Annotated in this window: 217 protein-coding genes, 4 tRNA genes, 1 pseudogene and 1 riboswitch (2 of these 223 cut by a window edge); of the genes and pseudogenes, 110 read left to right on the top strand and 112 right to left on the bottom strand. The window is 63.8% G+C overall.

Translation table 11 applies throughout. From position 1 onward, the window contains the following. The 6 genes and pseudogenes from L6639_RS09765 to L6639_RS09740 form a co-directional block, all read left to right on the top strand. Positions 1 to 1,875: the 3' portion of a hybrid sensor histidine kinase/response regulator gene (locus tag L6639_RS09765; protein ID WP_237861155.1), read on the top strand. Its footprint begins 279 nt before the window's first position; 1,875 of the gene's 2,154 nt are visible here — the last part of the coding sequence; its start codon lies off the left edge, out of view; the stop codon is at positions 1,873 to 1,875. Positions 1,876 to 1,929: 54 nt separating this feature from the next. Beyond that, positions 1,930 to 3,885: an ABC transporter ATP-binding protein/permease gene (locus L6639_RS09760; protein WP_237861315.1), complete on the top strand. Its 1,956-nt coding sequence runs from the start codon at positions 1,930 to 1,932 to the stop codon at positions 3,883 to 3,885. Positions 3,886 to 3,915: 30 nt separating this feature from the next. After that, entirely contained in the window at positions 3,916 to 4,773 is an 858-nt protein-coding gene (locus tag L6639_RS09755; protein ID WP_237861154.1) for an FkbM family methyltransferase, read from the top strand. Positions 4,774 to 4,788: 15 nt separating this feature from the next. Beyond that, a complete protein-coding gene (locus L6639_RS09750) occupies positions 4,789 to 5,175 on the top strand; it encodes a VOC family protein (protein WP_237861153.1) in 387 nt (128 codons plus the stop codon). 153 nt (positions 5,176 to 5,328) lie between these two features. Further along, a pseudogene (locus L6639_RS09745) lies at positions 5,329 to 5,547 on the top strand (hypothetical protein); the annotation flags it as partial. Between the two features lie 218 nt (positions 5,548 to 5,765). Beyond that, positions 5,766 to 7,886 (top strand): OmpA family protein, encoded by a 2,121-nt coding sequence (locus L6639_RS09740; protein ID WP_237861152.1) that lies wholly within the window; start codon positions 5,766 to 5,768, stop codon positions 7,884 to 7,886. A 100-nt stretch (positions 7,887 to 7,986) separates the two neighbouring features. On the opposite strand, the gene argG is transcribed toward L6639_RS09740, so the two are convergent. From argG to L6639_RS09710, 6 genes are all read right to left on the bottom strand, one after another. Next, positions 7,987 to 9,324 carry an argininosuccinate synthase gene (gene argG / locus L6639_RS09735; protein WP_237861151.1) on the bottom strand — a complete coding sequence of 446 codons (1,338 nt, stop codon included), beginning with the start codon at positions 9,322 to 9,324 and terminating at the stop codon, positions 7,987 to 7,989. 93 nt (positions 9,325 to 9,417) lie between these two features. Continuing rightward, positions 9,418 to 10,194 carry a phosphatase PAP2 family protein gene (locus L6639_RS09730; RefSeq protein WP_237861150.1) on the bottom strand — a complete coding sequence of 259 codons (777 nt, stop codon included), beginning with the start codon at positions 10,192 to 10,194 and terminating at the stop codon, positions 9,418 to 9,420. A gap of 41 nt (positions 10,195 to 10,235) precedes the next feature. Continuing rightward, positions 10,236 to 10,730, bottom strand: coding sequence for a hypothetical protein (locus tag L6639_RS09725; RefSeq protein ID WP_237861149.1), 495 nt, complete (start codon positions 10,728 to 10,730; stop codon positions 10,236 to 10,238). 127 nt (positions 10,731 to 10,857) lie between these two features. Beyond that, complete coding sequence (gene rlmN / locus L6639_RS09720; protein WP_237861148.1) at positions 10,858 to 12,060, bottom strand: dual-specificity RNA methyltransferase RlmN; 1,203 nt, start codon at positions 12,058 to 12,060, stop codon at positions 10,858 to 10,860. 169 nt (positions 12,061 to 12,229) lie between these two features. Continuing rightward, the gene (locus tag L6639_RS09715) at positions 12,230 to 12,877 is read right to left on the bottom strand and encodes an invasion associated locus B family protein (RefSeq protein WP_237861147.1); all 648 of its coding nucleotides are present in this window, start codon (positions 12,875 to 12,877) and stop codon (positions 12,230 to 12,232) included. A 114-nt stretch (positions 12,878 to 12,991) separates the two neighbouring features. Then, positions 12,992 to 13,831 carry an SDR family oxidoreductase gene (locus L6639_RS09710; protein WP_237861146.1) on the bottom strand — a complete coding sequence of 280 codons (840 nt, stop codon included), beginning with the start codon at positions 13,829 to 13,831 and terminating at the stop codon, positions 12,992 to 12,994. A 221-nt stretch (positions 13,832 to 14,052) separates the two neighbouring features. On the opposite strand from L6639_RS09710, the gene L6639_RS09705 reads away from it, so the two are divergent. Further along, the gene (locus L6639_RS09705) at positions 14,053 to 15,027 is read left to right on the top strand and encodes an NADPH:quinone oxidoreductase family protein (protein ID WP_237861145.1); all 975 of its coding nucleotides are present in this window, start codon (positions 14,053 to 14,055) and stop codon (positions 15,025 to 15,027) included. A 174-nt stretch (positions 15,028 to 15,201) separates the two neighbouring features. On the opposite strand, the gene L6639_RS09700 is transcribed toward L6639_RS09705, so the two are convergent. Then, complete coding sequence (locus tag L6639_RS09700; RefSeq protein WP_237861143.1) at positions 15,202 to 15,594, bottom strand: YkvA family protein; 393 nt, start codon at positions 15,592 to 15,594, stop codon at positions 15,202 to 15,204. An 89-nt stretch (positions 15,595 to 15,683) separates the two neighbouring features. Beyond that, entirely contained in the window at positions 15,684 to 15,986 is a 303-nt protein-coding gene (locus L6639_RS09695) for a 4a-hydroxytetrahydrobiopterin dehydratase (RefSeq protein ID WP_237861142.1), read from the bottom strand. Between the two features lie 150 nt (positions 15,987 to 16,136). Here L6639_RS09695 and L6639_RS09690 point away from each other — a divergent pair, with 150 nt between their 5' ends. Then, positions 16,137 to 17,582: a TAXI family TRAP transporter solute-binding subunit gene (locus tag L6639_RS09690; protein WP_237861141.1), complete on the top strand. Its 1,446-nt coding sequence runs from the start codon at positions 16,137 to 16,139 to the stop codon at positions 17,580 to 17,582. Positions 17,583 to 17,689: 107 nt separating this feature from the next. Next, positions 17,690 to 19,237, top strand: a complete 1,548-nt coding sequence (locus L6639_RS09685) for an alkaline phosphatase D family protein (protein WP_237861140.1) — start codon at positions 17,690 to 17,692, stop codon at positions 19,235 to 19,237. A gap of 7 nt (positions 19,238 to 19,244) precedes the next feature. Here L6639_RS09685 and L6639_RS09680 read toward each other — a convergent pair whose 3' ends face one another. Then, the gene (locus tag L6639_RS09680; RefSeq protein ID WP_237861139.1) at positions 19,245 to 19,628 is read right to left on the bottom strand and encodes a response regulator; all 384 of its coding nucleotides are present in this window, start codon (positions 19,626 to 19,628) and stop codon (positions 19,245 to 19,247) included. 187 nt (positions 19,629 to 19,815) lie between these two features. Between L6639_RS09680 and L6639_RS09675 the strand changes: the two genes are divergently transcribed. From L6639_RS09675 to L6639_RS09665, 3 genes are all read left to right on the top strand, one after another. Continuing rightward, complete coding sequence (locus L6639_RS09675; RefSeq protein WP_237861138.1) at positions 19,816 to 20,586, top strand: Crp/Fnr family transcriptional regulator; 771 nt, start codon at positions 19,816 to 19,818, stop codon at positions 20,584 to 20,586. 291 nt (positions 20,587 to 20,877) lie between these two features. After that, entirely contained in the window at positions 20,878 to 22,704 is a 1,827-nt protein-coding gene (typA, locus tag L6639_RS09670) for a translational GTPase TypA (RefSeq protein ID WP_128949018.1), read from the top strand. A gap of 99 nt (positions 22,705 to 22,803) precedes the next feature. After that, on the top strand, positions 22,804 to 24,048 hold the full coding sequence (locus L6639_RS09665; RefSeq protein ID WP_237861137.1) for a flavin monoamine oxidase family protein: 1,245 nt from the start codon (positions 22,804 to 22,806) through the stop codon (positions 24,046 to 24,048). Between the two features lie 92 nt (positions 24,049 to 24,140). Here the strand turns inward: L6639_RS09665 and L6639_RS09660 are convergent, their stop codons facing one another. From L6639_RS09660 to L6639_RS09645, 4 genes are read right to left on the bottom strand one after another with little or no spacing between them, the layout of a single operon-like run. Next, positions 24,141 to 24,548 (bottom strand): thiol-disulfide oxidoreductase DCC family protein, encoded by a 408-nt coding sequence (locus L6639_RS09660; RefSeq protein WP_237861136.1) that lies wholly within the window; start codon positions 24,546 to 24,548, stop codon positions 24,141 to 24,143. Then, positions 24,548 to 25,867, bottom strand: coding sequence for an SDR family oxidoreductase (locus tag L6639_RS09655; RefSeq protein ID WP_237861135.1), 1,320 nt, complete (start codon positions 25,865 to 25,867; stop codon positions 24,548 to 24,550). The genes L6639_RS09660 and L6639_RS09655 overlap by 1 nt, the downstream gene beginning before the upstream one ends. A gap of 8 nt (positions 25,868 to 25,875) precedes the next feature. After that, positions 25,876 to 26,343, bottom strand: a complete 468-nt coding sequence (locus L6639_RS09650; RefSeq protein WP_237861133.1) for a DUF2269 family protein — start codon at positions 26,341 to 26,343, stop codon at positions 25,876 to 25,878. Beyond that, complete coding sequence (locus L6639_RS09645) at positions 26,340 to 27,239, bottom strand: dienelactone hydrolase family protein (RefSeq protein ID WP_237861132.1); 900 nt, start codon at positions 27,237 to 27,239, stop codon at positions 26,340 to 26,342. The genes L6639_RS09650 and L6639_RS09645 overlap by 4 nt, the downstream gene beginning before the upstream one ends. A 266-nt stretch (positions 27,240 to 27,505) precedes the next feature. Here L6639_RS09645 and L6639_RS09640 point away from each other — a divergent pair, with 266 nt between their 5' ends. Both L6639_RS09640 and ppa read left to right on the top strand, forming a co-directional pair. Next, positions 27,506 to 28,015: a GNAT family N-acetyltransferase gene (locus L6639_RS09640; protein WP_128949012.1), complete on the top strand. Its 510-nt coding sequence runs from the start codon at positions 27,506 to 27,508 to the stop codon at positions 28,013 to 28,015. Between the two features lie 227 nt (positions 28,016 to 28,242). Then, on the top strand, positions 28,243 to 28,779 hold the full coding sequence (gene ppa, locus L6639_RS09635) for an inorganic diphosphatase (RefSeq protein ID WP_237861131.1): 537 nt from the start codon (positions 28,243 to 28,245) through the stop codon (positions 28,777 to 28,779). 96 nt (positions 28,780 to 28,875) lie between these two features. Here ppa and folD read toward each other — a convergent pair whose 3' ends face one another. From folD to L6639_RS09620, 3 genes are read right to left on the bottom strand one after another with little or no spacing between them, the layout of a single operon-like run. Continuing rightward, positions 28,876 to 29,760, bottom strand: coding sequence for a bifunctional methylenetetrahydrofolate dehydrogenase/methenyltetrahydrofolate cyclohydrolase FolD (folD, locus tag L6639_RS09630; protein WP_237861130.1), 885 nt, complete (start codon positions 29,758 to 29,760; stop codon positions 28,876 to 28,878). 1 nt (position 29,761) lies between these two features. Then, positions 29,762 to 30,097: a DUF167 domain-containing protein gene (locus L6639_RS09625; RefSeq protein WP_237861129.1), complete on the bottom strand. Its 336-nt coding sequence runs from the start codon at positions 30,095 to 30,097 to the stop codon at positions 29,762 to 29,764. A gap of 35 nt (positions 30,098 to 30,132) precedes the next feature. Then, positions 30,133 to 30,423 (bottom strand): YggT family protein, encoded by a 291-nt coding sequence (locus tag L6639_RS09620; RefSeq protein WP_057740594.1) that lies wholly within the window; start codon positions 30,421 to 30,423, stop codon positions 30,133 to 30,135. Positions 30,424 to 30,624: 201 nt separating this feature from the next. Between L6639_RS09620 and L6639_RS09615 the strand changes: the two genes are divergently transcribed. Next, positions 30,625 to 30,700: transfer RNA gene (locus L6639_RS09615), tRNA-Ala, on the top strand. A 112-nt stretch (positions 30,701 to 30,812) separates the two neighbouring features. Here L6639_RS09615 and L6639_RS09610 read toward each other — a convergent pair. From L6639_RS09610 to L6639_RS09580, 7 genes are all read right to left on the bottom strand, one after another. Then, the gene (locus tag L6639_RS09610; RefSeq protein WP_237861128.1) at positions 30,813 to 31,625 is read right to left on the bottom strand and encodes an enoyl-CoA hydratase; all 813 of its coding nucleotides are present in this window, start codon (positions 31,623 to 31,625) and stop codon (positions 30,813 to 30,815) included. Between the two features lie 99 nt (positions 31,626 to 31,724). Next, positions 31,725 to 32,519, bottom strand: a complete 795-nt coding sequence (locus L6639_RS09605) for a glutamine amidotransferase (RefSeq protein ID WP_237861127.1) — start codon at positions 32,517 to 32,519, stop codon at positions 31,725 to 31,727. Positions 32,520 to 32,648: 129 nt separating this feature from the next. After that, positions 32,649 to 33,428 carry an SDR family NAD(P)-dependent oxidoreductase gene (locus L6639_RS09600; RefSeq protein ID WP_237861126.1) on the bottom strand — a complete coding sequence of 260 codons (780 nt, stop codon included), beginning with the start codon at positions 33,426 to 33,428 and terminating at the stop codon, positions 32,649 to 32,651. Positions 33,429 to 33,659: 231 nt separating this feature from the next. After that, the gene (locus L6639_RS09595) at positions 33,660 to 34,148 is read right to left on the bottom strand and encodes a tellurite resistance TerB family protein (RefSeq protein WP_237861125.1); all 489 of its coding nucleotides are present in this window, start codon (positions 34,146 to 34,148) and stop codon (positions 33,660 to 33,662) included. A 147-nt stretch (positions 34,149 to 34,295) separates the two neighbouring features. Next, positions 34,296 to 35,705 (bottom strand): adenylate/guanylate cyclase domain-containing protein, encoded by a 1,410-nt coding sequence (locus L6639_RS09590; protein ID WP_237861123.1) that lies wholly within the window; start codon positions 35,703 to 35,705, stop codon positions 34,296 to 34,298. A 50-nt stretch (positions 35,706 to 35,755) separates the two neighbouring features. Next, entirely contained in the window at positions 35,756 to 37,123 is a 1,368-nt protein-coding gene (locus tag L6639_RS09585) for a cytochrome P450 (RefSeq protein ID WP_237861121.1), read from the bottom strand. Positions 37,124 to 37,157: 34 nt separating this feature from the next. Further along, complete coding sequence (locus tag L6639_RS09580) at positions 37,158 to 38,528, bottom strand: hydrolase (protein WP_237861119.1); 1,371 nt, start codon at positions 38,526 to 38,528, stop codon at positions 37,158 to 37,160. Between the two features lie 137 nt (positions 38,529 to 38,665). On the opposite strand from L6639_RS09580, the gene L6639_RS09575 reads away from it, so the two are divergent. Next, positions 38,666 to 40,360 (top strand): MFS transporter, encoded by a 1,695-nt coding sequence (locus tag L6639_RS09575; protein ID WP_237861118.1) that lies wholly within the window; start codon positions 38,666 to 38,668, stop codon positions 40,358 to 40,360. Positions 40,361 to 40,380: 20 nt separating this feature from the next. Here L6639_RS09575 and L6639_RS09570 read toward each other — a convergent pair whose 3' ends face one another. Together L6639_RS09570 and L6639_RS09565 are read right to left on the bottom strand one after the other, a co-directional pair. Then, entirely contained in the window at positions 40,381 to 40,596 is a 216-nt protein-coding gene (locus tag L6639_RS09570; RefSeq protein ID WP_237861117.1) for a hypothetical protein, read from the bottom strand. Between the two features lie 180 nt (positions 40,597 to 40,776). Continuing rightward, complete coding sequence (locus L6639_RS09565; protein ID WP_237861115.1) at positions 40,777 to 41,082, bottom strand: hypothetical protein; 306 nt, start codon at positions 41,080 to 41,082, stop codon at positions 40,777 to 40,779. A gap of 252 nt (positions 41,083 to 41,334) precedes the next feature. Here L6639_RS09565 and L6639_RS09560 point away from each other — a divergent pair, with 252 nt between their 5' ends. After that, entirely contained in the window at positions 41,335 to 42,402 is a 1,068-nt protein-coding gene (locus L6639_RS09560) for a polysaccharide deacetylase family protein (protein WP_237861113.1), read from the top strand. Between the two features lie 73 nt (positions 42,403 to 42,475). Here L6639_RS09560 and L6639_RS09555 read toward each other — a convergent pair whose 3' ends face one another. Next, positions 42,476 to 42,844, bottom strand: coding sequence for a hypothetical protein (locus tag L6639_RS09555; protein WP_237861112.1), 369 nt, complete (start codon positions 42,842 to 42,844; stop codon positions 42,476 to 42,478). 409 nt (positions 42,845 to 43,253) lie between these two features. Here L6639_RS09555 and L6639_RS09550 point away from each other — a divergent pair, with 409 nt between their 5' ends. The 7 genes from L6639_RS09550 to L6639_RS09520 all read left to right on the top strand — a co-directional run bounded on the left by L6639_RS09550 (position 43,254) and on the right by L6639_RS09520 (position 49,978). Next, on the top strand, positions 43,254 to 44,525 hold the full coding sequence (locus tag L6639_RS09550) for a site-specific integrase (RefSeq protein WP_237861109.1): 1,272 nt from the start codon (positions 43,254 to 43,256) through the stop codon (positions 44,523 to 44,525). Then, positions 44,512 to 44,952 carry a hypothetical protein gene (locus L6639_RS09545; RefSeq protein WP_237861106.1) on the top strand — a complete coding sequence of 147 codons (441 nt, stop codon included), beginning with the start codon at positions 44,512 to 44,514 and terminating at the stop codon, positions 44,950 to 44,952. Before L6639_RS09550 ends, L6639_RS09545 begins: the two co-directional genes overlap by 14 nt. Before the next feature lie 76 nt (positions 44,953 to 45,028). Continuing rightward, entirely contained in the window at positions 45,029 to 45,274 is a 246-nt protein-coding gene (locus L6639_RS09540; RefSeq protein WP_237861103.1) for a helix-turn-helix transcriptional regulator, read from the top strand. Further along, positions 45,271 to 45,447, top strand: a complete 177-nt coding sequence (locus tag L6639_RS09535) for a hypothetical protein (protein WP_237861101.1) — start codon at positions 45,271 to 45,273, stop codon at positions 45,445 to 45,447. Before L6639_RS09540 ends, L6639_RS09535 begins: the two co-directional genes overlap by 4 nt. Then, the gene (locus tag L6639_RS09530) at positions 45,447 to 45,635 is read left to right on the top strand and encodes a hypothetical protein (RefSeq protein ID WP_237861099.1); all 189 of its coding nucleotides are present in this window, start codon (positions 45,447 to 45,449) and stop codon (positions 45,633 to 45,635) included. Before L6639_RS09535 ends, L6639_RS09530 begins: the two co-directional genes overlap by 1 nt. A gap of 132 nt (positions 45,636 to 45,767) precedes the next feature. Further along, entirely contained in the window at positions 45,768 to 48,746 is a 2,979-nt protein-coding gene (locus tag L6639_RS09525) for a primase-helicase family protein (protein WP_237861097.1), read from the top strand. Between the two features lie 569 nt (positions 48,747 to 49,315). Then, positions 49,316 to 49,978: a hypothetical protein gene (locus tag L6639_RS09520; RefSeq protein ID WP_237861095.1), complete on the top strand. Its 663-nt coding sequence runs from the start codon at positions 49,316 to 49,318 to the stop codon at positions 49,976 to 49,978. 60 nt (positions 49,979 to 50,038) lie between these two features. Here the strand turns inward: L6639_RS09520 and L6639_RS09515 are convergent, their stop codons facing one another. The 16 genes from L6639_RS09515 to L6639_RS09440 form a co-directional block, all read right to left on the bottom strand. Continuing rightward, positions 50,039 to 51,451, bottom strand: a complete 1,413-nt coding sequence (locus L6639_RS09515) for a hypothetical protein (protein ID WP_237861093.1) — start codon at positions 51,449 to 51,451, stop codon at positions 50,039 to 50,041. Positions 51,452 to 52,006: 555 nt separating this feature from the next. Then, the gene (locus tag L6639_RS09510) at positions 52,007 to 52,156 is read right to left on the bottom strand and encodes a hypothetical protein (RefSeq protein ID WP_237861090.1); all 150 of its coding nucleotides are present in this window, start codon (positions 52,154 to 52,156) and stop codon (positions 52,007 to 52,009) included. Between the two features lie 184 nt (positions 52,157 to 52,340). After that, on the bottom strand, positions 52,341 to 53,255 hold the full coding sequence (locus L6639_RS09505) for a DUF4238 domain-containing protein (RefSeq protein ID WP_237861087.1): 915 nt from the start codon (positions 53,253 to 53,255) through the stop codon (positions 52,341 to 52,343). A gap of 128 nt (positions 53,256 to 53,383) precedes the next feature. Beyond that, complete coding sequence (locus L6639_RS09500) at positions 53,384 to 54,187, bottom strand: hypothetical protein (RefSeq protein ID WP_237861085.1); 804 nt, start codon at positions 54,185 to 54,187, stop codon at positions 53,384 to 53,386. A gap of 337 nt (positions 54,188 to 54,524) precedes the next feature. Next, positions 54,525 to 57,041, bottom strand: coding sequence for an Hsp70 family protein (locus L6639_RS09495; RefSeq protein ID WP_237861083.1), 2,517 nt, complete (start codon positions 57,039 to 57,041; stop codon positions 54,525 to 54,527). Then, complete coding sequence (locus L6639_RS09490; protein WP_237861081.1) at positions 57,032 to 57,397, bottom strand: hypothetical protein; 366 nt, start codon at positions 57,395 to 57,397, stop codon at positions 57,032 to 57,034. Before L6639_RS09490 ends, L6639_RS09495 begins: the two co-directional genes overlap by 10 nt. Positions 57,398 to 57,409: 12 nt before the next feature. Further along, positions 57,410 to 60,352, bottom strand: coding sequence for a peptidoglycan-binding domain-containing protein (locus L6639_RS09485; protein ID WP_237861079.1), 2,943 nt, complete (start codon positions 60,350 to 60,352; stop codon positions 57,410 to 57,412). A 112-nt stretch (positions 60,353 to 60,464) separates the two neighbouring features. Further along, the gene (locus tag L6639_RS09480) at positions 60,465 to 61,343 is read right to left on the bottom strand and encodes a DUF4238 domain-containing protein (protein ID WP_237861077.1); all 879 of its coding nucleotides are present in this window, start codon (positions 61,341 to 61,343) and stop codon (positions 60,465 to 60,467) included. Beyond that, the gene (locus L6639_RS09475) at positions 61,343 to 61,816 is read right to left on the bottom strand and encodes a hypothetical protein (RefSeq protein ID WP_237861075.1); all 474 of its coding nucleotides are present in this window, start codon (positions 61,814 to 61,816) and stop codon (positions 61,343 to 61,345) included. The genes L6639_RS09480 and L6639_RS09475 overlap by 1 nt, the downstream gene beginning before the upstream one ends. 5 nt (positions 61,817 to 61,821) lie before the next feature. Beyond that, on the bottom strand, positions 61,822 to 62,670 hold the full coding sequence (locus L6639_RS09470) for a restriction endonuclease (protein WP_237861073.1): 849 nt from the start codon (positions 62,668 to 62,670) through the stop codon (positions 61,822 to 61,824). A gap of 130 nt (positions 62,671 to 62,800) precedes the next feature. After that, positions 62,801 to 63,790 (bottom strand): DUF3644 domain-containing protein, encoded by a 990-nt coding sequence (locus tag L6639_RS09465; RefSeq protein WP_237861070.1) that lies wholly within the window; start codon positions 63,788 to 63,790, stop codon positions 62,801 to 62,803. Positions 63,791 to 64,012: 222 nt separating this feature from the next. Further along, positions 64,013 to 64,633, bottom strand: a complete 621-nt coding sequence (locus L6639_RS09460) for a hypothetical protein (RefSeq protein ID WP_237861068.1) — start codon at positions 64,631 to 64,633, stop codon at positions 64,013 to 64,015. 630 nt (positions 64,634 to 65,263) lie between these two features. Next, a tRNA-Thr gene (locus tag L6639_RS09455) sits at positions 65,264 to 65,339 on the bottom strand. Between the two features lie 100 nt (positions 65,340 to 65,439). Further along, positions 65,440 to 67,185, bottom strand: a complete 1,746-nt coding sequence (locus L6639_RS09450; RefSeq protein WP_237861066.1) for a heme biosynthesis protein HemY — start codon at positions 67,183 to 67,185, stop codon at positions 65,440 to 65,442. A 35-nt stretch (positions 67,186 to 67,220) separates the two neighbouring features. After that, positions 67,221 to 68,459, bottom strand: coding sequence for a COG4223 family protein (locus L6639_RS09445; protein WP_237861064.1), 1,239 nt, complete (start codon positions 68,457 to 68,459; stop codon positions 67,221 to 67,223). 78 nt (positions 68,460 to 68,537) lie between these two features. Next, on the bottom strand, positions 68,538 to 69,284 hold the full coding sequence (locus tag L6639_RS09440) for a uroporphyrinogen-III synthase (RefSeq protein ID WP_237861062.1): 747 nt from the start codon (positions 69,282 to 69,284) through the stop codon (positions 68,538 to 68,540). 151 nt (positions 69,285 to 69,435) lie between these two features. On the opposite strand from L6639_RS09440, the gene tsaD reads away from it, so the two are divergent. Genes tsaD through L6639_RS09425 form a run of 3 tightly spaced genes read left to right on the top strand, consistent with a single transcriptional unit; the run spans position 69,436 to position 71,908 of the window. Further along, the gene (gene tsaD, locus L6639_RS09435) at positions 69,436 to 70,509 is read left to right on the top strand and encodes a tRNA (adenosine(37)-N6)-threonylcarbamoyltransferase complex transferase subunit TsaD (protein WP_237861060.1); all 1,074 of its coding nucleotides are present in this window, start codon (positions 69,436 to 69,438) and stop codon (positions 70,507 to 70,509) included. A 2-nt stretch (positions 70,510 to 70,511) separates the two neighbouring features. Continuing rightward, the gene (locus L6639_RS09430) at positions 70,512 to 71,492 is read left to right on the top strand and encodes an NAD(P)H-dependent glycerol-3-phosphate dehydrogenase (RefSeq protein WP_237861058.1); all 981 of its coding nucleotides are present in this window, start codon (positions 70,512 to 70,514) and stop codon (positions 71,490 to 71,492) included. Positions 71,493 to 71,494: 2 nt separating this feature from the next. Beyond that, a complete protein-coding gene (locus tag L6639_RS09425) occupies positions 71,495 to 71,908 on the top strand; it encodes an EVE domain-containing protein (protein ID WP_237861056.1) in 414 nt (137 codons plus the stop codon). A gap of 3 nt (positions 71,909 to 71,911) precedes the next feature. On the opposite strand, the gene L6639_RS09420 is transcribed toward L6639_RS09425, so the two are convergent. After that, positions 71,912 to 73,003 (bottom strand): adenylate/guanylate cyclase domain-containing protein, encoded by a 1,092-nt coding sequence (locus L6639_RS09420; protein WP_237861314.1) that lies wholly within the window; start codon positions 73,001 to 73,003, stop codon positions 71,912 to 71,914. 100 nt (positions 73,004 to 73,103) lie between these two features. Here L6639_RS09420 and L6639_RS09415 point away from each other — a divergent pair, with 100 nt between their 5' ends. Then, positions 73,104 to 73,559, top strand: a complete 456-nt coding sequence (locus L6639_RS09415) for an SRPBCC family protein (protein ID WP_237861054.1) — start codon at positions 73,104 to 73,106, stop codon at positions 73,557 to 73,559. Between the two features lie 12 nt (positions 73,560 to 73,571). Here L6639_RS09415 and L6639_RS09410 read toward each other — a convergent pair whose 3' ends face one another. Beyond that, entirely contained in the window at positions 73,572 to 74,741 is a 1,170-nt protein-coding gene (locus L6639_RS09410) for a DNA topoisomerase IB (RefSeq protein WP_237861052.1), read from the bottom strand. 416 nt (positions 74,742 to 75,157) lie between these two features. Here L6639_RS09410 and acs point away from each other — a divergent pair, with 416 nt between their 5' ends. Together acs and L6639_RS09400 are read left to right on the top strand one after the other, a co-directional pair. Continuing rightward, the gene (gene acs, locus L6639_RS09405; RefSeq protein ID WP_237861051.1) at positions 75,158 to 77,104 is read left to right on the top strand and encodes an acetate--CoA ligase; all 1,947 of its coding nucleotides are present in this window, start codon (positions 75,158 to 75,160) and stop codon (positions 77,102 to 77,104) included. 426 nt (positions 77,105 to 77,530) lie between these two features. After that, positions 77,531 to 78,046 carry a L,D-transpeptidase gene (locus L6639_RS09400; RefSeq protein WP_237861049.1) on the top strand — a complete coding sequence of 172 codons (516 nt, stop codon included), beginning with the start codon at positions 77,531 to 77,533 and terminating at the stop codon, positions 78,044 to 78,046. A gap of 56 nt (positions 78,047 to 78,102) precedes the next feature. Here L6639_RS09400 and L6639_RS09395 read toward each other — a convergent pair whose 3' ends face one another. Next, positions 78,103 to 78,693, bottom strand: coding sequence for a thermonuclease family protein (locus tag L6639_RS09395; RefSeq protein WP_237861047.1), 591 nt, complete (start codon positions 78,691 to 78,693; stop codon positions 78,103 to 78,105). Positions 78,694 to 78,736: 43 nt separating this feature from the next. Beyond that, a complete protein-coding gene (locus L6639_RS09390; RefSeq protein ID WP_237861046.1) occupies positions 78,737 to 78,934 on the bottom strand; it encodes a DUF1674 domain-containing protein in 198 nt (65 codons plus the stop codon). Positions 78,935 to 79,122: 188 nt separating this feature from the next. Here L6639_RS09390 and L6639_RS09385 point away from each other — a divergent pair, with 188 nt between their 5' ends. The 3 genes from L6639_RS09385 (at position 79,123) to purH (ending at position 84,103) form a co-directional block, all read left to right on the top strand. After that, on the top strand, positions 79,123 to 80,469 hold the full coding sequence (locus L6639_RS09385; protein WP_237861044.1) for an RsmB/NOP family class I SAM-dependent RNA methyltransferase: 1,347 nt from the start codon (positions 79,123 to 79,125) through the stop codon (positions 80,467 to 80,469). Positions 80,470 to 80,626: 157 nt separating this feature from the next. Further along, entirely contained in the window at positions 80,627 to 82,345 is a 1,719-nt protein-coding gene (locus L6639_RS09380) for a heparinase II/III family protein (protein ID WP_237861042.1), read from the top strand. A gap of 59 nt (positions 82,346 to 82,404) precedes the next feature. Beyond that, positions 82,405 to 82,486: riboswitch (ZMP/ZTP riboswitch) on the top strand. Between the two features lie 24 nt (positions 82,487 to 82,510). After that, positions 82,511 to 84,103, top strand: a complete 1,593-nt coding sequence (gene purH / locus L6639_RS09375) for a bifunctional phosphoribosylaminoimidazolecarboxamide formyltransferase/IMP cyclohydrolase (RefSeq protein ID WP_237861040.1) — start codon at positions 82,511 to 82,513, stop codon at positions 84,101 to 84,103. Between the two features lie 108 nt (positions 84,104 to 84,211). On the opposite strand, the gene L6639_RS09370 is transcribed toward purH, so the two are convergent. After that, on the bottom strand, positions 84,212 to 85,597 hold the full coding sequence (locus L6639_RS09370) for an MFS transporter (RefSeq protein ID WP_237861038.1): 1,386 nt from the start codon (positions 85,595 to 85,597) through the stop codon (positions 84,212 to 84,214). Positions 85,598 to 85,697: 100 nt separating this feature from the next. Between L6639_RS09370 and ggt the strand changes: the two genes are divergently transcribed. Further along, on the top strand, positions 85,698 to 87,449 hold the full coding sequence (ggt, locus tag L6639_RS09365) for a gamma-glutamyltransferase (protein ID WP_237861036.1): 1,752 nt from the start codon (positions 85,698 to 85,700) through the stop codon (positions 87,447 to 87,449). 96 nt (positions 87,450 to 87,545) lie between these two features. Continuing rightward, positions 87,546 to 88,841: an MFS transporter gene (locus L6639_RS09360; protein ID WP_237861034.1), complete on the top strand. Its 1,296-nt coding sequence runs from the start codon at positions 87,546 to 87,548 to the stop codon at positions 88,839 to 88,841. Positions 88,842 to 88,868: 27 nt separating this feature from the next. Here the strand turns inward: L6639_RS09360 and L6639_RS09355 are convergent, their stop codons facing one another. Further along, positions 88,869 to 89,534 (bottom strand): glutathione S-transferase family protein, encoded by a 666-nt coding sequence (locus L6639_RS09355; protein ID WP_237861031.1) that lies wholly within the window; start codon positions 89,532 to 89,534, stop codon positions 88,869 to 88,871. A gap of 146 nt (positions 89,535 to 89,680) precedes the next feature. On the opposite strand from L6639_RS09355, the gene L6639_RS09350 reads away from it, so the two are divergent. From L6639_RS09350 to panE, 4 genes are all read left to right on the top strand, one after another. Continuing rightward, the gene (locus tag L6639_RS09350; protein ID WP_237861030.1) at positions 89,681 to 90,277 is read left to right on the top strand and encodes a DUF2239 family protein; all 597 of its coding nucleotides are present in this window, start codon (positions 89,681 to 89,683) and stop codon (positions 90,275 to 90,277) included. A gap of 89 nt (positions 90,278 to 90,366) precedes the next feature. Continuing rightward, complete coding sequence (locus tag L6639_RS09345; protein WP_237861028.1) at positions 90,367 to 91,716, top strand: MATE family efflux transporter; 1,350 nt, start codon at positions 90,367 to 90,369, stop codon at positions 91,714 to 91,716. Between the two features lie 90 nt (positions 91,717 to 91,806). Continuing rightward, on the top strand, positions 91,807 to 92,415 hold the full coding sequence (locus L6639_RS09340; RefSeq protein WP_237861026.1) for a 2-hydroxychromene-2-carboxylate isomerase: 609 nt from the start codon (positions 91,807 to 91,809) through the stop codon (positions 92,413 to 92,415). Between the two features lie 89 nt (positions 92,416 to 92,504). Continuing rightward, the gene (gene panE / locus L6639_RS09335) at positions 92,505 to 93,428 is read left to right on the top strand and encodes a 2-dehydropantoate 2-reductase (protein WP_237861024.1); all 924 of its coding nucleotides are present in this window, start codon (positions 92,505 to 92,507) and stop codon (positions 93,426 to 93,428) included. A gap of 6 nt (positions 93,429 to 93,434) precedes the next feature. On the opposite strand, the gene L6639_RS09330 is transcribed toward panE, so the two are convergent. From L6639_RS09330 to L6639_RS09315, 4 genes are all read right to left on the bottom strand, one after another. Next, on the bottom strand, positions 93,435 to 94,028 hold the full coding sequence (locus tag L6639_RS09330; protein WP_237861023.1) for a c-type cytochrome: 594 nt from the start codon (positions 94,026 to 94,028) through the stop codon (positions 93,435 to 93,437). 215 nt (positions 94,029 to 94,243) lie between these two features. Next, positions 94,244 to 95,521, bottom strand: a complete 1,278-nt coding sequence (locus L6639_RS09325; protein WP_237861021.1) for a PQQ-dependent sugar dehydrogenase — start codon at positions 95,519 to 95,521, stop codon at positions 94,244 to 94,246. 383 nt (positions 95,522 to 95,904) lie between these two features. Continuing rightward, positions 95,905 to 96,891 carry an NAD-dependent epimerase/dehydratase family protein gene (locus L6639_RS09320; protein ID WP_237861018.1) on the bottom strand — a complete coding sequence of 329 codons (987 nt, stop codon included), beginning with the start codon at positions 96,889 to 96,891 and terminating at the stop codon, positions 95,905 to 95,907. A gap of 76 nt (positions 96,892 to 96,967) precedes the next feature. Further along, positions 96,968 to 97,042, bottom strand: a tRNA-Gly gene (locus L6639_RS09315). Positions 97,043 to 97,316: 274 nt separating this feature from the next. Here L6639_RS09315 and trxA point away from each other — a divergent pair. Together trxA and L6639_RS09305 are read left to right on the top strand one after the other, a co-directional pair. After that, positions 97,317 to 98,237 (top strand): thioredoxin, encoded by a 921-nt coding sequence (gene trxA / locus L6639_RS09310; protein WP_237861016.1) that lies wholly within the window; start codon positions 97,317 to 97,319, stop codon positions 98,235 to 98,237. Between the two features lie 31 nt (positions 98,238 to 98,268). Then, positions 98,269 to 98,946 carry an LON peptidase substrate-binding domain-containing protein gene (locus tag L6639_RS09305; protein ID WP_237861014.1) on the top strand — a complete coding sequence of 226 codons (678 nt, stop codon included), beginning with the start codon at positions 98,269 to 98,271 and terminating at the stop codon, positions 98,944 to 98,946. 20 nt (positions 98,947 to 98,966) lie between these two features. Here the strand turns inward: L6639_RS09305 and L6639_RS09300 are convergent, their stop codons facing one another. The 6 genes from L6639_RS09300 to L6639_RS09275 all read right to left on the bottom strand — a co-directional run bounded on the left by L6639_RS09300 (position 98,967) and on the right by L6639_RS09275 (position 102,633). Further along, positions 98,967 to 99,611, bottom strand: coding sequence for a cytochrome b/b6 domain-containing protein (locus L6639_RS09300; protein WP_237860996.1), 645 nt, complete (start codon positions 99,609 to 99,611; stop codon positions 98,967 to 98,969). A gap of 40 nt (positions 99,612 to 99,651) precedes the next feature. Further along, the gene (locus tag L6639_RS09295) at positions 99,652 to 99,930 is read right to left on the bottom strand and encodes a PepSY domain-containing protein (protein WP_237860992.1); all 279 of its coding nucleotides are present in this window, start codon (positions 99,928 to 99,930) and stop codon (positions 99,652 to 99,654) included. Positions 99,931 to 100,136: 206 nt separating this feature from the next. After that, positions 100,137 to 100,949 (bottom strand): SDR family oxidoreductase, encoded by an 813-nt coding sequence (locus L6639_RS09290; protein WP_237860990.1) that lies wholly within the window; start codon positions 100,947 to 100,949, stop codon positions 100,137 to 100,139. 3 nt (positions 100,950 to 100,952) lie between these two features. Next, positions 100,953 to 101,441, bottom strand: a complete 489-nt coding sequence (locus L6639_RS09285) for a PaaI family thioesterase (RefSeq protein ID WP_237860989.1) — start codon at positions 101,439 to 101,441, stop codon at positions 100,953 to 100,955. Further along, the gene (locus L6639_RS09280) at positions 101,438 to 102,241 is read right to left on the bottom strand and encodes a crotonase/enoyl-CoA hydratase family protein (RefSeq protein ID WP_237860987.1); all 804 of its coding nucleotides are present in this window, start codon (positions 102,239 to 102,241) and stop codon (positions 101,438 to 101,440) included. The genes L6639_RS09285 and L6639_RS09280 overlap by 4 nt, the downstream gene beginning before the upstream one ends. 41 nt (positions 102,242 to 102,282) lie before the next feature. Further along, entirely contained in the window at positions 102,283 to 102,633 is a 351-nt protein-coding gene (locus L6639_RS09275) for a hypothetical protein (RefSeq protein ID WP_237860985.1), read from the bottom strand. Between the two features lie 90 nt (positions 102,634 to 102,723). Here L6639_RS09275 and L6639_RS09270 point away from each other — a divergent pair, with 90 nt between their 5' ends. Further along, entirely contained in the window at positions 102,724 to 103,254 is a 531-nt protein-coding gene (locus tag L6639_RS09270; protein WP_237860983.1) for a TetR/AcrR family transcriptional regulator, read from the top strand. A gap of 57 nt (positions 103,255 to 103,311) precedes the next feature. Continuing rightward, positions 103,312 to 103,509 (top strand): Trm112 family protein, encoded by a 198-nt coding sequence (locus tag L6639_RS09265; protein ID WP_092232493.1) that lies wholly within the window; start codon positions 103,312 to 103,314, stop codon positions 103,507 to 103,509. A gap of 79 nt (positions 103,510 to 103,588) precedes the next feature. On the opposite strand, the gene L6639_RS09260 is transcribed toward L6639_RS09265, so the two are convergent. Continuing rightward, complete coding sequence (locus tag L6639_RS09260) at positions 103,589 to 104,809, bottom strand: ubiquinone biosynthesis hydroxylase (RefSeq protein ID WP_237860981.1); 1,221 nt, start codon at positions 104,807 to 104,809, stop codon at positions 103,589 to 103,591. 154 nt (positions 104,810 to 104,963) lie between these two features. Between L6639_RS09260 and tesB the strand changes: the two genes are divergently transcribed. Then, complete coding sequence (tesB, locus tag L6639_RS09255; protein WP_237860979.1) at positions 104,964 to 105,827, top strand: acyl-CoA thioesterase II; 864 nt, start codon at positions 104,964 to 104,966, stop codon at positions 105,825 to 105,827. A 45-nt stretch (positions 105,828 to 105,872) separates the two neighbouring features. On the opposite strand, the gene L6639_RS09250 is transcribed toward tesB, so the two are convergent. Next, positions 105,873 to 106,763 (bottom strand): DUF4339 domain-containing protein, encoded by an 891-nt coding sequence (locus L6639_RS09250; protein WP_237860978.1) that lies wholly within the window; start codon positions 106,761 to 106,763, stop codon positions 105,873 to 105,875. A 245-nt stretch (positions 106,764 to 107,008) separates the two neighbouring features. Between L6639_RS09250 and L6639_RS09245 the strand changes: the two genes are divergently transcribed. From L6639_RS09245 to xth, 12 genes are all read left to right on the top strand, one after another. Then, positions 107,009 to 107,347: a P-II family nitrogen regulator gene (locus tag L6639_RS09245; RefSeq protein WP_028176997.1), complete on the top strand. Its 339-nt coding sequence runs from the start codon at positions 107,009 to 107,011 to the stop codon at positions 107,345 to 107,347. Positions 107,348 to 107,421: 74 nt separating this feature from the next. Continuing rightward, positions 107,422 to 108,723 (top strand): ammonium transporter, encoded by a 1,302-nt coding sequence (locus tag L6639_RS09240; RefSeq protein WP_237860975.1) that lies wholly within the window; start codon positions 107,422 to 107,424, stop codon positions 108,721 to 108,723. 56 nt (positions 108,724 to 108,779) lie between these two features. Continuing rightward, complete coding sequence (locus tag L6639_RS09235; protein ID WP_237860973.1) at positions 108,780 to 109,091, top strand: ArsR/SmtB family transcription factor; 312 nt, start codon at positions 108,780 to 108,782, stop codon at positions 109,089 to 109,091. Further along, positions 109,091 to 109,456, top strand: a complete 366-nt coding sequence (locus L6639_RS09230; protein WP_237860971.1) for an SRPBCC family protein — start codon at positions 109,091 to 109,093, stop codon at positions 109,454 to 109,456. The genes L6639_RS09235 and L6639_RS09230 overlap by 1 nt, the downstream gene beginning before the upstream one ends. A gap of 125 nt (positions 109,457 to 109,581) precedes the next feature. Continuing rightward, positions 109,582 to 110,184 carry an ATP-dependent Clp protease proteolytic subunit gene (locus tag L6639_RS09225; protein WP_237860969.1) on the top strand — a complete coding sequence of 201 codons (603 nt, stop codon included), beginning with the start codon at positions 109,582 to 109,584 and terminating at the stop codon, positions 110,182 to 110,184. 426 nt (positions 110,185 to 110,610) lie between these two features. Next, on the top strand, positions 110,611 to 110,949 hold the full coding sequence (locus L6639_RS09220; RefSeq protein WP_027535364.1) for a P-II family nitrogen regulator: 339 nt from the start codon (positions 110,611 to 110,613) through the stop codon (positions 110,947 to 110,949). A gap of 38 nt (positions 110,950 to 110,987) precedes the next feature. After that, positions 110,988 to 112,436 (top strand): ammonium transporter, encoded by a 1,449-nt coding sequence (locus L6639_RS09215; RefSeq protein WP_237860967.1) that lies wholly within the window; start codon positions 110,988 to 110,990, stop codon positions 112,434 to 112,436. Positions 112,437 to 112,657: 221 nt separating this feature from the next. Continuing rightward, on the top strand, positions 112,658 to 113,062 hold the full coding sequence (locus tag L6639_RS09210; RefSeq protein WP_237860964.1) for a GFA family protein: 405 nt from the start codon (positions 112,658 to 112,660) through the stop codon (positions 113,060 to 113,062). A 257-nt stretch (positions 113,063 to 113,319) separates the two neighbouring features. After that, a complete protein-coding gene (locus L6639_RS09205) occupies positions 113,320 to 114,534 on the top strand; it encodes an aminotransferase class I/II-fold pyridoxal phosphate-dependent enzyme (protein ID WP_237860962.1) in 1,215 nt (404 codons plus the stop codon). 9 nt (positions 114,535 to 114,543) lie between these two features. Next, positions 114,544 to 117,021 carry a DNA translocase FtsK gene (locus L6639_RS09200; RefSeq protein ID WP_237860960.1) on the top strand — a complete coding sequence of 826 codons (2,478 nt, stop codon included), beginning with the start codon at positions 114,544 to 114,546 and terminating at the stop codon, positions 117,019 to 117,021. 164 nt (positions 117,022 to 117,185) lie between these two features. Beyond that, on the top strand, positions 117,186 to 117,944 hold the full coding sequence (locus tag L6639_RS09195; protein ID WP_237861313.1) for an outer-membrane lipoprotein carrier protein LolA: 759 nt from the start codon (positions 117,186 to 117,188) through the stop codon (positions 117,942 to 117,944). Between the two features lie 103 nt (positions 117,945 to 118,047). Continuing rightward, complete coding sequence (gene xth / locus L6639_RS09190) at positions 118,048 to 118,863, top strand: exodeoxyribonuclease III (protein ID WP_237860958.1); 816 nt, start codon at positions 118,048 to 118,050, stop codon at positions 118,861 to 118,863. A 26-nt stretch (positions 118,864 to 118,889) separates the two neighbouring features. Here xth and L6639_RS09185 read toward each other — a convergent pair whose 3' ends face one another. Continuing rightward, positions 118,890 to 119,333 carry a Crp/Fnr family transcriptional regulator gene (locus L6639_RS09185; protein ID WP_237860957.1) on the bottom strand — a complete coding sequence of 148 codons (444 nt, stop codon included), beginning with the start codon at positions 119,331 to 119,333 and terminating at the stop codon, positions 118,890 to 118,892. A gap of 60 nt (positions 119,334 to 119,393) precedes the next feature. After that, entirely contained in the window at positions 119,394 to 120,080 is a 687-nt protein-coding gene (locus L6639_RS09180; protein WP_007598630.1) for a response regulator transcription factor, read from the bottom strand. 204 nt (positions 120,081 to 120,284) lie between these two features. Between L6639_RS09180 and L6639_RS09175 the strand changes: the two genes are divergently transcribed. Together L6639_RS09175 and L6639_RS09170 are read left to right on the top strand one after the other, a co-directional pair. Continuing rightward, positions 120,285 to 120,854, top strand: coding sequence for a L,D-transpeptidase family protein (locus L6639_RS09175; protein ID WP_237860955.1), 570 nt, complete (start codon positions 120,285 to 120,287; stop codon positions 120,852 to 120,854). A gap of 6 nt (positions 120,855 to 120,860) precedes the next feature. Continuing rightward, the gene (locus L6639_RS09170) at positions 120,861 to 121,646 is read left to right on the top strand and encodes a 2-keto-4-pentenoate hydratase (RefSeq protein ID WP_237860953.1); all 786 of its coding nucleotides are present in this window, start codon (positions 120,861 to 120,863) and stop codon (positions 121,644 to 121,646) included. Positions 121,647 to 121,804: 158 nt separating this feature from the next. Here L6639_RS09170 and L6639_RS09165 read toward each other — a convergent pair whose 3' ends face one another. After that, complete coding sequence (locus L6639_RS09165) at positions 121,805 to 122,494, bottom strand: YggS family pyridoxal phosphate-dependent enzyme (protein WP_237860950.1); 690 nt, start codon at positions 122,492 to 122,494, stop codon at positions 121,805 to 121,807. Between the two features lie 108 nt (positions 122,495 to 122,602). On the opposite strand from L6639_RS09165, the gene L6639_RS09160 reads away from it, so the two are divergent. Further along, entirely contained in the window at positions 122,603 to 124,306 is a 1,704-nt protein-coding gene (locus L6639_RS09160) for a sensor domain-containing diguanylate cyclase (protein WP_237860948.1), read from the top strand. Positions 124,307 to 124,360: 54 nt separating this feature from the next. On the opposite strand, the gene L6639_RS09155 is transcribed toward L6639_RS09160, so the two are convergent. After that, the gene (locus tag L6639_RS09155) at positions 124,361 to 125,338 is read right to left on the bottom strand and encodes a GGDEF domain-containing protein (protein WP_237861312.1); all 978 of its coding nucleotides are present in this window, start codon (positions 125,336 to 125,338) and stop codon (positions 124,361 to 124,363) included. 262 nt (positions 125,339 to 125,600) lie between these two features. On the opposite strand from L6639_RS09155, the gene leuS reads away from it, so the two are divergent. Genes leuS through holA form a run of 3 tightly spaced genes read left to right on the top strand, consistent with a single transcriptional unit; the run spans position 125,601 to position 129,815 of the window. Then, positions 125,601 to 128,225: a leucine--tRNA ligase gene (leuS, locus tag L6639_RS09150; protein ID WP_237860946.1), complete on the top strand. Its 2,625-nt coding sequence runs from the start codon at positions 125,601 to 125,603 to the stop codon at positions 128,223 to 128,225. After that, positions 128,212 to 128,763: an LPS assembly lipoprotein LptE gene (locus L6639_RS09145; RefSeq protein ID WP_237860944.1), complete on the top strand. Its 552-nt coding sequence runs from the start codon at positions 128,212 to 128,214 to the stop codon at positions 128,761 to 128,763. The genes leuS and L6639_RS09145 overlap by 14 nt, the downstream gene beginning before the upstream one ends. A 23-nt stretch (positions 128,764 to 128,786) precedes the next feature. Continuing rightward, entirely contained in the window at positions 128,787 to 129,815 is a 1,029-nt protein-coding gene (gene holA, locus L6639_RS09140) for a DNA polymerase III subunit delta (RefSeq protein WP_237860942.1), read from the top strand. Between the two features lie 141 nt (positions 129,816 to 129,956). Here holA and L6639_RS09135 read toward each other — a convergent pair whose 3' ends face one another. From L6639_RS09135 to hemJ, 7 genes are all read right to left on the bottom strand, one after another. Next, complete coding sequence (locus L6639_RS09135; protein ID WP_237860940.1) at positions 129,957 to 130,844, bottom strand: ParB/RepB/Spo0J family partition protein; 888 nt, start codon at positions 130,842 to 130,844, stop codon at positions 129,957 to 129,959. 152 nt (positions 130,845 to 130,996) lie between these two features. Then, positions 130,997 to 131,809: a ParA family protein gene (locus L6639_RS09130; RefSeq protein WP_271607817.1), complete on the bottom strand. Its 813-nt coding sequence runs from the start codon at positions 131,807 to 131,809 to the stop codon at positions 130,997 to 130,999. Between the two features lie 108 nt (positions 131,810 to 131,917). Then, a complete protein-coding gene (rsmG, locus tag L6639_RS09125) occupies positions 131,918 to 132,691 on the bottom strand; it encodes a 16S rRNA (guanine(527)-N(7))-methyltransferase RsmG (RefSeq protein ID WP_377803037.1) in 774 nt (257 codons plus the stop codon). 9 nt (positions 132,692 to 132,700) lie between these two features. Beyond that, positions 132,701 to 134,581: a tRNA uridine-5-carboxymethylaminomethyl(34) synthesis enzyme MnmG gene (gene mnmG, locus L6639_RS09120; RefSeq protein WP_237860936.1), complete on the bottom strand. Its 1,881-nt coding sequence runs from the start codon at positions 134,579 to 134,581 to the stop codon at positions 132,701 to 132,703. A gap of 404 nt (positions 134,582 to 134,985) precedes the next feature. Then, positions 134,986 to 136,332, bottom strand: a complete 1,347-nt coding sequence (mnmE, locus tag L6639_RS09115) for a tRNA uridine-5-carboxymethylaminomethyl(34) synthesis GTPase MnmE (RefSeq protein WP_237860933.1) — start codon at positions 136,330 to 136,332, stop codon at positions 134,986 to 134,988. A 313-nt stretch (positions 136,333 to 136,645) separates the two neighbouring features. Beyond that, positions 136,646 to 137,911 carry a transcription termination factor Rho gene (rho, locus tag L6639_RS09110; RefSeq protein WP_008133567.1) on the bottom strand — a complete coding sequence of 422 codons (1,266 nt, stop codon included), beginning with the start codon at positions 137,909 to 137,911 and terminating at the stop codon, positions 136,646 to 136,648. A 261-nt stretch (positions 137,912 to 138,172) separates the two neighbouring features. Next, positions 138,173 to 138,607 carry a protoporphyrinogen oxidase HemJ gene (hemJ, locus tag L6639_RS09105; RefSeq protein ID WP_237860931.1) on the bottom strand — a complete coding sequence of 145 codons (435 nt, stop codon included), beginning with the start codon at positions 138,605 to 138,607 and terminating at the stop codon, positions 138,173 to 138,175. A 460-nt stretch (positions 138,608 to 139,067) separates the two neighbouring features. On the opposite strand from hemJ, the gene L6639_RS09100 reads away from it, so the two are divergent. From L6639_RS09100 to dnaQ, 4 genes are read left to right on the top strand one after another with little or no spacing between them, the layout of a single operon-like run. Beyond that, on the top strand, positions 139,068 to 139,913 hold the full coding sequence (locus L6639_RS09100) for a pyruvate, water dikinase regulatory protein (protein ID WP_237860929.1): 846 nt from the start codon (positions 139,068 to 139,070) through the stop codon (positions 139,911 to 139,913). A gap of 8 nt (positions 139,914 to 139,921) precedes the next feature. After that, positions 139,922 to 140,530 carry a Maf family nucleotide pyrophosphatase gene (locus L6639_RS09095; RefSeq protein ID WP_237860927.1) on the top strand — a complete coding sequence of 203 codons (609 nt, stop codon included), beginning with the start codon at positions 139,922 to 139,924 and terminating at the stop codon, positions 140,528 to 140,530. A 23-nt stretch (positions 140,531 to 140,553) separates the two neighbouring features. Continuing rightward, a complete protein-coding gene (gene coaE / locus L6639_RS09090; RefSeq protein WP_237860925.1) occupies positions 140,554 to 141,153 on the top strand; it encodes a dephospho-CoA kinase in 600 nt (199 codons plus the stop codon). A gap of 38 nt (positions 141,154 to 141,191) precedes the next feature. Then, positions 141,192 to 141,911, top strand: a complete 720-nt coding sequence (dnaQ, locus tag L6639_RS09085) for a DNA polymerase III subunit epsilon (RefSeq protein WP_338076531.1) — start codon at positions 141,192 to 141,194, stop codon at positions 141,909 to 141,911. Positions 141,912 to 142,016: 105 nt separating this feature from the next. Here dnaQ and secB read toward each other — a convergent pair whose 3' ends face one another. Then, complete coding sequence (secB, locus tag L6639_RS09080) at positions 142,017 to 142,502, bottom strand: protein-export chaperone SecB (protein ID WP_237860921.1); 486 nt, start codon at positions 142,500 to 142,502, stop codon at positions 142,017 to 142,019. Between the two features lie 410 nt (positions 142,503 to 142,912). On the opposite strand from secB, the gene L6639_RS09075 reads away from it, so the two are divergent. Genes L6639_RS09075 through L6639_RS09065 form a run of 3 tightly spaced genes read left to right on the top strand, consistent with a single transcriptional unit; the run spans position 142,913 to position 145,717 of the window. After that, on the top strand, positions 142,913 to 143,617 hold the full coding sequence (locus L6639_RS09075; RefSeq protein ID WP_237860920.1) for a Tim44/TimA family putative adaptor protein: 705 nt from the start codon (positions 142,913 to 142,915) through the stop codon (positions 143,615 to 143,617). After that, on the top strand, positions 143,595 to 145,130 hold the full coding sequence (gene mltA / locus L6639_RS09070; RefSeq protein WP_237860918.1) for a murein transglycosylase A: 1,536 nt from the start codon (positions 143,595 to 143,597) through the stop codon (positions 145,128 to 145,130). Before L6639_RS09075 ends, mltA begins: the two co-directional genes overlap by 23 nt. Further along, on the top strand, positions 145,127 to 145,717 hold the full coding sequence (locus tag L6639_RS09065; protein WP_237860916.1) for a Smr/MutS family protein: 591 nt from the start codon (positions 145,127 to 145,129) through the stop codon (positions 145,715 to 145,717). Before mltA ends, L6639_RS09065 begins: the two co-directional genes overlap by 4 nt. Here L6639_RS09065 and L6639_RS09060 read toward each other — a convergent pair. From L6639_RS09060 to hslV, 4 genes are all read right to left on the bottom strand, one after another. Beyond that, positions 145,714 to 146,838, bottom strand: a complete 1,125-nt coding sequence (locus L6639_RS09060; RefSeq protein WP_237860914.1) for a hypothetical protein — start codon at positions 146,836 to 146,838, stop codon at positions 145,714 to 145,716. The genes L6639_RS09065 and L6639_RS09060 overlap by 4 nt on opposite strands. Before the next feature lie 200 nt (positions 146,839 to 147,038). Then, positions 147,039 to 148,343: an ATP-dependent protease ATPase subunit HslU gene (gene hslU, locus L6639_RS09055; protein WP_237860912.1), complete on the bottom strand. Its 1,305-nt coding sequence runs from the start codon at positions 148,341 to 148,343 to the stop codon at positions 147,039 to 147,041. Between the two features lie 52 nt (positions 148,344 to 148,395). Continuing rightward, the gene (locus L6639_RS09050) at positions 148,396 to 149,016 is read right to left on the bottom strand and encodes a DUF2585 domain-containing protein (protein ID WP_237860910.1); all 621 of its coding nucleotides are present in this window, start codon (positions 149,014 to 149,016) and stop codon (positions 148,396 to 148,398) included. Between the two features lie 3 nt (positions 149,017 to 149,019). Next, positions 149,020 to 149,580 (bottom strand): ATP-dependent protease subunit HslV, encoded by a 561-nt coding sequence (hslV, locus tag L6639_RS09045; RefSeq protein WP_237860908.1) that lies wholly within the window; start codon positions 149,578 to 149,580, stop codon positions 149,020 to 149,022. A gap of 186 nt (positions 149,581 to 149,766) precedes the next feature. On the opposite strand from hslV, the gene hisB reads away from it, so the two are divergent. From hisB to coaA, 7 genes are all read left to right on the top strand, one after another. Then, on the top strand, positions 149,767 to 150,360 hold the full coding sequence (gene hisB, locus L6639_RS09040; protein ID WP_237860906.1) for an imidazoleglycerol-phosphate dehydratase HisB: 594 nt from the start codon (positions 149,767 to 149,769) through the stop codon (positions 150,358 to 150,360). A gap of 68 nt (positions 150,361 to 150,428) precedes the next feature. Continuing rightward, entirely contained in the window at positions 150,429 to 150,959 is a 531-nt protein-coding gene (locus L6639_RS09035; protein ID WP_237860904.1) for a DUF2628 domain-containing protein, read from the top strand. Beyond that, the gene (gene hisH / locus L6639_RS09030) at positions 150,956 to 151,606 is read left to right on the top strand and encodes an imidazole glycerol phosphate synthase subunit HisH (protein ID WP_237860902.1); all 651 of its coding nucleotides are present in this window, start codon (positions 150,956 to 150,958) and stop codon (positions 151,604 to 151,606) included. Before L6639_RS09035 ends, hisH begins: the two co-directional genes overlap by 4 nt. Positions 151,607 to 151,778: 172 nt before the next feature. After that, positions 151,779 to 152,516, top strand: coding sequence for a 1-(5-phosphoribosyl)-5-[(5-phosphoribosylamino)methylideneamino]imidazole-4-carboxamide isomerase (gene hisA, locus L6639_RS09025; protein ID WP_237860900.1), 738 nt, complete (start codon positions 151,779 to 151,781; stop codon positions 152,514 to 152,516). Positions 152,517 to 152,519: 3 nt separating this feature from the next. Further along, entirely contained in the window at positions 152,520 to 153,293 is a 774-nt protein-coding gene (gene hisF, locus L6639_RS09020; RefSeq protein ID WP_237860898.1) for an imidazole glycerol phosphate synthase subunit HisF, read from the top strand. Between the two features lie 78 nt (positions 153,294 to 153,371). Next, positions 153,372 to 153,692 carry a phosphoribosyl-ATP diphosphatase gene (locus L6639_RS09015; RefSeq protein ID WP_237860896.1) on the top strand — a complete coding sequence of 107 codons (321 nt, stop codon included), beginning with the start codon at positions 153,372 to 153,374 and terminating at the stop codon, positions 153,690 to 153,692. Between the two features lie 80 nt (positions 153,693 to 153,772). Next, the gene (gene coaA, locus L6639_RS09010; RefSeq protein WP_237860894.1) at positions 153,773 to 154,729 is read left to right on the top strand and encodes a type I pantothenate kinase; all 957 of its coding nucleotides are present in this window, start codon (positions 153,773 to 153,775) and stop codon (positions 154,727 to 154,729) included. Here coaA and L6639_RS09005 read toward each other — a convergent pair. From L6639_RS09005 to L6639_RS08990, 4 genes are all read right to left on the bottom strand, one after another. Continuing rightward, the gene (locus tag L6639_RS09005; RefSeq protein ID WP_237860892.1) at positions 154,716 to 155,375 is read right to left on the bottom strand and encodes a histidine phosphatase family protein; all 660 of its coding nucleotides are present in this window, start codon (positions 155,373 to 155,375) and stop codon (positions 154,716 to 154,718) included. The two genes, coaA and L6639_RS09005, sit on opposite strands and share 14 nt — an antisense overlap. A gap of 120 nt (positions 155,376 to 155,495) precedes the next feature. Beyond that, positions 155,496 to 157,721 carry an ATP-binding protein gene (locus L6639_RS09000; RefSeq protein ID WP_237860891.1) on the bottom strand — a complete coding sequence of 742 codons (2,226 nt, stop codon included), beginning with the start codon at positions 157,719 to 157,721 and terminating at the stop codon, positions 155,496 to 155,498. A gap of 124 nt (positions 157,722 to 157,845) precedes the next feature. Next, entirely contained in the window at positions 157,846 to 158,316 is a 471-nt protein-coding gene (locus L6639_RS08995) for a hypothetical protein (protein WP_237860889.1), read from the bottom strand. A gap of 96 nt (positions 158,317 to 158,412) precedes the next feature. Next, positions 158,413 to 159,951, bottom strand: a complete 1,539-nt coding sequence (locus L6639_RS08990; RefSeq protein ID WP_237860888.1) for a YifB family Mg chelatase-like AAA ATPase — start codon at positions 159,949 to 159,951, stop codon at positions 158,413 to 158,415. A 229-nt stretch (positions 159,952 to 160,180) separates the two neighbouring features. On the opposite strand from L6639_RS08990, the gene L6639_RS08985 reads away from it, so the two are divergent. Both L6639_RS08985 and L6639_RS08980 read left to right on the top strand, forming a co-directional pair. Beyond that, positions 160,181 to 160,426, top strand: a complete 246-nt coding sequence (locus L6639_RS08985; protein WP_237860885.1) for a PilZ domain-containing protein — start codon at positions 160,181 to 160,183, stop codon at positions 160,424 to 160,426. An 83-nt stretch (positions 160,427 to 160,509) separates the two neighbouring features. Then, positions 160,510 to 161,286 carry a tetratricopeptide repeat protein gene (locus tag L6639_RS08980; protein ID WP_237860883.1) on the top strand — a complete coding sequence of 259 codons (777 nt, stop codon included), beginning with the start codon at positions 160,510 to 160,512 and terminating at the stop codon, positions 161,284 to 161,286. 21 nt (positions 161,287 to 161,307) lie between these two features. Here L6639_RS08980 and L6639_RS08975 read toward each other — a convergent pair whose 3' ends face one another. The 7 genes from L6639_RS08975 to rsmI all read right to left on the bottom strand — a co-directional run bounded on the left by L6639_RS08975 (position 161,308) and on the right by rsmI (position 168,418). Next, complete coding sequence (locus tag L6639_RS08975) at positions 161,308 to 162,597, bottom strand: CpaE/TadZ family protein (RefSeq protein ID WP_237860881.1); 1,290 nt, start codon at positions 162,595 to 162,597, stop codon at positions 161,308 to 161,310. Next, on the bottom strand, positions 162,594 to 163,328 hold the full coding sequence (locus tag L6639_RS08970; protein ID WP_237860879.1) for a CpaD family pilus assembly protein: 735 nt from the start codon (positions 163,326 to 163,328) through the stop codon (positions 162,594 to 162,596). The genes L6639_RS08975 and L6639_RS08970 overlap by 4 nt, the downstream gene beginning before the upstream one ends. A gap of 52 nt (positions 163,329 to 163,380) precedes the next feature. Beyond that, complete coding sequence (locus L6639_RS08965; RefSeq protein WP_237861310.1) at positions 163,381 to 164,898, bottom strand: type II and III secretion system protein family protein; 1,518 nt, start codon at positions 164,896 to 164,898, stop codon at positions 163,381 to 163,383. Positions 164,899 to 164,908: 10 nt separating this feature from the next. After that, complete coding sequence (cpaB, locus tag L6639_RS08960; protein ID WP_237860877.1) at positions 164,909 to 165,727, bottom strand: Flp pilus assembly protein CpaB; 819 nt, start codon at positions 165,725 to 165,727, stop codon at positions 164,909 to 164,911. A 397-nt stretch (positions 165,728 to 166,124) separates the two neighbouring features. Continuing rightward, a complete protein-coding gene (gene gshB, locus L6639_RS08955; RefSeq protein ID WP_237860875.1) occupies positions 166,125 to 167,069 on the bottom strand; it encodes a glutathione synthase in 945 nt (314 codons plus the stop codon). Positions 167,070 to 167,079: 10 nt separating this feature from the next. Next, on the bottom strand, positions 167,080 to 167,481 hold the full coding sequence (locus L6639_RS08950; RefSeq protein ID WP_237860873.1) for a YraN family protein: 402 nt from the start codon (positions 167,479 to 167,481) through the stop codon (positions 167,080 to 167,082). Continuing rightward, on the bottom strand, positions 167,468 to 168,418 hold the full coding sequence (gene rsmI, locus L6639_RS08945) for a 16S rRNA (cytidine(1402)-2'-O)-methyltransferase (RefSeq protein WP_237860871.1): 951 nt from the start codon (positions 168,416 to 168,418) through the stop codon (positions 167,468 to 167,470). The genes L6639_RS08950 and rsmI overlap by 14 nt, the downstream gene beginning before the upstream one ends. A gap of 352 nt (positions 168,419 to 168,770) precedes the next feature. On the opposite strand from rsmI, the gene L6639_RS08940 reads away from it, so the two are divergent. Then, positions 168,771 to 170,006 (top strand): penicillin-binding protein activator, encoded by a 1,236-nt coding sequence (locus tag L6639_RS08940; RefSeq protein WP_237860869.1) that lies wholly within the window; start codon positions 168,771 to 168,773, stop codon positions 170,004 to 170,006. A 117-nt stretch (positions 170,007 to 170,123) separates the two neighbouring features. Here L6639_RS08940 and hemW read toward each other — a convergent pair whose 3' ends face one another. From hemW to rph, 3 genes are read right to left on the bottom strand one after another with little or no spacing between them, the layout of a single operon-like run. Then, the gene (gene hemW / locus L6639_RS08935) at positions 170,124 to 171,281 is read right to left on the bottom strand and encodes a radical SAM family heme chaperone HemW (protein WP_237860867.1); all 1,158 of its coding nucleotides are present in this window, start codon (positions 171,279 to 171,281) and stop codon (positions 170,124 to 170,126) included. Further along, positions 171,268 to 171,903, bottom strand: a complete 636-nt coding sequence (gene rdgB, locus L6639_RS08930; RefSeq protein ID WP_237860865.1) for an RdgB/HAM1 family non-canonical purine NTP pyrophosphatase — start codon at positions 171,901 to 171,903, stop codon at positions 171,268 to 171,270. Before rdgB ends, hemW begins: the two co-directional genes overlap by 14 nt. Before the next feature lie 11 nt (positions 171,904 to 171,914). After that, positions 171,915 to 172,628 (bottom strand): ribonuclease PH, encoded by a 714-nt coding sequence (gene rph, locus L6639_RS08925; RefSeq protein WP_237860863.1) that lies wholly within the window; start codon positions 172,626 to 172,628, stop codon positions 171,915 to 171,917. 168 nt (positions 172,629 to 172,796) lie between these two features. Here rph and hrcA point away from each other — a divergent pair, with 168 nt between their 5' ends. Both hrcA and grpE read left to right on the top strand, forming a co-directional pair. Then, positions 172,797 to 173,885, top strand: coding sequence for a heat-inducible transcriptional repressor HrcA (gene hrcA / locus L6639_RS08920; protein ID WP_237860861.1), 1,089 nt, complete (start codon positions 172,797 to 172,799; stop codon positions 173,883 to 173,885). A 109-nt stretch (positions 173,886 to 173,994) separates the two neighbouring features. Then, entirely contained in the window at positions 173,995 to 174,600 is a 606-nt protein-coding gene (grpE, locus tag L6639_RS08915; RefSeq protein WP_237860859.1) for a nucleotide exchange factor GrpE, read from the top strand. A gap of 54 nt (positions 174,601 to 174,654) precedes the next feature. Here grpE and pncA read toward each other — a convergent pair whose 3' ends face one another. Together pncA and L6639_RS08905 are read right to left on the bottom strand one after the other, a co-directional pair. Then, complete coding sequence (pncA, locus tag L6639_RS08910; protein WP_237860857.1) at positions 174,655 to 175,377, bottom strand: bifunctional nicotinamidase/pyrazinamidase; 723 nt, start codon at positions 175,375 to 175,377, stop codon at positions 174,655 to 174,657. 130 nt (positions 175,378 to 175,507) lie between these two features. Further along, positions 175,508 to 176,446, bottom strand: coding sequence for a hypothetical protein (locus L6639_RS08905; protein WP_237860855.1), 939 nt, complete (start codon positions 176,444 to 176,446; stop codon positions 175,508 to 175,510). Positions 176,447 to 176,843: 397 nt separating this feature from the next. Between L6639_RS08905 and dnaK the strand changes: the two genes are divergently transcribed. The 8 genes from dnaK (at position 176,844) to L6639_RS08865 (ending at position 184,164) form a co-directional block, all read left to right on the top strand. Next, positions 176,844 to 178,745, top strand: a complete 1,902-nt coding sequence (dnaK, locus tag L6639_RS08900; protein WP_237860853.1) for a molecular chaperone DnaK — start codon at positions 176,844 to 176,846, stop codon at positions 178,743 to 178,745. Positions 178,746 to 179,006: 261 nt separating this feature from the next. Continuing rightward, a complete protein-coding gene (gene dnaJ / locus L6639_RS08895; RefSeq protein WP_237860851.1) occupies positions 179,007 to 180,140 on the top strand; it encodes a molecular chaperone DnaJ in 1,134 nt (377 codons plus the stop codon). Positions 180,141 to 180,233: 93 nt separating this feature from the next. Further along, complete coding sequence (locus L6639_RS08890) at positions 180,234 to 180,833, top strand: class I SAM-dependent methyltransferase (RefSeq protein ID WP_237860849.1); 600 nt, start codon at positions 180,234 to 180,236, stop codon at positions 180,831 to 180,833. Between the two features lie 57 nt (positions 180,834 to 180,890). Next, the gene (locus L6639_RS08885) at positions 180,891 to 181,469 is read left to right on the top strand and encodes an NADPH-dependent FMN reductase (protein WP_237860847.1); all 579 of its coding nucleotides are present in this window, start codon (positions 180,891 to 180,893) and stop codon (positions 181,467 to 181,469) included. Positions 181,470 to 181,475: 6 nt separating this feature from the next. Then, the gene (gene pyrF, locus L6639_RS08880) at positions 181,476 to 182,186 is read left to right on the top strand and encodes an orotidine-5'-phosphate decarboxylase (RefSeq protein WP_237860845.1); all 711 of its coding nucleotides are present in this window, start codon (positions 181,476 to 181,478) and stop codon (positions 182,184 to 182,186) included. Positions 182,187 to 182,214: 28 nt separating this feature from the next. Then, on the top strand, positions 182,215 to 182,526 hold the full coding sequence (locus L6639_RS08875) for a DUF1330 domain-containing protein (RefSeq protein ID WP_237860843.1): 312 nt from the start codon (positions 182,215 to 182,217) through the stop codon (positions 182,524 to 182,526). Between the two features lie 175 nt (positions 182,527 to 182,701). Then, positions 182,702 to 183,517, top strand: coding sequence for a 4-hydroxy-tetrahydrodipicolinate reductase (gene dapB, locus L6639_RS08870; RefSeq protein WP_128948833.1), 816 nt, complete (start codon positions 182,702 to 182,704; stop codon positions 183,515 to 183,517). Positions 183,518 to 183,540: 23 nt separating this feature from the next. Continuing rightward, entirely contained in the window at positions 183,541 to 184,164 is a 624-nt protein-coding gene (locus L6639_RS08865; RefSeq protein ID WP_237860841.1) for a 2,3-bisphosphoglycerate-dependent phosphoglycerate mutase, read from the top strand. Positions 184,165 to 184,283: 119 nt separating this feature from the next. Here L6639_RS08865 and L6639_RS08860 read toward each other — a convergent pair whose 3' ends face one another. After that, positions 184,284 to 185,180, bottom strand: a complete 897-nt coding sequence (locus L6639_RS08860) for a methylated-DNA--[protein]-cysteine S-methyltransferase (RefSeq protein WP_237860839.1) — start codon at positions 185,178 to 185,180, stop codon at positions 184,284 to 184,286. A 55-nt stretch (positions 185,181 to 185,235) separates the two neighbouring features. After that, positions 185,236 to 185,769, bottom strand: a complete 534-nt coding sequence (locus tag L6639_RS08855; RefSeq protein WP_237860837.1) for a DUF2244 domain-containing protein — start codon at positions 185,767 to 185,769, stop codon at positions 185,236 to 185,238. A gap of 22 nt (positions 185,770 to 185,791) precedes the next feature. Between L6639_RS08855 and nth the strand changes: the two genes are divergently transcribed. From nth to L6639_RS08840, 3 genes are all read left to right on the top strand, one after another. Beyond that, on the top strand, positions 185,792 to 186,541 hold the full coding sequence (gene nth, locus L6639_RS08850) for an endonuclease III (RefSeq protein ID WP_237860835.1): 750 nt from the start codon (positions 185,792 to 185,794) through the stop codon (positions 186,539 to 186,541). Positions 186,542 to 186,665: 124 nt separating this feature from the next. Next, the gene (locus L6639_RS08845) at positions 186,666 to 187,790 is read left to right on the top strand and encodes an HlyD family secretion protein (protein WP_237860833.1); all 1,125 of its coding nucleotides are present in this window, start codon (positions 186,666 to 186,668) and stop codon (positions 187,788 to 187,790) included. Continuing rightward, positions 187,777 to 189,405: an MFS transporter gene (locus tag L6639_RS08840; RefSeq protein WP_237860831.1), complete on the top strand. Its 1,629-nt coding sequence runs from the start codon at positions 187,777 to 187,779 to the stop codon at positions 189,403 to 189,405. Before L6639_RS08845 ends, L6639_RS08840 begins: the two co-directional genes overlap by 14 nt. A 6-nt stretch (positions 189,406 to 189,411) precedes the next feature. Here L6639_RS08840 and L6639_RS08835 read toward each other — a convergent pair whose 3' ends face one another. From L6639_RS08835 to L6639_RS08820, 4 genes are all read right to left on the bottom strand, one after another. Continuing rightward, the gene (locus tag L6639_RS08835) at positions 189,412 to 190,152 is read right to left on the bottom strand and encodes a sulfate transporter family protein (RefSeq protein WP_237860827.1); all 741 of its coding nucleotides are present in this window, start codon (positions 190,150 to 190,152) and stop codon (positions 189,412 to 189,414) included. Between the two features lie 190 nt (positions 190,153 to 190,342). Next, positions 190,343 to 191,512 (bottom strand): phosphorylase family protein, encoded by a 1,170-nt coding sequence (locus L6639_RS08830; RefSeq protein WP_237860825.1) that lies wholly within the window; start codon positions 191,510 to 191,512, stop codon positions 190,343 to 190,345. 279 nt (positions 191,513 to 191,791) lie between these two features. After that, entirely contained in the window at positions 191,792 to 193,207 is a 1,416-nt protein-coding gene (locus L6639_RS08825; protein WP_237860823.1) for an MFS transporter, read from the bottom strand. Positions 193,208 to 193,389: 182 nt separating this feature from the next. Further along, positions 193,390 to 194,322 (bottom strand): LysR family transcriptional regulator, encoded by a 933-nt coding sequence (locus L6639_RS08820; protein WP_237860821.1) that lies wholly within the window; start codon positions 194,320 to 194,322, stop codon positions 193,390 to 193,392. A 104-nt stretch (positions 194,323 to 194,426) separates the two neighbouring features. On the opposite strand from L6639_RS08820, the gene L6639_RS08815 reads away from it, so the two are divergent. Both L6639_RS08815 and L6639_RS08810 read left to right on the top strand, forming a co-directional pair. Beyond that, a complete protein-coding gene (locus L6639_RS08815) occupies positions 194,427 to 195,602 on the top strand; it encodes a CoA transferase (protein ID WP_237860819.1) in 1,176 nt (391 codons plus the stop codon). After that, positions 195,599 to 196,546, top strand: a complete 948-nt coding sequence (locus L6639_RS08810) for a hydroxymethylglutaryl-CoA lyase (RefSeq protein WP_237860816.1) — start codon at positions 195,599 to 195,601, stop codon at positions 196,544 to 196,546. Before L6639_RS08815 ends, L6639_RS08810 begins: the two co-directional genes overlap by 4 nt. 40 nt (positions 196,547 to 196,586) lie before the next feature. Here the strand turns inward: L6639_RS08810 and nikR are convergent, their stop codons facing one another. Next, complete coding sequence (nikR, locus tag L6639_RS08805) at positions 196,587 to 197,030, bottom strand: nickel-responsive transcriptional regulator NikR (protein WP_237860813.1); 444 nt, start codon at positions 197,028 to 197,030, stop codon at positions 196,587 to 196,589. Positions 197,031 to 197,210: 180 nt separating this feature from the next. Beyond that, entirely contained in the window at positions 197,211 to 199,667 is a 2,457-nt protein-coding gene (locus tag L6639_RS08800) for a heavy metal translocating P-type ATPase (RefSeq protein ID WP_237860811.1), read from the bottom strand. A 50-nt stretch (positions 199,668 to 199,717) separates the two neighbouring features. On the opposite strand from L6639_RS08800, the gene L6639_RS08795 reads away from it, so the two are divergent. Beyond that, on the top strand, positions 199,718 to 199,993 hold the full coding sequence (locus L6639_RS08795; protein WP_007598521.1) for a metal-sensitive transcriptional regulator: 276 nt from the start codon (positions 199,718 to 199,720) through the stop codon (positions 199,991 to 199,993). Positions 199,994 to 200,032: 39 nt separating this feature from the next. Here L6639_RS08795 and L6639_RS08790 read toward each other — a convergent pair whose 3' ends face one another. Continuing rightward, a complete protein-coding gene (locus L6639_RS08790) occupies positions 200,033 to 200,992 on the bottom strand; it encodes a YiiX/YebB-like N1pC/P60 family cysteine hydrolase (protein ID WP_237860808.1) in 960 nt (319 codons plus the stop codon). A gap of 189 nt (positions 200,993 to 201,181) precedes the next feature. Here L6639_RS08790 and L6639_RS08785 point away from each other — a divergent pair, with 189 nt between their 5' ends. Further along, on the top strand, positions 201,182 to 202,570 hold the full coding sequence (locus tag L6639_RS08785) for a flavin monoamine oxidase family protein (RefSeq protein WP_237860805.1): 1,389 nt from the start codon (positions 201,182 to 201,184) through the stop codon (positions 202,568 to 202,570). A 4-nt stretch (positions 202,571 to 202,574) separates the two neighbouring features. Here the strand turns inward: L6639_RS08785 and L6639_RS08780 are convergent, their stop codons facing one another. The 3 genes from L6639_RS08780 to pheS are packed head-to-tail and all read right to left on the bottom strand — an operon-like array spanning position 202,575 to position 206,852. Next, positions 202,575 to 203,345: a sulfite exporter TauE/SafE family protein gene (locus L6639_RS08780; protein ID WP_237860803.1), complete on the bottom strand. Its 771-nt coding sequence runs from the start codon at positions 203,343 to 203,345 to the stop codon at positions 202,575 to 202,577. Positions 203,346 to 203,364: 19 nt separating this feature from the next. Next, on the bottom strand, positions 203,365 to 205,773 hold the full coding sequence (pheT, locus tag L6639_RS08775; RefSeq protein WP_237860801.1) for a phenylalanine--tRNA ligase subunit beta: 2,409 nt from the start codon (positions 205,771 to 205,773) through the stop codon (positions 203,365 to 203,367). Then, complete coding sequence (gene pheS / locus L6639_RS08770) at positions 205,770 to 206,852, bottom strand: phenylalanine--tRNA ligase subunit alpha (protein WP_237860799.1); 1,083 nt, start codon at positions 206,850 to 206,852, stop codon at positions 205,770 to 205,772. The genes pheT and pheS overlap by 4 nt, the downstream gene beginning before the upstream one ends. A 151-nt stretch (positions 206,853 to 207,003) precedes the next feature. Between pheS and L6639_RS08765 the strand changes: the two genes are divergently transcribed. Further along, a complete protein-coding gene (locus L6639_RS08765; RefSeq protein ID WP_237860797.1) occupies positions 207,004 to 207,417 on the top strand; it encodes a hypothetical protein in 414 nt (137 codons plus the stop codon). Between the two features lie 11 nt (positions 207,418 to 207,428). On the opposite strand, the gene rplT is transcribed toward L6639_RS08765, so the two are convergent. Together rplT and rpmI are read right to left on the bottom strand one after the other, a co-directional pair. Next, entirely contained in the window at positions 207,429 to 207,788 is a 360-nt protein-coding gene (gene rplT, locus L6639_RS08760) for a 50S ribosomal protein L20 (RefSeq protein ID WP_027561620.1), read from the bottom strand. A 90-nt stretch (positions 207,789 to 207,878) separates the two neighbouring features. Then, positions 207,879 to 208,079, bottom strand: coding sequence for a 50S ribosomal protein L35 (gene rpmI, locus L6639_RS08755; protein WP_027535561.1), 201 nt, complete (start codon positions 208,077 to 208,079; stop codon positions 207,879 to 207,881). Positions 208,080 to 208,353: 274 nt separating this feature from the next. Here rpmI and L6639_RS08750 point away from each other — a divergent pair, with 274 nt between their 5' ends. Beyond that, a complete protein-coding gene (locus L6639_RS08750) occupies positions 208,354 to 208,752 on the top strand; it encodes a hypothetical protein (RefSeq protein ID WP_237860795.1) in 399 nt (132 codons plus the stop codon). 60 nt (positions 208,753 to 208,812) lie between these two features. Here the strand turns inward: L6639_RS08750 and infC are convergent, their stop codons facing one another. Next, positions 208,813 to 209,352: a translation initiation factor IF-3 gene (gene infC, locus L6639_RS08745; protein WP_148778009.1), complete on the bottom strand. Its 540-nt coding sequence runs from the start codon at positions 209,350 to 209,352 to the stop codon at positions 208,813 to 208,815. A 251-nt stretch (positions 209,353 to 209,603) separates the two neighbouring features. On the opposite strand from infC, the gene L6639_RS08740 reads away from it, so the two are divergent. Then, positions 209,604 to 210,404: an alpha/beta hydrolase gene (locus L6639_RS08740; RefSeq protein WP_237860793.1), complete on the top strand. Its 801-nt coding sequence runs from the start codon at positions 209,604 to 209,606 to the stop codon at positions 210,402 to 210,404. Between the two features lie 73 nt (positions 210,405 to 210,477). Then, positions 210,478 to 210,945, top strand: a complete 468-nt coding sequence (locus L6639_RS08735; RefSeq protein WP_237860791.1) for a nuclear transport factor 2 family protein — start codon at positions 210,478 to 210,480, stop codon at positions 210,943 to 210,945. A gap of 3 nt (positions 210,946 to 210,948) precedes the next feature. On the opposite strand, the gene L6639_RS08730 is transcribed toward L6639_RS08735, so the two are convergent. Genes L6639_RS08730 through L6639_RS08720 form a run of 3 tightly spaced genes read right to left on the bottom strand, consistent with a single transcriptional unit; the run spans position 210,949 to position 213,604 of the window. After that, on the bottom strand, positions 210,949 to 211,737 hold the full coding sequence (locus L6639_RS08730; RefSeq protein WP_237860789.1) for an acyl-CoA thioesterase domain-containing protein: 789 nt from the start codon (positions 211,735 to 211,737) through the stop codon (positions 210,949 to 210,951). A gap of 44 nt (positions 211,738 to 211,781) precedes the next feature. Further along, on the bottom strand, positions 211,782 to 212,963 hold the full coding sequence (gene queG, locus L6639_RS08725) for a tRNA epoxyqueuosine(34) reductase QueG (protein WP_237860787.1): 1,182 nt from the start codon (positions 212,961 to 212,963) through the stop codon (positions 211,782 to 211,784). Next, complete coding sequence (locus L6639_RS08720) at positions 212,912 to 213,604, bottom strand: glutathione S-transferase family protein (protein ID WP_237860784.1); 693 nt, start codon at positions 213,602 to 213,604, stop codon at positions 212,912 to 212,914. Before L6639_RS08720 ends, queG begins: the two co-directional genes overlap by 52 nt. Before the next feature lie 169 nt (positions 213,605 to 213,773). Here L6639_RS08720 and L6639_RS08715 point away from each other — a divergent pair, with 169 nt between their 5' ends. The 3 genes from L6639_RS08715 to L6639_RS08705 all read left to right on the top strand — a co-directional run bounded on the left by L6639_RS08715 (position 213,774) and on the right by L6639_RS08705 (position 216,742). After that, positions 213,774 to 214,580 (top strand): undecaprenyl-diphosphate phosphatase, encoded by an 807-nt coding sequence (locus tag L6639_RS08715; RefSeq protein WP_237860782.1) that lies wholly within the window; start codon positions 213,774 to 213,776, stop codon positions 214,578 to 214,580. 92 nt (positions 214,581 to 214,672) lie between these two features. Next, on the top strand, positions 214,673 to 215,998 hold the full coding sequence (locus L6639_RS08710; protein ID WP_237860780.1) for an FAD-binding oxidoreductase: 1,326 nt from the start codon (positions 214,673 to 214,675) through the stop codon (positions 215,996 to 215,998). A 3-nt stretch (positions 215,999 to 216,001) separates the two neighbouring features. Beyond that, positions 216,002 to 216,742 carry an SDR family oxidoreductase gene (locus L6639_RS08705; protein ID WP_237860778.1) on the top strand — a complete coding sequence of 247 codons (741 nt, stop codon included), beginning with the start codon at positions 216,002 to 216,004 and terminating at the stop codon, positions 216,740 to 216,742. A gap of 42 nt (positions 216,743 to 216,784) precedes the next feature. Here L6639_RS08705 and L6639_RS08700 read toward each other — a convergent pair whose 3' ends face one another. Beyond that, complete coding sequence (locus tag L6639_RS08700; RefSeq protein WP_237860776.1) at positions 216,785 to 217,750, bottom strand: complex I NDUFA9 subunit family protein; 966 nt, start codon at positions 217,748 to 217,750, stop codon at positions 216,785 to 216,787. 138 nt (positions 217,751 to 217,888) lie between these two features. Between L6639_RS08700 and L6639_RS08695 the strand changes: the two genes are divergently transcribed. The 3 genes from L6639_RS08695 (at position 217,889) to L6639_RS08685 (ending at position 218,615) form a co-directional block, all read left to right on the top strand. Next, positions 217,889 to 217,975: transfer RNA gene (locus L6639_RS08695), tRNA-Leu, on the top strand. A 229-nt stretch (positions 217,976 to 218,204) separates the two neighbouring features. Further along, positions 218,205 to 218,414, top strand: a complete 210-nt coding sequence (locus L6639_RS08690) for an addiction module protein (RefSeq protein WP_237860774.1) — start codon at positions 218,205 to 218,207, stop codon at positions 218,412 to 218,414. Then, positions 218,415 to 218,615 carry a type II toxin-antitoxin system RelE/ParE family toxin gene (locus tag L6639_RS08685; protein ID WP_237860772.1) on the top strand — a complete coding sequence of 67 codons (201 nt, stop codon included), beginning with the start codon at positions 218,415 to 218,417 and terminating at the stop codon, positions 218,613 to 218,615. Between the two features lie 117 nt (positions 218,616 to 218,732). On the opposite strand, the gene L6639_RS08680 is transcribed toward L6639_RS08685, so the two are convergent. Beyond that, the gene (locus tag L6639_RS08680; protein WP_237860770.1) at positions 218,733 to 220,004 is read right to left on the bottom strand and encodes an MFS transporter; all 1,272 of its coding nucleotides are present in this window, start codon (positions 220,002 to 220,004) and stop codon (positions 218,733 to 218,735) included. 257 nt (positions 220,005 to 220,261) lie between these two features. Here L6639_RS08680 and L6639_RS08675 point away from each other — a divergent pair, with 257 nt between their 5' ends. The 4 genes from L6639_RS08675 to L6639_RS08660 all read left to right on the top strand — a co-directional run. After that, positions 220,262 to 221,587 carry a UbiA family prenyltransferase gene (locus L6639_RS08675; RefSeq protein WP_237860769.1) on the top strand — a complete coding sequence of 442 codons (1,326 nt, stop codon included), beginning with the start codon at positions 220,262 to 220,264 and terminating at the stop codon, positions 221,585 to 221,587. A gap of 100 nt (positions 221,588 to 221,687) precedes the next feature. Continuing rightward, on the top strand, positions 221,688 to 222,302 hold the full coding sequence (locus tag L6639_RS08670; RefSeq protein WP_237860766.1) for a ribonuclease D: 615 nt from the start codon (positions 221,688 to 221,690) through the stop codon (positions 222,300 to 222,302). A 153-nt stretch (positions 222,303 to 222,455) separates the two neighbouring features. Continuing rightward, positions 222,456 to 223,181, top strand: a complete 726-nt coding sequence (gene lptC, locus L6639_RS08665; RefSeq protein WP_237860765.1) for an LPS export ABC transporter periplasmic protein LptC — start codon at positions 222,456 to 222,458, stop codon at positions 223,179 to 223,181. Positions 223,182 to 223,186: 5 nt separating this feature from the next. Further along, positions 223,187 to 223,303, top strand: the 5' portion of a protein-coding gene (locus L6639_RS08660) for an LptA/OstA family protein (protein ID WP_237860763.1). 603 nt of this gene lie beyond the right edge of the window; the window shows 117 of its 720 coding nt (coding positions 1-117); it begins with the start codon at positions 223,187 to 223,189; the stop codon falls past the right edge of the window.

Here is a 223,303-nt window from a genome sequence, read left to right as displayed (position 1 = left end):
CTGAAGCAGCTCACCGACTCGCTGCCGCAGCTCAAATCAGCCTGGATCTTCGATGCCAACGGAAAGGCGCTGGTCAACAGCCTGGCCTCGCCACCACCGGATCAGAGCTTTGCCGACCGCGACTATTTCTATGCCCATGTCGACCAGAGCATCGGCACCTATATCGGCGCCACCTTGACGCCGCGCCTGCCCTACCAGGGCGCGCGCTTCTTCGGCGTCAGCCGCCGCCGCTCGTCCGACGACGGCAGCTTCGTCGGCGTGATCCAGGCATCGGTGCTGCCCGAATATTTCGAGAGCTTTTACGCCAGGATCGGCACCGATCCGGGCTCCTTCTTTGCGATGGGCCGCGCCGACGGCGTGCTGCTGGCGCACCTGCCGCGGCTCGACGGCGATTTCCGGCTCGATCCGAACGGCCCGGTCGGCCACAGCATCGCAACCCATCCCGATCATGGGCTGATGACCATCGCCTGGCCGACGGACGGAATCGAGCGCCGCATCGGCTACCGGCGGGTCGCCGAATATCCGATCTATGTCAGCGCCGGCCTCGAGACCTCGGCGATCCGCGCGCGCTGGCTCGCGACCATCAGCCAGCATCTGGTGTTCGGCGTGCCCGCCACCGCGCTGCTGTTCATCCTGCTGGCCTTCGCCTTCCGCCGCACGCAGCATCTCCAATTCGAAGCGGCCAAGCGGCACGAGGCCGAGGAGGCACTCAAGCACAGCCAGCGGCTGGAGGCGCTGGGCCAGCTCACCGGCGGCGTCGCGCATGATTTCAACAACCTGCTGACCGTGATCCGCGCCTCGGTCGATCTGTTGAACCGCCCGCAACTGAGCGAGGAACGGCGGCAGCGCTACATCACGGCGATCGGGGAGGCCGTCGCGCGCGCGGCCAAGCTGACCTCGCAATTGCTGGCCTTTGCGCGGCGCCAGACCTTGAAGCCCGAAGTGTTCGATGTCGGCGACCGGATGCGCTCGCTGCGCGACATGCTCGCCACGCTGCTTGGACCTGCGATCGAGATCGTCACGCAGCTGCCGACCGAGCCCTGCCTTGTCAGCGCCGATGCCGGCCAGTTCGAGACGGCCATCATCAACATGGCGACCAACGCGCGCGACGCCATGCAGGGCAAGGGCCGGATCGTCTTCACGGTCCACGCGGTGACATCCGTGCCTGATACGCTCGCGCATCTCTCCGGCAGCCAGACCTTGAAAAATCCCGGATTCATCTGCGTCACCGTCAGCGATAGCGGCATTGGCATCCCCGCGGCCCAATTGGGCCGCATCTTCGAGCCATTCTTCACCACCAAGCAGGTCGGCCAGGGCACGGGCCTCGGCCTGTCGCAGGTGTTCGGCTTTGCCCGGCAATCCGGCGGCGAAGTGACCGTCTTCAGCGAAGTCGGCCAGGGCAGCACCTTCTCGCTCTATCTGCCGCGCGTGCCGGCCGATCTGTTGCCCCGGAGCCAGGCGCCGACCACGGCCCCGGCCGTCGCCGGCAGCGGCATGTCGGTGCTGGTCGTCGAAGACAATATCGAACTCGGCAATTTCGCCGCCGACGGGCTGACCGAGCTCGGCTACAGCATCACGCTGGTCGACAACGCCACCGACGCGCTCACTGAACTGGTCGGCGATGCGGATCGCTTCGACGTCGTGTTCTCCGATGTCGTGATGCCGGGGATGACCGGGCTCGATCTGGCGCAGGCGATGTGCGATCGCTGCATCAGCGTCCCCATCGTGCTGACCACGGGCTATAGCCACGCTTTGTCCCAGGACGGCGTCGCCGGCTTCGAGCTGGTGCAAAAGCCCTATTCGATCGAGGAGCTGTCGCGGGTGCTGCACCGCGCGGCGCGGCTGAAACGGGTGCGCGACGGCGCCGCCGAGTAGACTGCGCCGCGGAACCCGAGGGAACCGGCTGATTTGACTCGCGTTACCCCGGCCATGGAGAAACCAGCCGGAAAGCGTGAAGGGGCCAAGAAGCCGCCCATCGTCGACATCAAGGGCGAGAACGGCGATGAGATCGCGCCGCCGCCGCCCGAAGTGCTCGAGCCCGATCCCGAACTTTCACCCGAAGAGGTCGAGCAGGCGCGCAAGGATTATCTCCTCACCCGCTTCTGGATCAGCGCGCGGGGCTTCTGGAGCCGCAAGGGCGACCGCCTCGCCTGGCCCTTTTCGATCGGCCTCGTCGTGCTGATCGTCCTGACCGTCGGCTTCCAATACGGCATCAATGTCTGGAACAGAGCGATCTTCGACGCCATCGAGAAGCGCGATGCGACCACCGTCTTCCACCTGACCGCCGTGTTCTTCCCGCTTGCCATCGGCAGCATCGTGCTCGGTGTCGTCCAGGTGTTTGCGCGGATGGGCATCCAGCGGCGCTGGCGCGCCTGGCTCACCAGCAGCGTACTGACACGCTGGCTCGCCAACGGCCGCTACTACCAGCTCAACCTCGTCGATGGCGACCACAAGAACCCTGAATACCGGATCGCGGAGGATCTGCGCATCGCGACCGACTCGCCGGTCGATTTTCTCGCCGGCGTGACCTCGGCGCTGCTGTCGGCCGCAACCTTCATCGTCGTGCTCTGGACCATCGGCGGCGCGCTCACCGTCACGCTCGGCGGCTCCACGATCACCATTCCCGGCTTCCTCGTGATCGCCGCGATGCTGTACGCGGCCATCGCCTCGGGCTCGATCCTGGTGATCGGCCGCCAATTCGTGCAGGTCTCCGAGGACAAGAACCAGGCCGAGGCGGATTTCCGCTACACGCTGACGCGCGTGCGCGAGAATGGCGAGAGCATCGCGCTGCTCGGCGGCGAGGAGGAAGAACGCGGCGGCATCGACCGCCATTTCACCAGCGTGCTCAGGCAATGGGCGCGGCTCGCAGGGCAACACATGCGGACCACGCTGGTGTCGCAGGGCTCGAGCCTCGTTGCACCTGTGGTACCGCTGTTGCTCTGCGCGCCAAAATTCCTCGACGGCAGCATGAGCCTCGGGCAGGTGATGCAGGCGGCCTCGGCCTTCACCATCGTGCAGAGCGCGTTCGGCTGGCTGGTCGACAATTATCCGCGGCTCGCCGATTGGAACGCCTGCGCGCGCCGCATCGCCTCGCTGATGATGTCGCTCGACGGCCTCGAGCGCGCCGAGCAGGGCGACGGCCTCGGCCGCATCAAGCGCGGCGAAACCAGCAACGATGCGATGCTGGAGCTGCACGACCTCTCCGTCACGCTCGACGACGGCACCGCCGTGGTCGGCGAGACCGAGGTGGTCGTCGAGCCCGGTGAGCGGCTCTTGGTCGCCGGCGAATCCGGCACCGGCAAGAGCACGCTGGTGCGTGCCATCGCAGGCCTGTGGCCATGGGGCGGCGGCAGCGTCAATTTCCATCCCGACCGGCGGCTGTTCATGCTGCCGCAGCGGCCCTATGTGCCCTCAGGCAGTCTGCGCCGCGCGGTCGCCTATCCCGGCGCCGAGGAGGACTGGACTGTCGAGGAGATCGGCGAGGCCCTGCACAAGGTCGGCCTCGACCATCTCAACGAGAAGATCGCGGAGGAAGGACCTTGGGACCAGACGCTGTCAGGCGGCGAGAAACAGCGCCTCGCCTTCGCGCGGCTCTTGCTGCACGACCCCGACATCGTCGTGCTGGATGAAGCGACCTCGGCGCTCGACGAGAAGAGCCAGGACAAGATGATGCAGATGGTCACCGACGAGCTGCCGAAGGCAACCATCGTCAGCGTCGCGCATCGTGTCGAGCTGGAGGCCTTCCACAGCCGCAAGATCGTGCTGGAGCGCCACAAGGGCGGCGCCAAGCTCGTCAGCGACATCGACCTGATCCCGCGCAAGGGCAAGCGCAAGCTGCTCGGGCGGTTCTTGCGGCAACGGAAACCGGCGAAGAAGGCGGCGTAAGCGCCGTTGGAGTCCCCGGCAAAACCGGCTATGCATGCGCCGCCTGCAACGAGGACCGCCTGCTTGACGCCCGACACCACCCTTTCGACCGCGCCATTCGGCGCGTTTGCGCCGAACGCAGCGCAGGCCGCGATCATCAGCCTCGTGCAGGGGTCAGGGCTGAAGCGCGGCGCGTTCCGGCCCTGGATGTCGCGACTGGTCAATCTGCTGCGCAGCGGACCGATCGACGTGCAATACCAGGGCGCTTCGTTCCGCCTCTACCACCAGGGCAGCGCCACCGAGCGCGGCGCGCTGTTCAACCCCGACTATAATATCGACGAGCTCGACTTCCTGCGTCGGCATACGCCTGGTGGCGGCACGTTCGTCGACGTTGGCGCCAATGTCGGCACGTTTGCTTTGGTGATGGCGCGGCAGGTCGGGCCATCAGGCAAGGTTGTCGCGATCGAGCCGCATCCCCTCACCTTCGGCCGTCTCTCGTTCAACCATGCCGCATCGAAAGCGACGCAGGTTCGCCTTGTGCAAGCCGCCGCGGGCGACGCCGACGGCGAGCTGATGATCGAGAGCGGCGGCGGCAATCTTGGCGCCACGCATGTCGCGACCGGCGCGGCGAGCACGGAAGCCATCAAGGTGCCGGCGCTGCGGCTCACGCGTATTCTGGACGAGGCCGGCGTGACCCAGGTCGATTCGCTCAAGATCGACGTCGAGGGCTTTGAGGACCGCGTGCTGATCGGCTTCTTTCGCGACGCGCCGCCAACGCTGTGGCCGCGCGCGGTCGTGATCGAGCATCTGTCACAAAACGAATGGCAGCAGGATTGTATCGCTGACATGGTCGCGCGCGGCTTTACCGTCGCGCGCAAGACGCGCAGCAATACATTCCTGTCACGCTAAACCACGGAGGATACAATGATCGATCACCTTGGCCTCTCCGTCTCCGACTATGAGGCTGCGAAAACGTTTTACAGCAAGGCGCTGGCGCCGCTCGATTACAGCCTGATCATGGAAGTGACGGAAGCGCAGACGGGTCACGCCGCGGCCGCGGGCTTTGGCGCCGGCGGCAAGCCGGATTTCTGGATCGACGGCAAAGGCGCGATGAACAAGCCGGTGCATGTCGCGATATCGGCGAAAGACCGCGCCACGGTCGACGCGTTCTACAAGGCTGCGATGGCAGCAGGCGGCCGCGACAACGGGCCGCCCGGCATCCGTCCGCATTATCACGCGAACTATTACGGCGCCTTTGTGCTGGACCTCGACGGGCACAACATCGAGGCCGTCTGCCACGCGCCGGAATAGGACGACGGTGTTATTTGAGCATGATCTCCGCGCAAACGCGTTCCGCGTTTGTTGCGAGGGGAAACCGCCAGGCACTTTTCCGGATCATGCTCCCGGAACATCGGCGCGGCATCATCGTTGTCGTTCTCCCGACAACTGATCTCGATGATGCCGATGCCGATTGAACCGCCCGAGATACCGCCATCGACACCCGGCACGCCGACCGAGCCGCCGCCCGGCATTCCGCCGGGCAATCCGCAGCCTGAAATCGCGCCGCCGGTACACGAGCCCGGCGAATCACCGCGGCCCGATGAATTGCCCGGCCGCATCCCAGAAGAGATTCCGTCGCGCGGACCGAACGGTCCGCTCGCACCGAATCCCGCGACGGATGCTAATTCGTCGCAGGCGTTACATATGACACGAGAGCAATCACATGTGAGGCGATTGCGACTCACGCCTGAATGCGTAATGAACGTTGTTCTCGTGACATGATTTGCATGCAGAAATAAATCGCGACGCAATATCTTCGCCCGCCACAATCCGGCCTAACGCGTAGCTGTTCATCACCCCACTTCACATCGTCAAAGAACCTTCCGGGGAAGTTCAACCACATGACCAACCTTCGTTTCGTGCTGCTCGCCACGACGGCCCTGACCGCGATGCAATTTGCAGGCTCCGCAGCTCATGCGCAAAGCGCGCCGCCGCTCGTAGTCGCACAGGCCCAACCGGAGACGGGCCCTGACGGAAAACCGAAGCAGCCTCCGAAGGAAGCGCCAAAGGGACCGCCGCCCGCCGCGCGCCCGGCAACGCCGCCTCCCCCACCGCCGCCTGCTGCGCCCAAGCCCCCGGCCGCACCGCCCCCGGCGGCTGCACCGCCGCATCCGCCCGCCGCGCCTCCGCCGGCTGCCGCACCCGCGCGCCCGACGCCGCCTCCTCCGCCGCCCGCGACCCATCAGGCACCGCCACCGCCCCCGCCGCCGCCTGCTGCACCCAAGCCGCCGACGCCGCCTCCGGCTGCGGCTCCGCAGCAGCATGCGCCGACACCGCCCCCGCCTCCACCGCCGCAGCAGCACGCCCCGACGCCGCCGCCGCCGCCGCCTCCGCAGCAGCACGCTCCCGTTGCACCGCTCCCGGCGCCGACCGCGACCCCGGCTCGTCCGGCCGCAACACCAACACCTCCGCCACCCCCAACCACACCGCCGTCCGCGGCCCGGCCCATGGCAACGCCTGCGCCGACGGCTACGCCTGCCCCAACGCCGACGCCCGCAACGCCCGCGGCTCGGCCGATGTCTCCGGCCCCGACAGCCACGCCTGCGCCGACGCCGACACCTGCAGTGCCGGCGGCCCGGCCGTCTCCGACCCCGACAGCCACACCCACGCCATCAGCAACGCCAGCGCCTGGCAAAACGCCGCCCGGACGTCCCGGCGCTCCGCCGGCCGCAGGAACGGCTCCAACCCCGACTCCAACAGCAACGCCGGCGCCCGGCGGCGCGACGCCGCTTCCCGGACGTCAGGGTGGAGCGCCGCCCGCAGGCGCGCCTGCTGCCGGCACAACGCCTGCATCGCCGCAGGCAGGCGTCCCGCCCCGACCACCCGCGCCACCCGCTGGCGCAGCAGCGCCGTCTGTCGTCCCTGGTTCGGCGGCCGCCACGGTCCCGCCCAACAAGGCGCAGAACGCTCCGCCGACAGTCAGTTCGGCCTTCCGCGCGGCACCGACGACCACCACGCCACTGCCGCCGCCGCCGCGTCCGCCGCAGCGTGACCTGACGCCGCTGGCCATCGGTGCGGGCGTCGTGGCCGGTGCCGTGATCGGCGCCACCATCGCCGACTACCGCAACCAGCGGCAGGAGGTCGTCGAAGGCGGCCGCACCATCTACACCGAGCCGGATCGCATCATCATCCGCGACCCGGGCGGGCAGGAATATGTCCGTGGCAACGATCTCTATCGCTTCCGCTACGGCGCCCGCGATATCCGCACCGAGACGATCGGCGGCGAAACCCGCACCGTCGTGATCCGTCCTGATGGCACCGAAATCATCACGGTGGTCGGTCCGGACGGCAGTCTGATGCGCCGTATCCGCAGGGATCAGCGCGGGCGTGAGATCGTGATCATCGACAACACCTACCGCGATCCGCGGGCGGTCGGCGGCTTCTATGTCGACGTGCCGCCGCCGGTGGTCAGCATCCCCTATGATCGCTACATCGTCGACGCCCAGGAAGCCTCGCCGGACGTGATCTACGAGACCATGCGGGCCCCGCCGGTGCAGCGGATCGATCGCCGCTACTCGCTCGACGAGATCCGCTACTCGCCGAACGTTCGCATGCAGATGCCGAGCATCGACGTCAACACGATCAACTTCGCGACGGGATCGTGGACCATTCCGCCGGACCAGGCGGCGCGGTTGCAGGTGATCGCCGACGGTATCAACCAGGCGATCCAGGCCAACCCGCAGGAGGTGTTCCTGATCGAGGGCCACACCGACGCGGTCGGCAACGACGTCGACAATCTGTCGCTGTCGGATCGCCGGGCGCAGGCGGCGGCCGAATTGCTGACGCAGCAGTTCAATGTGCCCGCGGAAAACCTGACCTCGCAGGGCTACGGCAAGCAGTACCTGAAGGAGCAGACCGACGGCCCGAGCCTGATCAACCGGCGCGTCACCGTCCGCCGCATCACGCCGCTGCTCAATGGCGGCCAGGCCAACGCAGCGCCGCCGCCTCCGCCGCGCCAATAAGAACATCGAAAAAAGAAAATGGCCGGGATCGATCCCGGCCATTTTTGTTTTGGTTGTTACCCGCGATGGCGCGACACGTCGTGCATTCGTGGCGTGGGCCTCAGCCCTTGTCGCTCTCGAGCTTGAAGATCTGCGAGCCTTCGCTGCCCGACAGCAGGCCGGTCTTCGAATAGAGGCCGAGCTTGGTGCGGGTATCCGCGATGTCGAGATTGCGCATGGTGAGCTGACCGATGCGATCGGCCGGCGTGAAGGCGGCGTCCTCGACCTTCTCCATGCTGAGCCTTTCAGGCGCATAGGTGAGGTTGGGGCTCTCGGTGTTGAGGATGGAGTAGTCGTTGCCGCGGCGCAGCTCCAGCGTGACCTCGCCGGTAACGGCGCGCGCGACCCAGCGCTGCGCGGTCTCGCGCAGCATCAAAGCCTGCGAGTCGAACCAGCGGCCCTGATAGAGCAGGCGGCCGAGGCGCATGCCGCTGATGCGATACTGCTCGATCGTGTCCTCGTTGTGGATGCCGGTGACGAGACGCTCATAGGCGATGTGCAGCAGCGCCATGCCGGGCGCCTCGTAGATGCCGCGGCTCTTGGCTTCGATGATGCGGTTCTCGATCTGGTCGCTCATGCCGAGGCCGTGGCGGCCGCCGATGGCATTGGCTTCGAGGAACAGCGCAACGGGATCGCTGAAGGTCTTGCCGTTCAGCGCGGTGGGCTGGCCTTCCTCGAAGCGCACGACGACCTTCTCGGCCTTGACGACGCAATCGTCGCGCCAGAACGGCACGCCCATGATCGGGTTGACGATCTTGATGCCGCTGTCGAGGCTTTCGAGATCCTTGGCCTCGTGCGTGGCGCCAAGCAGATTGCTGTCGGTCGAATACGCCTTCTCGGCGCTCATCTTGTAGGCGAAGCCCTGCGCGGTCATGAACGCCGACATCTCGGCGCGGCCGCCGAGCTCGTCGATGAACTGCTGGTCGAGCCAGGGCTTGTAGATGCGCAAGCTTGGATTGGTCAGCAGGCCGTAGCGATAGAAGCGCTCGATGTCGTTACCCTTGAAGGTCGAACCGTCGCCCCAGATGTTGACGCCGTCTTCCTTCATCGCCGCGACCAGCATCGTGCCGGTCACCGCGCGTCCCAGCGGCGTGGTGTTGAAATAGGTGATGCCGCCGGTCGAGATGTGGAAGGCGCCGGACTGAATCGCGGCGATGCCTTCGTGCACCAGCTGCGTGCGGCAATCGACCAGCACGGCGTTCTCGGCGCCGAACGCTTCGGCCTTGCGCGGGATCTCGTTGTAGTCGGCCTCATCGGGCTGGCCGAGATTGGCGGTATAGGCGTAGCAGCGCGCGCCCTTCTGCTTCATCCAGAGCAGCGCCGCCGACGTGTCGAGGCCGCCCGAAAAAGCGATGCCGACTTTCTCGCCCTTGGGCAGGCTTTTCAGGATCGTGGTCATGGGGCTTCCAATCGGGTCTCAGGGGGCTATTGGCTGGGGTGGCGTGACCGCGCGAATATCAAATTTCGCACGCCTCGGCACCCATTTAATGGCTCAAATCGAGGGTGCGGGACCGGTCTTGCGGCCGAACAGGCGCTTGCGGAGCCGGTAGGCGGGCATGTTCAGCCGGGTCAGGGCCGCATCGACCGCCTCGTCCGAAAACCGGGTCCGCGGCCAGCGGTAGATCAGCGCGAAACCGAACCAGATCACGACGAAGGTGACGAGGCCGGCGGTTGCGACATCGGTGAAGAAGTGGCCGCCGAAGGCCATGCGGAGCCCGCTGGTCGTGAGACCGAACACCACCGCGCCCGCATAGGCGAGCGGCCGCCACGCCGGCGGTGCCAGGGCAGCGGGCGCCAGCGTCCAGAACGCGGTCGCGCCTTCGCCGGAGAAGAACGAGCAATTGCGTTCGCAATCGCCGCGCGGATCCCACCACGCCACGAACTGCTGATCGCCGGCAAACTCGGTCACCACCACCGGCCGCGGCCGGCCCCAATAGGACTTGAAGGTGAGGTTGGTGAGAATGCCCGCCGACATGATGATCGTGACCAGCAGGAATACGATCGCGCGTCCCGACACCATCAGGGGACGGTCGGGCCTGATCATCTTGACCACCAGCGCGATCAGCGACGGCAGCACGAACGCCCAGGACACCCACATCGCCGCATCTCGCGCGATCCCGGCCCAGTCGTTCAGCTTGAGCGGAAAGGTCTTTGTCGCGGGATCGAAGAACAACGCGGCGAGCTTGAGATCGAGCTCGGGATAGAGGCCGAAGACGACGCCGATCACGAGCCACAGCGCCAGGGCGATGAAGAGTCCAGTCCGGTTCATGACGCGCGGTTTAGCGGAGTGGGGTGGGGATGGAAACCCTTTCACCGCACATCCGGCCGCGAATTCGACGGCAGCGGCGGAGGCGGCCGGAGCGGGGCCGGCGGGATGCGCCAGGCGCCGGCATTGCGGCCGGCGATCAGCCAGTAAACGACACCGGCGACGATGCCCGCGCCGGTCATGATCTCCAGATGCCGGCGCACGATGCCTTCGAACTGAAACGTATCAGGATGGAACGGGATGAGGCCGAGATAGCAGGCGAGCCCGACAAGGCCACCGCCGACCGCATAGGCAAGCGCACTGCGGATGTAGAGCGCCTCGGTGATCGCAACGATCACCGCCGCCGGCACCAGCGCGAAACCCGAGACGAAGATGAAGCCGAAGCCGAGCAGGATGTCGATCGCGCCCTGATCGACCGGACCCGCACCGAGATCGGAAAACTCCGGAAACAGCAGCGCACCGACGACGATCATGCCGCCGACGAAGCAGGCGGCGAGAAAGCCGAAGAAGATCACGATGAGGCGGCCGATCAGGGACATGCGGGGAAAGCCACCGTAGTCGTCATTGCGAGCGCAGCGAAGCAATCCAGACTGCCGCCGCGGAAAGACTCTGGATTGCTTCGCTGCGCTCGCAATGACAGGGATGCGAGAGCGCGGACGGTCATCCTCAATCCGTCATCGCCATGGCGCGTAGCGCCTGGCGCTCGCGTGCCGAGAGCTTTTCCGTCTCCGACTTGAGCTGGCCGCAGGCGGCGAGGATATCGCGGCCGCGCGGGGTGCGCACCGGCGAGGAATAGCCGGCGTTGAAGATGTATTCGGAGAATTTTTCGATCTGGTCCCAGTCCGAGCATTCATAGGCCGTGCCGGGCCAGGGATTGAACGGGATCAGATTGATCTTGGCGTGAATGCCCTTGAGCAGCTTCACCAGCAGCTTTGCATCGTCGAGCGAATCGTTGACGCCCTTGAGCATCACGTATTCGAAGGTGATGCGGCGGGCGTTCGAGGCACCGGGATAGTCGCGGCAGGCCTGCAGCAATTCCTTGATCGGATATTTGCGGTTGAGCGGCACGAGCTCGTTGCGTAGCTCGTCGCGCACCGCATGCAGCGAGATCGCGAGCATGACGCCGATCTCCTCGCCGGCACGCACGATGTTCGGGACCACGCCGGAGGTCGACAGCGTGATGCGGCGGCGGGAAATGCCGATGCCCTCGTTGTCGCCGACGATCAAAAGCGCATCGCGCACCGCGTCGAAATTGTAGAGCGGCTCGCCCATCCCCATCATCACGATGTTGGTGACGCGGCGCGTGCCGTCCTCGCGGTCAGCCCAATCGTTCAGGCGATCGCGCGCGACCATGATCTGGCCGACGATCTCGCCGGCGGTGAGGTTGCGCACCAGGCGCTGCGTGCCGGTATGGCAGAACGAGCAGTTCAGCGTGCAGCCGACCTGCGAGGAGACGCAGAGCGTGCCGCGATCGGTCTCGGGGATGTAGACGCACTCGACTTCATGCGCCTTCTCGACATTGTCGCCGCTCGGCAGCCGCAGCAGCCATTTGCGGGTGCCGTCGTTGGAGATCTGCTCGGCCACGACTTCGGGTCGATCGACGGTGAAATGCTGGGCGAGTTCGGCGCGAATGCCCTTCGAGATCGAGGTCATGTCGTCGAAGCTCTGGGCGCCGCGGAAATAGAGCCAGTGCCAGAGCTGCTGCACGCGCATCTTGCGCTGCGCCGGTGCGACGCCGATCTCGCCGAGGCGATCGGCAAGCTCGGCGCGCGACAGCCCGATCAGCGACGGCTTGGCCGGCGGCACATAGGTTTCGAGCGGAGTCTTCTCCACCAGGATTGCGTCGCGCGGCTCGGTCGTCGGTTGCATTGAATAGGCCTGATGATGTTGTCGTTCCGGGGCGGCGCGAAGCGTCGAACCCGGAACCTCGAGATTCCGAGCTCGATGCTGCGCATCGTCCCGGAATGACGAAAGAAAATCTGGAACCGGCCTTATATAGCAACCGGGTCCGCCGATTGCGACCTTCCCGCCCGCAGCCTTAATGCCGGCAATCCTGCGCAATCTTGTCCAGGGCCTGGGCGAGACCCTTCAGCGAGAACGTATCGGTCGTCTCCGTGCCCTTGGCCGAGGTGCCCTTGACCACGAGATCGGCGGATTTGCGCATGGCTTCCACCATCCGCTCCTCTTCGGCCGCATTCTTGATCCAGAGGCCGTCGCCCTGCGTGTACATCGCGAAGGAGGCGCCGCCGACCTCGACCGTCGATTCCGAGCCCGGCTTCAGCGCGTAGCCGATCATGACAGACACTTCGTTGTTCACCTTCTCGGCCGGCCGGGTCGAGACAAAGGCATAGGCGGGATCGCGCGGCCGGTTCGGCGGATTTGTCTTCGACGAGGAGGGCTTTGCCAGCGCAAAGCAGACCTTCTTGCCATTGGGTGTCGCCGCATAGGCGCCCCAGGTGCCGAACTGGCCGATCAGCGTCGGCTCCGCGCCACCCGCAACGGCCGCGGCGGGGGTCGCCGGCTTGCTCTCGGGCTTGGCTGCCGTTTTGGTTGCCGTCTTGGCGGCCGTCGCGGCCGGCTTTGCCGCCGCCTTCGGCGCCGGTTGCGTCGTCTGGGCGCGCGCGGACTCACTCAATCCCCACGCCGCCACGCCAGTCATCAAAGCCAAAAAGAGCGCCCGCCACATGCTGGAGTGGTTCCCTCAATATTGTGACTGGAAGATGGCCCGGCGGCGATTTGTCCCCGTGCAGGGATAACCGGGAAAGTCCAGTTTGGGAAGGCAGTTAGCGGGCAATCACGGTTAGCTTTTCGACCGCGCGGCGCGCTGTTCCGCCCATTGCGCATCAGTCAATCGCAACAGATCCTCGGCGCCGGAACTGCGCAAATGCGCGCCGCCGTCGATCACCACCATCTCGCCGTTGATATATCCGGCACGGTCCGAGACCAGGAAGCTGGCGAGGTCGGCAAGCTCGCTGTGCTCGCCGACGCGTCCCAACGGGTTGCGGGTGGTCCAGCCTTCGTCCCGGCCCTCGGGTCGCAGTTGCCCCGATGCGCCGGCGGTGGGGAACGGCCCCGGCGCGATCGCGACGGTGCGGATGCCCTTCGGGCCCCACTCCACCGCGAGACTCCTGGTCATCGCCAGCACCGCCGATTTCGCCATGGCCGAGGGAACCGTGAAGGCGCGGCCGGTGATGGTCGAGGTCGAGAGGATCGATAGCACGACACCCTTGTGCCTGCCCTCGATCCAGCGCTTGCCGGCAGCGAGCGTGCAGTACATCGCGCCATGCAGCGTCGGCGCCAGGATCGCATCGGCGGCGCGGAACGACAGATGCTCACTTTGCGCGATGAAGGTCGCGGCAGCGTTGTTGACGAGAATATCGAGTGGCGCTTCGCGCCAGATCGCATCCATCATCGCATCGACCGCGGCACCATCGCGAACATCGCATGCTGATGTCGTAACCTTCCCGCCAGTCTCCTTGCGCATCTCAGCTGCGGTCGTTTCGAGACGGTCGAGCTTGCGGCCGCAGATCACGAGTTCGGCGCCGAGCGCGAGGAAGCGGCGTCCCATCGCAGCGCCAAGGCCCGAGCCGCCGCCAGTGACGAGGATGCGCTTGCCCCTAAGCAGACCTGTTTCAAACATCGTTTGAATCCCTTTCTCCGCGGGTTTCGTCATTGCGAGCGCAGCGAAGCAATCAAGACTATTTCCGCGGCACGGACTCCGGATTGCTTCGCTGCGCTCGCAATGACGCGAGGATAGGACGTCGCGCCATCCGAGACAAAGAATCCGGATTGTCCGGTTGCATTAAATCCGGCAGAAACGGCCCAACATTCATTCCACCCCGAACGCCCCAAGGTGTCGCCATGAAAGCCATCCTCTGCTCGCAATATTGCCAGCCCGACGATCTCGTGCTCGCCGATGTGCCGGATCCGGTGGCTGGTCCCGGCGAAGCCGTGATCGCGATCAAGGCAGCGGCGCTTAACTTCTTCGACATCCTGATGATCCAGGGCAAGTACCAGATCAAGCCGCCGTTCCCGTTCTCGCCGGCCGCCGAAGTTGCCGGCGTGATCGAGAGCATCGGCCCCGGCGTCACCGATCTGAAGGTCGGCGATCGCGTGGTCGCCTCCTGCGGTCATAACGGCGCGCGCGAAAAGATCGCGCTGCCGGCGGCAGGGATCGTGAAGATTCCCGACAATCTCGATTACGACCGCGCGGCCGGCATCATCATCATCTACGGCACGGCGCTGCATGCGCTGGAAGACCGCGCGAGCCCGAAGCCGGGTGAGACCCTCGCAGTGTTGGGCGCGGCCGGCGGCACCGGTCTTGCCGCATGCGAGCTCGGCAAGCTGATGGGCCTGAAGGTGATCGCCTGCGCCTCGTCCGAGGAGAAGCTCGAATTCGCCAAAGCGCACGGTGCCGAGCTGACGCTGAACTACGCCAAGGAAGATCTCAAGGAAGGTTTGCGCAAGCTCACCGGCGGCAAGGGCGTCGACATCATCTTCGATCCGGTGGGCGGCGCGTATGCCGAACAGGCATTGCGCTCGATCGCCTGGGAAGGACGCTTCCTCGTCATCGGCTTTGCGGCCGGCGACATTCCGAAGATGCCGCTGAACCTCGCGCTGCTGAAGGGCTGCGATATCCGCGGCGTGTTCTGGGGCGCATGGACCCGGCAGAATCCGGAAAAGAACCGCGCCAATCTCGAGAAGCTGGTGAAGTGGACGGCGGAAGGCAAGATCTCATCGCATGTCGACCGCACCTTCCCGCTGGCCCAGACCGCCGACGCACTGAAGGTGCTGGCGGGACGGCAGGCCATGGGCAAGGTGATCCTGCATCCGTGAGGATGTGAGGCGGAGGCGCGTTTGGCGCGATGCGCGCCACACCCACAATTGTCGTCGCCCGGCTTGACCGGGCGACCCAGTACTCCGAGACGCCAGTGATTGAATCGAGAAACCGCGGCGTACTGGATTCCCCGCCTTCGCGGGGAATGACAGCGGGACAAATGGCAATAGCCGTTACGCCGCTTCCGCCTTCTCCTCCGCCTCATCCACGCCGCGCTTCAGCGCCGCACGCGCGGCTTCGCGATGCTCTGATGTGATGTGGCTGGCGACCATGCGGATGGCGGTGGCCAGAATGGCGGCGTCATCGGTGAAGCCGAGCACCGGCATCACGTCCGGAATGAAGTCGAACGGCAGGATGAAATAGGCGATCGCGCCCAGCAGCGACGCCTGGACATGGCGCGGGGTCTGGCGGTCGAACGCGCAGTAATAGGCGGCGAGCAGATCTTCCGTGAACGGCAGATGCGCAGCGACGCGCTTCAGCTTGCGCCAGAAGCGGCGGCGCACGCTTTCACGATCTTCCGCGAGCCGATCGGCCGGCTCGAAGCCGACGCTGTGTTCGGCAGCCATCTCTCAAAACTCCCGCTTAGGGCGGCGCGACCGAAGGCCGCATCCGGTGACGATCACAAGATGGGGATGCGGCCCGGACCCGCAAGACGTCAGCCCTGCGTCAGCTTGGCAATTGCGTTCATCGTGGTGGCAAGCTCGATGTCGAGCTTGGTGACACCGCCGGCATCATGGGTCGACAGCACCACCTCCACCGTCTTGTAGACATTGCGCCATTCCGGGTGGTGATCCATTTTCTCGGCGACCAGCGCCGCCCGGGTCATGAAGCCGAAGGCCTCGTTGAAATCCCTGAAGACAAAGGTCTTCCCGATCCCTTTGCCGTCCTGGACCTCGGCCCAGCCGGGGAGGGTGCCCAGCGCCTGCTTGCGTGCGTCCGCCGATAGACGTTCTGCCATGATGACCTCCATTTCAGGGGAACTTTACCCTAACACCGTGCTTACGTCGGGGTTCACCCTCGGGTTTGGCCGATCCGCTAACCATGACGGAGATGTAACCCCGGCGGACAAGAAATTTGCTACAATTGCGGGCGTAAATCGCTGGCCAAGATGAAGCTGAGCCTGAAGCGCCTGTTTGGGAGATCGATGACCGGGGATTCAAACCTGGCCGAAGCGCCCCCTCCGCCTTCGCCGCGATCCGCGGCGCGGAAGACAGCGCTCGTGTCTCTGGCGCTGGTGCTCGCCATCGTCGGTGCGCTCGCCGGCGGCTATTATTTCGCAATGCGACCGGTGACCTTGAAGATCGCGGTCGGTCCCGCCAACAGCGACGACGTCAAGGTGGTGCAGGCGCTGACGCAGGCCTTCGCGCAGAGCAAAGGTTTTGTGCGGCTGCGCCCGGTCCAGACCGACGGCGCCACCGCCAGTGCGGACCAGCTCGCCGAAAGCAAGGTCGATCTTGCCATCGTGCGCGGCGATCTCGATGTGCCCAAGAACGCGCAAGCCGTCGCAACGCTGCGCAAGAACGTCGTGGTGCTGTGGTCGGTGCCCGGCAAGGGCAAGAAGAAGGGCGCGAAGATCACCAAGATCTCGCAGCTCGCCGGTCACCGCGTCGGCGTGGTCGGCCGCACGGCGGCCAACGTCAATCTGCTCAAGGTGATCCTGCAGCAATACGGCGTCGATCCTGCCAAGGTCGAGATCGTGCAATTCCCGGCGAGCGAAGTCGCCGAGGCGATCAAGGCGCAGAAGGCGGACGTCTATCTCGCGGCCGGCCCCGTCAACAGCAAGATCACAGCGGATGCGATCGCCGCCTCCGCCAAGGACGGCGGCTCGCCGACCTTCCTCGCGATCGATTCGGCGGACGCCATCGCGCAGAACCATCCGGTCTATGAAGCCTCGGAAATTCCCGCCGGCACCTATGGCGGCTCACCCGATCGCCCCGAGGACGAGGTCAAGACCATCAGCTTCTCGCACCACGTGGTGGCGCGCAAAGGCCTGTCCGAAACCACGGTTGCGGCCTTCACCCGGCAGCTCTTCGCCGTGCGCCAGCAATTGCTGACCGACTTCCCGCAGGCCGCGAAGATCGAGACGCCCGACACCGACAAGGACGCGGTGATCCCCGTGCATCCGGGCGCCGCCGCCTTCGTCGACGGCGAGGAGAAGACCTTCCTCGACAAATACAGCGATTACATCTGGTGGAGCCTGATGGCGCTTTCGGCGACGGGCTCGCTCGGCGCCTGGTTCGCGGGCTATCTGAAGAAGGACGAGCGCGACAACAACAGTCACTTACGCGAACGTCTGCTCGACATGCTCACCGCGGCCCGCAAGAGCGAGACGATCGACGAACTTGACCAGATGCAGGCCGAGGCCGACGGGATCCTGCGCGACACCTTGCGCTGCTACGATCACGGCGCCATCGAGGAGGGCGCACTCGCCGCCTTCAATATCGCGCTCGACCAATTCCACGCCGCGGTCGCCGATCGCAAAGCCGTGTTGTCCAGCCTGCCGCAGAACCTGCAACGCGCGGGTGCGCAATTCCGGGCCGCCGGCAACGCATAAGCGGCTTGCGCGCGTAATTGTCGCGTCACATTGTCTCAATATAGCCTCTGACTTCATCCACGTGACCGCCGCCTCGGCGGGCGCCGCGCGATATCGAGAGCATCGCCATGAAGATCAAATTCTCCCGTCGCAAATTTCTCACCACCAGCGCCGGTGCGCTTGGCGCGATCGCGATGCCGCATCTGTCGCGCGCGGCCGACCGGCCCGCGGTCACCCATGGCGTGCAGTCCGGCGACGTCACCCTCGACGGCGGCGTGATCTGGGCACGGTCCGATCGGCCCTCGCAGATGCTGGTCGAGGTGGCGACGACTGATACCTTCAAGGACGCCCGCGCGCTGCCGCCGATCGCGGCGCTGCCCGAGAGCGACTTCACCGCGAAGATGCTGGTGGACAATCTACCCGGCGGACAGGACATCTTCTACCGCGTCCGTTTCCGCGACCTCTCCCACACTGCGATCGAGGGCGAGCCGGTGGTCGGCCGCTTCCGCACCGCGCCGGCCGACCGCCGCGACGTCAGCTTCGTCTGGGGTGGCGACGTTGCCGGCCAGGGCTGGGGCATCAATCCCGATGACGGCGGCATGCTCACCTTCTCGGCGATGCACAAGCACCGCCCGGACTTCTTCCTGCATTCCGGCGATACGATCTATGCCGACGGCGTGATCCCCTCCGAGGTCAAGCTTGCCGACGGCAAGACCTGGAAGAACGTCACCATCCCCGAGAAGGCCAAGGTCGCGGAGACGCTGGACGAGTTCCGTGCCGCGCACAAATACAATTTCACCGACGACAATGTCCGCGCCTTCAATGCCGCAGTCCCGATCTTCGTGCAGTGGGACGATCACGAAGTGACCAACAACTGGTCGCTGTCGAAGGACTTGCCGTCGACTTACAAGGTGCGTGACATCTCGCTGCTCGCCGCGCGCGCCGGCCGCGCCTTCCACGAAATGTATCCGATGCGCGAGAGCATCGTTGAGCCGGGCCGGGTCTATCGCAAGATCTCCTACGGTCCGCATCTCGACGTGTTCGTGCTCGACGAGCGCAGCTATCGCGGCCCGAACGGCGCCAATCTCGAGACCGAGTACGGTCCGGCCAGCTATTTCCTCGGGCCGGAGCAAATGGCTTGGCTGAAGCGCGGCCTGCTCAACTCGCGCGCGACATGGAAGGTGATCGCCTCCGACATGCCGCTCAGCATCCTCGTTTACGACGATGCGGCGAACAAGAAGGGGTCGGAAGCTTTCGCGCAGGGCGACGGCCCGGTGCGCGGGAGAGAGTTCGAGATCGCCGACATCCTGCGCTTCATCAAGATGGCGCCGATCAAAAATACGGTCTGGCTGACCGCCGACGTGCATTACGCCGCCGCGCACTATTACAATCCGGACAAGGCGCAGTTCCAGGAGTTCGAGCCGTTCTGGGAATTCGTGTCGGGTCCGCTACATGCGGGAACGTTCGGGCCTGGCGAGATGGACAACACGTTTGGACCCGAGGTGCGCTTCGTCAAGGCGCCCGGTCTCGACAGGCAGAACCTGCCGCCATCCGCCGGCATGCAGTTCTTCGGTCACGTCAAGATCGACGGCGCCTCCGGCCAGATGACAGTCACGTTGCGCGACCGCGCCGACGTCGCGCTGTGGTCGACCACGCTCGATCCGAAGCTCGCCTGAAGCTGATTTAGCTGCCGCGGGCCTGTAACGCCGCCTCCAGCGCATCGCTGGAGCACGGCTTTTGCAGTCGCGGACGCGCAGCGAACTGCGCGGGAATGCTTGTCTCGGCGCCGTAGCCGGTGACGAAGACGAATGGAATGTCCAGCGCGGCGAGCCGCTCGGCGATCGCAAAGCTCTTCTCGCGGATCAGCTCGACATCAAGCAGTGCGAAATCGGGCGCGCGCCTTGCGATTGCATCGAGCGCCTGCGCGACCGAGCCCACGGTGCGCACGCTTGTCACGCCGAATCCGAGCAGGCGATCCTCGAAATCGATCGCGATGATCGGATCGTCCTCGACGATCAGCACATCAGCGGGGGTGTCGGCCGCGCCGGCCGGGGTAACAGGTATCATGATCCTGGCTATCGAGGGCTGCATTTTTCTACCGATCTGGACAGCCTCTGGCCGACGCCTGCGCCCAGCGCATCGGAGGGTTCCCGGAACGAAACTCACCACAGAACAGTTTTGACGTCTGTCCACATGTGCACACAGGCCGTGGACGGAGATCGCTAGTGTGGAGAGGAGGACGGGGGATTTCACGATGGATGCACGCATCAGCAAGACGAGCGAGATCGACAGCCGCCCAGCCAACAATCTGCTGCGGCGCTTGAATGCGGCGGACTATGCGCTGCTCGCACCACATGTCACCGTTGACGAGGTCGGCCCGAACCATCTGCTCTACAGCCCGGGCGACGATGTCCAGGTCGTGCACTTTCCGTGCGGACCATCGCTCGCGACGTTCCTCGTTCCGAACGAGGACGGCCGCGACGTCGAGACCATTTTGGTCGGCCGCGAAGGCGCCGTCGGCGGCATCGTCAGCGAAGGATTTCTGCCGGCCTATACCCGCATCTGCGTGAAATTCGGCGGACCATTCGCACGTGTTCACGTCGGCAAGATCGAGGCGGCCAAGGCGCGCTCGCCGTCGCTGCGCAACATCTTTGCCCGCTACGCCGACTGCATGCTGGCACAGATCTTCCAGTCGACCGCCTGCAACGCGATCCACTCGATCGAGCAGCGCACGGCGAAATGGATCGTGGCGGCGATGGAGCGAACCGGCGACGAGCACAGCGTGCCGTTGACACATGAGCAGCTCGCCACATTGCTCGGCGTCGGCCGAAGCTATGCCAGCCGCGTGCTGCAATCGTTCAAGGCCGAAGGCGTGCTCGACACGCGGCGCGGCGCGATCCTGGTCCGCAATCATGATGGCCTGCGCCTGCGCGCCTGCCTCTGCAACGATGCCGTGAAGCTGCACTTCGAGGAGGTGCTGCGCGGCGTCTATCCGACCGAGGAGCCGGAGAGCCGCGCAAGCTGATCGGGACGGCCGGCTCGCGGACAAGGGCCGGTTTGGCCCGGGATACCCCTAAGCCCCGGGGATTCCCGGGCAAAATTCAATCAACCAACCCTGAAAGAACGCATTGTTTTTTGGCGTTTTTTGCCTATATTGCGGCGCAAACGCATAGGCTACCCGGTCGATATGGCCGGGTTTCCTTTTTGGGCGTAGCAGGCCCCGTTTTCCACGTTTCCAGCGTTGTCCGTGAACAGGTCCCGGCTTGACCGGCGAGATCGCGCTTAACCCATTGTCCGACCGCAAAGAAGCTCACTCATGAATCTCCGCAACGTCGCCATCATCGCCCACGTCGACCACGGCAAGACGACCCTCGTCGACAAGCTCCTCCAGCAGTCCGGCACGTTCCGCGAGAACCAGAAGGTGACGGATCGCGCCATGGACTCCAACGATCTGGAGCGCGAGCGCGGCATCACCATTCTGGCCAAGGCGGCCTCGGTGCAGTGGAAAGACACCCGCATCAACATCGTCGACACGCCAGGCCACGCCGATTTCGGCGGTGAGGTCGAGCGCATCCTGAACATGGTGGACGGCGCCCTGGTGCTGGTCGACGCCGCCGAAGGCCCGCTGCCGCAGACCAAGTTCGTGGTCTCCAAGGCGCTCAAGGTCGGCCTCAAGCCGATCGTCGTCATCAACAAGGTCGACCGTCCCGACGCACGTCCGACCGAAGTCATCAACGAGGTGTTCGACCTGTTCGCGGCGCTCGACGCCAGCGAGGAGCAGCTCGACTTCCCCATTCTTTATGGATCAGCCAAGCAGGGCTGGATGGCCGAGAGCCCCGAGGGTCCGCAGGACAAGGGCATGGAGCCGCTGTTCGACCTGGTGCTGCGCCACGTCGCGCCGCCCAAGGTCGAGGAAGGTCCGTTCCGCATGATCGGCACCATCCTCGAGGCCAACCCCTATCTCGGCCGCATCATCACCGGCCGCATCTCGTCGGGCGTGCTCAAGCCGAACCAGCAGGTGAAGGTGCTGCATGCCGACGGCAAGCTGGTCGAAACCGGGCGCATCACCAAGATCCTTGCCTTCCGCGGCCTCGAGCGCACGCCGCTCGAGGAAGCCGAAGCCGGCGACATCGTCGCGATTGCGGGCCTCACCAAGGGCACCGTCGCCGACACCTTCTGCGATCCGACCGTCGAGGTGCCGCTGCCGGCCCAGCCGATCGATCCGCCGACCGTGTCGATGTCGTTCATCGTCAACAACTCGCCACTCGCCGGCACCGAAGGCGACAAGGTGACGAGCCGCATGATCCGCGATCGTCTGCTCCGCGAAGCCGAGGGCAACGTTGCGCTGCGCGTCGTCGAGGCCGCCGACAAGGATGCGATGGAAGTCTCCGGCCGCGGCGAATTGCAGCTGGCGATCCTGATCGAGACCATGCGCCGCGAGGGTTTTGAGCTCTCGGTGTCGCGCCCGCGCGTCGTGTTCCAGAAGGACGAAGCCACCGGCGGCGCCTTGGAGCCGATCGAGGAGGTCGTGATCGACGTCGACGAGGAGCATTCCGGCGTCGTCGTGCAGAAGATGAGCGAGCGCAAGTCCGAGCTGGTCGAGATGAAGCCCTCGGGCGGCAACCGCCTGCGGCTGGTGTTCTACGCGCCGACCCGCGGCCTGATCGGCTACCAGGGCGAACTGCTCACCGACACCCGCGGCACCGCGATCATGAACCGCCTGTTCCACGGCTATGCCCCGTACAAGGGCGAGATCCAGGGCCGCCGCAACGGCGTCCTGATCTCCAACGACCAGGGCGAAGCGGTGGCCTACGCCATGTTCAAGCTGGAAGACCGCGGCCCGATGATGATCGAGCCCGGCTGGAAGGTCTACAAGGGCATGATCGTCGGCGAGCACACCCGCGACAACGATCTCGAGATCAACGTGCTCAAGGGCAAGCAGCTCACCAACATCCGCACGACCTCGAAGGACGAAGCCGTGCGCCTGACCCCGCCGATCCGTATGACTCTCGAAAAGGCGCTCGCCTATATCGAGGACGACGAGCTCGTCGAGGTCACCCCGAAGTCGATCCGCCTGCGCAAGAAGCACCTCGACCCCAACGAGCGCAAGCGCGCGGAAAAGGCCAAGGAAGCGGTGGCGTAAGCCGGCGAATAGGGAATGGCGAGTAGCGAATAGGGGCCTTTGGCCCTGACGACGGTTTACTGTACCCTACACGCCATTCGCCACTCACTATTCGCGCTCATGTCCCTCCCCTCCTCCGTCGACGTCGCGATCATCGGGGCCGGTGCCGCCGGCCTCGGCGCGGCGCATGCGCTGGGAGACTCTGGCCTCTCGGTGATCGTGCTGGAGGCGCGCAACCGGCTCGGCGGCCGCGCCTGGACGGTGCAGGCCTCACCTGAGGTGACCTTCGACGTCGGGTGCGGCTGGCTGCATTCTGCCGACAAGAATTCCTTCGTGCCGATCGCGCGGCAACTCAACTTCGAGCTCAACAAGGACCTGCCGCCCTGGCGCGAGCGCGCCTATGGCAATGCCTTTCCGCAAGCCGAGCGCGACGATTTCATGCGCGCGATGGACGCCTTCTATGACCGGCTGTGGCAGGCCGCGCAGAAGGGCAAGGACGAGCCCGCGAGCCTGAGCCTCGAGCCCGGCAATCGCTGGAACCCGATGATCGACGCGATCTCGACCTACATCAACGGCTGCGAGCTCAAGGACATGTCGACGCTCGACTGGGACGCCTATGAGGACAGCGAGCTCAACTGGCGCGTCCGCCGCGGCTATGGTGCGCTGATCGCGGCCTATGGCGCGCCCTGCCCTGTGGCGCTGAACTGCAACGTCACGCTGATCGATCATTCCGGCAAGCGTGTCCTCATCGAGACATCGCTGGGCACGCTGACCGCAGACAAGGTGATCGTCACCGTACCGACCAATCTGATCGCGGATGAGGCGATCCGCTTCTCGCCAGCGTTGCCAACCAAGGTCGATGCCGCAGCCGGCCTTCCGCTCGGCGTCGACGACAAGGTGACGCTCGCGCTCGACGGCGCCGAGGCCTTCCCTAGGGAAGGAAATCTGCGCGGCGCCACCATGCGCACCGAGATGGGCACCTATCACATCCGCCCGTTCGGCCAGCCCTGCATCGAAGGTTTTTTCGGCGGCAGCTTCGCCCGCACGCTGGAAGAGGCCGGCGAAGGCGCCATCGCCGCACACAGCATCGACGAGATATCAGGCTTCCTCGGCAACGACATCCGCCGCAAGCTGAAGCCGTTATACGAGTCGCGCTGGGGGCACGATTCGTTTGCGCGAGGCTCCTATTCGCACGCGCTGCCGGGGCATGCCGGCGATCGCGCCGTGCTGGCCGCACCGGTGGATGGGCGGCTGTTCTTCGCGGGAGAAGCGACGTCGCCGAATTTCTTCACGACGGCGCATGGGGCTCGGGATAGTGGGGAGCGGGCGGCGAAGGAAGTGCTTGCGGCAATTGGAGAGCCGTAACCGCACACTCCGTCATTGCGAGCGCAGCGAAGCAATCCAGACTGCCGCTGCAGAAAGATTCTGGATTGCTTCGCTGCGCTCGCAATGACGAGTCACTCAATCACCCGCGCCCGCAAATCGGCATCCGGCACGAAGCACGCATCGTACTTCCCAAAGATGCGATAGCGATTTTTCGCGACCAAGCTGTAAACCGGATCGCGCAGCGGCTTCGGCACGGCGAGCAGAACGCGCACCCAGCCCCAGCCGGGGAGATGCGACAACACCGTCAGTGCGGCATCTGACTTGAGAAATGCTTCGCCGCCATGGACGACGGCATTTGTATCAGGATCGTCAGGATCGATGCCGAACGTGCGCGCAAGTTTCGCGCCATAGTCCGACTGGATTGGCGTGAAGCGAAACCGCTTCGCGGTGTCGCGCTCTGCGACGAACCTCACCCAGCGCGAACAGAAGATGCAGACGCCGTCGAACAGGATCACATCATCGTCAGGCCATTTGGGCATTAGCGGTTATCCAGTATCAGAAGCGCAACCAGCATCAGCACGATCGCCGGCCCTGTCTTGACCAGCGCGCCGAGCGGCTCGATCCAGAGATCAGGCGTCAGGATCGCCGCGCCGAACATGTAGCCGAGCGAGGCGATGATGCCTGCCACCAGGCCAAACGCAGCGGTGCGGCGGAAGGCGATTAGCACACCGATGCTCATATCCATCAGGCTGGTGCCGATGGTGACCGGATCGACCAGCGCCGGCGGAAAATTGTGCGCCGTCAAAATGCCGGCGGCGGCGCGGTAGGACACGAACAAGGCGATGAAGCCGGAGACGAGCCAGAACACCACCAGGCTCGCAAAGATCAGCGCCTTGATCAGGAACAACCGCGCGAACCAGACGTCCTGGATGGTGGCGGGATGGCGCCCGATCGTATCCATTAGCGTCTTCGGCGCGATGCCGGTCGCGGCGATCCATGCGGAGGGATCACCTCGCACGCCGCGCCGAAGCTCGGCGATGGCCGTGGAGCGCATCGGCGGCATCCAGCCGAGCGTGTTGGCGAGATCGCCAAGTCTTGCGCCGAGATCGAGCATGAAGGACGGCATCGCGATACCAGGCCATCCGGCCGTGCCGAATGCGAGCCGGAACTGCTTGATGACGCCGGCCATCGTAACAGGCTCGGATTGCATGAGGTCCCAGCTCACCGCCTTCACCGAGGCATCGTCGATCTCGCGCGCCGCGAGCCAGGCGATGGTAGCGGCGATATCCTCGACCGCAACCGGCTGGAACGGCGTTGCCATCACCTTGACAGGGAGATTGATCGGGAAGGCAGCGAGCGCACGCAGCATGGCGCTGCCGCCATAGGCTGACGGCGCGACCACGAAGCCGGGCCGCAGGATGGCGTGGGGAATGCCGGAGGCTTCGATCAGCCGCTCGGCCTCGCGCTTGGTCGTGGCGAAGGCGGTGCGATCGGCTTCAGCGGTGCCGGGAATCGAGATGTGGACGAGACGGATCGCACGACCGCTATCGGCAATGGCCTGAAGCAAGCGCGCGACAAAATCGCGATGCACGGCATTGGTGTCGCTGCCCGGACCATCCTGGAGCACGCCGAGGCAGTTCACGACAACATCTACTTCGTGCTCGCTCAGCAGACGTGTCAGCGCTGCCACATCGAGCGACATGATCGGCAGCTCAAGATCGAGCGCGCTCATCGTCTGCGCCGGCGACAGGCTTCGCGCGAGACCGACCACGCGAAAGCCTCGTGTGCGCAGATCGTCTGTCACGAAGCGGCCGATCAGGCCGGAGGCGCCGAGCACCAAAATGGTTCGCTGGTTCATCGGATTCCTCAGAACGGCTTTGCGATCATGAGCCAGAGGATTGCCATCGTCGCACCGAAGCCGGGAAAGCCAAACGCGAACCAGCGGCGAAACAGAACGAAGTAACGTTCCGGGAGCGCGGCGTGCTGCTCGGCCGCCTTGCGCGCGAGATCGCGCATCTCGATCTGCATGAAGACGACAGGGACCCAGAACAGGCCTGCGATCGCATAGAGCACGAGCGAGGCGAGGATCCAGCGCTCCATGATCGACGTGGACGAGAGCATCATCAGCAGGCCGCCCGTGACCGGTTGCAGGATGACAGCCGACAGAGTGAAGATCGCATCCGCGATCACCACCACCGACGCCGTGCGCGCGATGAATTCAGCGTTGTCAGTGCGATGCGCCATCAGCATGAAGAAGGCGATGCCGGTTCCGGTGCCGAGGATAGTGATGGCGCCAAGCACGTGCAGATACTTGATCAGGAAATACAATGTCATGGCTTCTTGGTCGCCACCGGCTTTGGCAGGTTCAGCGCACGCGCGAGCTCACTGCTTGCGGCCTGGACGCCGGCCTCGGTCTCGATCATCCAGTGGCCCTCGCTGCCCACGGCGGGCAACGCGCGAAACTCGACTCTGCCGCCAGCGCCGTGAAATGCATCCGTCAACTGACGAGAGAACGTCGGGGTGAAATAACTATCGTTCGCGGCGACGATCCATGTGACCGGAACGCGCGCGGCCTTACCGAACTCAGCGGCAGCGGCGACAAGCGTGTGCGGTGCGCAGACCTTGTTCGATTCGTCATTGGCGTGACCGCCGCGCCCCGGTGCAAAAGCGACAATCGCGGCAATCGCTTTCGGATCGGCATTCGCAAGCGCCAGCGCACCCCAGCCGCCCGCGGAATGCCCGATCACGACCGCGGCATCCCTGCGAATGAAATCCTGCTTCTGCAGATAGTCCAGCGCGAGCGAAATTTCCTCTGCAGTGGCACGACCGGCGCGCGCGTAATCCGCTTCGTCGCAGCCGCCCTGGTCTTCGACATAGCGACCACCGGTCGAGCCATGGCCGAGCCGCTCCGGCACCAGCACGGCAAAGCCACGCGCGACGAGAAAGGCTGCGAGTGCGCGATATTCCGGCTGCGGCATTTGTGCGCGACGTAGCACGTTTTGCGTCGAGGCATGTGCGATCACCGCAAGCCGGAACGGACCGGCGCCCGAGGGGCGAAACAAGAGCGCGCGCGCAGCAATATCGGTATCCGGCGACGGCACGCGCCACTCTTGTCGGCGAAACGGCTCGCCTTCCGGTCCGAATGCCCCGAACGTGACCTGCGCGCACACAGGCGATGCAGTCAGCAGAACCAGCAGAGGCAAGCGTGCAAGGCGTTCGAACAGTCGCATGAGTTGCCGGGAGCGAGCTCGGACAGTGGGGGCCACACTAGTAGGAACGAATCATTCGGGGCGGACTTTCTGCGCTGCCATTCCCGTTCATTCGTTGCCGCGAAGCAGTTTTGCACCGACGCATGGCACGCCGGTGCCGTTCGAAGTGGCGTCTTGTCTTTTTTCGGCACAACATGGTTAAAATACTGATGCAGAAAGTCCACAGGTTAACTGATAATTAACGATAGGTCTTGCCGCCGACGCGGCGACTTGGTTTGATCGCGTTCATGAGCACAACCCTGATCGAGGTTCGGCCGGCCAAAGCTGCAGATGCAACTGCGGTGGCGTCCACCCATGACGAAGCCTGGCGTTCCGCCTATCAGGGCATCATCCCCGGCGCCGAGCTGGAGAAGCTGATCAATCGCCGCGGTCCGCAGTGGTGGGATAGTGCGATCCGCAAGGGCAGCCGCGTCAGCGTGCTCGTGTTCGGCGACAAGATCGCGGGTTATGCGAACTATGGCCGCAACCGCGCCCGCAGCCTGCATTTCGACGGCGAGATCTACGAGCTTTACCTGCGCCCCGAATTTCAGGGCCTCGGCTTTGGCCGCCGCCTGTTCGCCGCCGCCCGCCGCGACCTCATGCAGAGCAATTTGAAGAGCATGGTGGTGTGGGCGCTGTCGGACAACGATCCGGCGACCGAGTTCTACCGGGCCCTGGGCGGCCGCATGGTGGCGCGCTCCTCGGAGCGGTTCGGGCCCAAGGCGCTCGACAAGGTTGCCTTCGCCTGGACCAATTAAGACTTGGACCAATTAAGATTTGGACCAATCAAGGTTTGGACCAATTAAGCTGCTGAAATCTTAGCCGGCAGCCTTTCCACCCGTCGATACCGCCAGCGTTTGAGCCGGTGATCGCGGGATTCATTATTTCGCAAAAACACGATGGATCGGGGGGCCAAGCCCGCGTATGACAGCGCCAAAATCGCTGCCGGGCGCGATTTAACCTCGGCGACAACGGAGCCTGCCTAATGCGTATCGATGCTATCTCGATCGGAAAAAACGTACCCCACGACGTCAATGTCGTCATCGAAGTCCCCGTGGGCGGCGAACCGATCAAGTACGAGATGGACAAGGAAGCCGGCACGCTGGTGGTCGATCGCTTCCTGTACACGCCGATGCGTTACCCTGGTAACTACGGCTTCATCCCGCACACTTTGTCCGACGACGGCGATCCCTGTGACGTGCTGATCGTCAACACCCGCGCCATCATTCCCGGCGCCGTCATGAGCGTGCGCCCGGTCGGCGTGCTCTTCATGGAAGACGAGGCCGGCGGCGACGAGAAGATTCTGGCGGTGCCGTCGTCGAAGCTGACGCAGCGCTACGACAAGGTGAAGTCCTATGCCGACCTGCCGGACATCACGCTGCAGCAGATCCAGCACTTCTTCGAGCACTACAAGGATCTCGAGAAGGGCAAGTGGGTGAAGATCCTGCGCTGGGGCGGCCCGGAGGACGCGCAGAAGCTGATCCTCGAAGGCATCGAGCGCGAGAAGAAAAAGAAGGCGTGATCGTCATTCCGGGGCGGGCCTGGGCGCGAACCCGGAATTCGGAAGTTATGGCGCGAGATTCCGGGTTCGATGCTGCGCATCGCCCCGGAATGACAACTACACCGCCGGCTTCGGCAAACCTGCGATCGCGCAAGCCGCGCGTAGCGTATTCACCAGCAGGCAGGCGACCGTCATCTGGCCGACGCCGCCGGGCACCGGCGTGACCGCACCGGCAACACCAAGCGCTTCCTGATAGGCGACGTCCCCGACGAGACGGGTCTTGCCGTCTTCCTTCGGAATACGGTTGATGCCGATGTCGATCACGGTCGCACCCGGCTTCAGCCAATCGCCGCGCACCATCTCGGGCCTGCCGACCGCGGCATACACGAGGTCGGCCTGCTTCACGATTCCAGGCAAATCGCGCGAGCGCGAATGCGCGATCGTCACCGTCGCGTTCTCGTTCAGAAGCAACTGCACCAGCGGGCGGCCGACCAGATTGGAGCGGCCGATCACGACGGCGTTCATGCCTTCGAGGGACGGGTGCACGCTCTTGGTCAGGATGATGCAGCCGAGCGGCGTACAGGGCGACAACGCCTCGAAGCCGCCGGCGAGCCGGCCGGCATTGTTCGGATGCAGGCCGTCGACATCCTTGGCGGGATCGATCGCGTTGATCACGGCCTCGGTGTTCAGCCCCTTGGGAAGCGGCAATTGCACGAGAATGCCGTGAACGGCGGGATCGCGGTTGAGCTTGGCAACGACCGCCATCAGTTCGGCTTGCGAGACGTCCGCGGGCAGCTTGTGCTCGAACGAGGCCATGCCCGCAGCCTGGGTCTGCGTATGCTTGGAGCGGACATAGACTTCGCTGGCGGGATCGTTGCCGACCAGGACCACGGCAAGGCCAGGCACCAGATTGTGCTCGCGCTTGACGCGGGCGACCTCGTCGGCGACGCGGGCGCGAAGGTCGGCTGCGATGACTTTTCCGTCGATGATCTTGGCCGTCATGTCAGTTCCCCTCGTCTGTCGATTTGACTGGCGCGAGCTCGCGCAACGCCTGGGCAAGCCTCGCCGGATCCCCTTCGACGGCGACCTGCTTCAACCGCGACGTCGCTCCCGACAGGAGACTGACGCTGGCCTTGGGCACGCCGAGCGATTTCGCCAGCAGCGCCAGCACCGCACGATTGGCCTCGCCGCCATCGGCGACGGCCCGCACACGCACCTTCAGCACGCTGCGGCCGTCGGAAAGCTGCTCGATCCCGTCGATGCCGTCACGCCCGCCGCGCGGCGTCACCCGCAGCGCGATGCTGACCCCCGTGGTGGAGATGCGCCATGGTTCGGTCAAGGCGCCGTCAAAGCTCCATCACGGTTCCACCGACCTTAAGGTACGTTCGGGTAAACGTATTCGGCGAGATAAAGCTGGATCAACCAGAGTATGAAAAAGGCGACGATCGGGGAGATGTCGAGCCCGCCCATGCTGGGCAGCCGGCGCCTGATGGGCCCCAGGACCGGTTCGGTAATCCGATAGAGAAACTCCGCGATCGCGCCAACGAACTGGTTGCGGGTATTCACGACGTTGAACGCGATCAACCAGGACAGGATTGCCGATGCGATCAGCAGATAGATGTAGAGATTGATGATCTGGATCAGAATGAAGACTATCGGGCGCATCAGCGAAACACTCTCCGGGCCAGTGTCGTTGGGCAGTGTTTGGGGTGGTGTTGCGGTTCTCTTGGCTAGATATCGGTTCCCCCCGGCCCAAACAAGGGAAGTCGGCGCTAAAACCCCCTTACACCCGTCCTTGACTTGACCTTGGCGGGGACTTAAATGGCGCCCGGTTGTCGGCCGCGTTTGACCAGAGCGGCCAGCAAAGGGGCCATAGCTCAGCTGGGAGAGCGCGTCGTTCGCAATGACGAGGTCGGCGGTTCGATCCCGCCTGGCTCCACCAGCCTTCGCCCGCTTCGCGAGCTTCGGCTAGGCAAGCCAGCCGTGCTCTCTCGTAGCGAAGTGAGCGAAGGCTGTCCCGCCATAGCCCGAAGGGCGACGGCGGACCATTTCCCCTACTTCCCCGTAAACCTCGGCGGCCGCTTCTCCATGAAGCTCGCGACCCCCTCGCGGAAATCGCTGCCGTTGAGCGCCACCATCATCTCCCTGTTGGCCTCGATCGTCGCCTCGGCCAGCGTCTGGAACGGCACCTCGTAGAGCTGGCGCTTGATCACGGCCATCGCGCTCGGCGAGACGAAATCGGCGAGATCGCGCGCATAGGCGTAGGTTTCCTCGAGCAGCTTGTCCGGCGAGCAGAGCCGGTTGACCAGCCCGATTCGCAGCGCCTCGTCGCTTCCCACGCGCCGTGCCGAGAGCAAGAGGTCCATCGCGTTGGCGTGACCGACGATGCGCGGCAGCATCCAGCTGATGCCGTGCTCGGCAATCAGGCCGCGCCGCGCGAAGGCCGTGGTGAACACGGTGTTGTCGGCGGCAAAGCGCAGGTCGCAATAGAGCGCATGGACGAGGCCGATGCCGGCGGTGGCGCCGTTGAGCATGGCGATGACAGGCTTGCCGATCGACGGATAGAAGCCGTAGCGCGTCTGCCAGTCCGGCCGGCGGTTCATGTCGAAGGGCGGCAGATTCGAAGCGCGCCTGACATCGTTGGGATCGAGCCCTTTCAGCGCATCCATGTCGGCGCCGGCGCAGAAGGCCCGGCCTGCACCTGTCAGCACGATGACGCGGACATTGTCATCGGCGTTTGAGGTTTCCATCGCATGGCGCACGTCGCGCTCCATGACAGGCGTCCACGCATTCATGCGGTCGGGGCGATTGAGCGTGATGGTCGCGATTCTATCGCTCACCTCATAGAGAATGTGCTCATAGGCCATCGCGCTCTCCCTGTATTGGCCGGCACGCGTTGGCGCGCGCTCAACGGCAGCGAGCCTAGCATAGTCAGGGATGAGGCGAGGGCTTGCGTGGAGGCGCGATTACTCGGCGGCTTGCGCCAGAAGCGGCCGGCGCGCCAGCCAGCCGTCGACGAAATGATCGAGCCAGGCGCGTTCCGCGGCATCGTAAACGGCACGGTCCGCGAAGTGATGATGCCGCTCGCGGGCGCCCGGCGCGCTGAGACCGTCATAGCCACGCGTGGTCCAGCAATGCATCATGGCGTAGGTCACGTCAGGATGAAACTGCACGCCGAAGGCGTTGCCGGCACGGAATGCCTGGTTGGGAAAGTCATCGCCCTCGGCAAGCAGCTCGGTGCCGTCAGGCAGCTCGAAGCCTTCGCGATGCCAATGATAGACCTGCGCCGGCCAGTCAGGACAGAGCGCGCGACCTGCCGCGGTCGGGCGGATCGGGTAATAGCCGATCTGGGTCAGCGCCTGCGCATGCGGTGCGACCCGCGCGCCAAGCTGCTTCGCCAGCATCTGCGCGCCCAGGCAAATGCCGAGGAACGGCCGCTGCTCGCGAAGCGGAACTTCGATCCAGTCGATTTCGCGCCTGACGTAATCTTCCGAATCATTTGCGCTCATCGGACCGCCGAACACGACTGCACCGGCATGCTGGTCGAGTGTGTCGGGCAGGGGATCGCCGAATCGCGGACGGCGGATATCGAGGCGATGGCCGAGCGCGCGCAGCGCATTGCCGATTCGGCCGGGTGTCGAGGATTCCTGGTGCAGCACGATCAGAACCGGCCGGAGCGGCTCGGAGGCGGCCGCGCCTGGCGTCCTTCCGGGGAAGGGCACCACTTCTGCGCCACCAAACCTCTCCGTCCGAAACGACATGGCCTTTTACGAGTGCTATCGGTTCAAGCCGCCAGCATAGCTAAGCGTAGGTTAACATCGTGTGAGTTTGCGCACACACGCAGCCCTACTAAGCAAGCTCCGGGCCACCACGGGTGCTTCGGGCTTGCTTCAGTGCCGCTGCCGCTGGAACCGGCTGGTAGCGGACAGGATGAAGCCGCGCGGGAAGAAGCGTAGCGCGAACGGCACAATCTTGATGCCGAGACCCGGCAGCACTGCCCGTTTGTTCGCCATCAGCCCACGATAAGCCTGCCGCGCAACGTCGGCGGCAGGGACGTTGAGCATCGCCGTGTCGTGCCCGGAGCCGACGCCGGCGCGCCCCTGGAATTCAGTCTGCACCGGACCCGGGCACAGCACGGTCACGCGCACGCCGCGCGGCGCGAGCTCTGCCCGCAATGCCTCGGTGAGCGAAATCACATAGGCCTTCGACGCGTAATAGACGGCCATGCCGGGACCGGGCAGGAAGCCCGCGACCGAGCCGACATTGAGCAGGCCGCCCTTGTTCCTGACGAGCTGGTCGGCAAAGCGCAGCGACAGATCGGTCAGCGCGCGGACGTTAACGTCGACAATGCCGACCTGCTCGTCGCGGTCGCGTTCGATCGCATCACCGAATACACCGAAACCGGCATTGTTGACGAGGTTGTCGAGCTCGACCTCTTCCGCGGCAAGCGCGGCGGCGATCCGCTCGCCGGCATCGGCTTGCTGGAGATCGCAGGCGATCACGATCGGCTTCTTGCCGCATGTCGTAGCGAGCTCGTTCGCGAGCGCCTCGAGCCGGTCCGCGCGTCGCGCCGTCAGCGCGAGACGATGTCCGTTCGCGGCAAACACACGCGCCAGCTCGGTGCCGATGCCCGCCGACGCACCGGTGATCAACGTTACCCGCTCAGTCACGATCGCAGTCTCTTGAATTGAAGTTTTTTGGCCCCGAAACAGCGGAACTGGAGCATAGGCTACGCGCGACAAGCAAGCGGCGCTCGTAGCATGGCTGCCTGAGCAGCTAACAGGGAGGGCGAGAAAACCCCGAATTTACAGGGACATCCGGAACCGGGACGCTCCGGCGGCTACATTAAAGTTTCGTCATGTGATCGATACAACCAGCAATCACGCCGCGCCGGCGACCCCTCAGCCGCCGAGCACACCGTCCTTGACTTGACCGCCGGCACGCTCCGCGACGGCGTGCTTGAGATCGATCCGGTCGCGCTGGGATATCCCGAGCAGGTCGGAGGCGCGCCAGACGACGTTGTCCTCGAACTCGGTGACCTGGCCGTCGGCATAGACCAGCTCCCACATCATCTGGACGATGCGCCTGCGGGCGTCTTCGTTGAGCGAGCGCATGATCACGCTGGTGAAGTGGTAGAGATCGACCGCTTCGCCCTCGACCTCCGTCGCATCCGCGATCAACCGGTCAGCCGTGCCACGGTCAAGCCCGAAATGGCTTTCGATCAGGCTGTGCAGCTTGCGCTGCTCGGTCTGCGTCGGCTGGCCGTCCAGCGAAACCACGTGAACGAGCAGTGCGGTTGCCGCCAGCCGGTAATCGCTGTCGCCAAAGGCGCGATCCCCGGCATGAGGGGCAATAATGTCGGCGATGAATTGACGCAAGCCGTCGAGCATAAGGTCCTACCGAAATCGATGACGTCGCGGGGAAGCGGGGCCGCTACCAGCATTATATGAGCGGGAAACTCAACCGGCGCAACGTGCGTCAGTTCCGCGCGCTGCATTACGTTTCAGCAATGTGGGCGGCGTTAACGCGCGGTTGCCTCACGGTATCTCATACACCACCATCTTGTCGGCGATGCCGCGCAGAGCCGCCTGCTTCTGGATCGGCTTGATCTCGCGCCGCTGAAGGATCTCGGCAACCGCCGGCGCATCCAGCACCGGACCGGTGATGTGGATCTCCTGCGCGGTCGACAGGCTCTGCACGCGGGCGGCGATGTTGACGGTCTGGCCGAAATAATCCTGCCGCTCGTTGAGCATCACGGCAAGGCACGGGCCTTCATGGATGCCGATCTTGAGAATGAGATCGTTGGCGCCGCGCTGCTTGTTCAGATCATCCATGGCCGCGCGCATGCGCAGACCCGCAGCGATCGCGTGCTCGGGCCTGACGAAGGTCGCCATGACGGCATCGCCGATCGTCTTCACGACGGCGCCTTTCTCGGCGGCGATGATCTCCAGTATCGCCCGAAAGTGCGCGCGCACGAGATCAAACGCGCTGAGGTCGCCGACCCGCTCGTACAACGCCGTCGAACCCTTCAGGTCGGTGAACAGGAACGTCAGCGACGTGATCTTCAATCGTTGGTCGACATTGAGATTGTCGGCCTTGAAGACGTCGCGGAACGTCTGGTTCGACAACATTCTCTTGGCGGTCAGGATCGGCTTGCGCTTACCGATTATCTCGTGCAGCGCGTCGGCGGCAATCCAGACCGAGGGCAACACGCGATTGCTCGATTGATTTTCGAGTGTCAGTCGCAACGGCCCGGGGCGCATCACTGTGGTCCCCGTCGGCGCTTCCAGATTGTTGAACATGATCGAGAACTGCTGGCGTTCGCTGGTCGGCTCGCCCTGGACATCCAGGAAATGGGCGGAATGGGTGACCGGCTCGAAGACGATGATGAACTGGCTCGGCAGATTGAGCGAGAGGATCGCCTTTTCGCCGGCAGGCAATTCCAACGCTTCCAACGTCACTTCGTTGATCAGGCGCGAAAAAGCCTCTTCGTTGATGTCGACGCCGGAACTCCAGAACATCTGTCGCGTATATTCCCAGATCGGCAATGTGTCGGGATCGTGAGCGCCGATGCGGCGGACTTGCGGGCTGACGGTGAAAGCGACCTCGACCATCTCGTCGACCGACGCCTCGTATCCGGCCGCGCAAAGCGCACAATTGTAGTCTTCGTGCTTCAGTGATTTCAGAGTCGTGTGTGCACCCAGAACACCTCCGCAGCCCGGACACAGCACGTTCCAGCCGATGTCGAACAGGCCGAGCCGCGAGGCATGCAGGAATCCGGAAATGACCTTTTCCTGATCGAGCCCGGTACGATCGGCAAAATCCAATGCGTTGATGCGGTTGAGGTCGCGATCGGGACCACTCGCGATCAGCTGCGCGATGGCCTCGACGACGGCAGGATCTGCGGTCTGCTTCAGAACGGAAATCTGGGCCTGGATGTTGCTCATGGTGCAACTCTATGTGGGGTGGATCACGCCGGCGGCCAGACGCGGGCCTGTCACCGGCGCGTGATGCGGAACATGGGTGAGTGGTCCGGCTGGGTCGTGACGACGCCGAATGGAATGACCGGCGTTGCGTCCGCCAGCTCGATGCGGAACGCCCCGATCAACCGCGCCAGCGCCAGCACGGATTCGGCCTGCGCGAACGGCGCACCGATGCAGACGCGCGGGCCGGCACCGAATGGCAGATAGGCAAAGCGATCGGGCGGCTCTTTCGACATAAAGCGCTTCGGGATGAACGCGTTGGGCTGATCCCACAGCTTCTCGTGCCGGTGCAGCAGCCAGGGGGCGATCATGATGATGTCGCCCTTGCTGACCTCGGCCCCGGCCACGATGTCCTTGTCGCGCGCGGCGCGCGCAACGAGGAAGGCCGGCGGATAGAGCCGCATGGTCTCGTCGATCACCGCGCGGGTGAATTTCTGCCGGTCGATATCGGCCATGCTGACGAGATGCTCGCCGCGCGTCTCGGACGCGACCTCCTCCTGCGTGTCGGGGTCGAGCGCCAGCAGATAGAGCGCCCAGAACAGCGCAGTCGCGGTCGTCTCATGGCCCGCCAGGATCATGGTCGCGACCTCGTCGACCAGTTGCCCGTCGGAAAAGCCCTTGCTCGTTTCAGGATCGCGCGCCTCGTCCATGAGATCGAACAGATCGCGCGGCGGCGCGCCGTCCTTCTTGCCCACCGCACGCCGTTCGGCGATCAGCATCGCGACGAATTCGACCCAGCGCTTGCGGAAGCGGGCGCGGGCCCGATCCATCGGCGTCGGCCATGACACCGGCAGAACCATGTCGAGGAAGTGGGCCCGCCCGAGCCGCTCGCCATATTCCATGACGAAGTTGCGCAAGGTCGGACCGTGCTGGTCCATCCCGAACGAGAACATCGTGCGGCCGGCAATCTCGAGCGTCATGCGCTGCATGATTTCGCGCAGATCGACCGGCTCCCCGGTTCGGGTCTCGAGCTTCGCGATGGTCTCGTCGAGCACCGCCGTCATGTGTGGCACGAGATTGGCGGTAGCACGCGGCGTGAAGGCCGGCGACAGCGTACGCCGTTGAAATGTCCAGGCGTGGCCTTCGGCGAGCAGGAGACCCTCGCCGAGCACCGGACGCAGCATGCGGATGCCCGCCGGGGTTCGCGTGTAATTCTGGTAGTTGCTGAGCAGGACGTGCCGGATTGCGTCCGGCTGGTTCAGGATGAAACTCTTGTGCAGGAAGAAGCGGCCCTGGATGACTTCTTCCTCATAGGCACGCTGCCCCCAGGTCGCGATCATGTTCTGCTTGATCACCGCGATACGGCCGAACAACGACATGTTGTCGGGCGCGCGCGGCGGGGTCGGCGGGATGATGGGCCGGCGCACGCTGGCGATGTTCATGGCTCTCTCCCGCAGACCTGACGCAAGCAAATAGCTAGTAAGTCAGCTCGGCAACCGCAATCCTGTTCTCGGAGGCCGGCCAGGCGCGCGCCACGATTCGTTCTTCGTTGAACTGGGCCACGATGTTACGTCCAACCTCGCTGGCCGAAAGGCGCAGGGTTGCTGTCGCATCCGTGGGCACGCCCGGCGTGACATCGGCAGGCTCGCGGCCATCAAGCAGGACGGTGTCGCGCGGCAGCCCGAAATAGCCGCGCGGGCGCGACATGATCACGACCGCGCCGGCATCCTTCTCTGCCGGAAGGAAGGGCCGCGCGGCGCGCAAATGCACGACATTGGAGGAACGCGGGAAGGGCGAGCGGTAGAAGTGCGTGGTCGGGGCGTCCGGCGAGGTCAGGACGATCTCGAGCGGAGAGGCGGGATCGACCTCGGCCGGCCCCCAGCGGCCGTCGGCCGCCGTGATCAAGCGATACAACAATTCGCCTTTGCGCTCCCCGCTCTCGCGGTCGACATGGTAGATCTCGACAGTTGCGCCGGCCACCGGGCGATTGGTCGGCGCGCCATCCGCGGCGCCCGTGACCAGTCCACCGATATGGACCGTCCGCTCCGGTGTGATCGCGATGCGCGCGGGCTCGCGACCGGCGATGAATTTGTAGATCTCGCGGAACGCCCGCGGATGATACGCCGTCTCGCGATGATCGATCGTGCCGAGCACGAGATTGGTCGCGCCCTTCAGCTCCGGCCCCTCGGCGGTGACATTGGTCGGCACGCCCGGCTTGCCCATGAAGCGGCCGTCGGGCTGCGCATATTTGTCCATGCCGTCGCTGCGCAAGGTCAGGAAGGCGACACCCGGCGTCACCTCGCTCTCGCCCTCGTTCAAGCCGCGCAGGAAGGCCCCTCGTCCGTTGAACTCGCTGCCGAGCAGCGCGTCGAGCGCAAACACGCCGTGATTGGGCGTGCCGCACAGCACCGCGTGACTGACATCGCCGGCGCCGCCATTCTTGATGACGTTGCGGATCGAATTGCCGCCGCGCGAATTGCCGACCAGCGCCACGCGCGCCGCACCGGTGCGGCGTTTCAGTTCAGCGATGGCAGCGGCAAGCTCCCGGCGCTGGTCCTCGGTCGAGGACCGGTTGGCCTGCTCGACCGTGTCATCGGCACGCGCACTGGGGCTGTTGAAATTGATCGCCATCATGCGGTCGCGCGCGATGCCGTTGGATTCCATCCGCCACAACGTCGTGATCCAGAGCGCGTCGTAATCGCCATTGCCATGGACGAACAGGATCGGCGGCACTTCGGAACTGCTGGTCGTGGACGATGTTTGCGCCAGTGCCCCCATCCGCAAGCTCGCAACCGCGAAAGGCACGCTAGCCGCACCTTGCAGAATTGTCCGTCGTGACAGCCTCATCCGATCCTCCCCGATAAAACCATGTCTTTGCACTGCTTATAGCGGCCTAACCACTGGACAGCGAAGGACTTTCGCAGGCATCACTGGGCCTGCCGGAATTATTCAAGCCATTTCTGCCAGACGACTTGGAAGGGTATATGACCGAGCAGACGAACCGTCAGAGACGTTCCGCCGACGGCATCACCGCCCCCCTGCGGTACACCGTATTCCGGCGCATCTGGCTCGCCAGCCTGCTCTCCAATCTCGGCCTCCTGATCCAGGGCGTGGGCGCGGCCTGGGCGATGACGCAGATGGCGGCCTCCGCCGACAAGGTGGCATTGGTCCAGACCGCCTTGATGCTGCCGATCATGCTGATCTCGATGCCGGCCGGCGCCATCGCCGACATGTATGACCGCCGCATCGTGACGCTGGTGGCCCTCATGATCGCGCTGACGGGCGCGTCCGCCCTCACGATCCTGGCCGGGCTCAAGCTCATCGCCCCGGAATCGCTGCTCGCCTTCTGCTTCGTGGTCGGCAGCGGCAATGCGCTGTTCGGCCCGGCCTGGCAATCCTCGGTCAGCGAGCAGGTGCCGCCGGATGCATTGCCGTCGGCGGTGGCGCTGAACGGCATCAGCTACAACATCGCGCGCAGCTTCGGCCCCGCGGTCGGCGGCGTCATCGTCGCCGCAGCCGGCGCGGTCGCGGCATTCGCCTGCAACGCGATCCTCTATCTTCCGCTTCTGATCGTGCTCGTGCTCTGGCGGCGCGTGGTCGAACCGTCGCGGCTGCCGCGGGAGAAGCTCAACCGCGCGATGGTTTCGGGCTTCCGCTACATCACCAACTCGCCGCCGATCAAGATCGTGCTGTTGCGCACGCTGGTGATGGGACTGATCGGCGGCGCGATCATGGCGTTGATGCCACTGGTCGCGCGCGATCTGTTGCATGGTGGCGCGCAAACCTACGGCATCATGCTGGGCGCATTCGGCATGGGCGCGGTGGTCGGCGCGCTCAACATCCACGAGCTGCGCAAGCGCATGAGCGGCGAGGCTGCGATCCGCGCCTGCACGATCTCCATGGCCTTTGCGATGGCTGCGATTGCCTTGAGCACCGAGCCGGTGCTGACCGCGGCCGCGCTGGTGCTGGCCGGCGCGGTCTGGATGGCGGCGGTGGCGCTGTTCAACATCGGTGTGCAGCTCTCGGCGCCGCGCTGGGTCGCCGGTCGATCGCTCGCCGCGTTTCAGGCCTCGATTTCCGGTGGCATCGCGATCGGCGCCTGGGGCTGGGGCCATCTCACCGACTATGCCGGCGTCGAGGTCGCGCTGCTCACGGCCGCCAGCCTGATGCTGGTCTCGCCGCTCCTGGGGATCTGGCTTGCAATGCCGCGCGTCGGCGCCCGCAACGAGGATGCCGACGTGCTGGCCGATCCTGAAGTCAAGCTGTCGCTCACCGGGCGCAGCGGCCCGCTGGTGGTCGAGATCGAATATCGCGTCGCCCAGGAAAACGCGCGCGCCTTCCACAATGTGATGCAGGACGTGCAGCTCTCCCGGCAGCGCAACGGCGCCTATGGCTGGTCGATCGCGCGCGACATTGCCGATCCCGAATTGTGGACCGAGCGCTATCACTGCCCGACCTGGTTCGATTATCTGCGCCAGCGCAACCGCTCGACCCAGTCCGAACGCGCGCTGCATCAGCAGGCGATCGATTTCCACATCGGCTCTGATCCGGTGCGGATCCGCCGCATGCTGGAGCGGCCATTCGGCTCGGTACGCTGGAAGGAAGAGACGCCGGATCGCGCGGCAAGCGAAGTGCTGCCCGTTGTCGCGACCGCTGCGGGGAGCAGCATCAGTCGCTAGACGCTTCGTAGCCCCGATCGCTACTGACCGTGATCCGTCAGCATCTTGTCGCAGGCCTTGCTGAGGCGCGCGCGGTGCTCTTTCAGGCAGGCGAGCACGGCGCTATCGCCATTGCTCATCACGGCGCGGCAATGGCGCGTGACGTCGCGCGCGCAGGCATCGTGACCGGGCTGCTGCTGCGCCGAGGCGCCGGAAGCGCACAGGACCAAAGGAATGATGAAAAGAAATCTGGCCATCGCGGAATGCCTCATACCCTCAAGATGTGCGGGCGAAGCTAGTGCGACGATCCCAAGGCCGCAACGGATTTATTGGGAGACGGATGGCGCAGGTCGACTGGCACCACCGCGTGGCCCCGGCATGGCGCCGGGGCACATCGGCAGGGAGCTAACGACGCAAACGTCGCGATCGCTGCGCGCTTACTGACCGTCCTGAGCGTCAGCAACCTTGCGTGACGCGCCCTTGGCGAGGTCCTTGTCCATCACCGCGCGGCAGCCGGCGCTCAGGTCCGTGCGATGCTTCATCATGCACGCCGTGATCTTCGGAATGTTGGGGATCTCTGACGAGCACAGGCGGAAGGCGTCGCCGGTGCACATCTGCTGCGCCTCGGCCGAGAAGGCGAAGCTCGAGGTCGTCGAGACGATCGAGACGATGGCGGCAAAGCCCAGAGCCAGGCTGGTGTCGCGGATCTTTGCAGTGATCTTGGCAGTGAACGACTTGGTCATTTGCAGCTCCCATTGGCGCCGCCGCAGCGGGCCCGTTGTCGATGGGAACTACGATGCTCCAGCAAAACAGTTTCCACTGTGATGACGGTCACGGGCGGCCCACCCACTGTGACCTCGGTCACTTTGGCGCACCCGCCTGAAATTCCTCTGCAACCGCTGTCGTGTTGGTGTCACGTTAACTGTTCCTTCGCATTAATGGCTCGCGACGCGGGAAATTCCGCTGGTTTGGTTGCGTAATTGGAAAGAGTAGCGATGCGTAATGCGTTGGGCCTGATGCTGGCCAGTGTGGTTGCGGCGATCGTGATCGCCGGAGGTTGGTACTTTTATTCCGCGCGCGCCGACCAGGGCGCCCCCAAAACAACAGCCGCCCGTGCCGCCGATCCTCTGCCGGCGCCGGTCAAGCTTGCCGCCAAGGATGATGTCGAGACCACCGCGGCGATCGCGGGCAAGCCTGCCGTTCCTGCCGCAGCGCCTGCTCCCGCGCCGGCACCGGCGGTGGCACCAGTTCAGGACACGACTTGCACCAATCCCAATGCACTCGGCGTCTCGCGCGTGGTCGAGATCGACACCACCGGCGGCCCGGGTTTCGGCTTCGAACAGTACAAGCAGTTTGATTTCCTCGCCGACAAGGAGGTCGTGCTGACCTTCGACGACAGCCCCTGGCCGCACAACACGCCGGCGGTGCTGAAGGCTCTGGCCGATGAATGCACCAAGGGCCTGTTCTTCTCGGTCGGCAAGCACGCCAGCTGGCATCCGGAAATCCTGCGCCAGGTTCTGGCCCAGGGCCACACGGTCGGCACGCACACCTGGTCGCACGTCAATCTCGCCGGCAAGAAGATGACGGAGCAGCAGGCCAAGGATGAGATCGAGAAGGGCTTCAGCGCCGTGAAATGGGCGCTCGGCACCAATCCGTCGCCGTTCTTCCGCTTCCCGCAGCTGTCGCAAAATCCGGCGCTGGTGAGCTATCTCGGCACCCGCAATGTCGGGATCTTCTCGACCGACCTCGACTCCTTCGACTTCCGCAAGGAGAGCACGCCGGACAAGATCATCAGCAACGTGATGACCAAGCTCGACAAGCTCGGCAAGGGCATCATCCTGATGCACGATTTCCAGAAGCGCACCGGCGAAGCACTGCCGACGCTGCTCGCGCGCCTCAAGGCCGGTGGCTACAAGGTCGTGCAGATCAAGGCGAAGACGACGTTCGAATCGCTTCCTGAGTATGACGAAGCCATCCTCAAGGAGCTGAAGGTGCCGGGGTCCAGCAGTGCGACCAATGCGCGCCCGGTGTCGAGCGTGGTGCAGACCGTCTCGCAACGCTAGGCGTTTGAGGTTCGACGAGAATGCGATGGCCGGGCTCAGCCCGGCCATTTTGTTTTGGGAGGAGCGCCGTCGCTTACCAGTAGATGCCGTGGCGATGCAGTTCGCTGATGATCCGGCCTTCGGTCCAGGTCTTGTGATGCCTGGGCTTGTCCACCTTCGTCGTCTTCGGCGCAGGCTGGGCCGCAGCAGGCGATGATGTCGATGTGGTTGTGGTCGCAGCTGGCGCGGTGGTCGAAACCGCCGTCGGACGATCGACATAGGTCGGAGCCGTAGCCACCGGAGCGACTTCGCTCACCTGCGTGGTGTTGGCCGGCGGCGCGACAGTGCCTTGCGGTGCCGGGGCCTGATCGTTGGCCGAGGCCAGCGAGAGGCTGCGTGCGCCGCCCGCCTGGGCCGATGCAGAGACCAGAACCATGGCCGCAACCAGAATGATCTTGCGCATGTGAAATCTCCCCGTGTTTGCGTGAGGGGACACTAGGGGAGAGACGCGCGAGATTATGTGAGGAGAATCACGCGGAGCTTAAGCACGGCCTTGAAGCTGGCCTGTACCAATCGAGCAAAACGGGGGAGCCCGCCGTCGCCCTTCGGGCTATGGCGTGGCGGCCTTCACTACGAAGCGGCTTGCCGAGCCGAAGCAGGCGCAGCCTGCGAAGGCTGGTGCCGCAAGAGGGATTCGAACCCCCGACCCCGTCATTACGAATGTTGGGGCAGCCAACTAACTGATATTCCATCGAATTCCATTGAATTGATTTCTTCGCTTGTATCAAGCCCTTAAGCGTAGTTTGGTTTGCTGCGAATTCACTTCGAATTCTCTCACACGCTTCTCGCAGCCTTCTCGCGGACCACGCGCCATGAAATTCACCGACGCCAGCGTCGTCGCCGTGCAACCCACCGACCGCGAACAGTGGTTCAAGGATGACGCACTCCCGGGTTTGTACCTCCGGGTCCAACCCAGCGGCGCCAAGAGCTATGCCGTCAAATACAGCCGGCGGGGCAAGAGCCAGACCGTCACCATCGGCCGTGTCGAGACGTGGAACGCATCGCAGGCCCGCGCCGAGGCCAAGCAACTGCTCGCCGCCGTGAACCGGGGAATAGACCCGGCCGCCGACAGAGCCGCTAGGCGGGCTGCGCTCAGCCTGCATGACGTGACCAAGCTCTGGCTCGGCTTCGACCCCATGGACGAGAAGGCTAAGGCGAAGAAGGCCGCCAAGCGCAAGGCGAGCACGCAAGACGGCTATGCCCGCGCCCTTCGCCTGCACGTCATCCCCCGGATCGGCAGCCACGCGCTGGATGACATCAACACGGCGGCAATTGGACGCGTCGCCAAAGCCCTGCACGAGCACCCTGCCCAGCGCAACAAAACCCTTCGCGTCCTCTCCAGCCTGTTCACGTGGGCGGGAAAGAACGGTCATTGCCAGAAGAGTCACAATCCAGCTGCCGCAACCGAAGTGGAGCGTGTCGTCGAGGAAGGCAAGGAACGCTTCCTGACTTCGGAGGAGCTGACGCGTCTCGGTGAAGCCATCCGCCAAGCCGAGACTGTCGGCCTGCCGGTGCAGTCTGGCGATGACCCTAGATCGCGGAGCGTCATCATCGACCAGTTCGCGGCAGCGGCTATCCGGCTCCTGCTGCTCACCGGCTGCCGCCTGCGCGAAGTCCTCAATCTCGAATGGACGCGTGTCGATTTCGAGCGCGGTGTCATCAACCTGAGTGAGGCCAAGCGGGGTCGCCGGCCAGTCATCCTCAACGCCCCTGCGCTGCAAATTCTGAGCGAGCTGCCGCGCATCGGCCGCTTCGTCATCGCGTCGACGGTGGAGAATAAGCCCCGCGCCGACATCAAGCGAGCGTGGCAACGCGTTCGTGCCGCAGCCGGCCTGCCCGATGTCCGCGGCCACGATTTGCGCCACACAGCCGGCGCTGTATCGGCCTCGTCGGGCCTTGGCTTGCAAATCACTGGCGCCCTCCTCGGTCATAAATCGGTGCAGGCGACGCAGCGGTACGCTCACCTTGCCGATGACCCGCTACGACGCGCCGCCGAACGTGTGGGCTCTGAGATTGCGAGCCGCCTCGGTGTCGGTGGGGGCGGCGACGCCGAAATCGTGGAATTGAAGCATGTCAAACGCTAAGCAGAGGAAGCTGGCGACGAAGCCGAAGACCAAAAAGAAAAAGCCGAAGACCGAGAGATGCGGGTTGCCGAAACCGACGGAGCGACGTCGGCTGTTCATTGACCCCAGCCTCATAGACGTGAACGCGGAGCTACCCGAGTCCGTGCTCGTGCATCGCGGGACGCTCCACCTCCTGCGCACGCTGCCCGAAGTGGAAGCGGCCAAGATACTTGGTCACATCATCATGGCGGCCGCACACGATGGCAGTATTCCAGAGAGCAAGAACGAGAAGAAGGTCCGCACAGCCCACAAGCGCGTCTGCGAGGTCGAGGCCGAGGGACCACCGGATTACGATAACGAAGCAGTGTCGAGGATGTACCGGCGCGATAGGAAGACGCTCGGTCTCTCGCGCCCTGACGGAAGGCCACCAAAAACCGGACAAAAATAGCTCCAGACCCGTCCTGTTATTCGAATTCCTCATGTGAGCATTTGAGGCCCTCGAAAGTTAATCGCGAGGGTTTCACATGACTGCACTCGAAAGGCGAACGGCCGAAGCCGCTGCCCACTATCTCGACGTTTCCCCAGCAACACTGGCGAAATGGCGCATCTCCGGTGAAGGGCCAAAGTTCGCGCGCATCGGCAAGCGCGTCTGCTACTTCAAGGAAGATCTTGACGCCTGGATGCTTGATAGGCGCGTCACGAGCACTGCCGAGATGCCTTCTACGCGTCGCCCCAACGCCGGCCGCAAGAAGACCGGGGAGGCTGCATGATGCGCGACCATCTCCTCAAGCCGGCCGAGCAGGCCGAGACGGACGCCGCGCTCATCGCCTCCCTGAAGGCCGAGAACGCTGCTTTGAAGGCCCGCATACGCAATGCTACCGCCGCTCTGAAGAAGGCTCTTGGCATCACTGAGGACACTATCGGCACCGAGACGGTGCGTTGATGTCCCGCTGTCGCGTCTCCCATCGCGTCATCTTCCCCGGCCGCGGTCGCGTGGTTCGCGTCACCGAAATCAGGCGCGTGCCGCTGGCGCCGTCGACGTTCCGCTTGCCGTGGGAGGGCGAGACCGCGACCACCGTGCCCATCTGGTCGTCTGAGCATCTGGCCCTATTTGCCGCGGCCGACAACTGAGAAGGAAGAACGAGCTTGCTCGCCCTTAGCGACAAGGCCTGAGACCCACCACCCCGCTCTGTGTGCGACGCCCGGCAATCCCAAAAGAAAACCCCGACCGGCGCGAAGTCGAAACTAAAAGGTACACTACATATGCACGCGAAAACTGACGAGAACAAGACAAACCTCGCAGCTCAACTTCGCAACTCCGCGGTGACTGACGACCAGCTCCGCGCCATCACCGCTGACCCCAAGACCGGCTATTGCGGTTGCGGTCCGGCCGACACCGTAGAGGTCGCAAAGGCCGTCCTTGCCGAACGCGAAGCCGCGAAGTCGGAGCCGTTCAAGCAAGCCGCTGTGCCAGCACCGCCCGCTCCGTGGGTTACCGCGTCACAGCCCGCCGCGCCGACGCCTGTCAACCCGCTGGCTCCGGTCGCATCTCCGACCGCGGCTCAGCTGGCTGCGGGACACAAGCAAGTGGCCTTCACCTTCGCGATGGACTCCAACAAATGTGGGGCGAAGGAGTACGTAGTCAATCCGGACGGCAGCGTGGGCAAGAACGCGCACGGCACCTCCCGCGGCCAGTTGGCGATGATGATGCAACCGCTCGACTTCACCGCCTCGCTCACCAACCCGCAGAACTACGTCATGCTGGGCCTGCCGAAGGGTAAGAACGTTGGTGAGGTCGTCGAGTACGGTATCAGCGGAGACGCGTCGTTCACCCGCAGCGGCGCACACATCGAGTACCGCAAGGACGTTCCTGGCATTCTGGTTTGCGACCTCGACCCCCGCGGTTCTGAGGACTGCTTCCCGGCGCTGGAGTACAGGGGCCCCGCCGCCTACCACGCAGATCTCATCAATATCTTCCCAGCTCTGGCGAACGCTGACGCCGTTTCCCACCCCTCCGGCTCGCACGGTGACCTGACGGAAATTGCCACCGGCAAGGTCCACAAACGCTCAGAAGGGACGCACTGCCGTTTCGCCATCAAGGACATGTCAGACATGCTTCGCGCGCTGAAGGCTTTCTCCGAACGCTCCGTCTTGCTGGGCCACGGTCACGCCTTCGTCGACGCCGCCGGTACAGTCCACATCCGCTCACCCGTGGACGCCTCCCTCTCAGCCATAGCGCGCCCTGTCTTCTCGTGCCCGGCCATGACGCCTCCAGGCTATGAGCTGCGCAACCGCCCGGCGCCGCACCACGTCTACGGTGAATTCCTCGACACCAAGACCGCCATCCCCGACCTCACAACAGCGGAGCGCACCAAGCACGACACCATCGTCAAGGACCTGAAGAACCGCCCCGACGTGAAGGCGCTGAGCAAGCAGCGTGAGGCCGCGTTCCTGAAGGCCAACCCCGCGTGGGCGCGCTCCATCAACTCGGTCGGCCGCTCCAAGGAAGGGTACCCGACGTTCATGCTGAGGGGCGCGGAGATGATTGACGTTGTGGGCGTCGGTACCCTCACGGCGCGGGAGCTGGGCCGCCGCTATGACGAACTGACGGACGGGGGAAAGCGCAAGCTCTACTGCCGCGACCCGCTCGACCCCGGCTATGGTAACGACAGCATCGCCATCGTCTACAAGGACCGCATTTTCTCATGGGCGCACCACGGCCGCATCTTCCAAATGCCCGGCACCGAGCCGCCACACTCGGTTGAGGACTTCGACCCGGAGACCGACAAGCGACTGTGGGACGAACTAGATGCCATCAAGGGCACGAAGACTGACGCGGGTTTTGCCTATGCGGTCACTCGCAAAGCTTTCTCCTACCGCCACGCCGCCATTCGCGATGGGGCCAACCTGCTCCTGCTCGACCGCCGCCACCTCAGCCAAGTCGACACGTCCGTAGGCCTCCTCTCCACGACCGCGTTCTCCGCCATCTACAACACGTACAACGTCGAGCTTCCGTCCTTTGACGATGAGGGCAAGGAGGGCGAGCCGTTCACGGTAAACCTGCCTTTATGGTGGTACAAATCCGAGTACCGCCACGTCTACGACAACCTCGCGTTCGCCCCGATGGGTAAGCGTCCCGGCGGGAAGCCCGTTACGTCGAACGCATTCAACTTGTGGCGCGGGTTCTCGTGCGAGCCGTGCGAGCAGGGGAGCTGCGAGAAGTTCAAGGCCTACCTACGTGACATCATCTGCGGGGGCGACCGTCGCGGCTTCGAATGGGTGTGGCGCTGGCTGGCACACCTCGTGCAGCGCCCTTGGGAGAAGCCCGGTGTGGCCCTCGCCCTTACGGGGGAGCAGGGCGTCGGTAAGACCACGCTTGCTGAGATAGTTGGGGCACTGTTCAACCCCAAGCACTTCATCGCGGTCGACAACATGGACCGGGTGACCGGGCAGTTCACCAGCCACTTCGCCCTCGCCATTGTGGTGCTGCTCGACGAAGCGTTCTGGACCGGCGACAAAGCCCGCAACGGGCAGGTCAAGAGCAGCATCACGTCGCCTAGCGCCCACTACGAGTCCAAAGGCAAGGACGGGTTCACAATCGACAGCTACTCCCGGTACATCTACGCCAGCAACGACGAACATGTCATCAATGCGGAGCTTTCCGACCGCCGTCACACCGTCTTTGAAGTGGCCGACCATTTCGGCGGAAACCGCGAGAAGCGTGACGCCTACTTCGGTGCCCTCCGCGCCGAAATGTACGAACAGGGCGGGCTCGCCCGTCTCTTCTGGGAGCTTCGGCAGTTCGATGTCGGGGACGGTCGGTTCTTCCCCTATGAGAACGCGGCACGGGCCAAGCAACAGGCCCGGACGCTAGAACCGGTCGCTCAGTTCGTCTTCGACCACCTGACGGGCGGGACCGGGTTCTGGACCGAGGAAGGGGCGGGGATGCGCCTCCCTACGCCCGAACTCTTCGAAGCATTTGAGAAGTCCGGACGGGACGCCGCACGCCACATCGACGTCCGTTCGTTCGGCATCCGCCTCCCCAAGGTGCTTGACGTGCACAAGGTACGTTTCAAACATGGTTCGGGCGGCACCATGGTCCGCGGCTATGTCTTCCCGACGCTCATCGAAGCGCGCCAGTCGTTCGTAACCAAGACCCGCATCGCGGTGAATTGGGAGACCGGCGAAATTGTCGGCACTGTCCCGTCGTGGCTCCGCTGGTCCGCGGGTGACGCCTCGTGACCGTGCCCTTTACGCGCACACCACTGCCGATGTTCGCCGAACTGCCGATGTTCATCCAAACATCGGCAGCGGTTTCGCATCATGTTTTACGGGGTACTGCCGATGTTGCCGCTGTTTCCGGGTACTTTCTCCCCAATCGCTCGGACGCGAAAAACGCCCTCGGAGGGCGTGTAAGGATTCAGGTGCATAGACTTTCCTCCGTTTCATTCGAACTCCCAAAATATCGGCAACATCGGCAAGATCGGCAAACACCCTGTAAAACGTAGGACGAAATCACTGCCGATGTTGGTGCCGATGTTGCGCGTAAACACCCAACATCGGCAGTTGCAAGCGGAAACGAGGAGAAGGAACGACATGAGCCGAAAAATCGTCAGCGTAGGCCTGACCAGGACGTTAGCAGCGACCTACGAGGCCGCAGCGGAGCGTGAGGGCGTGCCACTATCGTGCGTCCTGCGTAGGGCACTGGAGGAGTTCGCCACGACCCTACCGCCGGCGCCCCCAGCACCCGCGACGACCTCTCATGTCACGCTCGCAACCCCAACGTCCGCGTCAACTGGAGGAGCGCTCCCATGGGCGTGAGGAGGGGCACCCCGAAGTCCGACGGCACCGAGCTCGTCGTCATCCCGTCCGGCTTCCTGACCAACGGCGCGCACTACGGACTGACAAAGGAAGCTGCGGCCGCCCTGCCGTTCCTCCCCGCGCGCGGCAACGCCGACGTTGGTCGGGACGTGGACGAGTTGGCGACCTCGCTGAGGGCCAAGGGCGTGGAGGCGACTCTCGCCAGCCATGCGGCGACGTTCGCCTGCGCGCTGAGGGCGATGGCCCACGCTCAAGACCGGGGCGATGACCCGACCTCGACCGCTGCAGTGCTCTCCACCAGGGACAGTGACCTCGACGGTGGCCCGTCTAGCGCCCCCTTACGCGCTGCCGGGTGCTTCGATGACCTCATCAACAGCATGTTCCTCATCCAGGGCTCCGAGGTGTCCACCAACCCTGCCAAGCCCTCCAAGCAGCCGCTCTCCGAGCGTATGGTTGAGTTCGAACGTCGAGCTGCCGTCGATTGCGCCCTAGCTGCCGGTTGGGCCTGCATCGCGACACTGGCGAGCACCGAACCGGCACGCTGGAGGACCACCTGCTACGCGCTGGCCGACGTGTTCGGGCTCAAGATGCGCGACCTCGACCGCATCACTCTTCAGTCCGTTCACCGAGCGCGTGGCGTCGTAGGGGCATAGGAGCCGGGAACCCGGTGTCACGCACCGTCCGGCGGGCTGAGGGCCAGCCGCGGCCATTTTTTACGGTCGAATTTCCACAATATCCGACCAAGCCGACAATGACTTGTCGAGGCCTTTGCGGACTTCCTTTGCGCGGTCCACGGCATTCGGCTCCTTGAACCGCACAATGATCTTTCCATTTCGGAAGCCAAGCTCAACCTCGATTCCTTGAATGGGTTCCCGATCAACATCGAGCCGCTTGAAAACGGAATATCGATTCCATTCCTGGATAACGTCGACAAGAATCCCGAGATAGGCGATGGGATCGTCGTCCAGCGCGAGCTTGCCGGGCCACTCGGGGTCCAATTCATTCGCGTCATCTTGCTGTTGGACGTTGTGGAGAGCAGATGCTGCCGTTCCCCATACGACACCAGTCCACCAAAAAGTCGGGCTCCATCCCCCAGCGTCGATGACTTTTTGGACGAGCGGGGTTGGAGGGTTCACTTGCAGCGCTGCGGCGCGAAGACGGTAGTAGTACGTCGACGCTAGGAGTTGAAGCAGGCCGCCACCGACGCCGTGGTCGAGAATGCGCACCTTCGGCTTTGGGAGACCGCTGTCGATCAACCCATTGAACACTTTTCGGAGAGAACGAAATCGCCGCGCCATCCCCGGGTTGCCAAATCGTTCGTAATGGTGTGCCCAGAGATCGAAGCTGTCACCGGAAAAGTCGGCCAATTCCGGGCCCGTAACGGCCGGCGGAAGGCTGCTGTTGACGGCCGAGAATAGTTCGTTCAAGCCACCCACAGTGCGAAGTCCGTCGGCGATGTCTCCCAGCGTTCCGGTCCGATCAAACTTTGGCGGAGCCAGATCGCCGCCAAGCTCGTTGAAGAGACGCTTGCGCGTGTCGACCAAGTCGATGTTATAGTCCAGCCATATGGCCCGGTTGAAGTAGTGCCGGGCAACGTGTGCGCCGAGTTCCGCTTGCTTACTAGAATCTTCGAGGGACATCCGCGCTAGGCCCCCCTCGAACATATATCCGATATCGTGCAAGAGCGAGACGTACTGCCAGACGCAGCCGAAGAAGGCTGAGCCTGTCTGGAATGGCTCAGTCGGGTGGGCAGCGTTGGGGACCCCGCGCTTTCTGAACTCGACGGCGAGAGCGTCGCGCAGCTTTCGGCTGTGCAGGAAAAAGTACCAACCGAGCAGGTAGTTGTAGAGGGTGTGCGATGAGTGATCCCGCTGTTTTTCGTATTCGATGGTGCCAGAAATCTCCCTCCGGAGCACCGCATCGCGAAATTGACCGAAATCGGCAACGCCAATGGTGGAGAGAACCTCCAACACCACACGATTTGAGGCGGTGAGCCGAACCTCGTCCATTGTGGCGGTCAGAAACCGCTCCAGGTGCTGGAAGAAGTTCGGATGACAGCCTTGATGGAAGGCGTGAAATTTGGACTGCGAGGCTAGTCCCCATAAGGCGTCGGGAATGACTTTCATGGAAATCTCGCGGGACTCTCTAGAGATCGAGGTAAACCGAGGAGGATGCGGGCCGGTGCCGCACTTACGATCAGGGGAGCGCCCGCGACACGCCATCCATGGGGGGACTTGCAGGGAAGAATCGTCGAATTAGGTCCCGCTCTTCCGCGACGTCCTAACGAGTCGATGACATGAATGCCAGCGCCATCTGCATGCACCACCAATACGCAGTGGATGCCAGCCCAATCCTTCCTCACGTGACGCATGTGAAACGTCAACAGCACAGGGCGTCCTTGCTCAGTTTCGTGGGCCAGGACTGGCGTCAGTCGTTCGACCGAAAATGTAGTGAACTTACGCCACTGGAGCGGTTTGCGCGGTAAGAAACTGGCTACGACATCCAGCAGCCTCGGATGAGTGACGTAAGGAAATTTTCTGTTCGAAGGGTTGTGAAATCGATCGATGACATGTTGGCGCTCACGCTCGACGCCGTAGAACCATAAAAGATTTCCGACTGCACAGACGGCACAGGAACTCGATCCTGTTGACTGGTAGAGCATGCCGCCCAGCAGCCCCGGATCATGACTGCGGTCGAGAAAATCCGCCGATCCCGCCCTTCGACTTCCTGACCTTTTTTGTCTTCTTTGCTGCGCTCTTCTTGGCGGCCTTCTTGGCCTTCCCTACGCGCTTTACACCCTTCCTCGCGGACTTCTTGCTCATTTTTGCCATTGTCGCTTCCCCAGTGAACAAACTAACATCGCAATAGTATTGAACCAAGAAAACAACCGCAAGGTGGGCTTTTGGGGGATAGGCTATGCAGTTGAAAGCGTGAAGGCTCACTGGCCCGGTAGCTTCCGCGGTGCATGACGATTGACGCGGTTGCGGTATCGGCGAGGCACCTCAACCTCCTTGGTCAGGTCTCCCCCCGGGCCTGTTTCTCGGCGAGTTGCTTGGTTCGGTCGGAAATCAGTTGCCGATCGGGTAGGGTGCAGATGTACTTGGTTACGAAGCTTAGGGCGCTGTCATCAACTCCCCATACGTACTGCCGGGCCTGTCGGACGGTGCGCTCGTTTATCTCCCGAACCATCGCGGTCTGCCTCGCGGGGGAAAGTCCCGCAAGCTTCAACGGTTCGTGGGTGCCCGTGAAGATCATGCGGGGTCCTATGGGCAACACGACGTAAGATTCCTTCATTCCAAGGCCATAGGGCATGTCGAGCGGCCGGTCCGAAGTCAGTAGGGTGTGCCGGGAATGAGGGAAATTCACGCGCCCCCATTTGAGGTCCATGATCCCGTTAGCGACCGGTTCGCTGTTCATCATCTGCTGCAGCAAGTTTGAAGCCGCCACCGCTGGAGCGTGGGGGTCGGTCTTGGCTAGAAACTCGTCGAAGGTTACAGGATCACCCGGCTGTCGCTGTTTGTCATAGTTTTTCCTGATGCTGTCGATACCTTCCGCCCAAAGCCGCTTCATCTCGTCCTTGACCAAAGCGACGGCCTCCGGGTTGCGGAAAATTAGGGAGAGAATGAACCGCACCCAGGCGTCGCGCTCCGCCGCGTTCCACTGCCTGCGAGAGCCCGATTCAAGCCGCCGTATGCAAGTGGCCGCTTGAGCATCGACCATCTGCATGAAGCTTCGCTCGAAGTACTGTGCGAGCTGGGCAGGGACGCCGTCGATCTTGTAGAGGTCTTTTTGATACCCAGTGCCATCAGGCGCCTTGGAATGGGCCACGACCTTGCCCCACACCTTGCGCATTTCGCATAGAAAGCCGTTTGCAGCCCACTGCTTGAGATAGAAAACCGGAATGTAGTGATGTTTGCTCGGGTCGCTCAAACCGCCTTGGGCTCCTCGCCCTTTAAGTTCTCTCGACGTGGGTATCGAACAGCTCAATCAACCCATCAATTCAGCGCGTACGAGATGAGACGGCAATAGTTCTTGATGGCCTATGAGAATCCTTCGGGCTAGTCTTTGGGCTTAAAGGACGCAATAGCTTTTCGCACTGCGTCCTCCTCCGCAAGGCGTTCCTTTTTCTGTTTATCCTCCTCGAGGATGAAGAGGGTCGATCGCTTGAGGATTGGAAAGAAGGCAAGGCAGTCGTTCTCACTAAGCTGGTGGATGCCCAAGCTGACGATGGAGTAGATCCTCCGGTTTTCGACGAGGAACGCCGGGAGGTGGGATTTGAGCATGTCGATCTTCTCGGCCATGCGGGATTCGTTGAACTTCTTCTCGTCCCAGCCCTCCGCTTCCTTGTACTCCTGAAAGCGCGAATTTATGAGCCGCTCGAATATCCTGCGCAGGTAGACGAACGCACCTATTCCGACGCCATGAGAAGCAAGGCCGAGAGCCTTATGAAATTCACCTCTGTCCTGGGCCGTCAGGAGCTTGGAAAACTGCTTGCTCTCGTCAATTGCAATATCCGCGAACGAAGGATACTGACCGATCTTCGCTAAGTCCGCTCGGCCCACATGGATATAAAACCTGAGCCGATGATGTTCATGCCGCGTGCACTTGATTACGTAGGTGACGTACGTTTCGTGCGATGTGAACTGGAACCCGTGAGGTACGGAGCCCGATTGTTTGGCAAATGTCCTCCGCTCACTACATCCGGGGCAAAATCCGTCAAGTCGCAAATCCTCCTCGTTGAAGAGAATGTCTCTCCGCCGCTCGGTGAGCTTGATGGAATTGTAAAGCGGGGTCTTGAAAAGAAAGTTCTCGGCGAAGTCCGACCCGAAATCGCCATCAAAATCATCGTCGTCTAACAGCATGATTCACGACTCTGAATAACTTGAGCATAACACCCAAAAGGTGCCGAACAGGTAAGCTTCCCAAATAAAGACACTCAGCTTCAAAAAGGCAAGAGCGGCAACGCGGCTCTCAAACGACACGGGCGATGGCGCTCACTCGCGACAACGAGCCCGCCCACCACAATGATGACGATCACGATGATCGGACCGAGCAAAATCGATGCGACGATAACAAGCGCACAGAACGACAGGCCTCCAGCCGCAATGCCAACATCCTTGAGCGCACGCCCGTCACTGACCACTTAGCTATTGTCAGACAACGTCTGAGTCGTAACATTGCGATAAATGCACGATCTAGCTAATCTCTTGTTATTCCCGAAAGGATCTCTCCTCTGCCAACTTCCGACGATTGCACCAAGTTGTCGGTTAGTCTGAAGGTGATTTCTCGCAGACTATCAGGATCGCTACTCTGAATCGCTACGGTCCCTCGCCGAACCAGGTCATCGTGAAGCTGTTTGTCTATAGCGGCCGCGCGATTCTCAGCGAGGGACTCAAACCGAGCAATCCAAAAGTCAGGCAATTTGGCGAGGGAGCTGAAGACAATACTCCGAATCTCATCGAGAGAGCGTTGAGCGTCCAGAATGGAGTGAGGTCCAGATCTATTAAGTGCCTCTCTTGCCAAAGCAGCGAGCCGCTGAACCTGTGTATTGACTCGCTCATCGAGAACCGATGCGACACTGAGTGCGAACCCCTCAACGAAGTGATCAACCTCCGCCCGCACACTGTTGCGAACAAACTCTGGTCGATTCTTAATTCTCGCCACTTCCTGTCGAATCAGCCGAGCATCTTCGGAGACTGATTTGCGAGTATCAGCGTCGGCAGCAAGCTCCAGCGTTCCTCGCAACTTCCCCATCCTTGATCGCAAACCTCCAGCAAGCTCCGAAACATCAGTCCCAAGCGCCCGCTCTAGACCTTCCACGTCATCTCGGGCCTTTGCTAGGGATTCTGTTGCCAATCGTTGCCCTTCCGAACCATCGTAACTTCGGTGTCCTTCCGCTGAGACGTACATTTTCCCAGTTTCGTACGTCTGGCTAATCTTCGGAAACTCAAGCTTGCAGTTGAATAAGCCGTTTTCGTCGATTGACCAATGAATGATTACTGGATCACCTCGTCGGACGATGTCGCCAGTGGCCAAATCAGACGCATTGATGCGGATCCCGCCCACCGCCAGATTCAAAGACGGGTCAGTCACGTCGTCAGCTTGCTCATATACTTCGAAGTCGAGATATCCGTCGCCTCCTGATCGCAGGTCTCGTGATGCTCTGAATTGCTCCGCGCCCCGCTTAGGCAGAATAGTCCCACGTTTAACGATCGTGTGAAGCGTGTTCTGTTCAGCGCTAGCCGTGCTCTCCAGGACTTTCACCGCCAGATTATGTGTCATGGGCATTCCCGCCGCACTTGCGTCGGTGCGAAAAACCAAAATGTCAGTACGCGTGCTGGCTCCACTGACATCCGTGATTTCCACGACAAAGCGGTTTTCACCGCGATGGGCTAACGGAACATCGCGAATCTCGGTTGCACTGTTCAAATCGTACTGCCCTGACACCCATCCACCGTCGCTCTTTAGCTGCAAACGTGAGCCGGAAGCCTGTCGAGGATTGTTAACGCGAACGCGAAGGCGAAAAGATGAAGATGAAACTCGTGCGGGATAGTCGAAGCGTACGTCACTCGTTTGCGAGGTAGCACGGGCCCCCTTTGCGGCAGCACCGTCACTTGTCCACTCTCGGCTCTCTGCGAAAATGGCAGCTCCGAAGGCAACCGAAGTCATAGGGTCAGTGTCAAGATCGACCCGAAGTCCGAGCTGCGCGGCGATCCTCTCGCGAACAATCGGCATGCGACTTGGGCCACCGATAAGGACAATCCGATCGATATCATGAGCGCTGTAGCCTGCATCCTTAATAAGGGATCGGCACAATTCAATTGAGCGATCAATTTCGTCGACTACAATTTCTTCAAGTTGACCCCGATCGATTTCGACGTCGAGATAGATGTCAACCCCATTACGATCCTGTGCACCGATCTGACTTTCATCAGCGAAGATTCGGTCATGCATCTGGGTTGAAAGCGCAATCTTTGACATCTCTGCCCGATAGTGTGCGACCCGGATAAGCCGCTGATATTTTTCATCGCGCTGAAAGTCGTCAGCCAAAGCGAAATTAGTAAGGAGCCAAGGCCGCACTATGGAATTTACGATAGCCCTATCGAAGTCTCGGCCGCCCAGCATGTTGATACCAGCATGCGCGATGACGGTGGCGGAGCCGGATATTGTTTGAACGATGGCAGCATCGAAGGTTCCTCCACCAAGGTCATACACGAGAAATTGCCCATTCTTGTTCGAAGAACGGGCGATTGAAGCCATAGCGGCGGCAATAGGTTCCTGTAGCAAGGCAACTTGAGTTAGGCCCGCGGCAGCGGCCGCTCTCATGGTAGCTTCTGACTGCATTTGGTTGAAGGCGGCGGGGATGGTAACAACGGCGCCTTCAATGCCGAAGTCACCAGCGTTCATCCGAGCCTGGGCCAATAGGGTTTTTATGACCTCGCAACTAGCTTCCTCGGCCGTCATCGTGGTGCCGTTTGCGAAGCGAATCGGACTCGACGTGCCCATCAAGCGCTTAAAGCCTTGCGCTACGCTCTCGGGTGAAAAGGCTGCCTGGTCATAGGCTCGTTTGCCAACCAACATTCCGCCCCGACGATCCAACATGATTGCGCTCGGAAGCACATCTGTGCCTTCAGGGGTTTTGAAATGACGAAGTTCGCCGCCACTATTTCCAACAATGGCCGAGTTCGACGTGCCTAGATCAATGCCTAAATACATTGTTGCTGATCCTTCTTCTCTACGAGAAAAACCTTACCCGTGAGCACCACTTGATCATTCAGGAGAATCGTGGGTTCAAGGGTGCGCTCTACGATGCACGTATGCTCGGAACTCACGTCCTCAGCGTTTACCGCAGTTACGGGCAGATTGATTTCAAATTCAGCGCCATCGAATGTGGTGATTTTGATCCCCGCTCGGTCGAGAATCGTGTCTAACCTTCCGTTGGAATATCGAGCTTGCGCATTGAGGCGATTGTGATGCGCGTCCGGGGTCAGCGCGATGCTTCGTTCAAAAGCCCGCGCCAACTTCCAATATTCAGACGCTAGTTCGACGAGATCATTTTCGCGGAGTGGCATAATGAGATCCTCTCAGCTGGGGCAACGCAAGTATTTGGTGGTGCCTTTAGGGCTTGACCACGTCAGGGTATCGTTCGAACGAGCGAGGCTGATGGTCGCTTTTCTGGTTTCGCCGGACACTGTGCAAACCGCGGCAACCTTCCAGGTGACGCCGGACCCCGAGAAAGATTGAAAATCGCATCGTGCACCGTCCGTTTCTGCGCCCTTCGTCGTCATTGTCATTATGAGCGCATCCGAGCCCCCAGTTGCACCCTGGCACGCCCGAAGGTCGGTTGTCCAAGCGCCCGCAACGACAGCCGAAAACGCAGCCTCTAGATCGGCAGGCGTACTAGGCGCATTGGCCGCCATGAGTCGTTGCTCGGTGTCGATATCCCATACGTCATTCGCTTCGAGACCATTCCTCATCTTGAATTCCTTTAGAGCGTCTCTCGATGCGGCACTCCAGAGGTTGTTATTGCTCGCGCGATAGTATCCCAGCTCTCGCAGTTTGTTGTGTATACGCGCGGCGTCGTTGCGGTTGAGCGGATTGACAGTCGCGCCGCCGCGCGGAGCATAATAGGAATCTTGGATTGGGTCAGCTGGTGTCGTGGGTTTGCCTCCCGGCATCGCACGGATAACGGCGGTCGAACCCAATCTTCCGGCCGTGGCACCATCGTAGATGTCGTCAGCCGGCAGACTGTTGGCCTTTTTGAAGGCTCTTAATGCACTACGCGATTGAGGTCCCCAAACTCCATTCACCGGTCCGCGAAAGAACCCTAACTCCAAAAGACGCTTCTGCACCGCGTTCGCGACGTCGAGATCGAGTAAGTTTGTTGCTGGATCGTCTAGCTGGGATGTCTCCGACCTAGAAGCGGGCACTCCAGGGAGTTCTGGCGGCAGCTGCGTTGTTGGTACGGTTGGCGTGACAGGCTTGGCATCGAACGGTGAAGAGCCCGGTCCTGGGGCACTTGAAGACGTTGGGCGCGAGCGCCAAGTGGCCGACATGCTGCGGCCCTCTTGGATTAGCGTCGCTGCCCTGCTTCTTACTTCCTCCTCGACGATGCGTAGGTCGTTTTCGTAGTATCGAAAGTTGGAGCAACGCGCGTTGTAATCATCGGCTAGCTTGTTGAATTCGTCCGTCTCAAAGGAATTGCGTAGGTCTCCTTCGATGCTCTTTAATCTAGCCTTTTGGAAGCGGCAGTATCGGATGTTCGATCTGGTGAGGAGACTGCCCGACCCAGTAGGAGGCTTCACTTCTGACAGATCAGCCTGTTCCGCAGGGGTGGGCGGAGTCCAGGTGGGGGCCGGGAAGGTATCGCTGCTGGGGCGCGGGACTTGATAGGGCGGCGAGGGCGCTTCAACTGGGCGTGTTGATGGGGCCGGGCGTTGGCTCGAGGGCCCGGAATTATTCGACAGATTCGCGCCAATAAGAGCGGCGGCTATCAAGCCGAAGAAGACCCATTTTGCAAACCGGACATTCCGTTGGCTTTGTAGCTTGCTTCGGAGCTGGCTATACAGGGCGCGATCTTCAGGCGGCAAATCGGTTTGAAGAACCTCATCTAGGCCCCGCAGCGCAGCCGAAGTATTTCCGCTTTCTACCAGCTTCAATACCCGCTTCTCGTTCGCATTCTTGGTGACGGCGCGAAGGTCGTCGCGAAGTTTCTCAATAAAATCCGCTGAGGGAGTGGTGTCGCGGGACAACCGAAGAAGCTGCTCAATGATTACCCTCGCAGCTACCGGAGAGTTTTCCTCATTGTTTAGATCGATCGCGAGGCCGCGTACCAATATCCAGGGCAGATCGGCGAGATTCGAGCCTTCTAGTTCTGCTACCGTGGCCAGAAACAGATTCCAAAGTTCGTGAGCCGCTCCTTTTGCAGAAGAGCCGAAACCGCTGTTCTCAAGGTCAGCGGCGATGGTCCACTTCGATACGCCGTCTATGAATTTCTTGAGCGGCGTAATTTTTCCCTCGGTGATTCTCTCCTTCAATAACTGAGCATCTTCAGCAAGCTGCTCGGACGCCCTGGGAAGCGATCTAAATATCTCAGAGGCCACTTCGGAGATTGAGAGCGCTGAAGCAAAATCGCCATGCTCGTTAGCGCGATCAATGCAGAGACTCCGAATCGTAAAACAAAGTTGGCGAGAACGTGTTTCATCCCGTCCCTTTTGAGCCTCTGAGTCGATCAAAGGCTGCGCCAAGTTGAGCCATCGTCGAAGATGGTCCAACAGCTCGCCAATATCCCCGGTCGTTGCTGGCCTCGTCCTTAACTGTTCAACAAGTTGGGTGATATGTTCTTCAAGCTCGCCTAGTTCCGACGAGGCAAACTGAGAGTATGCTCGCAACAGTCTGTCTAGTGCCTGCAGTCGATCTTCGTCAGGCGCGGCTAGAATTCGCCTTGTGCCCTCACGGAGCGGGGCGGCCGCGCTGTAGGCATTCTTGAGGCCGGCTAGCATGGCTTTGATGTGCTGCTCGTACAGTGTACTGAGCGCCTCCTCGACGACCTCCAGCGAGGGGCTCACCATGCCGGCTTGACGCCGCGCGGACTGGATCTTCGCTAAGAGGTCGGATGAAGAGATTTGAGCGTGTGCATCCAAGATCGAAAAAAGTACGTCACTCGATGCTGGCGAGCGGGCGGAAACATCAGCAAGAAGATTCGATCTTGAAAGCGGAGCCGTTCTTTCAGCTTCTTTCAGAATTGCTGAAGGTGTCGAGCCGTTCAGGGCTCTTACAAGACGATCGACGTGACTTGGCGGGGTATCAAACAGATACGATAGTTCCGCACCAGTCCGCTGGCGGGGATTAATGAGGGCCTCGCGAGCCGCCACAATATCGGCTTCAGGCACTTCGCCGTCGGCTAATGCGTCTTCGACCGCTTCTGAAATCCGGTCCAATGGCGTGGTCGGATCAACTCTAAGAACGAAAAACGGATTTCTAAGCAGCTGAAACGACCGTACCGCTCCTTTAGAAATGTTAGACATGCTCCAGGCCCCCAACCGTCAAGCTATGCAACCGGAAGGCGTTTTTGAAGCTAAACTTTCTGCCCAGGTTGGCCACATGGCGGTTGCGAGCGTCTCGCCACTCCAAGAGGTCTTAGGGTATAGGAGCTGACTCCATAGCAGTATGAATACGCTTTTTGATGAAGATGGTTTGAGACTCGTCCTGAGCAAATACAAATCGGCGGGCGCGCGAAACGACAAAGAGGTTGACCTCGCGGATGACCTTCTCGGACTTCTGACTGCGTACATTCATGATCGACTGAGGACTGTTTGCCGCAAGGAAAAGTTTTGTCGGACTGATAGGCAGAGCGATGAAGCCTTGGGAGTTAGCGAGATTCATATATTGAAGCGGCCGGTCTGAAGTCAGCAATCGGTGAACGCCTTTGCTCAGGTCGATGACGGACCAGTGCATGTCGTTGATATGCTTGCCGAGCTTCTCGTTGTCGAACGCTTTGATGATCGCATTGAGACTGACCTTCACAGGAATGAGCGGGTCGATGGCCGCAATGTATTCGTCGAATGTCGCAGGATAGTGCGACTCCTTCGTCTTCTCGTATTCTGCTTGCGTTGACGCCTCCGTGTCTTTCCAGCTCTTCACGGTTGCGGTTCTCAAATCCACCATCACGTCAGGATGGCGGATGATTAGGCTGATGAGGAAGCGCGACCAGCCGCTTCTCAGTTCGGCGGTCCAGATATCTTGACCCGTGAGGTGCATTTGTATTGCATTCGATGCCGTGTTGTCGGCGTACTTTAGGAACACGTCTTCGATGTGCTGCGTCATGTCGGGCGGCAGCTCGGGAAATGCATAGAGGTCGGTTTGAAAGCCCGTGCCCTTCGGCCCCACCGGCTTTGCGATGAGTTTGCCGTGCTTGATCGTATACTCGATCAGTTTCTTGTTCTGCCCGCGCCACTGCTTCAAATAGAAGACCGGAATGTAATGGTGGTCGCGCGGCTTGTTGTTCGATATCGACATTAGCCCGTCATCATGCGGCAACCGACAGCGAACGTATTTAGATCGATCTCCGCGTGGGTCCAATTCTCCCGAGATTCGTCGTGCGCTGTGGTCAGCACAACTGGTTTCTTGGGGTTGTCAAATACCCACTCGATCTTCTTAGCGTGAATGATCTTGTTCGCGACATCTCGTATCGAAAGGGGCCTAATGTTCCCACTCTTGAGGTGAAGCGTTCCGAACGGAGAGCCCAGAGACCCGTCATCGAGGTCTTCATGGTCGTCCAGTGTGCGAAAGAGCAGCACGAGCTCGATCATGGCCCGCGTGGCCACCTGCTCGGGAATCGTGAATAGGACTTCGTCGATGTGCTCCCAACTGCCAGTGAAGCTGGTCCGACGAAACTCACGAAGCGGGGGCTGTGAGTACGCGAATATCATGACCACGGACAAATTGTCGATGATGACCTTGGTGATGGGAAATGCGAGCTGGTGAGCCATAGGCTTCATTCTTTCGGTGTTGGAACAACCGAGACCACTATCGTGCCGTCGGGATTGGTGGAGGTGACGAAGTCCGCCTTGAAATTGCCGATGGAGACATTCGCGACGGCGAATTGGGTGATCTGGTCGTCCTTGTCATGGTCGCGGTAGTCGCGTAACTGGAATGGCGCCTTTGTGATCCTATTCTCGTATTCGATCGTCATGACCACACGGGTGGTGTGCTGGGTCACGCCGTCGATAACCGTGCTGAATCCGGGCACGATGTCGACATGGACTTCGTGCTTCCCAAGGTCTCTCGGCAAGTTCGACCGATTTGCGTCGATAAAGCTGCACGCTGTGGCGTTGATGGCTTCGTTGGTGAGCGGCTCCCCTTCTGAGTTGAGCAGGTCCGAAATCTGAACGTCGAGCATCGACTCAAAAGCGACAAACAACCTGGCTTGAATGAGTTCGACCGAAAAGACATTGAGATCGGTGGGCTTGAACCAGTTGAAGCCATCGACCTCGTCCAACGTCAGACAGCGAATGCCGTAATGCTGCGCCTTCGTACGCGCGGTGTTGTGGAAGCCCTTTGAGGAGACGATGACGCCGGAATTGATGCCAGTGTCGTTGCATTTAGTGTGAAACGCCTCTACCGCGTCAACTCCGACCGGCCTTGACCTGTCACGGCATTCGAGAGCGACAACGAGTTCGTGATGGTCGTGAGTTATCGTCAGCACGACATCATGCTCGCGCTGTTTTCCCGTCACCTTGTCCGCGAAGAACTTCGGCGACTCGATCTTGATGTTCGTGCCCGCCGCACGCGCTGATTCGATGATGCGAATCAGACGTTGCAGGTCCTTGCCATCGTTGGCCATACACTGTCCCTATGGAATTCGGTGGGAATATACCGCAAAGGCTCGTTCGCAGGGCTCTGACGAGGCAGAGATGCATGCTGAGGGTGGCGGGCTATCTCTCAAACGTATTGCTTGATCGCGCCGCAGCCCTTCAAACATAGTGCTTCACGATCTCGTCTAGCATGGCCGGGCTGTAAAACCGCTGCTTTGAGCTTTTCTTGTTCCGTGGATCGAGGAGACGGACGCGACAAAACCGCGGATCGTCCTCAAGGGGTCTGCGCAGCTTGTGAAATCGCTCGTTCTCTTTGAAGTTGGGTGTCTTCCGTAGCGCCTTGCAAAGCGTCCGGTAGTCCCAGGGGTAGCGCTTCAGCATATCCTCCTCGCTCAACGTCACCCGAATGGCATTAGGGTCGTTGGGCGAGACGATGACCGGTATCGCCTGCGCGTTGGCGTTCCGGACGAACTTCAGCTCGACCTCCACGCCGACGTTGAAGGGCTTGGCAGCCTCGAAAGGAAATTTCCGCTCCTGATCGGCCAACAGCTTCGCGAGCTTGCCAGCGGCGCCTTTGGTGTCATCACCGAAGACCGTCTGTATGACTCCGGCCGATGTCTCGAAGGCGACGGGCATCAGCGCGAACTGATACTGGGACAGGTCGCGATCAAACCATGTCCTTGCAGCGAAAGCGAAGTTGCGCAGCGCGGCGGCTCCGACCTGCTGCACCCTCTTATGCAGGTCTCGGCCCACATTGTGGAAATGGATCGCGTTGTCCCTGATCTCCATCAGGAGCGAGATGTTCTCGATAGCGTGGTCATCAATCGAGTCTTGCGCGTACTGCCTCACGATGTTCGCCCCGGGCAGCACGCCGATGGTCATCGTGTTGCCGGCCCGGTTCTTTTTCGGGGCGAGCCTCTTGCCCTTGCCCGTCTTCGTGACCTTGGGCTCCCATACCTCGATAGAGCGGAGCTTGCTCCGGTTAGCCTTGAGGATGCGCGCCTTGACCAGAAGTTCCCACGCATTCAGCATCAGGATCGCAAAGGTTTCCTCCCGGTATTTGAAGCCCGGTTTGTTGTAGACCTCGATTGCCGCAACGGCGGCTTGGGTCGCTTTCTCGACAAGGTATCCATAGCGAGGGCGGCGCATGGTGAAGCGAATCGGTTAGGTTGCACTGCCCGATAATATCGATTCGAACGCGCGTCGGTGACCGTGAATCTACGGTTCGCGTTCTCGGTCTAGCTGGCTAACCACACCGGCCAAGCTGCACCAGCGCACAGGCGGCCCCGTCCGCCGCCGTTGGCGAGCCACTGATTGAGCATGCGCGCAGGCGGTCGCTGCAATGACCGTGTTGGAATGCGTGCCGAAACGTCAGCGCGGGTCTTTTGCGTTTTCGCATGATGTCTGGAGGATCGTTCCGTCGGGTCTCCGTATTAAGCAGTCGCGGCCTTTCCCGCTATCGCCTACGCCAGTGAACTTTCTGGCACACTTTACAAAGTTGGCCATAACGTCGCTGTCACCCGGCGCGGGGACTGCCCACGACATTACGCTCGAACGGTAGCCGGTTGGCGCAGCGACAAACTTGACGGTGAACGTCGTGAACTCCGCGAGGTCACTGACGAAGCCGTTCGTGTATTCGGTGGCAATCGGGATTTCGAGCGCATCGAAGCGGTCGATGGTCGCATATCCGGAACGAAGTGGTTTGTCATCGAAACCGAGTTGCACCGATTGCCGGATGTTGGGGTCGCCGAAAGACCAGTCCAACTTTTGCAGTCTGACAACGATGCGGGGGGGGTATTTATACAAGTCCCCAACATTGGTCTGGCGCGCACCTTCGAAAACTATCTGGATGGTGCCTGTTGTTTCGGGAAGCCCGAGGCGCATTTCGCACGTCAGGCCGTTGTCGCGGAGCGTCCATTCGATCTGTTTAAGTTCGGTAATGTCGCCAGCCCGCGCGGTGGCCATCAGAAGCAACGGTGCTGCGGCAGTCATTATCAATCGTTTCATGACTTTCAACACTCACTAAGAGGTTTTCAGTAATTCTAGCAGCAGCGCCTCCGCGGCCCGAGCGGAGATCGAACACCCATAGCGATGCAGATCGTCGTCTTTGTCTGAATCGGCTAAATCCTGCTTCTCTTTCTCGGGATACCCGCAACCGACGACGCTGCTCTGCAGGTCGCCAAAGCGCGCATCGCCTATTCGATCGAGTTTATGAAGTACACCAAGGTGTGCAAGCTGACCCAGCCGAAGGAGCCTCTTGAGCAGTGCGCGCTCGACATGGGTGCGAAGGTCCCCCTACGCTTGTTGTCGCATTGCGAGCAGTGGCTTGTCGATCGGGACACAGCGCCGGACGAGTGCCGCCGCATTGTCTACAGGATCAAACCGGGACGCAACGTGAGAGGCGCGAAGCCTTATTGATTGGATGGAGCGAGAGCGCCCGCTCGGTCAGGCGCCAACTCTGAAGCAACTTCTCCTGCCGCGTGCGCGATTCTATTGAATCTTGGAGCACGCCCTAGGCCAGCCGGCGAAATTGGGACTTCTCGCTGCTTTCTCGTGAAGATCTCTCCCAAAGCGGGGCGAGCAAATCGCGCACGAATTTGGTCTACTTATCAATAAGATAATTGGTGCCGCAAGAGGGATTCGAACCCCCGACCCCGTCATTACGAATGACGTGCTCTACCGACTGAGCTATTGCGGCGAACCCTGCCGGAGCCAGGACAAAGCCGGCCCCGATACACGCGCTCCTGATATCGGGCATGGCCCGAATTGGCAAGGACAAGCGGCGGGCGAAATGCGGCTCAAGCCCCCCAGCGGGACCAGAATCCCCGCCAGCCGCCGGCCTGGGCCTTTGGCGTGCCGATTTGTTCCGTAAATTCATCGCTCGGACCCTCGTCATCGATGCCGGGATCATCGGGCGCACGAACGATCGGGATGACGGTCTGGATCGGCGCCTGCGCGGGCTTGCCGAGATCGGCGCGGGTGCGGAACACCGGGGTTTCCGCCACTGGCGATGATTCGGCAGCTTCCGGGGCCGGTTTGACCGGCTCCGCAGGCGCCACTGCCGGCTCTTCCTTGGCCACCGGCGGTGCGTTGTCCTGCGCGGCCGGAGCAGAGGCCGGGGTTGAGGCCGGCGCGATCACGACCGATTCCCCAGGCGCCTCATTGGCTACCGTCACCCGCTTTGGCGGCGGGGCAGCGAGCATGGCTTCCTCGAAGGCCGAGGATTCGATCGTCGTGCCCTTGTCCGAAGGCAGGCTCGCCACCGGTGTCTGCCATTGGAAAGCGTCGAGGCGGCCGGTGACCGGCGAGACCGGACGCCAGCGGTCGCTGACATAGCCATCCGCGGTCCAGACCGGATCGTGGCGGGCACGCACCGCACGCAAGGTCCAGGCGCGGGCACGGCCGCTGTCGCCGTGCTCGGCGCGCTCGAGCTCGGCCATCAGCAGCGCCACGCGTTGGGTCGGATCGTTGACGTAAGGCGACAGCACCTCGCGCGCACGGGCGAATTCGGAGGCATCGATCGCGGCGCGCGCGATCGCAAGCTGGCCCTCGACATGGCCGGCCTTGTCGGCGGGCGTCTTGGCCGCGAGCGTCTCGACCCGCTGCAGGCGCTGCCGCGCGGCATCGCCGAGCTTCACATGCGCGTAGGCATCGGCGAGATCCGGATGCGGATTGGCGAGCCAGGCGGCCTCAACCAGCTTCATGGCACGGCGCACCTGATGCGCCTCGCTCTCGAATTTCGCGGCGAGCACGGCGGCCGGCACCAGCGTCGGCGCCAGCTTGACCGCTTCCATCACGCTTTCGCGCGCGACGTCGCGGTCCATGGTCTCCAGTTCCAGCGCGCGCGCCGTGAGCAGCACGCCGCGCTGGCGGCGATAGGCCTGCTTGTCGATCAGGCCCGCCGACAGATTGGAATCGAGGATCGCGAGCGCGCCGCTCCAGTCGCCGCGCGCGCAGCGGAAGCCGAGCACCGCATGCGAGGCCCAGGTCGAGGACGGCGACAGCTTGATCGCTTCCTCCGCGATCATGACAGCACCGACCGCATCGTCGGCGCGCTGCGCCTCGATGAACAGGCCGCGTAGGCCGAGCAGCCGGGTATCCTCGCGCTCGGCCATGGCGCGGAAAGCGCGCTGCGCCTCGTCGCGATTGCCGTCGAGCTGGGCCGACTGCGCGTGCAGCAGCAGAGCGAGCGGATCATTGGGCGCATGCCGGCGCGCCGCTTCGGCATGACGGCGAGCCAGCGCAGTGTCGCCATGGCCGATCGCGAGCAGGCCATGGGTGATGGCGTGGCGCCCCCGCGCCTGACGCTTCTCATGCCTTCGGCGGCGCACCCGTCCCGGCATACGCCAGAGCATGGTCAGGATGCTCCAGAGGAACACGATCAGGACCGCGAAGATGCCGAGGCAGAGCACGAACACCGGAATGCTCGGCGAGGCTCGCCAGCTGCCCCAGGTCAGCACGACATTGCCGGGCTGATCGGCGACCCAGGCCGCGCCGGCACCTGCAAGCGCAATCAGAACGAGGAAGAGGACGATGCGAAGCATTTCTATCCCTATACGCGCGGAGTGTTGCGCGAGTCTTATTGAGCAGGCTTGGTGAGACCAGCCAGAGCGTCGTCGGCGAATTTGCGGGAGGCCGCGAGCGCGGCGTCGCGGGCGTCGGCCTTGTCGAGCCAGGCCTGCGCCGGCGCGCGATCGGCTTCGGGCAGTGCCTTCAATTCGCGGCGCGCCTCGGCGAAATCATTGCGCAGCGCGGCCGCCGTGACCCGCGCAACGACAGCGCCGCGGTCGTTGCCGACCCCGTCGGTGCGCTCGATGCGAACGAGCTTCGACGCGCCCGCCTGAAGACGCTCGACGATGCCGGCACCAGCGGCTGGCGCCTCAGGCGGCGGCGACAGCTTCGGCACGATGTTGAGGAGCTCGCGGGTCAGCGCGACCGGCGTCGGAATGCCCGACGCGGCAAAAGCATCGAGGGGCTTCAGCACGTCAGGCTTCGCCGCAAACGACCGAGCAGCCTTGAGCTGCGCCTCATAGGGATCGTTATGTCGAACGGCGACGTCGAGCAGCGTGGCGGCAACCACATGGCGCAAAGGCTGGTCGTCCATCACCTTCGCGTCGGCGATCTTTTCGCCCTGCTGCGCGAGCTCGGCGCGGGCAGTCGTGCTGGCGCGCTCGAGCTGGGAAATGCGCGCGTCGAGAGCGGCGAGGCCGGACGAAGCTGTCGTATCGCGCGGCGTGGATTTGGCATCGTTCAATGCGCTCGCGGTCTTGTCGGACTGCGCGCGCAAATTGGCGATGTCGCCGCGCAAGGTGCCGACGGATTTTTCCAGCGCATCGAGCCGCGCGACAACAGCCGGATCGGCAGCGGGCTTGCCCGCCTTGGCTTCGACCGCGGCGACACGTCCGCTCAGCGCATCGACCGTCGCACTCGTCACCTGCGGCGCGGCCGGTGGCGCCTGCACCGCGGGCCAGCCCAGCACCCAGCCGACCGCAATCACGACCGCGGCTGCAACGGCGCCGGAAAATGGCGCGATGACCCAGGGAGAAATGGCGGCCGACGCAGCCGCGGGCTGAGCCTCATCGCGCTCCGGCTCCGCCTTGGTGGTTTCGACCTTGGCGTCCTCGGCACTGGCCTGCCCGGCGTTGGTCTGCTCGACCGATGGCGCCGCCTCCGGCTCGACCGCCACATCCTGGGGCTGCGTGGAGACTTCGGTCGCCTCGAGGTCGATGGTCGGTGGGGTGCGCTTGGCACGGCCGGACTCGGGAGGCATTCCTCCGTCTTCAGGCTTGCCTGCGTCTTCAGGCTTGTCGTCGGCCATCGTGACGGTTCCTCACACTTGCATACCTTGCGCAAATCCTTGGGCCGAGCCCGATTGCGTCGGATTCGGCCCGTCCTCTTACGCCAAACGGGTCCGCAAAGCACGCTCCAAGGCGTCGAATAGGGCATTTTCGTCCGGGGTCGCGGCGACCAGGACCCGCGACGCACCGGCATCGCGCAGCACGCTTGCGACCGTCTCGGACAGGCAGCATTGCGGGACCGCCAGCGCCGAAATTTCGACACCCTCGTCCCGGGCCGCGTCCAGGAAGGCCCGTGCGCTGCGCCTGGAGTAATGCAGCACCGCCTCGATGCCATGTGCGGCGAAACCTTCGCAGACCTCGCGCGGCAGAATCTTGACCGGAGCCATGCGATAGGTCGTCAGCGTGACCACGTTAAACCCTTCTGCGCCGAGCTCGCCGCCGAGATCTCGCGACAGATCCGCTCCCGCAAGATAGAGCAGCGTGCTCTTCTTCTTCAGCACCTTGTCACGCACACCCTGCATCACCTTGTCGCGCAAGGATGCGGCATCGCCGCCGGCGACGATCACATCCGTGAAGCCGAATTCGCTCGCCACGGCAGCCGTGTGCTCGCCGACCGCGAATAGCGGCAGCTCGACGAGTCCAAGGTCGCGCAATTGCGGCGCGACGGCACGGATCGCATTGGCCGATGTGACGATGATGGCGCCGTAGCCGGCCTCGCTCTCGTCATGGAAAGCGACCGGCTCGAACTTGAGCGACGGCGCGAGCAGCACCACATGTCCCCGCGCGCGCAGATTCTCCGCCGTCGCCACATTGTCGGGATGCGGCCGTGTGACAAGAATGGACATCGCTGCTGTTCCCGAACCATTTGGCGGTGATGCATTCGCGCGGGATGGCAGCGCGTGACGATTGCATAAGCCAACCCCGGAATGCTACCGCGTTAGCAGAACTCTGCTTTGCGGATGAGCGCAAGGGCGCAAATTGGATAACAATTCGCCAATGCTGGTACTGGGTATCGAGACCACCTGCGACGAGACCGCGGCGGCCGTGATCGAGCGCGCGCCTGACGGCAGCGGCAGGATCCTGTCCAATGTCGTGCGATCGCAAGTCGAGGAACATGCCCGCTTCGGCGGCGTCGTGCCGGAGATCGCGGCGCGTGCCCATGTCGACCTGCTCGACGGCATCATCGATCGCGCCATGACCGATGCCGGCATCGGCTTCGCCCAGCTCGACGGTGTCGCGGCCGCTGCAGGGCCGGGCCTGATCGGCGGCGTCATCGTCGGGCTCACCACCGCAAAGGCGATTGCGATGGTGCACGACACGCCGCTGATCGCGGTCAATCATCTCGAGGCGCACGCGCTGACGCCGCGCCTGACCGACGGCGTCGAATTTCCTTATTGCCTGTTCCTCGCCTCCGGCGGCCACACCCAGATCGTCGCGGTCACCGGCGTCGGCCAATATGTGCGGCTCGGCACCACGGTCGACGACGCGATCGGCGAGGCCTTTGACAAGGTCGCGAAGATGCTGGGCCTGCCCTATCCCGGCGGCCCCGAGGTCGAGCGCGCCGCCGCGAATGGCGATGCCACGCGCTTCGCTTTCCCGCGACCGATGCAGAATCGTCCCGATGCCAATTTCTCGCTATCGGGATTGAAGACGGCCGTGCGCACCGAGGCGAGCCGGCTCACCGAGATCACGCCGCAGGATATCAGCGATCTCTGCGCGAGCTTTCAGGCTGCGGTGCTGGACTCGACGGCCGATCGTTTGAACGTTGGCTTGAAACTATTCCGCGAACAGTTCGGCGCGCCGCGCGCACTGGTCGCGGCCGGCGGTGTCGCCGCCAATCAGGCGATCCGCGGCGCGCTGTTTGATGTCGCGCGGCAAGCTGGAACGCGGCTGATCATGCCGCCGCCCGCGCTCTGCACCGACAATGGCGCGATGATCGCATGGGCCGGCGCCGAACGCCTCGCCCTCGGTATCACCGATACGCTGGAGGCGCAGCCGCGCGCGCGATGGCTGCTCGATGCCAACGCCACGGCGCCTGATGGCTACGGCAAGACGCGGGCGGGGTACTGACCATGACTGCGTTCCGCTCCGTCGCGGTGATCGGTGCCGGGGCCTGGGGCACGGCGCTGGCGACGGTGGCCGCGCGCGCCGGACGGAACGTGACGCTGTGGGCGCGCAACGCCGAGCACGCCGCGCGCATCCAATCGACCCGCGACAATCCGCGGCTGCCGGGCGTGCGTCTGGCATCTGACATCGTGGTGACAAGCGATCTTGCGGCGGCGTCGCGCGCGAAGATGCTGCTGATCGCGACGCCGGCGCAGCATCTGCGCGGCGTGGTCAACATGCTGGCCTCGCACCTCACGACGCCCGTGCCCATCATCGCCTGCGCCAAGGGCATCGAGCACGGCACTCACAGATTCATGACCGATGTGATCGCAGAAGCCGCGCCCCGCGCGCAGCCTGCGATCCTGTCGGGTCCGAGCTTTGCCGACGACGTCGCACGCGGATTGCCGACGGCCGTGACACTCGCGGCCAGAGATGATGCGCTCGCGAGCGGACTTGTGCAGGCGCTGGGCTCCCCGACATTCCGTCCCTATCACTCCACCGACATCCGCGGCGTCGAGATCGGCGGCGCGGCCAAGAACGTGCTGGCGATTGCGGTCGGAATTGCGGTCGGGCGGAAGCTCGGTGCTTCCGCGCAGGCTGCGCTCACCACCCGCGGCTTCGCCGAGCTGACACGCCTCGGCCGCGCGCTCGGCGCGCGCAGCGAGACGCTCACCGGCCTGTCCGGTCTCGGCGATCTGATCTTGACCTGCTCGAGCCCGCAATCGCGCAATTTCGCGCTCGGGCTCGCGCTCGGCCGTGGCGAGCAGCCACCTGCCGGCAAGCTGGCCGAGGGCGAGTTCACCGCGCCGGTGCTGATCGAACTCGCAGCCTCGCAAGGCATCGAGATGCCGGTATCAGAAGCGGTCGCTTCGATCCTGGCCGGCCGAAGCACGATCGACGCAGCGATCTCCGGGCTCTTGACCCGCCCCTTCAAGGCAGAGGAATGAACATGGCGTACTGGCTGGTGAAATCCGAACCGTCGGTGTGGTCCTGGGACCAGCAGGTCGCAAAGGGCGCCAAGGGCGAAGCCTGGACCGGCGTGCGTAACTACACCGCGCGCCAAAACCTCGTCGCCATGAAGAAGGGAGACAAGGCGTTCTTCTACCATTCCAACGAAGGCAAGGAGATCGTCGGCATCGCGGAGGTTATCAAGGAGGCCTATCCGGATCCGACCGACAAGACTGAAAAGTTCGTCTGCGTCGACATCAAGGCCGATAAGCCCTTGAAGACGCCAGTGACGATGGTGGCCATCAAGGCCGAGAAGAAGCTCGCCGACATGGCACTGGTGAAATATTCACGCCTGTCGGTTCAGCCGGTGACCGCGGAGGAGTGGAAGCTCGTCTGCAAGATGGGCGGGATCTAGGCGCTAAGACGCTGGTCCCGGCGCCTCCGGCAGCGTGAGGACCTCGCAGGGCGAGGCAATGCCGCGCAGCTTGTGCAGTCCGAGTGCGACCAGGGGCATGTCTGTCTCTGCCGCGAGCGCGCCGGACACCAGCACGGTCCTGCCGAGGGGCTTGCATAGGCCTTCGAGCCGGCTGGCGAGATTGACGGCGGGGCCGATCGCGGTGAAGTCGAGCCGATTAGCGGCGCCGATATTGCCCCAGAGCATCTCGCCGAGATGGAGCGCGGCACCGAACGCCAGCGGCGGCAATCCTTGTGCAGCGCGCTCGGCGTTTAGATACGCCATCCCGGCTTCAGCTGCGCCTGCGGCGCGGAGAGCTGCCTCGCAAGCACGACGCGGCGACCCCTCGACCACCGGAAAGATCGCCAGCACGCCGTCGCCGATGAATTTCAGCACCTCACCGCCGAAGGCATGAACAGCACCGGCGATGCGATCGAACCAGGCGTCGAGTGCTGCGATGATGTCAGCCGGCGGACTGGTTTCCGACAAGGTGGTGAAGCCGCGCAGGTCGGCATAGAGCAGCGCTGCCTGAATGGTCTCACCGAGGTCGCGCCGCAGGGGTGCCGCCAGCACTCGCTCGGCGCTGCGCTTGCCGAGATAGGCCTCCAGTGTCGCCCGCAACGTGGCGCGCGCCGCGAGCGCGGCGAGCGGTGTCGCTGCAAAGCGTGCGGCCTGGCGCAGTTGCTCGATGTCGTCTGGTGTGAACGGACGCGGCCCGATCCAGCCGAGCAGCGGCCCATCGCGCCCGACTACATCCTCGTGCACGTTGCCATCAGCGAAGCCGCGCAACCAGCGGCGACCGCTATCGTCAGGCAAATCGGGCGCCAGCCCGCCTGGCGCAAAGCCGAGCGCCTCGATCACCCGGCCATTGTCCGCACGCCACAGCCATGTCCGCTTTGCGATCAGCGGGTGGGGCACCTCCAGGGTTAGCGCGCCTGCCGCAAGCGGCACGCCATCGGCGAGCAGATGCGCACCGAGTTCCGCAAGCAGGCGATCGGCGCCGGCACTGTCTGAGGCGGCATCGACAAGCCAGGCGAGGGTCGGGGAGAGTTGCATGATCCGATGATGGCGAAGGAGAGCCGCCTTTGTCACGGGCAATCCTTGACGAGCCGCTTTGGTGCCGCCATCTGCCCATGAACCCCAGGGATGATCGCCGATGACCGAGCCATTCGTATTGCGTCGCGAGACCCAGATCGCCGCCCCGCGCGCCACCGTGTTCGCCTATTTGACCGACCCTGAGAAAATCCTGAGCTGGATGGGATCGGATGCGACCACCGAGCCGCATCCCGGCGGGCTCTATTTGCTCAAGGGTATCGGTCCACGCGGCAGTGTCGCCCGCGGCGCTTTCCGTGAGGTCGTGCCGGTGCATCGCCTGGCTTATACGTTCGGCTGGGAGGGCGGTCAGGAAGTGCCGCCCGGCTCGAGCCTGATCGAGATCGACCTGATCGAACGCGACGGAGGCACGTTGATGCGCATGACGCATAGCGGACTGCCGACGGAGGAACAGATGGCCGCGCACGCCAAAGGCTGGGCGCATTATCTGAGCCGGCTCACGAGCGCCGCCGCAGGCCGCGATCCTGGTCCGGACAGGGGTCTTTCAGACAATATGTAGCGATGCGGCGGGTTACACCGCCGCGGTCGCCACCACCTGCGCCAGCAGCTGCTCGCGCCTTGCCTGCGAGCGCTGGCCCTTCATGGTCGCCGCGAAGCGCTCCAAAATGCCGTCCTCGAACGCAGTGACGATGGTATCGTGGACGTAGCTCTTACGGCAGATCGCCGGCGTGTTGGAGAGCTTGTCGGCCGCGGCGCGGATCGCGTCCAGCACCTGCTTCTTGCGGCCGCGCTGGCTGGTCGCCGGCGTGATCCGCGACAGCGATTCCACCACGACGGCGGACGCCATCAGCGTGCGGAAATCCTTCAGCGAGATCTTGATGCCGGCAATCTCGCGGAGGAACGCGTTCACCTGGGTCGTGCTGACGGCGCGCACGATGCCGTAGGCGTCGCGATACTGGAACATGCGCTTGCCGGGAACACCCTGCAAAATGCCGATAGCGCGCACCAGCTTGGCCGCATCGCACTCCTTGCGCACGGCCTTGCCGCCCTTCGCCTTGAAGGTCAGCACGAAGCAGTCGTCTTCCAGCGTGACATTGGACTTCAGCAGCGTGGTGGCACCGCGCGTGCCGTTGAGACGTGCATAGGATTCATTGCCGGGACGGATCGCCGTGCGCGCGATCAACTCGATCACGGCCGAGAGCGCGAATTCGCGCGTCGGCTCCTCGCCCGACAGGAACGCCGAGACCTTCCGCCGGATCTTTGGCAGCGCACCGACGAGCTTTTCCAGGCGATGCGCCTTGCGGTGCTCGCGGACCTTCTCCCAATCGGCGTGATAGCGATATTGCAGCCGGCCGGCGGCATCGCGGCCCACGGCCTGGAGATGCGAGCTCGGATCGGCCGAGTAGCGCACCTCACGATAGGCGGGCGGCACCGCCATGGCGTGCAGCCGGCGGATGGTGCGGGCGTCGCGGATATGGGCGCCGTTGGGGCGGACGAATGAATAGCCCTTGCCGCGGCGGATACGGCGGATGGTCAGCTCGTTCTGATCGCCGAGCCGCAGGCCCAGCTCCTTCGCAAGGGCCTCGACCGTCGCCAGGGACGCCTGATCGAACACTTTCTTGGGGCTGGGACGGGTGGAACCTGCCGGTTTCGGCCATTGTCCGAGGGCTTTGGCCAGCGCAATGGCAGCAGGATCCGCCGCGGCAGGCCGCATCGTCCCGAGATTCTGCTGATCCATCATAGTCTTATGCCTTGGCCCTGTCTGTTACCGTTCAATGCCGCTGTTCTGATTTTTGTTCCAAGCGTCGCCTGGAGGGTCTCTTGGGACCCGGGTTAGCCACTTAGGGTGTTCCGAACAGCATTGCGAGTCCCGAATCAGTGACAAGAGGTTGCTAAATACCTCCTGCGGCGCATGGGCGCCCTGCACGAGCCTCTTCCCGGGATTTGGGTAAAGAGCCAAACACCGCTGCCCCGGCCTGTTTCAGATTTGCGACATCAGGCCTTTGCAGCTTGATCTTCCGCATGGCCGGCCGCTCACCGAAGGTCCAGCTTGTGATCCTTGTCGCGGGCGGTTAGCCCGACGCATAATCGTTCAATGATGAAGTCGGCTCGCCAGTCAGCTGTGCTCGGCTTGCCGGATGTGGAGGGAAGGGAAGCATGTCCGAGAAGATCTACGACGTCCCCGCGGAATGGGCCAAGCGCGCCTGGGTCGACCAGGCCAAGTACAAGGACATGTACGCCCGCTCGATCGCGGACCCGAACGCCTTCTGGGCCGAGCAGGCCAAGCGCATCGACTGGATGCACGCGCCGACCAAGATCGAGAACGTCTCCTTCGCGCCCGGCAATATCTCGATCAAATGGTTCGAGGATGGAATCCTCAACGTCGCCCATAACTGCATCGACCGCCATCTCGCCAAGCGCGGCAACCAGACCGCGATCATCTGGGAAGGCGACGATCCCTCGCAGTCCAAGCACATCACCTACAAGGAGTTGCACGACGAGGTCTGCCGGATGGCCAACATCCTGCGCACCCGCAACGTCAAGAAGGGCGATCGCGTCACCATCTATCTGCCGATGATTCCGGAAGCGGCCTATGCGATGCTGGCCTGCGCGCGGATCGGCGCGATCCATTCCGTGGTGTTCGCGGGCTTCTCGCCGGATTCACTTGCGCAACGTATCAACGACTGCCAGTCCAAGGTCATCATCACCGCGGATGAAGGCCTGCGCGGCGGCAAGAAGGTGCCGCTGAAGGCCAATGTCGACGCGGCCCTCGCCAAGGCCGACGGCGTCGACTGGGTCGTCGTGGTCAAGCGCACCGGCGGCAAGATCGACATGAACCCGACGCGCGACCTCTGGTACCACGAGGCCGCGGCGATGGTGACGACGGAATGCCCGGTCGAGCACATGCATGCCGAGGATCCGCTGTTCATCCTCTATACGTCGGGCTCGACCGGCCAGCCCAAGGGCGTGCTGCACACCTCGGGGGGCTATCTCGTGTTCGCGTCGATGACGCATCAACTCGTGTTCGACTATCACGACGGCGACATCTACTGGTGCACCGCCGACGTCGGCTGGGTGACCGGCCACAGCTACATTCTCTACGGACCGCTCGCCAATGGCGCGACCACGCTGATGTTCGAAGGCGTGCCGAACTACCCTGACAATTCGCGCTTCTGGAGCGTCATCGACAAGCACAAGGTCAACATCTTCTACACCGCGCCGACCGCAATCCGCGCGCTGATGCAGGGCGGCGACGAGCCGGTGAAGAAGACCTCGCGGGCCTCGCTTCGTCTGCTCGGCTCGGTCGGCGAGCCCATCAATCCGGAAGCCTGGGAATGGTATCACCGCGTCGTCGGCGACGACCGCTGCCCGATCGTCGACACCTGGTGGCAGACCGAGACCGGCGGCATTTTGATCACGCCGCTGCCGGGCGCGACCAAGCTCAAGCCGGGCTCGGCGACACAGCCGTTCTTCGGCGTGGCGCCCGAGATCGTCGATGCCGACGGCAAGGTGTTGGAGGGTGAGACATCTGGCAATCTCTGTCTGACGCGCTCCTGGCCCGGTCAGATGCGTACCGTCTATGGCGATCACGCCCGCTTCGAGCAGACCTACTTCTCGACCTACAAGGGCAAGTACTTCACCGGCGACGGCTGCCGCCGCGACGCCGACGGCTATTACTGGATCACCGGGCGCGTCGACGACGTCATCAACGTCTCCGGCCACCGCATGGGCACCGCCGAAGTCGAGAGCGCGCTGGTCGCACATGAGAAGGTGTCGGAAGCCGCCGTCGTCGGCTTCCCGCACGACATCAAGGGCCAGGGCATCTATGCCTATGTGACCCTGATGGCCGGCATCGAGCCGACCGAGGATCTGCGCAAGGAACTCGTCACCTGGGTGCGCAAGGAGATCGGACCGATCGCATCGCCCGACCAGATCCAGTTCGCACCCGGCCTGCCCAAGACCCGCTCCGGCAAGATCATGCGCCGCATCCTGCGCAAGATCGCCGAGGACGAGCCGGGTAGTCTCGGCGACACCTCGACCTTGGCCGATCCCGCCGTCGTCGACGATCTCGTCAAGAACCGGCAGAACAAGAAGTCGGCCTGAGCTCTCGTGCCCCGGACGCAGCGCAGCGCCTCTGTTGGCGGTGCGCTGCAGAGCCGGGGCCTACCCATCCGCAACGCACCCTCCGGCTTTCTGGGTCCCGGCTCTGCGCAGCAGCGTTGCACGCTGCAGCGCGTCGGGGACACAAGACCGGCTTCTGCGCCAACGTTGCCTAAAACAACCCCTGTTCACACCCTCACGCGCTTGTCAGCGGGCGAGCGGCCGTGCCCGCATCTTTCCCGCCAAGTGTTGTTTTCAGGTCATTTACTTTATTTCGAACATTTCCTTTCTTCCCCCTGCTGGCTCGCCTTTTGCGGTCGCGCGTGGAAACTGTCCGGTTAACAAGCGCGGTTAAGAATGTCTGGGCAGGCAGCGATTGCCGGTTTTGCGTGAATTTGGACGATCCGTTTTGGGCTGAGGGGAAAATCGATGTCGATGAAGATTGCACTGGCGCTGGCCGCCACCGTCGGGGCAGGGGCCCTGATGTCGACGGCGGCCGAGGCGCGGCCGGAGATGGTTGGAACGCACGTCGCCAATTATTCGCCCGGCACCATCGTGGTCAAAACCAACGAGCGTCGGCTCTATCTGATCCTCGATGACGGCCACGCCGTGCGGTACCCCGTCGGGGTCGGCAAATCAGGCAAGCAGTGGGCCGGCACCACCCGCATCGATGGCAAGTATCGCAACCCGGCCTGGTCGCCGCCCGCCGAAGTGAAGCGCGACAAGCCGCAGCTTCCCGACGTGATCCCGGGCGGCTCGCCGCGCAACCCGATGGGCGTGGCGGCGATGACGCTGGCCGGTGGCGAATATGCCATCCACGGCACCAATGTGCCGGGCTCGGTCGGCGGCTTCGTTTCCTATGGCTGCATCCGCATGCTCAACGACGACATCACCGATCTCTATAGCCGCGTCTCGGTCGGCACGACGGTGGTCGTGACGCGCTGATCGAACAGATCAAAACAGAGATTGAAAAAGCCGCGCCGTCAGACGCGGCTTTTTTGTTACCAGAAGCGCCAGCCGCGCGTGCACCAGCCATCGCGATGGCCGCCATTGTAGCTGCGCGCATAGCCACCCGCGAGCATCGCGGCTGACACATTGGCTGTGCGCCTGGTCCCGACATCGGCGAGGACGCGCCCGTATTTTTCCGAGCCGAGATTGTAGATCGTGACACCGCCCTGGCCGAGCAAGTTGCGCAGTGCATCGGTGGCCGCTTCGGCCTTGTTCAGCTCGTCCTGGCAGGATGCCTTCATCTCGGGTGCGTCGATGCCGCGCAGGCGAATCCGCGCGACGAGATCGCGTCCGTCGCGCTGACGCACACGCGCCAGGAAAGTGTCGCCATCGATGGTGCGGACGACATCGACTTGCAGGCGATCATCGGGATTGCCTGAGTGCTGCAGGATGATCTCGGCGTCCTGCGCGCGCTCATCGGCCGGATGCGGAACCGGCCAGTTCTTCCCGTGCCGGAAGGTGAGCACGACAACGACGGCGACGCCGATCACGAACATCCACGGCAAGACGCCGGCGAAGCGGCGGCCAAATGGCGAGCCACTGTAGGATGGACGATATGGATGACCGGGGTCGAAGCGCGACATCCGCGCAGGCTAGGGCTGAGTCGGCGGAGCCCGCAAGAGAGCGTCAAAAGTCCGAGGCGATACCTTTGCGCTCCCAATCACCAAAGCGCGTGGGCTCAGGTCCTTTCGGTCCCTGTAACTCCTTCGGCGCCGCTTCAGCATGCGCGGCCGCGGCCCGCCGGCGTGCCTCGGCTTCGGCCAGCGCGCGCTGGGCCGCCGGTGGCAACGGCTTGCGATCGGGGGCGGGAGGTTGGTCGTTCATCGTTCGGGGTCCTAGCGCAGGATCGTCACGCGCGCGACGTCCAATAGCGCATTGCTGAAATGGCAGCTAAGGGCTGAAATCGCCAGAGGCATTCTTACATTTGGCATATTCGCATGCCAAAGAATGTGTTCTCAAGGCATGCGCCCATAACGGCGGAACTGCCGCCTCGCTCAGAACCTTACGTCCGCATGCCATCTCAACGTTTTGCCCCTCCGTCCGAAGTGCCCGGTCTTGCGGCGCGGCGGATCGCTGCCGATATCGTCGACGGCGTCCTGCACAAGCACCGCACGCTCGATGACCAGCTCGACGGCTCTGGTGCCCATCCCGGACTGAAGACGCTCGCTGACCGCGACCGCGCACTGATGCGGCGTCTGGTCGCAACCATTTTGCGCCGTCTCGGCACGCTCGGCCACGTGCTCTCGCGCCTGCTCGACAAGGGCATTCCCTCCGACGCACCGCGCGCGCAAAGCGCTCTGCTGATTGGCGCCGCCCAGATTCTCTGGATGGACGTGCCCGATCACGCCGCGGTCGATCTCTCGGTTCGCCTGGTGCAATCCGACCGGCGCGCCGCGCGTTATGCCGGCCTCGTCAACGCGGTGCTGCGCCGCTGCGCGCGCGAGGGCCAGGCGCTGGTCGAGGAGGTCGCATCGCAATCGCTCGACCTGCCGCCCTGGTTGCTGGCGCGCTGGAGTGCACATTACGGCGAGGCGACCGCGCGGGACATGGCGCTCGCGCTCGGCCACGAACCGTCGCTCGACCTGACGGTGAAGTCCGACGCCGCGCAATGGGCGAGCCGTCTGCATGGTGAAGTGCTGCCGACCGGCTCAGTGCGCACGTTGCTGCACGGCTCGGTGACCATGCTGCCGGGTTTCGCCGAAGGACAATGGTGGGTACAGGACGCAGCCGCCGCGCTGCCGGTCCGGCTGTTCGGCGATATCAAGGGCAAATCCGTCGCCGACCTCTGTGCGGCGCCCGGCGGCAAGACCGCACAGCTGGCGCTATCGGGCGCTCGCGTCACCGCGCTCGACCGCTCGCCCGCCCGGGTGGCGCGCCTGCGCGAAAATCTGAACCGCCTGTCGCTTCAGGCCGAGACTGTCGTTGCTGACGCCGTGGAATGGACGGGGCCGGCGGACGGCTTCGACGGAATCCTGGTCGATGCGCCCTGCACCTCGACAGGGACGATCCGCCGGCATCCTGACGTCGCCTGGCTGCGGCAGGAGTCCGACGTCGCCGCGATGACCATTCTCCAGCAGCGGCTGCTGCAGAAATCCGTCTCGCTGCTCAAGCCGGGCGGAACGCTGGTCTATTGCACCTGTTCGCTGGAACCCGAAGAAGGCGAGCAAGCCGTGGCCACGTTGCTGGCCGCGGAGCCTGCATTGCGCCGTGTTCCGATCGACGCCAGCGAGGTCTCCGGGCTCAGCGAGATCATCACGGCCGACGGCGATCTCCGGACCCTGCCGAGCCACTTGCCGCATGCCGACCCGAAGCTCGGCGGGCTCGACGGATTTTTTGCGGCTCGGCTCGTTAAATCCTGATTTTGCACCGGATTTTGCTACCGCCACCCTGATTCGAGGCCTTTCAAGGTGGTGTCGGTCGTCCGATTTTGGGATTAATAAGGATTCGTCGGAATCCTCTCCCCCTTCAAGGCAAGGCGTGTCGGTCGCTCAACGCAGACGTATCTCGACGCTGGTCATGAACCGCTTCGCGCGGAACATGCTCGCGCGCGCGAGCGGCGGTTCCGTTGCGCTGTCGAGGGTCTGGCCGGGCCGGACCGATCGGTTGATCATCGCGCCGCATGATTTGCGCACCGCGGATGCGACGCGCGCCGCCGAGATCTATGCCGGCCGCTTCGTCTTCGCCGGCAAGATCGTCAACTGCCATGGCCGCTCGATCTTCGATCTCGATCCGCCGTCGGAGGATTGGGAGGTCGCGCTGCTCGGCTTCGGCTGGCTGCGGCACCTGCGCGCCGCCGACACCGCGCTGACCCGGGCGAATGCGCGCGCGCTGGTCGAGGACTGGATCAGCAACCCCGCCAACAAGCGCCGCCCCTTGGCGCGCCGCGCCGACGTGCTGGCGCGACGCGTGATCTCGCTGCTGTCGCAAGCACCGCTGGTGCTCAACGACACCGACAACAAATTCTACCGCCGTTACCTGCGCGCACTCGCGCGCGAAATCCGCTTCCTGCGCTTCACCATGGTCAACATCCCCGACGGGGTGCCGAAGCTCCAGGTGCAGATCGCGCTGTGCTACACCACGCTCTGCCTCGCCAACCAGGCGCGCCATATCCGCAGCGCCTCGAAAAAGCTCTCCGAGGAATTGCAGCGGCAGATTCTCCCCGACGGCGGCCACATCTCGCGCAATCCCGGTGCGCTGATCGAGCTCTTGATCGACCTGTTGCCGCTGCGGCAGACCTTTGCCGCGCGCAACATCGCGCCGCCGCCCGCGCTGCTCAATGCGATCGACCGCATGATGCCGATGCTGCGCTTCTTCCGCCACGGCGACGGCAATTTCGCTTTGTTCAACGGCATGAGCGCGACGTCATCGGACCTGCTCGCGACGCTGCTTGCCTATGACGATGCACATGGCGCGCCGATGGCGAACATGCCGCATACCGGCTTCCAGCGCCTCGACGCCGGGCCGACCACCGTGATCATCGACACCGGCCCGCCGCCGCCGCCCGGCGTCAGCCATGACGCGCATGCCGGCTGCCTGTCGTTCGAGCTGTCCTCCGGGATCAGCCGTATCGTCACCAATTGCGGCATGCCGACCACGGGCCGCGACAATTGGCGGCCGTTCGCGCGCAGCACCGCGGCGCATTCGACGCTGACCTATGACGACACCTCGTCCTGCCAGTTCGTCGAGATGTCGGCGATGAAGCGGCTGCTGCACGGTGCACCGATCATCAGCGGTCCTCATGAGGTCGAGAGCTATCGCGAGGTGGTCGAGGGCGGCACGCTGCTGACGACCTCACATGACGGCTATCTCGCCAAGTTCGGCGTGATCCATCGCCGCGTGCTGATGGTCGCCAATGACGGCGCACGGATCGACGGCGAGGACTCGCTGTCGCCGCCGCAAGGGGCGCGGCTCAAGGGCACCGATGCCGATTTCGCGCTGCGCTTCCATCTGCATCCGGCAGTGAAGGCGAGCCGGCTGTCGGATGCGCGCGGCGTGATGCTGGTGCTGCCGAACCGCGACGTCTGGACCTTCGAGGCCCTCGATGACAAGGTCGACCTCGAGGACAGCGTGTTCCTGGCCGGCAATGACGGCCCCCGCCGCACCGCCCAGATCGTGATCCGCCAGGATGCGCGCCAGGCACCCTCGATCCGCTGGAGCTTTGTGCGTTCCACCGCCTCGCCGGCGGTCACCAACGCCCGCCGCAATGCGCGGCGCGAGCCGGAACTTCCGCTGTAAACAGGCGTGATCCGGCCCTATCTCGTCGTTGTGAAATCGGCTGAAAGCTGCTATCGAGCGCTCGTTCGCGCGACTGGCGACCTTGGATGGAGCACCATCGGGAAGCGCGACACATATCCGCCGCGCGCCTGGGCATAGACACTCCCTGAACAGAGGATCTTGCTCATGACTGACCATCCCCGCCGCGTTACCCGCGCGCTTCTCTCCGTCTCCGACAAATCAGGCCTGATCGAGTTCGCCAAGGCGCTTGCCGCGCATGATGTCGAGCTGGTCTCCACCGGCGGCACCGCGAAGGCGATCGCCGCGGCCGGCCTCAAGGTGAAGGACGTTTCGGAGCTGACCGGCTTCCCTGAGATGATGGACGGCCGCGTCAAGACGCTGCACCCGAAGGTGCATGGCGGCCTGCTCGCGATCCGCGATAACAAGGAGCACACGGAGGCGATGAGGGCGCACGGCATCGCGCCGATCGACCTCCTCGTCGTCAATCTTTATCCGTTCGAAGCGACCGTCGACAAAGGCGCGGGCTTTGAGGACTGCATCGAGAATATCGACATCGGCGGCCCCGCGATGATCCGCGCCGCGGCGAAGAACCATGACGACGTTGCTGTCGTGGTTGAGGCCGACGACTACAAGGCCGTGCTCGACGAGCTCGCCGCCAACAACGGCGCGACCACGCTGAAGCTGCGCCGGCGGCTTGCCGCCAAGGCCTATGCACGCACCGCAGCCTATGACGCCGCGATCTCGAACTGGTTCAACCGGCAGCTCGAGATCGACGCACCCGACTTCCGCGCCTTCGGCGGCAGACTGATCCAGTCGCTGCGCTATGGCGAGAACCCGCACCAGACCGCGGCGTTCTACGCCACGCCCGACAAGCGTCCGGGCGTTTCGACCGCACGGCAGCTCCAGGGCAAGGAGCTCTCCTATAACAACATCAACGACACCGATGCGGCCTACGAATGCATCGGCGAGTTCGATGCGAGGCGCACCGCCGCCTGTGTGATCGTCAAGCACGCGAACCCTTGCGGCGTCGCCGAAGGCACGAATCTGGTCGAGGCCTATCGCAAGGCGCTGGCCTGCGATTCCACCTCCGCCTTCGGCGGTATCATCGCGATGAACCGGCCGCTCGATGCCGATACCGCACGTGAGATCACGAAGATCTTCACCGAGGTGATCATCGCACCCGACGCGAGCGAGGAAGCGATCTCCATCATCGGCGCCCGCAAGAATCTCCGCCTGCTGCTCGCCGGCAGCCTGCCCGATCCGCGTGCGCCGGGCCTGACCGCAAAGACGGTGGCGGGCGGCCTTCTGGTGCAGAGCCGCGACAATGCCGTGGTCGACGACATGACATTCAAGGTCGTCACCAAGCGCGCGCCTGATGATGCTGAAATGCGCGACCTGAAATTCGCGTTCCGCGTGGCAAAGCACGTCAAGTCCAACACCATCATCTACGCCAAGGATCTCGCCACCGTCGGCATCGGCGCGGGCCAGATGAGCCGCGTGGATTCAGCGCGGATCGCGGCGCGCAAGGCACAGGACGCGGCAAACGAGCTGAGGCTCGCGGAGCCGCTGACCAAGGGTTCTGTCGTGGCGTCGGATGCGTTCTTCCCGTTCGCGGACGGCATGCTCGCCTGCATCGAAGCCGGCGCCACCGCCGTGGTGCAGCCCGGCGGCTCGATGCGCGACGACGAGGTGATCAGGGCTGCCGACGAGCACGGCATCGCCATGGTGTTCACGGGGACAAGGCACTTCAGGCACTGAGTTTGCCGTCATTCCGGGGCGCGCACAGCGCGAACCCGGAATCTCGCTCGACAACCTCTAGATTCCGGGTTCATCGCTCCGCGATGTCCCGGAATGACGGTGGAGATGCTATTCCCGCACCCGCATCAACAGCGCAAACCCCGTCACGAAAAACACGACGAGCACGGCCATGCCGGCCTTCTGGCTCGCGGTGACCGCGGTGATCACGCCGATCAGCAGCGGGCCGATGAAGGACGTCACCTTCCCGGTCAGCGCGAACAGGCCAAAATACTGCGCGATGCAATCCTTTGGCGCGAGGCGGATGAGCAGCGTGCGTGACGCCGCCTGAAGCGGACCGCCGGCGGCGCCAATCAGGCAGCCGAGCACGATATAGGCACGCTCCGCGGCAGCGCCGAACAGTGGCCCGCCCGGCACCGGCGGCGCGACCTTGACGAACAACACGCTGTCCTTGTCGACCAGCAGGATCGCCGCCACCGATAGCAGCAGGATCAGCATGCTCCCCGCGATAACGCGCTTCGGACCGAGGTAATCATCGAGCTTGCCGCCAAGCCAGGCGCCAAAGGTGCCGGCGATGGCGAGGATGATGCCGAACGTGCCGATCTGGATTGTGTGCCAGCCGAAGGTGCCGGCCGCATAGATGCCGCCGAAGGCGAACAGCGAAACAAGCCCATCCGTGTAGATCATGTTGGCCAGCAGAAACGCGGCAAGCGATTTCTGCTGCGGCAGATCCTTCAGCGATTGCTTCAGATCAGCCAGTCCTTCGTGCAGCGCCTCGCGGACCGGACGCTTTGCCGGATAATCCGGCGTGAACAGGAACATCGGCGTCACGAAGACGATGAACCAAAGTCCGGTCAATGGTCCCGCAGCGCGATCGCCTTCGTGGGTGACGGGATCGAGCCCGAACAGCGGCGTGAAGCCAAGCAGCGTGCGACCGGTCTCGGGATTGGCGGCGAAGAAGCCGAGCACGATGATCAGGCTGACGATGCCGCCGATGTAACCCGTGGCCCAACCGGTGCCAGAGAGCCGGCCGATGCGCTCGGGCGGCACCAGCGTCGGCATCATCGCATTGTTGAAGACGGTCGCGAACTCGGCACCGACGCTGGCGAGCGCAACCGCAATCAGCAACGGCGGAATGATGGCATGATCGCCGGGCTTGCCGATCCACAGCGTACACGAAGCCACCACCAGCACTGCGCCGAACGCAGCGATCCACGGCTTGCGGCGGCCCGAAGCATCGGCGATGGCGCCAAGTACCGGGGACAACAGCGCAATCGCCATGCCAGCTGCTGCCATCGCAAACCCCCACAACGACTGCCCTGTGGCGGGATCCGGTGCGATGCTGGTGGCAAAATAGGGCGCGAACACGAAGGTCGTGATCAGCGTGAAATAGGGCTGCGCGGCCCAATCGAAGAAGATCCAGCTGATGACGGCGGCGCGCGGCGGATAAGTCCGCGGGGCGCCGGCCAAGCGCGCAGCCGGGGCGATCGTCGTCATCACGCAATCCTCATCACAAACAGTTTTGCCTGTCTTGGCGCAAACCCTATAGCATTGTTGCGACGCGTTTGAATTGGCCTGAAGGCTTGGCGGAAATTTGATGATGGCGTCATTTTCGACACGGCGTGCTTTTTTCGCACTGATCGCCACTCTGGCGTTTGGCCTCGCGTCGGCAACCGCTCAGGATGCGCGGCGGGCTTATGTGCCGCCCGCGCTCGACACCGTTCACGCCGTCCCCGCCGAGCATGGCATGGTGGTGGCGCAAGAGAAGATATCGGCGCAAGTCGGCGCCGACATCTTGCGGCGCGGCGGCAATGCCGTCGACGCAGCCGTCGCAACCGGCTTTGCGATGGCGGTAACCTATCCGCGCGCCGGCAATATCGGCGGTGGCGGCTTCATGGTGATCCATTCCGCCGAACGCAATGAGGACGTCGCAATCGACTATCGCGAGACCGCACCTGCGGCGACGACGGCGCAAGTTTTCCTCGGCCCCGACGGCAAGCCCGATGCCGCCAAGTCGCGCGATTCCGGACTCGGCACCGGCGTGCCAGGCACCGTCGCAGGCCTGGCGCTTGCACTCGAAAAATACGGCTCCGGACAATTCACGCTCGCACAATTGCTCGAACCCGCGATCGCACTCGCCCGCGATGGATTCATCGTCACCGACGACATCGCCGATACGCTGCCGGGTTGGTATCCGCGATTGGCACGCTTTCCATCTTCAGCCAGGATTTTCGCAAAGGCTGATGGCACGCCGCTTGGCGAAGGCGACAGGCTGGTGCAGCGCGACCTCGCCGACACGCTGGCGAGTGTCGCGGCGCAAGGCCCACGCGGATTCTATGAAGGCCCGGTGGCGGAGAAGATCGCCAAGGCCGTCTCCGATGCCGGCGGCATCATGACGCCGGCCGATTTGAAGGCCTATCAACCGGTGATCCGCACTCCGGTGCACGGCACTTACCGAGGCTACGACATCGTTTCGATGCCACTGCCGTCCTCCGGCGGAGTGGTACTGGTCGAGACGCTCAACATTCTCGAAGGCTTCCAGCTGGCTGATCTGAAGCAGGGTTCGCCGGCATCGCTGCATCTCCTGATCGAGGCCATGAAGCGCGCCTACGCGGACCGTGCGCGCTATCTCGGCGATCCGGCCTTTGTCAACGCACCGATCGATACGCTCATTGCGAAAGACTACGCCGCCAAGCTGCGCGCAAGCATATCCGCTGATCGCGCCACGCCGTCGAAGCAGATCGTTTCCGCTCTGCCCGCGCCGCGCGAAGGCAGCAACACCACTCACTACTCTGTCGTCGACAGCCGCGGCAACGCCGTCAGCAACACCTACACGCTGAACTTCAGCTACGGCGTCGGCCTCGTTGCCGACGGCACCGGCGTGCTGCTCAACAACGAGCTCGACGATTTCACGGCTGCCGTCGGCGCCTCCAATGCCTACGGTCTCGTCGGCTATGAGGCCAATCTACCCGGGCCCGGCAAGCGGCCGCTGTCCTCGATGTCGCCGACCATCGTCCTGAAGGACGGCAAGCCGGTGTTGGTGACGGGCTCGCCCGGCGGCAGCCGCATCATCTCGACCGTGCTCCAGGTGATCGTTGATGTGCTCGACTACAAGATGGATGTCGCGGCCGCCGTGGCTGCGCCGCGACTGCATCATCAATGGCTCCCGGATGAAGTGCGCGTCGAGCGCGGCTTTCCCGACGACGTGCTGTTCGAGCTGAAGGCAATGGACCATCTGATCGTCGAGCCGATGGGACAGACGTCGGCCAATTCGATTGCCGTGACGCCGAACGGCCCCCTCGGAGCGCCCGATCCGCGAACGCGTGGGGCGGAGGCGGCTGGACAGTAACCCTGACGCTGCAGGGCAAGAGGGCGCGCGCCGGCTTGCGCCGACCGCCGCGCGTGCTACCACCGGCGAGCCACAAGAATTTGCCGGGGAACGCACATGACGACAGCCGATCCGCTCCAGCGCATCGAACGTGCTGAGATCGAGGACACCAGCCTTCTCGCTTTCTATCGCGACATGAACGTCGCCGAGCGCCGAACCTTCTGGGCCTGCGCGGCCGGCTGGGCGCTCGACGGCATGGACTTCATGATCTACCCGCTGGTGATCGGCACGATCATCGCGCTGTGGAAGGTTGATGCAGCCTCGGCCGGTCTTGCCGGCACGGTGACGCTGCTCGCCTCCGCTATCGGCGGCTGGCTCGGCGGCTATCTCTCCGACCATATCGGCCGGGTCAAGACGCTCCAGATCACCATCATCTGGTTCTCGGTGTTCTCGCTGGTTTGCGCAGTCGTGCAGAATTTCGAGCAGCTCCTGATCGCACGCGCCGTGCTCGGCCTCGGCTTCGGCGGCGAATGGGCCGCGGGCGCCGTGCTGATGGGCGAAGCGATCCGTCCGCAATATCGCGGCCGCGCGGTCGGCTCGGTGCAATCGGGCTGGGCCGTCGGCTGGGGTCTTGCGGTGCTGTCCCAGGCGATCCTGTTTTCGTTGATGCCGGCGGAGACAGCGTGGCGCTGGATGTTCGTGATCGGCGCCTTGCCGGCTTTGCTGGTGTTCTACATCCGCCGCTCCGTTACGGAGCCGGAAATCGCGGCAGAGGCGCGTGCCAGGCACGCTGAGACGGGCAGTCATCCGAAACTCTGGGAAATCTTCACGTTCCCGATCGTCAAGACGACGGTGCTGGCATCCCTGATGGCAACAGGCTGCCAGGGCGGTTATTACGCCATCACCTTCTGGGTGCCGCAGTTCCTGACCAAGGAGCGGCATCTGTCGGTTGTCGGTTCGACCGGCTATCTCTCGACGCTGATCATTGGCTCGTTCATCGGCTATCTCACCGGAGCCTGGCTTGCCGACCGAATCGGACGGCGCAATCTGTTCCTGATCTTCTCGATCGGCGCGATGGCCGTGGTGCTGCTCTACACGCAGCTGCCGCTCACCAACGAGATCCTGTGGGTGCTCGGCTTTCCGCTCGGCTTCTTCGCCTCGGGCTATTTCTCCGGTGTCGGCGCGTTCCTGACCGAGCTTTATCCGACGCGGCTGCGCGGCTCGGGCCAGGGCTTTTGCTACAATTTCGGCCGCGGTATCGGCGCGCTGTTTCCGTTCCTCGTCGGCGCGCTGTCGGCGTCAACATCGCTGGCCAATGCGATCGCGATCTTCGCGGTGGTGGCTTACGCGCTGTTCTTCATCGCGGCGTTCGCATTGCCGGAGACACGCGGGCGCGTGCTGCACGCGAACTGACAGATCATGGCGGGGCGGTGAGGAAATTTACCGCCCCACCTGATACGGCCCGCCCTTCTCGAGGGCTCGCGCATAGGCCGGCCGCGCGTGGATGCGCTCGAGGAACGCCATCGCCTTGGGATGGCCCTGTTCGAGCCCGCCGCGCGCTTGCGCGGCTTCCAGCGGAAAGCTCATTTGAATGTCGGCGGCAGTGAATTCGTTGCCGGCGAACCATTCGCTCTTCGCAAGCTCGCCTTCCCAATAATCCATGTGCTGCTTGAGCTGCGGATTGACCAGCGCGGTCAGCGCCTGGTTCGAGACTTTGCGTACCAGCGGACGCAGCAGCGCGGGTGCGCGCTTCGGCATCAGCGTGAACAGCAGTTTGAGCAGCAGCGGCGTCATCGCAGAGCCTTCCGCGTAATGCAGCCAGTAGGTAAAGCGCAGCCGCTCCGGCGTGTTTGGCGGGGGGATCAGCCGGCCATTGCCGTAGGTCGCGACGAGATATTCGATGATCGCACCTGACTCGGCGATGGTGTTGCCGTTGTCGGTGATGACGGGCGACTTGCCGAGCGGATGGATCGCACGCAACTCCTTCGGCGCGCGCATGTCAGGCTGACGTTGATAGCGCACGATCTCGTAGGGCACGTCCAACTCTTCGAGCAGCCACAGCACCCGCTGCGAGCGCGAATTGTTGAGGTGGTGGACGGTCAGCATCGCGAAATCCTTAAGGAGCGGGTGATCGGTCGGCCGTGTACCTGCCAGCCCGGGAAGACAATGTCGAGCCGACTGGTCCGATATTTTCACCCGGGTATATTGACGACAGCTATTTACCCGGGTATTAAGGCGCCAACATGGTCAATATGGCAATGATTTCAATGCAGAAGATTTTCACCGCCTTCCAGGGGCAGCGTCGCCTGGTGTCCGGGCTGGCTGGAGAGGTCGCGCTGGTCGTCAAGCGGGTCGCGCCGCGGCCGGACGAGGCCATCATCATCTTCTCGGACGCCACGGGGCGATCGATCGACTTCGATCTGCGCGGCGGGGATCGCGAGGTGTTGGCGCGGCTGGCCAAGCAGATCCCGCCGCCGATCGAGGAAGCCTCCGCACCGGCCGAGCCGCGCGGGCGCGGCCGGCCGAAGCTCGGCGTGGTCGCGCGCGAGGTGACGCTGCTGCCGCGACATTGGGAATGGCTCAATGCACAGCCCGGCGGCGCATCGGTCGCGTTGCGAAAACTCGTCGAGGAAGCCAGGCGCGCGAGCGGCGACAAGGACCGCGAGCGGCAGGCGCGCGATGCCGCCTATCACTTCATGTCGACCATGGCCGGCAATCTCGCACAGTTCGAGGAAGCGTCGCGCGCACTGTTCGCAGATGACCGGCGGCGCTTCACCGAACTGATTGCCGACTGGCCGGCCGACATCCGCGACCACATCGTCAAGCTCGCCTACGGCGACCGCGCCTAAGCCGCGCACCGTTCTCCAACCACCCCATCAACGGCCGAGCCGCGCCATGCGCGGCAACGGCTTTGCTCGCCATGATGAAAGGCAAACTCATGTCCGTCCCAGCGCCTCTCTGGAAAAACTTCCTGCGCTTCCTCGCGCCGTTGATGCTGGGGAACGCGTTGCAATCGCTGTTCGGCACCGTCAGCAACGTCTATCTCGGCCAGATGATGGGCGTTGACGCACTCGCAGCGGTCTCGACGTTCTTTCCGGTGTTCTTCTTCCTGTTCGCCTTCGTCATGGGCCTGAGCACGGGCGCCACCGTGCTGATCGGCCAGGCCTTCGGCGCGGGCAAGCACGACAGGATCAAGATTGTCGCAGGCACGACGCTCGCGGTCGGCCTGCTGCTCTCGATTTCGGTGGCGCTGATCGGCGGCCTCTTCAGCCGGCAATTGATGCTGGCGCTCGCAACGCCTGCGGATATTCTCGCTCCTGCCAGCGCTTATGCGCGCATCATGCTGCTGACGATGCCGCTCGGCTTCACCTTCCTGCTGATGACGGCGATGATCCGCGGCGTCGGTGATGCCGTGACACCGCTGCTGGCGCTGGCGTTGTCGACCACGATCGGCTTGATCCTGACACCGATGCTGATCCACGGCGCCTTCGGCCTGCCGGCGCTCGGCATCACCAGCCCGGCCTGGGCGGGTGCGATCTGCAATGCCGTGACGCTGCTCGCGCTCGGCGCCTACCTGCTGCGGAGGAAGCACGCGCTCGCGCCTGATGCCGCACTGCTGCGCCATATCAGGCTCAACCGCGCCGTGATCGGGCAAATCCTCGGCATTGGATTGCCCAGTGCGGTCGGTATGGTCGTGATGGCGATCGCCGAGCTGGTCTTGCTCGGCCTCGTCAACAGCTTTGGATCTGATGCGACAGCTGCTTATGGTGCCGTCAATCAAGTGATGGGCTACACGCAGTTCACGGCGATGTCGATTTCGATCGCGGTCTCGATCCTCGGCGCGCAGGCCGTCGGCGGCGGCGACCGGGCGCGGCTCGACGGCATCGTCCGCACCGGTCTTGCGTTCAATCTCGTTCTGACCGGCGGGCTGGTGGCGTTGATCTATATGGTGCCGCGCGCCGTGCTCGGCATTTTCATCACCGACGGCACCGTGCTCGATTTGGCGAAGGGGCTGCTCTTCGTCGCCTTGTGGAGCTCGGTGCCGTTCGGCCTTGCGACCACGTTCTCCGGCGCGATGCGTGCTGCCGGTGTGGCGCTGACGCCGATGCTGCTGTCGATCTTTGCCATCGTCGCGATCGAGCTGCCGTCGGCGGTGATCCTCAGCCGCGCGATCGGCCTCCAAGGCGTATGGGCCGCCTATCCGATCGTGTTCTGCACCATGTTCCTCTTGCAGATGGGCTATTACATCCTGGTGTGGCGCAAGCAGGCGATCCGACGCATGGTCTGATCATCAAGATATTATGACCATCATTAAACGGTGGACCTGTGGCGCACCCTGCGCCACAATGGGCCAAAAGTGACGTCAGGGAGAACGAATTTGACCCGCACAGCTCCGCAATTCCTGTTCGATTTCGGCAGCCCGAACGCCTATCTCAGCCATCTCGCGATCCCGGCGATCGAACAGCGGATCGGCGTCAAATTCGAATATGTGCCGATCCTGCTCGGCGGCATCTTCAAGTCGACCAACAACAAGTCGCCTGCCGAGACGCTGGCCGGCATCAAGAACAAGCGCGAATTCCAGCAGGTCGAGACCGAACGCTTCCTCAAGCGCTTCAAGATTCAGCCCTATGTCTGGAATCCACACTTTCCCGTCAACACGCTGAACCTGATGCGCACTGCGATCGCGGCGCAGCTCGAGGGCGTGTTCGAAAAATATGTCGATGCCGCCTTCCACCACATGTGGCGCGAGCCGAAGAAGATGGATGACCCCGAAACCGCGGCGAAGGCGCTGGCGTCTTCAGGCCTTGATGCCCAAAAGCTGTTCGCACGCGCCCAGGAGCCCGAGGTGAAGGGCAAGCTGATCAAGAACACGGAGGAGGCGGTTGCCCGCGGCGCCTTCGGCTCGCCGACCTTTTTCGTCGGCAATGAGATGTTCTTCGGCAAGGAACAGCTGCGCGAGGTCGAGGAGATGGTGCTTGGGATGTGATCCGGCATCCTCCAGAAACCGGGTGGTCTCCTTGAGGTCGTTCTGGCATGCTCCGGGACAACGGAAGAAACAACAATAAGGACTTTCCCATGCGTATCCTCGTGGTCGGCGCCGGCGCCATCGGAGGCTATTTTGGTGGCAGGCTGTTGCAGGCCGGCCGCGACGTCACCTTCCTGGTCCGCGCCAAGCGCGCCAGCGAGCTTGCGAGCGCGGGCCTCGTCATCAGGAGTCCGAATGGCGATGTGACATTGAAGAATCCGCCGACCGTTCAGGCCGACGCCATCAGGGACAAGTTCGATGTCGTGCTGCTCAGCTGCAAGGCGTTCGATCTCGACGATGCCATCAAGTCGTTTGCACCGGCGGTCGGGCCTGACACCGCGATCATCCCGATGCTCAACGGCATGAAACATCTCGACACGCTCGATGCCGTCTTCGGCAAGGAGCGCGTGCTCGGCGGTCTCTGTGCCATCGCCGCAACCTTGAACGAGAAGCGCGAAGTGGTGCAGCTCCAGCCAATGCAGTCGATCAATTACGGTGAGCGAGACGGCACGATGTCGGATCGCGTCAAGGCGATCGACGAAGCCTTCAAGAGCGGCATCAAGGGTGCCACGGCCAGCCAGAACATCATGCAGGACATGTGGGAGAAGTGGGTGTTCCTGTCTTCGCTCGCGGCTTCCACCAGCCTGATGCGCACGTCCGTCGGCAACATTCTCGCCGCGCCCGGCGGCCGCGACTTTCTGCTCGGCATGCTCGACGAGACCAGCGCGATCGCGACTGCATCCGGCTATCCGCCGGGCGGTCCGTTCTTCGATCGCGTGAAGGGCAACCTGACCACCGAGGGCTCGCCGATGACGGCCTCGATGTTCCGCGACATCAACGCGGGTTTGCCTGTCGAAGCCGATCACGTGATCGGCGACCTCATCGCGCGCGCCGACGCGGCCAAGGTGCCGGTGCCGAAGCTGCGCATCGCGTATACGCATCTGAAGGCGTATGAGAAGCAGCGGGCGGGGTAGGTAGCGCTATTTGAAATACGCCAGATAGTGCGCCACCGCCGTGATTTCCTCATCGCTCATGTGATAGGCGACGTCAGCCATCGCGGCGACGCCGCCGCCGACGCGCTGGCCCGCTTTGTAGTCGTGCAGCGCCTTGACCAGATATTCCTCGCGCTGACCTGCGAGCCGCGCGACGGCCTTGGTGCCGGTAAAGCTATCGGTGTGACATGAGGCGCAGCGGCGGCCGACGGCAACCTGCGCGCCTTTCTTCGACAGATCCGGATCCCCGTCCTCGGCGGGCTTCGGCGGCGTCATCGCCGCGAAATAGGCGCCGAGACTGCGGACGTCCTCATTGGTGATCTCTTCGGCGATCGGCTGCATCTGCTCGTTCTTGCGCGAGCCGGCGCGGAAGAACACGAGCTGCCATTGCAGGAACTGATCGGGCTGGCCGGCCAGCGAGGGGATGTTCTCGGTCTGCGAGATGCCGTTCTCGCCGTGACAGCCGGAGCAGACGGCAGCCTTCTCCTGGACGGCGGCGTTGTCGGCGGCGCTGGCGGAGAGCGCGCCGAGCGCGAGGAGCGCAGCCGCGCTGATTGCGTGCGAGATGAACTGCCGGCGCATGGTGGGAATTCCGATCTATCGAACTCGTCATTCGGGGGCGTGCGGAGCACGAGCTATGATGCGCAATTGCGCATCTGAGAATCCATAACCACGGGTCGGGGTGATGGGTTCCGGACTTGCGCGCAAGAGGCGCACAATCCGGAACGACATTGACGCTTGCAAATGAAAGAGGCTGCGGTGCCTCTCGGCCACCGCAGCCTCCTGGTCAGATCGCGCTACTTCTTGCTGTAGCTGATGCGGTAGATCGCGCCGGCCCAGTCGTCGGCGACGAGGATCGAGCCGTCCTTGGCGAGAACGATGTCATCGGGACGGCCGAGATAGCCCTGGTCACCCTCGATCCAGCCGGAGGCGAACACCTCCTGCTTGGGGTTCTTGCCGTCGGGCCCGACGATCACGCGCATGATGCGGCCGCCCTGGTACTTGTGACGATTCCAGGAGCCGTGCTCGGCGATCAGGATGTTGTTCTTGTACTCGGCGGGGAACTGGTCGCCGGTATAGAACTTCATGCCGAGCGGAGCGACATGCGCGCCGAGGTTCAGCACGGGCGGCGTGAACTCGGAGCATTTGTGGCCCATTGCGAACTTCGGATCGGGAAGATCGCCCTGGTGGCAGTAGGGATAGCCGAAATGCTCGCCGAGCTTGCTGATCATGTTCAGCTTGTCTGAGGGCAGGTCATCGCTGACCCAATCGCGAGCGTTCTCGGTGAACCAGTACTTGCCGGTGCGCGGATCGACGTCGCCACCGACCGAGTTGCGAACGCCGAGCGCATAGACTTCGGCGTTGCCGGTCTTGGGATCGACGCGCCGGATCTGCGAAACGCTGGTCGGGGGAATGCCGACGTTGAAGGGCGGTCCGAACGGAATGTAGAACCAGCCGTCCTTGTCGGCGGCGAGATATTTCCAACCATGCGCGGCGTAGGACGGCATGTCGTCATAGACGACCTTGCCCTCACCGGGATTGTCGAGCTTGTTTTCGATGTCGTCGTAGCGGATCAGCTTGTCGACCGCGATGACGTAGAGCGCGCCATCCTTCACAGCCAGACCCGTGGGCATGTTCAGCCCCTTGAGAATGGTCTTGACCTCTTTCTTCCCGCCATTGTCCTTGATGGCATAGACGTTGCCGAGGCCGAACGAGCCGACGAACAGCGTACCCTTGTCACCCCAGGCCATCTGCCGCGCGGCCAGCACGCCTGAGGCGTAGACCTCCATCTTGAAGCCCGGCGGCAGCTTCACCTTCTTGATGATGTTGGCGAGCTCGGCATCGGAGGCGCCGGTCGGCGGACCCGAGGGCGGCGCGAGGCCCTTCTGCGCTTCGGTCTCATCGCCAAGGAACCAGTCATCCGGCGGATGTGTCCAGAATTCCTTGGTGCCGGATTCGTACTTCTTCAACGCACGGTTCTTGTCCTGCTGTTGTTGTGCACTGACAACGCTGGTCCCGGCAAGAAGGGCAACCGCTGCAAGCGCCAACACGGATCGATGGATGATCGATTTCATCGCGTCACTCCCCTAAGGCAGCCGTCGGGGCTGCACGTTCTTTGTTTTGCTGTGTGAGTAGGCGAAGTTCGAAGTCTGCCCGAGAGGCAGACGCAAAAAGGTTAGCACATCTGCGGGCGGTGAGAAGCGCGTCGCGTGCGCGGCAGTTGCGCTCAATCAAAATTGAGACGGATCATCTCACATCGTCGCAAGCGGCGACGACAACGTTCTCGCTGCAACGCGGAATCGGGATGGCGCCGCCTCATTTACGAGCAGCAGGAGGAAGCCGGCCGATACAAGAGCGTGAAAACAACCCCATGCACAGTAGAACGGCGAGGTGCGGATCGCGCGCGGCGGCACCGGCCACACGTTTGAAAGATCGTGCAATTTGACAAAAGGGGTAACTAAGGGGTGACCGGGTACGGCCCGTCGTCAAACGGTGTGTCGTGATAGCCCTTCGACCCCACCTCGCGCGCCAGGGCACTGCGGAAATCCGAGCCAGCGCCAAGGCTGCGCAGCACATGGGCGAAATCGAACTCGGGATGCCATCCGAGCTCGCGCCGTGCGCGCTCGTTGACATAGACGCGGTCGATCTCGGGGAAGAGCCGCCAACCGCGCGCGGCATAGAGGTCGGCGCATTCAGGGTAGAGCTCGCGCACGATACCGGCAGCATTGCGGGCGAGCGCGGCGAGGTGATGCTGCGCGAACGGGCTGGTCGCGGATACGATGTAACGGCCGAAGCCAATCTCGGGCGCGCGCGCGACGGCGAGCAGATGGGCGCTGACCGCGTCCGCTATATCAAGCCGTCGATGGAGCAGCTCGTTGGCTTGCGCGTTGTCCAGCGCGTAGGCCGACCGCATGGCGGGATCGTCATCATCCTCCGGAAAGAACCGCGAGGTCCGCAAGATGACGACCGGCACGCCCCGCTCGCGAAAGAACAGCTCGCACAGATTCTCCGCCATCAGCTTTGTGGTGCCGTAGATGTTCTTGGGCACCGACGCCAGCTCTTCGGTCACCCACACTGCCGCCTGTCCCGCCTCGGGCCGGAGCTGCGCGCCGAACGCGCTGGTGGTGCTGGTGAAGACAAAACTGTTCACGCCGGCAGCCAGCGCCGCCTCGAGCAGATTGAGCGTCCCGGTGACGTTGGTGTCGACAAACGCCTGCTTGCTGTGGGTCGCCACATGCGGCTTGTGCAGCGTCGCGGTGTGGATCACGGCCGTGACACCGTCCATCTGCGCCCGGACGAAGGTGGGATCAACGATCGAGCCCACGGCATCGGTGAAGGGCGACGGCTTCAGATCGAGCCCGCGCGCAGGCGACCCGCGACGCCGGAGCGTCCGGAGAATGGCTTCGCCGAGGTGGCCGGCACTGCCGCTGACAAGGATCGTCATTTGAGCCCCAAGCCAGCCGTCAGCGGTGTGGAAATCCACGGCTCGACCTGATCTGGCTGGATGCTCTGGGAAAAATTGGAGCGGGCGAAGGGGCTCGAACCCTCGACCCCGACCTTGGCAAGGTCGTGCTCTACCACTGAGCTACACCCGCATCCTGTGTCGGTCGCGTGACGCGCCGGCAACGGCTGTCGTATGCCAAAAGCGGGAGGCGAATGCAACAGCTACCGGCAGCATAGATGCGCATTCAGAGCCCCAATATGAGCCCTCAAACCGCCGAATCGACCGAAAATGGCCCGGAACTGACGAATCGGCTGCGACGGATTGAAATTCGGCCGCCCCGGCCCAATTTTAGGGCCTGAAACGAAGCACATGTGGCGGCGACGTGCTAAAGAGCCGCCATTCCAGACATCTGACGAGGGGATCCCGTGACGATCATCGACCAGGGTAACGGAGCGGGCCCGGCTGCGGCCGATCTGATCAAGGACACCACCACCCAGACCTTCGTGAAGGACGTCATCGAGGAATCGAAGCGCCAGCCGGTGCTGATCGACTTCTGGGCGGAGTGGTGCGGTCCCTGCAAGCAGCTCACCCCCGTGCTGGAAAAGGCCGTCAAGGCGGCCAAGGGCAAGGTCAAGCTGGTCAAGATGAACATCGACCAGCATCCGGCGATCCCCGGCCAGATGGGCATCCAGTCGATCCCGGCCGTGATCGCCTTCATCAACGGCCAGCCCGCCGACGGCTTCATGGGCGCGGTGCCCGAGAGCCAGGTCAACGCCTTCATCGAGAAGCTGACCAAGGGCGTGACTGCGCCGGGCGAGCCCAACATCGCCGAGATCCTGCAGGAGGCCGAGGCCGTGCTCGCCGAGGGCGACACTGCTGCGGCCGCGCAGATCTATGCCGAAGTGCTGCAGTATGATTCGACCAATATCCCCGCACTTGCCGGCCTCGCCAAGTGCTACGCCGCGTCGGGTGCGATGGAGCAGGCCAAGCAGACGCTGGCCATGGTGCCGGAGTCCAAGCGCAACGACCCGGCCGTGAAGGCGGTGCAGACCGCGATCGATCTCGCCGAGCAGGCAGAGCAGCTCGGGCCGATCGCTGAATTGGAACAGAAAGTCGCCGCAAACCCGCTCGATCATCAGGCCCGCTTCGACCTTGCCACCGCGCTGAATGCGAAGGGCGACCGGGCAGCCGCGACCGAGCAGCTGCTCGCGATCGTCAGGCGCGATCGCAAATGGAACGACGACGGCGCCCGCAAGCAGCTGGTGCAGTTCTTCGAAGCCTGGGGCGGTGCGGACGATGCAACCGTCGAGGGACGCAAGCGCTTGTCGACGATCCTGTTTTCGTAAGCGCAGGTCGCAAAATCGCCGCGGGGAGCAGATGCCGATCAACATCGAATATCGCGGCCCAGCGGACCTCCCCGAAATCATTCCGGTGTTTCCGCTGCCGGGTGCGCTGCTGCTGCCGCGCGGCCAGATGCCGCTCAACATCTTCGAGCCGCGCTATCTGGCGATGGTCGACGACAGTTTTCGCGATGGCCATCGCCTGATCGGCATGATCCAGCCTGACGTGGCGCATTCGCCGAAAAATTCCGACAAGCCGGCGCTGTTCCGTGTCGGCTGCGTCGGCCGCATCACCCAGCTCGCCGAATCCGGCGACGGCCGCTACATCCTCGAGCTGACCGGCGTTGCCCGCTTCAGGGTGCTCGAGGAGCTCGATGTGCTGACCGCCTACCGGCAGTGCAAGGTCGATTTCTTCGCCTTCGCCGACGATTTCAAGGCGCGCCTCGGGGAGGAGGCGGTCAACCGCGAGGCGCTGCTGGTGGCGCTGGCGGATTTTCTGAAGGCCAACAATCTCAAGGTCGACTGGGAAGGCGTCGAGAGCGCGCCCAACGAGGCGCTGGTCAATGCGCTGGCGATGATGTCGCCCTATGGCCCCGCCGAGAAGCAGGCGATGCTGGAAGCGCCCGACCTGAAGACCCGCGCCGAGATCCTGATCGCGGTCACCGAGATGGACCTCGCCAAGAAGCGCACCAGCGGCGATCCGCCGTTGCAGTGAGGGGGCGCGAAGCCCTCCGATCAGTCGGTCGACGTCAGGTAAAAGCCCGAGCCATCGCCGCGTTGTTCACCTCTCCCTTCGGGAGAGGTGTGAGACCGGATGCGCTTGCGGCCGGTGATCATGGCGCGGATCAGGTTCTCGCGCTGAAGCCAGCCCATTCCGATCACACCCGCGACGTGCAGCACGACCAGGATCATGACAGCGTCCGATGCGACGGCATGCGTATCCTCGATCCACCACACACCGAAGAAGGTGACGGTTACCGACAGCGCACCCGTGATCGCCGAGACGGCGAGCGACAGCAGCAGCGCCACCAGCATCAACGTGCCGGCAGGATTGAGCCCGATATAGCGGCCGGTGATGCCGCGGCGGAGATTCCAGAGGTAGGAGGGCGCCACACGCAGCCTGACGCCGATCATGCGAAAGCGCGAATAGCGGCTGCCCCGGAAGCCCCAGACCAGGCGGAAGACAAGAAGCGCGATCACCGCATAGCCGACGATGCGGTGAAGCCTGTCGTAAACGGTGGGGGTGAACCACGCGGCCAGGACGCACGCCGCGAGGACCCAGTGCCAGAGCCGCAGCGGAAGATCCCAGACCGCGACCGTCCGATCAACGGGGCGTCCGACGGATACCCCGCGCGCGTCTGATACCGCGTTGCCGCTCAAGCCGGGACCACTTTCAAGGCAAAAGCCCTACTTGGCAAATTTATTTGGCGATCGTGTGCTTCAGGCTGAGATCTTCCGGGCTGTAGAACAGCTCGTAGAGCTTGCCTTCCTTGACGCCGTAAACCTCATAGCACGAGCCTTCGATCTTGGAGCGGCGCACCTCATAGCCTGCCGCCTTGGCCTTGGCTTCGGCATCGCCCGCCGGCTTCCACGAGGCCTTGTCGAGCTTGGTGCAATCCTTGAAACCATCGGCCATTGCCGTCGACCCCATGCCGATCCCGACCGTCATTGCGATGGCAAGAACACGAATCACTCTCACTGATATCTCTCCTCTGTCGTGCGCGCGAAGCGCGGGCCGAAGGAAGCCAAGGGCGAGGTGAAGTCAATCGTGGTTCGGATCAGCGTGGCGTTAGAGATATTCTAGCCGCCGCCAAAACATCAGCGCGCTCCGTGCGCAACGCATGTTTGGCGGCGCGCTGCGGCCTTAAGCCTCACGGCCGGATTCGTCCACGAGCGTCGCGAATGCTACGCCACCTGGCGTGTGACGGAATACCGGCGTTGCAGCCAATCCGCCCAGGCTAGACGTCCACGCACGCCGCGGCTGACGACAAAGCCCATGCCGCGCGCCTTGGCCTCCGACATCGCTATCGGAAGGATCTTTCGATGCAGCCCTCGCGCATCCCGATACTGGCCGGCAAGCGCGGCAATGCTGATGTCTTGGGGACCGCCAATCTCGGCGCGCTCGCCAAAGATCCCGTCAAAGGCGCAGGCCACGATGTGATCGGCGACATCGCTGGTATCGACGGGATTGAAGGACGTCGTCGGCATCGGCCACAGCGGAAGCCAGGCCAAGCCCGCAAGGATCTTGTCGAGCAGATAATAGAACGGCATCGCGCGAACGACGGACCAGGACAGTGCGGAGGCGCGAACCAGCCTTTCCCCGGCGAGCTTGACCCGCGCATAAGGCAATGTCGCGTCATCGAGACCGACGATCGACACATGCAGAAAGTGCCGGACGGATTCCTGCTCGCAGAGCGACAGCAGACGTTCCGTTCCCTCGACGTCCACCGCCGAAGGCGACCTGAGGAAATCGACCGGCCGAACGCCGCCGCGCCGCGCGATCGGCGAATATGTCGCCGCGTTGATGACCGTGTCGACATCGTGCAAGGCCTCCTGCAAGCCGGCGCCTGTGGCGAGATCGCCGACGGCCCATTCGACATCCGCGCGCGTGCCCCGAGATCTCGCAAGCAACCGGACGTGATGGCCGTCGCCGACGAGACGATCGACGATGTCGCGGCCGAGATGGCCGGTGCCTCCGGTGACGAGCGTCAACGCCATGCTTCAGCTCCCGTCGGCCTTGCTCGATGGTCCGCCGGTAGGAACGAGCACGGTTTCTCCGGTTGCGACGAGGGACAGTTGGTCCTGCTCATCGGCGGCCAACAACTCGGCACGTGCGAACACCTGCCGGCGCCCGGCGCGCACTGTTGTCCCCTTGGCGATGAAATGACGGCCGATCGCCGGCCTGAGACAGTTCATCGCAAAATGCGATGCAGTAACCGAGCCGACCAGCGTCGCGGCGGCAAAGCCGCAGGCGGTGTCGAGAAGGGCTGCGATGATGCCGGCGTGGAGGTGTCCGGAATATTGGGCGAAATCGTCGCGCCATGTCATTCGGATCGTTACCTCGCCATGACCGGCCGCAGCGACATCAAACTCCGCCATGCGATTGAAGGCGGCAGACGAATTGACTGCCCGGAGAGCCTGGAGATCAAAGCCTTGGACGCCGAAGCCTTGGACGCTGAAGCCTTGGACGCTGTAGCTTTGGGCGCTCATGCCTGGCTCCATCGCGGTGTGCGGTTTTCGAGATTGCTGCTCACGGCCTCGATATGATTGGGGGTGCCAAGCAGTGCGGCCTGCTCGGCGGTCTCGGCGGCAAGACCCGTGGCGACGTCAGAGGTCGCGGCGAGATTGAGCAGACGCTTGCCGGCACGAACTGCATCCGGGCTGCGGGTGGCGATCTGGTGGGCGATCGATTGCGCCGCCGCCAGTGGATCGTCGGCCAATCCCGTCGCGAAGCCATAGGCCAGCGCTTCGCTGGCCGAGAACACGCGGCCGGTATAGGTCAGCTCGCGCACGACGTCCTCGCGTGCAAGATGGCGCATCAATAACGTGCCGGCCATGTCGGGCACCAAACCCCATTTGGCCTCGATGACGCCAAGCTTCGTCGCCGGCGCCAGATAGCGAAGGTCCGCGCCAAGCGCGAGCTGGAAGCCTCCACCGAAGGCGACGCCATGGACTGCGGCGATGACGGGCACCGGCAACTCGCGCCAGAGCCAGACCAGGTGCTGCGCATAGTTTGCCATGTCATGGCTTCGCTGCATGAGGTCGACCGACGGAATCAGCGATTCGCCTCGGGTCGTCGCGAGAAGGCGATCCAGATCGAGGCCGGCGCAGAACGCCCGTCCTTCGCCGGAGAGGATGACGGCGCGAACATCCCTGCGCGCACCGAGTTTTGTGCCGGCGGCGATGAGCGCCTCGAACATGGCGGGGTCGAGGGCATTCATCTTGTCGGGGCGATTGAGACGGACATGGGCTACGCCGTCTGCGATGGTCAACCGAACACGATCTTCCATCGCGTCACTCCGCTTGAATGCGTGGCCTGTCGTTTCGACGATCAGTAACCGGCCGCTGCCATGACCACGACTGCAGTGAGCGCCATCCAGCCAAAGTGGCGACCACGCGTCGCCCATGCATTGGCGCAGGCGGACAATCCGAACACGCCGATCATGGTAAGCACGATCCAGCGGCGCGCCGAGGCCGAGTCCATCCAGGGCGTTGCAACCAGCAGCACACCGCAGCCGATCCAGGCCACGGTCGAAGCCTGCCAGACCAGGCGGATCAGGGTGCGGAGCCGCGGCGGCTCGATGGTGGCGCGAGGGAAAACCTTGGTCTCGCCGAGCAGGCCGTGGATGAGCGCCACGACGATGGCGCCAACACCGGCACACTGGAGCAACAGGTCACGCATCAAGGCCTCCATACATCTGTGTATGGTGAAATAGAGGCTGGCCTGCCGGCTGTCAATACACTAGTGTATGGTCCGAGAGCGGAACCCGACATGACCGAACAGCTCACCGCCGACGACTGGATCAGCCAGGGCATCAAGGCGCTGACCAAAAGCGGCTTTACCGCCCTGAAGGCCGATCCTTTGGCAAGGGCCATGGGCGTCTCGCGCGGCAGCTTCTATTGGCATTTTGCCGATCTCGGCGCGTTCCACGCCGCCGTGCTGAGGCGCTGGCGCGAGATCGCGGCCGAGGAGATCATCGCGCGCGTCGAGGCCGACAGCGACGAGCCGGTCAGAGCGCTGCTGCGCAGGACCTTTGGCGCCCGGCTCGATCTGGAGCGCGCGGTGCGCAACTGGGCCGCATTCGATCCGGCGGCGCAGGCGGCGGTCCGCGCCATCGACCGCCGCAGGCTCGATTATATCGAGGCACTGCTGGAGAAGCGGGGGCTCGACGCCGCAACGGCACAGGCGCGCGCGCAGATCCTGTACTGGACGTTTCTCGGCTTTGCGCTATCGGCCGCACCGGTGCCGACCGCACGGCTCCAGGGCCTGCTCGACGAGATCCAGCAGATGGTCTCGGGCTAGAGTTGATGGGCGACCGCGAATTTCTATGATAGAGGCAAACGAATGCCGGAGACTCCTATGAACGCGCCCACCGAACGCCCCGAAAACAGCGTCGATCCGAAACTGCTGGAGATCCTGGTCTGCCCGCTGACCAAGGGACCGCTGGAGTTCGACTCGGCCAAGCAGGAGCTGATCTCGCGGTCTGCAAAACTCGCTTATCCGATCCGGGACGGCATTCCGATCATGCTGCCGGAAGAGGCGAGGAAGATCGATTGAGGGTGGCTGTTGTTGCGCGATGACCGTGCGACACACCCCGTGTCGTCCCGGCGAACGGAGTTTGCAGCAGCGCCTTTCCCTACAACGCCTCGCCCTTTAGCAGCCGCGGGATCTCGCCGGTGAGGCCGGCCGCCTGGCGGATGAAGAGGTTCTTCAGCGGCGGGGTGCGGTCGACGATGCCGAGGCCGATGTCGCGGACGGTGCGCAGCAGGCTCGACTGGTTCGAGAACAGGAAGTTCAGCGAATTGGTGGCAACGCCCATCGCCATGGTGTCGAAGCGGCGCCAGCGCTGGTAGCGCTCGAGCACGTCGGCGCCGCCGAGATCCATGCCGAGCCGCGCGGCATCGACCACGACCTCGGCCAAGGCGGCGACATCCTTCAGCCCCATGTTGAGGCCTTGCCCCGCGATCGGGTGAATGACGTGCGCGGAATCGCCGACCAGCGCGAGGCGCTCGGCGACGAAGGAGCGCGCCACGAAATACGACAGCGGAAACGCGCGCGGCTTGTCGAGCGCCTTGATCTCGCCGAGATGCAAACCAAAGCGCTGCTCGAGCTCGGCGTGAAAGTCCTCGTCGCTGAGCGCAATGATGCGCGCGGCTTCAGTGCGGCGCTCGGTCCACACCAGCGACGAGCGCTTTCCGGTCAGCGGCAAAATCGCGAACGGCCCCGCGGGCAAGAAGTGCTCTTCGGCGCGGCCTTCGTGATCACGCTCGTGGCCGACGGTGACGACGATGCCGGACTGATCGTATTCCCAGCCATGGGTGGCGATGCCGGCGCGCTCGCGCAACTTCGACCGCGCGCCATCGGCAGCGACCAGCAGGCTCGCCGCAATGACGCTGCCATCGCCGAGCGTCACATCGATCCCCTCGGCACGCGCGTCGTAAGACGACACGGTGGTGGCACGCAGCTCGATGCCGGCAGCCTCGGCACGGACGACCAGCGCATCGATCAGGCGGCGGTTCTCGATCATATGCGCGAAGGGCTCGCCCGGTGCGACATCGCCGGCGAAATTCAGGAACGTCGGACGCGTGGCGTCCTCGAGCTTGGAATCCGTGACGACCATGTCGAGGATCGGCTGCGCCTCGGCCCTGACATCGTCCCAGGCGCCGAGCGCCTCGAACAGGCGTCGGCAGGCGGCTACGATCGCGGTCGCACGGGGATCGCGGCTCGGCCGCGAGCTGAGCGCGGGATCGGCGACGATGACGGGAATCTCGGGGCCGAGCCCCTGGCGCAGCGCCAGCGCGAGCGCCAGGCCCGCAAACGCGCCGCCACCGATGACAATGTGACCCTGTACCGACATACCAAAATTCCCGTCTAACTCTGGGTCTTGCTAGCAGACTTGAGCTGGGCGAAACAGTGCGGTGAAACAAGGGCGGAACGGCCCGCAAAAAACTGCCTGATGTGTCATTCCGGGGCGATTGTTCGCGCCGACGTGACGGCAAGAAAGCACCACCATGTCCAAAAGCCTGATCGACCTGATTTCGATCCTCGATCTCGAGCAGCTCGAGGTGAATTTGTTCCGCGGCAACAGCCCGAAGACGAGCTGGCAACGGGTGTTCGGCGGGCAGGTGATCGGGCAAGCGATGGTCGCGGCCTGCCGCACCGTCGAGGGCCGGCTGCCGCATTCGCTGCATTGCTATTTCATCCTGCCCGGCGATCCGCAGATCCCGATCATCTACCAGGTCGAACGCTTGCGCGACGGCAAGAGCTATTCGACGCGCCGGGTCACCGCGATCCAGCATGGCAATGCAATCTTCTCGATCATGGTGTCGTTCCATGCCGAGGAAGAGAGCGCCTTCGACCACCAGGACAAGATGCCTGACGTGCCGCCGCCGGACAAGCTGACCGCGGAGGAGGTGGCGAAGCAGCCGATGTTCCGCGAGATGCCTGAGTTCATCCGCCGCTACTACGAATCCGATCGGCCGATCGAGCTGCGCCCGGTCGAGCTCGGCCGCTATTTCGGCCAGAAGATCGAGGACGGCCGCATTCACGTCTGGATCAGGACCGCGGCGAAGCTGCCCGATGATCCGGCACTGCACATGTGCGCGCTGGCCTATGCCTCGGACTTCTCGCTGCTGGATGCGATCATGGCGCGCTATGGCCGCACGCTGTTCGACAAGCGCATGATGCCGGCGAGCCTCGACCACGCAATGTGGTTTCACCGCCCGTTCCGGGCCGACGAATGGCTGCTCTATTCGCAGGATTCGCCGAGCGCGCAGGGCGGCCGCGGCCTGACCCGCGGCTCGATCTTCAAGCCGGACGGGACGCTGATCGCCTCCGTCGCACAGGAAGGCTCCGTGCGCGAGCGGAGGAGCTGATATCCCAAGCGCGAGTTCATCGCGCTTGAGATGTTCTGATCGTGCTTACATCGCGCGGCGCGGCGCGAGCTCGGTCTGCGAAGCGAACCAGTTCATGATCCAGCGATAGACCCACGGGATCGGGATCAGGAAACTGCACAGGATCGCCGCCACGATTCCGCGCCAGAGGATTCCGAGCCCGGTGCCTCTGAAGATGATCTCGCGGCGCGTGCCCTCGATGTTGCGATAGATCCAGCGCAACTGGGCGGCGGCAACCCAGGCCCATCCGATGATGGTGATCATGGAGACCGCGAACAACAGGTTCCAGCCGATATAGCCCACGATCGAGCCGTTGAAGCTGAGGCCGAGCGGCTGCCCGTTGGAGGCGAGGTTGGCAATCATCCACTTGATCAGCATCCAGTAGAGGACGATCTCGACAATGAAGAGCGCAAGGTTCAGCACCTGGACGCCGGAGTAACCGACGACGACGGCCAGAACGATGAAGCCGAAGAACCAGGGCACCATCGTCATCGCATTGCCGGTGAAGGACAGGTTCGGCCGCCCGGGGACCTTGACACAGGACACGATCCATTTCGTGTACCAGACGAACACCCACGGCACCGGGATGACGAGGACCGAGAGGATCAGCATCACCAGCGTGCGCCAGGTGAAGTCGAGAATGCCGAAATCGACCGACAGCGATCCGCCGGCCGCGCTGCCGGCGCCGGTATAGGCGCCACCGCCCATCATCGGCGGGCTCCCGGCCGGAATGATCGGCGGCGCGCCGCCGCCCGAGATCAGTCCGGGAATTTCGGCGGCCTTCTGCCAGCCGGCCATGCCCTCGGACCACACCAGCGTGTCCCCGCGCACGACACCTTGCGCGATCAGGTCGCGGAATTGCCCGTCCGGATAAGGCCCCTGCTGCTTGCCCTCGGCTGCGTAGAACCAACTCGCCATGACGCGTCCCCCAAAATACTTATGTACCGCTCGGCCGTCGCGGGTTCACCGCATCCATGCCAAAAATGCATTGTGAGGGATGAACGGATGCCCTGTACAGAGGCGGCCGTTCACATGATCGCCCTTGGCCAAACGTTTTTCCGCTTCAATGTGCAAGTTTTTTGTGCCATTTGCCCGGAAAGATGCCAGATTGACGCAGCGCCGGGGACACACGGCGGGCGCATCCCCGGGGAACAGGCCTAATCATGAAACTCGTCGTCGCCATCATCAAACCCTTCAAGCTCGATGAAGTCCGTCAGGCCCTGACGGCGATCGGTGTCCACGGCATGACCGTGACCGAGGTGAAGGGCTACGGCCGCCAGAAGGGTCACACCGAGATCTATCGCGGTGCGGAATATGTCGTGAATTTCCTGCCCAAGCTGCGGATCGAGATCGCGGTGGCCTCCGACGTCGCCGACAAGGCGGTCAGCGTGATCACCGCGACCGCCCGCACCGGCCAGATCGGCGACGGCAAGATCTTCGTCACGCCGATCGACCACGCGCTACGCATCCGCACCGGCGAAACCGACAGCGACGCTCTCTAAACTCCACTTCGTAGATCGCACCGGGCAACGACGCCATCGCGTGCGACGCCATCACTATGCCGGGGGGAAATGACATGGCGGGATTGTTGCGCCGCGTAGCCGCTATGGCTGCGCCGATTGGAGTTGCGTTGGGCGTGACTGCGCCGGCGCATGCCGCGACGAGCGAGATCAACACCGCCGATACCGCCTGGATGATCGTCGCCACCGCGCTGGTGCTGATGATGACGATCCCGGGACTGGCGCTGTTCTACTCCGGCATGGTGCGCAAGAAGAATGTGCTCGCGACCATGGCGCAGAGCCTTGCCGCGGTGACGCTGATCTCCATTCTCTGGGTCGCGTTCGGGTATTCGCTGTGTTTCGTCGGCGACGGCCCGTGGCTCGGCACGCTCGACCGCTGGTTCCTCGGCGGCATGACCATGGACAGCGTCAACCCGGCGGCGAAGACGATCCCCGAAGCGCTGTTCATGCTGTACCAGATGACGTTTGCGATCATCACGGTGGCGCTGGTCGCGGGCTCGGTCGCGGACCGAATGCGGTTCTCCGCTTATCTCCTGTTCTCCGTCGCGTGGTTCATTTTCGTCTACATTCCGCTGGCGCATTGGGTGTGGGGCGGCGGCTTCCTCAACAGCATGGGCGTGCTGGATTTCGCCGGCGGCCTCGTCGTGCACCTCTCGGCCGGCACCGGCGGCCTCGTCGCCGCAAAGGTGATGGGGCGCCGTCATGGCTACGGCACCGAAAATCTCTCGCCGTTCGATCTGTCGCTCGCGGTGATGGGCACCGGACTGTTGTGGGTCGGCTGGTTCGGCTTCAACGGTGGCTCGGCAGGCGCGGCCAATTCGCGCGCGGTGATGGCGATCATCGCAACGCATCTGGCAGCCTGCTCCGGCGCGCTGACCTGGGGCGCGATCGAATGGTATGCGCGGCGCAAGCCCTCCGTGCTCGGCATGATCTCGGGCGCAGTGGCTGGCCTTGGCACCATCACGCCGGCCTCGGGCTTCGTCGCACCGTGGCACGGCATCGTTATCGGCATCGCCGCCGGCGCAATCTGCTACTGGGCCTGCACTTGGCTGAAGCACCGCTTCAACTACGACGACTCGCTCGACGTGTTCGGCGTCCACGGCATCGGCGGACTGACCGGCACGCTGCTCGCGGGCGTGTTCGCAACCAGCGCGATCGGCGGCACTGCCGGCCTGCTCGAGGGCCATCCGCGGCAATTGCTGATCCAGCTTTACGGCGTCGCCGTCACCTTCGTCTGGTCGGCGGGGGTGAGCTTCATCCTGCTCAAGCTGGTCGGCCTGTTCGTGCCGTTGCGCGTCTCGCGGGAGCACGAGCTCGAGGGCCTCGATATCTCGCAGCATGGCGAGGCGCTTCAGTAATCGGGGCTTGTCGGAAGGGGCTTGCGCAACACATAAGTACATGCTTATGTGTTGCCATGATCGAAGCCGACATCTTCAAGGCGCTCGCCGACCCGACCCGCCGCAAGGTCTTTGAAAAGCTTGCCGGCGGCAGCCTGAATGCAAGCGCCTTGCGCGACGGATTGGAGATCAGCCAGCCGGCGATGTCGCAGCATCTGTCGGTGCTGCGCGAGGCAGGTCTCGTTCGCGAGCAGCGGCAGGGCCGCTTTGTGAATTACGAAGTCGATCCCGAAGGAATCGTTGCCATCGGGACCTGGCTTGCGCGCTACCGCGCCTATTGGCCGAAGCGCATGGACGCACTCGCCGACCTCCTGAAGGAGATGGATTAATGAACGACGCCGCGAAGCCTGATCCCTCCAATGAACCCTTAATGGTCGAAGAACCTTTGGTGCTCGAATTTGAATTCGATGCGCCGCCTGCAAAAGTCTGGCGCGCAGTGACCATTCCTGAATTGCGCGAGCGCTGGTTGCCGGATTGCGACCTGGCCGGCGCCGAGCCTGAGACATCGATCCCCGGCGAAGAGGTGCGCTACCGGATGCGCGATTCCGAACCACCTTTCCGCGAGAGCCAGGTGATCTTCAAGATCGAGCCGAACGTGTCGGGCGGCACGCGCTTTCGCATCATCCAGCAAGCCTGCGTGAAGCTGCCGCAGCCCGCCAACAGCAATTGCCGCGTGATGCGCGCGGCGGCCTAGAGCATGATCCGGAAAAGTGTGAAGCGGTATTCCCTCGCGACAAACGCGGAACGCGTTTGCGCGGAGATCATGCTCACGTAAGAGCACCCACACGACTTCATCACCTGCAGACATGGAGGTCGCCGATGCGCGACATGCTTCAGCTCGTCCCTATGGTCGTCGAACAATCCGCGCGCGGAGAGCGATCCTTCGACATCTATTCGCGCCTGCTGCGCGAGCGCATCATCTTCCTCAATGGCGAGGTCAATGATTCAATGTCGGGCCTCGTCTGCGCGCAGCTCCTGTTCCTGGAAGCAGAGAACCCCAACCGGCCGATCAATCTCTACATCAACTCCTATGGCGGCGTGGTCACCTCTGGTCTCGCGATGTACGACACCATGCAGTTCATCAAGGCGCCGGTTCATACGCTGTGCATGGGCACCGCGCGCTCGATGGGCTCGTTCCTGCTGATGGCCGGCGAGCCCGGCCACCGCGCCGCGCTGCCCAATGCGAGCCTTCACGTGCACCAGCCGCTCGGCGGCTACCAGGGCCAGGCGTCCGACGTCCTGATCCACGCCAACGAAATGCAGGAAACCAAGCGGCGCCTCATCCGCCTCTATGCGCAGCATTGCGGGCGGACTGTAGAGGAGGTCGAGCGGACACTCGACCGCGACCACTTCATGACTGCGCAGCAGGGGGTCGAATGGGGGCTGGTCGATCGGGTCTTTGCGCAGCGCGACGCGGCCTGACGGCCGCATAGCGGTCCCCAGTCGGATACCTTCGGCGAGGCCGGTCAGCGCAACCCCGGCCGCCGCCTCGCGCGCATCCCGTGAGCAGCGGGCGCGACGGCCTGACATTCTCCAAGCCAAGCCCGTATCAAAATACCTTTTGGCTGCCCGACGCGTGAGCAACATTGTGTCGGCAGCCTGTCGTGCCCTCATTTTAATCAGGCATGACCACGTATTGAGCGCGACGTAATAGCGCACTGCACCACAATACCCGTCAAACGCGAAAACACCCGTTTTCATAGTCCGTTAGGCAACCCGCCCGATCTGGCACGGCATTTGATTCTAGGGGGCGTGGCTGTGCCCGCGTAGTGAAACTTCTCCCTCGTGGCGAACCAGTCGAGAAACGCCCGGCCACGTCCGGACCGGGCCCAAGCGGGGATAGGACCCATGAAAATTGTTATGGCGATTATCAAGCCATTCAAGCTGGAAGAAGTCCGTGACGCCCTGACCGCCATTGGCGTTCACGGTCTCACGGTGACGGAAGTCAAGGGATATGGCCGTCAGAAGGGCCATACGGAAATCTATCGCGGCGCCGAATATGCCGTGAGCTTCCTGCCCAAGATCAAGATCGAAGTCGCCGTCGCCTCCGAGCAGGTCGACAAGACCATCGACGCCATCACGTCGGCTGCGAAAACCGGACAGATCGGCGACGGCAAGATCTTCGTCATCAACCTCGACCATGCGGTCCGCATCCGCACCGGCGAGGCCGACGCCGCGGCCCTTTGATTTCGCGCTCAACCAAAATTCAATCAGGAGTAAATGAAATGACGTTTAAGCGTCCCTATGGCGCGGGATTGGCGGCTCTCGCAGTCGGCCTTTTCGCTGCGACCGCAGCCTATGCCGAGCCAACGGTCAACAAGGGAGATAACGCCTGGATGCTGACATCGACAGTCCTCGTGCTGTTGATGACGATCCCGGGTCTCGCGCTGTTCTACGGCGGCCTCGTTCGTTCCAAGAACATGCTCTCGGTCCTGATGCAGGTGTTCTACACCGTCTGCGTCGTCACCGTGATCTGGGCCGTGTACGGCTACAGCCTCGCCTTCACCGGCGGTTCCGACTTCATCGGCGGCTTCTCCAAGGCCTTCATGATGGGCGTCACCACCGACTCGAAGGCCGCGACCTTCTCGGTCGACGCCAACATCTCGGAGCTCGTCTATGTGTGCTTCCAGATGACCTTCGCGGCGATCACGCCCGCCCTCATCGTCGGCGCCTTCGCCGAGCGCATGAAGTTCGCGGCCATCGCGCTCTTCATCCCGCTCTGGGTCACGCTGATCTACTTCCCGATCGCGCACATGGTTTGGTACTGGCCCGGCCCGGACGCGATCCAGGACGCTGCCAAGGCGCTTGCCGCGGCTGCTGACGGTGCTGCGAAGACCGCGGCGCAGGCCAAGCTCGACGAGATCAACGCCGACGCCGGCTGGATCTTCAAGAAGGGCGCGATCGACTTCGCTGGCGGCACGGTGGTGCACATCAATGCCGGCATCGCAGGCCTCGTCGGCGCTCTGCTGATCGGCAAGCGCGTCGGCTACGGCAAGGAGTTGATGGCTCCGCACTCGCTGACCATGTCGATGATCGGCGCCTCGCTGCTCTGGGTCGGCTGGTTCGGCTTCAACGCCGGCTCCAACCTCGAAGCCAACGGCGGCGCTGCGCTCGCCATGACCAACTCCTTCGTCGCCACCGCAGCCGCCGCGCTGTCGTGGATGTTCGCGGAGTGGATCGTGAAGGGCCATCCGTCGGTGCTCGGCGTCATCTCCGGCGCTGTCGCGGGCCTCGTGGCCGTCACGCCTGCCGCCGGCTTCTCCGGCGTGATGGGTGCGATCGTCCTCGGTCTCGTGGTCGGCGTGGTCTGCCTGTTCTTCTGCACCGTGGTGAAGAACGCGCTCGGCTACGATGACTCGCTCGACGTGTTCGGCGTGCACTGCATCGGCGGCATCGTCGGCGCCCTCGGCACCGGCATCCTGGTGAACCCGGCCCTCGGTGGCGCCGGCATCATCGACTACACCGCGATCCCGCCGAAGGTTGCCGATTACGACTTCGCCGCGCAGATGATCTCGCAGATCGAAGCCGTCTGCACCACGCTGGTGTGGTCGGGCATCGGTTCGGCGATCCTCTACAAGGTCGTCGATGTGATCGTTGGCCTCCGCGCCAATGTCGAGACCGAGCGTGAAGGCCTCGACATCACCGAGCACACCGAGCGCGCCTACAACATGTAAACCTCTCCTCCCGGCCGCGATCTTCTCCGGAGATCGCGGCCACTCCTACGGTTTGGGCACATACCCGGCAATGCCCCGACCGTTGAGGGGCTCCAGCGCAAGTTGGAGCCCCTTTCTTTTTGCAAGATTCCTTTTTGGTGTGGGACCGAAAAAAGGATTGCCATTCCTGATTGCCGGCGCAGAGATATCGACCACAACGAACAACAACAATGGAGGTCGTCATGCGTTTGGAAGGCGGATGCTATTGCGGCGAGGTGCGCTACGTGGCCGAGGGCGATCCGATGATGCAGGGCCAATGTCACTGCCGCGAGTGCCAGTACATCTCGGGCGGCGCACCCAACGCCTTCATCGCGATGCCGGCAGACGGCTTCACCTACATCATCGGCCACCCCAAGCAGTTCACCCGCAAGGATCTCGAACGCGCCGTTACCCGCGAATTCTGCGCCGAATGCGGCACCCATCTCGTCACGAAAATACCCGGCCTGCCTGCCGTCGTGGTCAAGGTCGGCACGCTGGACGAGCCCGAGCAATTCCATCCCCAGTTGGCGATCTACACTTGCGACAAGCAGGAGTTCCACACGATCCCTGCGGGCATGCCGACATTCGAGAAGCTGCCGGGACACTAAAGGATGGAACTCGGCTAGAGGTGCGTTCCCTCCTCCCTTGTGGGGGAGGGAACGGAGAGAGCGCTGCTCTCGACCGAACTCAATTTCGACTTCACCCCGCCATCCCGTTGTTATCCGGCCTCATTTTTCCGGCTCTGGACGGACCGGCCGGCCGATGGTTAATCGCGTCTTAACCTCGCCCTATCTATGGTGAACTGAACCGCTTTCCCGCCGGCGCCCGCGCGCGACCGGCCGTTCCGAGAGTACTGGCGCCCAGAATGGTCATGACCGCTTCATCCCGTGCGCCGCAGGCCAGTGGAAGCTCCGACAACCACCGCTCGCCCTTCGTCCGGCTGAACGAGCTGCTGGCGCCGCATCAGCCCGGCAAACCCTTGATTTCGCTGGCTGTCGGCGAACCGCAACATCCGGTACCTGACTTCGTCGGCCCGGTGCTGGCCAAGCACATCGCCGATTTCGGCCGTTACCCGATGAACCAGGGCACCGAGCCGTTCCGCAACGCTGCGAGCGCCTGGCTGTCGTCGCGTTTCAAGCTGCCGCGCGCGCTCGACCCCAAGAGCGAGATTCTCGTGCTCAATGGCAGCCGCGAGGGGCTGTTCCTCGCCGCGATCGCAGCGGCTCGCTATGTCGGGCCGAAGCCCGGCAAGCCCGCGATCCTGATGCCGAACCCGTTCTATCCGGTCTATGGGGCCGGCGCCGGCGCAGCGGCTTGCGAACCGGTTTATCTGCCGACCACGGTCGAAAACGGCTTCCTGCCCGATCTCGATGCCATAGACGAGGCAACGCTTGCGCGCACCGTTGCATTCTATCTGGCCTCGCCCGCCAATCCGCAGGGCTCGGTCGCCTCGCGCGCTTATTTCACCCGCCTGAAAAGCCTCGCCGATCGCCACAACTTCATGATCCTCAGCGACGAGTGCTATTCGGAGATCTACACGCGCGAAGCACCGGGCAGCGCGCTCGAATGCGCAGGGCCCGATTTCACCCGCGTGGCTGCGTTCCAGTCGTTGTCCAAGCGCTCCAACCTGCCGGGCCTGCGTGTCGGCTTCGCCGCCGGCGACAAGACGTTCATCGGCAAGTTCCTGGAGCTGCGCAACATCGCCGCACCGCAGGTGCCGGTGCCGCTCCAGCATGTCGCGACCGTTGCCTATGGCGACGAGGCGCATGTCGAGGAGAACCGCAGGCTCTACCGGATCAAGTTCGATCTCGCCGACCAGATCATCGGCAATCGTTACGGCTACCGCCGGCCCGATGCCGGCTTCTGCGTCTGGCTCAACACGTCAGAGATCGGCGACGACGTCTCGGTGACTCTGAAGCTCTTCAAGGAAGCCGGCGTACGCGTGGTGCCCGGCTCCTATCTGGCGCGGCTTCAGCCCGATGGCTTCAATCCCGGTGCCGGCTACATCCGCCTGGCGCTGGTGCAGGATAGTGAGACCACGGCGCAGGCGCTGCACCGGCTGGTTGAAACTCTGGGTTAGGCGGGGCCCATGAGCATGTCGGCAATCGAACGTGTCATTCCCCTGGTCGGCCATCTGCCGCCCTCGATCCGCGATGCGCTGAGCCGCCGCCTGCGCGAGTTGACAGGCTTTGGCCTCGTCACACTCTCGGGCGTCGCCTCCGCCGCGCTGATGACCTGGTCCGTCCAGGACCCGAGCCTCAGCCACGCGACCTCGCGGCCGATCCACAATGTCCTCGGTTATGCCGGCGCCATCGGCGCTGACCTCGCGATGCAGATCCTCGGGCTCGGCGCCATCATGCTGATCCTGACGGTTGCGGTGTGGGGCTGGCGCATGATGACCCACCGCCCGTTCGATCGCGAGGCGCTGCGGCTCGGCTCCTGGATACTCTGCACGGTCATCGCGGCTGGCTTCGTCAGTTGCTGGCCGCATGGCGGCGCCTGGCCGCTGCCGACGGGGCTCGGCGGCGTGGTTGGCGATGCGCTAGTGCGCGCGCCTGCGGTGATCTTCGGGCCGCCCGGCGCGATCTATCGCATCGTGCTCGGCGCCATCCTGTTCGTCGCGCTGGCCGCAACCTTCCTGATTGCCTGCGGCCTCGGCGCACGCGAGCATGACGATGAGCTCGCGGAAATCGAGGATGATGACAAGCCCCTCGATGACGACGAGGACAGCGATCGTGGTTCGGTGTCGCTGGGCTGGCTATTCCACGCGCTGATGAGCACCAAGGCGCGGTTGATTTGGCTGTTCGGCGCGGCCTACCGCTCGCTGGTCTCGAGCGGATCGAAGACCAAGGCAGTTTCGTTCAGCCGGCAAGAGCCCAATCTCGGCGGCCGCGCCGCCCCTTCGATCTCGCCGCAGTCCGAGGACGAGGATTACGAGGACGAGCACGAGGAAGAAGAGGAAGACGAAGAGGAGGAAGAGCAGCCGGCCGCGCGTGCTCCACGCAAGAAGGCCGCACCGAAAGCCGCTTCCAAGAAATCCTCCGACAAGTTCGAGCTTCCATCCGTGTCCGTGCTGGCTGCGCCCAAGGCCGGCGATCGCCAGCCGCTCAGCAAGGCCGAGCTGGAAGCCAATTCGCGTTCGCTCGAAGGCGTCCTCCAGGATTTCGGCGTGCGCGGCGAGATCGTGAAGGCCAATCCGGGCCCTGTCGTCACGCTGTACGAACTCGAACCAGCTCCCGGCATCAAGTCGTCGCGCGTGATCGGGCTTGCCGACGACATCGCGCGTTCGATGAGTGCGCTGTCGGCGCGCGTCGCCGTCGTTCCCGGCCGCAATGCCATCGGCATCGAGCTGCCGAACGCGCATCGTGAAAAGGTCTATCTGCGCGAGCTGCTGGTCGCCAAGGAAACCGTCGACACGGTCGCGAAACTGCCGCTCTGCCTCGGCAAGACCATCGGCGGCGATCCCGTCATCATCGATCTCGCCCGCACGCCGCACATGCTGATCGCCGGCACCACCGGCTCGGGCAAATCGGTTGCGATCAACACCATGATCCTCAGCCTGGTCTACCGGCTGCGCCCGGACCAGTGCCGGCTGATCATGGTCGATCCGAAGATGCTCGAGCTCTCCGTCTATGACGGCATTCCCCATCTGCTCACGCCTGTCGTGACCGATCCGAAGAAGGCGGTGGTCGCGCTGAAATGGGCCGTGCGCGAGATGGAAGAGCGCTACAAGAACATGGCCAAGCTCGGTGTGCGCAACATCGACGGCTACAACACGCGCCTGCTGGAGCTGAAAGCCAAGGGCGAAGAGCCCACGCGCACGGTGCACACCGGCTTCGACAAGGAAACCGGCAAGGCGATCTACGAGGAAGAGAAGCTCTCGCTCGATCCGCTGCCCTACATCGTCATCATCGTCGACGAAATGGCCGACTTGATGATGGTCGCCGGCAAGGACATCGAAGGCGCGGTGCAGCGCCTCGCGCAGATGGCGCGCGCCGCCGGTCTGCATGTGATTCTGGCGACACAGCGTCCGTCGGTGGACGTCATCACCGGTACCATCAAGGCGAACTTCCCGACCCGCATCGCCTTCCAGGTCACCTCCAAGATCGACAGCCGCACCATCCTCGGCGAGATGGGCGCCGAGCAGCTGCTCGGCCAGGGGGACATGCTCTATATGGCCGGCGGCGGCCGCATCAGCCGCGTGCACGGACCGTTTGCCTCGGATGAGGAAGTCGAGAAGGTGGTGCGCCATCTCAAGACGCAGGGCCAACCGGAATATCTGGAAGCGGTCACGGCGGAAGAGCCGACCGAGGACGAAGATGGCGGCGCCGTGTTCGACGCCAGCGGAATGGGCGCGGATGGTGGCGGCGATCTGTTCCAGCAGGCCGTTGCGATCGTCAAGCGCGACCGCAAGGCCTCGACCAGCTACATCCAGCGCCGCCTGCAAATCGGCTACAATCGTGCGGCATCCTTGATGGAGCGCATGGAACTGGAAGGCATTGTCGGACCCGCCAATCATGCCGGCAAGCGCGAGATTTTGGTCGAGGAAGAAGACAGTCATATGTGAGGCAAGGAGCTACTGACCCGCCTCGGAATGCTATTCTCACGCAAATTCGATCTCCGCTTTTGCCCGAAATCACGCTAAAACGGCGCCCAGCCACACAGGACGACGCGTTGACCAGACATCCGGACCTTGGATTCGCAGCCTCTTTCGCCGCGCGCAGCGCGCTCGTGGCAGGCGTGCTTCTCGTCACCGCCGTAACGATGACCGTAGCGTCAGTCGCGCAGACGGTCCCCGTGCCGAAGCCGGCACCGAAAGCGCGCGACGCTGCTCCGCCGTCGGGCGGACCGGCCATCACGGGGGCAACGCAAGCGCCGCCCAATCCGATCATTCCCGATCCGCGCCGTAACGTTCCGAGCAGCATCTTCCAGACCTTCGACGACAAGCAGAAGGCGCAGGCGGCCAAGGTCAGCGCCTATCTGTCGTCGCTGTCGACGCTGGTCGGAAACTTCGTCCAGGTCGGCCCCGACGGCAGCAAGACGCAAGGCGATTTCTACATCCAGAAGCCGGGCAAGATGCGCGTCGAATATGATCCGCCGAGCCCGATCGATATCGTCGCCGACGGATCCTCCGTCGTGGTGCGCGATCGCAAGCTGGCCACGCAGGACGTCTATCCGCTGTCGCAGACGCCGCTCCGCTTCCTGCTGTCCGATCGCATCGATCTGATGAAGGACACCAATGTCGTCAACGTCTCCGCCGACGACCTCTTCATCAGCGTCACCATCGAGGAGAAGCAGGCGCTGGTCGGCACCAGCCGGCTCCTGCTGATGCTCGGCGCCAAGGACGGCCAGTTGAAGCAATGGACGGTGACCGATCCGCAAGGTTACGACACCACATTCGCGGTTTATAATCTGGACACGACCAAGAAGCTCGATCCAAACATGTTCAAGATCGACTTCACCAATTACAACGTGCCATCGCCGGGCTGACGGTGCCGTAGGGTGGGTTAGCCTTCGGCTAACCCCACCCCACGGCAGCGACCCTGTGGACAGGCATTTCGCCCACGCCAATCCATGCTAAGACGCAACTCCCATGCGTCTTTCCCTGACAACCTGGAACATCAACTCGGTGCGGCTGCGCATCGACCTGGTCGCGAAATTCCTCAAGAGCGCGCGGCCGGACGTGCTGTGTCTCCAGGAGACCAAATGCATCGACGATGCCTTTCCGCTGAAGCGTTTCAAGCGGCTCGGCTATGAGCATGTCGCGTTGAACGGACAGAAGGGCTACCACGGCGTCGCCATCGTCTCGAAGATTCCGTTCGAGTCCACTGACATCCGCACCTTCTGCGACAAGGTGGATTCGCGCCATATCTCGGTGTCGTTCGGCGAGAAGGCTGCAATCGCAAAGCCGCTGGTGCTGCATAATTTCTACGTGCCCGCCGGCGGCGACATTCCCGATCCCGCGCTGAACGAAAAGTTCGACCACAAGCTGCGCTTCCTCGACGAGATGAAAGCCTGCGAGCCGCTGCACCCGCGCGGCGAAGATCGCCACATCCTGGTCGGCGACCTCAACGTCGCGCCGCACGAGAACGACGTGTGGTCGCACAAGCAGCTTCTCAAGGTCGTCTCGCACACACCTGTCGAAACCGAGAAGCTGAAGGCCGCGCTGGAAGCCGGCGAATGGGTCGACGTCGCACGCGACCGCATTCCGATGTCGGAAAAGGTCTACACCTGGTGGAGCTATCGCTCCGCCGACTGGACCGTCGGCGACCGCGGCCGGCGGCTCGACCACATCTGGGTCTCGCGCGCGCTGAAGGACGCGGTGCAGGATTTCAAGATTTTGCGCGATGCCCGCAGCTGGGAGCGGCCGTCGGACCACGTGCCCGTGACGGTGACGCTGGAGATCTGACGTCGCCCTTTCGCCAGAAAGGGGACTTAGGTGCTGAGCTTCGAACCCGCCATCAGGATATCGCTGGCGATCTGGCTGGAGCGGATGGCGAATTCGTCACGCAGGCGGACCGCGGCGGCAGGATCGCTCTCGAGCACGCGCTGAAACAGGCTGCGCGCGACACGGATGACGGAGGAATGCTCCAGCGCCACCGCGCCGGACGGCCGCTTCATCGGCACCACCAGCGCAAGCTCGCCAATCAGCGTGCCGGGACCGGCGATCATCTCGGCGCCGGCGCCGTCATCGACGCGAAAGGCGCCGCGCTGGACCACGAAGCCGGCGTCGGCGTCGTCACCGAGATTGAACAGGATGTCGCCGCGGACGAAGTCACGTTGCTCGGAGCCGATCGCCAACATGCGCAACGAGGCGTCTCCCAACAAGCGCAGTGTCGGGACACACTCAAGCAGCGCTACGTCATCGTCGATTGACATTCCGGTCCGAGGCTCGAGGAACGCGCTAATTTACGACGAATCGCGCGTTCCTGGAACGTATCACGGCACCAGCTTGTAGCCACCGGCTTCCGTCACCAGGATTTCCGGGTTGGCGGCATCCTTCTCGATCTTCTGGCGGAGGCGGTAGATGTGGGTTTCCAGCGTGTGGGTGGTGACGCCGGAATTGTAGCCCCAGACCTCCTGGAGCAGGGTCTCGCGCGACACCGGCATCTGGCCGGCCCGGTAGAGGAAGCGCAGGATGGCCGTTTCCTTCTCGGTGAGGCGGACCTTGCGGGCATTGGCCGCGGTCAGCATCTTGGAGCCGGGACGGAAGGAGTAGGGGCCGACCGAGAACACCGCGTCCTCGCTGGCCTCGTGCTGGCGCAGCTGGGCGCGGATGCGGGCGAGCAGCACGGCGAAGCGGAAGGGCTTTGCGACATAGTCGTTGGCCCCGGATTCCAGGCCCAAAATCGTGTCGGAATCGGTGTCGTGCCCCGTCAGCATGATGATCGGCGCCTTGAAGCCGCCTTTACGCAGGGAGCGGACCACTTCGCGGCCATCAGTGTCGGGGAGGCCGACATCCATCAGGACAAGATCGGGGGCATTGGCCTTTGCGGCGCTGGCGCCCTTGGCGCCGGTATCGACGGCGGAGGCTTCAAATTCTTCGTGTAGCGATAATTGCTCCACCAACGTATCGCGCAGATCGGTATCGTCATCCACGATCAGGATCTTGCGGGCATTGGCCATAGGGGATCATCCTTTTGGAGTCCGGCGAGGCGCGCATGCATGCCGCACCCAGCCGTGATGGGAAAGTTTAGGGGTCGTCATTCTTATTGTTGTTCGTGTTGAAGTAGTGGGCTGTTACCGATTCACAAGCCGGAAGCACTCTAACCTAGAATAGCAGGACGGTTTGATGAATGTCCTGTAATGAATTCGACATCGCGATTTCACATGAAAAACAAAGCCGTGTCAGTCAGTTACACCGGGAATCGAGGCAACGGACCGCTATCCGCGATCCGCGTTAAGCCTGCCGCCGGGAATCCGCGCCGGGGCTGGCTGACGGCAGGCCACCTGACCATTCCAGTGGCGCTGGGGCGCGGCGGCATTCTGGCCAACAAGCGCGAGGGCGATGGCGGCACCCCCAAGGGCAGCTTTCGGCCCCGGCAATTGTGGTGGCGGGGCGACCGGCACCGCCGCCCCAGGACGTTTCTGCCGGCGCGCATCATCACCGACACGGACGCCTGGTGCGAGGATCCCGGCGACCGCCATTACAACCAGCGGATTCGGCGCGGGCAGGGCGAGGGCGGCGACCGGCTGAAGCGCGCGGACCATCTCTATGACTTCATCATCGAGATCGATCACAACACGCGCCCGCGCATTGCCGGCCGCGGCAGTGCGGTGTTCCTGCACCTGGCGCGCGACAATTTCGGCCCGACTGCAGGCTGCGTCTCCATGACCAAGGCCGCGATGCTACAGCTGCTGCGGCGGATAGGACCAAGAACAAGAATCATCATCGGGTGAGGACGCATGCTCGACAAGGATCAGATCGTCGCGGCTTCGCGAGTTCTCGTTCAACATTGGCGCGACGGCAGCAAATTCGACGCACTTGAGGCGCAGTTACGACCGCGGAGCCGCGCTGACGGTTACGTGGTGCAGGCCGCTCTCGAAAATCAATCGCTCGGAAATTTGTTCGGCTGGAAGATCGCGGCCACGAGCGAAGCCGGGCAGAAGCACATCAATGTCTCAGGACCGCTGGCCGGTCGCATCATGAGCGACACCGTCATCGCCGACGGCGGCACCGCCTCGATGAAAGGTAACGCGATGCGCGTCGGCGAGCCGGAATTCTGCTTCCGCATGGGACGCAACCTGGCACCGCGGTCTTCGCCCTTTGGCGTCGATGAAGTCCTTGCCGCCGTCGACACCTTGCACCCCGCCATCGAGATTCCGGATTCACGCTTCACCGATTTCACCAGCGCCGGCGAAGCGCAGCTGATCGCCGACAATGCCTGCGCGCATCTGTTCGTGCTGGGGCCGGCAACGACTGCGAATTGGCGCGCGATCGATCTCATCGAGGAGCGGCCCGTGATCACGGTGCGCGGCGAGCGCTATATCGGTCACGGCAAGAATGTGCTCGGCGATCCCCTGATGGCGCTGACCTGGCTCGCGAATGAGCTGCGCGAGCTCGGCATCACCTTGCGGGCAGGGCAGGTGGTGACGACAGGCACCTGCCATCCGCCGCTGCCGATTCAGGCCGGCGATCTCTTTGCGGCGGACTTTGGTGCACTGGGGAAGGTGTCGGTGAGGTTCGTGTAATCACCGTCGTCGTGGCGAGCGAAACTCTCTCCACGCGTCATTGCGAGCGTAGCGAAGCAATCCAGAGTCTCTCCGTGGAAAGATCCTGGATTGCTTCGCTACGCTCGCAACGACGAAATCGAGAGCCTTTGCCGGGCACGGCCGTTGCAAACGGCAAATCACCGATGCCCGAAGATCGCACTCCCCACGCGCACATGCGTGGCGCCCAGCATGATGGCGGTCGCATAATCCGCGCTCATGCCCATCGACAGGTTCGTAAGTCCATTGCGCGCGGCGATCTTGGCGGTCAGCGCGAAATGCGCCGCGGGCGGCTCATCCACCGGCGGAATGCACATCAGGCCTGATATCGTCAGGCCATAGGTGTCGCGGCAGCTCTTGAGGAAGGCGTCGGCCTCGCCGGGCGCGACGCCGGCCTTCTGCGGCTCCTCGCCGACATTGATCTGGACGAAGAGTTGCGGGTGCTTGTTCTGGGATTCGATTTCTTTGGCTAACGCTTGGCAAATGCTCGGACGGTCGACCGAATGGATCGCATCGAACAGCGCGACCGCCTCTTTCGCCTTGTTGGATTGCAGCGGTCCGATGAGATGCAGCGCGATATCAGGGTAAGCAGACGTTAACGCCGGCCACTTGCCCTTGGCCTCCTGCACGCGATTCTCTCCGAACACGCGCTGTCCGGCGCCGATAACAGGCATGATCGCATCCGCCGAGAACGTCTTCGACACCGCGATCAGCGTCACGGAGGCGCGATCGCGCCGCGCATCCTTGCAGGCGCGCACAATCTCCGCCTCGACCGCGGCCAGCGCATTTGATGAATCGCCGGTTACCGGCGCGGCGTCGTTGTCTGTCATGATGTCGGTTGGGCCGTGACCTTAACGGAGGTAGTTCCAATTTTACCGAGTTCAAGCAAGGGTTTTTGAACCCTTCGCTTTACCTTGCGCGCGGGGTGGGTAACGAAGATGGCAAACGTCAGTTTCAACCGCAAGCGCGCAAAACTCAAGCAGGTCCTCGGCATCAGGGCCCGGCTTGCATTGCTCGCGGTGATTCTGGTCGCGCCCCTGATGCTCGAGCGGATCCGCTCGCTGGAAGATACCCGCACCAAGCAGATCGCCCAGGCCACCGCCGAATTCACCACCGTCGCACGGCACAGCGCCGATGCGCAGCGCGAGGTGATCTCGTCGGTCGAGACCATCCTGAAATCGGAAGCCTTCATCCGCGCCTCCGCCGGCGGCGTCAGCAAGAGTTGCGATGTGCTGCGCGCGAGCCTGCCGACGAGCCTGCCCTGGATTCGCACACTCCTGATCGCCGGCCGGGATGGCCGCATCCAGTGTGCGACCAACAACATGTATGTCGGTCTCGACCTCTCCGACCGACCTTATTTCCAGCAGGCGCAGGAGACCGGCCGGTTCGTGCTGTCCGACTTCATCCTGTCGCGTCCCGTGCAGGCACCGACCGTCATGGCGGTCTATCCGGTCTCCGCGTTCAGCGGCGTCGCCGACGCCGTCGTGCTGGCAACCGTCAATCTCGACTGGATGTCGAAGGTGATGAACAATCTTGGTGGCCGCGTCGGCATCACCGCGGTGCTGGTCGACAGCACCGGCACCGTGCTGGCCGCACCCGCCGACCAGCACAGCGTGGTCGGACGGCCCCTCGACGACATGCCGCTGATGTCGGCGATCGCCGATCTTGCCTTGCGCTCCGACCAGGACGAAGGCTCGTTGTCCTTCCTCGCTGCTGACGGCTCGCAGCGCGCGGTCAGCTTCATCCGCATCGCCGGCACCAATGCCCGCCTGATCGCCAGCATCGACGAAGACAAGGTGTCCGCCGCAGTGAGCCGCGACATCCGCACCGCCTATCTCCAGCTCGCTTTCGTCGTGGTGTTCGTGCTGCTCGGTGCGCTGATCGCCGCCGAGAAGCTCGTGATCAAGCCGATCGAAATGCTCGCCGACATGGCCAAGCGTCTCGGCGAGGGCGATCTGTCGGCCCGCGCCGCGCGCAAGAGCCTGCCCTCCGAATTCGTGCCGCTGGCGCGCGCCTTCAACGCGATGGCGGCGCAGCTCAGCCAGCGCGAACGCGAGCTGATCGCGACCAATGATCGCCTCACGGTGATGGCGTCGATCGACATGCTGTCGGGGCTCGCCAACCGCCGCGGCTTCCAGAGCCGGCTCGATTTCGAATGGATGCGCGCGCAGCAATATGGCAGCGAGCTCGCGCTGCTGATGATCGACGTCGACCATTTCAAGCTGTTCAACGACACCTACGGCCATCTCGAAGGCGATTCCTGCCTGACGCGCCTCGGCGAGTCGCTGTCCGGCATCGCGGCCGATACGATGGGCTTTGCCGCGCGCTATGGCGGCGAGGAATTCTGTCTCTTGCTGCCGAACACCGACGTGATGCGCGCCGTCGCGATCGGCGAACAGGTGCGCGCGGCCGTGCTGAAGCTTTGCCTGCCGCACATTACCTCGGCCCACATGATCGTCACCGTTTCAATCGGCGTTGCGGCGACGCGGCCGAACGAGGCCCTGCGTCCCGGCGATCTGATCGAAGCCGCTGACGCTGCGCTCTACGCCGCCAAACATCGCGGCCGCAACAATGTCGTCGAGCACGGCGTGCAGGCGATCGAGAAAGGCAAAGCGGGCATGATGATTGCGGCGAGCGCCTAGATTCTGGTTTTGACGCTTTCTTGCGCGAACCGGCGTTCGCTTCGCTCGAAAACGCTAGCCGGCAGCCTCGGCGCGATCGAGCTCGTTTTCCGTCACCACGCGATTGCGGCCGCCGCCCTTGGCGAGATAGAGCGCGCGATCGCAGCGCTCGATCAAATCCGCGGTGGGTTCGCCGGGCCGATACTGCGCAACGCCGATTGAAACCGTGATGGTCGGCAGAACCTCGCCGGTCGAACGGCGCGTGATGGTGCACTCGCCGATCGCGCGCCTGATGCGCTCGGCGATATCAGTGCACGCCGCAAGATCGGCATCCGGCAGCACTGCGATCAGCTCCTCGCCGCCGTACCGCGCCGGCAGATCCTGCGGGCGGACCTTTTCGCGCAACACCTTCGCCATCAGGCGCAGCACCTGGTCGCCGACGCCGTGACCGAAATTGTCGTTGAAGGTCTTGAAGTGGTCGATGTCGAGCAGCAGCACGCTGAGCGGCTCGCCCCAATCCGCCATTGTTTGCGCCTTGCGCAGGAATTCGTCGAGCGCCCGCCGGTTGGGCAGTCCGGTCAGCGTATCGGTCAAAGCGCGCTGTTCGGATTTGGTCAGCGAATCCCTGATAACGTCGAGCTCGCGGGTCTTTTCCTCAAAGCCGGCTTCGAGCCGCGTCGCACGGGTGGCGGCCCGCGCCAGCTCGTTCATGAGCTGGGCGACCAGCGCCTTCGGATCCACGCCGGCCTTGCCCTGGTCGGCAACCTCATTGATCGCCTGCATCTGGGAATGGTTGTCGGCGATCGCGGTCGCCAGAAATTCCTTTGCCGCACCCATCAGGGCCTGCAGCCGCTCGGACGTCTCGACCACGACGGCGCTCACCTGGGGCGCGATATAGGTCTCGAACAGGTCTTGGTTGGTCCTGCTGTCGAAGGGACGGTTGTGGTCGATCAGGAGGTCAATGGCGTTGCGCAGGTCGTTATGGCTGCCGGCGTAATACTGGAACCAGATCGCAAAATTGGTCGGTGTCGGCGGAATCCGCTGCTCTGCCATGCTCCGCACCGCCCGCCCGGCGATGGACGCGGCATAGTCGTAGTCGGGATCGTCGAAATATGAGGCCATGGCCTGACGCGGGGTGCTGTTGGCCCAACCTCGCACCCGACCCCTTAATCCGATCCCAATACCCTTGTCCGTACTTTTGCGGAGCAGCATTGCGAGGGGCCGCTCGTCACGGCAACCCATTGACCCCCCGAGGACTTCTATGGCCTAGTCCGGCCTCTTCAGGCCGCCGAAACCACGAAAACGCAACGATTCCATGACCTCCGAACGCTACAACGCCCGCGACGCCGAACCGCGCTGGCAACGCAAATGGGACGAACAGGCGATCTTCGTCTCGAAGAACGACGATTCGCGGCCGAAATATTACGTGCTGGAGATGTTCCCCTACCCCTCCGGGCGCATCCATATCGGCCATGTCCGCAACTACACGCTCGGCGATGTGCTGGCCCGCTTCATGCGCGCCAAGGGGTTCAACGTGCTGCACCCGATGGGCTGGGATGCGTTCGGCCTGCCGGCCGAGAACGCCGCCATCGAGCGCAAGGTCGCGCCCAAGGCCTGGACCTACGACAACATCGCCGCGATGAAGAAGCAGCTCCGCTCGATCGGGCTATCGCTGGACTGGAGCCGCGAATTCGCGACCTGCGACCCCAGCTACTACAAGCATCAGCAGAAGATGTTTTTGGACATGCTCGCCGCCGGCCTTGCCGAGCGCGAGAAGCGCAAGCTGAACTGGGATCCCGTCGACATGACCGTGCTCGCCAACGAGCAGGTGATCGACGGCCGTGGCTGGCGCTCGGGCGCCGTTGTTGAACAACGGGAAATGAGCCAGTGGGTCTTCAAGATCACGAAGTACTCGCAGGAATTGCTGTCGGCACTGGATGGGCTCGACCGCTGGCCCGACAAGGTCAGGCTGATGCAGCGCAACTGGATCGGCCGGTCCGAGGGCCTGTTGATCCGTTTCGCGCTTGATGCGGCGACCACGCCTGCCGGCGAAAGCGAGCTGAAGATTTTCACCACGCGCCCCGACACGCTGTTCGGCGCGAAGTTCATGGCGATCTCTGCGGATCATCCGCTGGCGCAGGCGGCCGCGGCCAAGAACCCTGCTCTTGCGGAGTTCATCTCCGACATCAAGAAGATCGGCACCGCGCAGTCGATCATCGACACCGCGGAAAAGCAGGGTTTCGACACCGGCATCCGCGCGGTGCATCCGTTCGATCCCAGCTGGAAGCTGCCGGTCTATGTCGCCAACTTCGTGCTGATGGAATACGGCACGGGCGCGATCTTCGGCTGCCCCGCGCATGACCAGCGCGACCTCGACTTCGTCAACAAATACGCGCTCGGCAATACGCCGGTCGTCTGTCCCGAGGGCCAGGATCCCAAATCCTTCGTCATCACCGACACCGCCTATGACGGTGACGGCCGCGTGATCAATTCGCGTTTCCTCGACGGCATGACCATCGAGCAAGCCAAGGAAGAGGTTGCCAAGCGGCTGGAAAACGAGCTGCGCGGTAATGCGCCTGTCGGCGAGCGTCAGGTCAATTTCCGCCTGCGCGACTGGGGCATTTCACGCCAGCGCTATTGGGGCTGCCCGATTCCGGTGATCCATTGTCCGAAGTGCGACGTGGTGCCGGTGCCGGACGACCAGTTGCCGGTGGTGCTGCCGGAGGATGTCAGCTTCGACAAGCCGGGCAACGCGCTCGACCATCATCCGACCTGGAAGCACGTCACCTGCCCCACATGCGGCGGCAAGGCGCAGCGCGAGACCGACACCATGGACACCTTCGTGGATTCGTCCTGGTATTTCGCGCGCTTCACCGATCCCTGGAACGCAAACGCACCGACGACGCCGACCGTCGCCAACCGCATGCTGCCGGTCGACCAGTATATCGGCGGCGTCGAGCACGCGATCCTGCATCTGCTCTACAGCCGCTTCTTCACCCGCGCCATGAAGGCGACCGGGCACCTCGCGCTGGATGAGCCGTTTGCCGGCATGTTCACGCAGGGCATGGTGGTGCACGAGACCTACCAGAAGGCCGACGGCAGCTGGGTGCAGCCGGCCGAGGTGAAGATCGAGGTCGGCGGCAACGGACGCCGTGCGACGCTGCTCGCGACCGGCGAAGACGTCGCGATCGGCCCGATCGAAAAGATGTCGAAGTCGAAGAAGAACACGGTCGACCCCGACGACATCATCGCGACCTATGGCGCCGACGTCGCCCGTTGGTTCATGCTGTCGGACTCCCCGCCCGACCGCGACGTGATCTGGAGCGATGAGCGCGTCCAGGGCGCTTCGCGCTTCGTGCAGCGGTTGTGGCGGCTGGTGAACGATGCCGTGGAGGCCGGCAAGGCTGCTCCGGCAACCCGCCCGGCGTCCTTCGGCGACGACGCGCTCCTGCTGCGCAAGGCCGCCCATGGCGCGCTGGACAAGGTCACATCAGGCGTCGAGCGGCTGCATTTCAACGTCTGCCTCGCCCATATCCGCGAATTCACCAATACGTTCTCGGAGGTGCTCCAGCGTCCCGGCCAGCCCGCGGCCGATTTGGCCTGGGCGATCCGGGAGGCCAGCCAGATCCTGGTCCAGCTGTTCTCTCCGATGATGCCGCATCTGGCCGAGGAGTGCTGGCAGGTTTTGGGCCAATCCGGGCTGGTTTCCGAGGCCAATTGGCCGCAAATCGAACGCGATTTGCTGGTTGAAGACAGCGTGACGCTGGTGGTCCAGGTCAACGGCAAGAAGCGGGGTGAGGTCACGGTTGCAACAGCGGCCCAGAATCCGGAAATCGAGGCTGCCGCTTTGGCGCTTGATGCTGTAAAATTGGCGCTGGACGGCAAACCCGTCCGCAAGGTGATCATCGTTCCCAAGAGGATCGTGAATGTTGTCGGCTAGGATCCGTATCGCAGCCCGCTTGCTGGCGGTTGCCACACTGGCGGGGCTGACGGCCGGCTGCTTCCAGCCGATGTATGCCGAGCATACCGACGGCACCCCCGGCTTGCGTGAGAAGCTGATGGGGGTCGATCTGCCGCCGATCTCGAAGGCGAACGCCTCGCGCGAGGCCCGCGTCGGCGTCGAGATCCGCAACGCCCTCGCCTTCAAGCTCTACGGCTCGGCGACCGGCATGCCGCCGACACACCGGCTCGATATCCGCTTCACCACCAGCAAATCGTCGCTGATCGTCTCTGCCCTGACCGGCCTGCCGACCAGTGAGAATTACGGCATCGACTGCCAGTACAATTTGATCGAGGTGGTGAGCGGCAAGTCGGTGATGACCGGCTCGACCTTCTCGCGCGTGTCCTACGACATGCCCGGCTCGTATCAGCGCTTCGCCCGCAACCGCGCGATACGCGACGCAGAGGATCGTGCTGCCAACGAGATTGCCGAGAATATCAACACGAGGCTCGCCGCGTTTTTCACCGCAGGCTCGTAGTTCGTTTCCCGCTTGAGGGCCCGATGGTCGCGTTGCGCGGAAAAGAGGTCGATGCCTTCCTCGCACGTCCAGATGCGGGTCGCCCGATCATCCTGCTTCATGGTCCCGATGCCGGCCTCGTGCGTGAGCGCGCCGACGCGCTGATTGCGTCCGCCGTCGACGATCCCAATGATCCCTTCTCGCTGGTGAAGCTCGACGGTGACGAGCTCTCCGCCGAGCCGTCGCGCCTGGTCGACGAGGCCATGACCGTGCCCTTGTTCGGGGGCCGCCGCGCCATTCGCATCCGCGCCGGCTCGCGCAGCTTTGCCGCCGGTGTCGATACCCTGGCCGAAATGTCGGTGAAAGATTGCCGCATCGTGATTGAAGCCGGCGAGCTGCGCCCGGAATCGCCGCTGCGCAAGGCCTGCGAAAAAGCCAAGACCGCCGTTGCGATCGGTTGCTATCCCGACACCGAGCGCGACCTCGCGAAATTGATGGACGACGAGCTCCGCATCGCCAACTTGCGCATCACGCAGGATGCCCGTGCCGCATTGATGTCGTTTCTCGGCGGTGACCGGCAGGCCTCACGCAACGAGCTGCGCAAGCTCACGCTCTACGCCCACGGCAAGGGCGAGATCACGCTGGACGACGTGATGTCCGTCGTCGCGGATGCGTCCGAGCTCAAGCTCGATCCGATCGTCGACGGCGCTTTTGCCGGCCGGCCCGACATCGTCGAGACCGAATTCGCAAAGGCCATGATCGCCGGCACCTATCCCGGCGTGATCCTCTCGGCCGCGCAGCGCCAGGCCGCGTGGCTGCACAAATCCGCGCTCGCCATCGCCGACGGCCAACCGGCCTCCGCGGTGCTCGACGGCGGCTTTCCGCGCCTACATTTTTCACGAAAGCCCATGGTCGAAACGGCGCTGCGCAATTTCAGCGTGGCACGGCTCGCCGCTATCATCGAACAGCTTGCAACGGCCGCGCTCGACACCCGCAAGCAATCCACGCTCGCCGCCGCGATTGCTCAGCGCACGCTAATGGCGATCGCCGTGAATGCAAGGCGGCGGGGATAGGCTTCCACTCTCACCAGGCATTGCGAGGAGCTCGCGCGACGAAGCAATCCAGAGTCTTTCCGCGGAAAGATCCTGGATTGCTTCGCTTCGCTCGCAATGACAAGCGGATAGAGCTGGCTTTCACCAGGACGACACCGACGCCTACAGCCCGCCCTTCGCGAGCCGCTTCATCACCTCGTCGAGCTGATCGAGGTTGCGGTAGTTGATCTGGACCGAGCCGCCGGGGTCGCGGTGATTGACGGTGACCTTGAGGCCGAGCGCGTCGCTGACGCGTTTTTCGAGATCGATCGTATCAGGGTCCTTTTCCTTGGCCCCGGTGACACGCGGCTTTTGCGGCTTGCGCTCCGGTACGCCCTCTTCGTGCGCGAGCGCTTCGGCCTGGCGGACGTTGAGACCTTCCGCAACGATCCGCTTGGCGGCAGCGAGCGGATCGGGCACGCCGATCAGCGCGCGGGCGTGACCGGCGGTCAGCTCACCGGTTGCGATGAAGGCTTGCACTTCGGCCGGCAGCTTGGTCAGCCGCATCATGTTGGCGACGTGGCTGCGGCTCTTGCCGACGACCTTGGCGATGTCCTCCTGGCTGCGTTTGAACTCGTTGGCGAGCGCGTGATAGCCCTGCGCCTCTTCCATCGGATTGAGGTCTTCGCGCTGTACGTTCTCGACGATCGCGAATTCCAGCGCATCGCTGTCGCTGATGTCGACCGGCACGATCGGCACTTCGTGCAGACCCGCCATCTGCGACGCGCGCCAGCGCCGCTCGCCAGCGATGATCTCGAAGCGATCCTGCGCGCCCTTGACGGGACGGACCACGATCGGCTGGATCACGCCGTGCTGCTTGATCGACTCCGAGAGCTCCTTGAGCTCGGTGTCCGAAAACGTACGGCGCGGGTTGCGCGGATTGGCCTTGATGAATTCGATCGGCACCTTGCGCTGCGCGCGCGGACGGTCGACGTGCTGGGCCTCGCCGCCGACGTCACCGATCAGACTTGCAAGACCCCGGCCCAGTCGCGAACGCGCTTCGTCAGCCATCGCCAGCTCCCTTGGATTCACGCTGCAGCACTCCAGAACTGAATTTTCGAATCGTAGGGTGGGTTAGCCGAAGGCGTAACCCACCTCTTCTGTTTTCCGCGGAGGTAGACATTGGTGGGTTACGCCTTCGGCTAACCCAAGCTACGGCACCGCTAATGCGTGACGCGCAGCTCGCGCTCGCGCTGGATCACTTCGGTGGCGAGCCGCAAGTAAGCTTCACTGCCGACGCATTTGAGATCGTAGACCAGCACCGGCTTGCCGTAGGACGGTGCTTCCGAGATGCGCACGTTACGCGGGATCATGGTCTTGTAGACCTTCTCGCCCATGAACTGGCGGACGTCGGCGACGACCTGGTTCGAGAGGTTGTTGCGCGAGTCGAACATGGTCAGCACGATGCCGTGGATCGACAGGTTCGGATTGAGCGTCGAGCGCACCTGCTCCACCGTCTGCAGCAATTGCGACAGACCTTCGAGCGCGAAGAACTCGCACTGCAGCGGCACCAGGATCGCGTCCGATGCGGCCATCGCATTCACCGTGAGCAGGTTGAGCGAAGGCGGGCAGTCAATCAGCACATAGGTGTAGTCGGCATCCGGCGAGACGTTGTTGTTGAGCGAGGCGATCGCATCGCGCAGCTTGAAGGCACGGCCGGCCGTGGTGCCAAGCTCGAGCTCGAGGCCGGAGAGATCCATGGTCGAGGGCGCGATGTGCAGCCGCGGCACCGCAGTCGAGACAACGGCCTCACGCAAAGGAGCCTCGCCGATCAGCACGTCGTAGGTCGAGCAGGAGCGGTTGCGGCGGTCGATGCCGAGCCCGGTCGAGGCGTTGCCCTGCGGATCGAGGTCGACGATCAGGACGCGCTCGCCAATCGCAGCGAGCGCGGTGCCAAGGTTGATCGCTGTGGTTGTTTTTCCCACGCCACCCTTTTGATTCGCTAGCGCCAGGATGCGCGGGTGACCATGGGGCACTTCAGCTTTTTCTCGGTCAGCTTCTTGGTCAGCTTCTTGGGCGCCCTGGTCTTGCTGCGGCTCGTCAATCACGGTCATCGAAATTCCCCAACTCAACCCCTCAGCGCCTCACCCGCGCCGTTCAACTGAAGTCAGCTCGACGATCCAACCGTTACCCGTCCGGCTTCGGTGGAGTTGCGGCTGAATATTCCAATATTTAGCGGCTTCGGTCAATTCAGCCTCTACATCTTGACCCTTGAGAAATAACGCCTTTGCGCCCTGGCGCATCAGCGGCTCCGCAAAGCCGATGAGTTGATGTAGCGGAGCCAGCGCGCGTGCGGTGACGCAATCGACGGGGCCAGTGATTCTATCCACATTATCCCCGATCTCAGCGAGATGTACGACTCCCGGAGATGTAGTGACGCGAACAGCTTCGCGCAAAAAGGCGGCCTTCTTGGCGATTCGCTCGACGAGATGGACCTTCGCGTCCGGCGTCCCGGCCATGGCGCAGGCCAGGACGACACCAGGAAATCCACCGCCGCTGCCGAGGTCGGCCCAGCGTTTTGCTGATCGCGCGAGATCGACGAGCTGAAGAGAATCGGCGATGTGCCGGGTCCAGAGATGCGGCAAGGTCGAGGGCGCGACCAGATTGGTCTTGGCCTGCCACTCCCGAAGCAGCGCGATGTAGCGGTCGAGCCGCGCTTCCGTTTCATGTGAAACGGGCGCGAGCTTCAGCGCCGCGCGCTTGTCTGCGGCGATAATGGAGTCGAGCGCCTGATCATTGGCGCTGGCCTTGTCGATCTTCGGTTTGGCTGGTGCTGGGTCGGATCGACGGGCGGTGCCCTCACCTGCTCCGGTTCGTCGCGTTAGCGGTCTGTCGCCGCCCGGTCCGCGCTGTTTCACGTGAAACGCCTATGCGATTGCCTTGGATGTCTTGCGCGCTTCGCGGCGAAGATAGGCCGCGAGGATGCCGAGTGCCGCCGGCGTCATGCCGTCGATCCGGCCGGCCTGGCCCACCGTGAACGGTCGCGCCTTCTCCAGCTTGGCGCGCACTTCATTGGAGAGACCGGGGACCTGGCTGTAGTCGACGTCCGATAGCACCATGCCCTCGTCGCGCCGGAAGGCTTCGACGTCGGCGCTTTGGCGCTCCAGATAGACATCGTACTTGGCGTCGATCTCGAGGTGGGTGGCGATAACGGGATCGATGGCGGACAGCTCCGGCCAGATCGCACGGACCTGGCTCCAGCCGATCTCGGGATAGGCCATCAGCTCAAACGCCGAGCGGCGCTGACCGTCCCGGTTGAGGGACAGCCCGTGCTTGATCGCCTCGTTCGGGGTGATGGTCAGGGACTTCGAGAGAATCTTGGCGGCGTTCAGGGCGTCCATCTTGGCCCGATGATGCCGGATCCGGGCACTGCCGACACAGCCCAGCGCGATCCCCTTCTCGGTCAGACGTTGATCGGCATTGTCGGCCCGCAAGGTCAGCCGGTACTCGGCCCGCGAGGTGAACATGCGATAGGGCTCGGTGATCCCTCGGGTAACGAGGTCGTCGATCATCACGCCGAGATAGCCGTCTGCACGGTCGAACACGGTCAGCGCGGCGCCGCTGGCGGCGAGTGCCGCATTGAGACCGGCGACGATGCCCTGGCCTGCGGCTTCCTCGTATCCCGTGGTGCCGTTGATCTGCCCGGCCAGGAACAGACCACGCAGGCGCTTGGTCTGCAGGGTCGGATCCAGCTCGCGGGGATCGATGTGATCGTATTCGATAGCGTAGCCTGGACGGACCATCTTCACCCGCTCAAGGCCGGGGATGCTTGCGAGGATCGCGAGCTGGACCTCCTCTGGCAGCGAGGTCGAGATGCCGTTGGGGTAGACCGTCGTATCGTCGAGCCCCTCCGGCTCCAGGAAGATTTGATGACCATCGCGGTCACCGAAGCGGACGATCTTGTCCTCGATCGACGGGCAATAGCGCGGACCGGAGCTTTTGATCTGGCCGGAGTACATCGGGGAGCGATGGACATTGGCTCGGATCACCTCATGGGTGGCCGAGGTCGTCCGGGTGATACCGCATTGAATCTGCGGCGTCGTGATCCGCTCGGTCATCACCGAGAACGGCTCCGGCGGTTCGTCTCCGGGCTGCATCTCGACGCCGGACCAGTCGATTGTCGAACCGTCCAGACGAGGCGGAGTCCCGGTCTTGAGACGTCCGAGAGTGAAACCGGCGCGCTCAAAGGATGTCGAAAGACCCATCGCCGGCGCCTCACCGACCCGGCCTGCCGGCCAATTCTTCTCACCGAGATGGATCAGACCGCGCAGAAAGGTGCCTGTCGTGACCACGACGGCCCCTGCCCGGAGCTCCCGGCCGTCAGCCAGACGCAGTCCCGTGACGCGGCCATCAACCACGATCAGCTCGTCGGCCTCGCCCTCGACGACGGACAGGCCTGCGGTCGCCCGGATGGCGGCCTGCATCGCTGCGGCATAGAGTTTTCGGTCGGCCTGGGCCCGTGGACCCCGGACGGCAGGACCCTTGCGGCGGTTCAGCACCCGAAACTGGATGCCACCGGCATCGCCGACCCGACCCATCAGACCATCGAGGGCATCGACTTCGCGGACCAGATGGCCCTTGCCGAGACCACCGATGGCGGGATTGCAGGACATCGCGCCGATCGTCGAGAAACGATGCGTCACCAGAGCGGTCACCGCACCGATCCGGGCAGCCGCAGCCGCGGCCTCACAGCCGGCGTGGCCGCCGCCAATGACGATGACGTCGAAACTCTCTCGCTCCTGTCGCATGGGCGGACTTCTAGCTCAGCGGGGGAAAAGCCGGAAGTGGAAACTGGGCGAGGCGGGGTGTTTCACGTGAAACAGGTGCGTCCGAAGGCCCGAGCAATTTCGCGAAAACAACCCCATGCACAGTAAGACATGCAACGTCGCAGCCGCTGTTTCACGTGAAACAAATGGGCCACCTCGTGGGGGACGGAGAAGAGTTCCAAGTGGCCGCTCTGCGCTCCGTCATTGCGAGCGAAGCGAAGCAATCCAGACTGCCCCGCGGAGAGATCCTGGATTGCTTCATCCCGAGAACTCCTCGCAATAACGGGGGACGTTTCACGTGAAACAATCCGGAACCAGCCCACTCCTCGTTTCACGTGAAACACAAGCAATGGAACAATCGCTAGTTCTACATTGAAGAACTAGCACTACTTTCCGATACAGAATTTCTGGAAGATGGCCCCGAGCACGTCCTCGACGTCCACTCGGCCGAGCAGCCGGCCCAAGGCATGGGCGGCCGCACGCAACTCTTCGGCGGCCAGCTCCTCGCCCTCTTCTACAAGCTCCAGACTCCGGCGCAAGCTGTTCAAGGCCTGGCTCAACAGATCCCGCTGGCGGGCGCGGGTCACCAACGCACCCTCGGTGGTCTCAAAGAAATCGGAGGCGAATTTAACGAGGGCATCGACCAACTCGGCAATGCCATCGCCGCGGCTTGCCGAGATTGCGAATTCGCCGCGCGGCCCGGCGGCGCCGAGATCGATCTTGTTGCGGACAATCCAGACCGGTCCTTCCGGACGATCGCCCTCTCCGGACTTCCGAAGCAACCGCACCGCGTCGGGATCGGCGGCGCGCTCTCCCTCAACCAGCCACAGCACCAGGTCAGCGTCGTCGGCCCGGGCCCGCGCGCGGCGCACGCCTTCCTGCTCGACGGGATCATCGGTCTCACGAATGCCGGCGGTGTCGATCATCGTGACGGGGTAGCCGTCGAGATCGAGCTGCACCTCGATCACGTCGCGCGTGGTGCCGGCGTGCGGCGAGACGATTGCGACCTCGCGGCGGGCGAGCTGGTTCATCAGCGTCGACTTGCCGACATTCGGCTCGCCTGCGATCGCGACCACCAGTCCGTCGCGCAGTCGTTCAGAATGTCCCTGTGCCGCGAGGACTTTTGTAATTTCGTCGTGCAGCGTTTTGATCGCGTCGACCGCCGGCGCCAGCAATTCCGCGGGCACATCGCCTTCATCGGAAAAATCGATTCCGGCCTCGATCAGTGCCGACGCTTCGATGATACGCTCGCGCCAGTCACGCGCGCGGTGACCCAGCAAGCCCTGCAACTGGCGCAGCGCCTGGCGACGCTGACGGTCGGTGTCGGCATGGATGAGATCGTCGAGGCCCTCGGCTTCGGTGAGATCCAGCTTGCCGTTCTCGAACGCGCGCCGCGTGAACTCGCCGGGCTCGGCCGCGCGTGTATTCGGAATTATCGAAATTGTATTGAAGAGCGTGGCGAGCACCGCGCGGCCGCCATGGACGTGGAATTCGGCGACGTCCTCCCCGGTGGCGCTGGCAGGGCCTGGAAACCAGAGCACGACCGCATCGTCGATCGGTTGACCCGCGGCGTCATGAAGCAGCCGGCGGCTCGCTTGCCGTGGCGCCGGCAGCTTGCCTGCAAGCGACGTCAGCACGCGCCTGGCTTGCGGGCCCGAGACGCGCACCAGAGCGATCGCGCTGGGTGGACGGCCGGACGACAGCGCGAAGATGGTCTGGTCTCTCGGGTGCATGGCCTATTTGTCCGGCTGGCGGGGAAAAGGCAAACACCTGTTTTTGGCTACATCCGACCCTGTTTTGCTGCACAAAATTCTGCAGCAATCTCGGATATTGCATCGCAATATAAACTGCTTGTTTGCTGCAAAAAAGTTCCTCGCGGCTTCAGGCCGCAAACTAAAAATCCAGTATTTTCAATAATTACCAACAGCTTATAGAATATTAGAGGGCCGACCAGAGGCCACTCCCGATGTTGCGATTTTCCTGCAGCAAAGCCGCAAAACAAAAAGGGCGCCCGAAGGCGCCCCTTGAGATCATGCTGCATTGCAATCAGGTGTTCATGGAGTCGAAGAACTCCGAATTGCTCTTGGTCGAGCGCAACTTGTCGAGCAGGAAGTCGATCGCGTCCATCGTGCCCATCGGGTTGAGGATACGGCGGAGCACGTACATCTTCTTGAGCACCTGCGGATCGGTGATGAGCTCCTCCTTGCGGGTGCCGGAGCGCGAGATGTCGATCGCCGGGAAGGTGCGCTTGTCCGAGACCTTGCGGTCCAGGATCAGTTCCGAGTTACCGGTGCCCTTGAACTCTTCGAAAATGACTTCGTCCATGCGGCTGCCGGTATCGACCAGCGCGGTCGCGATGATGGTGAGCGAGCCGCCCTCCTCGATATTGCGGGCGGCACCGAAGAAGCGCTTCGGGCGCTGCAGCGCGTTGGCGTCGACACCACCGGTCAGCACCTTGCCGGAAGACGGCACCACGGTGTTGTAGGCGCGCCCCAAGCGCGTGATCGAATCGAGCAGGATGACGACGTCGCGGCCGTGCTCGACGAGGCGCTTGGCCTTTTCGATCACCATCTCGGCGACCTGGACGTGACGCACCGCCGGCTCGTCGAAGGTCGATGACACGACCTCGCCCTTCACCGAGCGCTGCATGTCAGTGACTTCTTCCGGACGCTCATCGATCAGCAAGACGATCAGATAGCATTCGGGATGGTTGTGCGTGATCGAATGCGCGATGTTCTGCATCAGCACGGTCTTACCCGTACGCGGCGGCGCGACGATCAAAGCGCGCTGACCCTTGCCGATCGGGGCTACGATGTCGATCACGCGTGCAGACAGGTCTTTCCGCGTCGGATCGTCGATTTCCATGCGGAAACGCTGATTCGGAAACAGCGGCGTGAGGTTGTCGAAATTGACCTTGTGCTTGGCCTTTTCCGGGTCCTCGAAATTGAGCGTGTTGACCTTCAGCAGCGCGAAATAGCGCTCGCCCTCTTTCGGGCTGCGAATATGGCCTTCGATGGTGTCGCCGGTACGCAGGCCGAAACGGCGGATCTGCGAGGGCGAGACGTAGATATCATCCGGGCCCGGAAGATAATTGGCATCGGGCGAGCGGAGGAAGCCGAAGCCGTCGGAGAGCACTTCGACGACGCCCTGTCCGACAATATCGGTCTCGGCGAGCGCGAGCTGCTTGAGGATAGCGAACAACAGCTCCTGCTTGCGCATGGTGCTGGCATTCTCGACCCCATTCTCCTCCGCGAACGAGACGAGCTCGGCCGGCGTCTTGGATTTGAGGTCTTCGAGTTTGATTTCCCGCATTGGGGTGGTCCTGTGGGGTAACCTTGGGAGGGGGTGCGAGGAGGCTCTGAAATGCGGACGCGAGAAGGTAAGGTCCGCAGGTCTGGCAAGGTTAAGTGCCGGTGGGGGCTTCAAACCTGATGCGGTGTCCGGCCTTCAAAAAGCTCGGACACAACCACATCCGCCTGCGTTGGGTGGGATGTCGACAATATAGAAAATCGCTTTCCACTCCGCAAGCCGAAGCTCTGAGCGATCATTCACGTTTCCTGCCTCAAATCTTGCCTAGAACGGCTTCACGATCACCATGATGACAATGATGATCATCAGGACGGTCGGCACCTCATTGATAATCCGGAAGAATTTCTGACTGTGCGGACGCCGGTCGGCGGCGAAGTCCTTGAGCCAGCGGGAAAAAAAGCCGTGGACCGCGGACATCGCCAGCACCATAGCCAGTTTTACGTGCAGCCAGCCGAACGTGAACCAATGGCCGGCCCAGGCGAGATAAAGCCCGGCAAGCCAGGTGACGATCATGGCAGGGTTGATGATCGCCTTGAGCAGGCGGCGCTCCATCACCTTGAAGGTTTCCGACTGTTTCGAGCCGATCTCGGCCTCGCAGTGATAGACGAACAGCCTGGGCAGATAGAGCATGCCGGCCATCCAGGAGATGACCGCGATCACGTGGAGCGCTTTGATCCAGAGATAGACGTCTTCAAACATGTCAGGCGTCCAACTTTACGGCCAGCGGCTTGGCGATCTGGGGATAGTAAGAACTCGTTAAGGTCTCACCTGCACACATATCTCTCTGGAGCGCCCTTCTCCAATAAAGAATCTTAGATTCTTAAAGGTTTGAGTCTGAGTGACCGTGGATTGGACTCACACAACGCCGTCCGCGCGTTCACCTGTGCTTGTTCACATCCATCAACATGTCCGGGCCGGTTCCCGTCTGGCCGGATAAATGCTCCGAGCTCAGAGGCTTGCGCATTTTGATCCGCAACCTATCAAGGGAGTTGTCCGCGCAATCCCGCTTCCATCTCGACAGGCGGCCGGACTTGTTCTGACGGGCAGTGGTGTGAAGAAAATTGGCACTTGTCCCGCCCCTGGTGTCGCGCAACCCTTTCCGAGCGGTTAAGCTCCACAGAAATCCACAAATCACACCGCCCCCATACAAAGAGTTTTTGTGCCGACCTCGAGCAATTATTTCCATCTGCACCTCGTCTCGGACTCCACCGGTGAGACCCTGATTACGGTCGCGCGCGCCGTCGCCGCGCAGTACGCGAATGTCACGCCGGTCGAGCATGTCTACCCGCTGGTGCGCAGCCAGAAGCAGCTCGACCGCGTGCTCGACGAGATCGAGGAAGCGCCCGGAATCGTGCTGTTCACGCTGCTTGAAAAGGATCTGGTTTCGCGGCTCGAGGAAAAGTGCAAGGGAATCAATGTACCGAGCCTGTCGATCATCGGTCCGGTGATGCAGCTGTTCGAAGCCTATCTCGGGGCTGCGACCACGGGGCGCGTCGGCGCGCAGCACGTGCTCAATGCGGAATATTTCAAGCGCATCGATGCGCTGAACTACACGATGATCCATGACGACGGCCAGCACGTCGAAGGGCTCGACGATGCCGACGTCGTGCTCGTCGGCGTGTCCCGCACCTCGAAGACGCCGACCTCGATCTATCTTGCCAATCGCGGCATCCGCACCGCCAATGTGCCGCTGGTTCCGGGCATTCCCGTGCCGTCCCAGCTGGAGACATTGACAAGGCCGCTGGTGGTGAGCCTGCATGCAACGCCGGAACGCCTGATCCAAATCCGGCAGAACCGCCTGCTCTCGATGGGCGCCGAATCCGGATCCGGCAGCGACACCTATACCGACAGGCAGTCGGTCACCGAGGAGGTCGCGTTTGCGCGCAAGCTGAGCGCCAAGCATGATTGGCCGCTGCTCGACGTGACGCGGCGCTCGATCGAGGAAACCGCGGCCGCGATCATGAAGCTCTACAGCGATCGCCAGCGCAACCGGCCCTCGGAATAACTTTCGACATGGGTCTTTGGCGCGGCAAAACTCCGTTGATCCTGGCGTCTCAAAGCAGCGCGCGTAAAATGTTGCTCGCGAACGCCGGGCTCGACTTCGAAGCTGTCACCGCCGATATCGACGAACGCAGCATTCAGGCGGCGTCAAAGCTTTCGAACCCGCGCGAGATCGGTCTGCTGCTGGCACGCGAGAAGGCGAAAGCAGTCTCAGTCAATCGTCCCGGAAGCTACGTGATTGGTGCCGACCAGACGCTGGCGCTCGGCCATCGTCTCTTCAACAAGCCCGCAGGCCGTGCCCAGGCTTTGGCACAATTGCAAGATCTTGCGGGCAGCACGCACGAGCTGAATTCGGCCGTGGCTGTGGCCCATGATGGCAAGATTGTCTTCGAGGATGTCTCGGTTGCCCGCATGACCATGCGGCCGATGACCGAGGCCGAGCTGTTGGCCTATCTCGACGCGGCCGGCGATGCGGTAACAACCAGCGTCGGCGCCTATCAGCTCGAAGGGCTCGGCATCCACCTGTTCGAGCGTATCGAGGGCGACCATTTCACCATTCTCGGCCTGCCGCTGTTGCCGCTGTTTGCGTTCCTGCGGCGCGAGCGGCTAGTTGCGATGTGACGGGCAAGGATGACTGCGCGCTGATGCGAATCCTCGGATTGACCGGCTCGATCGGGATGGGCAAATCCACCACTGCGAAATTGTTCGCAGAGGCGGGTGTGCCCGTCTACGACGCCGATGCGGCCGTCCATCAGCTCTACGAAGGCGAGGCAGCGCCGGCGATCGAGGCCGCCTTCCCCGGCACCACCGCCAATGGCAAGGTCGACCGGCCCAAACTGTCGGCCCGTGTGGTGCATGATCCCGCCGCGATCAATCAGCTCGAGCAGATCGTCCATCCGATGCTCGGTGCTTCCAGGCAAAAGTTCTTTGCGGACGCGGAAGCCGCCAAGGCGCCGGTCGTGGTTCTCGATATCCCGCTGCTGTTCGAAACTGGTGGCGAGAAGCGGGTCGACGCCGTCGTCGTGGTCTCGACCTCGCCCGAGATACAGCGCGAGCGCGTGCTGGCGCGGGGAACCATGGACGAGGCCAAGTTAGAGGCCATCATTGCCAAGCAGATGCCCGATGCCGAAAAGCGCAAGCGGGCGGATTTCGTCGTGGATACCTCGCACGGACTCGAGCCTGTGCGCGCGCAAATCACCCACATCCTGGCCGAGGTCGTTAAGATGCCGCAGCGGCGGGCCTGATTCGCCGACTTCCACGGCTTCCTGCACGGCACCTCGAAATCATGCGCGAAATCGTTCTCGATACCGAAACCACTGGCCTCGATCCCCTGCGGGGCGATCGTCTGGTCGAAATCGGCTGCGTCGAGATCTTCAATCGCATGCCGACGGGTCAGACCTATCACGTCTATATCAACCCCGAGCGGGACATGCCGGCGGAAGCCTTCGCTGTGCACGGGCTGTCGGCCGAGTTTCTCTCGACCAAGCCGTTGTTCCACGAGGTGGCGGAGGAGTTTCTGGAATTCATCGGCGATGCACCGCTGGTGATCCACAACGCCTCGTTCGACATCAGCTTTATCAATGCCGAGCTTGATCGGATTAAGCGCGAGCCGATTCCGCGTGAGCGGCTGGTCGATACGCTGCTGCTGGCGCGGCGCAAACATCCTGGCGTGTCGAACCGGCTCGACGATCTCTGCTCGCGCTATTCGATCGACAATTCACACCGCACCAAGCACGGCGCGTTGCTCGACTCCGAACTTCTGGCTGAGGTTTATGTCGATCTGGTCGGGGCGCGGCAGTCGCAGCTGCTTCTCGCGTCGGAGACCCAGGAAATTCGCGTCAATTCCGCCGGCGATGCGCCGCGGCGGCAGCGGCAGGTAGCCCTTGCTCCGCGGCTGTCGGATGCCGAACGGGAGGCCCATCGGGCCTTCATCGCAACGATGGGCGAAAAGGCGATCTGGAACGAATATCTCGCCGCTCCAGTCGCCTCTCCGGCTGGCTAAAGCGCGACGAGATTTGGTTGAATCGTCATCGCGCTTAAGCTCTACGTTTGAGCATGGTCTTTTCGGAAAACCGCTTCACACTTTTCCGGATCATGCTCTAGCAGATCAGGCCTGACCGGCCTGGCCCTGGGCGGCCATCTGCCGCTCCATGTTCTGGCGATAGAGACCGACGAAGTCGACCGGGTCCAGCATCAGCGGCGGGAACCCGCCGTCGCGCACGGCGGTTGCGATGATCTCGCGGGCGAACGGGAACAGCAGCCGCGGGCATTCGATCATGACCAGCGGGTGCAAATTCTCCTTCGGCACATTGGCGATGCGGAACACGCCGGCATAGGCCAGCTCGAACGAGAACATCACCTTGCCGGAGGTCTCGGCCTTGCCTTCGACCGACAGCGTCACCTCGAACTCGGTCTCGCTGAGGTTGTTGGCGCTGACATTGATCTGGATGTTGATCTGGGGCGGCTGGCTCTGCTGCTGGAGCGAGCTCGGCGCGTTCGGATTTTCGAACGACAGGTCCTTGGTATATTGCGCCAGCACATTGAGCTGGGGAGCCTGGGCCGCCTCGGGAGGGGTGCCGTTACCGTTGGTCATCAAAGTCTCTCCTTACCCGATTGGGGCTGAATTTCGCGGCGGTTGGCTAACATAGGGCCGCCTCATTCCACAAGGACGAACGGCCCCGGAGCGCCGATCATGGCTCCGCTCACAACTGTGACGTTTGACCCGGTCCGGACACCAAATCGCACGTTAAACGCTTGAAGATGCGCGATTTCCGCCCACGATCGGGTTTCCCCTTAAGCATAAAACGCGCTACACTTGCCACTGTGCCAAAAGGCGCCATTGGCCGGGCCAGATTTCGTGCCTACATCCCGCGGACGAGACGCGCGGGCCAAAAATGGTGATGTCATCTTGCCGTTCCGGTATGGAACGGTCTACTGGCCGGATTGATTTTCCCGGCAGCGATCCCAAAGAAGAGCCGGGTAAAGACCAGAAAGCGATACGACGTGGACATCTACACCATCATCTTCCTTGCGCTGGCGGTCTTTATTTTCCTGCGGCTGCGTAGCGTGCTGGGGCAGCGGACGGGCAACGAGCGCCCGCCGTTCGATCGCACCGCCCGCAATGCGCTGGGTGGTGCCCCGGACAAGAACGTCGTGACCATGCCGGGCAAGGTGATCGATCAAGCTCCGCTGGCGCCGACCGCCGAGCCGACTCCGCCGTCTGACCGCTGGAAGGGTCTGACCGAGCCGGGCACCGCACTGGCCCAGGGTCTCGACGCCATCGTCGAGCGGGATTCCACCTTCGACCCGCGCCATTTCCTCTCCGGCGCACGCGGCGCTTATGAGATGATCGTGCTCGCCTTTGCCAACGGCGATCGCCGCTCGCTGCGCGACCTTCTCTCGTCGGAGGTCTATGAAAGCTTCGACACCGCGATCAAGGACCGCGAGAAGAACGATCAGAAGACCGAGACGCGCTTCGTCTCGATCGACAAGGCCGAACTCGTCGGCGCCGAATTGCGCGACCGTACGGCGCAGCTCACCGTGCGTTTCGTCTCGCAAATGATCTCGGTCACCCGCGACAAGGCCGGCAATATCGTCGACGGCAACGCTGACAAGGTCGCCGACATCACTGACATCTGGACTTTCGCCCGCGACACCACCTCTCGCGATCCGAACTGGAAGTTGGTTGGCACCGGAAGCGCGAATTAAGATCTTTCTGAAGAACAGCGCGACGGCGATTTGCGCAGGTCTCGTCGTGCTGGCTTCGTTTTCGCTTGGCGCCGAGGCTGCCCGGCGTCACTACCGCAGCCATCATCATCACGCCCCCGAAGTCGCCGCGGTCCCGCCGCGTGCGCTGCCCTATCCCCAGCTCCCGCTTCCGTTCGAAATTCCAGGCGCGCAATATCTGCCGCTGGCGTGGGTCGACGTGAAGGGCTGGAGCGACGACGATCATCTTGCCGCCTACAAGACGTTTCGTGCCAGCTGCCGCTCGATCAATGCGCAGACCGGCGCTTCTGAACCCAAGGCTCTTGAACAAAAGGCCTTGGGCAGCTCGCTGAGCGAACCTTGCCGCGCCGCCAAGTCGCGCGAGCCGACCGACGATGCCAGTGCAAAGACTTTCTTCGAAGAAAACTTTTCGCCGCTGCGCATCTCACGCCTCGGCGAGCCCGATGGCTTCGTCACCGGCTATTACGAGCCGGTGTTGGACGGATCGCGCACGCAGACCGAAATCTACAACGTGCCGGTCTATCGCCGCCCCTCGAACCTGTTCGTGCGCGGCTTCAATCAGGCCTCCGTCAGCCTGCCCAACAAGGGGCCGGTTTACCGCAAGATCGGCCGCCGCAAGCTCGTGCCCTACTATGATCGCGGCGAGATCGAGGACGGCAAGATCGCCGGCCGCGGGCTGGAGATCGCCTGGCTGAAGGATCCGACGGATCTCTTGTTCGCCCAGATCCAGGGTTCGGCGCGGATCAAGTTCGACGACGGCGCGACCATCAGGCTCAATTACGATTCCTATAACGGCTATCCCTACACGGCGGTCGGGCGCATCCTGATCGAGCGCGGCATCATTCCAAAGGAGGAGATGTCGATGCAGAAGATCAGGGAGTGGATGGCGCAAAACCCTGACGGCGCCAAGGAACTGCGGCGGCAGAACCGCTCCTACATCTTCTTCCACGAGGTCAATCTGTCCGACAAGGACGAGGCTGTCGGTGCGCAAGGCATCCCGCTGACCGCCGGCCGCTCGATCGCGGTCGACAAATCGCTGCATGTCTACGGCACGCCGTTCTTCATCGAAGGCGAGCTGCCGATCGAGTCCGATCGCGCCAAGACGCCGTTCCATCGTTTGATGATTGCGCAGGATACCGGCTCCGCCATCATCGGGCCGGCCCGCGCGGATCTTTATTTTGGTGCGGGGGCTGATGCCGGCCGTGTCTCGGGCCGGCTGCGCCACCCCATGCATTTCGTGATGCTGGTGCCGAAGAGCCTCGATCCCGCCATGCGCGCGGCCAGGCTGCCGGTGCCGGATCCGCGGCCGTCGGAGAAGATCGCAAGGCTGTTTCCGCAGCCGCCGGCAGCGAAGCCGGTCGCATCAGCCGCAACGTCAGGCAAGGACGAGACTGTTGCCGTTGCGAACCCGGTGCCGCTTCCGGCGCCGCGTCCTGTGATAGAACCGGTCCGCGAACCGCGCAGGCACATGAAAAACCGTTCCCACCAGCAATGAAGCGATCGTCCCGTCCGCCCGTGCTGGATCCGCGTCCTTCGCCGCGCCGTCGTGGCTTAAGCGAAGAAGATCGCGAGCTGTGGGATCTCGTTGCAAAGCAGGTCAAGCCGCTGCGGAAGCACCGTGCGACCAAGCCGCACGCCGCGCCGCGTGCCGAGCTCTCGCCGGCAGCGCCCGTCGCCAGGCAAGCGTCGTCGCCGCGACCCCTGGCTGCGGCCCCGGCCCCGCGGCCGCCGAAACCATCGATGCCGCCGCTCGCCCCGCTCGGCAAGCGCGAACGCACAAAACTGTCGCGCGGTCGCAGCGAGATCGAGGCGCGGCTTGATCTGCATGGCATGACCCAGATGCGCGCCCACCGCGCGCTGAGCGGCTTCCTGCATCGCGCCCATCACGATGGCCTGACTTTCGTGCTCGTCATCACCGGCAAGGGCCGCAGCGGCGGCGAGAGCGGCGTGCTTCGCCGCCAGGTGCCGGAATGGCTGAGCCTGCCGGAATTCCGCGCCTTTGTGGTCGGATTTGAGGAAGCCGGCATCGGCCATGGCGGCGAGGGCGCGCTGTATGTGCGGATCAGGCGGGCGAGATATTAGAAGGGCCGGACGATCCCGACGCGCGGGATCAGCGTGATGATCAGGCCGAAGATGTTTGTCTTCTTGTCCTCCGCCGGAATCAGCGGCGTCTCGTGCTTCGCCGGCAGCATCTTCACGGCGTGCAGGATCAGGAACATGCAGACCGCCCAGCTCGACATCCAGCGCGAATAGTCGAACACCATCGCGAACATCACGAGATAGGCGAGGCTGACGCCGATCAGGGCCGCGATCACGAGCTGGCGGTGGAGGTCGCTCGCGAGTGCGCGGATCAGGTCGGCGAAATAGCGCCACACCGGCGTGTGCAGCCAGAGCAGCAGTGCGAACACGGGAAGGCCGAGGCTGTTGTGCGGCAGCCAGGCCCAGGTGTCGGAGATTTCCTTCGAGAGCGGCTGATACCAGATGTAGGCGAATTGTAGCAGGTCCTCGCGTGACGGATCGGCCATCCGGGTTTTGAGATAGGCGAAGAAATCAGCCTGCGGGATCGGCATGGTCCCGAGGAATTGCGCGGCGAAGAACAGCGCGCTGACGCAGAGCAATGCCACGAGGCCAAAGGCGACATTGGTTCTGGTGATGCCGTGCGTCAGATAATGCCTGATGACGACGATGGTGATGATCGTCGGCACATACATCAAGAGATGAATGTGGTGGATCAGCACGAGAAGGATCGAGAACAGCGCGGCCGTCGCCACGAACAGCAATGAGCCCGCCGGCATCAGCAGCAGGATCAGCGCGAAGAGGCAGCCATAGATGTCGAAATGGCCGAGCGTGTGCATGAAATTCTTCAGGAAATACGGCGAGCCCGCGATGAAGACGAACAGCGGCAGCGTCTTCGCGCTGAAGCCGAAGGTTTTCTGAAACAGCCGCACGAACAGTGCCAGCGTCACCAGCCACGCCGTTCCTGATATCGCGAACACCAGCCACACCGGCACCTTGTCGGTGAACAGCGCAACGATCGCCCCGATCAGGGCGCGCTTGATGAAGCCGAAATGGTAGTCGACGAGGAGGTGGATGTAGGGGACGTAAGGCGGCAGCTTCACCTTGTGAATGAAGACGCCGACGATGACAGCCGCGTTGATCGCGAGCAGGATGCGCCAGGGGTTTTTCTTGATGTCAGCGAGCATGTGGCACTCGATGCGCACAAAGCTCCGCCGTCGTCCCGGCGAAGGCCGGGACCCATAACCACGAAAGGTCGTGTTGAGCCAACGCTAGGGCCGCTATCATTTCCAACAAGGACTGCCGGTGAGTATGGGTCCCGGCCCCCGTGCGCAATTGCGCACCAGGCCGGGACAACGCCGGAATGAATAGCGCGGGCTTGCCGGAATTACAAAATGAACCGGCTCAGATCGGCGTTCTTGGCGAGGTCGCCGACGTGTTTCTGCACGAAATCGGCATCGACCCGGACGGTCTCGCCGTTGCGGTCGGGGGCGGTGAAGGAGATCTCGTCCAGCACCCGCTCCATGACGGTCTGGAGCCTGCGCGCGCCGATATTCTCGACCGTCGAGTTGACGGCGACCGCGACGTCGGCAAGCGCGTCGATGGCGCTGTCGGTGATGTCGAGGGTCACGCCCTCGGTCTGCATCAAGGCGACATATTGCTTGATCAGCGAGGCCTCGGGTTCGGTCAGGATGCGGCGCATGTCGTCGCGGGTCAGCGCCTGCAATTCGACGCGGATTGGCAGGCGGCCCTGCAATTCCGGCAGCAGGTCGGACGGCTTTGCGACATGGAAGGCGCCCGAGGCTATGAACAGGATGTGGTCGGTCTTGACCGCGCCATGCTTGGTCGAGACCGTAGTGCCCTCGATCAGCGGCAACAGGTCGCGCTGCACGCCCTCGCGCGAGACGTCGCCGGCGGCGCGGCCTTCGCGGGCGCAGATCTTGTCGATCTCGTCGAGGAAGACGATGCCATTGTTCTCGACCGCGCTGATCGCCTCCAACGTCAGCTGATCGGTGTCCAGCAGCTTGTCCGATTCCTCGTTGACGAGGATCTCGTGCGAGCCCTCGACAGTCAGCCGCCGCGTCTTGCTGCGGCCGCCCAGCTTGCCGAAGATGTCGCCGATCGAGATGGCGCCCATCTGTGCGCCCGGCATGCCCGGAATCTCGAACATCGGCATGCCGGAGCCTGAGGACTGGGTCTCGATCTCGATTTCCTTGTCGTTCAGTTCGCCGGCGCGCAGCTTCTTGCGGAAGGATTCGCGCGTTGCCGAGCTCGCATTGGCGCCGACCAGCGCATCGAGCACGCGCTCCTCGGCAGCGAGTTGGGCCCGCGCCTGCACGTCCTTGCGCTTGCGTTCGCGCACCTGGGCGATCGCGACCTCGACGAGGTCGCGCACGATCTGCTCGACGTCGCGGCCGACATAGCCGACCTCGGTGAATTTCGTGGCTTCCACCTTCAGGAACGGCGCGTTGGCTAGTTTTGCCAATCGCCGCGCGATTTCCGTTTTGCCGACGCCGGTGGGTCCGATCATCAGGATGTTCTTGGGCAGCACCTCTTCGCGCAGCGAGCCCGTGAGCTGCTGCCGGCGCCAGCGGTTGCGCAGCGCGATCGAGACGGCGCGCTTGGCGTCACCCTGGCCGACGATGAAACGGTCGAGTTCGGATACGATTTCGCGGGGAGAGAAGTCTGTCATGGCACCTTAGCTAGGATTGGAAACCGGCGGGGACAAGCCGCTTTTTAGGTCATCAGATGATCGGCGGACCGGATTGCCACTGCTTCACGGCCTCGATCGGATGGATCAGCATCAGGATATTCAGCGTCAGATTGTCGCGAATGTGCAGCGCCAGCATGATCTCGAAGGCGAGACCGAGCGCGACGGTTGCGCTTACAGGCAGCACGCGCGCGGTGAGGAACCCCAGCACCATGAACAGCGTGTCCGAGACCGAATTGACGATGCTGTCGCCGTAATAATCCAGCGAGATCGTGCCGGCGCGGTAGCGCTCGATGATGAAAGGCGAGTTCTCGACGATCTCCCAGGCGCCCTCGATCAGCATCGCGATGATCAGCCGTGCCGGCCAGGAGAGAGACAGGAACGGCAGGCGCGCGAACAACAGCCACGTCAATCCGTAGAACAGGAAGCCGTGCAGCACGTGCGAGAAACTGTACCAGTCGGCGATGTGCTGGGAGTTCTCCGAGCTGTTCACCACGCCGTGCCACAGCTTGACGTAGCCGCAGGTGCAGATCGGCACCCGCCCCATCGCGAACAGGATCGAGGCCTGCAACGCCAGCAGCAGCAGCGCGATGCCGAGGAAGGCGAGCGGTGGTATTGCGGTTCGGGGCGGGCTGGCGCTGTGAGCCGAACTCATCCCTTAGCCGGCCGTCAGCGCTTCAATGGTGATGTTGCGGTTGGTGTAGACGCAGATGTCGGCGGCGATGTCGAGGGAGCGGCGGACGATGGTCTCGGCGTCCTTGTCGGTGTCAACAAGGGCGCGGGCCGCGGCCAGCGCGTAATTGCCGCCGGAGCCGATCGCCATCACGCCCGACTCGGGCTCGAGCACGTCGCCGGTGCCTGTCAGGACCAGGGAGACGTCCTTGTCGGCCACGATCATCATGGCCTCCAGCCGGCGGAGGTAACGGTCGGTGCGCCAGTCCTTGGCAAGCTCCACCGCGGCCCGGGTCAATTGCCCCGGATATTGCTCGAGCTTGCTCTCCAGCCGCTCAAACAGGGTAAAAGCATCCGCAGTGGCACCGGCAAAGCCACCAATCACGTCGCCCTTGCCGAGTTTCCGGACCTTTTTGGCATTGGACTTGATCACGGTCTGGCCGATCGAGACCTGGCCGTCACCGCCGATCACCACCTTGCCGCCCTTGCGGACCGTCAAAATCGTGGTGCCGTGCCAGACCGGCGAGCTGTTCTGGGAATCCTGCATCGTAACCCTCATTGTCCCGCCTGATTTAGGCGGTCGGAGCTAACGGCACAACGGGCCGTTCCGGGCCGAATTTCGCTCACCATAGGCAGAAGTAGAGGCCCGGCCAGCCGTTCCCGCAGTAGCGAAGGCGTCATTTGGCTGTTAAGAGACAGGCGTTTTCGGACCGAACCATAGCGAAAGCTCTCAATGCGCACCGCGACGATCAAGCGCAAGACCAAGGAAACCGACATCGAGGTCTCCGTGAACCTCGATGGCACCGGCGTGGCCAATATCGCGACCGGCATCGGCTTTTTCGACCATATGCTCGATCTCCTCGCCCGCCATTCCCGCATCGACCTCACGGTCAAGGCGGTGGGTGACCTGCACATTGATTATCACCATACCACCGAAGACACCGGCATCGCGCTTGGCCAGGCGGTCAAGCAGGCGCTCGGCAACATGGCGGGCATCACCCGCTATGCCGGCGTGCACATGCCCATGGACGAGACGCTGACGCGCGTGGTCATCGACATCTCGGGCCGCCCGTTCCTGGTGTTCAAGGCCGAATTTCCCCGCCACAAGATCGGTGAGTTTGACACCGAGCTGGTGCGCGAGTGGTTCCAGGCCTTCGCCATCAACGCCGGCGTGACTCTCCACGTCGAGACCCTATATGGCGATAACAGCCACCATATCGCCGAGTCCTGCTTCAAGGGCCTGGCGCGGGCGCTGCGCACCGCGGTTGCGATCGATCCCAAGGCGGCGGGCGAAATCCCCTCCACCAAGGGCTCGCTTGGCGGCTGACCTCTCCGTCTCGGTGGCCAAGCGCCGCCGGCGGCATCGACTTCATTCTCGAGAGCGGGGCATCGAAAATGCCTGTCTACACAGTTCATGCTCCCTTCCCCGGCGGCGCCGATCTGCGCGCGACCGACAAGTTCGTGTTCGTGCGCGACGGCTTCCATTTCTGGGCGATGATCCTTGGTCCGTTCTGGCTGGCCTGGAACAGGCTGTGGCTGGCGCTGATCGGCTGGATCGTCTTCCTCGCCGCGTTCGATGGGGGGCTGCACAGCCTCGGTGTCGGTCGCCGCTCGATCTTCCTCGCCAACTGCATCGTCGCGCTGCTGATGGGCATTGAGGCCTCCAGCCTGCGTCGCTGGACGCTGTCGCGCGGCAAGTGGCGGCAGCTCGACGTCGTCGTCGCCGATGACGAGGACACCGCGGAGCGCCGCTTCTTCGAGCGCTGGAGCAAGTCACAGCGCGGCATCGTCAACGATCAATGGGCCGTCGATCGCGGCGGCCCGCCGCCGACCCGCAACGTGCCGGGTCAGCCATTTTCGAACCCGCCGCCGATTCCGGCCGGCGGCATCATTGGATTGTTTCCAGAACCGGGAGGGTCAAGATGAGCGTCGCCATCATCGATTACGGTTCCGGGAATCTGCATTCCGCCGCCAAGGCCTTTGAGCGCGCCGCGCGCAGCCTGGAGAACGGTCAGAAGGTCTTCGTCACCAGCGATCCCGATCAGGCCTATGAAGCCGATCGCCTGGTGCTGCCGGGTGTCGGCGCCTTCGCCGATTGCCGGCGCGGGCTCGATGCGGTCAACGGCATGGTCGAGGCGATCACGGAAGCGGTGCGCGTCAAGGCGCGGCCGTTCTTCGGCATCTGCGTCGGCATGCAGCTGATGGCGAGCCGCGGCAAGGAGCATGTCATCACCGAGGGCCTGAACTGGATCGGCGGCGACGTCGAGAAGATCAAGCCGCGTGACGAGAGCCTGAAGATCCCCCACATGGGCTGGAATACGCTCGAGCTGCTGCAGGAGCACCCGGTGCTGAACAAGCTGCCGCTCGGCCCCAAGGGCGAGCACGCTTATTTCGTGCACTCCTACCACCTCAACGCGGCCAATGAAGCTGATGTCCTCGCGCGCGCCGATTACGGCGGGCCCGTCACCGCAATCGTCGGCAGGGACACCGCCATCGGCACGCAGTTTCACCCCGAGAAGAGCCAGCGTTTTGGGCTGGCCCTGATCTCGAACTTTTTGCGATGGAAACCGTGATGGGCGCTTCGCTCTCTCTTTTTACCTCCCCCCTTGTGGGGGAGGTCGAACGCGCAGCGTTCGGGAGGGGGGTAGCCCCAACGGCGGTGCCCGTGGCTTACCCCTCTCCCCAACCCTCCCCCACAAGGGGGGAGGGAGCGCACCGCGTGCGTGGAAAAATCCTGGCTCAATCATGATCCTCTTTCCTGCCATCGACCTCAAGAACGGCCAGTGCGTGCGCCTCGAGCAAGGCGACATGGCGCGCGCCACTGTCTTCAATCTCGATCCCGCCGCCCAGGCGCAGAGCTTCGTTGCGCAGGGTTTTGAATATCTCCACGTCGTCGATCTCGACGGCGCCTTTGCCGGCAAGCCTGTCAATGCGCAGGCCGTCGAAGCGATGCTGAAGACGATCAAGATCCCGGTGCAGCTCGGCGGCGGCATTCGTGATCTCAAAACCGTCGAAGCCTGGCTGGAAAAAGGCATTACCCGCGTCATCATCGGCACCGCTGCGGTGCGCGATCCGGAGCTGGTGAAGGCGGCCGCGAAGAAATTCCCCGGCCGCGTCGCCGTTGGGCTCGACGCCCGCGACGGCAAGGTCGCGGTCGAAGGCTGGGCCGAGACTTCGCAGGTGACGGTGCTGGAAATCGCGCAGCGGTTCGAGGATGCCGGCGTCGCCGCCATCATCTTCACCGACATCGCGCGCGACGGCCTGCTCAAAGGCCTGAACCTGGACGCGACCATCGCGTTGGCGGATGCGATCTCGATTCCCGTGATCGCCTCGGGCGGTCTCGCCTCGATCGAGGACGTCAAGGCGATGCTGACGCCGCGTGCGAAAAAGCTCGCCGGCGCGATCGCCGGCCGCGCGCTCTATGACGGCCGGCTCGATCCCGCCGCCGCCCTCGCCTTGATCCGCAACGCGCCCAGGAGCTGACACATGTTCAAGGTGCGCGTGATTCCCTGTCTCGACGTCAAGGACGGCCGCGTCGTCAAGGGCGTCAATTTCGTCGATCTGCGCGATGCCGGCGATCCCGTCGAGGCCGCGATTGCCTACGACGCCGCCGGCGCCGACGAGCTGACCTTCCTCGACATCACCGCGACCCATGAGAATCGCGGCATCATGCTGGATGTCGTCCGGCGCACGGCGGAAGCCTGCTTCATGCCTGTCACCGTCGGCGGCGGTGTGCGTGAGGTCAACGACATCAAGACGCTGCTGCGCGCCGGCGCGGACAAGGTCTCGATCAACAGTGCCGCGGTGTCGCGGCGCGAGTTCGTCAAGGAAGCCGCCGAAAAATTCGGCGAGCAGTGCGTTGTGGTCGCGATCGACGCCAAGCGGGTCAAGCGCCCGGGCGGCGACCGCTGGGAGATCTTTACCCATGGCGGCCGCAACTCGACCGGCATCGACGCCGTCGAATACGCCCAGGAAGTGGTTTCGCTCGGCGCTGGTGAGATCCTGCTCACCTCGATGGATCGCGACGGCACCAGGCAGGGTTTTGACATCCCGCTGACCCGGGCGATTGCCGACAGCGTTCCCGTTCCCGTGATCGCCTCGGGCGGCGTCGGCAATCTCGATCACCTCGTCGAGGGTATTCGCGACGGGCACGCCACGGCCGTGCTGGCCGCCTCCATCTTCCATTTCGGGGAATTCACCATCCGTGAAGCCAAGGAGCACATGACGCGGCGGGGCTTGCCCATGCGCATGGATGCCTGACGACTCCCGTTCGTAAAAATGCTACACAGGCCGGTGGGAAAAGGCCTGTCTGGCCGGATATGTTTCTGAGTAATTCCGATGCCGCGTTTCACGATCCATGACCTCGCCGAGACCATCGACGCCCGCGCGGCCTCCGGTGGAGAGGCCTCCTATACCCGCAAGCTTCTCGACAAGGGTGCCGAACATTGCGCCAAGAAGTTCGGTGAGGAAGCAGTCGAAACCGTAATCGCAGCAGTCGAAAACGATCGCGCGCATCTGATCGCCGAGAGTGCCGACCTGCTCTATCACTTCCTTGTGCTGCTCAAGGCGCGCGGCGTAAAGTTGGAAGAGGTGGAAGCCGCCCTCGACAAGCGTACGAACATGTCTGGGTTGGAAGAGAAAGCGTCGCGTAAGGGTTAGGAGCATGATCCGGAAAAGTGTGAAGCGGTTTTCCGAAAAGATCATGCTCAACTAAAGAGTCCCAACGGAAAGGTCGCGTCATGGATATCCGCGCACCCGAGCAGCTATATAATCCGTACCGCGTCTATACGCGCGAAGAATGGGCGCGGTTGCGCGACGATACGCCGATGACGCTGGAGCCGGGCGAGTTCGACCGGCTGCGTTCGCTGCACGACCGTCTCGATCTCAAGGAAGTCGAGGACATCTATCTGCCGCTGTCGCGCCTGCTCTCGATCTATGTCGATGCGATGCAGCGCCTGTATTACGCCGAGCGGCAGTTCCTCAATATCCGCGACCGCAAGGTGCCCTACATCATCGGCGTTGCCGGTTCCGTCGCGGTCGGGAAGTCGACCACAGCCCGCGTGCTGCAGGCGCTGCTGGCGCGCTGGTCGCCGCGTCCGAAAGTCGATCTGATCACCACCGACGGATTCCTCTACCCGAAGGCGCTGCTCGAGCAGCAAGGCATTTTGCAGAAGAAGGGTTTTCCGGAGAGCTACGACCTGCAGCTGCTGCTCAACTTTCTGTCCGACATCAAGTCGGGCCGCCGGCACGTGCGCTCGCCGGTTTATTCGCATCTGACCTACGATATCGTGCCGAATGAATGGGCCGAGATCGACCAGCCCGACATTTTGATCGTCGAGGGCGTCAATGTCTTGCAGACCGGCAAGCTGCCGCGTGACGGCAAGGCGGTGCCCGTCGTCTCCGACTTCTTCGACTTCTCGGTCTATATCGACGCCGACGAAGAGGCGCTGCGGCACTGGTACATCAAGCGCTTCCTGGCACTGCGCGACACCGCGTTCACCAATCCAAAGTCCTACTTCAACCGCTATGCGCTGTTGTCGGACGAGGAGGCGATCGCCACCGCCACCGCGATCTGGGAGCGGACCAACCTCGCCAATCTCGAGGACAACATCTTGCCGACGCGCCCGCGGGCGACGCTGATCCTGAAGAAGGCCGCGGATCACGCGGTGGAGAGCGTGGCGCTCAGAAGGCTGTAGCTTCGCCGCCCATCATTGGCCGGCCTTCGCCGTCCAATCCGCGGCTTTGATGCGGGCCACGAAAGTCGCGGGGCCGGAGCCGCTGGCCTTGTAGACAAAGGCTTCGCCTTCCTGAACGTCTCCGGCGTCCTTGCCGAAGGCATCGGCAAGGTTCGTCTTGTGCGTGACGAGGACGGTGTTCGTGCCTGGTGCCGGCGATTGATCGACGAGCTGGCGCACGGCCGCTCCAGCCTTTGTGTTCGCGGCACTGGGGGTTTGCCATTCCCGATGCGCTGGCGTTGCTGCTGTCCGTCAATGCGTCGACTGCCTGGCCTTCCTTGCCGGTGATCAGCTTGCCGGCTTCGATCGCGCGGTTCAGGCGGCTTGTGTAGACATTCCCGATCGGAATCGCGCGTTCCCGGATTGCCACCCCGATCTGACGCGCCATATCCCTGCCCTTTTCACTCAGCTGGCGCTGGGCACTCATGTCGTCGAACTTGAAGGGATAGACGTCCTTCTGGCTGTCGTCGGTCGCGGTGTGCCGAAACACCAGAACGTAGCCGCCCTGCTTTAGCGAGGCGATGAGCTCCGTCGTATCCGCTGCGACGGCAGCCTGGGCGCTAGCGGCGAGAAGGACAATGACGAAGAGGCGGCAAAGCACATTCATGCGCGATATCCTCTACGGAAACCGAGCCCCCGCAGGATGATGACGCACAGCAGGTTCGATTTCAATTGCAGATTGTCGGCCGGGCAAGGCGCGCCCGTCACCACGGGGAGAGAGCGCGGGCTACACCGCCAGCTGCCGTGCCGCCGGCAAGCCCGCGAGCGCCTCGTCCAGCTTCTCGCGATCGAGCGGCTTGATCAGAAATCCGTTCATGCCTGCCTCGAAGCAGGCGTAGCGATCTTCCACCAGCGTGTTCGCGGTGAGAGCGAGGATCGGCGTGTGATGGCCGCCGCTCACGGCCTCATGGGCACGGATGCGTTTGGTTGCCTCGATGCCGTCGAGCTGCGGCATCTGGATGTCCATCAACACCAGGTCATAAGGCGTGCCGGCAGAGCTGGCCGCAAGCCAGGATTCCAAGGCCGCTTCGCCATGAACCGCGATGACGACACGGTGGCCGAGCTTGGTCAGCAGCGACCGCATCAGCAGCGCGTTGATCTCATTGTCCTCGGCGACAAGGATCGAGAGGCCGTGCGTGGGCGCTCTGACTGCCGTCGTCTCGACAGGCTCCGGCGCGAGATCGGGTGATGCGACCTCCGGCGTCAGCGCGAGGCGCGCGGCGAGCGAGGCTGCGCGCAATGGCTTGACCAGGAAGCCGGTGAAAGCAGGCGAGAGTCCTTCGTGACGCGAGCTCGGTGTCAGCAGCACGAGGCGCTGCGTCGCATGGGCGCGGGCGGCTTCGCCCACGCGATCGGCAATGGTCGCGCCGAGCGCATGGTCGACCAGCACCGCATGCCAGGAGCGCTCAGGCAGCAGCGCTTCGGCCACCGCTGCGTCGGCGACCAGGCAGGTCTGGCCGCCCCAGCGCTCCAGCCGCCGCGCGATCAGGGACGCTTCGATGCCGTCGGCGACCAGCAGGATGGATTTGCCTGATAGATCAGGGCTCGGGAATGCCGTTTGTCCGGCCTCACCTTGCGAGGGCGCGAGCGGAATGGCGACCTCGAAGGTCGAGCCCTTGCCGGGCGCGCTCTCCAGCGTGATACGGCCGCCCATGCGCTTGACGATGCGCTCGCTGATGGCAAGGCCAAGCCCGGTGCCGCCGTAGGTGCGGGCAACGCGGTCGTCGGCCTGCTCGAATTCGCGGAAGATGCGCGATTGCGCCTCGGGCGCAATGCCGATGCCGGTGTCGCGGACCAGGAAGCTGATCTCGTTCGGCCAGATGCCGGGCTCGACGATCAGCGCTACGCCGCCTGATACGGTGAACTTGATGGCATTGCCGGCAAGATTAAGCAGCACCTGGCGCAGCCGTGCGGCATCGCCGCTGACTTCAAGCGGCAGCCGCTCGTCAACATAAGCCGCGATCTCGAGTTTCTTGGCCTGCGCGCGCGGCGCCAGCAGTTCGGTAACTTCCTCGATCAGGGTCGAGAGTGCAAAGGGACGCTGCTCGAGATCGAGCTTGCCGGCCTCGATCTTGGAATAGTCGAGCAGCTCTTCGATCAGCGCCATCAGCGCTTCGCCCGATGTTTTCACCGCCCTGGCGTAGGTCGTCTGCTCCGGCGTCAAATTGGTGTCGAGCAGGAGTCCGCCCATGCCGATGATGCCGTTGAGCGGTGTGCGGATCTCGTGCGAGGCCATCGCGAGGAAGCGCGACTTGGCGCGATTGGCGGCATCGGCGTGGTCGCGCGCATCCGACAGCGCACGCTCGGTCTCGGTGCGGTCGGTGACGTCGCGTCCGACGCTTTGCAGCTCGGCGGGCCGGCCGGCATCGTGCCGGACAAGGCCCTCGCGCCAGGCGATCCAGCGCGCGCCGAGCGGAGTTGATATCTTCTGGTCATGGATGCGCGTGCCGCTCGCTTCGCGCGCGCTGTCGCCCTGCTCCAGCACGTCGAAATCGAACCGCGTGCCGACCAGTGCGCTGCGCGCCTGCCCGGCCAGCGCGCAATAGGCGTCGTTGGCGAAGGTGATACGGCCCTGATGATCGCGCAGCACGATGAGGTCGCCCTGCGATTCGAACAGGCTGCGGGCGCGCTCTTCGGCTTCCTTCAGCTCCCAATTGCGGTCGATCAGCGCCTCGTTGTGAGCGGCGAGCTTGCGCATCCGCCTGGCAACGAAACGCAGCCGCATGCTCAGCGTGGCAAGCCCAAGGCAAGCCAGCGCGAAGAGGAAGCTCGCACCGATCGCAAACGCGTTGGGATCGTAGCCGGAATTCGGCGCGCGGCTGCCGGTGACGAAGCCATAGGCGCCGCCGAACGTGGCCGAGAAGATCATGAAGGAGCGGATGGCAAAGGCGACCTTCGGGTGGCGGCGCCTGAAGCGGCGCATGCGCACCTTGATCCGGAACGTCCGATCCATCGCCACCGACCCCGACTCTCACCCGAAACCTGCCACCGCCGTGCGCGACGATGTCCTGCCGACCTTGCGAACAGCTTGAGGCTTCGAGGTGGCCTCGAAACAGGGTTGACGAGGTATTAATGCGTCAGAGCGAGGCGGCCTGGAGGGGCCGCTTGTGGTCGCCATGAGCACCGACGATCAGGGCTGCGGCCTCGCGCGGCGAGAACGTCTTCGAGCGGACAAAGATGCGGTAATCGGCCGGGCCGTCAGTGGAAAGATAGATCACCGGGCCACCATCGACAGGTTGCGCTGCGATGGTGATGAGGCGGTTCGCTGGATTGGCCTGGCAGGAATCGGGCTCAGAACCGAGACCATCGTCCACGACCGCGAAGTCCGCAGTATCTGGGTCATCGGTGATCTGAACCCGGACCGTGGCGCGCGACAGATCGTCGGTGAAGGCGACATGGACGCCGGCGGTCCAGAACAGGGAGGTCAGCTCGACCGAGGTGTCGCCGAGGGCGATGCAGGGTTGCGAGACCGATCCGATCTCGCTGCGGGCGAACACCGCAGCCGCCAACAGGGGAACCACTGAGGCCAGGATCTTGAAACGCAACATGACACGCTACTCGCCAGGCCCTGATGGAACTGATGGGCCTTATGGTTTGCAGAGCGTAAAGGAAACTCGTTACCACCGGGTTGATGCGCGGGATGATCAGGCGAGCTGGCGCACATCCTCCGCGAGTGCGCGGTACGACAGCGCTTCGGCGAGATGCAGCCGGCCGATCCTGTCCGCGCCATCGAGGTCGGCGAGCGTGCGTGCCACCCGCAGCACCCGGTGATAGCCGCGCGCCGACAGCCGCATGGTCTCGGCAGCATCGCGCAGCAGTTTCTGCCCCTGCGCGTCGGGCTTGGCGATGTCCTCAAGTACCGCGGCCGGCGCTTCGGCATTGGTGCGGACCTGCGGCAGGCCCGCCTCCGCGTAACGCGCGAGCTGGATATCGCGCGCCGCCGCCACGCGCGCGGCGACCTCAGCGGAGCCTTCGGTCGCTGGCGGCAGGATCAGATCGGCTGCGGTGACAGCAGGGACTTCGATGCGCAGGTCGATGCGATCCATCAGCGGGCCGGAAATGCGCGCCTGATAATCGCCGGTGCAGCGGTCGATGCGGCCGCGCTTGCAGGCATAGCCGGGCTCGAACGCATTGCCGCAGCGGCAGGGATTCATCGCGGCGACCAGCATGAAGCGGGCAGGGTAGGTGACGCGGTGATTGGCGCGCGACACCGACACCTCGCCATTCTCCAAGGGCTGGCGCAGCGAATCCAGCACGCGCGGATCGAACTCGGGCAGCTCGTCGAGGAACAGCACGCCCTGATGCGCCAGCGAGATCTCGCCGGGCTTTGCGCGCGCGCCGCCGCCGGTGAGTGCGGCCATGCTGGCGGAATGATGCGGCGAGCGGAACGGCCGCCGCGATGTCAGCGCGCCGCCCTCGATCTCGCCGGCGACGGAGGCGATCATCGAGACCTCGAGCAGTTCGCCGGGCGACAGCGGCGGCAGGATCGAGGGCAGGCGCGCGGCCAGCATTGATTTGCCGGCACCGGGCGCGCCGATCATCAAGAGGTGATGTCCGCCCGCGGCTGCGATCTCCAGCGCGCGCTTGGCGCTTTCCTGGCCCTTGATGTCGCGCAAATCGAGCAGCGAGCTTGCGGCTTCATGCACTTTCGGCACGGGCCGCGACAGCACCTGCGTGCCCTTGAAATGGTTGGCGATCTGAATCAGCGAGTGCGCGGCGACGATCTCGATGTCGGGGCTCGCCCAAGCTGCCTCAGAGCCGCAGGCGGCGGGGCAGATCAAGCCTTCCTCGCGCGTGTTGGCGCCGATCGCGGCGGGCAATACGCCGGCGACTGGTGCGATCGAGCCGTCGAGGCCGAGCTCACCGAGCACGGTAAAGCCGGTCAGCGCATCCGGCGGAATCGCACCGATCGCCGCCATCAGTCCGAGCGCGATCGGCAGGTCGTAATGGCTGCCTTCCTTCGGGACGTCGGCGGGTGCGAGATTGACGGTGATCCGACGCGCCGGCAGCGCCAGCCCCGAAGCGATCAGCGCCGATCGGACGCGCTCGCGCGCCTCCGACACCGCCTTGTCCGGCAGGCCGACGATGGCAAAGGCCGGCAGACCCGGCGCGACCTGCACCTGCACATCGACCGCGCGGGCCTCGATTCCCTCAAAGGCGACTGTCGAAACCCGCTGGACCATGCTGCCCCCCTTGCACAATTAGGGGTAGCAGAGCGGGACTGACTTGACAAGAACAATACGGGAACATGAATGAGGGCCCCGGCGGTTCCTAACATCAGGTAAACGGGACCAGGACACTAAGCTTCGACTACGCCTCGAATGCGAACGGCTCTCCTCAGCACATCCCAACGAATGTCCGCTACTCCTAGAGGTGCGGGATGGGCCGTGATCTAACGGGTGAACAATTCAAATGCTTGCAAATCGCCGCAGAAGCGAACGACGGGTGTGCAGCCGGCTGGCCAAGATTCATCTTGGCGCGGGCTCGCTGCCGCGGGACTGCACGATCACCGATATCTCGGACGGGGGCGTGAAAGTGGTGGCGGAATTCCTGGAAGTGCCGCCGCAGTTCACCATCATCTTCGCGCCGGATTACTCCCGCCAATGCCGCCTGCGCTGGCGCATCGGCTGCGAATTCGGTGCGGAATTCACCGACTAGGTCACATAAGGACGCGTCCTTAACCGGACTTTAGCGTTAATCGGCAAAGCATCTCTGATCAGTCCGCCGGCGGTGATCAGAGTATGTCCAAGCGTTCGTCCCTTGCCTCGTCCCCGGCGAGATTCCTGCTTCCCGCACTCGCGGTGCTTGCCCTCGGCGGCTGCCAGACCACGAGCCTGGACGACGTGACCGGTGCGCTCGGCGGCCGGTCCGAGCCTGTCGCCGCGGCCGATGGCAAGCCGGATATGGGCGCCTTGCGCGAGCGCTATCGTGCCAAGCCGAACGATCCCAATATCGTCCTCGAATATGGCAAGGCGCTGCGTGACGGCGGCCAGCACGCCCAGGCGGTCGCCGTGTTCGAGCAGGCCGTGCTCGCCCATCCCAGCAACAAGGCGCTGCTCGCCGGTTACGGCCGTGCGCTCGCCGACAATGGAAATTTCCAGCAGGCTTTTGACGTGCTGGGCCGCGCGCATACGCCCGAGGATCCCGATTGGCGCATCCTGTCGGCGCAGGGCGCGGCGCTCGACCAGCTCGGCCGCAACGAGGAAGCGCAGCAATATTACGCCACGGCGCTGAAGATCGTGCCCGAGGAGCCGACGGTGCTGTCCAATCTCGGCCTGTCATACATGCTGCAGAACAACCTGCCGAAGGCCGAACAGGTGCTCGGCCGCGCCTATCAACGCAATCAGAGCAATGCGCGGATCCGTGCCAATCTCGCGCTGGTGTTGGGATTGCAGGGCCGCGAGACCGAGGCTGAAATCCTCGTGAAGGCAGATTTGCCTCCCGACCAGGCCGCGGCCAAGATCACGGCGCTGCGGCAGCTGCTGGCGAAGAAGCAGCAGCAGCGGGCGGAGAAATAATCCACCGCCGTTGCCGGCTGTTTACGACGCCTTGCGATGCGGCGCGGATCCGCGCCCCGTCTTGCCCTTCAGCCGCTTCAGCAGCGGTCCGAGCAGCGAGCGCTTCGGTTTTTTCACCTCGCCGCGCCCGGCGAGCCGGTTGGCCATGTTCTGGAACAGCTCGGTGGTGCGGTGGCTCTTGGAGACCTCCGCGATCATCTGGCCGTTGTTGGCCGCGGTCGAGAACAGTTTCGAGTCGAACGGAATCACCGCGAGCGGCTGGCTTTCCATGGTCTTGGCGAACGCCTTGACCTCGATCTCGGCCCGCTTGTGCATGCCGACCTGGTTGATGCAATAGAGCGGCGGCCGGTCGTTCGGCCGCGCCGTTTTCAGCACCGTCAGCATGTTCTTGGTGTTGCGCAGATTGGCGAGATCAGGCTCGGCCACGATGACGATGTCGTCGGCGTTGACCAGCGCGCGCTTGGTCCAGGCCGACCATTGATGCGGCACGTCGAGCACGATGCAGGGCGTGGTCATGCGCAGCGTGTCGAAGATCGCATCGAACGCTTCCGCGCCGAAATCATAGACGCGATCCAGCGTCGCGGGCGCTGCAAGCAGGCTGAGGTGCTCGGTGCATTTGGCGAGCAGGCGCTCCATCAGCGCCGTGTCCGGCCGGTCCTGCGACAGCACCGCATTGGCGATGCCCTGCGCCGGATCCTGGTTGTAGTCGAGGCCGGCGGTGCCGAAGGCGAGGTCGAGATCGATCACGACGGAATCGAGCGCGAGGTCGCGCGCGATGGTCCAGGCCACGTTGTGCGCGACGGTGGACGCGCCGACGCCGCCCTTGGCGCCGACCACCGCGATGATGCGGCCGGTGATGATGGCTTCCGAGGCCGAGAACAGGCTGCAGATCGAGCGCACCACGTCGATGGTCTCGACCGGGCCGACCACGTAGTCGTTGACGCCGCGCCGCACCAGCTCACGATAGGGCGCGGTATCGCCGGGATTGCCGATCACGACCACGCGCGTGCCGGGATCGCAGACGCCGGCGAGGTCGTCGAGACCTTCGAGGATATCGCGCGTGCCGTCGGATTCGAGCACGATGACGTTCGGCGTCGGCATCGTGTCATAGACTTCGATGGCCGCGGCAAGTCCGCCGCTCTTGGCGGTGAGATGCGCCTTGGCGAGACGGCGATCCTGGCCGGCCGCGGTCACCGCGGCGAGCGTCCTCTCGGTCTCGCAAAAGGCCTGCACCGAGATGCGGGGAACCGGCGCAATGTGTTCGTCGGGGTGCTGCGGATCACCCGCTTCTTCGTCGTCGATGCCCGTCATTTGCCTATTTCGCTGAGTTTGGCCTTGTCAGCCTCGGGATAGGTGGTCGCGGTTGGATTGCCCTTGCGGTAGCGGTCGAAAGCGATGTCGCGCCGTGCCGTATAGACCGGCGTCTCCGCGCGCGGCTGCTCGAGATCGGCGGGGTTGTCGATCATGGCCGCGAGGTTGCGCTGGCTGGCACAGCCGAGATTGAAGTAGGGCCGGTTCTCGTTGTAGCCGGGATCGAGGATCGACGGCCCCACATCTTCGGGCCACAGCCCGCAGGGGCCGGCGACCGCAGTGATCTTGGAATAGCTCAGGCGGATGGTCGGCAGCAGGCCGGGATCCTCGGGGCGATAGGGATGCTGCACGATGGCGCGCGACGGCACGCCGCCGCTGCCCAGAACGCCGCGGATCTCGTGATAGGTCGCAGCGGCCGCGCGCGAATTTGCAGTGTCGATCGGCACGTCGACGACGACCGAGCCGGTACCTTCGCGGACCCAGTCCTGGGCAATCCCCATCACGTCGGCGTGCTGCGCGGCCGACAGACCACCGCGCGACTTGCCGACGAAGATCACGATCGAGCGCTTGCCTTCCTGCACCGCGATCGGATGACGCATGCGGTAGTCGGTCGGCACCGTCTGGGTGGTGACGACGTCGCCTGTGGTGTTGCAGGCCCCGAGCATGACGGAGAGCCCCGTCAGCGCGAGCGCGATGCGCAAATTGCGACGTCGATCTGCTGTCCTCGTCATCGCCTGGTCCCCTCTTGCCCGTTTCTCGCCCCGGTCCCCAAAACCGTTGGTGTCAGTCGATGATGAAGCCGAAATCGCCCCTGTCGCCGTCGATCGGATCGACGCGGCGCGCGATGCCGTAGAGCCGGTTCATGCGCCCGAGCAGCGCCGATTGCGCATCCGAGGAGGGCGCAAAACCGTCGTCGGGCCGCGACAATTCCTTCTGGGCGACCGCGCGCACCACATAGGGCGTCACGATGACCATCAGCTCGGTCTCGTTGTTGACGAAGTCCTGGCTGCGGAACAGCGCGCCGAGGATCGGCACCTGGTCGAGGCCGGGCAGGCCGTTGATCGCCTGCTTTGTCTGCTGCTGGATCAGGCCGGCCATCGCCATCGAGCCGCCCGACGGGATTTCCAGCGTGGTCTCGGCGCGGCGGGTTTGGAGCGAGGGGATGGTGATCGAGTTGTTGGAGGTCGCGGACACCGCCTGGGTCAATGTGATCGAGTTCGTATTCGACAGCTCCGAGACCTCGGTCATCACGCGCAGGCTGATGCGTCCTTCGCTCAGCACGACCGGGGTGAAGTTCAGGGAGATGCCGAACTTCTTGTAGGTGACCTGGGTGGTACAGACATGGGTGACCGGATCGCAGGCATAGCCCCCGGGGATCGGGAATTCGCCGCCGGCGACGAAGGTCGCGGATTCACCCGAGATGGCGGTCAGGCTCGGCTCGGCCAGCGTGCGCATCACACCCGCGGTTTCCATCGCGCGCATGGTGGCGTTGACGGTGGCAACGCCCTTGGCGAGGCCGGTGACGCCGAGCCCGTTGCTGCTGACCAGCGGGCCGCCGGAGACCGAGAACGGGTTCGAATTGTTGAAGTTCACGACCGCGGTGCCGGCATTGAGGCTGGCGCTGAGGTCGACGCCCAATTGCTTGACGATGTCGCGGCGAACTTCGCCGACCACGACTTTCAGCATCACCTGGTCACGGCCGCGCACGATGATGTTGTTGACCACCTTGTCGGGGCCTCCGACGAGCTTGGCGGCGACGTCGCCGGCCTGCTGGGCCTCGACCGGGCTCGACACCGAGCCGGTCAGCATCACGCTGTCGCCGATGCCTTCGATCTGCACGCCGGGCAGGGACTGGCGCAGCGCCGTGCGCATGCCGTTGAGATCGCGCTTCACCGCGATGTCGTAGGAGGCGACCTGCTGGCCGTCGGCGGTGAAGAACACCACGTTGGTCTGGCCGACCTGGGCGCCGATGATATAGGCGCGCTGCGACGAGCGGATCACCGCATTGGCGATCTTGGGATCGGCCACCAGCACGTCCTTCACCTCGCGCGGCAGGTCGATCACGACCGACTTGCCGACGCCAAGCGACAGCGAGCGCATCCTGGCCGGCGCAATGGTTGCAACAGGCGCCACGCCGAGGTCCGGCGCCTGCATCGGCGCCTGGTCTCCGACCGGTGCATCCGCAGCGCGGACGAGATCGGGAGCTGCGACCAGCCCCAGCAGCAACATGGCCCCTGCCCAGAACGAGCTTGCGCGCTTCCCCCGAATGCGCACGCCCGTCCGATCATCCCCGTAGTTCATCATGTCCCCATCACTTCTGTGACGTCAGCTGTCGCGCCTGTACGCCGTAGCGAATCACGTTCACGCCGGTCTGGCGCTGCTTGAGTGCCTGCTCTTCCGGTCCACCGTCGGAGGCGCTGGCATCGGCAATGCTGCGCAGTGCGAGTGTCAGCGTGCCACCCTGGCGCGAGGCCGAGAGCGTCGCGACCTGGTCGGGCCGGAGCTCGAGCGTGACGGTCTTGCCGAGCACGGCGTTCTGGCCGTCCTTTTCCTTCGGCGCCTGATCAATCGCGAGCACGCGGATGTTGGTCAGGACGACTTCCGACAGGATCAGGTCATTGCCGCCGGTCTGGCCGTTGGGGCCATCGGGATTCTTCAGGCGACGCGTCAGGACGATGTCGACGCGGTCGTTCGGCAGGATGAAGCCGCCGGCGCCGGTCTCGGCCGAGATTTCGGTGGAAACGGCCCGCATGCCGGACGGCAGGATCGCGGCCATGAAGCCGGAGCCGTCGGCCTTGACGAGCTTCTGCTCGCGGATCGGCTCGCCCTGCATCAACGGCACGCGCGCGATCGAGCCGGCGATCTGGGTCTGTGCGTCGGGCCGGCTGTCGCGGCGAATGAAGGCGCTGCTGGCGGTCGCTTGCGGCCAGGTCTGCCATAGCAGATCCTCGGCCTTCACGGCCTGGCCGAGCTGGATGTCGGATTTGGCGACGAGCACCTCGACCGTCGGCAGCTTCTCGACCACCTGGGCGACGGGTGCGGGCTTGTTGTCGTAACCGCTGGCGAGATACGCAGCGACGCCGCCGGCGCCGAGCGCAATGACGAGAACGACAATGCGTGCGGTGTTCATACGCTTCTACTCTTACGCGGGGCACTCGAACCGCACGTGGCGGGTTCCCCCGCATCGATGAGTAGGGAGTAAAAGTATAAGGGGTGTTGCGAGGCCGAGTGTGATGGGCAGTGACGAAGCGAGTTTTGGGCAGATGGTGAATGCCGCGTTAGTCGCTCGGCCGTTGGCCCCGTAGAAACACGCGGGTGCGCTCCCGCGTCCGGATGATAACGCGGGGCGTCATGGTGAACGGGTGGTTAGTGGAGGGGTGGCCGGGAGGCGCCTGATCTTGGTAGTGAGATAAGACGCAGCGCACCACATCATCAGTGTCGTCCCGGCCTAGCGCGCAATTGCGCGCGGTGCGCCGGGACACTGGGAGAGATCGCGCGCTCTCTTGGGAGAGCGCGTGACGCAACCCCTACTTCGCCCGCTTCCGCTCGATCACGTCCCAGATCTTGGCCGCGACGTCAGGCCCGCCAAGTCGTGCAATGGCGCGGATGCCGGTGGGCGAGGTGACGTTGATCTCGGTGAGGTTGCCGTTGATGACGTCGATCCCAACGAAGAGCAGGCCGCGTTCGCGCAGCGCAGGTCCAACGGTGGCGCAAATCTCGCGCTCGCGCGGCGTCAGCTCGGTCTCCTTGGCCGCGCCGCCGCGCACCATGTTGGAGCGGAGGTCGTCGGCCGCAGGCACGCGGTTCACGGCGCCGGCGAACTCGCCATCGACCAGGATGATGCGCTTGTCGCCGTGCTTCACCTCGGGGATGAACTGCTGGATCACCCAGGCCTCTTTAAACGTCACCGAGAACATGTCGTAGAGCGAGCCGAAATTCATGTCCTGCGGCATCACGCGGAATACCGCGGCGCCGCCATGGCCGTGCAGCGGCTTCATCACCACGGCCCCATGCTTGTCGCGGAACGCGTTGATCTCGTCGAGATCGCGCGAGATCAGGGTCGGCGGCATCAGCTGCGGAAAGTTCATCACGAACAGTTTTTCCGGCGCGTTGCGCACCGAGGCGGGATCGTTGACGACCAGCGTCTTCGGATGGATGCGTTCGAGCAGATGCGTCGAGGTGATGTAGGCGAGATCGAACGGCGGGTCCTGGCGCAGCAGCACCACGTCAAAGCCGTTCAGTGCCTCGCGCCTTGGCTCGCCGAGGGTGAAGTGATCACCGGGCTCGTCGCGCACCGTCAGCAGCTGGACCGGCGCCACGATCTCCTCGCCGACCATCGAGAGCTTGTCGGGGGTGTAATAGGACAGGCCGTGGCCGCGCTTCTGCGCCTCCAGAAGCAGCGCAAAGGTGGAGTCGCCCTTGATGTTGATGCGGGCGATGGGGTCCATCTGGACGGCGATGTTCAGTTTCATGGTCTGCCTTTCAGGTCGAGGCGTCGAATGCCGCCAACACATGGCGTGGAAGTGAGCGCGGCGCAATCAGCATGGCGTCGAATCGCAATTCGAATTCCGCATGCTCGGGATGCGCTATCAGCCAGCCCTGCGCGGCATCGATGATGCGTTGCTGCTGGCGCGGCGTCACCGCATAGGCGGCCTCGTCGAGGCTGGCGCGCGCCTTGACCTCGACGAAGGCGATCAGGTTGCGGCGGCGCGCAACGAGGTCGATCTCGCCATGCGCCGTGCGGTAGCGTTTGGCGAGGATGCGGTAGCCTTTCGCCATCAGATAGGCAGCGGCGCGGCTCTCGGCGGAGATGCCGGTGCGAAACGCGGCGACGCGCTCGGGCGAGGCGATCTTCGGTTCGGCCGGCGCCTTAGTCTTCGCCATCGCCGCCCCGCAAATCTTTGGCGAGTTCGAGTGCGCGGGCATAGACCTCGCGGCGCGGCCGGCCCGAGAGTGCGACGGCATGCGCGACCGCGTCCTTGACGCTGTTCGTGGAAAGCTGCGTGCGCAGGAGATCGTCCAGCGCATCCGCTGTCAGCACATCGGCATCGGCGGCGGGCGGAGCGATCACCAGCACGAATTCGCCGCGCGTCTCCAGCGTGTCCGCCTCGCGCGCGAGCTCGCTCAGCGTCGCGCGTGAAATCTCCTCGTGCAGTTTGGTCAGCTCGCGGCAGATCGCGGCCTCGCGCGTGCCCATGATCTCGGCGAGCTCGGCGAGCGTATCCTGCACACGATTGCCGGATTCGAACATCACCAGCGTCGCATCGATGCGGGCGAGCTCGGCCAGGCGCGATTTTCGCGCGGCGGACTTGGACGGCAGAAAACCTTCGAAGAAGAAGCGATCGGTCGGCAGCGCGGCGACGGACAGCGCCGCCAGCACCGAGGACGGGCCGGGCAGGGCATAGACCGCATGGCCCGCGGCGCAGACCTCGCGCACCAGCTTGTAGCCAGGATCGGAAATCAGCGGCGTGCCGGCGTCCGACACCAGCGCGACCGAGCCGCCGGCCGCGAGCGCCTCCAGGATTTTGGGCCGCGCGGCCTCCGCATTGTGCTCGTGATACGGCTTGAGCTGCGCCGCGATGTCGTAGCGCTCGGTCAGGCGCCGCGTGATCCTTGTGTCCTCGCAGGCGATGATTTCGACGGCGGCCAGCGTCTGCAGGGCGCGCAGCGTGATGTCACCGAGATTGCCGATGGGGGTCGCGACCAGATAGAGGCCGGCCGCGAGTTTCGGCGCCACGAGCCGGTGGGCATCGATGGAGAACCCGCGCGAGGCGGCGTCCGTGGCTTCAGTCGTATTTATCGGGGCCGGCTTTGCGCGCATAATGAGATGAACTTAGGCATGATGTCAGGGGCTGGGAACCGGCCCCTCGAAAAAGATCATGCCTGGCCAGGATATTGAAGCGGGGCGAGGAAGGACTGGAATGTGATCCATCCGGCATCACATTCCAGAGGGAGTGGAGCGTCAGCGCCATATTCACGGCGGAAACGGCGCCTTGATGCTTTCGTGACGGACGGCGGACAGCAAGCCAGGACAGGACGACGGTCGCGTTAAGCGGTCATTATCCTTTTGTTTTGGTTAACTATTTGCCGACAATATGCCTGAATCCGCGGCTTGTGTCGCGGAAAGAATGTTGTGACTGGCGCAGATGCGGCCGGTCAGAAGAGAAGCTGAGATGGTGGGCCCGCGTGATCTGAAGTCTCCCGTCAAGGGGCGCCTGATGTCAGGGGCGACCCGGCGGAGTGCGCTTGGCCTGCTGCTCGGCACGCCCCTGCTGTCCGCCTGCGCCGGTGTGCAGCAGAGCCTCAGCCAGTTCTCCAATCCCTTCTCCAGCTCCTCGCCGCCGCCCGCCCAGCCGGCTGGTCCGCCGCAGCAGGCGACCACCGCCGGCACCGGCGGCGTGAAGGTTGCCGTGATTCTGCCGCTCTCGGCCGCCGGCAATGCCGGGCTTGCCGCGCAATCCATGCGCAATGCCGCCGAGATGGCGCTGGCCGAGTTCCAGAACCCGAACATCCAGCTGCTGATCAAGGACGACAATGGCAGCCCGCAGGGCGCGCAAGCCGGCGCGCAGCAGGCGGTGGATGAAGGCGCCGAGATCATTCTGGGGCCGCTGTTCGCGCAGTCGGTGCCGGCGGTGGCGCAGGTCGCGCGCACGCGCGGCATTTCGGTGATCGCGTTCTCGACCGATTCGAGCATTGCCGGCCGCGGCGTCTATCTGCTGAGCTTCCTGCCGGAGTCCGACGTCAATCGCATCATCGAATACTCAGCCAGCATCGGGAAACGCTCCGTCGCCGTGCTGGTGCCTGATAATGCCTATGGCAATGTCGTCGAAGCCGCGGTGAAGGCAGCCGTGCCGCGGCGTGGCGGCCGCGTCGTCGCGTTCGAGAAATACGGCGCCGATCGTGCGACGCCGGCGCGATCGGTGGCGCAGCAGCTCGGCAGTGCGGATGCGCTGTTCATTGCCGATGACGGCGATTCCGTCGTTGCGGTCGCCGATGCGATGACCGCGGCCGGCGCCAATTTGCGCAACATCCAGCTGCTCGGCACCGGCCTGTGGGACAGTCCGCGTGTCTATGCCAGCCCAAACTTGCAAGGCGGCCTCTACGCCGCGCCCGATCCGGCGGGTTTTCGCGCGTTCTCCGGCCGCTATCGCACCAAATACGGCGCCGATCCGATCCGCACCGCGACGCTCGCTTATGACGCGGTCGCGCTCGTTGCTGCGCTCGCGCGCACGCAAGGCACCACGCGCTTCTCGTCCGATGTGCTCACCAACCCCTCAGGCTTTGCCGGCATCGACGGCCTGTTCCGCTTCCGCGCCGACGGCACCAATGAGCGCGGACTTGCGGTGATGAAGGTGACGACAGGTGGCGGTGTCGCGGTCGCGGGCTCGCCGAAGAGTTTTGGGGCGTAGCTCAGGACGACGGTGCCGTGGGGCGGGCAAAGCGTAGCGTGCCCACGCAGTTTCCGTGATCGAGAGAGATCGTGGGCACGGCGCAAGTGCGCCTTTGCCCCACCCTACGAGATCTCGCTACGCCGCGAGATCGGCGACCACCGCATCGAGCACCGGGAATCCGCTGCTGGTCACGCGCAGGCGGCCCGTCGCATCGACCGTGATCGCTCCCTCCTCACGCAGCAGCGCGATACGTTTGGGGTCGAGCGGGCGGCCGGAGAGCGCCTTGTAGCGCTCGGGATCGATACCCTCGGCCAAGCGCAATCCCATCAGCAGGAATTCGTCGGCGCGCTCTTCGCTGTTGAGGAGATCGTCGGTGACGATTCCGTCGCCATTGGTCTCGACCCGCATCAGCCAGGCTTCCGGGCGCTTCTCGGTGGCGGTGGCATGGCGCACGCCCTCGATGTCGAGACGGCCGTGGGCGCCGGGGCCGATGCCGGCATATTCCTCGCCGCGCCAGTAGACCAGATTGTGCCGGCACTCGGCGCCGCGCCGTGCGTGGTTGGAAATCTCGTAGGCGGGCAGCCCGAGCGTGTCGCAGGTTTCCTGCGTGACGTCGTAGAGAGCGCGCGCCACGGCTTCATTCGGCGTCTTCAATTTGCCGGCCTGGTGCAGGCCGAAGAACGGCGTGCCTTCCTCGATCGTCAATTGGTAGAGCGACAAATGTTCGGCCGCCTCATCGATCGCGAGGCGCAGTTCGTCCGCCCACATCGCCGGTGTCTGGTCGGGACGGGCATAGATCAAATCGAACGAGTAACGGTCGAACGAGCGGCGCGCGATCGCGACGGCATCGAGCGCCTCTCGCGCGCTGTGCATGCGGCCCAGCGCTTTCAGCGAGGCATCGTCGAGCGCCTGCACGCCGAGCGAGACGCGGTTGACGCCGGCGGCGCGATAGCCGGCAAAGCGCGTAGCTTCGACACTGGTCGGATTGGCCTCCAGCGTGACTTCGACATCGCTTGCCACCGTCCAGTGCTTGCCGATCGCGTCGAGCACGGCGCCGACGGTTGAAGGCTGCATCAGTGACGGCGTGCCGCCGCCGAGGAAGATCGAGGTTACCTCGCGTCCGGGTGCGCGCGCGGCGGTCGTCGCGATCTCGCGGGCGAAGGCCGAAGCAAAGCGTGCCTCGTCGATCGCGGCGTGGCGGACATGGCTGTTGAAGTCGCAATAGGGGCACTTCGACAGGCAGAACGGCCAGTGCACGTAGACGCCGAACGCATCCTTGTTAGCGCGGCTCAAGGCAGATCTCCGCCAGTTTCACGAAGGCACGGGCGCGGTGCGACAGGCCGAGGCCGAGCGGTGGCAGGCCGTGCTTCTCGATGCTTTCCATCTCGCCGAAGGTTCTGATGTGACCGTCGGGCAGGAACATCGGATCGTAACCGAAGCCGGCAGTGCCGCGCGGCGGCCACACCAGCGTGCCGTCGACGCGCGCCTCGACCTCTTCGAGATGATTGTCCGGCCAGGCGACGCAGAGTGCGGAGACGAAATGGGCTTTGCGCTTGTCCGGCTTGATGGCACCGCGCTCCTGCAACAGACGCTCGATCTGCGCCATCGCGGCGGCGAAGTCTTTGTTTGGACCGGCCCAGCGCGCGCTGTAGATGCCAGGCGCGCCGTCGAGCGCGTCGACCACGATGCCGGAATCGTCGGCGAAGGACGGCAGCCCGGTCGCCTGCGCCGCCGCGATCGCCTTGATCGCGGCATTGCTGCGGAAATCGTTGCCGGTCTCGTCGGGCTCGCCCAATCCGAGTTCACCGGCCGACACCACCTCGATGCCGTGAGGCGCGAGCAGCTCCTTCATCTCGGCGAGCTTGCCGGGATTGTGGGTCGCGATGACGAGCTTTCCGGTGATTCGGCGGTGCATGGGTCTATTGACTACGCGACAGCCAGTTTCTGCAAGTCCACCAGACGCGCGATGCCCTTCTGCGCCAGCGCGATCAGCTTCAGGAACTCGTCCTGCGTGAACGGCTCGCGTTCTGCGGTGCCCTGCACCTCGACGATGCGGCCATCGCCGGTCATGACGAAATTGGCGTCGGTCTCGGCTTCCGAATCCTCGGCGTAGTCGAGATCGAGCACCGGCGTGCCGTTGTAGATGCCGCAGGAGATCGCGGCGACGTTGTCGCGCATCACGTTGGCCTTGACCATGTTGCGCGCCTTCATCCAAGCGATGCAGTCGGCCAGCGCGACCCAGGCGCCGGTGATCGACGCCGTGCGGGTGCCGCCGTCGGCCTGGAGCACGTCGCAATCGACCGTGATCTGGCGTTCGCCGAGCGCTTCGAGGTCGACGATGGTGCGCAACGAGCGGCCGATCAGGCGCTGGATCTCGACGGTGCGGCCGCTCTGCTTGCCGGCGGCGGCTTCGCGGCGGGTGCGTTCGGAGGTCGCGCGCGGCAGCATGCCATACTCGGCGGTGACCCAGCCGCGGCCCTGGCCCTTCAGCCATGGCGGCAGGCGATCTTCCAGCGTGGCGGTGACCAGCACATGGGTGTCGCCGAATTTCACGAGGCAGGAGCCTTCCGCATATTTGACCACGCCGCGCTCCAGCGTCACGGGGCGCAATTCGTCGGGCGCACGGCGGCTTGGCCGCATGGGAAATCCTCCAGAACTCATGGGGTAGGGCTGTTCGCGGTGCTTGTAGGTGGGGTCAGGGTGGGCAGCAAGGCTTTTTCACCCCCTGATATCGACCCCGCAAACGCCGCGCTTGTCAGAACCGTCCTGGATGGCCAAATTACAAGCATCTGAGAGGAGTTGCCGTCTGTGGCCCATCACGATCCGATCCATCTGATCGCGCCGCGCGCAGGCCTCGCCCAGCTCAACGAGCGTTCCCGCGACATCTTTCGACAAATTGTCGAAAGCTATCTCGCGACCGGTGAGCCGGTCGGCTCGCGCAACATCTCGCGCCTGATCGCGATGCCGCTGTCGCCGGCCTCGGTCCGCAATGTCATGGCCGATCTGGAACAGCTCGGCCTGATCTATGCGCCGCACACCTCGGCCGGAAGGTTGCCGACGGAACTCGGCCTGCGCTTCTTCGTCGACGCCCTGATGCAGGTCGGCGACCTCAACGAGGCCGAGCGGCAGTCGATCCAGAGCCAGCTCGCGACCGTCGGCCACGCCCAATCCGTCGAGGCGGCGCTGTCGGAAGCGCTGACGCGGCTGTCCGGTCTCACGCGCGCCGCCGCCGTCGTCCTGACGCCAAAATCAAATGCGCGGCTGAAACACATCGAATTCGTTAGGCTGGAACCCGAAAAGGCGTTGGTGATCCTGGTCGGCGAGGACGGTCAGGTCGAAAACCGCGTGTTGACCCTGCCGCCCGGAGTTCCATCCTCTGCGCTCACGGAGGCCGGCAATTTCCTCAACGCCCGGATCCGCGGCCGGACGCTGGCAGAGGCGCGGCTGGAGCTCGAAACCGCGCTTGGCGAGGCCCGCGCCGAGCTCGATCAGCTGACGCAAAAGGTCATTTCGGCCGGCATCGCGAGCTGGTCGGGCGGCGAGAATGAGGACCGCCAGCTCATCGTCCGCGGCCACGCCAATCTGCTGGAAGATCTGCATGCGCTGGAGGATCTCGAGCGTGTCAGGCTGCTGTTCGACGATCTCGAGACCAAGCGTGGCGTGATCGACCTGCTCGGGCGCGCCGAAACCGCTGAAGGTGTCAGGATCTTCATCGGCAGCGAGAACAAGCTGTTTTCGCTATCGGGCTCCTCCACCATCATCTCGCCCTATCGGGATGCCGCCGGCCGCATCGTCGGCGTTTTGGGCGTGATCGGGCCGACGCGGCTGAATTATGCCCGCGTGATCCCGACTGTGGACTACGCCGCCCGCATCGTCAGTCGCCTGCTGGGAGGCTAGTAGGGGGCTGACCGGCATTTGAGCCGATCACGGGCGCTTGATTTTCGGCGCCCGAAGCACGATATCCGGGCCAGAAAACCTCCCCCTGAGCGAGTTCGAGAAGCAGCCGATGACCGATCCAACCCGGCAACCCGAAGACACGGCCGCGCCGACCGGCGAGCCCGTGGTGTCGAAGCCCTACATCATGCCCGACGATCCCGAGCCGGGTTCGGTCGAGCTGTTGCAGAAGGAAGCCGCCGAGGCGCGCGACCGCATGCTGCGGACGCTCGCCGAGATGGAGAATTTGCGCAAGCGTACCGCCAAGGAAGTCGCCGATTCCAAGCTCTACGGTGTCACCGGCTTTGCCCGCGACGTGCTCGACATCGCCGACAACCTCCAGCGCGCGCTCGACGCCGTTCCGGCTGAAGCGCGTGCCACCGCCGATCCCGGCCTGACCGCGCTGATCGAAGGCGTCGAACTCACCGAGCGATCGCTGCTCAGTGCGCTGGAAAAGCACGGCGTGAAGAAGTTCGATCCCTTGGGCCAGAAGTTCGATCCGAACTTCCAGCAGGCGATGTACGAAGTGCCCGACGCATCGGTGCCCGCGGGCACCGTCGTGCAGGTCATGCAGGCCGGCTACACCATCGGCGAGCGCGTGCTGCGCCCGGCGCTGGTCGGCGTCGCCAAGGGCGGCGCGAAGGCTGCGCCTGCGGCGAACAGCAACGAATCGAACTGAGCGATTTTGAGGAGCGCGCTTGCGCGCGTCTCCTCAAGGTCCGGCGTGTGCGCCTTACGCGCTGACCGCGATATCCGCAGACTGAATCCGCTTCACGCCGGCCTTGGCCATGTCGGCCCAGGCCTTTGCCAGCGAGCCCTGCGTATCGATGCCGCGGCAGGCGTCTTCCACGACATAGACTTCAAAGCCTGCCTTGCGCGCATCGAGCGCGGTCCAGGCGACACAGAAATCCGTCGCGAGACCCGCAACGAAGACGCGCTTGATCTTGCGCGACTTCAGATAGGCGGCAAGGCCAGTCGTCGTCTTGCCGTCGGCTTCGAGGAAGGCCGAATAGCTGTCGACGTCCTTGTGAAAACCCTTGCGGATGATGAGCTCGGCCTGCGGGATCGAGAGATCCTTCGACAGCGAGGCGCCGTCGGTGCCCTGCACGCAATGGTCGGGCCACAGCACCTGCTTGCCATAGGGCAGGTCGATGGTCTCGAACGGCTTCTTGCCCGAATGCACTGATGCGAACGAGACGTGGCCGGGCGTGTGCCAGTCCTGCGTCATCACCACGTTCGAGAACGCTTTCGCCATCTTGTTGATGACGGGCACGACCTGCTCGCCTTCCTTCACCGCGAGGCTGCCGCCGGGCAGGAAGCAATTCTGCACGTCGATCACGAGCAGCGCGGAGCTGTCGTCCGGCTTGATCGCAGCTGCTGCGAACAGTGCCGATGGAGCGAGGCTCGCAAGCGCCGTCGTTCCCATCGCGGCCAAGATCTGTCGTCGATTAAGCATCGTCCGCCTCCCCTCCAGGATGATCTCAAGCTGATCCAATGGAGGGAAGCCTAGTTCCGTTCGTGTACGAACGAAAGCCCGAAAATGCAGCCGGCTCTGGTGAACGCTTGGGCTGCCAGCCCCAGGGCCTCTAACCCTTCGGCTGGATGCCGTCGCGCACGGCGCGGAAACGGGTGAAGGCATCGGACCACTGGTCGCGCGGGGCGCTGGCGATGATGCGCAGCGAGGTGCCGCCGCCGAAGCGGATCCACTGCACCACCGTGACCGGGGTCTTGTCCTTGCCGCTGACGCCGTCGATCCGGGTCTCGAAGCCGGGCTGGCTGTTGATGCGGATCGGCTCCGACATGGTGATTTTGGTTTCGCGCAAACCCGGAATCTGAAGGGCCGCCTCCTGGGCGAAGCGGGCGCGGTCGTCGGCGGCTTGCGGGGTGGCGCCGATCAGGCCGAGGATGATGAATGGCTTGGATTCATAGCCCGAGCTCTCGCTGCCGTCGGCCAGGATGATGCTCGAGCCCGGCACCAGCGTACGGACGTCCTTGAAGCCGGCGAGATCGGTGATCTTGAACGGCAGCAGCCCGATCTGCTCGTCGACCGACACCTCCTTGCGGATAGTGGCGGTCGCAAACATCTGCCGCACCGCTTCGTCTGTGTAGATCTTCGCAGCGTTCTCGGGAATTTGCACCGCGACATAGCCGGAGAAGCCGGTGCCCGGCACGATCATCGAATAGCGCTTCACCAGCGTGTCGCCAACCTTGGCGCCTTCGGTGGTAAAATACGCAAGGCCTGCCGACGTCTCGATCTTGTCCGGCTTGACGCCGTTGGTGCCGGCCGGATTGGCGTTGAACGCACTGACGACCTCGTTATAGGCCGCCGGCGGCAGCTCGGTGATCAGCACCTTGACGCTGCCGTCCTCGTTCTCGAAGCCCGGGAAGGTCTTGGCCTTGCTGAGGCCGACCAGAGGCACCATGCCGAGGCGCAGTCCCGGCGGGTAAACGGCGTCGGCGGCAAGCGCCGGAAGCGCCGAAGCGACGAGGAGGACGAGTGCGGCGAGGGGGCGGATCAGCTTCATGGGCACTCTGATTGGTTCACATTGAGGCCGTACGATGGTCGGCCCTCGGGCGCTTTGTCGCGCGAAGCAGCCCCATGGCGAGACCGTCCGGCCGGCCGCCTTTTAGCGGGTTTGGCGCGGCGGTAACAGGGCCGGGCCGCGGATCGCGGCGGGCGGCCGCTCGATCGCCGAACCTGTTAATATTTCCTCACCCGCAAGTGCGGTTGAGCCCGGATACGATCTTCCAAAACCCAATGTTTTCACGGCCCAAAGTTGCGTTCGGTCCTTGCGGGCCCCTCCCCCCCTCCTATATGAGCCTCAACCATCGCAATATCGCGAATGTTTGATCTTAGGGGGTTTCGGTTCGGGTGCCTTCTGGGCCCAGCCAACCTGCCGCAAAAAGAAGGATATCAGGACCATGGGAAAGGTCATTGGGATCGACCTCGGCACCACGAATTCGTGCGTCGCCGTAATGGATGGCAAGAACGCCAAAGTCATCGAGAATTCCGAAGGCATGCGCACGACGCCTTCGATCGTCGCCGTGACTGACGACGGTGAGCGCCTCGTCGGCCAGCCTGCCAAGCGTCAGGCCGTGACCAATCCAGAGCGTACGTTCTTCGCAGTGAAGCGCCTCATCGGCCGCCGCTACGACGACCCCATGGTGGAGAAGGACAAGAAGCTCGTTCCGTACAAGATCGTGAAGGCTTCCAACGGCGATGCCTGGGTCGAGGCCGACGGCCAGACCTACTCGCCCTCGCAGGTCTCGGCGTTCATCTTGCAGAAGATGAAGGAGACCGCGGAAGCCCATCTCGGCCAGAAGGTCGACCAGGCGGTCATCACCGTTCCCGCTTACTTCAACGACGCCCAGCGCCAGGCCACCAAGGACGCCGGCAAGATCGCGGGCCTTGAAGTGCTGCGCATCATCAATGAGCCGACCGCGGCCGCGCTCGCCTATGGCCTCGACAAGACCAAGGCCGGCACGATCGCCGTGTACGACCTCGGCGGCGGCACGTTCGATATTTCCATTCTCGAAATCGGCGACGGCGTGTTCGAGGTGAAGTCGACCAACGGCGACACCTTCCTCGGCGGCGAAGACTTCGACATGCGCCTCGTGGGCTACCTCGCGGACGAGTTCCAGAAGGAGCAGGGCATCAACCTGCGCAACGACAAGCTCGCGTTGCAGCGCCTGAAGGAAGCCGCTGAAAAGGCCAAGATCGAGCTGTCGTCGACGACGCAGACCGAGATCAACCTGCCCTTCATCACCGCGGACCAGACCGGCCCGAAGCATCTGACGATGAAGCTTACCCGCGCCAAGTTCGAAGCGCTGGTCGACGACCTCGTCCAGAAGACCGTCGAGCCGTGCCGCAAGGCGCTGAAGGACGCCGGCGTCACTGCCGGTGAGATCGGTGAAGTCGTTCTGGTCGGCGGCATGTCGCGCATGCCGAAGGTCCAGGAAGTCGTGAAGCAGCTGTTCGGCAAGGAGCCGCACAAGGGCGTCAACCCGGACGAAGTCGTGGCGATCGGTGCCGCGATCCAGGCCGGCGTGCTCCAGGGCGACGTCAAGGACGTGCTGCTGCTCGACGTGACCCCGCTGTCGCTGGGCATCGAGACGCTGGGCGGCGTGTTCACCCGCATCATCGACCGCAACACCACGATCCCGACCAAGAAGAGCCAGGTGTTCTCGACCGCCGAGGACAATCAGAACGCGGTCACCATCCGCGTCTTCCAGGGCGAGCGTGAAATGGCGGCCGACAACAAGATGCTCGGCCAGTTCGACCTGATGGGCATTCCGCCGGCTCCGCGCGGCATGCCGCAGATCGAGGTGACCTTCGACATCGACGCCAACGGCATCGTCAACGTCTCGGCCAAGGACAAGGCTACCGGCAAGGAGCAGCAGATCCGCATCCAGGCCTCAGGCGGTCTGTCGGAAGCCGACATCGACAAGATGGTCAAGGACGCCGAGGCCAATGCCGCGGCCGACAAGCAGCGCCGCGAGGCGGTCGATGCCAAGAACCATGCCGACGCGCTGGTGCACTCCACCGAGAAGGCGCTGGCCGAGCACGGTTCGAAGGTCTCCGAGACCGAGCGCCGCGCCATCGAGGACGCCGTCAGCGACCTCAAGGAAGCGCTGAAGGGCAGCGATGCCGAGGCGATCAAGGCCAAGACCAACACGCTGGCTCAGGCGTCGATGAAGCTCGGCGAGGCCATGTACAAGCAGCAGGCCGAGGCCGATGCGGCCAAGGACGCTGCGAAGGACGACGTCGTCGACGCGGAATTCACCGAGGTCGACGACGATAAGAACAACAAGAAGTCCGCATAAGCCCCAAGAGGGTCATGATGCGGACGGCTTGGACCCCACACGCTCTCAAGGCCTCCCCCTTCATGGGGGAGGCTTTCGTGTCGGGCTCGACGGGCGGCAACTCTTTTGGAGTCAGTCCCGTTACGATCAATCAATTCCCAGCCGTTATGCTCAACGCTGCCATGCAGCCCGCTGCAGTGATGCGGAAGGCTGCCTATGTCGTCGTGTGGCGACGTTGTTTCGCTCCGACTTGAATCGCGATCGGATAGACCTGAGTCAGACATGTCCACGTCCACCAAGCGCTGCTACTACGAAACCCTCGAAGTCGAACGCACGGCCGACGAGGGCAAGCTGAAATCGTCGTTTCGCAAGCTGGCGATGAAATTCCATCCCGACCGCAATCCCGGGGATGAGACCAGCGAGGTCAAGTTCAAGGAAATCAACGAGGCCTACGAAGTCCTGAAGGACAAGGATAAGCGCGCGGCCTATGACCGTTTCGGCCATGCTGCGTTCGAGCAGGGCGGTCCCGGCGGCGGCGCCGGTTTCGGCGCGGGCTTCGCATCCTCCTTCTCCGACATTTTCGAAGATCTGTTCGGCATGGCCGGGCAGCGCGGCCGCGGCGGCCGCGAGCGCGGTGCCGATCTGCGCTACAACATGGAAATCACCCTCGAGGAGGCCTTTGGCGGCAAGACCGCGCAGATCGAGATTCCGGTCTCGGTCACCTGCGAGGCCTGCTCGGGTATCGGCGCCAAGGCCGGCACCAAGCCGAAGACCTGCTCGACCTGCGGCGGCGCCGGCCGCGTGCGGCAGTCGCAGGGCTTCTTCACCCTCGAGCGCACCTGCCCCGGCTGTCAGGGCCGCGGCCAGATGATCGAGGATGCCTGCCCGTCCTGCTCGGGCCAGGGCCGCGTCACGCGCGAGCGAACGCTGTCAGTCAACATTCCACAGGGCGTCGAGGACGGCACCCGGATCCGGCTCGCCGGCGAGGGCGAGGCCGGCGTCCGCGGCGGTCCGCCCGGCGACCTCTACATCTTCCTGTCGCTGGCCCAGCACCAGTTCTTCCAGCGCGACGGCGCCGATCTGCATTGCCGCGTGCCGATCTCGATGGTCACGGCCGCGCTCGGCGGCGAATTCGAGGTGCCCACCATCGACAAGGGCAAGGCCAAGGTGAAGGTGCCCGCCGGAACCCAGTCCGCCCGCCGATTCCGCATCGCATCAAAGGGTATGCCGGTGCTGCGCTCGCGCCAGATGGGTGACATGTATGTCCAGGTCGTGGTCGAGACCCCGCAGAATCTCACCAAGAAGCAGCAGGAATTGCTGGCCGAGTTCGAAAAACTCTCCTCCGGCAACACCCAGCCGGAATCCGAGGGCTTCTTCGCCAAGGTCAAGGATTTCTTCGGTAATCGGGCGAACTGACGCGGCTTGACCGTATCGACTTCGGCCTATACGTCTTTATGACCATTTTCTGACACGCCGCGCTCACGCGGTCTCGTCCCGTCCGGTCCAGACATGCCATTGCCGTCGTCCGCGCGTGCGTTGAAGAAGCCCCGTCTCGATGACGAGGTGCGCTTCCTCAGATCGTGGATCGAAAAGCCCCTCCACATGGGCGCGGTGATGCCGTCGGGCAAGCTGCTCGCGCGGACCATGGCGCATTACGTCGACGTCAATTCGGATGCCCCGGTGGTCGAGCTCGGACCCGGCACGGGCGCCATCACCTCGGCGCTGGTCGAGCGCGGCGTCGATCAAAAGCGCCTCGTCCTCGTCGAATACAATCCCGGCTTCTGCGCGCTTTTGCGCGACCGCTATCCGCAGGCCAAGGTGGTGCAGGGCGATGCCTATCGCCTGCGCGACACGCTCTGGAATGTGCTGAGCGCGCCGGCCAGCGCGGTGGTCTCCGGCCTGCCGCTGGTCACAAAACCGATGCTGACGCGCCTGCGGCTGATTCGCGATGCCTTCACGGCGCTCGCGCCCGGCGCCCCCTTCGTTCAGTTCACCTATGCGGTGGTGCCGCCGATCCCGAAATCGCTGCCCGGCGTGTCCACAGAGGCTTCGGAACGGATCTGGATGAACCTTCCGCCGGCCCGCGTCTGGGTGTATCGCAAGTACTAATTCCGCTGGCGTCTTCCTTTACGCGGCGGGCTCGTTTCGCCGAACGTATGGAAGAGGATGTCAGCCCCGAAGATCCTGGTCATTCCCGGCTCGCTGCGCACCGGCTCGCACAATGTGAAGCTGGCGGCGGTCGCCGCTTATGAATTCGCGCAGGCCGGCGTCGAAATCACCCGCATCTCGCTCGCCGATTTTCCGCTGCCGATCTACGACGGCGATCTCCAGGCCAAGTCAGGCGTGCCCAAGCACGCCATCAACCTCAAGCGCATGATCGGCGCGCATCACGGCGTGCTGTTCGTCTCGCCCGAATACAACGCCTCCGTGCCGCCGCTGCTGAAAAACGCGATCGACTGGGTCAGCCGCGTGCAGGATCCGCACGAGGCACGCGGAGACGTCTTCCGCAACCGCGCCTTCGCGCTCGCCGGTGCTTCGCAGAGCCGCCTTGGCGCCGCCCGCGCGCTGCAGGCATTGCGGCTGATTTTGACGTCGTGCCACGCCAATGTGATCGCCAGCCAGTTCACGCTCGCCTTTGCCGACCAGGCCTATGACGATATGGACAGGCTCAAGAGCCAGGCCGATAGCGACGGGCTGAAGCAGATGGTGCGGCAGTTGATCGACATTTCCCAACGCATGATGTGAGGTGACATGACGCCAGCCGAAATTGCCCCGAAAGACCGCCTGATCGTTGCGCTCGATTTGCCCAGCGTCGATGCCGCGGAGGCGATGGTCACCAGGCTCGGCAACAGCGTCACATTCTACAAGATCGGCTATCGCCTTGCTTATGCCGGCGGCCTGCCGCTGGTTACCAAGCTTGCTGACAGCGGCAAGAAGGTCTTTCTCGATCTCAAGCTGCACGACATCGGCAACACGGTCTCACAAGGCGTCGAGAGCATCACCAGGCTGGGCGCGACCTTCCTCACCGTACATGCCTATCCGCAGACGATGAAGGGCGCCGTCGAGGGTCGCGGCTCTTCGAAGCTGAAGCTTCTCGCGGTGACGGTACTGACCTCCTACAATGACGACGATCTGCATGCGGCAGGCTTCCGGCTCGGTGTCTCCGAGCTGGTCGAGGCGCGCGCACGGCAGGCGCAGGCGCTCGGCATCGACGGTCTCGTGTCCTCGCCCGAGGAGGCCGGCGCCTTGCGCAAGATCGTCGGCCAGCAGATGAACCTCGTCACACCAGGCATCCGTCCGGCGGGAGCGGCGTCAGGCGATCAGAAGCGCATCATGACGCCCGGCCGCGCAATTGCCGCGGGGGCCGATTATCTCGTCGTCGGGCGGCCGGTGGTGGAAGCCTCCGATCCCAAGGCGATCGCTGAAGCGATCCAGGCCGAGATCGCGCAGGCACTCGGCTGATCAAACAAATCAAAAAAGGAGAAGAACAATGGCAAAAGGCTACTGGATCGGACGCGTCGACGTGAACAATGACGAGGGCTACAAGCCCTATGCCGTCGCCAACGGTCCGATCTTCAAGAAGTGGGGTGGCCGTTTCGTCATCCGCGGCGGCAAGTTCACAACAGTCGAAGGCGCCAGCCGTACCCGCAACGTCGTGATCGAATTCCCTGATTATCAAACCGCGATCGCCTGTTACAATTCGCCGGAATACCAGGCCAACATCAAGGTGCGCCAGCCGCACTCGATTGCCGACCTCATCATCATCGAGGGCTATGACGGTCCGCAGCCGGCGGACGGTTGAGACGCTCTGTCATTCAGGGGCGATGCGCAGCATCGAGCCCGGAATCTCGAGATTCTCAGGTGCGCAATTGCGCACCAGAGTTCGCCTTCGGGCGCCCCGGAATGACGGCCTTTGATCCCCCTCGGTTGCCGGAACTGCATCCCGCCGCTACAACGGCGCCTGAGAGGATCACACCATGTCAGACATGCGCTTGATTGTTGCGGGAGCCGGCGGCCGGATGGGCCGCGCCCTGACGCGGGCGATTGCCGACAGCAAAGGCGCGGTATTGGCTGGCGCGCTGGAGGCGCCGGGCTCGGAGCTCTTAGGCAAGGATGCCGGCGTGCTCGCAGGGCTCCCGGCCAACGGTATCAAGTTGTCCGCCGACCTCTGGGCGATGTCGAAAGATGCCGATGGCATTCTGGATTTCACCGTGCCGGCCGCGACCATCGCCAATGTCGCGATCGCGGCTGAGCGTGGGCTGGTCCATGTCATCGGCACCACCGGGCTGTCGGCGTCCGACAACGCCGTGATCAAGAGCGTCACCAATCGCGCGGTCGTGGTGCAGTCGGGCAATATGAGCCTGGGCGTCAATTTGCTCGCCGCCGTGGTCAAGCGCGTCGCCAAGGCGCTCGACGAAAGTTTTGACATCGAGATCGTCGAGACCCATCACCGCATGAAGGTCGATGCGCCCTCCGGCACCGCGCTGATGCTGGGCCAGGCCGCAGCCGCCGGTCGCGGCATTTCGCTCGAGGAGAACGCGGAACGTGGCCGCGACGGCATCACCGGCGCGCGCAAGCCGGGCGCGATCGGCTTTGCGTCCTTGCGCGGCGGCACCGTCGCCGGCGAGCACAGCGTCACCTTTCTCGGCCCGTTCGAGCGTCTGACATTGTCGCATCTCGCCGAAGACCGCATGCTGTTCGCGCACGGCGCGCTGAAGGCGGCGCTCTGGGCGCATGGCAAGAAGCCGGGGCATTACTCCATGGCCGACGTGCTCGGCCTCGCAGACATCTAGAAGAACCAAACGGAAAGCACTCAATGAGCGAACGTCTTCTCGTGCTCGTGCGCCACGGCCAGAGCGAATGGAATCTGAAGAACCTGTTCACGGGCTGGAAGGATCCCGATCTCACCGAGCAGGGTGTCGCGGAAGCCAAGGAGGCCGGCCGCAAGTTGAAGGCCCAGGGCCTGGTGTTCGACGTCGCCTTCACCTCAGTGCTGACGCGCGCACAGCACACGCTCGATCTCATTCTCACCGAGCTCGGCCAGACCGGTTTGCCCACGTCAAAGGATCTCGCGCTGAACGAGCGCGACTATGGCGACCTCTCCGGGCTCAACAAGGACGACGCCCGCAAGAAGTGGGGCGAGGAGCAGGTGCATGTCTGGCGCCGCTCCTACGACGTGCCGCCGCCCGGCGGCGAAAGCCTCAAGGACACGCTGGCGCGTGCACTGCCCTATTACGTGCAGGAAATCCTGCCCGGCGTGCTCAACGGCAAGCGCACGCTGGTTGCGGCCCATGGCAATTCGCTGCGTGCCTTGATCATGGTGCTGGAGAAGCTGTCGCCCGAAGGCATTTTGAAGCGCGAGCTCGCGACCGGCGTGCCGATCATCTACCGGCTCAACGCGGATTCGACTGTCGCGTCGAAGCTGGATCTGGCAGGTTGACGAAGGTCTCGTAGGGTGGGCAAAGCGAAGCGTGCCCACCACCTGTCGCCATTTCAGAGAGATCATGGGCACGGCGCGTTGCGCCTTTGCCCACCCTACGATAGTGGCGTTCGTAGCTCCTATTGCATCCCCAGCTGCCCGGCTTCCCAGCCCAGCATCGCCTGCTTGCGGGTGATACCCCAATGATAGCCCGTCAGCGTGCCGCTCTTGCCGAGCGCGCGGTGGCAGGGCACGACAAAGGACACCGGGTTCTTGCCGACGGCAGCGCCGACGGCGCGCGAGGCCTTCGGGCTGTTGATGTTGCAGGCGATGTCCGAATAGGACACCGCGCGGCCCATCGGGATCTTCAGCAGCGTCTCCCAGACCCGCACCTCGAAATCGGTGCCGATCATCACCACGCGCAGCGGCTGATCCGGCCGCCACAGTTTCGTGTCGAAGATGCGTGCTGCGAGCGGCGCAGTGCCTTCGTGATCCTCCACATAGGTCGCGTTGGCCCAGCGCCGCGTCATGTCGGCGAGCGCGGCCTTCTCCTCGCCGTGATCGGCGAAGGCGAGACCCGACAGGCCACGATCGGTCGCGATCACGATGGCCGTCCCGAAGGGAGACGGATGGAAGCCATAGCGCAAGGTCAGCCCCGCGCCGCCGTTCTTCCATTCGCCCGGCGACATCGCTTCGTGGGTGACGAAGAGATCGTGCAGACGGCCCGGCCCTGAAAGTCCTGAGTCGAGCGCCGCATCGAGGATGCTTGCGGAGTCCCGCAAGAGTCCCTTGGCGTGGTCGAGGGTCAGCGCCTGCATGAAGGCCTTCGGCGTGATCGAGGCCCAGCGGCGGAACAGATGGTGCAGCTCATCCGGTGTGACGCCGGCCGCATCGGCCATCGCCTCGATGGTCGGCTGCGCGCGCCAGTTCTCCGAGATGAACGCGATGGCCCGGCGCACGGAATCGTAGTCGCGCAGCGCGGCGTTCTGGGGGCCCGGCTTGGCCAGGCGCTGGTCATGTATGGCGAGTGTCATCATGACCGGAAATGTAGGCGCGGGGAGGCGTCGAAACCACCCGATTTCCGACCGCGCGTCAGGTCACCGGATTGTAGGTCGGGCCGCGTTTGGCGGCGTTTAAGGCTTCAATCAACCCTTTGTAAAAACTTGCCTTTTCATCCGGTCCCAAAAAACGCGCGATCCGGATCTGGTGGCCGCGCGAGATCAGGTAGAGATGCTCGATGCCAAAATCCTCGTCGACCTCCATGTCGAGGCGGACCCAGAGCGGATTGAAGGTCCATTCGGCGACCTGCCCGTGATGGCTGACGCGCCGCACGCGCAGTTCAGATGTCGTGACCGTGATTTCCTCGCGGGCCCGCCCCGTGCGGAAATTGACCTTGAACGCCCACCACACCACGAGCACGTCGAGGCCGAAAAAGCCGAGCACCGGCCAGGCGCCCTTCATCAGGAAGACAATTCCGGTGACGAAGCTGACGACGCTCAGGAACAGCATCACGGCGAGGAAGCCGGTGCGGTTCAGCGAGCGGTGCGGCGTCAGCAGCGCCGAGAAGATCTGCTGCTCGGCATGACCTTCAGATTCTGCCCGCTCAATTTCGTTGCCTGTGCTCATCGTCCCTCAGTATATCCCGATCATGGCGAAAATCACCCGCAAGCCGGCCCTGCGCGAAGCGGCGGTGCCGAAGAAAAAGGCAAAGGCAGCCGGCGCGAGGCCCAAGCCCGCGAAGAGGTCGCTCAAGGCTACAAAACCCTGGACGCCGGCAGAGGTTCGCGAGGTCTTCAGCCGATTCCGCGCGGCCAATCCCGAGCCGAAAGGCGAGCTCGAGCACGTCAACCCGTTCACGCTGCTGGTGGCCGTGGTGCTGTCGGCACAGGCGACGGACGCCGGCGTCAACAAGGCGACGCGCGCCTTGTTCGAGGTCGCCGATACGCCGCAAAAAATGCTCGACCTCGGCGAAGAGCGTCTGCGTGACTACATCAAGACCATCGGCCTCTACCGCACCAAGGCCAAGAACGTGATCGCGCTGTCGGCCAAAGTGCTCAGCGATTTCGGCGGCGAGGTGCCGCGCACGCGTGCCGAGATCGAGTCGCTGCCGGGCGCGGGACGCAAGACCGCCAATGTCGTGCTCAACATGGCCTTCGGCGAGCACACCATGGCGGTCGACACGCATGTCTTCCGCGTCGGCAACCGCACCGCCCTCGCGCCGGGCAAGACGCCGCTCGAGGTCGAGCTCGGGCTCGAAAAGGTGATCCCGGCCGAGTTCATGCTACATGCCCATCATTGGCTGATCCTGCACGGCCGCTATACCTGCCTCGCGCGGAAGCCGCGCTGCGAGGTATGCCTGATCAACGATCTCTGCCGGTGGCCGGAGAAGACGGTGTGAGCGACAGCCAAGTCATCCCGGGGCGCCTCGAAGAGGCGAACCCGGGATCTCGAGATTCCGGGTTCGATGCTGCGCATCGCCCCGAAATGACGATCGTAAGAGCGAAGCCGGCTTTGAGGTTATCGTGAGTCAACAGGAACAAGTTTCGTCGCCGACACCGCCTGTCGCATCCAAGCCAACGCAGCGGCCTGCAACTTCGCTCTGGAGCCGGCTCGCAATCCCGCTGTTTGCCGTGATCGTCGCTCTCGCCTTTGTCGCGCTGGCGACGCTGCGCTTCGACGAATGGGTTGGCAATGAAGTGATCCAGACCACCAATGACGCCTATGTCCGCGCCGACCTGACCCGTCTCTCCAGCCGCGTCTCCGGCGAGGTACTGACCGTCGCGGTCGACGATTTCCAGCGCGTCAAATCAGGCGATCTGCTGATCCAGATCGATCCCGCCGATTATGAGGCCCAGGTCGCGCAATCCGAGGCCGCGGTGGCCGCCGCGCAGGCTGTGCTCGACAATCTCGCCAACCAGATCGAGTTGCAATATGCGACCATCGCGCAGGCCGAGGCCGCGCGCCTGTCGGCGGAAGCCCTGGAGGTCGAGGCCAAGCAGGAACAGGAGCGCCAGCAATCGCTGTCGCAGACCGAAGCCGGCACCCGGCAGCGGCTCGAGCAGGCGGTTGCGGGCCTTGCCAAGGCGCAGGCCGACGTGCGCGCCAGCCGCGCCGTGATCGCCGCCCAGCAGCACCAGCTCGAGGTTCTGCAAGGCACCAAGAAGCAGCGTGCGGCCGATCTCGATGCCACCAAGGCAACGCTGGCAAGCGCCAGGCTCAAGCTCGGCTATACCAGGATCACGGCGCCGTTCGACGGCGTCGTCGGCGAGCGCCAGGTGCAGCCGGGCGATTACGTCAATATCGGCACCAACCTCATCAACGTCGTACCGCTGCCGAAGGTCTATGTGATCGCAAATTACAAGGAGACCCAGCTGACGCATGTCCAGCCCGGGCAGCCGGTCGAGATCACCGTCGACAGTTTTCCGCGCGAGAAGCTGCGCGGCAAGGTCGAGCGCATCGCGCCCGCGACGGGCGCGCAGGTCGCGCTGCTGCCGCCTGACAATGCCACCGGCAATTTCACCAAGGTGGTGCAGCGCATTCCCGTCCGCATCCAGTTCGACGACAATCAGCCGCTGCTGACGCGCCTTGTGCCGGGGATGTCGGTCGTCACCAGAATCGACACGAAGGGCGCGAATGGCGGCAAATGACGATGCCGGCCACGGACCGATCTCGCGCGGCGGGGTCGCGCGACAGCCTTTGTTTGCCGTCGCTTCCGTGCTGCTCGGCTCGTTCCTCGCCAATTTCGACAGCCGGCTGACCACCGTCGGCCTGCCAGACCTGCGCGGCGCGTTCGGGCTCTCGTTCGACGAAGGTGCGTGGCTCTCCACCGCCGGCATCGGCTCGCAGATCTTCATCGCCCCGGCGGTGGCGTGGCTTGCCACCGTGTTCGGCTTGCGCCGCGTGCTCGGCATTCCCAGTCTCGTCTACGCGCTCGTCTCGCTGACCATTCCTTTCGTGCGCGATTATCCGACGCTGATCGCGCTCAGCGTCGTGCATGGCCTCTTGCTCGGCACCTTCGTGCCGGCGACGCTGATGATCGTGTTCCGCAATCTGCCGATCCGCTGGTGGCTGCCGGCGATTGCGCTCTATTCGATCCGCGTCGGATTTGCATTGGACTCATCGTCCTCATTGGTCGGCTTCTATGTCGAGCATCTCGGCTGGCAATGGCTGTATTGGCAGGGCGTCGTGATCGCGCCGCTGATGGGCCTGATGGTCTATCTGGGAACACCGAGCGAGCCGGTCAATCGCGCGCTGCTGCGGGCGGCCGATTGGGGTGGCATGTTGCTGCTAGGAGCCTCCGTCGGAATGATCTATGCCGGGCTCGATCAGGGCAATCGCCTGGATTGGCTCGGCTCCGGCACGGTGATGGCGCTGCTGGTCGGAGGCGGCGTGCTGTTCGTGGCCTTCCTTGTCAACGAGTCGTGGGTCGCGCAGCCCTGGGCGCATGTGAACGTGCTGTTCTCGCGCAATGTAGGCTTGGCGTTGATCCTGATCCTGCTCTACACGCTGACCAGCCTATCCAACGCGTCGCTGGTACCGAATTTCCTCGGCGCCGTCGGTCAGCTCAGGCCGGAGCAGAGCGGCTGGCTGCTGCTCACCTTTGGCGCGTTGCCGATGTCCGTACTGGTGCCGATCTCGATCTGGCTGCTCCGGCATTTCGACACGCGGACGGTGGTGGTCGTTGGATTTACCTGCTTTGCTGCGGCCAATCTCTGGGGGACTCAGCTCACCCACGATTGGGCGCGCGAGGATTTCATCGGCATCGTTCTGCTTCAAGCGGTCGCGCAGTCGCTGACGCTGCTGCCGCTCATCATCACGTTGTTGTCGAATTCCGACCCCAGCCGTGCCACGGCCTTTGCAGCCTATATCCAGATCATGCGGCTCGGCGGCGCCGAGATCGGCGTGGCGCTGATGGGAACCTGGCTGCGCGTCCGCGAGCAGGTGCATTCCTTCTATATCGGCCAGAACCTGGAAGTCGGCGACGTCAATGTGGTGCGCGCGCTGAAGCAGCTCGCCGATCACTTTGCCGCCCACGGCGCCGGCTCAGCGCAGGCGCGCGCGGTCGGTACGCTAGCAAGCTTCGTCGCGCGCGAAGCCAATGTGCTCGCCTATATCGATGGTTTCTGGCTGTGCTTCTGGCTGGCAGTGGCCGGGCTCGGCTTCATCGCATTGATCACCCGAGCCCCGCCGGGTCCGTTTACGCCGGCGCCGTTCGGTTTCGCCAAGAGGGTGCTGCGCAAATGCGGCGTGCAGGTGAGCTGATCGGGCTCACCGCATCTGCCGCGCCGGCTCGATCAGCTCGGGCCGCGGGCCTGACAGGCGCTTGTGCATGTGCACCATGAAGGCCATGCCGAAAATAGGCGTCGCCAGGTTCACGACCGGAATCGAGACGAAGGCGGCGATGAAGAGGCCGGCGGTGAAGATCGTCGCGGCATTATCGCGCCGCATCGCTTTCGCATCCTCCGGCGAGCGGAAGCGCATCGCAGCGAGCTCGAAATATTCGCGGCCCAATAGCCAGGCGGCAGCGAGGAAGAAGACCAGGAAACCGGCGCCGGCCAGAAACACCAGCGGTAAAGCGGCGAGATAGACCAGGATGGTGAGCAGCGCGGTCTTGATGCCTTCGAGGATCGCCTGCTTGAACGGCAATGCCGTGCCCGGCCGCTCGGCCGGATAATATTCACGCTCGACGATGTCGGCGACGTCATCGACGAAGAAGCTTGCCACCAGCGAGGTGATCGCGGGCATCAGGAACACGCTGCCGAACACGACGCCGAAACCGGCCGCAATCGAGATGATCCAAGCCAGCACCTCCAGTGACGAGTGCCAGCTCGGCCCAAGCAGCCCCTCGAGCCAGACCTCGCCATAGGTCGCAAACCAGGTCAGCAGCCGCTGCAACCCGATCGCAAGCACCACGATCAGCACCAGCGCGAGCCCGATCGACCGCCACAGGATCGAACGCATCGGCGGCGACATCATTTGCGACAGCGCCTTGACGGCGGCATCCAGCATGGGAACCTCTCACGAAACACTCAGCGAGAGGTAGACACCCCCGGCCACTTCGGCAAGGGAGGCTGACCTGCCAGCTTCCGCGGCTTTATATTTTGGGCATGATCTCCGCGCAGACGCGTTCCGCGTCTGTCGCGAGGGAAAACCGCGTCACACTTTGCGCTAACGCGGCCCTGCGGGTCCGGATCATACCCTATGGCTCCGCCACGATACTCGCCCAGCAGGCGATGGCGCTACAGACCGTGCTCCAGCGGCCGAACCCTTTGTAGATCTGGGCGGCGACCTGCTCCTGCTGCTTCAGCGTGCCCTCGGCCTTGATCTGCGGGTCGGAGACGTTGCGGATCGCGAGCCAGCGCGGCGCCTTGTCGCCCATCTCCTGCGCGACGAGGCCGAGGACGGCATCGCCCATCTCGGAGACGTCGCCGAGGCCCTGGAGCTTGAAGTGATTGTCCGAGGTGTCGAAGCCGAAGAAATCGGTGGTCACCACGGACGATGACAGCTCGCTCGGCTTGACCACGAAGATCTTCGGCGGCCGCGCATTGTCCTTCGGCAATTGCCCTGCATTGGCCTTGAACAGCGTCTTGGCGCTCGCAAATTTCGACGTCTTGGCCGGCTTGCTGGAGTAGTGCGCCTGCGCAAACGGCTGCTTCTTGAACTTCGAGAGGCAGTCGAAACGCACGATTGGGCTGACGATGACGTCGCCGACCTCGACCTGTTTGCCGATGCCGCCGGCCGTGCCCGTGGTGATCACGAGCGTCGGCTGCACCTCGGTGATGATCTGGCGCCAGACGTCGATGTTCGGCAGCTGCGGGCCGTCCTGCGACATGTGCGAGTCGGATTTGAACACCACGACCTTCTTCTTGCCGATCGTCGTGGTCCAGAAGGCGCCCAGCCGCTTCAGCTCCTTGGCAGGGCAGCCGTTGCGCATCTTCTTCGAGATAGCCGCGTAATTGTGCGTGTAGGGCACGTAGTCGTTGTGCGAATCCTTGCCCGGCGTCAGCACGCGGCTGGTTGCGTGACCTTCGTCGACGGTCCAGGTCACGACCAGCACGTCGGCGCGCGGCAGCGGCCCCTTGCCATTGCCCGGCTTCGGCCCCGTCTGCGGCGCAAGCCCCCTGGGCCAGGGAATGTCGGTGAAGCGCGACAGCCCCGTCGAAGTCGAAAAGGCCATGAACTCGCGGCCTTCGGGGCCTTCGGAGTCGAAATCGATGATCTCGCGCTGGAAGTCTTCGGGGGCGACCTTCGCGGTCTTCTTCACGGCGGCATCCGCGATGCGCTTGACTGTGAAGGTCTCGCGCGGCGGCGGTGTGGTGATCGGATCGAACCCGAGATTTCTCTCAACCCATTTGCGGTCAGCCGGCATGTGTTCGTCTCCGCCAATTGATTTTGACAAACGTCTTTCATTGGTCGGCCAAACAGGCCGACGGTTGCAATCTTAGATCGAAAACTTGATCACAGAATGGTCTGGGCTATTGACCGATTCGGGGCCGATGTGAGACGCGCAGAGCAATCACCTGCCAAAACAGAGTCGTTCTAAAATAATAGTTCAGTATCCGAAGTAATTCTCAGGTGAGATTACACCTATAGTTGAATGACGACAATCTCTCTTTCGGTCACAAACCGGCTATCGGCGCAGCCGGGCCTACACCGTGTCCAGCGCCTTGCCGCGGACATCAGGGCCGAACAGCGCCATCGCGATCACCACGATCAGCATCGCCACAGTGATCAGGCCGAACACGCCGATGACGCCGGCCTCCTTCAGCATGTAGGCGACGATGAAGCCCGAGAAGGTCGCGGAGAGGCGGCTCATGGAATAGACGAGGCCGGACGCCCGCGCCCGGATCTGGGTCGGGAACACCTCGGTCTGGTAGGCGTGATAGGCGTAGGACATCGTTGTGTTGCAGGCCGTCAGCAGCACGCCGCAGACGATCAGCAGTGCCGGCAGGGTCAGTTGCGCGAACGCCATGCCGAACACGATAATGGCGACGCAGGCGCCGGCGATGATCCAGCGGCGTTCGAATTTGTCGGCGAAGCTTGCGGCGAGCAGCGGCGCGATCGGATAGGCGAAGGCGACGATGAAGGAATATTGCAGGCTCTTGGTGACGGTGATGCCCTTCTCCACCAGCAGTGTCGGCACCCAATTGGCAAAGCCGTAGAAGCCGAAGGCCTGGCAGAGGTTGAACACCATGAACAGGACCACGAGCGAGAGATAGGGCGGCCGGAACAAATCGGCGAAGGCGACGTGCACGGCCGTCTGCGAGGCCGGTCGGGCGAGCGAAGCTGAAGGGCCTGGCGCCGTGCCGCCGCCTCTGGCTTCGAGCGTTGCAAGAATCCGGAGCGCCTCTTCGGTGCGGCCGTGGCGCGCCAGCCAAAGCGGGCTCTCGGGCAGGAACAAGCGCAGCACCCAGACGATCATGCTGGCGGCAGCACCAATCAGCACCACCCAACGCCAGCCATCGACGCCATAGGGCGCGAGCGGCACCAGCCACCAGGCGAGGAAGGCGACAACGGGCACGGCGATGAACATGATCGCCTGGTTCACCGCGAAGGCGCGTCCGCGCATCCGGCTCGGCACCAATTCGGTGATATAGGCGTCGATGGTGATGACCTCGACGCCGATGCCGATGCCGGCAAGGAAGCGCCAGAGCAACAGGCCGCTCGAGGAGGTCTGGCAGGCCATGATCACCGACGCCGCGCTATAGCCAAGCAGCGCATAGGTGAAGATCGCGCGGCGGCCGAAACGGTCGGCGAGGAAACCGAGGAAGAAGGTGCCGACGAACAGGCCGGCAAAGGTTGCGGCGACGAAGGCGCCGATGCCGGAGAAGCCGAAGAAGGCTTGAGTCGTCGTGCTCAGCAATCCGCTGCGGGCCAGGCCCGGGGCGATGTAGCCGGTGAGGAACAGATCGTAGATTTCGAAACAGCCGCCGAGCGAGAGCAGGATGACGAGCTTCCAGACATGGCCCGTCGCCGGCATCGCCTCGAGCCGCCGCGAGATCTCGTCCGGTCCTGAAGATGCTGCGCCGAGCTCGAAGCCTGTGTCGATGCCGACAACGCTCATGACGTCCTCCCGTGGCGCGCGCGATGCGCGCGGTTCCCGGCGGCTCATCTCTGAGGTTTTTCGGTAAGCTCTGCCGGACCGCGCCATGTTGGCGGGTCAGGAGTGGAAATCCAGAAGAACATATCGATGGGAGCGTTCGAGATTTTCGAAGGCGAGGGAGCGCACTACCGTCGCGGAGGTAGCTACCCCACCAGCTCCGCCTGCCAGCCGCCGCTGCGCACCTGTTCCGCGATCAGCGCCAGCATCAGCCGCCGCATCTCCTCCATCGCGTAGGTCATCGGGCGGTTGCGCAGGCGGCAGAGATAGAGCGTGCGGGTCAGTTTCGGGTCGATCACCCGGCGCGCGACCAGGCGCCCTGCGGCGAGCTCCTCCCGCGCGAACAGCTTTGTCGCGATGGTGCAGCCGAGCCCCTCCACCAGCGCGCCGGTCATGCCGGTGATCGAGTTGGCGTGCAGGATGGCGCCGCCCTCCAACCGCTTGAGCAGAACGGGATCGTCAAGCAGCGCGCGCGAGGACAGGCCGAGGCCGTAGCGCAACAGGATCAGCGGCAGCCGGCTCAGCTCCTCGAAGCGGATCGGAGTTTTGGTCTTGCCGACCAGCTTGGGAATGCCGACCAGGAACATCTCCTCTTCCAGCACGGCCTCCGTGATCAACTCCTTCTCCGAGGGCGGATTGTAGACCAGCGCCAGATCGACGTTGGAGATCATCAGATGCATCAGCGTCGCGCCCGACAGGCTCTCGGTGAGCGATAGCTTCAGCTTGGGATATTTGGTCAGCACCGTGCGCATCAGCTCGACGCCGATCGCCTTGACGCCGGAATTGGCCATGCCGATGGAGATCTCGCCGGCGATGACGCGCGCGCCCTCGCGCACCTCGGTCTCGGCTTCCGCCATCGCGCGCAGGATGATGCGGGCATGCTCGTAGAGCCGCTCGCCGGCCGCGGTCGGGTCCATGCCGCGCGACTTGCGCTCGAACAAAGGCGTTGCGAACTCGGCCTCCAGATTCGAGATATGATGGCTGAGCGCGGATTGCGCGACATTCACCTGGTCCGCCGCGCGCGACAGGTTCCGCTGCTCGTAGACGGCGATGAAGTAGCGGAGCTGGCGCGAATCCATGGGGGTCCAGCGTTCTAGAACTGCGAAGGCATTCTTCGACAGATTATATTTTTAAGAAGGCTTGTGAAGACTTAGTCTCTTAGACCAACGAACAGGAGTGCCGCATGGCCGAAACCGGATTGCCGCTCGAAGGCGTGCGGGTTGTCGAGATGACCCACATGGTGATGGGCCCGACCTGCGGCATGATCCTCGCGCAGTTGGGGGCCGAGGTCATCAAGGTCGAGCCGCCGGCCGGTGACAAGACCCGCTCCCTCGGCGGGATGGGCACGGCGTTCTTCCCGCTGTTCAACCGCGGCAAACGCAGCGTCGTCCTCGACTTCGAGAAGGCTAAGGACCGCGACACCATGCACCGGCTGCTCGCGACGGCCGATGTGTTCCTGGAGAATTTTCGCGATGGCTTGCTCGAGAAGCAGGGGCTTGGCGCCGAAGAGTTGCGCCGCCGGCATCCGCATCTGATCGTCGCCGGTCACAAGGGCTTCCTGTCCGGCCCTTATGAGCATCGTCCCGCGCTCGACGAGGTCGTGCAGATGATGTCGGGCCTCGCCGCCATGACCGGCACGAAGGAGAAGCCGCAGCGCGTCGGCTCCTCCGCCAACGACATCATGGGCGGCATGTTCGGCGTGATCGCGATCCTGGCCGCGCTCTATCAGAAGCGCGGGGGAAAGCGCGATGGCGCAGACATCCGCATCGGCCTGTTCGAGAACTGCCTGTTCCTGGTCGCCCAACACATGGTCGAATACGAGATGACCGGCAACAAGCCGCGCTCGATGCCGGAGCGCGAGCATGCCTGGCCGATCTACGACATTTTCGATGCCGCCGGTGACGGCCGCATTTTCATCGGCGTCGTCACCGAGGGCCATTGGCAGGCGTTCTGCCGCGAGTTCGGCCTGAGCGAGTTTCTCGATGACCCGAGCTTGCGCACCACCACCGATCGCATCCTGGCGCGGCCACGGATCCTTCCGCGCGTGGCCGAGATCATCCGGCAACAGGACGTGGCGGAGCTGTCGCAAAAGCTCGACGCCCTCAACATCTGTTTCTCGCCGATCAACCGGCCCGAGGATCTGCTCACCGACCCGCACGTGCTGCGGCCCGGCGGGCTCGTCACCAACATCACCGCCGACGGCAAGCCGTTCCATGTGCCGACACTGCCCCTTGAATGGAACGGCAGTTATTTTGGCGAGGGCCTGAAGGTCGCGCCGCTCGGCGCCGACACCTCCGCCGTGCGTGCCGAGATCGACGACAACGACGTCACGTCAAAAGCCGCTGGGAGGCGCGCATGAGCCGGATTGAGACGATTTATCCCGCGGATCGTGTGAGCTTGCGCGAGGTCGGTCTGCGCGACGGGCTCCAGCTCGTGAAAAAGTTTCCGTCGACCGACGCCAAGCAGCGCTGGGTGCGCGAGGAATATGCCGCCGGCGTCAGGCATTTCGAGGTCGGCTCGTTCCTGCCGGCAAAGACCTTTCCGCAATTCGTCGATGTCCGCGATGTGATCGGAACGGTGGCGAGCCTGCGCGGGGCCCACGGCATTGCGCTTGCGCTCAACGAGCGCGGGGTCAACGAGGCGCTGGCTTCAGGCGTTGGCGAGATCGCTTCGGTAGTGTCGGCGACCGAGGAGCACAGCCAGGCCAATGCGCATCGGTCGCGCGACTCCGCGATCGCCAACATCAAGCGGCTCTGCGAGTTGCGCGATGCCAGTGCCCACAAGCCGCTGGTGAACGCAGCGATCTCGATGGCGCTGGGCTGCTCGATCACCGGCGCGGTCGATCCGAAGGAGGTGCTGCGCCTGGTCGACAAATGCCTGGAGGCCGGCGTCGATTTCGTCGCGATCGCCGACACCGTCGGCTACGCCGGGCCGAAGCAGGTCGGTGAGCTGTCGCGCGCCGCTGTGAGGCTCGCAGGTTCAAAGCCGATCTGCATCCATCTCCACGACACCCGTGGCATGGGCATCGCCAACGCTGCCGCCGCGCTGGACGAAGGCGTCCGCATCCTCGACGGCTCGCTCGGTGGCCTCGGCGGCTGCCCCTTCGCGCCCGGCGCGACCGGGAACGTCGTGTTCGAGGACCTGGTGTTCCTGTGCGAGAGCAAGGGATTTGCGACCGGGATCGATCTCGACCGGCTGATCGCGGTTCGTAAGATCCTGCGCGAGGAAATGCCGGACGAAACGCTATATGGCGGCCTCGCGCGAGCCGGGTTGCCGGGTGGCAGCGCGGCGAAGGCGGCGTGAGATCCTTGGCCTCTCACCCAAGCGGGGAGACGGAGAAGCATCAGTCGTGCCGATGCCCGTGCTTCCGCACCTTCGGCTTCCCGTCCCCCGTCGGAATCATCACCACGCGGCCATAGCGTACGCCACGCTCTGCGATGATGTGATCGGCGAAATGCCTGACTTCTGTCGCATCGCCCCTCAGCGCCGTCATCTCCATGCAATTGGAGTCGTCGAGATGGACATGCAGGGTTGCGAGCGCGAGATCGTGATGGCCGTGGAATTCCTGCACCAGGCGCTTCGAGAGGTCGCGCGCGGCGTGATCGTAGACATAGACGAGGCCAGCGACGCAGGGGCCGCCCTGCGCGGTGTCCTCGCTTGATTGCTGAAGCCCGGCGCGAGCGAGGTCGCGGATGATCTCGCTGCGGTTCTGGTAGCCGCGCGCCTCGGCCGCGGCATCGATCTCCGCCAAAAGATCGTCCTCGATCGTGATCGTAATCCGCTGCATCAGATCCTCTCCGCGGGCTTCTTACCTCGCCCCGCTTGCGGGGAGAGGTCGGAATTCGAGCGTAGCTTGAATTCCGGGTGAGGGGGACTCTCCGCGAGTCTCACTCGCAGTGAAACCGTGGAGATAGCCCCTCACCCCGGCCCTCTCCCCGCAAGAACGGGAGAGGGAGAGCAGTCACTATCACAGCCGCGTCGCGCGCAGCCGCAGCGCATTCCCGACCACGCTGACCGAGGACAGCGCCATCGCAGCCGCCGCGATGATCGGCGAGAGCAGCACGCCGAAGGTGGGATAGAGAATGCCGGCGGCAATCGGGATGCCGGCGGCGTTGTAGATGAAGGCGAAGAACAGGTTTTGCCTGATATTGCTCATCGTCGCCTGCGACAGTTTTCGCGCCCGCACGATGCCGGTGAGGTCGCCCTTGAGCAGCGTGACGCCGGCGCTTTCCATCGCCACATCTGTGCCAGTGCCCATGGCGATGCCGACTTCGGCGGCGGCCAGCGCCGGCGCATCGTTGACGCCGTCGCCGGCCATGGCGACGCTGCGTCCGGCCTTTTGCAGCCTGGCCACCACCGCGCTCTTCTGGTTCGGCAGCACTTCGGCCTCGACATCGGCAATGCCGAGCCGCCGTGCGACCGCTTCCGCCGTGGTGCGGTTGTCGCCGGTCAGCATGATCACCTTGATGCCTTCGTCGGCGAGCGCCTTCAGCGCGTCAGGGGTCGAAGCCTTGACGGGATCCGCGATCGCGAACAGGCCGGCGAGCTTGCCGTCGACAGCCATGTTGATGACGGTGGCGCCGTCACCGCGCAGGCGTTCGGCTTCACTGTCGAGCGCCTTGGTGTCGATGCCGATCGAGGTCAGGTACTTTGCGTTGCCGAGCACGATGCTCTTGCCATCGACCTTGCCCGTCGTACCCTTGCCCGTCGGCGAATCGAACTCTTCGACCTGACCGAGCGCGAGCTGCTTCTCCTTCGCCGCGCGCATGATGGCGTCGGCGAGCGGATGCTCGCTGGCGCGTTCGACGCTCGCCGCAAGTCGAAGGATGTCATTCTCGGCAAGACCTGATGCCGGCACGATCGCCACCACCTTGGGCTTCCCCTCGGTCAGCGTGCCCGTCTTGTCGACCACCAGCGTGTCGATCTTCTCCATCCGCTCCAGCGCCTCGGCGTTCTTGATCAGGACGCCGGCCTGCGCGCCGCGGCCGACGCCGACCATGATCGACATCGGGGTCGCGAGGCCCAGCGCACAGGGGCAGGCGATGATCAGCACGCTCACGGCAGCAACGAGACCAAAGGCCAGTCGCGGCTCCGGCCCGAACCAGGCCCACGCCACGAAGGCAGCGATGGCGACGGCGATCACCGTCGGCACGAACCAGCCGGCGACTTGGTCGGCCAAGCGCTGGATCGGCGCGCGCGAGCGCTGCGCATCCGCGACCATCTGCACGATCTGCGACAGCAGCGTTTCGCGGCCGACCTTGTCGGCGCGCATGATGAAGCTGCCCGATTGATTGAGCGTGCCGGCGATGACCTTGGCGTCGACCTCCTTGGTGACGGGCATGGATTCGCCTGTTACGAGGGATTCATCGAGCGACGAGCGTCCTTCCAGGATGATGCCGTCGACCGGCACTTTCTCGCCGGGACGAACACGCAGGCGATCGCCGGCATGCAGCGTGTCGATCTCGACCTCATGCTCGCTGCCGTCAGCATCGACGCGCCGCGCGGTCCTGGGTGCGAGCTGCAGCAGCGCCTTGATCGCGCCAGATGTCGCGTCGCGGGCGCGCAGCTCCAGCACCTGGCCGAGCAGCACAAGGACGGTGATGACGGCGGCTGCTTCGAAATAGACAGCGACGGCGCCCCCATGGCCGCGGAAGGTGTCGGGAAAAATCTGCGGCGCGATGGTGCCGAGCAGGCTGTAGACATAAGCAACGCCGGTGCCCATCGCGATCAGCGTGAACATGTTGAGATTGCGCGTGAGCAGCGACTGCCAGCCGCGGACGAAGAACGGCCAGCCGGCCCAAACCACAACGGGGGTGGCGAAGACGAGCTGGATCCAGTTCGATATCGTCGGGTCGATCCAGTTGTGCGGACCGGCGAGATGGCCGCCCATCTCCAGCACCACGGGCGGCAGCGCGAGCGCGCCGCCGATCCAGAAGCGCCGCGTCATGTCGGCCAGCTCAGGATTGGGTCCGGTCTCCAGACTCGCGACCTCCGGCTCCAGCGCCATGCCGCAGATCGGGCAGCTGCCCGGTCCGACCTGGCGAATCTCCGGATGCATCGGGCAGGTGTAGATGGTCCCTTCAGGCATCTCCGTCTCGGGCGCTTTCTCCTTCGCAAGATATTTTGCGGGATCGGCAGCGAATTTGGTGCGACAGCCGGCCGAGCAGAAATGGAAGGTCTCGCCGTTGTGCTCGAAGCGGTGCTTGGAGGTCGCGGGATCGACGCTCATGCCACAGACGGGATCGAGGACGTTTGCGGAAGCGCCGCCGTGATCATGATGATGGGCATGGTCGGCGTGATCGCCGTGCCCGCCGCAGCAGGACGAGGCCGCGGGCTGGGGAGCAGGCGCGGTGGTCTTTGCGGAGCAGCCGCAGCCGGATTGTGTGTTCCCGTCGTGATGATGCCTGTGATCCGCGTCGCTCATTCCTGCACTCCGGCCTTGAAACCTATACCCGGTAGGGGTATATAGGCCCCATGCGCAAGGACATCAAGGCATCTGTTGGAAAACGCCTCGGCCGGATCGAAGGCCAGGTTCGCGGCCTCTCGAAAATGGTAGAGGAAGACCGCTACTGCATCGACATCGTCACGCAGATCTCGGCGGTGCGCGCCGCGCTGCGCCGGGTCGAGGAAGAGGTCTTGAAGGATCACGTCGCGCATTGCGTCGAGCACGCGATTGCGAGCGGCGACAAGGCGGATCAGCGCGAGAAGATCGCGGAGCTGATGGCGGTGATCGGGCGGGCGGAGCGGTAGGGGAGGCTGTCTCGACGGTGGTGACGGGACGACAACGGATTATGCCGCCCGCTCTCTCGTGCGACCACGGCGTCTAGGCCGATACGCAGCGATCCTCTGTAGCAGCGGAAACCGCGCGGGGACTGGATCGGCGCTCACTTGCTCAGTCGAAACTTCAACCTGCGCTTCTTCGTCAACCGCTTCAGGAACGAGCGGCGGCGCACGGAGCGCTTCTGGAAACACACCGAATGAGCCCGCTACCTCCTCGAGCGGCTTTTGCTTGTCGGCCCAGTGCAGGGCTGTGTAGTCGAAGCCGTGCACGATGGTGGGTTTGACCACTTCGAAATAGGGCGAGATGTCGAAGTCGCGGGGCATGTAGAGCGAGGAATCGCGGATGTGCAGGATCTCGCGACGGGCGGCGCGGCTGCCGGCCTTGGTGATCTTCGGCAGGATCGGATAGCGCACGGCGTCGAAAGCCTGCGCGATCAGCGCCGAGCAGATGATCTTGGTCGGATCGCCCGAGCCGAGCGCGATCATGCGCCGTCGCCAGCGCTGTGGCACCGGCAGCGGGAACAGGAAACGCATCAGGTCCAGGATGTTCTTGGTGTCGTAGCCGAAGCCGATGCGGTTGATCGCATAGCGGCAGACCGTGTTGCGGTCCTCGTAGGACAGCCCGACGGGACGGCAGAGGCGGGTATGATAGGGGAAATATTTCGACAGCGGCGCCGAGGTGACGCCCTCACCGATATTGGCCTCGATCAGCACATGCGGTTCGCCGTCGGGCTCGACCGCACCTTCGACCGGGCCGACATAGAGCGCGGCGTGCGACCAGGTCGACTGCGTCAGATATTTGATGATGCCGGAGATGCGATTGTTGCCCTCGACCAGCATGACGTCGCCGGGCTGGATCACGCCGCGCAGATGCTCGGGGTCGCTGGGCGTGAACGGCTCATAGCCCGGCACCTCTTTCGAGAGGTACGCGGCTATCACCTTTCCGACTGAATCTAGGACCGTCCCCATGAACTCCCCCGGGCCTTTCTGGCCGTCTTTTTCTTTACATCTGTATCATGGTCGAAACCTGTTGCAATTCGGTTCATGGCTCTGTGAGTTCAAGCACGATTGATTCACCATGATGGTTGCTGCGCAACATCAGATGCGGCAAGGTTCGCGGGCTGTTCCCGTTCGTCGCAAGTCTCCGGAAACCATGACATGACAATCACGCGCCGCAGCTTCCTATCGGCGTCGGTGGCCTTTGCCGCAGCGCCGGTCCTGCGCGCAACGGCCGCGCCCTTGCCACGTGAGGCTGACATTGTCGTGATCGGCGCGGGTGCGGCTGGCATCGCTGCAGCGCGGCGCGTCATGGCGGCCAATCGCAGGGTCGTGGTGGTGGAAGCGGCGTCGCAGGTCGGTGGGCGCTGCATCACGGATACGGTCACCTTCGACGTGCCGTTCGATCGCGGCGCGCGCTGGATGCACAATCCCGACACCAATCCGATGATTCGGCTCGCGCGTAGCGCCGGGCTCGATGTTTCTCCCGCGCCGTCGGGCCAGAAGATGCGCATCGGTCGCCGCAATGCGCGCGCGGGCGAGACCGAGGAGTTTCTGGCGGCGCTGGTGCGCGCCAACAGGGCCATCGACGAGGCCGCGCGCGGCAAGCTCGATACGTCCTGTGCGTCGGTACTGCCGAAGGATCTCGGCGACTGGGCAGGCGCGGCGGAGTTCTTGCTCGGCGCGGGCTTTGCCGGCAAGGATTTGAAGGAGCTGTCGGCGATCGACAAGGCGCGCGCGCAGGACCGCAACGCCCCGATCGCCTGTCGTCAGGGCCTGGGCACCCTGATCGCCAAGCTCGGTGAGCAGGTGCCGACAGTGCTTTCGACGCCGGCCAGCCGGATCGTCTGGAGCAATCGCGATGTCAGCGTGGAGACGCAAGCCGGCAAGATCGCCGCGCGCGCCGCCATCGTCACGGTTTCGACCAACGTGCTCATGTCGGGTGCGTTCAAGTTCGCGCCTGATATCCCCAAGCGCATGCTGGATGCGGCGTCCAAGCTCACGCTCGGCAGCTACGATCACATCGTGGTGCAATTGCCGGGCAATCCGCTCGGGCTGTCGCGCGACGACATCCTGATCGAGCAAAGCAACTCCACGCGCACCGCACTGATGTATGCCAATATCGGCGGCTCTTCGCTGTGCTCGATCGACGTCGGCGGCTCGTTCGGCCGCGATCTCTCGGCGCAGGGCGAGAGCGCGATGACGGCGTTTGCGAAGGAATGGATCTCAAAACTGTTCGGCAGCGAAGCGGCGGCCGCCGTGCAGAAGACCGTCGCGACGCGCTGGAACGCTTCGCCCTACGTCATGGGCGCGATGTCGGCGTCCTCGCCCGGCGGCCAGCTCTCGCGAAGGATCTTGACCGAGCCGATCGGCAATGTGTTCCTCGCCGGCGAAGCCACGCATGAGACGTTGTGGGGCACCGTCGACGGCGCCTGGGACAGCGGCGAGCGCGCCGCGGACGCCGCGCTCCGCAAGATCGGCGCGCTGAAGGACGAGCCGGCCGATGTGCCGACGCAATCGACGAAGCGGCGGCGCGCGCCGCGGCACTAGGCGATTAGCGCAACACCTTGTCCAGCACCGGCAGCCCCGTGATTACCGCGATCGCGATCAAGGCGTAGCAGATTCTGCGAAACACAATCTCACTCGCGCGGCCGAACAGCGAGGCGCCGAAAGCGACGCCGATGGCATAGACCGGGCCGACGATCAGCGAAAGCACGAGCGATTCGCGCGAGATCAGGCCTGATGTGGCATAGCTGACCATCGAGAAGAAATCCGAGGCGCCGAAGAACAGCAGGATGTTGGCGCGTGCCACGATCGAGGCAATGGGCCGGCCGAGCCAGTAGCCGACGATCGGCGGGCCGCCGGTCTGCGCCAGGCCGCTACAGAAGCCGGAGAGACCGCCGATGCCGACCGAGAGCCAGGCGTGGTCCTTGCCGCGGTAGCGCCAGCCCGACAGCAACAGAAGCAGCAGCGCGGTGACGAAGCAGGAGATGATCCAGCGCGTGGTGACGGGCTCGAGCACGCTGAGGAAATAGGTGCCGATGGGTACGCCGACGAGCGCGCCGAGCACGATCACGGCGGTCGCCTTGCGATCCGCCTTCCGCCAGGCGTCAGGCAGCAGCGGCGCGGCGGCAACGAAGTCGATGACGAGAAGAAGTGCCGCCACAAGCCGCGGGGCTGCGATGCTGCTCGCGAGCGGCATGAAGATCAGCGCAGAGCCGAAACCCGAGAAGCCGCGCGCGGTGCCCGAAACGAAAGCGACGGCGCAAAGCGCCATCGCGATGGTGAGACTGACGTCCTTCGGGAGGAAGTCGGTGATACTCATGCCCTGTCATTCCAGGGCGTTACGCCCTCAACGTACCGCCGGTCTTCTTCGTGACCTCCGCCACGATCTTCGCGGCAACGGCTTCGATCTCCTGATCGGTCAGCGTCTTCTCGCGCGGCTGGATGGTCACCGCGATGCCAACGGACTTCTTGCCGTCGTCCATGCCCTTGCCCTCGTAGACGTCGAAGACGTTCACGCCGGTGATCAGCTTCTTGTCGACACCTTGCGCGGTGCGGACGATGTCGCCGGCCTTGACAGTGCGGTCGACGATGAAAGCGAAGTCGCGCGACACGGGCTGGAATGCCGAGAGCTCGATCAGCGGCTTGGCGCGGGTCGGTTTCTTCTTGGCTTCCGGGATGCGGTCGAGGATCACCTCGAACACCACGAGCGGGCCGTCGGCGCCGAGCGCTTCCAGCGCACGCGGATGCATCTCGCCGAAATATCCGAGCACGTTCTGCGGCCCGATCTGGATCGTGCCGGAGCGGCCCGGATGCAGCCAGGCGGGACCGCCGGCGACGATCTGCAGTGCCTGCATCGGCGCGCCGGCCGCAGCCAACACGGCGAGCGCATCGGCCTTGGCGTCGAACACGTCAGCCTGCGCCGAGCCCGACCAGTGCCGTCCCAGCCCTTCCGATGACGCAAGGCCGCGGCGCACGCCGCTCGCCGCCATGAACTGATCCTGCGGGCGATCGCCCCTGAACAATTGCCCGACCTCGAACAGCACGACGTCGCCATAGCCGCGGTCGGCATTGGCTTGTGCGGCCGCGACCAGACCCGGCAGCAGGCTCGGCCGCATGTCGGAGAGGTCAGCGGCGATCGGGTTCGCCACTTCCAGCTCGCGCTGGCCGCCGCCGAACAATTGTGCCGCAGTCTTCGTGATGAAAGACCACGTCACCGCCTCGGTCATGCCGCGGCTCGCCAGTGCGCGCCGGGCGCGGCGGGTGCGTAGCTGCAGCGGCGTCAGCACCGATTTGCGCGCGTCCTCACCGCGCTCGAACGGCGTCATGGGCACCTTGTCGACGCCGTAGATGCGGACGACCTCCTCGACAATATCGGCCTTGCCGTGCACGTCGGAGCGCCATGAGGGCACCGCGACCTTCACGACCGGGCCGGGCCCCGCCATCATGAAGCCGAGATGGGTCAGGATGCGCTTCATCTCCGGCATCGGCACCTCGATGGCGGAGAGCCGTTTCACCTCGGTGACAGGGAAATCGATGATGCGGTCATCGCCGAAGGTCTTGCCGACCACGACGTTCTCCGACGGCGTGCCGCCGCACATCTCCATCACCAGCTTGGTGGCAAGCTCGAGCCCGGGCACCATGAAGGCCGGATCGACACCGCGCTCGAAACGGTAGCGCGCATCGGAGTTGATCCCGAGCTTGCGGCCGGTCTGAGCGATATTGATCTCGTTCCAGAGCGCCGACTCGATCAGCACGTCAGTGGTGGTCTCGTCGCAGCCCGAGGCCTCGCCGCCCATGATGCCGGCGAGCGATTCGACGCCGTGCTCGTCCGCGATCACGCAGATCGAGGGATCGAGATTGTAGGTGCGGCCGTCGAGCGCGAGCAGCGTTTCGCCGTCGCGGGCGTGCCGCACGACGAGGTTGCCCTTCACTTTCTTGGCGTCGAACACGTGCAGCGGGCGCGCGCGGTCGTAGGTCATGAAGTTGGTGATGTCGACCAGCGCATTGATCGGGCGCAGACCGATCGCGGTCAGCCGCTTCTGCAGCCATTCCGGCGACGGCCCGTTCTTCACGCCGCGCACGAGACGGAGCGCAAAACCCGGGCATAGATTGGCGTCCTCGACCGTGACCTTCACGGGACAAGGGAATTCGCCCTTGATCGGCTTGATGCCGGGGTCCTTGAATTTGCCCATATCGGCAGCCGCGAGATCGCGCGCGATGCCGTGCACGCCGGTGCAGTCCTGCCGATTCGGCGTCAGGTTGATCTCGATCACGGGATCGCCGAGCGCGGCCCATTCGGCGTAACCAGCGCCGACAGGCGCGTCGGCCGGCAGCTCCATGATGCCGTCATGATCGTTGGAGATCTGCAGCTCGGCCGCCGAGCACAGCATGCCGCGACTCTCGACGCCGCGGATCGTGCCGACACCAAGCGTGATGTCCTTGCCGGGAATGTAGGTGCCGGGCGGTGAGAACACGCTGACAAGCCCGGCGCGCGCATTCGGCGCACCGCACACCACCTGCACCGGCGCGCCACCGTCCCCGGTGTCGACCATGCAGACGCGCAGGCGATCGGCATTGGGATGCTGCTCGGCCGAGATCACCTTCGCGATGGTGAACGGCTTGAGCGCCTTCGCCTTGTCCTCGATGTTCTCGACCTCGAGCCCGATCATGGTGAGCTTGTCGGCGAGCTTATCCAGCGACTCGTCGGTGTCGAGATGATCCTTCAGCCAGGAGAGGGTGAATTTCACGAGCTCAGCCCTCCCGCGAGTGTCGGCACTTCGAGCGGCTTGAAGCCGTAATGGCTCAGCCAGCGGACGTCGCTGTCGAACAGCTGGCGGAGATCGGCGATGCCGTATTTCAGCATGGCGATGCGGTCGATGCCCATGCCCCAGGCAAAGCCCTGGTACTCGTCGGGATCGATGCCGCAGGCGCGCAGCACGTTCGGATGCACCATGCCGCAGCCGAGAATCTCGAGCCAGTCCTCGCCCTCGCCGAAGCGGATCTCGCCCTTGTCGCGGCGGCACTGGATGTCGACTTCCAGCGACGGCTCGGTGAACGGGAAGAACGAGGGACGAAAGCGCATGTTGATGTGGTCGACCTCGAAGAACGCCTTGCAGAACTCGTGCAGGATCCATTTGAGGTGGCCGAGATGCGAATGCTTGTCGATGACGAGGCCTTCGACCTGGTGGAATTGCGGCGTGTGGGTCGCATCCGAATCGATGCGATACGTGCGGCCCGGGCAGATCACGCGGATCGGCGGCTTCTGGCTCAGCATGGTGCGCACCTGCACCGGCGAGGTGTGGGTTCTAAGCAGCATGCGCGAGCCGTCCTCCTTCGGATGGAAGAAGAACGTGTCGTGCATCTCGCGCGCCGGATGGCCTTCCGGGAAATTCAGCTTTGTGAAGTTGTAATCGTCGGTCTCGATGTCTGGACCTTCGGCGACCGAGAAGCCCATGTCGGCGAAGATCGTGGTCAACTCGTCCCAGACCTGGCTCAGCGGATGGATGCGTCCCGTTTCAGCCTGCGCATCGCGCAGCGGCTGCGTGACGTCGACGGTCTCGGACGCGAGCCGCGCATCGAGCGCCGCGGACTTCAGCACGTCGCGCCGTGCGGCGAGCGCCTCGGTGACCTTGTCCTTGGCCTGGTTGATCGCCGCGCCTTGCGTCTTGCGCTCGTCGGGCGACATCTTGCCGAGCGTGGCCAGCAGCGCCGAAATCGAGCCCTTCTTGCCGAGGGCTGCGACGCGCACCGCTTCGAGCGCGGCTTCATCGCCGGCGGCGGCGATCTGGTCGAGGATGGATGTTTCAAGCGTTGCGAGGTCGGACACAGTCAAATCCTTGCTGCCAAATTCGGCTGGGTTGTCGCCGCCCGAAGGGCGTAACGTCAAGCAAAAAGCCGGTCATTTCGTGCTCTGAGCGGCTGGGTTGAACCTCGCGCGGGGACCCGGCACCAAGACAGGATACGAGGAGACCCTTGCGATGCTTTCGAAATGCTCTTTGGCCGTCTTGGCCGTCGTTCTGTCGGTCGCCGCCACGCCTGCGCGCGCCATGGTCTGCATGGACACATCCACGACGCTGGACGAGGTCGTCGACACCATCGGCAGCCAGAAGGGCTGCGAAAGCGCGATGAAGGTCTTCAAGGATTGCGAGCTGACCGCGAGCGGCGACGTCCAACTCGGCGCTGCCGTCGAAAAGAAGTGTGAGGCGGACTTCAAGCCCGGCCTCAGTGCCGCGCAGACACAGGCCTACAAGCGCGAGATGCACGCGTGCGACATCAAGTACCGGAACAAGTCCGGCACCATGTATCTCTCGTTCACGGCATTCTGCCGGGCGGAGGTCGCCCAGCGCTACTCGCAGCGCGCGCTGAAGGCTGCGGGCCAGAAGACCCGCTAGCGCAGGCCTTATCAGGCCGCGAGCGCAGCCTTGGCCTTCTCGGCGATCGCCTGGAACGCCGCGGGCTCGCTGATCGCGAGATCCGACAGTACCTTGCGGTCCACGGTGATCCCGGACTTGGCCATACCGTCGATAAATCGGCTGTAGGTCAGACCGAACGGACGAACCGCAGCATTGATGCGCTGGATCCAGAGCGCGCGGAAGGTGCGCTTCTTGCGCTTGCGGTCACGGAAGGCGTACTGCTGGGCCTTCTCCACGGCCGGCTTGGCGGCGCGGATGGTGTTCTTGCGGCGGCCATAGAAGCCCTTGGCGGCCTTGTAGACTTTCTTGTGCTTGGCGTGGGCGGTCACACCGCGTTTGACGCGAGACATGACAAATATCCTTCAGAGATGACTTTGTTTTCGGATCGCCACGAACGACGCGGCGGAGATGGCAATGATCTTCGACGTCCTTGGACGCGATCAGGCGTTCGGCAAGAAGTACTTCTTGACGTTATCGCCGTCGGTCTTGAACAGCACGCTGGTGCCGCGAAGCTGACGGATCTGCTTCTTCGTCCGCTTGATCATGCCGTGACGCTTGCCGCGGTGGGCGAACATCACTTTGCCGGTGGCAGTCACCTTGAAGCGCTTTTTAGCGCCCGATTTGGTCTTCAGCTTGGGCATTTGGCTCTCCTAATGGCCAAGGAAATCCGCCCGCGAAGGCGGCTTGGCCGTCAAAAATGCTCGTTAGAGCGTTGATTGTGCTCAGGTTTTTGCGACAAAGCGCGAAACCCGCACGAAACACCGCCACGGCAGCCCTAAATCAGCCGGGCGATGAAGGCCGCGCTTATGACAGAGAACGGGCGAATTGGCAACGATGAACCGTTGCAGCCTGGCCGCCGACTATTCGGGATTGATACTCTCATTTCCTAGCCGCATCGCCCGGAGCAGGACCAAAATGGCCTATTTTTCCCAGTCGATTTTGTCTGTTGTCACTCGTCCGCGCAGTCTTGTGCTCTTCGCCACTTTTGCCACGGCCGCCGTTCCGTCGGCTGCCGATGCCCGCATCGGTGGCTATGACGGCGTCTGGAATGTCACCTTCGCCACCACCCGGGGCGCCTGCAGCTCGGGCTACAGCGTCCCCTTCACCGTCACAGGCAATCGGGTGTCGTCGGCCGGCGGCGGCCGGGTCTCCGGCACTGTCAATCGCGGCGGCGCCGTCGCGGTCCAGGTGTCGGTCGGCGCCTCCCACGCCAGCGGCGGCGGCCGGCTCGGCGGCGCAGCCGGGGCTGGCTCGTGGAAGGGTGTCATTTCCGGCGACCAGTGCAGCGGCACATGGCAGGCTTCGCGAACCTGAAAAAACGGCCCGCCGGAGATCCGGACGGGCCGTTGAAATTTCGGCTCTTGCGCGCCGGCGTCAGCGAGGCGCCAGCACCATGACAACCTGACGGCCTTCGAACCGGGCGTCCTGCTCGACCTTGGCGAGCTCGGCGACGTCGGTCTTGATCTTGTCCAGCAGCTTGGTGCCGATCTCCTGGTGCGCCATTTCGCGGCCGCGATAACGCAGGGTGATCTTGACCTTGTCGCCCTCTTCGAAGAACCGCAGCATCGCGCGCATCTTCACGTCGTAATCGTGATCGTCGATCATCGGGCGGAGCTTGATCTCCTTGATCTCGACGGTCTTCTGACGTTTGCGGGCTTCGGCGGCTTTCTTCTGGGCGGAATACTTATACTTCCCGTAGTCCATGATCTTGCAGACGGGAGGGCTGACATTTGGCGAGATCTCGACCAGATCCATGCCGGCTTCCTGGGCCATCTTGATGGCAAGCATCGTCTCGACGGTGCCTTTGTTGTCACCGGTCTGATCGATCAGCTGGATCTGCGCATTGCGAATATCATCATTGATGCGCGGCCCGTCTTTGGCGGCAGGGGCTGGGGCTCTATTGGGACGGCGAATGGGTGGTTCTCCAAAGCTGTGAAAGGAAGCGGCTATTTTGTAGGAAGATGCGTTTGCCGGCAAGCAAGTCGCCCGTGTGAGAGCGAAAAACCCTCAAATGCGAGGCATTTTGGTCACGCCCATCGGCACGGTGCACGACATAGACACCTTGCCCCTGTTCCGCAAGCGTCCCAAAGGGACAATACCAAGATAGGGTTGCCTCGCGGAATGCGTCTCAGGACCTCAAACCTCACAACAAGAGTAAACGTTCCATGACCCCAGCAATTCCCGATGCCGTGCTCGACTTCATCGATGTTGGCGAGGGTCCCTCAGCGCGCCGGATCGCGGTTCGCCATCGCGCCGGCCAAGGGTCTGGTCAAGGGCCCGGCGTCGTCTGGCTCGGCGGCTTCAAGTCGGACATGCAGGGCGGCAAGGCGGTGGCGCTGGACGGCTGGGCCGGCGAACATGGCCGCGCCGCCGTGAGGTTCGACTATTCCGGCCACGGCGAATCCAGCGGCGATTTCGCCGAGGGAACCATCGGCAGCTGGCTCGAGGACAGCGTCGCGGTTTTCGAGCGCTTCTGCACCGGCCCGCAAATCCTGATCGGCTCTTCCATGGGCGGCTGGATGGCGCTGCTGCTCGCGCGCGAGATCAAGAAGCGTTCCGGCAGGGCCTCGCTGGCGGGCCTGGTGCTGATCGCACCGGCGCCCGACTTCACCGAGGAGCTGATGTGGAAGAATTTCTCGCCCGAGGTGAAGCAGGAAATCGAGACCAAGGGCTTTTGGCTCAGGCCGTCCGAATATGGCGACGGCACGCCCTATCCGATCACGCGCAAGCTGATCGAGGAGGGACGCAACCATCTCGTGCTCGGCAGCGCCATCGATCTCGGCTGTCCGGTCCGCATCCTGCAAGGGGCGAAGGATCCTGATGTGCCGTGGCAGCACGCGTTTGCTTTGACCCACCGCCTGCCGGCCGACGACGTCGTGCTGACCCTGATCCAGGACGGCGATCACCGCCTGTCCCGCCCGCAAGACATCGCGCGCATTCTTGCCGCGGTGGCGGAGATCGGGTGAGGTGTTGCGCAGCACTCGGTGTCATCGCCCGCGAAGCCGGGGCATGACCGAGAATGGGGAAGGAGAATCGCCAATGACCACCACCGCCATGCTGCGCGCCTTCTGCGACGCCGTCGAACAGCGCAACGGTGGTGCCTTCGCTGACCTCTTCACCGAAGACGGCATCTATCACGACGTGTTCTACGGTGCCTTTGCAGGGCGCGAAAAAATCGCGGCGATGATCGACGACTGGTTCTATCGCGCGGCGACGGATTTTCGCTGGGACATGCACGATCCCGTGTCGGACGGCACCACGCTCTATGCGCGCTACACTTTCAGCTACAAATCGACTCTGCCGGACGCGAACGGCGCGCGGGCAATGTTCGAGGGCGTCGCGATCATGACGCTGAAGGGCGGCAAGATCGTGAGCTATCACGAGGTCGCCAACACCGCGCCCGCCTTCGTCGATCTGAAGTTTGCACCCGAGCGCATTGCGAAGATCGTCGGCAAGCAGGGCGCGGAGCTGAAGGCGCGGCCGGAGATGCAAAGGCATTTGGAATGATGGCTAGGGCGGCGGCACCTTCGCCATCGGCTTGCGCTGCGCCAGTGCAGCGACCGTCGCGGTGCCGATCGGGCCTTGCTCGTCATAGAGCCAGCATTCGCCGATCGCGACGCCAGCAGTCGCCTGGTGGTTCACCACGTCGAAGCCGATCCAGTTCGTCACCGGCAGGCGGTGCAGATAGATCGTGACGTCGCTGTTGATGTAGCCGAGCCCCTTGTCGCCGGCATTGGCAAAGGGGCTCGCGAAATCAGCGCCCGTGGCAACATGCACGAATGGTGTCATCGGCACGCCAGCAACCAGCTCGCGCACCTCGCTCATCCAGAGCCGGCGCGCTCCCAGCGAGCCCATATGGCCGACAATGGGCCGCGTCGTCCATTTGCCGTTCATGCCGAGCCTGGGATCGGTGGGCTTTGGAATGTCCGACGGCTTCGGCACGTCCCAGTTCGGCGGCGACCAGACATTGCCGTCCGGATTCTGCGTCTTTCGCAGCAGCTGGCACGAGGCGCGCGCCATGCTGACGCCGCCGGAAATGAACTCCGCCTCGACCACGCGGATGCGCAGCCCATCACGGACGAGCCGCGTCGTCACTTCGATCGGCTTGTCGATGGTCGGCAGCCGAAACATGTCGACGGTCAAGCGCGCCGGCACGAATTCAGGGCCGGAATGGCGCTCCTCGATGGCAAAGCCGAGCAGACCGATAATGACGCGTCCGTGCAGCGATTTCGGATCCCAGGGGCCGTTGGCCACTTCCGTCGGATGGAATGTATCGCCCTCGCGGGTGAAGAAAGGCATGTTTGTTGTCATGGCGCGCGACTTTGCGGGAACGCGCAGGGAAATCAAGTCTGGGAAGCGGCTCGCCATTCCTTGCAGACGCTCTCGTCGCGCTCATTCGCGAGAGCAGTTGCCCTTGCTTCCGCGAAATCATTCGGTGGCAGCAAATGCCCCAACGCCCATACCGCAGCGCCACGCACCAGCGGGCTCGCATCATCGAGCAATCGCCGCGCTTCCGCCGCCAACGCAACTTCTCCGGAGTTGCCAATCGCGATCAGCACATTGCGCAAGAAGCGATCACGACCGATACGCTTCACCGGTGACTTCGTGAACAGCGCCCGAAACGCCGCGTCGTCGAGCCGTGAAAGTTCAGCAAGACCGGGCGCACGCAACTCATCCCGCGCGGCGAGCTTGGCTTCGCGCCCTTCTTGCGCGAACTTGTTCCAGGGACACGCCGCAAGGCAATCGTCACAGCCATAGATGCGATTGCCGATGGCCTTGCGAAACTCCTGCGGGATCGGCCCCTTGTTCTCGATGGTCAGATACGAGATGCAGCGCCGCGCATCGAGCTTGTAAGGCGCGGGAAACGCGGCGGTCGGGCAGATGTCGAGGCACGCCTGGCACGAGCCGCAATGATCGATCTCGGCGGAATCGCGCGGCAGTTCGAGCGTGGTGTAGATCGCGCCGAGAAACAGCCATGAGCCGAATTCGCGTGAGACGAGATTGGTGTGCTTGCCCTGCCAGCCCAGATGCGCAGCTTGCGCCAGTGGCTTCTCCATCACCGCGGCGGTGTCGACGAACACTTTGACCTCGCACGGCGCAGTCGCGACCAGCCAGCGCGCCAGCGCCTTCAGCCGCTTTTTGATGAGGTCGTGATAATCGTCGCCCTGCGCATAGACCGAGATCGCGGCGTGCGCGCGCTGCTTCAGGATCGCGAGTGGATCCTGGTCGGGGCCGTAATTGACGCCGAGCATGATCACGCTGCGCACGTCGGCCCACAGCCCGCGCGGATCGACGCGCCGCTCCGGCTGGTTCGCGAGCCAGTCCATGTCGCCATGGCCGCCGGCAGCGATGAATTCGAGAAAATGCGCGCCGGCCGTCTCGATCGTGCCTGGCTCGGTGATGCCGATACAGTTGAAGCCGAGCGCGCGCGCCTCGCGCGTCAGCGCCGCCTTCAGTTCAGTCGGATCGGTCGTCAGAAATCCAGGTCCACGTAGGTCCGCGACGCCGGCACGCCGGCCAGCCATTCGCTCAGCAGCGGGCGGAACGACGGGCGGGATTTCACCCGCGCGTACCACGCCTTTGCTGCGTCGTCCTCGCTCCATGGCACGTCGCCGAGATAGTCGATCGCCGAGAGGTGCGCCGCGGCGGCGAGATCCGCGTAAGTGAGCCGGTCGCCGGCGAGGAAGTTACGCGTTTGCGCGAGCCAGCCGATATAGGCCAGATGATAGCGCACATTGGCCTTGGCTGCGCGCATCACGTCGGCCGAAGGCGGGCCGCCGCCATTGTCCTCGCTCATGAAGCGCTTGTAGATCCGCTCGGTGACGAGCGGATGCGAGACTTCCTCGAAGAACTTTTCGTTGAACCACGCCATCAGCCGGCGCACCTCGACGCGCTCGGCGATCGTCTCAGGCATCAGGCGCTTGGGTCCCATCTCGGCGCCATAGGCCTCGTCGAGATACTCCGCGATGATGGCCGCACCCGGGATCGGCGGCTGCTCATCGTCCACCAGGACAGGCGTCGTGCCCGCCGCGTTGAGCAGCAGAAATGCCTCGCGCCGTTCCCAGCTGCGCTCCTCGGCGAGCTTCAGTTCGAGCCCGTATTCGCCCGCGATCAGGCGGATGAAGCGCGAATGCGGGCAGAACGGATGATGAAACAGCGTAAACATGAAGCCTTTGACTATTTGATGGTGCTTAAGAATCCATCAATGTTTGTGCGGCGCCACACTAGTCCTTCAAATCAGCGAGGCAAGGGCGCGTTAGCGCATTTTGCGATTGCGAGCGAGGGGCGAATAGGCGAGAAGAGCCCCGCTTTTCCAGCGGAAATGGACCGTAAATATGTCAGATGCAATACGGGCAGTGATCCTCGGCATCATCGAGGGTGTGACCGAGTTCCTTCCCGTGTCCTCGACCGGCCACCTGCTACTGGCCGAGCGCTTCTTCGGCCTCGGCGAGGGTGCGTTCTGGGATTCGTTTACGGTTCTGATCCAGTTAGGTGCGATCCTCGCGATCGTCGGCCTCTACTTCAAGAAGCTGTGGGACGTCGCAATCGGCATGTTCACGGGCGATGCCTATGCGCGCCGCTTCGTGATCGGCGTGCTGGTGGCGTTCCTGCCCGCTGTCGTCGTCGGCCTCATCGCCGGCAAATACATCAAGAGCATGTTGTTCAATCCGTGGGTGGTGTGCTTCTCTCTGATCGTCGGCGGCGCCATCCTGCTCTGGGTCGACAGGCTCGATCTCAAGCCGCGCGAGCATGATGCCACCAAGTTTCCGCTGCTGACGTATCTCTATATCGGCATCGCGCAGTGCGTGGCGATGATCCCGGGCGTGTCGCGCTCCGGCGCCAGCATCGTCGCCGCGATGCTTCTGGGCGCGGACAAGCGGGCGGCGGCGGAATTCTCGTTCTTTCTCGCCATCCCCACCATGATCGGCGCGTTCGCCTATGATTTCTACAAGAGCCGCGCCGAGATGACGATGGACCACATGGGTATCGTCGCGATCGGTTTCGTGGTGTCGTTCATCACCGCGATCATCGTGGTGAAGAGTTTCCTGGAATACGTCACTCGCCACGGTTTCGTGGTCTTCGCCTGGTGGCGCGTCATCGTCGGCACGCTCGGCCTGATCGCGCTGGCGCTGGGCCATTAACCTTTGCTGACGGGCCTCAACGCAATATCAGCTTTTGACCGCTAGGCAGTTTGCGGGGCAGGGCGGCGCGCGCCCTGCAACGGAGCTGTATGATGACCCTCGTCAGCGGCTGGGGGCGCTTCCCGGTCGTCGATACCGAAATGCTGCGGCCGCGGTCGTTCGAGGCCGTGGGAGAGGCTGTCGTTGCCGGCTCCGTGGCGCGGGGCAATGGCCGCGCCTATGGCGATGCCGCGATCGGTGCTGCCAGAACCATCGGCATGACGGCGTTCGACCGGGTGAGGTCGTTCGATCCGACGACGGGCCGCATTCGCCTCGAAGCCGGCGTGCTGCTGTCCGACCTGATCGATACCTTTGGCCCGCGCGGCTTCCTGCCCTTCGTGGTGCCGGGCACGCGCTTCGTCTCGGTCGGCGGTGCCATCGCTGCCGACGTGCACGGCAAGAACCATCATTGCGAGGGCGGTTTCGGCCGCTATGTCGACAGCATTCTGCTGCGCACCGGGCAAGGCGAGACCATCGAAGTCTCGCGCGAGCAGAATTCCGATGCCTTCTTTGCGACCGTCGGCGGCATGGGCCTCACCGGCGTGATTCTCGAAGCGACGATGCGGCTGCGCTCTGTCGTAACAGGCTGGATCCGCGAGCGGGTGATATCCGCGTCCGATCTCGATGCCGCCATGCGTGCGCTCGAGGCCGGCGATTCCGCGACCTATTCGGTGGCGTGGATCGATTGCGTCGCGCGCGGGCGTAACCTTGGCCGCTCGTTGATCTATCTCGGGGAGCACGCCGGCAGGGACGAGCTTGCCGAAGGCGCCGCGGTGTTTCCCGTCGGCAAGGCTCCCGGGCTCGCGGTGCCCCTCGACCTGCCGTCGATCACGCTCAATCGCTACAGCATCGGCGCCTTCAACGAGCTCTATTACCGCATGGGGGCGCGGCGCGCCGGCGGCGACCGTGTGGTCTCGCTCTATCCGTATTTCTTTCCGCTCGACAGTCTCAGCGACTGGAATCGCATCTATGGGCGGCGCGGCTTCCTCCAGCATCAATGCGTGATCCCCGAAGCTGGCGCGCGCGAGGTGCTCGGCGACATCCTCGATCGCGTCGCAAGGCGCGGCGATGCATCGTTCCTCGCGGTGCTGAAGAAGCTCGGTCATGGCGAGGGCCTGCTGTCGTTTCCGCTGCCTGGCTACACGCTTGCGCTGGATTTCCCCGTGAAGGGCGACATCCTGAATTTCCTCGACGAGATCGACCGCGTGGTCGTCGCCGCCGGCGGCAGGCTCTATCTGGCGAAGGATGCGCGCCAGTCGCGCGCGACATTCGAGGCCGGCTATCCGGCGCTGCCGCGCTTCAAGGCGATCCGTAAATCGCTCGATCCTGCCTGCAACATCCGCTCAAAATTGTCACAACGCCTGTTCGATGAGGTTTAAGCCGTGACGTCACGCATGTCAGTTCTGGTGCTCGGCGGCTCCTCCGATATCGGCCGCGCCGCCGCGCGCGCCTTTGCCAAGGCCGGCTACGATGTTGGCCTTGCAGGCCGCGATGCCGCCGCGCTCGAGCCTGACGCCGCCGATCTGCGCGCGCGCTACAACATCGAAGCGAGCACACGGACCTTCGACGTGCTCGACACCGCGTCTTTTGACGGCTTTGTCGCCGGCCTTCCTGTCTTGCCTGACGTCGTGATCTCGATCGTCGGATTGCTGGGTGTGCAGCAAAAGGCCGAGAGCGACCTCGCCCACGCCACCACGATCATGCGCTCCAACTATGAGGGACCGTCGCTGATCCTCGGCCTGTTCGCAGAAAAATTCTTGAGCCGCGGCAATGGCACCGTTGTCGGCGTCTCGTCGGTGGCGGGCGATCGCGGCCGCGCCTCGAACTATGTCTACGGCTCGGCGAAAGCGGGCTTCTCCGCCTTCCTGTCGGGCCTGCGCGCCCGCGCCAGCCGCGGCGGCGTGCATGTCGTCACCGTCAAGCCGGGCTTCGTCCGCACCAAGATGACTGAAGGCATGAAGCTGATCGGCCCGCTCACCGTCGAAGCGCCGGTGGTTGGCGATGCGATCTTCAATGCCGTCGAGAAGAAGACCGACGTCGTTTACGTCAGCGGCATCTGGCGCCTCGTGATGCTCATCATCAAGATGCTGCCGGAGGCAGTGTTCAAGAAGCTGAAGTTTTGACGACGTTGCCGCCGCGACGGAGGTCTGCTCCCTAAAAGATCCCTACACGCCCATGCGCTGGAACTGACCCTGCGGGCGGAAGCGCCAGAGATATTGCGGGGCGATCGCTTCCAGCGAATCGGGGGTGATGCCGAGACCTTCCAGCGTCAGGCCTGCGGCCTTCGCCGCATCCGACACGACATTGTCGCGCTCGAGCAGCGTGACCTGGTCCGGCGTCAGCTTGAACGCGCCCGGCGCGAATTGCAGGAAGGCGGCCTTGAGCCGGGCAAGCCCGAACGACAGCGGCACCAGGGTGCGCTCACGATCGGTGATTGCGAGGATCGCCTCGATGATCTCGCGCATGGTCAGCACCTCAGGCCCGCCGAGCTCGTAGGTCGCGCCCGCCTTGGCCTTGCCGTCGACGGCGTCCGCGATCGCGGTGGCGACGTCGCCGACATAAACAGGCTGCATCCTGGTCGCGCCGCCGATCAGCGGCAGCACCGGCGACATCCGCGCCAACGCCGCGAAGCGGTTGGTGAACTGGTCCTCGGGGCCGAACATCACGGAGGGACGGAAGATCGTGGCCGACGGCACGGCAGCGCTGACTGCGGCCTCGCCGGCGGCCTTGGCCCTGGCGTAGTGCGAGGGCGAATCAGCGTCGGCGCCGATCGCCGAGACATGCACCAGGCTGGCGCCCGCTGCGGCCGCCGCCTTGGCGACGGTCTCGGCGCCCTTGGCCTGAACGGCGTCAAAGGTCTGGGCACCGCCTTCGGTGAGGATACCGACCAGATTGATCACGACATGCGAATCACGCACCGCCGCCTCGACCGATCCGGGGTAGCGCAAATTGGCCTGGATGGTGTGGACCTGGCCGACCTTGCCGGAGGGCTGGAGGTAGCCGGCTAGTTCCGGCCGTCGCACCGCCACCCGGATCCGGTAATCGCGCCGGCACAGCGCGCGGACGACATTCCGGCCCAAAAACCCCGATCCGCCGAAAACCGTGACGAGAGTTTCCAGATTCGATGCCATGGGGTCCATTCCTGCGGAAGAGTGCGAGATATCAGGCTTGTATCGGGGCGGTGTGCGATGCGCAATCGGCATCCAGAACCATGAATTGACAACGGCGTCACCGAACCGTAGTAACCGCCTCCGTGCCCCAAACGGCATGCCCAGGTGGTGGAATTGGTAGACGCGCTGGCTTCAGGTGCCAGTGGCTTAACGGCCGTGAAGGTTCGAGTCCTTTCCTGGGCACCATTTATCCCTTGTGGATGCCCCTCAAGGCGCAGTCCCAAGGTTGGCGAGCGGTCACCCGAGATGGTGCCAAAGGCGCTTGGTGCGCAACAATGTTGCGGAATCGATCCATAAATCGATTTATGCTCGGAGACGCTCCCCCTTCCCGCTGGTCGCGGTAACAACGATATTGGTATCGACGGGTTCGTGAGGATTTTGATTTCGTTGGCGAAGGGCCAAAGGGATTCGGACGATGGCAACGCTCGACATTAGTCGTTTGACGCCTAAGGAACGGCTCGACCTCATCGGCGAGCTCTGGGACAGCCTCTCTGCGACCGACGTGCGGCTGACTCCGGCGCAGGAGGCTGAACTCGACCGTCGGCTTGCGACTTTTGACGCGGACCGCAGCGAAGCGATTCCCTGGGAAGATGTTGAAGCCGAGCTTGATCGCCGGTCGCGATAAGTGGCCAAGATCCTCTTTACGAAGGCGGCACGAGGCGACCTCGCCGATGCCGTCAGCTGGTACGACACCCACGCTCCGCAGGTTGTGCCGCAATTTCGGGACGCCTTGCGCGCGGCGCTGATCCGGGTCGCGGACAATCCAAAGCAGTTTCCGCTGGCCTACAAGGACGCGCGCCGCGCTTTGCTTCGACGTTTCCCCTAAATCCTTGTGTTTCGTGAAACGCAAGATGCTGTTTATGTCATTGCGGTGTTTCACACGAGCCGCGATCCCCTGACTTGGAAGCGCCGCTCGTAGCGTCTCCACCACGGCTAGGCGCCCTCAGACGACACTCCTCCCAGCCCGGTCCGCCACCGATTTCTGCACAAAATACATCGCCACCAGCGTGATGATCGTGGTCGTGACGACGACGTAGCCGATCCGCTCGAAATGCAGCAGCGAGCCATCCGGCTGCTGCGAGATGATCGCGGCCGCGAGCACCGAGCCGAGGCCGCCGGAGAGCTGCTGCAGCGAGGCGCTGATCGCGCTGAACGAGCCGCGCTGGGTGGGATCGGGGATCGCCGATATGATCGCTTGCGACGGGATCATGCGCGAGAAGATGCCGACGAACATCAGCACATTGACGGTGATCGCGGTCACCAGCGAGACGTGGCCGAGATGGGTGTAGATCAGCACCATCAGCACGGTCATCGCGCAGCCGAACACGAAGGTCGGGTATTTACCGAAATTGTCGGCCGCGCGACCGACCAGCGGTCCGGTGACGATGCTGAACAGGCCGGAGACCAGGTAGATCGTCGGCAGATGCACGATGTCGATGCCGATATTGTTCACGGTGAAGGCGCTGGAATAGGGCATCAGCATGTAGCCGCCCGTCGCCAGCAACGTCGTGACCGCGAAGGCCAGCGTGTAGCGCGGCTCGCTGACCGTCGCCACCAGATGGTGGAACGGGTTGCGGTCCTGCTTCAGCTTCAGATGCGCATCGACCGGCTCCATCGCGAAGGCGATGACGGCGATCGAGAGGATCGACAGGCCGACGATCGCAAAGAAGCAGACATGCCAGCTCCAGTGATTGGCGAGGAACAGGCCGGCGGGAACGCCGAGCACCTGGCTCGCGGCGAACGCGGTCTGGACAAATCCCATCACGCGGCCGCGCAACTGCAGAGGAAACAAATCGGTGACGATGGCGAGCACGATCGAGCCGATCACGCCGCCGAACAAGCCGGTCACGATGCGGCCGAGCAGCAGCACATGATAATTCTGCGCCAGCGCGCACAGCAGAGTCCCGAGCGTGAAGCCGGCATAGAAGAACAGCAGCAGGCGCTTGCGGTCGAAGCGATCGGCAAAGCCGGCGGCGAGGATGCCCGACAATCCGGCGCTGAACGCGTAGGCCGACACTGCGACGCCGAATTGCCCGGCCGTGATGTTGAGCGAGGGCATCATGATGGCGCCGAGCGGCGACATGATGATGAAGTCGAGAATGATCGTGAACTGCGCAAAGGCGAGCAGCGCCACCAGAAGCGACTGGTAGCGCGAAAAGCCGCGCCGGCGTTCATGCTGATCGTCGATCGGCGCGGCGAGCGTCTGGTCTGTCATGGCACCTGATGCGTATGAGAAACCGGGCTCAGATAGGGTGGGCGCCGCCGATTTCCACGGGCGCAGGCCTCAGGTTCCGCTGGTATATCCAGCGTGCGCCGGATTGTGGGATCCCTGCAACAGCTGGCGGCCCGATCCCCTTTGCCGGCAGGGTTAAGCCGCCCTTAGCCAATGCCGCCTAGGCTCGCGGCCGTCCTTTTCCCGCTTCCCCCTAGCCCTTGGGTCGGTCGTGTCGCGGTAAGTCAGAGCGTTTTCGGATGGAGCAACCTGCCTGGCAGTACGATCGGAGTGAGGCCGCGCCGCAGGCGACGGCGGCACCGGCTCGTACCCTCGTCATCGATCTCGAAGGCGCCCTGCTACGCTCGGAATTGCTCATGGAGGCGCTGTTCTCCAGCCCCGCCCGCATGCTGGCCCGTTTCGGCGCGCGCGGACGTCCGGGCATGGCGGCACTCACGGAGGTTTTGGCACGCGCCGAGCTCGACTACGCCCACCTTCCCTATGATGCCGATGTGCTGAACCGGGCGCTGGCGGCGCGGGCGCGGGGCGCGAAGGTCTTTCTGGTCGCGGGCCGCTTTGCCGACCAGGCGGCCGGCATTTCGGCGCATCTCGGGTTCGACGGCGTCGTGACGCCGGCTGCTCTCGCGGCCGGTGACAATCTGCCATTCGACCGCGCCGCGATCGAGCGCATCGACTACGTCACCAGCGATCGCGCCAGCCTCCGAACCTGGGCGAAGGCGCTGCGCCTCTATCAATATGCCAAGAACACGCTGGTGTTCGTGCCCGTTCTCACCGCGCATCAGGTGAACATCGCGACACTCGGCACCACGCTGCTGGCATTCCTGGCATTCTCGGCCTGTGCGTCGGGCGCCTATCTGATGAACGATCTGCTCGACCTCGCCGCCGATCGCCAGCATCCGACCAAGCGCCACCGTGCGCTGGCTGCGGGTGACCTCAAGATCTCGTCGGCGCTGTCGGCGATTCCCGTGCTGTGGCTGTTCGCCTTCGGTGCGAGCCTTTGCATCTCCTTGACCTTCCTCGGCGTGCTCGTCGCCTATCTCGTCACCACCATCGCCTATTCGCTGGTGCTCAAGCGCAAGATGCTGGTCGACGTCGTCACGCTCGCCGGCCTCTATTGCCTGCGCATCGTCGCCGGCGCCGTCGCCGCCGGCGTCGTGCTGTCGGAATGGCTGATGGTGTTCTCGCTGTTCGTGTTCACCTCGCTGGCGCTGATCAAGCGTTTCAGCGAGCTCAGCATGCGCCAGGGCGAGGGCCTTGCCGATCCCTCCAACCGCGACTATCGCATCAGCGATCTGCACATCATCGCCGCGATGGCAGCGGCGAGCGCGATGAATGCGGTGACGGTGTTTGCGCTCTACGTCTCGTCCTCGGCGGTGACGCCGCTCTATAGCCGCCCCTGGATGTTGTGGCTGCTCGCCCCGCTGCTGCTCTACTGGTTCGGCCGGGCCCTGATGATCGCGCATCGCCGCGAGATGCCTGATGATCCCATCATCTACGCTTTCCGTGACGGCGCCAGCCGCGCCACGGTCGCGGCGATGGTCTGCATCATGCTGGCGGCGATCTGAGCCGTTGCTGCTTGCGCGGCCTGTCCCTAATGGCTAAATCGCGGACCATCCGATTAGCCTATGCTGCCGACCGACGATTCGATTGAGGGTTTGAAACGCCATGACCGTACGCCTACATCGCGGTGACCTGCCGGACCTCTCCCGCTACACCTCGGCGGTGGCGATCGACACCGAGACCATGGGCCTCAACCCGCATCGCGACCGGCTCTGCGTGGTTCAGCTCTCGCCGGGCGACGGCAGCGCCGACGTGGTGCAAATACCCAAGGGGCACACCGACGCGCCGAATTTGAAGGCCCTGCTGGCCAATCCCGCGATCACGAAGATCTTCCATTTCGCCCGGTTCGACGTCGCGGTGCTGTACCAGACCTTCGGCGTGATGACCGGGCCGATCTACTGCACCAAGATCGCCTCCCGCCTGACCCGCACCTATACCGACCGCCATGGCCTCAAGGACCTCGTCCGCGAGGTGCTCAATGTCGATCTCTCCAAGCAGCAGCAATCCAGCGACTGGGGTTCCGACAGCCTGACCGAGCCGCAGCTGGCTTACGCTGCCTCCGACGTGCTGCACCTGCACGCCCTGCGCGAGCGGCTGGATGCCATGCTGGTCCGGGAGGGCCGCACTGCACTGGCAAAAGCCTGTTTCGACTTCCTGCCGACCCGGGCCCTGCTCGACCTCCAGGGCTGGGAGGAAGAGGACATTTTCGCCCATTCCTGAACATCTTAGCGGCCGCTAGGTTAGGGTTGCCGCCCCGTTTCGGACACTTTCGTACCGGTTTGTCGCGGGCTGCATATTCCAGCGGTCGCGGGTACAATGGGGCGCCCTCGATTGGAGCCTTCTGACCAGGCAAGCGATGCCTCCGGAGCAGCGGTGAATTCGGCCCAGTTTCCCACCTACGACGCCGCGCTTGCGGCGAAGTTTGCCAGCGCGGCGCGCCACAGTCGCCTGGTGCGGATTCTGCGCATCGCCGTGCCGGTGACGGTGGTTCTGGCCATGGCCTCGATCGTCGCGGTCTCGACCTTCCTCAACCCCTTCAGCATGATCCCCATCAAGGTCGATTCCGGAAACCTCGTGGTGACAGGCACCAAGATCACGATGGAGTCGCCGCACATGTCCGGCTTCACGACGGACCAGCGGCCGTATGAGCTCTGGGCCAAGACGGCGACGCAGGACATCACCGATCCAGACCATGTCGATCTCGCCGATCTGCGCTCGAAGGTGCTGATGGAAGACCAGTCGACCGTGTTCCTGGATGCCCGCACCGGCCGCTTCGACAACAAGCAGCAGCAGCTCGATTTGCACAAGGATGTCTTCGTGCGCACCTCGACCGGCTACGAGGCGCGGCTGAACTCGGCCTTCGTCGACATGAACAAGGGCACGGTCTCCTCGGACGAGCATGTCGACGTCAAATTGACCAATGGCACGCTGACCGCCGACAAGCTGCGCATCACGGAAGGCGGCGATGTCATCCGCTTCGAAGGCAATGTGGTGATGCATCTGGACAAGATCAGCACGGGCGATGCGCCCGTCGAGCAGCCGGCGCCGCCACCACCACCGCCGACGAAGTCGAAGAACAAATCTGCGAACTCAAAGTGATTTTCATGATTGATGTTTTCCCGCGCAACGACATCAAGCGTCGCGCCATCATTGCAGCTTCTGCGCTGATCATCGCGACAGGCGCAGCCGTTGCGCAGAGCACGATGCAAGGTGTGCCCAAC

Source organism: Bradyrhizobium zhengyangense, from assembly GCF_022012555.1.
GTDB lineage: Bacteria > Pseudomonadota > Alphaproteobacteria > Rhizobiales > Xanthobacteraceae > Bradyrhizobium > Bradyrhizobium zhengyangense.
This window is presented reverse-complemented; position numbering and strand designations above follow the sequence as displayed.

Excerpts from the sequence above, each read along its gene's own strand:
- L6639_RS09760 (WP_237861315.1), top strand. The coding sequence starts at position 1,930 with ATGGAGAAACCAGCCGGAAAGCGTGAAGGGGCCAAGAAGCCGCCCATC.
- L6639_RS09755 (WP_237861154.1), top strand. The coding sequence starts at position 3,916 with ATGCATGCGCCGCCTGCAACGAGGACCGCCTGCTTGACGCCCGACACC.
- L6639_RS09750 (WP_237861153.1), top strand. The coding sequence starts at position 4,789 with ATGATCGATCACCTTGGCCTCTCCGTCTCCGACTATGAGGCTGCGAAA.
- L6639_RS09740 (WP_237861152.1), top strand. The coding sequence starts at position 5,766 with ATGACCAACCTTCGTTTCGTGCTGCTCGCCACGACGGCCCTGACCGCG.
- argG (WP_237861151.1), bottom strand. The coding sequence starts at position 9,324 with ATGACCACGATCCTGAAAAGCCTGCCCAAGGGCGAGAAAGTCGGCATC.
- L6639_RS09730 (WP_237861150.1), bottom strand. The coding sequence starts at position 10,194 with ATGAACCGGACTGGACTCTTCATCGCCCTGGCGCTGTGGCTCGTGATC.
- L6639_RS09725 (WP_237861149.1), bottom strand. The coding sequence starts at position 10,730 with ATGTCCCTGATCGGCCGCCTCATCGTGATCTTCTTCGGCTTTCTCGCC.
- rlmN (WP_237861148.1), bottom strand. The coding sequence starts at position 12,060 with ATGCAACCGACGACCGAGCCGCGCGACGCAATCCTGGTGGAGAAGACT.
- L6639_RS09715 (WP_237861147.1), bottom strand. The coding sequence starts at position 12,877 with ATGTGGCGGGCGCTCTTTTTGGCTTTGATGACTGGCGTGGCGGCGTGG.
- L6639_RS09710 (WP_237861146.1), bottom strand. The coding sequence starts at position 13,831 with ATGTTTGAAACAGGTCTGCTTAGGGGCAAGCGCATCCTCGTCACTGGC.
- L6639_RS09705 (WP_237861145.1), top strand. The coding sequence starts at position 14,053 with ATGAAAGCCATCCTCTGCTCGCAATATTGCCAGCCCGACGATCTCGTG.
- L6639_RS09700 (WP_237861143.1), bottom strand. The coding sequence starts at position 15,594 with ATGGCTGCCGAACACAGCGTCGGCTTCGAGCCGGCCGATCGGCTCGCG.
- L6639_RS09695 (WP_237861142.1), bottom strand. The coding sequence starts at position 15,986 with ATGGCAGAACGTCTATCGGCGGACGCACGCAAGCAGGCGCTGGGCACC.
- L6639_RS09690 (WP_237861141.1), top strand. The coding sequence starts at position 16,137 with ATGAAGCTGAGCCTGAAGCGCCTGTTTGGGAGATCGATGACCGGGGAT.
- L6639_RS09685 (WP_237861140.1), top strand. The coding sequence starts at position 17,690 with ATGAAGATCAAATTCTCCCGTCGCAAATTTCTCACCACCAGCGCCGGT.
- L6639_RS09680 (WP_237861139.1), bottom strand. The coding sequence starts at position 19,628 with ATGATACCTGTTACCCCGGCCGGCGCGGCCGACACCCCCGCTGATGTG.
- L6639_RS09675 (WP_237861138.1), top strand. The coding sequence starts at position 19,816 with ATGGATGCACGCATCAGCAAGACGAGCGAGATCGACAGCCGCCCAGCC.
- typA (WP_128949018.1), top strand. The coding sequence starts at position 20,878 with ATGAATCTCCGCAACGTCGCCATCATCGCCCACGTCGACCACGGCAAG.
- L6639_RS09665 (WP_237861137.1), top strand. The coding sequence starts at position 22,804 with ATGTCCCTCCCCTCCTCCGTCGACGTCGCGATCATCGGGGCCGGTGCC.
- L6639_RS09660 (WP_237861136.1), bottom strand. The coding sequence starts at position 24,548 with ATGCCCAAATGGCCTGACGATGATGTGATCCTGTTCGACGGCGTCTGC.
- L6639_RS09655 (WP_237861135.1), bottom strand. The coding sequence starts at position 25,867 with ATGAACCAGCGAACCATTTTGGTGCTCGGCGCCTCCGGCCTGATCGGC.
- L6639_RS09650 (WP_237861133.1), bottom strand. The coding sequence starts at position 26,343 with ATGACATTGTATTTCCTGATCAAGTATCTGCACGTGCTTGGCGCCATC.
- L6639_RS09645 (WP_237861132.1), bottom strand. The coding sequence starts at position 27,239 with ATGCGACTGTTCGAACGCCTTGCACGCTTGCCTCTGCTGGTTCTGCTG.
- L6639_RS09640 (WP_128949012.1), top strand. The coding sequence starts at position 27,506 with ATGAGCACAACCCTGATCGAGGTTCGGCCGGCCAAAGCTGCAGATGCA.
- ppa (WP_237861131.1), top strand. The coding sequence starts at position 28,243 with ATGCGTATCGATGCTATCTCGATCGGAAAAAACGTACCCCACGACGTC.
- folD (WP_237861130.1), bottom strand. The coding sequence starts at position 29,760 with ATGACGGCCAAGATCATCGACGGAAAAGTCATCGCAGCCGACCTTCGC.
- L6639_RS09620 (WP_057740594.1), bottom strand. The coding sequence starts at position 30,423 with ATGCGCCCGATAGTCTTCATTCTGATCCAGATCATCAATCTCTACATC.
- L6639_RS09610 (WP_237861128.1), bottom strand. The coding sequence starts at position 31,625 with ATGGCCTATGAGCACATTCTCTATGAGGTGAGCGATAGAATCGCGACC.
- L6639_RS09605 (WP_237861127.1), bottom strand. The coding sequence starts at position 32,519 with ATGTCGTTTCGGACGGAGAGGTTTGGTGGCGCAGAAGTGGTGCCCTTC.
- L6639_RS09595 (WP_237861125.1), bottom strand. The coding sequence starts at position 34,148 with ATGCTCGACGGCTTGCGTCAATTCATCGCCGACATTATTGCCCCTCAT.
- L6639_RS09590 (WP_237861123.1), bottom strand. The coding sequence starts at position 35,705 with ATGAGCAACATCCAGGCCCAGATTTCCGTTCTGAAGCAGACCGCAGAT.
- L6639_RS09585 (WP_237861121.1), bottom strand. The coding sequence starts at position 37,123 with ATGAACATCGCCAGCGTGCGCCGGCCCATCATCCCGCCGACCCCGCCG.
- L6639_RS09580 (WP_237861119.1), bottom strand. The coding sequence starts at position 38,528 with ATGAGGCTGTCACGACGGACAATTCTGCAAGGTGCGGCTAGCGTGCCT.
- L6639_RS09575 (WP_237861118.1), top strand. The coding sequence starts at position 38,666 with ATGACCGAGCAGACGAACCGTCAGAGACGTTCCGCCGACGGCATCACC.
- L6639_RS09570 (WP_237861117.1), bottom strand. The coding sequence starts at position 40,596 with ATGGCCAGATTTCTTTTCATCATTCCTTTGGTCCTGTGCGCTTCCGGC.
- L6639_RS09565 (WP_237861115.1), bottom strand. The coding sequence starts at position 41,082 with ATGACCAAGTCGTTCACTGCCAAGATCACTGCAAAGATCCGCGACACC.
- L6639_RS09560 (WP_237861113.1), top strand. The coding sequence starts at position 41,335 with ATGCGTAATGCGTTGGGCCTGATGCTGGCCAGTGTGGTTGCGGCGATC.
- L6639_RS09555 (WP_237861112.1), bottom strand. The coding sequence starts at position 42,844 with ATGCGCAAGATCATTCTGGTTGCGGCCATGGTTCTGGTCTCTGCATCG.
- L6639_RS09550 (WP_237861109.1), top strand. The coding sequence starts at position 43,254 with ATGAAATTCACCGACGCCAGCGTCGTCGCCGTGCAACCCACCGACCGC.
- L6639_RS09545 (WP_237861106.1), top strand. The coding sequence starts at position 44,512 with ATGTCAAACGCTAAGCAGAGGAAGCTGGCGACGAAGCCGAAGACCAAA.
- L6639_RS09540 (WP_237861103.1), top strand. The coding sequence starts at position 45,029 with ATGACTGCACTCGAAAGGCGAACGGCCGAAGCCGCTGCCCACTATCTC.
- L6639_RS09535 (WP_237861101.1), top strand. The coding sequence starts at position 45,271 with ATGATGCGCGACCATCTCCTCAAGCCGGCCGAGCAGGCCGAGACGGAC.
- L6639_RS09530 (WP_237861099.1), top strand. The coding sequence starts at position 45,447 with ATGTCCCGCTGTCGCGTCTCCCATCGCGTCATCTTCCCCGGCCGCGGT.
- L6639_RS09525 (WP_237861097.1), top strand. The coding sequence starts at position 45,768 with ATGCACGCGAAAACTGACGAGAACAAGACAAACCTCGCAGCTCAACTT.
- L6639_RS09520 (WP_237861095.1), top strand. The coding sequence starts at position 49,316 with ATGGGCGTGAGGAGGGGCACCCCGAAGTCCGACGGCACCGAGCTCGTC.
- L6639_RS09515 (WP_237861093.1), bottom strand. The coding sequence starts at position 51,451 with ATGAAAGTCATTCCCGACGCCTTATGGGGACTAGCCTCGCAGTCCAAA.
- L6639_RS09510 (WP_237861090.1), bottom strand. The coding sequence starts at position 52,156 with ATGGCAAAAATGAGCAAGAAGTCCGCGAGGAAGGGTGTAAAGCGCGTA.
- L6639_RS09500 (WP_237861085.1), bottom strand. The coding sequence starts at position 54,187 with ATGCTGTTAGACGACGATGATTTTGATGGCGATTTCGGGTCGGACTTC.
- L6639_RS09495 (WP_237861083.1), bottom strand. The coding sequence starts at position 57,041 with ATGTATTTAGGCATTGATCTAGGCACGTCGAACTCGGCCATTGTTGGA.
- L6639_RS09490 (WP_237861081.1), bottom strand. The coding sequence starts at position 57,397 with ATGCCACTCCGCGAAAATGATCTCGTCGAACTAGCGTCTGAATATTGG.
- L6639_RS09485 (WP_237861079.1), bottom strand. The coding sequence starts at position 60,352 with ATGTCTAACATTTCTAAAGGAGCGGTACGGTCGTTTCAGCTGCTTAGA.
- L6639_RS09480 (WP_237861077.1), bottom strand. The coding sequence starts at position 61,343 with ATGTCGATATCGAACAACAAGCCGCGCGACCACCATTACATTCCGGTC.
- L6639_RS09475 (WP_237861075.1), bottom strand. The coding sequence starts at position 61,816 with ATGGCTCACCAGCTCGCATTTCCCATCACCAAGGTCATCATCGACAAT.
- L6639_RS09470 (WP_237861073.1), bottom strand. The coding sequence starts at position 62,670 with ATGGCCAACGATGGCAAGGACCTGCAACGTCTGATTCGCATCATCGAA.
- L6639_RS09465 (WP_237861070.1), bottom strand. The coding sequence starts at position 63,790 with ATGCGCCGCCCTCGCTATGGATACCTTGTCGAGAAAGCGACCCAAGCC.
- L6639_RS09460 (WP_237861068.1), bottom strand. The coding sequence starts at position 64,633 with ATGACTGCCGCAGCACCGTTGCTTCTGATGGCCACCGCGCGGGCTGGC.
- L6639_RS09450 (WP_237861066.1), bottom strand. The coding sequence starts at position 67,185 with ATGCTTCGCATCGTCCTCTTCCTCGTTCTGATTGCGCTTGCAGGTGCC.
- L6639_RS09445 (WP_237861064.1), bottom strand. The coding sequence starts at position 68,459 with ATGGCCGACGACAAGCCTGAAGACGCAGGCAAGCCTGAAGACGGAGGA.
- L6639_RS09440 (WP_237861062.1), bottom strand. The coding sequence starts at position 69,284 with ATGTCCATTCTTGTCACACGGCCGCATCCCGACAATGTGGCGACGGCG.
- tsaD (WP_237861060.1), top strand. The coding sequence starts at position 69,436 with ATGCTGGTACTGGGTATCGAGACCACCTGCGACGAGACCGCGGCGGCC.
- L6639_RS09430 (WP_237861058.1), top strand. The coding sequence starts at position 70,512 with ATGACTGCGTTCCGCTCCGTCGCGGTGATCGGTGCCGGGGCCTGGGGC.
- L6639_RS09425 (WP_237861056.1), top strand. The coding sequence starts at position 71,495 with ATGGCGTACTGGCTGGTGAAATCCGAACCGTCGGTGTGGTCCTGGGAC.
- L6639_RS09420 (WP_237861314.1), bottom strand. The coding sequence starts at position 73,003 with ATGCAACTCTCCCCGACCCTCGCCTGGCTTGTCGATGCCGCCTCAGAC.
- L6639_RS09415 (WP_237861054.1), top strand. The coding sequence starts at position 73,104 with ATGACCGAGCCATTCGTATTGCGTCGCGAGACCCAGATCGCCGCCCCG.
- L6639_RS09410 (WP_237861052.1), bottom strand. The coding sequence starts at position 74,741 with ATGATGGATCAGCAGAATCTCGGGACGATGCGGCCTGCCGCGGCGGAT.
- acs (WP_237861051.1), top strand. The coding sequence starts at position 75,158 with ATGTCCGAGAAGATCTACGACGTCCCCGCGGAATGGGCCAAGCGCGCC.
- L6639_RS09400 (WP_237861049.1), top strand. The coding sequence starts at position 77,531 with ATGTCGATGAAGATTGCACTGGCGCTGGCCGCCACCGTCGGGGCAGGG.
- L6639_RS09395 (WP_237861047.1), bottom strand. The coding sequence starts at position 78,693 with ATGTCGCGCTTCGACCCCGGTCATCCATATCGTCCATCCTACAGTGGC.
- L6639_RS09390 (WP_237861046.1), bottom strand. The coding sequence starts at position 78,934 with ATGAACGACCAACCTCCCGCCCCCGATCGCAAGCCGTTGCCACCGGCG.
- L6639_RS09385 (WP_237861044.1), top strand. The coding sequence starts at position 79,123 with ATGCCATCTCAACGTTTTGCCCCTCCGTCCGAAGTGCCCGGTCTTGCG.
- L6639_RS09380 (WP_237861042.1), top strand. The coding sequence starts at position 80,627 with ATGAACCGCTTCGCGCGGAACATGCTCGCGCGCGCGAGCGGCGGTTCC.
- purH (WP_237861040.1), top strand. The coding sequence starts at position 82,511 with ATGACTGACCATCCCCGCCGCGTTACCCGCGCGCTTCTCTCCGTCTCC.
- L6639_RS09370 (WP_237861038.1), bottom strand. The coding sequence starts at position 85,597 with ATGACGACGATCGCCCCGGCTGCGCGCTTGGCCGGCGCCCCGCGGACT.
- ggt (WP_237861036.1), top strand. The coding sequence starts at position 85,698 with ATGATGGCGTCATTTTCGACACGGCGTGCTTTTTTCGCACTGATCGCC.
- L6639_RS09360 (WP_237861034.1), top strand. The coding sequence starts at position 87,546 with ATGACGACAGCCGATCCGCTCCAGCGCATCGAACGTGCTGAGATCGAG.
- L6639_RS09355 (WP_237861031.1), bottom strand. The coding sequence starts at position 89,534 with ATGCTGACCGTCCACCACCTCAACAATTCGCGCTCGCAGCGGGTGCTG.
- L6639_RS09350 (WP_237861030.1), top strand. The coding sequence starts at position 89,681 with ATGGCAATGATTTCAATGCAGAAGATTTTCACCGCCTTCCAGGGGCAG.
- L6639_RS09345 (WP_237861028.1), top strand. The coding sequence starts at position 90,367 with ATGTCCGTCCCAGCGCCTCTCTGGAAAAACTTCCTGCGCTTCCTCGCG.
- panE (WP_237861024.1), top strand. The coding sequence starts at position 92,505 with ATGCGTATCCTCGTGGTCGGCGCCGGCGCCATCGGAGGCTATTTTGGT.
- L6639_RS09330 (WP_237861023.1), bottom strand. The coding sequence starts at position 94,028 with ATGCGCCGGCAGTTCATCTCGCACGCAATCAGCGCGGCTGCGCTCCTC.
- L6639_RS09325 (WP_237861021.1), bottom strand. The coding sequence starts at position 95,521 with ATGAAATCGATCATCCATCGATCCGTGTTGGCGCTTGCAGCGGTTGCC.
- L6639_RS09320 (WP_237861018.1), bottom strand. The coding sequence starts at position 96,891 with ATGACGATCCTTGTCAGCGGCAGTGCCGGCCACCTCGGCGAAGCCATT.
- L6639_RS09305 (WP_237861014.1), top strand. The coding sequence starts at position 98,269 with ATGCCGATCAACATCGAATATCGCGGCCCAGCGGACCTCCCCGAAATC.
- L6639_RS09290 (WP_237860990.1), bottom strand. The coding sequence starts at position 100,949 with ATGGCGTTGACGCTCGTCACCGGAGGCACCGGCCATCTCGGCCGCGAC.
- L6639_RS09285 (WP_237860989.1), bottom strand. The coding sequence starts at position 101,441 with ATGAGCGCCCAAAGCTACAGCGTCCAAGGCTTCAGCGTCCAAGGCTTC.
- L6639_RS09280 (WP_237860987.1), bottom strand. The coding sequence starts at position 102,241 with ATGGAAGATCGTGTTCGGTTGACCATCGCAGACGGCGTAGCCCATGTC.
- L6639_RS09275 (WP_237860985.1), bottom strand. The coding sequence starts at position 102,633 with ATGCGTGACCTGTTGCTCCAGTGTGCCGGTGTTGGCGCCATCGTCGTG.
- L6639_RS09270 (WP_237860983.1), top strand. The coding sequence starts at position 102,724 with ATGACCGAACAGCTCACCGCCGACGACTGGATCAGCCAGGGCATCAAG.
- L6639_RS09265 (WP_092232493.1), top strand. The coding sequence starts at position 103,312 with ATGAACGCGCCCACCGAACGCCCCGAAAACAGCGTCGATCCGAAACTG.
- L6639_RS09260 (WP_237860981.1), bottom strand. The coding sequence starts at position 104,809 with ATGTCGGTACAGGGTCACATTGTCATCGGTGGCGGCGCGTTTGCGGGC.
- tesB (WP_237860979.1), top strand. The coding sequence starts at position 104,964 with ATGTCCAAAAGCCTGATCGACCTGATTTCGATCCTCGATCTCGAGCAG.
- L6639_RS09250 (WP_237860978.1), bottom strand. The coding sequence starts at position 106,763 with ATGGCGAGTTGGTTCTACGCAGCCGAGGGCAAGCAGCAGGGGCCTTAT.
- L6639_RS09245 (WP_028176997.1), top strand. The coding sequence starts at position 107,009 with ATGAAACTCGTCGTCGCCATCATCAAACCCTTCAAGCTCGATGAAGTC.
- L6639_RS09240 (WP_237860975.1), top strand. The coding sequence starts at position 107,422 with ATGGCGGGATTGTTGCGCCGCGTAGCCGCTATGGCTGCGCCGATTGGA.
- L6639_RS09235 (WP_237860973.1), top strand. The coding sequence starts at position 108,780 with ATGATCGAAGCCGACATCTTCAAGGCGCTCGCCGACCCGACCCGCCGC.
- L6639_RS09230 (WP_237860971.1), top strand. The coding sequence starts at position 109,091 with ATGAACGACGCCGCGAAGCCTGATCCCTCCAATGAACCCTTAATGGTC.
- L6639_RS09225 (WP_237860969.1), top strand. The coding sequence starts at position 109,582 with ATGCGCGACATGCTTCAGCTCGTCCCTATGGTCGTCGAACAATCCGCG.
- L6639_RS09220 (WP_027535364.1), top strand. The coding sequence starts at position 110,611 with ATGAAAATTGTTATGGCGATTATCAAGCCATTCAAGCTGGAAGAAGTC.
- L6639_RS09215 (WP_237860967.1), top strand. The coding sequence starts at position 110,988 with ATGACGTTTAAGCGTCCCTATGGCGCGGGATTGGCGGCTCTCGCAGTC.
- L6639_RS09210 (WP_237860964.1), top strand. The coding sequence starts at position 112,658 with ATGCGTTTGGAAGGCGGATGCTATTGCGGCGAGGTGCGCTACGTGGCC.
- L6639_RS09205 (WP_237860962.1), top strand. The coding sequence starts at position 113,320 with ATGGTCATGACCGCTTCATCCCGTGCGCCGCAGGCCAGTGGAAGCTCC.
- L6639_RS09200 (WP_237860960.1), top strand. The coding sequence starts at position 114,544 with ATGAGCATGTCGGCAATCGAACGTGTCATTCCCCTGGTCGGCCATCTG.
- xth (WP_237860958.1), top strand. The coding sequence starts at position 118,048 with ATGCGTCTTTCCCTGACAACCTGGAACATCAACTCGGTGCGGCTGCGC.
- L6639_RS09185 (WP_237860957.1), bottom strand. The coding sequence starts at position 119,333 with ATGTCAATCGACGATGACGTAGCGCTGCTTGAGTGTGTCCCGACACTG.
- L6639_RS09180 (WP_007598630.1), bottom strand. The coding sequence starts at position 120,080 with ATGGCCAATGCCCGCAAGATCCTGATCGTGGATGACGATACCGATCTG.
- L6639_RS09175 (WP_237860955.1), top strand. The coding sequence starts at position 120,285 with ATGAAAAACAAAGCCGTGTCAGTCAGTTACACCGGGAATCGAGGCAAC.
- L6639_RS09170 (WP_237860953.1), top strand. The coding sequence starts at position 120,861 with ATGCTCGACAAGGATCAGATCGTCGCGGCTTCGCGAGTTCTCGTTCAA.
- L6639_RS09165 (WP_237860950.1), bottom strand. The coding sequence starts at position 122,494 with ATGACAGACAACGACGCCGCGCCGGTAACCGGCGATTCATCAAATGCG.
- L6639_RS09160 (WP_237860948.1), top strand. The coding sequence starts at position 122,603 with ATGGCAAACGTCAGTTTCAACCGCAAGCGCGCAAAACTCAAGCAGGTC.
- L6639_RS09155 (WP_237861312.1), bottom strand. The coding sequence starts at position 125,338 with ATGGCAGAGCAGCGGATTCCGCCGACACCGACCAATTTTGCGATCTGG.
- leuS (WP_237860946.1), top strand. The coding sequence starts at position 125,601 with ATGACCTCCGAACGCTACAACGCCCGCGACGCCGAACCGCGCTGGCAA.
- L6639_RS09145 (WP_237860944.1), top strand. The coding sequence starts at position 128,212 with ATGTTGTCGGCTAGGATCCGTATCGCAGCCCGCTTGCTGGCGGTTGCC.
- holA (WP_237860942.1), top strand. The coding sequence starts at position 128,787 with ATGGTCGCGTTGCGCGGAAAAGAGGTCGATGCCTTCCTCGCACGTCCA.
- L6639_RS09135 (WP_237860940.1), bottom strand. The coding sequence starts at position 130,844 with ATGGCTGACGAAGCGCGTTCGCGACTGGGCCGGGGTCTTGCAAGTCTG.
- mnmG (WP_237860936.1), bottom strand. The coding sequence starts at position 134,581 with ATGCGACAGGAGCGAGAGAGTTTCGACGTCATCGTCATTGGCGGCGGC.
- mnmE (WP_237860933.1), bottom strand. The coding sequence starts at position 136,332 with ATGCACCCGAGAGACCAGACCATCTTCGCGCTGTCGTCCGGCCGTCCA.
- rho (WP_008133567.1), bottom strand. The coding sequence starts at position 137,911 with ATGCGGGAAATCAAACTCGAAGACCTCAAATCCAAGACGCCGGCCGAG.
- hemJ (WP_237860931.1), bottom strand. The coding sequence starts at position 138,607 with ATGTTTGAAGACGTCTATCTCTGGATCAAAGCGCTCCACGTGATCGCG.
- L6639_RS09095 (WP_237860927.1), top strand. The coding sequence starts at position 139,922 with ATGGGTCTTTGGCGCGGCAAAACTCCGTTGATCCTGGCGTCTCAAAGC.
- coaE (WP_237860925.1), top strand. The coding sequence starts at position 140,554 with ATGCGAATCCTCGGATTGACCGGCTCGATCGGGATGGGCAAATCCACC.
- secB (WP_237860921.1), bottom strand. The coding sequence starts at position 142,502 with ATGACCAACGGTAACGGCACCCCTCCCGAGGCGGCCCAGGCTCCCCAG.
- L6639_RS09065 (WP_237860916.1), top strand. The coding sequence starts at position 145,127 with ATGAAGCGATCGTCCCGTCCGCCCGTGCTGGATCCGCGTCCTTCGCCG.
- L6639_RS09060 (WP_237860914.1), bottom strand. The coding sequence starts at position 146,838 with ATGCTCGCTGACATCAAGAAAAACCCCTGGCGCATCCTGCTCGCGATC.
- hslU (WP_237860912.1), bottom strand. The coding sequence starts at position 148,343 with ATGACAGACTTCTCTCCCCGCGAAATCGTATCCGAACTCGACCGTTTC.
- L6639_RS09050 (WP_237860910.1), bottom strand. The coding sequence starts at position 149,016 with ATGAGTTCGGCTCACAGCGCCAGCCCGCCCCGAACCGCAATACCACCG.
- hslV (WP_237860908.1), bottom strand. The coding sequence starts at position 149,580 with ATGCAGGATTCCCAGAACAGCTCGCCGGTCTGGCACGGCACCACGATT.
- hisB (WP_237860906.1), top strand. The coding sequence starts at position 149,767 with ATGCGCACCGCGACGATCAAGCGCAAGACCAAGGAAACCGACATCGAG.
- L6639_RS09035 (WP_237860904.1), top strand. The coding sequence starts at position 150,429 with ATGCCTGTCTACACAGTTCATGCTCCCTTCCCCGGCGGCGCCGATCTG.
- hisH (WP_237860902.1), top strand. The coding sequence starts at position 150,956 with ATGAGCGTCGCCATCATCGATTACGGTTCCGGGAATCTGCATTCCGCC.
- hisA (WP_237860900.1), top strand. The coding sequence starts at position 151,779 with ATGATCCTCTTTCCTGCCATCGACCTCAAGAACGGCCAGTGCGTGCGC.
- hisF (WP_237860898.1), top strand. The coding sequence starts at position 152,520 with ATGTTCAAGGTGCGCGTGATTCCCTGTCTCGACGTCAAGGACGGCCGC.
- L6639_RS09015 (WP_237860896.1), top strand. The coding sequence starts at position 153,372 with ATGCCGCGTTTCACGATCCATGACCTCGCCGAGACCATCGACGCCCGC.
- coaA (WP_237860894.1), top strand. The coding sequence starts at position 153,773 with ATGGATATCCGCGCACCCGAGCAGCTATATAATCCGTACCGCGTCTAT.
- L6639_RS09005 (WP_237860892.1), bottom strand. The coding sequence starts at position 155,375 with ATGAATGTGCTTTGCCGCCTCTTCGTCATTGTCCTTCTCGCCGCTAGC.
- L6639_RS09000 (WP_237860891.1), bottom strand. The coding sequence starts at position 157,721 with ATGGATCGGACGTTCCGGATCAAGGTGCGCATGCGCCGCTTCAGGCGC.
- L6639_RS08995 (WP_237860889.1), bottom strand. The coding sequence starts at position 158,316 with ATGTTGCGTTTCAAGATCCTGGCCTCAGTGGTTCCCCTGTTGGCGGCT.
- L6639_RS08990 (WP_237860888.1), bottom strand. The coding sequence starts at position 159,951 with ATGGTCCAGCGGGTTTCGACAGTCGCCTTTGAGGGAATCGAGGCCCGC.
- L6639_RS08985 (WP_237860885.1), top strand. The coding sequence starts at position 160,181 with ATGCTTGCAAATCGCCGCAGAAGCGAACGACGGGTGTGCAGCCGGCTG.
- L6639_RS08980 (WP_237860883.1), top strand. The coding sequence starts at position 160,510 with ATGTCCAAGCGTTCGTCCCTTGCCTCGTCCCCGGCGAGATTCCTGCTT.
- L6639_RS08975 (WP_237860881.1), bottom strand. The coding sequence starts at position 162,597 with ATGACGGGCATCGACGACGAAGAAGCGGGTGATCCGCAGCACCCCGAC.
- L6639_RS08970 (WP_237860879.1), bottom strand. The coding sequence starts at position 163,328 with ATGACGAGGACAGCAGATCGACGTCGCAATTTGCGCATCGCGCTCGCG.
- L6639_RS08965 (WP_237861310.1), bottom strand. The coding sequence starts at position 164,898 with ATGAACTACGGGGATGATCGGACGGGCGTGCGCATTCGGGGGAAGCGC.
- cpaB (WP_237860877.1), bottom strand. The coding sequence starts at position 165,727 with ATGAACACCGCACGCATTGTCGTTCTCGTCATTGCGCTCGGCGCCGGC.
- gshB (WP_237860875.1), bottom strand. The coding sequence starts at position 167,069 with ATGAAACTGAACATCGCCGTCCAGATGGACCCCATCGCCCGCATCAAC.
- L6639_RS08950 (WP_237860873.1), bottom strand. The coding sequence starts at position 167,481 with ATGGCGAAGACTAAGGCGCCGGCCGAACCGAAGATCGCCTCGCCCGAG.
- rsmI (WP_237860871.1), bottom strand. The coding sequence starts at position 168,418 with ATGCGCGCAAAGCCGGCCCCGATAAATACGACTGAAGCCACGGACGCC.
- L6639_RS08940 (WP_237860869.1), top strand. The coding sequence starts at position 168,771 with ATGGTGGGCCCGCGTGATCTGAAGTCTCCCGTCAAGGGGCGCCTGATG.
- rdgB (WP_237860865.1), bottom strand. The coding sequence starts at position 171,903 with ATGCACCGCCGAATCACCGGAAAGCTCGTCATCGCGACCCACAATCCC.
- rph (WP_237860863.1), bottom strand. The coding sequence starts at position 172,628 with ATGCGGCCAAGCCGCCGTGCGCCCGACGAATTGCGCCCCGTGACGCTG.
- grpE (WP_237860859.1), top strand. The coding sequence starts at position 173,995 with ATGACCGATCCAACCCGGCAACCCGAAGACACGGCCGCGCCGACCGGC.
- pncA (WP_237860857.1), bottom strand. The coding sequence starts at position 175,377 with ATGCTTAATCGACGACAGATCTTGGCCGCGATGGGAACGACGGCGCTT.
- L6639_RS08905 (WP_237860855.1), bottom strand. The coding sequence starts at position 176,446 with ATGAAGCTGATCCGCCCCCTCGCCGCACTCGTCCTCCTCGTCGCTTCG.
- dnaK (WP_237860853.1), top strand. The coding sequence starts at position 176,844 with ATGGGAAAGGTCATTGGGATCGACCTCGGCACCACGAATTCGTGCGTC.
- dnaJ (WP_237860851.1), top strand. The coding sequence starts at position 179,007 with ATGTCCACGTCCACCAAGCGCTGCTACTACGAAACCCTCGAAGTCGAA.
- L6639_RS08890 (WP_237860849.1), top strand. The coding sequence starts at position 180,234 with ATGCCATTGCCGTCGTCCGCGCGTGCGTTGAAGAAGCCCCGTCTCGAT.
- L6639_RS08885 (WP_237860847.1), top strand. The coding sequence starts at position 180,891 with ATGTCAGCCCCGAAGATCCTGGTCATTCCCGGCTCGCTGCGCACCGGC.
- pyrF (WP_237860845.1), top strand. The coding sequence starts at position 181,476 with ATGACGCCAGCCGAAATTGCCCCGAAAGACCGCCTGATCGTTGCGCTC.
- L6639_RS08875 (WP_237860843.1), top strand. The coding sequence starts at position 182,215 with ATGGCAAAAGGCTACTGGATCGGACGCGTCGACGTGAACAATGACGAG.
- dapB (WP_128948833.1), top strand. The coding sequence starts at position 182,702 with ATGTCAGACATGCGCTTGATTGTTGCGGGAGCCGGCGGCCGGATGGGC.
- L6639_RS08865 (WP_237860841.1), top strand. The coding sequence starts at position 183,541 with ATGAGCGAACGTCTTCTCGTGCTCGTGCGCCACGGCCAGAGCGAATGG.
- L6639_RS08860 (WP_237860839.1), bottom strand. The coding sequence starts at position 185,180 with ATGATGACACTCGCCATACATGACCAGCGCCTGGCCAAGCCGGGCCCC.
- L6639_RS08855 (WP_237860837.1), bottom strand. The coding sequence starts at position 185,769 with ATGAGCACAGGCAACGAAATTGAGCGGGCAGAATCTGAAGGTCATGCC.
- nth (WP_237860835.1), top strand. The coding sequence starts at position 185,792 with ATGGCGAAAATCACCCGCAAGCCGGCCCTGCGCGAAGCGGCGGTGCCG.
- L6639_RS08840 (WP_237860831.1), top strand. The coding sequence starts at position 187,777 with ATGGCGGCAAATGACGATGCCGGCCACGGACCGATCTCGCGCGGCGGG.
- L6639_RS08835 (WP_237860827.1), bottom strand. The coding sequence starts at position 190,152 with ATGCTGGATGCCGCCGTCAAGGCGCTGTCGCAAATGATGTCGCCGCCG.
- L6639_RS08830 (WP_237860825.1), bottom strand. The coding sequence starts at position 191,512 with ATGCCGGCTGACCGCAAATGGGTTGAGAGAAATCTCGGGTTCGATCCG.
- L6639_RS08825 (WP_237860823.1), bottom strand. The coding sequence starts at position 193,207 with ATGAGCGTTGTCGGCATCGACACAGGCTTCGAGCTCGGCGCAGCATCT.
- L6639_RS08820 (WP_237860821.1), bottom strand. The coding sequence starts at position 194,322 with ATGGATTCGCGCCAGCTCCGCTACTTCATCGCCGTCTACGAGCAGCGG.
- L6639_RS08815 (WP_237860819.1), top strand. The coding sequence starts at position 194,427 with ATGGCCGAAACCGGATTGCCGCTCGAAGGCGTGCGGGTTGTCGAGATG.
- L6639_RS08810 (WP_237860816.1), top strand. The coding sequence starts at position 195,599 with ATGAGCCGGATTGAGACGATTTATCCCGCGGATCGTGTGAGCTTGCGC.
- nikR (WP_237860813.1), bottom strand. The coding sequence starts at position 197,030 with ATGCAGCGGATTACGATCACGATCGAGGACGATCTTTTGGCGGAGATC.
- L6639_RS08800 (WP_237860811.1), bottom strand. The coding sequence starts at position 199,667 with ATGAGCGACGCGGATCACAGGCATCATCACGACGGGAACACACAATCC.
- L6639_RS08795 (WP_007598521.1), top strand. The coding sequence starts at position 199,718 with ATGCGCAAGGACATCAAGGCATCTGTTGGAAAACGCCTCGGCCGGATC.
- L6639_RS08790 (WP_237860808.1), bottom strand. The coding sequence starts at position 200,992 with ATGGGGACGGTCCTAGATTCAGTCGGAAAGGTGATAGCCGCGTACCTC.
- L6639_RS08785 (WP_237860805.1), top strand. The coding sequence starts at position 201,182 with ATGACAATCACGCGCCGCAGCTTCCTATCGGCGTCGGTGGCCTTTGCC.
- L6639_RS08780 (WP_237860803.1), bottom strand. The coding sequence starts at position 203,345 with ATGAGTATCACCGACTTCCTCCCGAAGGACGTCAGTCTCACCATCGCG.
- L6639_RS08765 (WP_237860797.1), top strand. The coding sequence starts at position 207,004 with ATGCTTTCGAAATGCTCTTTGGCCGTCTTGGCCGTCGTTCTGTCGGTC.
- rplT (WP_027561620.1), bottom strand. The coding sequence starts at position 207,788 with ATGTCTCGCGTCAAACGCGGTGTGACCGCCCACGCCAAGCACAAGAAA.
- rpmI (WP_027535561.1), bottom strand. The coding sequence starts at position 208,079 with ATGCCCAAGCTGAAGACCAAATCGGGCGCTAAAAAGCGCTTCAAGGTG.
- L6639_RS08750 (WP_237860795.1), top strand. The coding sequence starts at position 208,354 with ATGGCCTATTTTTCCCAGTCGATTTTGTCTGTTGTCACTCGTCCGCGC.
- L6639_RS08740 (WP_237860793.1), top strand. The coding sequence starts at position 209,604 with ATGACCCCAGCAATTCCCGATGCCGTGCTCGACTTCATCGATGTTGGC.
- L6639_RS08735 (WP_237860791.1), top strand. The coding sequence starts at position 210,478 with ATGACCACCACCGCCATGCTGCGCGCCTTCTGCGACGCCGTCGAACAG.
- L6639_RS08730 (WP_237860789.1), bottom strand. The coding sequence starts at position 211,737 with ATGCCTTTCTTCACCCGCGAGGGCGATACATTCCATCCGACGGAAGTG.
- queG (WP_237860787.1), bottom strand. The coding sequence starts at position 212,963 with ATGGCTGGCCGGCGTGCCGGCGTCGCGGACCTACGTGGACCTGGATTT.
- L6639_RS08720 (WP_237860784.1), bottom strand. The coding sequence starts at position 213,604 with ATGTTTACGCTGTTTCATCATCCGTTCTGCCCGCATTCGCGCTTCATC.
- L6639_RS08715 (WP_237860782.1), top strand. The coding sequence starts at position 213,774 with ATGTCAGATGCAATACGGGCAGTGATCCTCGGCATCATCGAGGGTGTG.
- L6639_RS08710 (WP_237860780.1), top strand. The coding sequence starts at position 214,673 with ATGACCCTCGTCAGCGGCTGGGGGCGCTTCCCGGTCGTCGATACCGAA.
- L6639_RS08700 (WP_237860776.1), bottom strand. The coding sequence starts at position 217,750 with ATGGCATCGAATCTGGAAACTCTCGTCACGGTTTTCGGCGGATCGGGG.
- L6639_RS08690 (WP_237860774.1), top strand. The coding sequence starts at position 218,205 with ATGGCAACGCTCGACATTAGTCGTTTGACGCCTAAGGAACGGCTCGAC.
- L6639_RS08680 (WP_237860770.1), bottom strand. The coding sequence starts at position 220,004 with ATGACAGACCAGACGCTCGCCGCGCCGATCGACGATCAGCATGAACGC.
- L6639_RS08675 (WP_237860769.1), top strand. The coding sequence starts at position 220,262 with ATGGAGCAACCTGCCTGGCAGTACGATCGGAGTGAGGCCGCGCCGCAG.
- L6639_RS08670 (WP_237860766.1), top strand. The coding sequence starts at position 221,688 with ATGACCGTACGCCTACATCGCGGTGACCTGCCGGACCTCTCCCGCTAC.